General features: G+C 63.3%; 193 protein-coding genes, 1 tRNA gene and 4 pseudogenes (2 of these 198 cut by a window edge). 84 read left to right on the forward strand and 114 right to left on the reverse strand.

What is annotated here, in order from left to right:
* The 3 genes from QAZ22_RS30075 to QAZ22_RS30085 all read right to left on the reverse strand — a co-directional run.
* Positions 1-294 carry the beginning of a polysaccharide pyruvyl transferase family protein gene (locus tag QAZ22_RS30075; RefSeq protein WP_278204539.1) on the reverse strand. Its footprint begins 1,029 nt before the window's first position, so 294 of the gene's 1,323 nt are visible here — the first part of the coding sequence; it begins with the start codon at positions 292-294; the stop codon falls past the left edge of the window.
* Between the two features lie 248 nt (positions 295-542).
* A complete protein-coding gene (locus tag QAZ22_RS30080; protein ID WP_278204540.1) occupies positions 543-1,685 on the reverse strand; it encodes a glycosyltransferase in 1,143 nt (380 codons plus the stop codon).
* Between the two features lie 62 nt (positions 1,686-1,747).
* Positions 1,748-3,022, reverse strand: coding sequence for a glycosyltransferase family 1 protein (locus QAZ22_RS30085; RefSeq protein ID WP_278204541.1), 1,275 nt, complete (start codon positions 3,020-3,022; stop codon positions 1,748-1,750).
* 191 nt (positions 3,023-3,213) lie between these two features.
* Here QAZ22_RS30085 and QAZ22_RS30090 point away from each other — a divergent pair, with 191 nt between their 5' ends.
* A complete protein-coding gene (locus QAZ22_RS30090) occupies positions 3,214-4,344 on the forward strand; it encodes a glycosyltransferase family 1 protein (protein WP_278204543.1) in 1,131 nt (376 codons plus the stop codon).
* Here QAZ22_RS30090 and QAZ22_RS30095 read toward each other — a convergent pair.
* On the reverse strand, positions 4,337-5,521 hold the full coding sequence (locus QAZ22_RS30095; RefSeq protein WP_278207987.1) for a glycosyltransferase: 1,185 nt from the start codon (positions 5,519-5,521) through the stop codon (positions 4,337-4,339). The genes QAZ22_RS30090 and QAZ22_RS30095 overlap by 8 nt on opposite strands.
* Positions 5,522-5,815: 294 nt before the next feature.
* On the opposite strand from QAZ22_RS30095, the gene QAZ22_RS30100 reads away from it, so the two are divergent.
* The 3 genes from QAZ22_RS30100 (at position 5,816) to QAZ22_RS30110 (ending at position 8,643) form a co-directional block, all read left to right on the forward strand.
* Positions 5,816-6,688 (forward strand): glycosyltransferase, encoded by an 873-nt coding sequence (locus tag QAZ22_RS30100; RefSeq protein WP_278204544.1) that lies wholly within the window; start codon positions 5,816-5,818, stop codon positions 6,686-6,688.
* Positions 6,689-6,690: 2 nt separating this feature from the next.
* On the forward strand, positions 6,691-8,013 hold the full coding sequence (locus tag QAZ22_RS30105; protein ID WP_278204545.1) for a polysaccharide biosynthesis/export family protein: 1,323 nt from the start codon (positions 6,691-6,693) through the stop codon (positions 8,011-8,013).
* A gap of 399 nt (positions 8,014-8,412) precedes the next feature.
* Entirely contained in the window at positions 8,413-8,643 is a 231-nt protein-coding gene (locus QAZ22_RS30110; protein ID WP_278204546.1) for a hypothetical protein, read from the forward strand.
* A 16-nt stretch (positions 8,644-8,659) separates the two neighbouring features.
* On the opposite strand, the gene QAZ22_RS30115 is transcribed toward QAZ22_RS30110, so the two are convergent.
* Together QAZ22_RS30115 and QAZ22_RS30120 are read right to left on the reverse strand one after the other, a co-directional pair.
* Complete coding sequence (locus tag QAZ22_RS30115; protein WP_278204547.1) at positions 8,660-9,460, reverse strand: sugar transferase; 801 nt, start codon at positions 9,458-9,460, stop codon at positions 8,660-8,662.
* Between the two features lie 173 nt (positions 9,461-9,633).
* Positions 9,634-11,460: a GNVR domain-containing protein gene (locus QAZ22_RS30120; RefSeq protein WP_278204548.1), complete on the reverse strand. Its 1,827-nt coding sequence runs from the start codon at positions 11,458-11,460 to the stop codon at positions 9,634-9,636.
* Positions 11,461-11,701: 241 nt separating this feature from the next.
* On the opposite strand from QAZ22_RS30120, the gene QAZ22_RS30125 reads away from it, so the two are divergent.
* The 3 genes from QAZ22_RS30125 to QAZ22_RS30135 all read left to right on the forward strand — a co-directional run bounded on the left by QAZ22_RS30125 (position 11,702) and on the right by QAZ22_RS30135 (position 16,025).
* Positions 11,702-11,980 (forward strand): hypothetical protein, encoded by a 279-nt coding sequence (locus tag QAZ22_RS30125; RefSeq protein WP_278204550.1) that lies wholly within the window; start codon positions 11,702-11,704, stop codon positions 11,978-11,980.
* A 194-nt stretch (positions 11,981-12,174) separates the two neighbouring features.
* A complete protein-coding gene (locus QAZ22_RS30130) occupies positions 12,175-13,695 on the forward strand; it encodes a phosphomannomutase/phosphoglucomutase (RefSeq protein WP_278204551.1) in 1,521 nt (506 codons plus the stop codon).
* A 26-nt stretch (positions 13,696-13,721) separates the two neighbouring features.
* Positions 13,722-16,025: a mannose-1-phosphate guanylyltransferase/mannose-6-phosphate isomerase gene (locus QAZ22_RS30135; RefSeq protein WP_278204552.1), complete on the forward strand. Its 2,304-nt coding sequence runs from the start codon at positions 13,722-13,724 to the stop codon at positions 16,023-16,025.
* Between the two features lie 500 nt (positions 16,026-16,525).
* Here the strand turns inward: QAZ22_RS30135 and QAZ22_RS30140 are convergent, their stop codons facing one another.
* Entirely contained in the window at positions 16,526-17,005 is a 480-nt protein-coding gene (locus tag QAZ22_RS30140) for a cupin domain-containing protein (RefSeq protein ID WP_278204553.1), read from the reverse strand.
* A gap of 110 nt (positions 17,006-17,115) precedes the next feature.
* Here QAZ22_RS30140 and QAZ22_RS30145 point away from each other — a divergent pair, with 110 nt between their 5' ends.
* On the forward strand, positions 17,116-18,024 hold the full coding sequence (locus QAZ22_RS30145) for a LysR family transcriptional regulator (protein ID WP_278204554.1): 909 nt from the start codon (positions 17,116-17,118) through the stop codon (positions 18,022-18,024).
* 211 nt (positions 18,025-18,235) lie between these two features.
* Here the strand turns inward: QAZ22_RS30145 and QAZ22_RS30150 are convergent.
* The 4 genes and pseudogenes from QAZ22_RS30150 to QAZ22_RS30165 form a co-directional block, all read right to left on the reverse strand.
* Positions 18,236-18,448, reverse strand: a pseudogene (locus QAZ22_RS30150) (alpha/beta hydrolase); the annotation flags it as partial.
* A 49-nt stretch (positions 18,449-18,497) separates the two neighbouring features.
* Complete coding sequence (locus QAZ22_RS30155) at positions 18,498-19,457, reverse strand: formylglycine-generating enzyme family protein (RefSeq protein ID WP_278204555.1); 960 nt, start codon at positions 19,455-19,457, stop codon at positions 18,498-18,500.
* A gap of 38 nt (positions 19,458-19,495) precedes the next feature.
* Entirely contained in the window at positions 19,496-20,998 is a 1,503-nt protein-coding gene (locus QAZ22_RS30160) for an arylsulfatase (RefSeq protein WP_278204556.1), read from the reverse strand.
* A gap of 458 nt (positions 20,999-21,456) precedes the next feature.
* Positions 21,457-22,251, reverse strand: coding sequence for a hypothetical protein (locus tag QAZ22_RS30165; RefSeq protein ID WP_278204557.1), 795 nt, complete (start codon positions 22,249-22,251; stop codon positions 21,457-21,459).
* 217 nt (positions 22,252-22,468) lie between these two features.
* Between QAZ22_RS30165 and QAZ22_RS30170 the strand changes: the two genes are divergently transcribed.
* The 4 genes from QAZ22_RS30170 to QAZ22_RS30185 all read left to right on the forward strand — a co-directional run bounded on the left by QAZ22_RS30170 (position 22,469) and on the right by QAZ22_RS30185 (position 27,454).
* Entirely contained in the window at positions 22,469-23,443 is a 975-nt protein-coding gene (locus QAZ22_RS30170; protein WP_278204558.1) for a helix-turn-helix domain-containing protein, read from the forward strand.
* A 305-nt stretch (positions 23,444-23,748) separates the two neighbouring features.
* Complete coding sequence (locus tag QAZ22_RS30175) at positions 23,749-24,018, forward strand: hypothetical protein (protein WP_278207988.1); 270 nt, start codon at positions 23,749-23,751, stop codon at positions 24,016-24,018.
* 502 nt (positions 24,019-24,520) lie between these two features.
* Positions 24,521-26,815, forward strand: a complete 2,295-nt coding sequence (locus QAZ22_RS30180; RefSeq protein WP_278204559.1) for a mechanosensitive ion channel family protein — start codon at positions 24,521-24,523, stop codon at positions 26,813-26,815.
* A gap of 78 nt (positions 26,816-26,893) precedes the next feature.
* Positions 26,894-27,454 (forward strand): YdeI/OmpD-associated family protein, encoded by a 561-nt coding sequence (locus tag QAZ22_RS30185; RefSeq protein WP_278204560.1) that lies wholly within the window; start codon positions 26,894-26,896, stop codon positions 27,452-27,454.
* A gap of 384 nt (positions 27,455-27,838) precedes the next feature.
* Here QAZ22_RS30185 and QAZ22_RS30190 read toward each other — a convergent pair whose 3' ends face one another.
* Positions 27,839-28,204: a VOC family protein gene (locus tag QAZ22_RS30190; RefSeq protein WP_278204561.1), complete on the reverse strand. Its 366-nt coding sequence runs from the start codon at positions 28,202-28,204 to the stop codon at positions 27,839-27,841.
* Between the two features lie 310 nt (positions 28,205-28,514).
* Between QAZ22_RS30190 and QAZ22_RS30195 the strand changes: the two genes are divergently transcribed.
* Complete coding sequence (locus QAZ22_RS30195) at positions 28,515-29,246, forward strand: SDR family oxidoreductase (protein WP_278204562.1); 732 nt, start codon at positions 28,515-28,517, stop codon at positions 29,244-29,246.
* A gap of 284 nt (positions 29,247-29,530) precedes the next feature.
* On the opposite strand, the gene QAZ22_RS30200 is transcribed toward QAZ22_RS30195, so the two are convergent.
* From QAZ22_RS30200 to QAZ22_RS30265, 14 genes are all read right to left on the reverse strand, one after another.
* A complete protein-coding gene (locus tag QAZ22_RS30200) occupies positions 29,531-30,199 on the reverse strand; it encodes an MFS transporter (protein ID WP_278204563.1) in 669 nt (222 codons plus the stop codon).
* A gap of 554 nt (positions 30,200-30,753) precedes the next feature.
* Positions 30,754-31,761: a sugar-binding protein gene (locus QAZ22_RS30205; RefSeq protein ID WP_278204564.1), complete on the reverse strand. Its 1,008-nt coding sequence runs from the start codon at positions 31,759-31,761 to the stop codon at positions 30,754-30,756.
* Positions 31,762-31,839: 78 nt separating this feature from the next.
* On the reverse strand, positions 31,840-32,844 hold the full coding sequence (locus QAZ22_RS30210) for an ABC transporter permease (protein WP_278204565.1): 1,005 nt from the start codon (positions 32,842-32,844) through the stop codon (positions 31,840-31,842).
* Positions 32,845-32,864: 20 nt separating this feature from the next.
* The gene (locus QAZ22_RS30215) at positions 32,865-33,605 is read right to left on the reverse strand and encodes an ATP-binding cassette domain-containing protein (protein WP_278204566.1); all 741 of its coding nucleotides are present in this window, start codon (positions 33,603-33,605) and stop codon (positions 32,865-32,867) included.
* Positions 33,602-34,561 (reverse strand): ROK family protein, encoded by a 960-nt coding sequence (locus tag QAZ22_RS30220; RefSeq protein ID WP_278204567.1) that lies wholly within the window; start codon positions 34,559-34,561, stop codon positions 33,602-33,604. Before QAZ22_RS30220 ends, QAZ22_RS30215 begins: the two co-directional genes overlap by 4 nt.
* Positions 34,558-35,376 (reverse strand): alpha/beta hydrolase, encoded by an 819-nt coding sequence (locus tag QAZ22_RS30225; protein WP_278204568.1) that lies wholly within the window; start codon positions 35,374-35,376, stop codon positions 34,558-34,560. Before QAZ22_RS30225 ends, QAZ22_RS30220 begins: the two co-directional genes overlap by 4 nt.
* Positions 35,373-36,200 carry a sugar phosphate isomerase/epimerase gene (locus QAZ22_RS30230; RefSeq protein ID WP_278204569.1) on the reverse strand — a complete coding sequence of 276 codons (828 nt, stop codon included), beginning with the start codon at positions 36,198-36,200 and terminating at the stop codon, positions 35,373-35,375. The genes QAZ22_RS30225 and QAZ22_RS30230 overlap by 4 nt, the downstream gene beginning before the upstream one ends.
* A complete protein-coding gene (locus QAZ22_RS30235; protein WP_278204570.1) occupies positions 36,200-37,279 on the reverse strand; it encodes a Gfo/Idh/MocA family oxidoreductase in 1,080 nt (359 codons plus the stop codon). The genes QAZ22_RS30230 and QAZ22_RS30235 overlap by 1 nt, the downstream gene beginning before the upstream one ends.
* 231 nt (positions 37,280-37,510) lie before the next feature.
* A complete protein-coding gene (locus QAZ22_RS30240; protein ID WP_278204571.1) occupies positions 37,511-38,668 on the reverse strand; it encodes an ROK family transcriptional regulator in 1,158 nt (385 codons plus the stop codon).
* A gap of 297 nt (positions 38,669-38,965) precedes the next feature.
* Positions 38,966-39,739 carry a glucose 1-dehydrogenase gene (locus tag QAZ22_RS30245; RefSeq protein WP_278204572.1) on the reverse strand — a complete coding sequence of 258 codons (774 nt, stop codon included), beginning with the start codon at positions 39,737-39,739 and terminating at the stop codon, positions 38,966-38,968.
* A gap of 104 nt (positions 39,740-39,843) precedes the next feature.
* On the reverse strand, positions 39,844-40,875 hold the full coding sequence (locus QAZ22_RS30250; RefSeq protein WP_278204573.1) for an ABC transporter permease: 1,032 nt from the start codon (positions 40,873-40,875) through the stop codon (positions 39,844-39,846).
* Positions 40,876-40,898: 23 nt separating this feature from the next.
* The gene (locus QAZ22_RS30255) at positions 40,899-42,425 is read right to left on the reverse strand and encodes a sugar ABC transporter ATP-binding protein (RefSeq protein ID WP_278204574.1); all 1,527 of its coding nucleotides are present in this window, start codon (positions 42,423-42,425) and stop codon (positions 40,899-40,901) included.
* 130 nt (positions 42,426-42,555) lie between these two features.
* On the reverse strand, positions 42,556-43,548 hold the full coding sequence (locus QAZ22_RS30260) for a substrate-binding domain-containing protein (RefSeq protein WP_278204575.1): 993 nt from the start codon (positions 43,546-43,548) through the stop codon (positions 42,556-42,558).
* An 86-nt stretch (positions 43,549-43,634) separates the two neighbouring features.
* Entirely contained in the window at positions 43,635-44,072 is a 438-nt protein-coding gene (locus QAZ22_RS30265) for an RbsD/FucU domain-containing protein (protein ID WP_278204576.1), read from the reverse strand.
* A gap of 285 nt (positions 44,073-44,357) precedes the next feature.
* On the opposite strand from QAZ22_RS30265, the gene QAZ22_RS30270 reads away from it, so the two are divergent.
* Positions 44,358-45,584 carry an ROK family transcriptional regulator gene (locus QAZ22_RS30270; RefSeq protein ID WP_278204577.1) on the forward strand — a complete coding sequence of 409 codons (1,227 nt, stop codon included), beginning with the start codon at positions 44,358-44,360 and terminating at the stop codon, positions 45,582-45,584.
* A 488-nt stretch (positions 45,585-46,072) separates the two neighbouring features.
* On the opposite strand, the pseudogene QAZ22_RS30275 reads toward QAZ22_RS30270, so the two are convergent.
* Positions 46,073-46,372: pseudogene (locus QAZ22_RS30275) on the reverse strand (zinc-binding dehydrogenase); the annotation flags it as partial.
* A gap of 416 nt (positions 46,373-46,788) precedes the next feature.
* On the opposite strand from QAZ22_RS30275, the gene dctP reads away from it, so the two are divergent.
* The 5 genes from dctP to QAZ22_RS30300 all read left to right on the forward strand — a co-directional run bounded on the left by dctP (position 46,789) and on the right by QAZ22_RS30300 (position 53,934).
* Positions 46,789-47,907 (forward strand): TRAP transporter substrate-binding protein DctP, encoded by a 1,119-nt coding sequence (gene dctP, locus QAZ22_RS30280; protein WP_278204578.1) that lies wholly within the window; start codon positions 46,789-46,791, stop codon positions 47,905-47,907.
* Between the two features lie 58 nt (positions 47,908-47,965).
* On the forward strand, positions 47,966-49,069 hold the full coding sequence (locus QAZ22_RS30285) for a TRAP transporter small permease subunit (RefSeq protein ID WP_278204580.1): 1,104 nt from the start codon (positions 47,966-47,968) through the stop codon (positions 49,067-49,069).
* Between the two features lie 60 nt (positions 49,070-49,129).
* Entirely contained in the window at positions 49,130-50,443 is a 1,314-nt protein-coding gene (locus QAZ22_RS30290; RefSeq protein ID WP_278204581.1) for a TRAP transporter large permease subunit, read from the forward strand.
* 870 nt (positions 50,444-51,313) lie between these two features.
* On the forward strand, positions 51,314-52,516 hold the full coding sequence (locus QAZ22_RS30295; protein ID WP_278204582.1) for a cation:proton antiporter: 1,203 nt from the start codon (positions 51,314-51,316) through the stop codon (positions 52,514-52,516).
* A gap of 1,109 nt (positions 52,517-53,625) precedes the next feature.
* Entirely contained in the window at positions 53,626-53,934 is a 309-nt protein-coding gene (locus QAZ22_RS30300; RefSeq protein WP_278204583.1) for a hypothetical protein, read from the forward strand.
* A 1,466-nt stretch (positions 53,935-55,400) separates the two neighbouring features.
* Here QAZ22_RS30300 and QAZ22_RS30305 read toward each other — a convergent pair.
* From QAZ22_RS30305 to QAZ22_RS30370, 14 genes are all read right to left on the reverse strand, one after another.
* The gene (locus QAZ22_RS30305; RefSeq protein WP_278204584.1) at positions 55,401-56,168 is read right to left on the reverse strand and encodes a glucose 1-dehydrogenase; all 768 of its coding nucleotides are present in this window, start codon (positions 56,166-56,168) and stop codon (positions 55,401-55,403) included.
* Positions 56,165-57,130, reverse strand: coding sequence for a sugar kinase (locus tag QAZ22_RS30310; protein WP_278204585.1), 966 nt, complete (start codon positions 57,128-57,130; stop codon positions 56,165-56,167). The genes QAZ22_RS30305 and QAZ22_RS30310 overlap by 4 nt, the downstream gene beginning before the upstream one ends.
* 21 nt (positions 57,131-57,151) lie before the next feature.
* Positions 57,152-58,138, reverse strand: coding sequence for an ABC transporter permease (locus tag QAZ22_RS30315; protein ID WP_278204586.1), 987 nt, complete (start codon positions 58,136-58,138; stop codon positions 57,152-57,154).
* On the reverse strand, positions 58,135-59,166 hold the full coding sequence (locus QAZ22_RS30320; protein WP_278204587.1) for an ABC transporter permease: 1,032 nt from the start codon (positions 59,164-59,166) through the stop codon (positions 58,135-58,137). The genes QAZ22_RS30315 and QAZ22_RS30320 overlap by 4 nt, the downstream gene beginning before the upstream one ends.
* A complete protein-coding gene (locus QAZ22_RS30325; RefSeq protein ID WP_278204588.1) occupies positions 59,163-60,689 on the reverse strand; it encodes a sugar ABC transporter ATP-binding protein in 1,527 nt (508 codons plus the stop codon). Before QAZ22_RS30325 ends, QAZ22_RS30320 begins: the two co-directional genes overlap by 4 nt.
* Positions 60,690-60,757: 68 nt before the next feature.
* On the reverse strand, positions 60,758-61,759 hold the full coding sequence (locus QAZ22_RS30330; RefSeq protein WP_278204589.1) for a sugar ABC transporter substrate-binding protein: 1,002 nt from the start codon (positions 61,757-61,759) through the stop codon (positions 60,758-60,760).
* A gap of 70 nt (positions 61,760-61,829) precedes the next feature.
* On the reverse strand, positions 61,830-62,489 hold the full coding sequence (locus tag QAZ22_RS30335; protein WP_278204590.1) for an L-fuculose-phosphate aldolase: 660 nt from the start codon (positions 62,487-62,489) through the stop codon (positions 61,830-61,832).
* Between the two features lie 27 nt (positions 62,490-62,516).
* Positions 62,517-63,293, reverse strand: coding sequence for an SDR family oxidoreductase (locus QAZ22_RS30340; protein WP_278204591.1), 777 nt, complete (start codon positions 63,291-63,293; stop codon positions 62,517-62,519).
* A gap of 201 nt (positions 63,294-63,494) precedes the next feature.
* The gene (locus QAZ22_RS30345; protein WP_278204592.1) at positions 63,495-64,331 is read right to left on the reverse strand and encodes a GntR family transcriptional regulator; all 837 of its coding nucleotides are present in this window, start codon (positions 64,329-64,331) and stop codon (positions 63,495-63,497) included.
* An 89-nt stretch (positions 64,332-64,420) separates the two neighbouring features.
* Positions 64,421-65,665, reverse strand: a complete 1,245-nt coding sequence (locus QAZ22_RS30350; RefSeq protein ID WP_278204593.1) for an MFS transporter — start codon at positions 65,663-65,665, stop codon at positions 64,421-64,423.
* On the reverse strand, positions 65,662-66,114 hold the full coding sequence (locus tag QAZ22_RS30355) for a MaoC family dehydratase (protein ID WP_278204594.1): 453 nt from the start codon (positions 66,112-66,114) through the stop codon (positions 65,662-65,664). Before QAZ22_RS30355 ends, QAZ22_RS30350 begins: the two co-directional genes overlap by 4 nt.
* Complete coding sequence (locus QAZ22_RS30360; RefSeq protein ID WP_278204595.1) at positions 66,111-66,551, reverse strand: zinc ribbon domain-containing protein; 441 nt, start codon at positions 66,549-66,551, stop codon at positions 66,111-66,113. The genes QAZ22_RS30355 and QAZ22_RS30360 overlap by 4 nt, the downstream gene beginning before the upstream one ends.
* A complete protein-coding gene (locus QAZ22_RS30365) occupies positions 66,551-67,702 on the reverse strand; it encodes a thiolase family protein (RefSeq protein WP_278204596.1) in 1,152 nt (383 codons plus the stop codon). The genes QAZ22_RS30360 and QAZ22_RS30365 overlap by 1 nt, the downstream gene beginning before the upstream one ends.
* Entirely contained in the window at positions 67,699-69,345 is a 1,647-nt protein-coding gene (locus QAZ22_RS30370) for an acetoacetate--CoA ligase (protein ID WP_278207989.1), read from the reverse strand. Before QAZ22_RS30370 ends, QAZ22_RS30365 begins: the two co-directional genes overlap by 4 nt.
* A gap of 433 nt (positions 69,346-69,778) precedes the next feature.
* On the opposite strand from QAZ22_RS30370, the pseudogene QAZ22_RS30375 reads away from it, so the two are divergent.
* Positions 69,779-70,735, forward strand: a pseudogene (locus tag QAZ22_RS30375) (acetyl-CoA C-acyltransferase); the annotation flags it as partial.
* Between the two features lie 55 nt (positions 70,736-70,790).
* Here the strand turns inward: QAZ22_RS30375 and QAZ22_RS30380 are convergent.
* The 3 genes and pseudogenes from QAZ22_RS30380 to QAZ22_RS30390 all read right to left on the reverse strand — a co-directional run.
* A pseudogene (locus QAZ22_RS30380) lies at positions 70,791-71,105 on the reverse strand (Arm DNA-binding domain-containing protein); the annotation flags it as partial.
* Between the two features lie 280 nt (positions 71,106-71,385).
* A complete protein-coding gene (guaA, locus tag QAZ22_RS30385; RefSeq protein ID WP_278204597.1) occupies positions 71,386-72,951 on the reverse strand; it encodes a glutamine-hydrolyzing GMP synthase in 1,566 nt (521 codons plus the stop codon).
* A 56-nt stretch (positions 72,952-73,007) separates the two neighbouring features.
* Positions 73,008-73,388, reverse strand: a complete 381-nt coding sequence (locus QAZ22_RS30390; RefSeq protein WP_278204599.1) for a MarR family winged helix-turn-helix transcriptional regulator — start codon at positions 73,386-73,388, stop codon at positions 73,008-73,010.
* A gap of 187 nt (positions 73,389-73,575) precedes the next feature.
* Here QAZ22_RS30390 and QAZ22_RS30395 point away from each other — a divergent pair, with 187 nt between their 5' ends.
* A complete protein-coding gene (locus QAZ22_RS30395) occupies positions 73,576-73,893 on the forward strand; it encodes a hypothetical protein (RefSeq protein ID WP_278204600.1) in 318 nt (105 codons plus the stop codon).
* Positions 73,894-73,905: 12 nt separating this feature from the next.
* On the opposite strand, the gene QAZ22_RS30400 is transcribed toward QAZ22_RS30395, so the two are convergent.
* The 3 genes from QAZ22_RS30400 to QAZ22_RS30410 all read right to left on the reverse strand — a co-directional run bounded on the left by QAZ22_RS30400 (position 73,906) and on the right by QAZ22_RS30410 (position 76,524).
* Positions 73,906-74,544 carry a 5'-methylthioadenosine/S-adenosylhomocysteine nucleosidase gene (locus tag QAZ22_RS30400; RefSeq protein WP_278204601.1) on the reverse strand — a complete coding sequence of 213 codons (639 nt, stop codon included), beginning with the start codon at positions 74,542-74,544 and terminating at the stop codon, positions 73,906-73,908.
* A gap of 135 nt (positions 74,545-74,679) precedes the next feature.
* Positions 74,680-75,138, reverse strand: coding sequence for a PaaI family thioesterase (locus QAZ22_RS30405; protein WP_040973884.1), 459 nt, complete (start codon positions 75,136-75,138; stop codon positions 74,680-74,682).
* Positions 75,139-75,234: 96 nt separating this feature from the next.
* Entirely contained in the window at positions 75,235-76,524 is a 1,290-nt protein-coding gene (locus QAZ22_RS30410) for an RsmB/NOP family class I SAM-dependent RNA methyltransferase (protein ID WP_278204602.1), read from the reverse strand.
* Between the two features lie 333 nt (positions 76,525-76,857).
* On the opposite strand from QAZ22_RS30410, the gene QAZ22_RS30415 reads away from it, so the two are divergent.
* Positions 76,858-77,535, forward strand: coding sequence for an MIP family channel protein (locus QAZ22_RS30415; RefSeq protein ID WP_278204603.1), 678 nt, complete (start codon positions 76,858-76,860; stop codon positions 77,533-77,535).
* A gap of 224 nt (positions 77,536-77,759) precedes the next feature.
* Here QAZ22_RS30415 and katG read toward each other — a convergent pair whose 3' ends face one another.
* A complete protein-coding gene (gene katG / locus QAZ22_RS30420) occupies positions 77,760-79,973 on the reverse strand; it encodes a catalase/peroxidase HPI (protein ID WP_278204605.1) in 2,214 nt (737 codons plus the stop codon).
* 152 nt (positions 79,974-80,125) lie between these two features.
* Here katG and QAZ22_RS30425 point away from each other — a divergent pair, with 152 nt between their 5' ends.
* A complete protein-coding gene (locus tag QAZ22_RS30425) occupies positions 80,126-81,034 on the forward strand; it encodes a hydrogen peroxide-inducible genes activator (protein WP_278204606.1) in 909 nt (302 codons plus the stop codon).
* 47 nt (positions 81,035-81,081) lie between these two features.
* Here QAZ22_RS30425 and QAZ22_RS30430 read toward each other — a convergent pair whose 3' ends face one another.
* The 6 genes from QAZ22_RS30430 to hisS all read right to left on the reverse strand — a co-directional run bounded on the left by QAZ22_RS30430 (position 81,082) and on the right by hisS (position 88,569).
* The gene (locus QAZ22_RS30430; RefSeq protein ID WP_278204608.1) at positions 81,082-82,185 is read right to left on the reverse strand and encodes a calcium:proton antiporter; all 1,104 of its coding nucleotides are present in this window, start codon (positions 82,183-82,185) and stop codon (positions 81,082-81,084) included.
* Positions 82,186-82,280: 95 nt separating this feature from the next.
* Positions 82,281-82,907, reverse strand: coding sequence for a poly-gamma-glutamate hydrolase family protein (locus tag QAZ22_RS30435; RefSeq protein ID WP_347566958.1), 627 nt, complete (start codon positions 82,905-82,907; stop codon positions 82,281-82,283).
* Between the two features lie 6 nt (positions 82,908-82,913).
* Entirely contained in the window at positions 82,914-84,674 is a 1,761-nt protein-coding gene (locus QAZ22_RS30440) for an AMP-binding protein (RefSeq protein WP_278204609.1), read from the reverse strand.
* 314 nt (positions 84,675-84,988) lie between these two features.
* Positions 84,989-85,687, reverse strand: a complete 699-nt coding sequence (gene hisG, locus QAZ22_RS30445) for an ATP phosphoribosyltransferase (RefSeq protein WP_278204610.1) — start codon at positions 85,685-85,687, stop codon at positions 84,989-84,991.
* Positions 85,684-86,802: an ATP phosphoribosyltransferase regulatory subunit gene (locus QAZ22_RS30450; RefSeq protein WP_278204611.1), complete on the reverse strand. Its 1,119-nt coding sequence runs from the start codon at positions 86,800-86,802 to the stop codon at positions 85,684-85,686. Before QAZ22_RS30450 ends, hisG begins: the two co-directional genes overlap by 4 nt.
* A gap of 174 nt (positions 86,803-86,976) precedes the next feature.
* Positions 86,977-88,569 (reverse strand): histidine--tRNA ligase, encoded by a 1,593-nt coding sequence (gene hisS, locus QAZ22_RS30455; RefSeq protein ID WP_278204612.1) that lies wholly within the window; start codon positions 88,567-88,569, stop codon positions 86,977-86,979.
* Positions 88,570-89,034: 465 nt separating this feature from the next.
* Here hisS and QAZ22_RS30460 point away from each other — a divergent pair, with 465 nt between their 5' ends.
* Positions 89,035-89,271 (forward strand): hypothetical protein, encoded by a 237-nt coding sequence (locus tag QAZ22_RS30460; RefSeq protein WP_278204613.1) that lies wholly within the window; start codon positions 89,035-89,037, stop codon positions 89,269-89,271.
* A 31-nt stretch (positions 89,272-89,302) separates the two neighbouring features.
* Here QAZ22_RS30460 and QAZ22_RS30465 read toward each other — a convergent pair whose 3' ends face one another.
* Together QAZ22_RS30465 and QAZ22_RS30470 are read right to left on the reverse strand one after the other, a co-directional pair.
* Positions 89,303-90,406 carry an ISAs1 family transposase gene (locus QAZ22_RS30465; RefSeq protein ID WP_278204614.1) on the reverse strand — a complete coding sequence of 368 codons (1,104 nt, stop codon included), beginning with the start codon at positions 90,404-90,406 and terminating at the stop codon, positions 89,303-89,305.
* Positions 90,407-90,606: 200 nt separating this feature from the next.
* Entirely contained in the window at positions 90,607-91,245 is a 639-nt protein-coding gene (locus QAZ22_RS30470; protein WP_278204615.1) for a DNA-3-methyladenine glycosylase I, read from the reverse strand.
* A 213-nt stretch (positions 91,246-91,458) separates the two neighbouring features.
* Here QAZ22_RS30470 and QAZ22_RS30475 point away from each other — a divergent pair, with 213 nt between their 5' ends.
* Together QAZ22_RS30475 and QAZ22_RS30480 are read left to right on the forward strand one after the other, a co-directional pair.
* A complete protein-coding gene (locus tag QAZ22_RS30475) occupies positions 91,459-92,199 on the forward strand; it encodes a L,D-transpeptidase (RefSeq protein ID WP_278204616.1) in 741 nt (246 codons plus the stop codon).
* A gap of 334 nt (positions 92,200-92,533) precedes the next feature.
* Positions 92,534-93,454, forward strand: a complete 921-nt coding sequence (locus QAZ22_RS30480; RefSeq protein WP_278075311.1) for a bifunctional 5,10-methylenetetrahydrofolate dehydrogenase/5,10-methenyltetrahydrofolate cyclohydrolase — start codon at positions 92,534-92,536, stop codon at positions 93,452-93,454.
* A 307-nt stretch (positions 93,455-93,761) separates the two neighbouring features.
* Here QAZ22_RS30480 and glcF read toward each other — a convergent pair whose 3' ends face one another.
* The 6 genes from glcF to QAZ22_RS30510 all read right to left on the reverse strand — a co-directional run bounded on the left by glcF (position 93,762) and on the right by QAZ22_RS30510 (position 101,369).
* Positions 93,762-95,087, reverse strand: a complete 1,326-nt coding sequence (gene glcF / locus QAZ22_RS30485; protein WP_278204617.1) for a glycolate oxidase subunit GlcF — start codon at positions 95,085-95,087, stop codon at positions 93,762-93,764.
* Between the two features lie 10 nt (positions 95,088-95,097).
* Entirely contained in the window at positions 95,098-95,487 is a 390-nt protein-coding gene (locus QAZ22_RS30490; protein ID WP_278204618.1) for a DUF4870 domain-containing protein, read from the reverse strand.
* Positions 95,484-96,752 (reverse strand): glycolate oxidase subunit GlcE, encoded by a 1,269-nt coding sequence (glcE, locus tag QAZ22_RS30495; RefSeq protein WP_278204619.1) that lies wholly within the window; start codon positions 96,750-96,752, stop codon positions 95,484-95,486. The genes QAZ22_RS30490 and glcE overlap by 4 nt, the downstream gene beginning before the upstream one ends.
* Before the next feature lie 235 nt (positions 96,753-96,987).
* On the reverse strand, positions 96,988-98,484 hold the full coding sequence (locus tag QAZ22_RS30500) for an FAD-linked oxidase C-terminal domain-containing protein (protein ID WP_278204620.1): 1,497 nt from the start codon (positions 98,482-98,484) through the stop codon (positions 96,988-96,990).
* Between the two features lie 340 nt (positions 98,485-98,824).
* Entirely contained in the window at positions 98,825-99,931 is a 1,107-nt protein-coding gene (locus QAZ22_RS30505) for an IS481 family transposase (protein WP_278207931.1), read from the reverse strand.
* A 115-nt stretch (positions 99,932-100,046) separates the two neighbouring features.
* The gene (locus QAZ22_RS30510; protein ID WP_278204622.1) at positions 100,047-101,369 is read right to left on the reverse strand and encodes a DUF3422 family protein; all 1,323 of its coding nucleotides are present in this window, start codon (positions 101,367-101,369) and stop codon (positions 100,047-100,049) included.
* 208 nt (positions 101,370-101,577) lie between these two features.
* Here QAZ22_RS30510 and QAZ22_RS30515 point away from each other — a divergent pair, with 208 nt between their 5' ends.
* Genes QAZ22_RS30515 through QAZ22_RS30525 form a run of 3 tightly spaced genes read left to right on the forward strand, consistent with a single transcriptional unit; the run spans position 101,578 to position 104,371 of the window.
* On the forward strand, positions 101,578-102,381 hold the full coding sequence (locus QAZ22_RS30515) for an FCD domain-containing protein (RefSeq protein WP_278075317.1): 804 nt from the start codon (positions 101,578-101,580) through the stop codon (positions 102,379-102,381).
* Positions 102,382-102,404: 23 nt separating this feature from the next.
* Complete coding sequence (locus QAZ22_RS30520) at positions 102,405-103,541, forward strand: alpha-hydroxy acid oxidase (protein WP_278204623.1); 1,137 nt, start codon at positions 102,405-102,407, stop codon at positions 103,539-103,541.
* A 59-nt stretch (positions 103,542-103,600) separates the two neighbouring features.
* Positions 103,601-104,371 (forward strand): metallophosphoesterase, encoded by a 771-nt coding sequence (locus tag QAZ22_RS30525; RefSeq protein ID WP_278204624.1) that lies wholly within the window; start codon positions 103,601-103,603, stop codon positions 104,369-104,371.
* 46 nt (positions 104,372-104,417) lie between these two features.
* On the opposite strand, the gene QAZ22_RS30530 is transcribed toward QAZ22_RS30525, so the two are convergent.
* The gene (locus tag QAZ22_RS30530; RefSeq protein ID WP_275955501.1) at positions 104,418-104,549 is read right to left on the reverse strand and encodes a hypothetical protein; all 132 of its coding nucleotides are present in this window, start codon (positions 104,547-104,549) and stop codon (positions 104,418-104,420) included.
* Between the two features lie 295 nt (positions 104,550-104,844).
* Positions 104,845-105,543 (reverse strand): type 1 glutamine amidotransferase, encoded by a 699-nt coding sequence (locus QAZ22_RS30535; RefSeq protein ID WP_278204625.1) that lies wholly within the window; start codon positions 105,541-105,543, stop codon positions 104,845-104,847.
* Between the two features lie 87 nt (positions 105,544-105,630).
* Here QAZ22_RS30535 and QAZ22_RS30540 point away from each other — a divergent pair, with 87 nt between their 5' ends.
* The 5 genes from QAZ22_RS30540 to QAZ22_RS30560 all read left to right on the forward strand — a co-directional run bounded on the left by QAZ22_RS30540 (position 105,631) and on the right by QAZ22_RS30560 (position 110,339).
* Positions 105,631-106,278 carry a hypothetical protein gene (locus QAZ22_RS30540; RefSeq protein WP_278204626.1) on the forward strand — a complete coding sequence of 216 codons (648 nt, stop codon included), beginning with the start codon at positions 105,631-105,633 and terminating at the stop codon, positions 106,276-106,278.
* 133 nt (positions 106,279-106,411) lie between these two features.
* Positions 106,412-107,146 (forward strand): 16S rRNA (uracil(1498)-N(3))-methyltransferase, encoded by a 735-nt coding sequence (locus QAZ22_RS30545; RefSeq protein ID WP_278204627.1) that lies wholly within the window; start codon positions 106,412-106,414, stop codon positions 107,144-107,146.
* Between the two features lie 208 nt (positions 107,147-107,354).
* A complete protein-coding gene (locus tag QAZ22_RS30550) occupies positions 107,355-108,728 on the forward strand; it encodes a glutamate--cysteine ligase (RefSeq protein WP_278204628.1) in 1,374 nt (457 codons plus the stop codon).
* A 99-nt stretch (positions 108,729-108,827) separates the two neighbouring features.
* Positions 108,828-109,853, forward strand: a complete 1,026-nt coding sequence (locus QAZ22_RS30555) for a DUF937 domain-containing protein (RefSeq protein WP_278204629.1) — start codon at positions 108,828-108,830, stop codon at positions 109,851-109,853.
* Positions 109,854-109,988: 135 nt separating this feature from the next.
* Positions 109,989-110,339, forward strand: coding sequence for a hypothetical protein (locus QAZ22_RS30560; RefSeq protein WP_278204630.1), 351 nt, complete (start codon positions 109,989-109,991; stop codon positions 110,337-110,339).
* 238 nt (positions 110,340-110,577) lie between these two features.
* On the opposite strand, the gene QAZ22_RS30565 is transcribed toward QAZ22_RS30560, so the two are convergent.
* Positions 110,578-110,868 (reverse strand): DUF1127 domain-containing protein, encoded by a 291-nt coding sequence (locus QAZ22_RS30565; protein WP_278204631.1) that lies wholly within the window; start codon positions 110,866-110,868, stop codon positions 110,578-110,580.
* A 180-nt stretch (positions 110,869-111,048) separates the two neighbouring features.
* On the opposite strand from QAZ22_RS30565, the gene QAZ22_RS30570 reads away from it, so the two are divergent.
* Positions 111,049-112,005, forward strand: coding sequence for a LysR substrate-binding domain-containing protein (locus tag QAZ22_RS30570; protein ID WP_278204632.1), 957 nt, complete (start codon positions 111,049-111,051; stop codon positions 112,003-112,005).
* A 2-nt stretch (positions 112,006-112,007) separates the two neighbouring features.
* Here the strand turns inward: QAZ22_RS30570 and QAZ22_RS30575 are convergent, their stop codons facing one another.
* Positions 112,008-114,236: an EAL domain-containing protein gene (locus QAZ22_RS30575; RefSeq protein WP_278204633.1), complete on the reverse strand. Its 2,229-nt coding sequence runs from the start codon at positions 114,234-114,236 to the stop codon at positions 112,008-112,010.
* 121 nt (positions 114,237-114,357) lie between these two features.
* Here QAZ22_RS30575 and xseA point away from each other — a divergent pair, with 121 nt between their 5' ends.
* Both xseA and QAZ22_RS30585 read left to right on the forward strand, forming a co-directional pair.
* Positions 114,358-115,923 carry an exodeoxyribonuclease VII large subunit gene (gene xseA / locus QAZ22_RS30580; RefSeq protein WP_278204634.1) on the forward strand — a complete coding sequence of 522 codons (1,566 nt, stop codon included), beginning with the start codon at positions 114,358-114,360 and terminating at the stop codon, positions 115,921-115,923.
* A gap of 7 nt (positions 115,924-115,930) precedes the next feature.
* Positions 115,931-117,049, forward strand: a complete 1,119-nt coding sequence (locus QAZ22_RS30585) for a P1 family peptidase (RefSeq protein ID WP_278204635.1) — start codon at positions 115,931-115,933, stop codon at positions 117,047-117,049.
* 154 nt (positions 117,050-117,203) lie between these two features.
* Here the strand turns inward: QAZ22_RS30585 and QAZ22_RS30590 are convergent, their stop codons facing one another.
* Both QAZ22_RS30590 and QAZ22_RS30595 read right to left on the reverse strand, forming a co-directional pair.
* On the reverse strand, positions 117,204-117,458 hold the full coding sequence (locus tag QAZ22_RS30590) for a hypothetical protein (protein WP_278204636.1): 255 nt from the start codon (positions 117,456-117,458) through the stop codon (positions 117,204-117,206).
* A gap of 12 nt (positions 117,459-117,470) precedes the next feature.
* Positions 117,471-117,734 carry a hypothetical protein gene (locus tag QAZ22_RS30595; RefSeq protein ID WP_278204637.1) on the reverse strand — a complete coding sequence of 88 codons (264 nt, stop codon included), beginning with the start codon at positions 117,732-117,734 and terminating at the stop codon, positions 117,471-117,473.
* Positions 117,735-118,019: 285 nt separating this feature from the next.
* On the opposite strand from QAZ22_RS30595, the gene QAZ22_RS30600 reads away from it, so the two are divergent.
* Together QAZ22_RS30600 and QAZ22_RS30605 are read left to right on the forward strand one after the other, a co-directional pair.
* Positions 118,020-119,870, forward strand: a complete 1,851-nt coding sequence (locus QAZ22_RS30600) for an ABC transporter ATP-binding protein (protein ID WP_278204638.1) — start codon at positions 118,020-118,022, stop codon at positions 119,868-119,870.
* Positions 119,870-121,762: an ABC transporter ATP-binding protein gene (locus QAZ22_RS30605; protein WP_278204639.1), complete on the forward strand. Its 1,893-nt coding sequence runs from the start codon at positions 119,870-119,872 to the stop codon at positions 121,760-121,762. Before QAZ22_RS30600 ends, QAZ22_RS30605 begins: the two co-directional genes overlap by 1 nt.
* 60 nt (positions 121,763-121,822) lie before the next feature.
* On the opposite strand, the gene QAZ22_RS30610 is transcribed toward QAZ22_RS30605, so the two are convergent.
* The 11 genes from QAZ22_RS30610 to QAZ22_RS30660 all read right to left on the reverse strand — a co-directional run bounded on the left by QAZ22_RS30610 (position 121,823) and on the right by QAZ22_RS30660 (position 134,896).
* A complete protein-coding gene (locus tag QAZ22_RS30610) occupies positions 121,823-123,607 on the reverse strand; it encodes an alpha/beta fold hydrolase (RefSeq protein ID WP_278204640.1) in 1,785 nt (594 codons plus the stop codon).
* Complete coding sequence (locus QAZ22_RS30615; RefSeq protein WP_278204641.1) at positions 123,604-126,144, reverse strand: glycoside hydrolase family 2 protein; 2,541 nt, start codon at positions 126,142-126,144, stop codon at positions 123,604-123,606. The genes QAZ22_RS30610 and QAZ22_RS30615 overlap by 4 nt, the downstream gene beginning before the upstream one ends.
* 37 nt (positions 126,145-126,181) lie before the next feature.
* Positions 126,182-127,195, reverse strand: coding sequence for a DUF1839 family protein (locus QAZ22_RS30620; RefSeq protein ID WP_278204642.1), 1,014 nt, complete (start codon positions 127,193-127,195; stop codon positions 126,182-126,184).
* 1 nt (position 127,196) lies between these two features.
* Positions 127,197-128,120, reverse strand: coding sequence for an amino acid--[acyl-carrier-protein] ligase (locus QAZ22_RS30625; protein WP_278204643.1), 924 nt, complete (start codon positions 128,118-128,120; stop codon positions 127,197-127,199).
* Position 128,121: 1 nt separating this feature from the next.
* Positions 128,122-129,261 (reverse strand): acyl-CoA dehydrogenase family protein, encoded by a 1,140-nt coding sequence (locus QAZ22_RS30630; RefSeq protein ID WP_278207991.1) that lies wholly within the window; start codon positions 129,259-129,261, stop codon positions 128,122-128,124.
* A 70-nt stretch (positions 129,262-129,331) separates the two neighbouring features.
* Positions 129,332-129,577, reverse strand: a complete 246-nt coding sequence (locus QAZ22_RS30635) for an acyl carrier protein (protein ID WP_066997751.1) — start codon at positions 129,575-129,577, stop codon at positions 129,332-129,334.
* A gap of 323 nt (positions 129,578-129,900) precedes the next feature.
* A complete protein-coding gene (locus QAZ22_RS30640) occupies positions 129,901-131,100 on the reverse strand; it encodes a mandelate racemase/muconate lactonizing enzyme family protein (protein ID WP_278204644.1) in 1,200 nt (399 codons plus the stop codon).
* Between the two features lie 9 nt (positions 131,101-131,109).
* Complete coding sequence (locus QAZ22_RS30645) at positions 131,110-131,436, reverse strand: NIPSNAP family protein (RefSeq protein ID WP_278204645.1); 327 nt, start codon at positions 131,434-131,436, stop codon at positions 131,110-131,112.
* Positions 131,437-131,543: 107 nt separating this feature from the next.
* Entirely contained in the window at positions 131,544-132,902 is a 1,359-nt protein-coding gene (locus tag QAZ22_RS30650) for a mandelate racemase/muconate lactonizing enzyme family protein (protein ID WP_278204646.1), read from the reverse strand.
* A gap of 60 nt (positions 132,903-132,962) precedes the next feature.
* On the reverse strand, positions 132,963-134,129 hold the full coding sequence (locus QAZ22_RS30655; RefSeq protein WP_278204647.1) for a mandelate racemase/muconate lactonizing enzyme family protein: 1,167 nt from the start codon (positions 134,127-134,129) through the stop codon (positions 132,963-132,965).
* A 56-nt stretch (positions 134,130-134,185) separates the two neighbouring features.
* Positions 134,186-134,896, reverse strand: coding sequence for a GntR family transcriptional regulator (locus QAZ22_RS30660; protein WP_278204648.1), 711 nt, complete (start codon positions 134,894-134,896; stop codon positions 134,186-134,188).
* A gap of 212 nt (positions 134,897-135,108) precedes the next feature.
* Here QAZ22_RS30660 and QAZ22_RS30665 point away from each other — a divergent pair, with 212 nt between their 5' ends.
* The 6 genes from QAZ22_RS30665 (at position 135,109) to QAZ22_RS30690 (ending at position 141,569) form a co-directional block, all read left to right on the forward strand.
* Complete coding sequence (locus QAZ22_RS30665; protein ID WP_278204649.1) at positions 135,109-136,590, forward strand: sugar ABC transporter substrate-binding protein; 1,482 nt, start codon at positions 135,109-135,111, stop codon at positions 136,588-136,590.
* A 78-nt stretch (positions 136,591-136,668) separates the two neighbouring features.
* A complete protein-coding gene (locus QAZ22_RS30670) occupies positions 136,669-137,628 on the forward strand; it encodes a sugar ABC transporter permease (protein WP_278204650.1) in 960 nt (319 codons plus the stop codon).
* Entirely contained in the window at positions 137,625-138,515 is an 891-nt protein-coding gene (locus QAZ22_RS30675) for a carbohydrate ABC transporter permease (RefSeq protein WP_278204651.1), read from the forward strand. Before QAZ22_RS30670 ends, QAZ22_RS30675 begins: the two co-directional genes overlap by 4 nt.
* Before the next feature lie 9 nt (positions 138,516-138,524).
* Complete coding sequence (locus QAZ22_RS30680; RefSeq protein WP_278204652.1) at positions 138,525-139,622, forward strand: ABC transporter ATP-binding protein; 1,098 nt, start codon at positions 138,525-138,527, stop codon at positions 139,620-139,622.
* A 24-nt stretch (positions 139,623-139,646) separates the two neighbouring features.
* Entirely contained in the window at positions 139,647-140,810 is a 1,164-nt protein-coding gene (locus tag QAZ22_RS30685) for a mandelate racemase/muconate lactonizing enzyme family protein (protein WP_278204653.1), read from the forward strand.
* 24 nt (positions 140,811-140,834) lie between these two features.
* Entirely contained in the window at positions 140,835-141,569 is a 735-nt protein-coding gene (locus QAZ22_RS30690) for a ribonuclease activity regulator RraA (RefSeq protein WP_278204655.1), read from the forward strand.
* A 73-nt stretch (positions 141,570-141,642) separates the two neighbouring features.
* Here the strand turns inward: QAZ22_RS30690 and QAZ22_RS30695 are convergent.
* Positions 141,643-141,719 (reverse strand) — tRNA-His (locus tag QAZ22_RS30695).
* A 336-nt stretch (positions 141,720-142,055) separates the two neighbouring features.
* A complete protein-coding gene (locus tag QAZ22_RS30700) occupies positions 142,056-142,517 on the reverse strand; it encodes a phasin (RefSeq protein WP_278075350.1) in 462 nt (153 codons plus the stop codon).
* 244 nt (positions 142,518-142,761) lie between these two features.
* Here QAZ22_RS30700 and QAZ22_RS30705 point away from each other — a divergent pair, with 244 nt between their 5' ends.
* Positions 142,762-146,607 carry a PAS domain S-box protein gene (locus tag QAZ22_RS30705; protein WP_278204657.1) on the forward strand — a complete coding sequence of 1,282 codons (3,846 nt, stop codon included), beginning with the start codon at positions 142,762-142,764 and terminating at the stop codon, positions 146,605-146,607.
* 586 nt (positions 146,608-147,193) lie between these two features.
* Here QAZ22_RS30705 and QAZ22_RS30710 read toward each other — a convergent pair.
* Complete coding sequence (locus tag QAZ22_RS30710; protein ID WP_278204658.1) at positions 147,194-149,152, reverse strand: acetoacetate--CoA ligase; 1,959 nt, start codon at positions 149,150-149,152, stop codon at positions 147,194-147,196.
* 264 nt (positions 149,153-149,416) lie between these two features.
* Between QAZ22_RS30710 and QAZ22_RS30715 the strand changes: the two genes are divergently transcribed.
* Entirely contained in the window at positions 149,417-151,324 is a 1,908-nt protein-coding gene (locus tag QAZ22_RS30715; RefSeq protein WP_278204659.1) for an AsmA family protein, read from the forward strand.
* 59 nt (positions 151,325-151,383) lie between these two features.
* On the opposite strand, the gene QAZ22_RS30720 is transcribed toward QAZ22_RS30715, so the two are convergent.
* The 6 genes from QAZ22_RS30720 to QAZ22_RS30745 form a co-directional block, all read right to left on the reverse strand.
* Positions 151,384-152,202, reverse strand: a complete 819-nt coding sequence (locus tag QAZ22_RS30720) for an ABC transporter permease subunit (RefSeq protein WP_278075354.1) — start codon at positions 152,200-152,202, stop codon at positions 151,384-151,386.
* Positions 152,199-153,164 (reverse strand): ABC transporter permease subunit, encoded by a 966-nt coding sequence (locus QAZ22_RS30725; protein WP_278204660.1) that lies wholly within the window; start codon positions 153,162-153,164, stop codon positions 152,199-152,201. The genes QAZ22_RS30720 and QAZ22_RS30725 overlap by 4 nt, the downstream gene beginning before the upstream one ends.
* Before the next feature lie 10 nt (positions 153,165-153,174).
* Positions 153,175-154,314, reverse strand: a complete 1,140-nt coding sequence (locus QAZ22_RS30730; protein WP_278204661.1) for an ABC transporter ATP-binding protein — start codon at positions 154,312-154,314, stop codon at positions 153,175-153,177.
* A gap of 304 nt (positions 154,315-154,618) precedes the next feature.
* On the reverse strand, positions 154,619-155,716 hold the full coding sequence (locus QAZ22_RS30735; RefSeq protein ID WP_278204662.1) for a polyamine ABC transporter substrate-binding protein: 1,098 nt from the start codon (positions 155,714-155,716) through the stop codon (positions 154,619-154,621).
* 341 nt (positions 155,717-156,057) lie between these two features.
* Positions 156,058-157,008 carry a DMT family transporter gene (locus tag QAZ22_RS30740; RefSeq protein ID WP_278207992.1) on the reverse strand — a complete coding sequence of 317 codons (951 nt, stop codon included), beginning with the start codon at positions 157,006-157,008 and terminating at the stop codon, positions 156,058-156,060.
* A gap of 167 nt (positions 157,009-157,175) precedes the next feature.
* Positions 157,176-158,624, reverse strand: coding sequence for an XRE family transcriptional regulator (locus tag QAZ22_RS30745; RefSeq protein ID WP_278204663.1), 1,449 nt, complete (start codon positions 158,622-158,624; stop codon positions 157,176-157,178).
* 250 nt (positions 158,625-158,874) lie between these two features.
* Here QAZ22_RS30745 and aceA point away from each other — a divergent pair, with 250 nt between their 5' ends.
* The 3 genes from aceA (at position 158,875) to QAZ22_RS30760 (ending at position 161,137) form a co-directional block, all read left to right on the forward strand.
* Positions 158,875-160,164: an isocitrate lyase gene (gene aceA, locus QAZ22_RS30750; protein WP_278204664.1), complete on the forward strand. Its 1,290-nt coding sequence runs from the start codon at positions 158,875-158,877 to the stop codon at positions 160,162-160,164.
* Positions 160,165-160,218: 54 nt separating this feature from the next.
* Positions 160,219-160,461 carry a hypothetical protein gene (locus QAZ22_RS30755; protein WP_126085800.1) on the forward strand — a complete coding sequence of 81 codons (243 nt, stop codon included), beginning with the start codon at positions 160,219-160,221 and terminating at the stop codon, positions 160,459-160,461.
* A gap of 292 nt (positions 160,462-160,753) precedes the next feature.
* A complete protein-coding gene (locus QAZ22_RS30760; RefSeq protein ID WP_278207993.1) occupies positions 160,754-161,137 on the forward strand; it encodes a response regulator in 384 nt (127 codons plus the stop codon).
* A gap of 139 nt (positions 161,138-161,276) precedes the next feature.
* Here QAZ22_RS30760 and QAZ22_RS30765 read toward each other — a convergent pair whose 3' ends face one another.
* On the reverse strand, positions 161,277-161,990 hold the full coding sequence (locus QAZ22_RS30765; protein WP_278204665.1) for an HAD family hydrolase: 714 nt from the start codon (positions 161,988-161,990) through the stop codon (positions 161,277-161,279).
* Between the two features lie 243 nt (positions 161,991-162,233).
* On the opposite strand from QAZ22_RS30765, the gene QAZ22_RS30770 reads away from it, so the two are divergent.
* The 4 genes from QAZ22_RS30770 to QAZ22_RS30785 all read left to right on the forward strand — a co-directional run bounded on the left by QAZ22_RS30770 (position 162,234) and on the right by QAZ22_RS30785 (position 166,550).
* Positions 162,234-163,667 (forward strand): glutamine synthetase family protein, encoded by a 1,434-nt coding sequence (locus QAZ22_RS30770; protein WP_278207994.1) that lies wholly within the window; start codon positions 162,234-162,236, stop codon positions 163,665-163,667.
* A 41-nt stretch (positions 163,668-163,708) separates the two neighbouring features.
* Positions 163,709-164,077: a four helix bundle protein gene (locus QAZ22_RS30775; RefSeq protein ID WP_278204666.1), complete on the forward strand. Its 369-nt coding sequence runs from the start codon at positions 163,709-163,711 to the stop codon at positions 164,075-164,077.
* A gap of 51 nt (positions 164,078-164,128) precedes the next feature.
* On the forward strand, positions 164,129-165,415 hold the full coding sequence (locus QAZ22_RS30780; protein ID WP_278204667.1) for an FAD-binding oxidoreductase: 1,287 nt from the start codon (positions 164,129-164,131) through the stop codon (positions 165,413-165,415).
* A gap of 259 nt (positions 165,416-165,674) precedes the next feature.
* A complete protein-coding gene (locus QAZ22_RS30785; RefSeq protein WP_278204668.1) occupies positions 165,675-166,550 on the forward strand; it encodes an SH3 domain-containing protein in 876 nt (291 codons plus the stop codon).
* 117 nt (positions 166,551-166,667) lie between these two features.
* On the opposite strand, the gene QAZ22_RS30790 is transcribed toward QAZ22_RS30785, so the two are convergent.
* Positions 166,668-167,414, reverse strand: a complete 747-nt coding sequence (locus QAZ22_RS30790; RefSeq protein WP_278204669.1) for an SDR family oxidoreductase — start codon at positions 167,412-167,414, stop codon at positions 166,668-166,670.
* Between the two features lie 276 nt (positions 167,415-167,690).
* Here QAZ22_RS30790 and zwf point away from each other — a divergent pair, with 276 nt between their 5' ends.
* From zwf to edd, 3 genes are all read left to right on the forward strand, one after another.
* Positions 167,691-169,160, forward strand: coding sequence for a glucose-6-phosphate dehydrogenase (gene zwf / locus QAZ22_RS30795; RefSeq protein ID WP_278075368.1), 1,470 nt, complete (start codon positions 167,691-167,693; stop codon positions 169,158-169,160).
* Positions 169,142-169,858, forward strand: a complete 717-nt coding sequence (gene pgl / locus QAZ22_RS30800; RefSeq protein WP_278204670.1) for a 6-phosphogluconolactonase — start codon at positions 169,142-169,144, stop codon at positions 169,856-169,858. Before zwf ends, pgl begins: the two co-directional genes overlap by 19 nt.
* A gap of 64 nt (positions 169,859-169,922) precedes the next feature.
* Complete coding sequence (gene edd / locus QAZ22_RS30805) at positions 169,923-171,746, forward strand: phosphogluconate dehydratase (protein ID WP_278204671.1); 1,824 nt, start codon at positions 169,923-169,925, stop codon at positions 171,744-171,746.
* Positions 171,747-171,820: 74 nt separating this feature from the next.
* Here the strand turns inward: edd and QAZ22_RS30810 are convergent, their stop codons facing one another.
* From QAZ22_RS30810 to QAZ22_RS30825, 4 genes are all read right to left on the reverse strand, one after another.
* Positions 171,821-173,482: a VWA domain-containing protein gene (locus tag QAZ22_RS30810; protein ID WP_278204672.1), complete on the reverse strand. Its 1,662-nt coding sequence runs from the start codon at positions 173,480-173,482 to the stop codon at positions 171,821-171,823.
* Positions 173,483-173,570: 88 nt separating this feature from the next.
* Entirely contained in the window at positions 173,571-174,569 is a 999-nt protein-coding gene (locus QAZ22_RS30815) for a GlxA family transcriptional regulator (RefSeq protein ID WP_278075372.1), read from the reverse strand.
* 16 nt (positions 174,570-174,585) lie between these two features.
* Complete coding sequence (gene folD / locus QAZ22_RS30820) at positions 174,586-175,485, reverse strand: bifunctional methylenetetrahydrofolate dehydrogenase/methenyltetrahydrofolate cyclohydrolase FolD (RefSeq protein ID WP_278204673.1); 900 nt, start codon at positions 175,483-175,485, stop codon at positions 174,586-174,588.
* Positions 175,486-175,702: 217 nt separating this feature from the next.
* On the reverse strand, positions 175,703-178,000 hold the full coding sequence (locus QAZ22_RS30825) for a GumC family protein (RefSeq protein ID WP_278204674.1): 2,298 nt from the start codon (positions 177,998-178,000) through the stop codon (positions 175,703-175,705).
* A 200-nt stretch (positions 178,001-178,200) separates the two neighbouring features.
* Between QAZ22_RS30825 and QAZ22_RS30830 the strand changes: the two genes are divergently transcribed.
* Positions 178,201-179,496, forward strand: a complete 1,296-nt coding sequence (locus QAZ22_RS30830; protein ID WP_278204675.1) for a lipopolysaccharide biosynthesis protein — start codon at positions 178,201-178,203, stop codon at positions 179,494-179,496.
* Positions 179,497-179,575: 79 nt separating this feature from the next.
* Here QAZ22_RS30830 and QAZ22_RS30835 read toward each other — a convergent pair whose 3' ends face one another.
* From QAZ22_RS30835 to QAZ22_RS30845, 3 genes are read right to left on the reverse strand one after another with little or no spacing between them, the layout of a single operon-like run.
* A complete protein-coding gene (locus QAZ22_RS30835; RefSeq protein ID WP_278204676.1) occupies positions 179,576-180,526 on the reverse strand; it encodes a DUF6492 family protein in 951 nt (316 codons plus the stop codon).
* Positions 180,523-181,317 carry a WecB/TagA/CpsF family glycosyltransferase gene (locus QAZ22_RS30840; protein WP_278204677.1) on the reverse strand — a complete coding sequence of 265 codons (795 nt, stop codon included), beginning with the start codon at positions 181,315-181,317 and terminating at the stop codon, positions 180,523-180,525. Before QAZ22_RS30840 ends, QAZ22_RS30835 begins: the two co-directional genes overlap by 4 nt.
* Entirely contained in the window at positions 181,314-182,486 is a 1,173-nt protein-coding gene (locus QAZ22_RS30845) for a glycosyltransferase family 4 protein (protein ID WP_278204678.1), read from the reverse strand. The genes QAZ22_RS30840 and QAZ22_RS30845 overlap by 4 nt, the downstream gene beginning before the upstream one ends.
* A gap of 168 nt (positions 182,487-182,654) precedes the next feature.
* Here QAZ22_RS30845 and QAZ22_RS30850 point away from each other — a divergent pair, with 168 nt between their 5' ends.
* From QAZ22_RS30850 to proC, 3 genes are all read left to right on the forward strand, one after another.
* Positions 182,655-183,668: a glycosyltransferase gene (locus QAZ22_RS30850; protein WP_278204679.1), complete on the forward strand. Its 1,014-nt coding sequence runs from the start codon at positions 182,655-182,657 to the stop codon at positions 183,666-183,668.
* Positions 183,637-184,956: an O-antigen ligase gene (locus QAZ22_RS30855; RefSeq protein ID WP_278204680.1), complete on the forward strand. Its 1,320-nt coding sequence runs from the start codon at positions 183,637-183,639 to the stop codon at positions 184,954-184,956. The genes QAZ22_RS30850 and QAZ22_RS30855 overlap by 32 nt, the downstream gene beginning before the upstream one ends.
* A gap of 81 nt (positions 184,957-185,037) precedes the next feature.
* Positions 185,038-185,853, forward strand: a complete 816-nt coding sequence (proC, locus tag QAZ22_RS30860; protein ID WP_278204681.1) for a pyrroline-5-carboxylate reductase — start codon at positions 185,038-185,040, stop codon at positions 185,851-185,853.
* 92 nt (positions 185,854-185,945) lie between these two features.
* Here proC and QAZ22_RS30865 read toward each other — a convergent pair whose 3' ends face one another.
* Both QAZ22_RS30865 and QAZ22_RS30870 read right to left on the reverse strand, forming a co-directional pair.
* Positions 185,946-186,116 (reverse strand): type II toxin-antitoxin system VapB family antitoxin, encoded by a 171-nt coding sequence (locus QAZ22_RS30865; protein ID WP_278204682.1) that lies wholly within the window; start codon positions 186,114-186,116, stop codon positions 185,946-185,948.
* Between the two features lie 421 nt (positions 186,117-186,537).
* Complete coding sequence (locus tag QAZ22_RS30870) at positions 186,538-187,851, reverse strand: NAD(P)H-dependent oxidoreductase (RefSeq protein WP_278204683.1); 1,314 nt, start codon at positions 187,849-187,851, stop codon at positions 186,538-186,540.
* Positions 187,852-188,381: 530 nt separating this feature from the next.
* Between QAZ22_RS30870 and QAZ22_RS30875 the strand changes: the two genes are divergently transcribed.
* The 4 genes from QAZ22_RS30875 to QAZ22_RS30890 are packed head-to-tail and all read left to right on the forward strand — an operon-like array spanning position 188,382 to position 193,940.
* The gene (locus QAZ22_RS30875; RefSeq protein ID WP_278204684.1) at positions 188,382-189,839 is read left to right on the forward strand and encodes a TolC family protein; all 1,458 of its coding nucleotides are present in this window, start codon (positions 188,382-188,384) and stop codon (positions 189,837-189,839) included.
* 30 nt (positions 189,840-189,869) lie between these two features.
* Complete coding sequence (locus QAZ22_RS30880) at positions 189,870-192,002, forward strand: type I secretion system permease/ATPase (RefSeq protein ID WP_278204685.1); 2,133 nt, start codon at positions 189,870-189,872, stop codon at positions 192,000-192,002.
* A gap of 17 nt (positions 192,003-192,019) precedes the next feature.
* Positions 192,020-193,309: an HlyD family type I secretion periplasmic adaptor subunit gene (locus QAZ22_RS30885; protein ID WP_278204686.1), complete on the forward strand. Its 1,290-nt coding sequence runs from the start codon at positions 192,020-192,022 to the stop codon at positions 193,307-193,309.
* Positions 193,299-193,940: a ribbon-helix-helix domain-containing protein gene (locus QAZ22_RS30890; RefSeq protein ID WP_278204687.1), complete on the forward strand. Its 642-nt coding sequence runs from the start codon at positions 193,299-193,301 to the stop codon at positions 193,938-193,940. Before QAZ22_RS30885 ends, QAZ22_RS30890 begins: the two co-directional genes overlap by 11 nt.
* A gap of 336 nt (positions 193,941-194,276) precedes the next feature.
* Here QAZ22_RS30890 and QAZ22_RS30895 read toward each other — a convergent pair whose 3' ends face one another.
* Complete coding sequence (locus QAZ22_RS30895; protein ID WP_278204688.1) at positions 194,277-195,251, reverse strand: transglutaminase-like cysteine peptidase; 975 nt, start codon at positions 195,249-195,251, stop codon at positions 194,277-194,279.
* Between the two features lie 324 nt (positions 195,252-195,575).
* Between QAZ22_RS30895 and QAZ22_RS30900 the strand changes: the two genes are divergently transcribed.
* The 5 genes from QAZ22_RS30900 to QAZ22_RS30920 all read left to right on the forward strand — a co-directional run bounded on the left by QAZ22_RS30900 (position 195,576) and on the right by QAZ22_RS30920 (position 205,069).
* The gene (locus tag QAZ22_RS30900; RefSeq protein ID WP_278204689.1) at positions 195,576-202,124 is read left to right on the forward strand and encodes a tandem-95 repeat protein; all 6,549 of its coding nucleotides are present in this window, start codon (positions 195,576-195,578) and stop codon (positions 202,122-202,124) included.
* Positions 202,125-202,196: 72 nt separating this feature from the next.
* The gene (locus tag QAZ22_RS30905; protein ID WP_278204690.1) at positions 202,197-202,565 is read left to right on the forward strand and encodes a hypothetical protein; all 369 of its coding nucleotides are present in this window, start codon (positions 202,197-202,199) and stop codon (positions 202,563-202,565) included.
* A gap of 26 nt (positions 202,566-202,591) precedes the next feature.
* Positions 202,592-203,896 (forward strand): ABC transporter substrate-binding protein, encoded by a 1,305-nt coding sequence (locus QAZ22_RS30910; protein WP_278204691.1) that lies wholly within the window; start codon positions 202,592-202,594, stop codon positions 203,894-203,896.
* Positions 203,897-203,906: 10 nt separating this feature from the next.
* Entirely contained in the window at positions 203,907-204,098 is a 192-nt protein-coding gene (locus QAZ22_RS30915) for a hypothetical protein (RefSeq protein ID WP_278204692.1), read from the forward strand.
* On the forward strand, positions 204,083-205,069 hold the full coding sequence (locus QAZ22_RS30920; RefSeq protein ID WP_278204693.1) for a phosphatase PAP2 family protein: 987 nt from the start codon (positions 204,083-204,085) through the stop codon (positions 205,067-205,069). Before QAZ22_RS30915 ends, QAZ22_RS30920 begins: the two co-directional genes overlap by 16 nt.
* A 50-nt stretch (positions 205,070-205,119) precedes the next feature.
* Here QAZ22_RS30920 and QAZ22_RS30925 read toward each other — a convergent pair whose 3' ends face one another.
* The 5 genes from QAZ22_RS30925 to QAZ22_RS30945 are packed head-to-tail and all read right to left on the reverse strand — an operon-like array spanning position 205,120 to position 209,588.
* A complete protein-coding gene (locus QAZ22_RS30925) occupies positions 205,120-205,665 on the reverse strand; it encodes a prepilin peptidase (RefSeq protein WP_278204694.1) in 546 nt (181 codons plus the stop codon).
* Positions 205,662-206,210 (reverse strand): tetratricopeptide repeat protein, encoded by a 549-nt coding sequence (locus QAZ22_RS30930; protein WP_278204695.1) that lies wholly within the window; start codon positions 206,208-206,210, stop codon positions 205,662-205,664. The genes QAZ22_RS30925 and QAZ22_RS30930 overlap by 4 nt, the downstream gene beginning before the upstream one ends.
* Before the next feature lie 53 nt (positions 206,211-206,263).
* Positions 206,264-207,214 (reverse strand): type II secretion system F family protein, encoded by a 951-nt coding sequence (locus QAZ22_RS30935; RefSeq protein WP_278204696.1) that lies wholly within the window; start codon positions 207,212-207,214, stop codon positions 206,264-206,266.
* 17 nt (positions 207,215-207,231) lie between these two features.
* Positions 207,232-208,203, reverse strand: a complete 972-nt coding sequence (locus QAZ22_RS30940) for a type II secretion system F family protein (RefSeq protein ID WP_278204697.1) — start codon at positions 208,201-208,203, stop codon at positions 207,232-207,234.
* Positions 208,203-209,588 carry a CpaF family protein gene (locus QAZ22_RS30945; RefSeq protein ID WP_278204699.1) on the reverse strand — a complete coding sequence of 462 codons (1,386 nt, stop codon included), beginning with the start codon at positions 209,586-209,588 and terminating at the stop codon, positions 208,203-208,205. Before QAZ22_RS30945 ends, QAZ22_RS30940 begins: the two co-directional genes overlap by 1 nt.
* 498 nt (positions 209,589-210,086) lie before the next feature.
* Here QAZ22_RS30945 and QAZ22_RS30950 point away from each other — a divergent pair, with 498 nt between their 5' ends.
* From QAZ22_RS30950 to QAZ22_RS30995, 10 genes are all read left to right on the forward strand, one after another.
* Positions 210,087-210,302, forward strand: coding sequence for a Flp family type IVb pilin (locus QAZ22_RS30950; RefSeq protein WP_124998009.1), 216 nt, complete (start codon positions 210,087-210,089; stop codon positions 210,300-210,302).
* 96 nt (positions 210,303-210,398) lie between these two features.
* Positions 210,399-211,439, forward strand: a complete 1,041-nt coding sequence (gene cpaB / locus QAZ22_RS30955; protein ID WP_347566930.1) for a Flp pilus assembly protein CpaB — start codon at positions 210,399-210,401, stop codon at positions 211,437-211,439.
* 54 nt (positions 211,440-211,493) lie between these two features.
* On the forward strand, positions 211,494-212,939 hold the full coding sequence (locus QAZ22_RS30960) for a type II and III secretion system protein family protein (protein WP_278204701.1): 1,446 nt from the start codon (positions 211,494-211,496) through the stop codon (positions 212,937-212,939).
* Positions 212,926-213,225 (forward strand): hypothetical protein, encoded by a 300-nt coding sequence (locus tag QAZ22_RS30965; RefSeq protein ID WP_278204702.1) that lies wholly within the window; start codon positions 212,926-212,928, stop codon positions 213,223-213,225. The genes QAZ22_RS30960 and QAZ22_RS30965 overlap by 14 nt, the downstream gene beginning before the upstream one ends.
* A gap of 68 nt (positions 213,226-213,293) precedes the next feature.
* Positions 213,294-214,817: a pilus assembly protein TadG-related protein gene (locus tag QAZ22_RS30970; RefSeq protein ID WP_278204703.1), complete on the forward strand. Its 1,524-nt coding sequence runs from the start codon at positions 213,294-213,296 to the stop codon at positions 214,815-214,817.
* Positions 214,814-215,362 carry a TadE/TadG family type IV pilus assembly protein gene (locus QAZ22_RS30975; protein WP_278204704.1) on the forward strand — a complete coding sequence of 183 codons (549 nt, stop codon included), beginning with the start codon at positions 214,814-214,816 and terminating at the stop codon, positions 215,360-215,362. Before QAZ22_RS30970 ends, QAZ22_RS30975 begins: the two co-directional genes overlap by 4 nt.
* Entirely contained in the window at positions 215,362-215,997 is a 636-nt protein-coding gene (locus QAZ22_RS30980) for a TadE/TadG family type IV pilus assembly protein (RefSeq protein WP_278207995.1), read from the forward strand. The genes QAZ22_RS30975 and QAZ22_RS30980 overlap by 1 nt, the downstream gene beginning before the upstream one ends.
* Positions 215,994-217,160, forward strand: a complete 1,167-nt coding sequence (locus tag QAZ22_RS30985) for an AAA family ATPase (RefSeq protein WP_278204705.1) — start codon at positions 215,994-215,996, stop codon at positions 217,158-217,160. Before QAZ22_RS30980 ends, QAZ22_RS30985 begins: the two co-directional genes overlap by 4 nt.
* Before the next feature lie 55 nt (positions 217,161-217,215).
* Complete coding sequence (locus QAZ22_RS30990; protein ID WP_278207996.1) at positions 217,216-217,779, forward strand: L,D-transpeptidase; 564 nt, start codon at positions 217,216-217,218, stop codon at positions 217,777-217,779.
* The gene (locus tag QAZ22_RS30995; RefSeq protein ID WP_278204706.1) at positions 217,776-218,336 is read left to right on the forward strand and encodes a hypothetical protein; all 561 of its coding nucleotides are present in this window, start codon (positions 217,776-217,778) and stop codon (positions 218,334-218,336) included. The genes QAZ22_RS30990 and QAZ22_RS30995 overlap by 4 nt, the downstream gene beginning before the upstream one ends.
* A gap of 50 nt (positions 218,337-218,386) precedes the next feature.
* Here QAZ22_RS30995 and QAZ22_RS31000 read toward each other — a convergent pair whose 3' ends face one another.
* Complete coding sequence (locus QAZ22_RS31000; protein WP_278204707.1) at positions 218,387-218,923, reverse strand: hypothetical protein; 537 nt, start codon at positions 218,921-218,923, stop codon at positions 218,387-218,389.
* A gap of 205 nt (positions 218,924-219,128) precedes the next feature.
* Here QAZ22_RS31000 and QAZ22_RS31005 point away from each other — a divergent pair, with 205 nt between their 5' ends.
* Both QAZ22_RS31005 and QAZ22_RS31010 read left to right on the forward strand, forming a co-directional pair.
* Entirely contained in the window at positions 219,129-219,830 is a 702-nt protein-coding gene (locus QAZ22_RS31005; RefSeq protein WP_278204709.1) for a thermonuclease family protein, read from the forward strand.
* 239 nt (positions 219,831-220,069) lie between these two features.
* Positions 220,070-220,816: a GGDEF domain-containing protein gene (locus QAZ22_RS31010; RefSeq protein ID WP_278204710.1), complete on the forward strand. Its 747-nt coding sequence runs from the start codon at positions 220,070-220,072 to the stop codon at positions 220,814-220,816.
* A gap of 181 nt (positions 220,817-220,997) precedes the next feature.
* Here the strand turns inward: QAZ22_RS31010 and QAZ22_RS31015 are convergent, their stop codons facing one another.
* From QAZ22_RS31015 to QAZ22_RS31025, 3 genes are all read right to left on the reverse strand, one after another.
* Positions 220,998-222,428, reverse strand: a complete 1,431-nt coding sequence (locus QAZ22_RS31015; RefSeq protein ID WP_278207997.1) for an NAD-dependent succinate-semialdehyde dehydrogenase — start codon at positions 222,426-222,428, stop codon at positions 220,998-221,000.
* Positions 222,429-222,767: 339 nt separating this feature from the next.
* Entirely contained in the window at positions 222,768-224,000 is a 1,233-nt protein-coding gene (locus QAZ22_RS31020) for an MFS transporter (RefSeq protein ID WP_278204711.1), read from the reverse strand.
* Positions 224,001-224,019: 19 nt separating this feature from the next.
* On the reverse strand, positions 224,020-224,682 hold the full coding sequence (locus QAZ22_RS31025) for a peroxiredoxin-like family protein (protein WP_278204712.1): 663 nt from the start codon (positions 224,680-224,682) through the stop codon (positions 224,020-224,022).
* A gap of 108 nt (positions 224,683-224,790) precedes the next feature.
* Between QAZ22_RS31025 and QAZ22_RS31030 the strand changes: the two genes are divergently transcribed.
* Positions 224,791-225,678, forward strand: a complete 888-nt coding sequence (locus QAZ22_RS31030; protein WP_278204713.1) for a LysR family transcriptional regulator — start codon at positions 224,791-224,793, stop codon at positions 225,676-225,678.
* A 154-nt stretch (positions 225,679-225,832) separates the two neighbouring features.
* Positions 225,833-226,738: a LysR family transcriptional regulator gene (locus QAZ22_RS31035; protein WP_278204714.1), complete on the forward strand. Its 906-nt coding sequence runs from the start codon at positions 225,833-225,835 to the stop codon at positions 226,736-226,738.
* Here QAZ22_RS31035 and QAZ22_RS31040 read toward each other — a convergent pair.
* From QAZ22_RS31040 to QAZ22_RS31060, 5 genes are all read right to left on the reverse strand, one after another.
* Positions 226,722-227,426, reverse strand: coding sequence for a peroxiredoxin-like family protein (locus QAZ22_RS31040; RefSeq protein WP_278204715.1), 705 nt, complete (start codon positions 227,424-227,426; stop codon positions 226,722-226,724). The genes QAZ22_RS31035 and QAZ22_RS31040 overlap by 17 nt on opposite strands.
* Before the next feature lie 140 nt (positions 227,427-227,566).
* Positions 227,567-228,613, reverse strand: coding sequence for an NAD(P)/FAD-dependent oxidoreductase (locus tag QAZ22_RS31045; protein WP_347566931.1), 1,047 nt, complete (start codon positions 228,611-228,613; stop codon positions 227,567-227,569).
* Between the two features lie 79 nt (positions 228,614-228,692).
* Positions 228,693-228,914 (reverse strand): FAD-dependent oxidoreductase, encoded by a 222-nt coding sequence (locus QAZ22_RS31050; protein ID WP_278204717.1) that lies wholly within the window; start codon positions 228,912-228,914, stop codon positions 228,693-228,695.
* A gap of 239 nt (positions 228,915-229,153) precedes the next feature.
* A complete protein-coding gene (locus QAZ22_RS31055; protein WP_278204718.1) occupies positions 229,154-230,548 on the reverse strand; it encodes an NAD(P)/FAD-dependent oxidoreductase in 1,395 nt (464 codons plus the stop codon).
* A 30-nt stretch (positions 230,549-230,578) separates the two neighbouring features.
* Positions 230,579-230,686, reverse strand: partial view of a patatin-like phospholipase family protein gene (locus QAZ22_RS31060; protein WP_278204719.1) — the end only. The gene runs 1,044 nt beyond the window's last position; 108 of the gene's 1,152 nt are visible here — the last part of the coding sequence; its start codon lies off the right edge, out of view; its stop codon occupies positions 230,579-230,581.

Consider the following 230,686-nt stretch of genomic DNA (forward strand, 5'->3'; position numbering starts at 1 on the left):
GATCGCCGGCCGGGTCAACCTGATGGTCTCCACGCCGAAGGCTTGCTCGACGGCTTCCGGCAGGGTGCAGATCACGACAAGTTCGGCGCCGGGACAGATCCGACGAAGCGTGTCGATCATGGCCTCGAGCGAGCCGTCATTGCCGAAGTTGCCGACACCAAACTGCCCCAGCAGACCGATCCGATGCCGCCTGGCGCCTCGCGTCGCATGCGTGTGGTCGTAGCCATTGACCCATCGATGCGGCTGGAGTTGGGGATCGAGCACGGTTTCACTTTGCGCGTTTTGGGACTGCATCAGGAAACCGTCGCTCTCGAATGAATGCCGATTGACTGCAGTATAGAGCCACCCGTCCGTTTCTTCGCTTCAACCTATGGGCTGACCGATACCCCTTTTTGGCTTACTCATGCTTTCAGGCGGGTTTGCCGTGCGGCGGCGAAGCCCGCATCGCGGCGGCCTGCGAGGCTGGCCCAACTAGACTGACCGCTGCGGATTTTGTGCTCCCAACACAGGTAAGGGATACGGCTACATCCAACTGCGATTTTTCAGCTGGACCCGGCTGCCTGCTCGGTCAGCAAATCCCTCCACTGCTGCAGGAACCGATCCTTCGTCGCGGCCGACGCCGTGTCGAGCAGCGAGCGGCTCGTTTGCGCTTTCTCCGCAGGGCTTCGCGAAAATGCCTTCCACATCGCGCCAGCGATCGCGGCGGGATCATCGGGCCGCACCTTCAGGCACTTGCCGCCCACAGCCTCGACGAGGGCGCTGTCGGCGGACACTATCGGCAACAGCCCCATATAGGCCGCCTCCAGCGCCGGCATGCCGAAACCTTCAAGCAGGCTCGGCAGCACGAATGCCTCCGCATTTGCGTAGAGCCACCGCAGCTGCGCGTCGGGCACGTAGCCCATGAGCTTCACCCCAGCTATGGTCTCCGCAAATTCCGAGATCTCAGCGTGACCATCGCCGCGCGATCCGCACAACACGTATCCGATACCCTGACGGTTGAATCCGCCGTCACGATACGCCCTCAGGGCGGAGATCTGGTTCTTGCGGGTTTCGAATGCGCCGACGGTGAGAAAATATCGACTGGTGATGCCGGGGACTGCTTCCGCCGGGCCGTCAAACAGTTCGGTGCGCAGATAGAGCGGGATTGTTTTCAGGAAGCGGAAATCGGATCCGAAGAGGGACTTGAATTGCTTCGCCGAGAAATTGCTGACGAAGACAACTCCCGGCTTGGCGCGCCGGATTTTCTCGTAGGCGAGCTCGTAGTTGGCGCTGGTCCGTTCGTCGTAGAGCTCGCCATGGGTCAGCGGACCGACATCGTGGCACAGGACGATATCGTCCTTCGTCAGGCGAGACCTGAGAACATAGAGCGGATCCAGGAACAGCCGGAAACCGCGCTTTTCGACCTCGTCACGGATCAGGAGATGCTCGCTATCCTGGAGCCAGTTGATTTCCAGCATCATCAGCCGGGCGATTATCTTGCGGACAAGGCCCTCGGGGGCGAAGGAACCCAGCCGCCAGTAGCGGACCCCGGCTTGGTTCGGGACAAATTCTCGGGTCAGGTCCTTGGCGATGTGGTAGGCGCCGGTCCTGTTCAGGATCGACAGCGAGTTGTCGAGAAGGACCGTGCCGGAGGACACCTGGCCGCTCGTAGCGTGCAGTCTTTCTGGGTCGGTCCACACATTCATCATGCGCTCCTGCGATTCAGCCCGGCCGTTCGCGCGGCTGGGAAAGTTTTCCCGCCGTAAGCTCACGTTCGGTCAACTGTAAACTCCCCGAAATCGGCATCGACCTGGACCATCAGTTCCAGATATTTCCACGCGATCCAGCGCCAGGAATAGCTGCTCGCCTTGGCGTTGCCCTTGGTCACCAGCCACTCGCGCAAGGTCGGAGTGAGCATGAGCAAGCGAACCTTCTCGGCCCAGGAATGGACGTCGTCGGGATCGGCGTAGAGGGCCGAATCCCCGCAGATTTCCGGGAGGCAGGGCGAGATCGATGCAATGACGGGACAGCCCGAGGCCATCGCTTCGACGGCGGGCAGCCCGAAACCCTCGATGCGTGACGGAAACAGGAAGCAGAGCGCGCCCTCGAGCGCCTTCTTGAAGTCGTCATCGCCTATGCGACCAAGGAAGACGATGTTGCCGGGCAAGTTCGGGACGTATCGCAAGAGCGTGGCTTCGTCGACATCGCCCGGCATCCACAGATCCAGACCCATCTCATCGAGGAGCGGGGCCAGCCGGGCGAGAAGTCCCATGTTCTTGTATTCCTGATCTCGTCTGCCAAGGCAGAGCACATAGGGTCTGCCACGGTCGACGGTCAGCGACGATCTCGCGGCATCCCATCTCCGGGCGTGATCGCTGCCGTTGTAGGTGATGACGATGTTTTCGTCCGAAGCGATGCCGAACCCCACCAGATGGCTGCGCGAGAGTTGCGAGACGGTGGTGATGCGGGCCGCCCGCCTGCCGAGCGCCGGCAGAATGAGGCGGTGCGCCCAGCGGAAGCCCCGTCCATAGCTCGACGGCATCAGCCTGGTGTGCATGTCGTGGATGCAGGCGATCTGGTGCTTCAGCACGACGGGGGCGAGATTGCAGAAGCTTAGCAACCCGCCTGGCACGTGCCAGGGCAACTGCGCCTGCACCCAGAACTGGGGAAGTCGCGGCCGGTTGAACTCGGGAACCACTCGGACGGCGATGGCGTCGAGATGGAGAGGTTCCGACAGCGGGCGCGGCACGACGAGATCGATATCCAGGTCGCGCCCTAGCGGATGCCGCTCCGAAATAAGGGCATCGAGCGCCATCGTGACCTCGCGGGCGTAGCGGGCCACGCCGTTCGGCCGAAGTGTCGTGAAGTCTCCGTTTATGGTCCAGCGCCGTCTCGGCGTTTCCGGTTTTTCCAAGGACCACGCGGAATGCCCGATCGAATTCTGTGCATTCTCGGCCAGCGATTTCACCAGCGGCGTGTCGGGGCGATGTCCATTGCGCTGTCGGGGTGGCGCGTCTGTCGTATCGAAATCGAGCTTGCCCATGCCCTTCCCCGGTCCTTTCGGAACTCATGGCCAGACTAGCATCCCCGGCGGCGCGGAGGTCCTCAGACGTTTGAGGTAGGAAGGCCGTCCGATCTCGCCCATCCGAATGATTGCCGGCGAACCGCATGACCCGATGGCCATGGTGACCCTGCGTCGCCGCCCGCCCACACTAAGGGTACAAAGAGGTTGCCATGACACGGCGCTGGACAATCAACGGGCGCTTCCTTTCCCAGCCGACAACCGGCGTCCAACGCTATGCGCGCGAGGTCGTCCGCTGGCTCGACGCGTTGATCGCGGAAAAGGTGCCTTTGGCCCGCGGGCTGGACGTTGCACTGCACTGCCCGTCCGGATCGGAGCAAATCCCCCTCGCTTTCATCGAACGCCGCGAGATCGGCAGCGGGCGCGGCCATGCCTGGGAGCAGACGCAGCTTCCCTCATCCCTCGGTGGCGGCGGACTGCTCAGCCTTTGCAACACGGGACCGCTCTTTTGCCGGAAGCAGATCGTCTGCATACATGACGCAAATGTCTGGAATGCTCCACAAAGCTACTCGCTTGCCTTCAGGAGCTTCTACAGGATGCTGCTGCCGTGTCTTGGCAGGACCGCATGGGGCATTTCGACCGTTTCCAACTACTCGCTGGGCGAGCTGGCCCGCCGCGGCGTCATCCCCGCGCGGCGAGCTTTCGTGGCGCCGAACGGCCATGAGCATGCCTTGCGGTGGACGCCTGAACACTCGCCGGCGACACGACGGGCGGCCTCGCCGGAAACCATCGTCCTGATCGGCAGCGCCGCACCGCACAAGAATGTGGAGCTCATCCTGAACATGGCCGGCCGCCTTGCCGAAAACGGGCTCAGGATCGCGATTGTCGGCATGTCGGATTCGCGCGTTTTTCGCTCGGAATCGACCAGGACCGAAGCGCAAAACGTTCATTGGCTCGGTCGCATCTCCGACAGCGAGCTGGTGGCGCTGCTCGAGGACTCGCTCTGCCTAGCCTTCCCTTCGCTCACGGAAGGTTTCGGCCTGCCTGCCCTCGAGGCGATGGCGATCGGCTGCCCGGTGGTTTCTTCCGACCGGGCCAGCCTGCCCGAAGTCTGCGGCGACGCGGCGCTGTTTGCGCCTCCCGACGACCCGGAGGCCTGGTTCGCGCATTTCATGCGGCTGCGCAGTTCCGAGGCGCTGCAGTTGCGGATGGTGGCGAGGGGAAAAGAAAGAGCCCTGGAGTACGGCTGGAGGGCGACCGCCCTGCGCTATCTCGAAGCGATGGCGGCCGCCGATGGCGTCGATACGGAAACGAGGATCGTCAGGGTTCGCGAGTTCACGTGATCTCGTGAAGCGCCTGTACGGCTCCCAGCGATTCCAGGATGGCGCGGTCGAAGTTCTCTTCGGAAAAGCGTCCCGCATTCCTGGAGCAGGTCCGGGGCGCGATCGCATGGCTGTTCTGCTCGAACCGTTCGACTGCTTCCTTGAGATGATCGACGGTCTGCGCCTTGAATAGCACTCCCGTCGGCTCGGGCGATGAACCAAGGCGCCGCACGATGTCGACCGCCCCGCCGCGGCCGAAGGCGATCAGCGGCGTCCCGCAGGCCTGCGCCTCGGCCAGCGCTATGCCAAAATCCTCGCAGCCGGCGAAGACCATGGCCTTCGCCCGCGCCACGGTGTCCACGTAGTCCTGCCGGGGCAGGTAACCCGAGAAGGTGATGTTGGGGCCGGCAAGTGCCCGCAGGCCGGCCGACTGCTGCCCCTCGCCGACGATGACCAGCCGCCGCGACGGCATCTCGTTGAAGGCGCGGATGACGAGGTCCGTGCGCTTGTACGGGGCGAGAAAGGATGCGGAGACGTAATAGTCGTCCTTGTCGTCCACGCATGGCAGTTCTCCGAGCGCAACGGGCGGGAAGACGACACGCGCGTCGCGGCCGTATATGTGCTGGATACGGGAGCGGACATAGTTCGAGTTCGCCAGCATCAGGTCGGGACCGTGCGCGGTCCTCGTGTCCCATGTCCTCAGACGATGAAGCATGTAGCGATAGAGAAACCCCTTCGGACCGAAGCCGAGCCGCCCTTGCTGGAGATAGGAAAACTGCTCGTCCCAGGCATAGCGGACGGGGCTGTGCACATAGCACAGATGCGGTTGGTCCGGCCTGGTGATCACGCCACGCGAGAATGCGGCCGAGGATGAGATCACCGCATCGTAGCCCGTCACGTCGAACTGCTCGATCAGGAAGGGGCAGAAGAAGAAAAGGGACCGATAGAATTTCTGCACCATCGGGATGCGGTTGGCCGCGGAGGTGTGGAATTCCACGTCGCGGAAATATTGCTCCTTAACCTCGGCCGGCAGAAAATCGAAAAGCGTGAAGACCTCCGCATTGGGAAACTGCTTGCAGATCTGCGCCAGGACCCGTTCGCCGCCGCGGAAATTCGGACACCAGTCGTGAACGACCGCTATCTTCGCGTATCTATCGACCTGAAGCTCCGGCGCGGCCGGCAGATCCTCGATGGGCATGTCGAGCCTGGCCGCGACCGCCAAATCGGAAGAGCGTTCATGGAGCATGGGTCCCCCTGGCACCAGTAGACCCGGCAATCTCGGTTCCACGTCACGCTCCCGGCAAGTTGTCCGATCGGGTACCGGCTGCTTCAGGCGCATGCGTGCCTAGTACTTACGGCTGTGGCTCCACGGCGGAAATACTCCGAAAGCCTGTGCCCAGGGGTAGGGCAAGTCCGGTCCGTCTCCTTTTATGCATGCTGTTTCGCTCCCCTGGCCGGTCTAGCTTCCTGGAAACCGACGTATGGATCGAGCATGAGACTGGCAGTGATCATCCCGACCCTCGGCCGCAAGGAACAGCTGGCGCGCCTGCTCGTCTATCTGGGCGGCCAGACGAGGCTTCCCGACGAGGTCATATTGTCGGCACCCGACTCTACCCATGTCGAGCTGCCGGCAAGCTATCCGTTCCCCGTGTCGCCCGTTTTCGGACCGAAGGGGCTGGCTGCCCAGCGCAACTCCGCCCTTGCCACGTCCTTGGCGCGCTTCGACGTCATCACCTTCTTCGACGACGATTTCGTTCCGTCGGCCAACTACCTGGAGCAGGTCGAGAAGGCCTTCGAAGAACATGACAACTGGGCGGTGGTGATGGGCAATGTCGTGCGGGACGGTGCCAGCAATGCGGGCCTCACCTGGCAAGATGCCGAAGCCGCCCTGCGAGAGGCCAACGGCGAAGGAGCCGATGAACCATCCGTCGTCGACCATGTCGGCGCATACGGCTGCAACATGTCCCTACGTTCCTCGCTTGTCGGCGACTTGCGCTTCGATGAGCGCCTCGTCCTCTACGGCTGGCAGGAAGACATCGACTTCACCAGTCAGATGAGATCCAGGGGCCGAGTGGTTTGCGTGACTTCGATCAAAGGCGTGCATCTCGGCATCAAGACAGGGAGGGTGAGCGGGGAACGGTTCGGCTACTCCCAGGTCGCCAATCCGATCTACCTGATCAGGAAGGGCTCAGTTCCCGCCTCGTTCGCGCTTCCCCTGATGTTCAGGAACATAGCGGCCAATCTCGCAAAGAGCCTGCGGCCCGAGCCCTATGTCGACCGCAGGGGCAGGCTGAGAGGCAACATGCTGGCTATCCTGCATGTCGCGATGGGGCGCATCGAACCCGAATACATCCTGAAGATCTGACGGTGGGCAAGACCATGCGCAAATGGGTGGTGACGGCAGCGGCTTCATTGGCGACAATGACCGCCTGGACCCTGCCGACGATGGCCGACGAGTATCTCCTCGGGCCGCAAGACAAAGTCAGGCTCAAGGTCTACGAATGGCGCGCATCGCGCGACGTGTTCTTCGAATGGACCGCGCTCAACGACGACTTTACCGTCGGCGCCGACGGCACGCTCTTTCTGCCGTTCGTCGGCCAGATACGCGCACAGGGAACAGCCCCTGGCGACCTTGCCCGCGCGATCGGCAGCCGTCTGACGCAGCAGATGGGCCTTGGCCGGCCGCCGGATGTCGCCGTCGAGATCGCTCAGTACAGGCCGTTCTACATCGTCGGCAACGTCGCGCAGCCCGGCGAGTTTCCCTACAGACCCGGCCTCACGGTATTGCAGGCGATGGGTATCGCCGGCGGCTTGCGGACACGCGACGAAGATCTCCCGAGGCTCGAGCGTGAAGTTATCACGGGCCAAGGCGACGTGGAATTGCTGGCGCAGTCCAGCGTAAGCCTGCTCGCACGCAAGGCACGGCTGGAGTCCGAACAGGCTGGCAGTGACGACATCTCTTTCCCGCCGGAGCTGAAAGTGAGGGCTTCGAACCCGACGGTCGCGATAGCGATGGAGCAGGAGCGCAAAATCTTCGCCGTCCGCAAAGATGCGATGACCACGCAACTCCGCTCGCTGAACGAACTGAAAGAATTTCTGGAAAAGGAACTGGATTCGCTCGGGCAGCAGATGACCTTCCGCGACAAGCAGATCGAACTCATCCAGAAGGAACTCGCCGGCGTCTCGACTCTGGTACAGAAAGGGCTGGCGGTTGCACCGCGCGAACTATCGCTGGAGGGTACGCTTGCCCAGATGCAGAGCGACAAACTGGTGGCCGAGACCTCGATCCTGCGGGTGCGCCAGGATATAAGCAAGACCGACATCGAGATCCTCAACCTCGGCAATCAAAACGCAAACGAGATCGCAGCGGCCCTGCGCGAGACGCAGCAGCAACTCAATGAAATTACCAGCAAAGCCGACACCGCGGTCCAGCTGCTGCACGAAACCGAGGTCACCGCGCCTGCTCTGCTCGCCCTGAGGGACCGCTCCGAAAAGACCAAGCCCATCTTCAAGATCGTCAGGACGACGGCCAGCGGGTCCGAAGAACGCTCGGCTGACGAAACGACGCTGGTCGAGCCCGGCGATACCGTCAAGATCGAAATTCCCCGACCGGAGTCGGGCGTGGCAGCCCTGCCCGCGGCAGCCGGTGGCATGCAGGCGGAGACGCTGCCGATACAAGGCACCAACTGACACCCAGGAAACGATGTCGGCGAGAACGGCAGGCCGCTGTCCCTTGGCCGCTTGATCGACCGTCCCTGAAGCGCGTCGCGCTGAAACGGATTCACGCGACGCGCTTTTGTATCAACGCATGTCGTTTTCCCAGAGCCGCTGCGCACCTTGAGCTCGCGGTCGTCTCCGTCGCAAAGCCAAGGGTGCCACAGCCTCGGAATGAGCCGCCTCAGCCCGACACCACCAAAAAAGGTGCAGACAAGTACCCGATGCCAGGGGATCATCCGGCCTCGGCGCTTGCCATGTATTTTTAGGCCGCATATCTGTGCTTCGATCGCTTCTGCACCAATTGCATGTTGATTCCTCCCAACTGCGGTCGATCGGTACCTGGGGGTACCACAATTGGAGACGTCGGTGCTGATGAGTGTAGTCGCCGTATTTGCGTCAGGCATTCTGATCGGACTGCGATTCAAGGCTCCTGCCTTGATCGCTGCGACCGCGCTTCTGATAATTGGGAGCTTTGCCTGGAATGGCCTTGGTTTGCCCGGCTATGTGACGGTTGCCAAATTCCTCATTCTGGCGTTCGCATTGGCCTGCGCCTACATCGTCGGGCTGTCTCTGTCCGTGCACTGGAAGCGGAACGAGGGCTGATTGCCCGGCGGCGGTTTCAGGACGCCCTGTCGAAACGCATCACCGCGAAAATGGTTCTGACCAATATCGCAAGATCGAGCCAGATCGACCAGTTCCGGACATACTGGCTGTCAAGCGCCACGCGGCTAGGGTAGTCCACGCTGCTTCTGCCGCTGACCTGCCAGAGGCCAGTAAGCCCGGGCCTGGTGCGAAGGTACTCCCCGACATGATCGCCGTAGCGCTTGAGTTCGTCGTTGACGATGGGCCTCGGACCCACGCAGCTCATATCGCCGCGGATGATGTTGAAGAGCTGGGGCAGTTCGTCGAGGCTCGATTTGCGGAGCATCCAGCCGAGCGGCGTCACGCGGGGATCGTCCCTGATCTTGTGCGTCTCCTCCCACTCGATGCCGGCATCGGGATTGGCTTCGAGATATGCCTTGAGCACTTCTTCCGAATTCGTGACCATCGAACGGAACTTGTAGCACTTGAACGGCTTCCCGCCGAAGCCCACGCGGCTGTGCGAGAACACCGCCGGACCTCCCGCGGTCACCTTTATCAGCAGGACGACGACGATCATCACGGGCGCGGCAACGATGAGTGCCGAGGTGGCTATGACCAGATCCATGATCCGCTTCAACAGACCTCCCAGGGGCGGGTTCGTCGTTCCAGCCCTGAGCGAAGGCGACAGGTCGGTCCAAACTGCCCCGGCATTGTTGGGATCGGGCGCGGAAACGACATGCACGACCGCCGGCCGGCTATCGGTCTCCACGGGAAGAAATGGCTCAACCCAGATCAGAGGTCTCTGGCGAGACTGCTTCTCGAAGGCGTTTGTTGTCATAGGGCGGTCGCCAGTTCGAACTTGCTCTCGTCACTCTTCCAAGACCAGTGCCGCCGAGCAAGGAAGGCAAAGGAGGTAGCGGGGTGCTCCGGGGCTATACCCTCTAATCCCAAGGAATGATCCCACTGCATGCTTTGCCGCCTCAACAGGAGGAAATATCGAGCGACCCGCTCTCATGCTTTGCGGTTCGCGGACGTCATCGCCCTGACTCTCGTCAGGAGCACGCCGAGGATGGGAGTCCGGCTTGTCTGCAGCGTTCTGGTGAGACCGCGCAGCGTTTCGAGGTGTGTCTTGCCCCACTCGGCGACCATGACGACACCGTCCAGGATCGACCCGACCTTCAGCATGTCAGGCCCCGAGGCAAGCGTCGGCAGGTCCAGGATCACGATATCGTAGGCGTAGGCCGCAAGGTCGCAGGCTGCCAGATCCGAGAGAAAGGCCTCCATGTTGTCCGGCACCAACAAGTTCTTGGTCTTGACCACCGAACTGGGGAGCAAATCGAACGGTCGCCCCGGAGTGCTTATGATGTTGAGCCGGACCAGATCATGGCACGGCCTGTCGAGCCCGCGCAACGGGCCGAGCAGCCGCATCGTCAAGGTCGGCTGCCGGACGTCGGCATCGATGACCAGCGTCTTCAGGCCGGACATCGAATAAAGCGTGGCAAGGTTGCTGATGACCGAACTCTTCGCGCTGTCGTCGGATGCAGCGGTCAATCCAAGGAATTTTATCGGATGATCGGTTTCCGAAAGGCTGATTTCGGTTCGCGCCTTCCGGAGGCTGTGGCTGTAGCGGGAGTGCGGACGTCTCAGCACTTCGTCGACGCGACCGGTCTCCCTTCCCTTGCCAATGTGCGGCAGCTCCCCGACGCATTCGATGCCCAGGTTGTCGCGAATAAGTCGCGGCGACTTTATGGTCCAGTCGAACGTATGCCGTACAAACGACAGGCCGATCCCGAGGATGAGCCCGGCAACAGCGGCGAAAGCCAGGATGAGCTTCGGCCGGGGAGCGCTGGGAGAGAGCGGCGCCGTGGCGACCGTGATCACCCTCGCATCGGCAACAGGATATGATTGCTGGCTCACCGAATTGGTGTAGGCCTGCAGAAAGCTCTCGTACATCTTCTGGTAGGTTTCGGCGGTCGTTTCGAGCTCTTCAAGCGTTGGCTCAGAATTCGTCCCGTCTCCCCCCTCGCCGCTGACGCTGTAGTCGTGCCGTGAACGGAACTCCTGCGCCTTCGCCATGGCCTTGTTCATCTGGGTGCGAAGCTGCTCAAGGCGTGTCTCCAGCCACGCGCCACCTTCTTTTGCAGCTTCCGCCTTGGTGTCGATCTGCTCCCGCACGAAGGCGTCGGCCGTCGCGTTGGCGATACTGGCCGCGGCCTCGGGATCAAGAGCGGTGAAGGATATGTCTATCGCATAGGAAACACCAACCCTGCGGACATCGAGGCCGTCGCGAAAGATCGACATCGCGCGCCGGCCCCGTTCATATTCGGAGAGCGTCGCAGGCGTTTCAGCAACGTCCAGCCCGACATGCTTGCGAACCTTGCTGAAGAGTGCGCTATCTTTCAGTCCGAAAGCTTGAATGACGATCGTTCCTATCTTTTTGAATCTGTCCCGCAGCGACGGTGCCTGTGGTTGGTTAAACTTGGGATCGTCGGCGAGTTTCAGCTGACCGAGAACCATTGCCGCGATCTTTTCCGACTGCATCACCGCGATCTGGCTTTCAATCTGGGCGGTGTCCAGGGACAGGGTTACTTCGCCGCCGTCCTGGAGATGCTGCGGCAGCCTTGGCTCGATCAGGATCTGTGTGCTGGCGGTGTAGACCGAGTCAGTGGTCGAATTGTAGAACGCGGCGACCAGGAATGCCGCGGCCAATGCCGCGATGATCGTTGCGATATAGCGCTTGAAAAATCCGGTTATGTCGGAAAGACCGATGAACTCCTGACCGCCGGATGCCAGCTGATCCGCTGCCGCCGGCCATCTATGGGGGAACACACGGTCCATTCAATCCCTCCTGCACGCGCATGCCGCAATTGCGCGCATGCGCGGTTCGGAAGCAGGCGATCCATGGTTTCCGACTGGTATTTTCATTGAAGGCTGAGGCCCCGAGATCCCAGACTGCCGCAAAAAGACTACCTCCAGCTTCCGGAAGGTAAACGCCGCCAATTGGCGTATGGGCTTACGCCCTATGGGAAGAGAGAAGGCGCGACAGCCCCGCTCTGGCGCTCTCCACAATTGAGACCTGATGTTCCAGCAGCACCTGTCGCCCACGATTTATCGCCAGATCCCTGGTCAGGGCATCGACCTTCGCGGACAGGCGTTTGGCGTCCTCGCCGTTCTCCATCGCCTCCAAGGAGAACGCGGCGCATTGCTCCATCCTGTCTCCGGACTGGCGGAGTTGCGCGGACTCGCACTCGATTTCCGCTCGAATCCCTTCGAGAAGGCGAGCCAGGCGCCCGAAACGCCTTTGGTCGATGGTCTCGTGCAACGCGATCAGCGGCATTTTGCAGGCCACTCTTCGTGAGATCCGCGACAGGACGCGCACCCGTCAGGATAGGAATCCCCGAGGGCTGGACGAGATATCCTTTCGGCCGTTGGCCGGCATGCTCCTAACGGATGAGGGGGTGCGGACCGGCGAGCGGAGCTATCCGAATTCATGAAGCGGCTCGCGCCCGACCGCGTGCTAGGACTGGCCCGCAAAATTGCGGAGCAGAAGCCGTGAGCCTGAACATTGTCGGCCAGGCCAGGCCGAACACATTCGCCTTCGAAACCAGTGCTCTCATCAAGGCCACTGGCTTTCGAGAATATGACGCGCGTTGGTGGTTCGGGCACCCAGGTTCCGACAAGGAGCCCGAACTCAACCTGCTGGGCGTGCAGGCGCTCGGCATGGGGCTCGGCACTTTGATACGCCGAATGGGCGTGCGCCCGGAGATCATCACCGGCCACGACTTCCGCAGCTATTCCACGGCCATCAAGATGGCGCTGGTCAGCGGCCTGATGGCGGCCGGCGCGCGCGTCAAGGACGTCGGCCTGGCGCTTTCTCCCATGGCCTACTTCGCCCAGTTCGCGCTCGACGCTCCGTCGGTGGCGATGGTGACGGCCTCGCACAACGAAAACGGCTGGACCGGCGTGAAGATGGGAGCGCAAAGGCCGCTGACTTTCGGCCCCGAGGAGATGTTGGCCTTGAAAGCGCTCGTGCTGGACGGCGACTTCGATCTCGTGGGCGGAGGAAGCTGCGAATTCGTCGCCGGATTTCGCGAGCGATACATCGAGGACCTGACCGCGGGAAAGACAATCGGCAGGAAGCTGAAGCTGGTGGCCGCCTGCGGCAATGGCACCGCCGGCGCTTTTGCGCCGCAGGCGCTGGAACGCATCGGCTGCGAGGTAATCCCGCTGGACATCGAGCTCGACCACACCTTTCCGCGCTACAACCCCAATCCCGAAGACATGAAGATGCTGCATGCGATCCGGGACAAGGTTCTGGAGACGGGCGCCGATGTCGGGCTCGGCTTCGATGGCGACGGGGATCGCTGCGGCGTGGTCGACAACGAGGGCCACGAGATTTTTGCCGACAAGGTCGGCGTCATGCTGGCGCGGGACATTTCCAGCCTGCACCCGAAGTCCGTATTCGTCGCGGACGTGAAGTCGACGGGGTTGTTCGCGACGGATCCCATCCTCGCCCAAAACGGGGCGACCACGGATTACTGGAAGACCGGGCATTCCTACATCAAGCGGCGCGTTGCCGAGCTCAACGCTATCGCCGGCTTCGAAAAGTCGGGGCATTTCTTCTTCAACCCGCCGATCGGGCGCGGCTACGACGACGGGCTCGTGACGGCAATCGCCGTCTGCGAGATGCTCGACCGCAGCCCGGCCAGGACATTGGCGGACCTCTATCGCGATCTGCCGCTGACCTTCGGCACCCCGACGATGTCGCCCCATTGCCCCGACGAGGAGAAATACGGCGTGGTCGAGAAGGTCGTGAAGGCATTCACGAAAATGAAGGGCGACGGGATCGAGTTCGCCGGCCAGCCGCTGGCCGATCTGGTCACCGTGAACGGAGTGCGTGTAGTCGCCCAGGACGGCACGTGGGGTCTGGTCAGGGCCTCATCGAACAAGCCGGAAATCGTCGTGGTGGTGGAAAGCCCCGTCTCGCCGGAGCGACGTCGCGAGATGTTCCAGGCTCTCGATGCGGTTCTGCGCCGCAATCCGGAAGTCGGAGCTTACAACCAGACGTTCTGAGAGGAATAGGCTGAGGGGAACTCAACATGCCGGACCGGATCGTAAGTTTCGTCATGAGCGGGGGCGTGGGCTCGCGGCTGTGGCCCCTCTCGCGCGAGGACAACCCCAAGCAGTTCCACGACCTTTCGGGCGACGGCTCGATGCTTGCCAAGACCGTACGGCGCCTGAAAGCGCGGCCGGACGGCGAGACCCCCATCTACCTGATAGCATCCGAACGGCATGCCGACCGTCTTGTTTCGGACATCTGCCCGCTCGGCCTGAATGGCGGCAGGCCGATTTTCGAGCCCGTCGGCCGCAATACCGCCGCCGCCGTCGCCGTGGCCACCCTGCAGACGATTTCCGAACATGGCGGCGACGCGCTCGTGCTCGTGGTCCCCTCCGACCATGAGATATCGACCGAGGCGCAATTCTGGCAAACCGTCGAGGCGGGCAGCGCCGCTGCCAGTTCAGGAAACATCGTCGTGTTCGGCATCAAGCCGACCCACCCCGAAACCGGATACGGCTACATCGAGGTCGCCACGGCAAAGGGCGACGCAGTTGCGGCAGTCTCGCGCTTTGTCGAAAAGCCGGATGCCGAGACAGCCCGCCAGTACGTCTCTTCGGGAAGATACTACTGGAATGCCGGCATCTTCCTGTTCCGCGCCGAGACGATGCGGCAGGCCTTCCTCGAATTCCAGCCGGACATCTGGGAAACCGTCGAGCGGGCCTATCGGGCCGCGCGGACCGACGTCGGCGGCATCTATCTGCCGCAAAGCTTCTACTCCGCCGTCCCCTCGATATCGATCGATTACGCGGTGATGGAACATGCGCGCGGCATCGCGATGGTCACGGCTTCCTTCCGCTGGAACGACCTTGGATCGTGGCAGTCGCTGCTCGAAGCGAGCCCGACCGACCCCAACGGCAACGTCGTGATGGGCGACGTCGTCGCCATGGATTGCGACGGCTCCTACCTTCGCAGCCAGGGCAGATTGCTGACCGTCATCGGGATGAAGGACGTGGCGGTGGTGGCAACGCCCGACGCCGTATTCGTCGCCCCGGTCAGCCATAGCCAGAACGTCAAAAAGGTCGTCGAACAGTTGGAGAAGGGCGGACGTCTCGAGACGAAGTTCACGGCGTCGGAAGACCGCGTCGTCCTCAGCGGATCGTGGCGCAAGCGGGTCGAGCACTGGCTCTTCGACGAGACCTTGCCGCTATGGTCCGCCTCGGGTGTCGACGATGTCCATGGCGGCTTCCATGAGGCCCTCGGCTTCGATGCAAGGCCGTTGGGCAAACCCAAGCGCATGCGAACGATGGCGCGCCAGATATACGCTTTCGCGGTCGCCAAGGAACGCGGCTGGACCGGACCGGCCGACAGGCTGATCGACCACGGCATCGACTTCATCGCCAGGAACGGTCGAACCGACCGCGGCGGATGGGTGCGGACCCTTCAACCCAACGGCAGCGTGGCCGACCCGGCGGAGGACGCCTACGACCATTCCTGCGTGCTGCTCGCGCTTGCCCATGCGCACCGGTGCGGCCATCGGGACGCCTTGCGGCTTGCCCAGGAAACGTTCCAATTCATCGACGCCTATCTCGAGGATCACAGCCTGAATGGTTTCCTCGAGAGCCCGGGTTGGAACGGGATGCGGTTCTCGAACCCGCACATGCACATGTTGGAATCCTTCCTTGCCTGGCATGACGTCACCGGCGACCGCGCATATCTGCGTCGGGCTGCGCGCGTCATCGATCTCTTCCGGTGCCATTTCTTCGACCAGGAGAGCTGGACGCTCGGGGAGCGTTTCGACGCCGATTGGTTGCCATCGCCAGGAACCGACGGACAATGGACCGAGCCGGGGCACCATTTCGAATGGGCTTCCCTCCTCGTCGACTTCTCTCGGGCAAGCGGGCAGAAGGATCTGGTGGCCTATGCGAGAAAACTCTATTCGTCGGCGGTCGCCAGCGGGTTGAACAGGGCGACGGGGCTGGCCTATGCGGCCGTGTCGCGGAACGGGATTCCCCTCGACCGCATCTCCCGAAGCTGGCCGCAATGCGAGGCGGTCAAGGCGGCGGCCGCCCTGGACGGCATTGGCGGGCCCGACCTGAAACCCGAGATCGAAGCCCGCGTCGCCCGCCTCTTCAGATGGCATATCGATCCGGCGCCGCTAGGCCTGTGGATCGACAGGATCGACGAGCGCGGGCGATCGGTGGCGACCGAAGTCCCTGCAAGCATCTTCTATCATCTGGTGACCGCGTTGATGCAGTATCTGGACAAGACCGGAGGACAGGTCGAGCCGTTCCGGCCGGCCGTTTCGGAAACGGGCAAGTCGACCGTCAGACGCGCTTACGCCTGAGCCGATCAGTCAGTCACAGTCGTGACGGCTATCGTCTCGCATTCGTCGCGAAACGGGTGCCGAGCGATGCCATCCGTCCGGGCGACCCGTTGCTCCAACGCCGCGACCATCGCCGCTGCTCAGCCGCTTCGAGACACCAACGAACCGCTCGTTGACACCCTTCCTCACAGCCGGGCCGGTTCAGCTTTCGACAGAGCGTCGACGCGCTCCAAGTATTTGTTTTTATGTAGATCTCAGCGGAAAGCTACTACGCACTTTCCAGAACTAACGCTTCCGGAGCATCCCCTTTTTGCTGAATTAGCAACTACAGGAAAATGACTAAGCTCCCCTCTCAGCCGGCGGGCCCGCCAAGACGCCGGTCAGGCCCAGCGGCCACTCCAAGTCATACCCGCGTCTGCTGGGCCGCCCGGCCAACAACCCCTTCACCTCGAGGGACGTCGGTCTGCCTGTCGAAGCGCGCCGGGCGACGCAATCCACGGCGAATAAGACTGAAACTCAGCTCACGCCGCCGGCTGGTCGAGGGTGACGCCGTATTTGGCGGTGATGGCCGCGAGCTTCGCCATGTCCGGCTTGCCGGAGACGGTCGCGGCCTCGAGTTCGGCAAACATCTGGTCCAGTCCACGGCTCGGCGTGCACAGAACCAGCAAGCGCGCCGGCTGGTCGCCGACATTGCGGTAGCCATGGCGCCTATGGCGCGCGCCGTAGAAGAAACCGCCCGGTCCAACGCGGCGCGGCGCGGGCTCGCCTTCGAATTCGATCTGAATTTCGCCGCTCAGGACGTAGAAGGCCTCATCCTCGCGCTCATGTGTATGGGGCGGCGCACCCGCACCCGGCGGAACCACGTCTTCCCAAAGCGAGAAGGAACCTGCGGTTTCGACGCCTGTGGCTTTGTAGATATGGGTGACGCCCAGCACGTTGAGCGTCGAACCGGCGGACGGCTGGCGAACGAACGGTTCGGCTGTTGCAGCTTTGGCATCCATCGTGGTCCCTTTCGCAGTTAAGGCAACTCGTCGACAGATAGGTCTTCTGCGACCTGCCGATTAGCCGGAATTATGTGGACACGCTTTCCTGAATTCAGGACAATCTGCCGATGGACCCGCTTGAAGGTATAGCCGCATTCACTCGCGTCGTGGACAGCGGCAGCTTCTCGGCGGCGGCGCGTCATCTCAAAATCTCCAAGTCCGCGGTGAGCGCCAACGTGCAGCGGCTCGAACAACGCCTGGGCATCCGCCTGCTCAACCGCACGACGCGCCGTCTCTCGATGACCGAAGCAGGCGCGGCCTACTATCGTCACTGCGCGCGGATTCTCGCCGAAGCCGAGGCCGCGGAGCAAGCGGCGACCGCGCTGCAACGCGAGCCGCGCGGCACGCTGCGCATCTCGGCGCCCGACAGCTTCGGCTGGATGCATGTGGCGCCAGCCGTCCCGGCGTTCCTCAAGCGCTATCCGGAACTTTCCGTCGATATCACCTTGAGCCCGGCCTATGTGAATCTCGTCGATGAGGGGCTCGATCTGGCTATCCGTATCGGCGTGCTGGAGGACTCGCCCCTTGTCGTGCGCAAGCTCGCGCCATCAAGGCTCGTCGCCTGCGCGGCACCCGACTATCTCGAGGAGCATGAAGCGCCGCGCGAGCCGAACGATCTTGCCAAGCACAACTGCCTCTGCACCGATCTTCTGTCCTGGGGTGACGAATGGCGCTTTGCCGGCAAACGCGGCGAGGTGCGGGTGGCTGTCAGCGGCAATCTCCGCAGCAACAGCGCCGAGACTCTGCGCGCGTCGGCGCTTCAAGGCATCGGCATTGCCGTGCTGCCGACCTGGGCGGCCGCCGAGGCATTGCGGGCCGGCGCGTTGCGGCGCGTGCTCGATGCCTGGAAACTGCCGGCAAGCACGATCTACGCCGTCTATCCCGGCAACAGGCTGATGTCGATGAAGGTGCGCGCCTTCGTCGATCACCTGGCGCGATGTTTTGGGCGCACGCCCTATTGGGACGACGGCCTTTGAGGGCGGCCGATCCGCAGACTTACAGGATCGTCTCCAGGTCGTCTGGCGGCGGTTTGTTCGTTTTCCCCTCGACCGTCGCAATGGGCGCGCTTACGTCGTCGCCGCAGCGATGCCGATCGTGTCGACCGTGCCGGCAACGACCAGGCCCAGCTCGTCGCCAAAGACCCACTCTCGAGTCCGTCAGGGTTTGGCCGGAAGCGAGTTGCGCTCCAAGCGTCCGCTCGAATGCGGTGCGTGAGAATTTGGTGCTCTCCTTGTCGTAGTTGTGGCCGAGCACACTGACGCGCGACGGCCATGTGAAAAGAATCGGCACGACCTTTGCCCGCGAGTCATGCACGAACTGCGCGAAGCGAAACACCGAATCCTCATACCGGTTGTTGAAGCCGTGCACGAAGACGAGAACCCGGCCGTTCGAATTATGAGCATGCAGGGTCCCTCGTGCGCCGATGCCGGCCGAACACAGACTCGCCCCCTCACAACGAACGCACGATGCAACGAAAGCCAAGGTGGCAGGTGGACGTATCCACGGGCTGAGCCATACGAGCAGCCGGGCGGTAACGCCGACAGTAGCTGGGAGCGCACAAGAAAGACCCGCCCTTGGTCACCTTGCGCGGAATCCTGATGTCGGGCGTCAGCGGGTCGTAGCTCGCCTCGCGCTCGCCGCCGCGCGGATTCTCCATCGTGCAACAGGGGCTCTCGATCAGGCGATGCTCCTGGTACCAGTCCGTGGTCCACTGCCAGACATTGCCGGCCATGTCGTAGAGGCCGTAGCCGTTCGCCGGAAATGAGCCGACCGGCGCGGTCCATTCGTAGCCGTCTTCGCAATCGTTGCGGAACGGGAACTCGCCTTGATAGGTGTTGGCCATATGCTGGCCGCCGGGGGTCAGTTCGTCGCCCCACACGAATTCGGCGCCGTCCAGCCCGCCGCGCGCGGCGAACTCCCACTCGGCCTCGGTCGGCAGCGACTTCCCTGCCCAACTGGCATAGGCTTCCGCATCCTCATAGGCGATATGCACCACAGGATGGCTTTCGAGCCCCTTCAAGCCGCTGGCGGGTCCGCGCGGATGGCGCCAGTTGGCGCCGCGCACATAAGCCCACCAGTTGTAGTGATTGTTGCGATCGATGCCGCGCGAGGGCCTGACGAACAAGGCTGAAGCCGGCGCCAACGATTCAGCGCTGGCTCCAGGGTAATCCGCGGCATTTGCCGGGCGCTCGGCCAGCGTGACGTAACCGCTGGCCTCGACGAAGCGCCTGAACTCGGCATTCGTGACCGTAGTGCGATCCATCCAGAAGCCGTCGACGACGACGCGGTGCGCCGGCGCCTCTTCCGGATAATGGCCGTTCGAGCCCATCAGGAACTCGCCGCCGGGGATCCAAATCATGTTGCCGTGCGACGAGACCGCCGGCTTTGCGGCAAATCCTGCCTCAGTCATCGGGTGGTCTCGTCTGAACGGCAGAGCGCATCCGCCTTTCAATCTCCAGCTGCGAACATATCTTCCGGGCTTGGTGTCACCAGCGGCGTGAAGTACGTCAGCCGCACGGCTTCCATCAGCAACAGCGGGGGTTTCATCTGGGTTGCGAGCTCGGTGATCCTTGTCTGCAACGCCTTGACTTTGTCAGGATACTTGTCGGCCAGATTGGTGGCTTCCGATTTGTCCTGCGCCAGATTGAACAGCTCTATCCTTTGCGGCAACGTTGCCGACCATAACAGTTTCCATTCGCCCTCGCGCACCGCGCCGGCCATCGGATCGACATTGTAGACGATCTCCGTGCGCGGCGAAGGTTTTCCCTCGCTGATGGCCGGCCACATATCCATGCCGTCCAGCGGTTTGTCCTTGCCAGGCTTGGCGCCGGCCAGCCCAGCCAGTGTCGGCAACATGTCGACGACGTGCATAAGGCCATTGAAGACGCCGGGCTTGATCTTGCCGGGCCAGTTCATGAAGGCAACCGAGCGGGTGCCGCCCTCATAGAGGGTGCCTTTGCCGTCGCGATAGGGGCCATTGTCTGCAGGCAGCTTGCCGCTGACCTTCGAGTCGCCCGTGAACATCGAGTTGACGACGCCACCATTGTCGCTCATGAAAACGATCAGGGTGTTGTCGCGTATCCCCTTCTTCTCGATGGCGGCCACGACATTCCCGATCTCGTCATCGATCACCGAGATCATTGCGGCATAGGTTCTGCGGTTCTCGTCGGCGATGTTCTTATACCGGTCGAGATATTCCTTCGGAGCCTGGAACGGCGTGTGGGGCGCGGTGAAGGCGAGGTAGAGGAAGAGCGGCTTCTTCTGATCGTGAGCGTTGATGACCCGGACAGCCTCCTGGCCGAACAGGGTGTTGTCGAAGCCCGGCTCCTTGATCGGCTTGTTGTTCCGGTACCAGTCCGCGATACCGTGCGAAGCATGTTTGAAATGGTCGATCTCGCCGACCGTCGCCCCGTAGAATGAATCGAACCCACGCTGTTTCGGCCAGTAATCCGTCTTGGCGTGGCCGAGATGCCATTTGCCGCTCATCGCGGTTTGATAACCCGCGTCTCTGAGGATTTGCGGAAGAAGCGTCTCGTCGAGCGGAAGCCCATAGGTCCCCGCGGCGGGGACGACGCCAACCTGCATGCCATAGCGTAGCGGATAGCGGCCGGTCATGAGGGCGCAGCGCGTTGGTGTGCACATCGGCTGCACGTAATATTCTTCGAGCTTCGCGCCCTCCGCCGCAAGCTTGTCGATGTTGGGCGTCTTGATGTCTGAACCGTGGTAGCCGATGTCTTTCCAACCCTGATCGTCCGCAACGATGAAGACGATGTTCGGCTGCGATGGCCCTGCCGCCGCCTGACCACCGGCGAGGCCAGCAAGCGCCGCGGACAGACCGATGGGCGCGGCAATCCGTGAAACGGCTGCCGCCGTCCCGGCCATCAATGCGTCCCGCCGCGTGATTTTGCTAGTTACGCCGGCTTCAGCCGGGAAGTCACGATCGTTGCTCATGTTACGCCCCTGCTCTGCTAATTCACGCCGTTCTACTCAAAACCATTTCGCGTCTGATCTTTTGGCGCCGATCATCTCTCCCGCCAGGCAGTCGCCGGCTCCACAACAGATGATTGCTTCAGGGGCACCCGATGCCCTCTGCGCACGTCTCTGAATTGGTCCGGCCTGCCCATAATCCCCACTCGCCGTTGGTCGGCGATATTCCTGCGCTGTTTTGATCTCGCGCTATTCGGGCTCCAGGTTATTCCTAGTACAACCGTGCCGCTATCCACTTTGCGCAAAGTTTTGGCAGCCTGACCGGCATCGCCGGCCATAGGAGAGCCGCCCAGGGGGGTGAGCCTGCCAGGCGGATTCAAGGTTCCGGGCGCGGCCGATGAAAAGGTATGCGACGGCTCAGATCCTCATTCCCAGCAGTCGCAAGCGCCGCCGAGAACCAACCACTTCATGTCAATCCGCTGTTATCCCGGGTGGGCTGGCGAGAATTGATAGGTGAACCCCAGCATTGGACCTTGCTGGGTGAGTTTGTTCACGAAGCCGTCGTGGCTGTAATTGTCGTGCACGGCCCGATAACCGACGAACATCGACATCTTGTCGTTGAACTGATAGCCGGCGCCGCCCATCACGTCCCACATCGATTTTGATCCGGTGCCGAAGCCACCGACGAGACCCCAGCCGGCCAGGTAGAATCCGTTACCAACGTCGGCCTTGAATTTGGCGCCGATCACCGGATCGACCCATGTGTCGCCGTCACTGGCCGAAGTACCGTCGAGCGCACCGCCGTGGAACTCGAAACGGTTGTTGGCCGACCACAGGCGCGCGCCGGCCACAACATCAAAATTCGTCCCGTCCTGATAATAGAGGCTGTAACCGCCGAGCGCGGTGCCCATGAAAGTGGTCACCGTCGCATCGATATTGGAAGCGAGGATTCCCCTGGGGGTGGCGACGTCGGCATTGAGCTTGGCGTACACAATGTCCGTGCTGATGGTGAAAGGCCCATTGCGAGCTTCCGTAAGCCCCATAAAGCCGAATCTGAGGTTGTTCAGCACGTCGCTGAAGCTCACATCGACGTCTTGAGGCGGGAATCCGAAGAGGCCGCTTTCGCCCTTGATACCCGACGCCCACAGATACGGGGCGATGGTAAAGGTCCAGCCTTCATCCAGTGGCTTGGTCATGTCTGCTGCAAAAGCATTGGCGGCACCAAACGCCAGTACTCCTGCCGTGGCCAAGGCGGCTAATTGACGTTTCTTCATCATTGTCCCCGTTTTTATTTGCCGCCCGACTACGCCCAGTCGAGACTTTGCTTCGTATTTGATGAACCCCTCATTGTGCTCTGTCAATTTGGGCGCACGCTCTATTCCCCGCCAAGCCACATTCCGGCGGTATCAAAACGCCGATTGATCTCGCGCAATTTGCGCTTAAGCTATATCTAATACAATCGTCCTGCTATCCACTTTGCGCAAAGGACGTGCCTTGACCGCCTGGCCATCATCGCCTTCGTACAGGGATGTGCAACTTGGCCCTGACGACCTCACCAGCGCCGCCTCTGGTCTGCCGGTGAAAATAGACAGGCTTTCGCCCGGCTACCTTCCCTCCCGCATTCGGCAAATCCAGTCCTCCGGCAAGTGGGCGCTCGACCTGCCAGAATTCAATTGCACCTTCCGCGCCAATGGCGGTTTCGATCCAGGCTCCGTGGCGCTGGTGGCTGTCGAGCGGGCCTGTGGGTCGACAATATGCGGCATCCCGCTCGAAGACGACTTGATCCTGGCAATTCCTGCCGGCACCAACGTGACGGCAACGGTCCGGCCAGGCCTCACTTACGCTGTCGCCATTGTTCCGACCGCGACCTGGATGGAAATCCAGTCGATTGCCGCGGGAACAGTCCTCGAACAGATCAGCGATCGCCCCTCGGCAGTACGGCTCGCCATCGACGAAGCGCAAAGAATCCGACGCCTGATAAAGTCGATGGCGGACCACCTCGGGGCAATTGCAAGTGCCTCCGTTCTGCCGGAGCAGCCTCCGGGTGCGTTCGTGGAATATCTAGGGGTGGTGGCTGACGCCTTCGCGGGCGCAGACAATCGTGAGACCGGGACAGCCGGCTCCACGAGTCGTCATTTGAGACAAGCATCGGCGGCCGAGGATTTCATTCGCACTCATATCCAGGAAGACATACCCATTGTTCGACTGTGCAAGGAAATCGGTGTAAGCCGTCGACAGCTGGAGTACGCCTTTCGCACTACGTTTGCTGTGACCCCGCTCGAATTCATCAGAGCACTCCGCCTCAACGAAGCCAGACGGCTCCTTACCACGGCACGTGCTGACGGCTTGAGCGTTACCGCGGTCGCTATGGATGTGGGGATCACCCATCTGGGTCGCTTCGCCGCGAACTATCGACTTTTCTTCGGTGAATCTCCCAAGGAAACTCTCCAGCGTGCCGGAAGATCGTGACCGGGGCGCAACCTGCGCCAAGAAATGCGCCGCGTCATCATTGCAAGCAGTTCGATGGAATTTGCGCAATCCGGATAGAAGCCGCGCTAGAGAATTAGTATATTCTAAAATGCCAACTACACGCCTCTGACCATTACGTCGGGGGCGGGTCTAGTTTGATTTCGGTTCGGCACAGGCTTGCGTCGGGCGCGTGGCTGCGTAGGCCGGAAAAATAAACGCACGGAGCGGTGAGCTATTGGGAGGATGCAATAATGACGAGACCTAGCTCTATATTGACCGGCGCTGCCGGAATAGTCGTCGCCTTGATGTTTGCGGGGCTGGTCGATACCCTCGCACCCTTCGCTCCTTTCGTCGGCGACGCGCAGGCGCGCGTTGGCAATCCGCTCTCACCAGGCAGTGTGGCGGGGGTTGCGAGGCGTACCACACGCCGAACGATCCGCCGTTCGACCATCTATGTGACCAGGCTCCCGGCGGCGTGCGTGAAGACCTCGATCAACGGCACCGTGCTTTGGCACTGCGGCAGCACGTATTATCAACCCTATGGCGGACGTTACGTCGTCGTCCACGTCCATTGAGTGGGAGTGGACCTCATCCCTTGATGAACTTTGTGGATCACATCCAATAGGGCGGAAACTTTGAGAGGCGCCTCGATCGGTCCACGGCACGGACGCTTGTTCTCGGCTGTGCCAAGAAGATGCCGCTGGTCATTGAGAACACCACGTCACTCGGCACCTCTGTAACCAAACTGACGAGTTGCGGAAAAGCGGTCGTACTGCATCGGCGATCATTTACAACGATGCGCTTCACACCATGCACCCTTGGCGGAACCGCGCGTGACGATGAAGATTCCTGTCGATGACAATGAAGTGGTTGTGCCGACCATACATGCCCGTAGTTAGTATCCCTCCGAACCGAACCGGCCGGTGCGTTGGGCGCTAAGTCCGTGTACCCTAATGCGATCTGTCGCGCGCTCCGCGACGGCGACGTCTTGCGCCACAACATCGGTTTCTTCAAGGTAGGAGCAGGGACGGGCATAGATGTCGTTGCTCGCCAATTCGACCAGAAGGTTGCAGCACGATGCCGCTCATGATTCGACGATTGGGAGCCAAGAATTCGGCGCGCCCGGCACGACGTCTCGGAGATCTGACTGCAATGTTTGTTCTGGTTGCGAGGCCGCTTGTCTTTGGGATCGCCCTCTTGTTGGCGGGTCCGGCACTGGCGCAGGCGCCGGCGGCCGTCCCGCCTGAAAAGGTCAACCAGCTGTTCGAGCTTCTCGACGATCCGTCGGTGAAGGCCTGGGTGGCCGAACAACGAAAGCAGGGCTCCGGGGCGACGGGAGCGCCTGTCGAGGCGGGAGCTTCGCCGGCCGGCGCATCGCCCGACACCGCGGCCGCACCAGGCCAGATGAATACGATGGCATCCTCGGCGCTCGATCGGATCAAGCATCACATCGAACGAATCGTACGGACTTTGCCCTTGCTGCCAGCTCAGTTCGCGCGCGTTCGCACAGAGACCATGGACGATATGTCCAGCAAGGGCTCGGCCGGCGTATTCATGCTGATTGCGATCTTCATCGCTGCCGGCGTGGCGCTCACCTGGGCAACGTACAGGCTCACCCGTCCGTTTCGTCTCTGGGTCATAGCGCAGCCGAAGGATACGCCCATCGGGCGGGCCAAGAAGATCGGCGGCCGCACGCTTTATTCCAGCCTGCTGATCGTCTCGTTCGCGCTGGGCAGCGCCGGCGCGTTCATGTTGTTCGACTGGCCAATGCTCATCCGCGAGATCGTGCTGACATTTCTGATGGCTGCAGTCGTCACAGCGGGTGTGCGCATGTACCTCGCAGCCATGCTCGTCCCTTCCTTCATGAAGGTCGAGAACGCCGTCGAGGTTCGGGCTTTGCCGATCACCAACGAAACGGCCGACCATTGGTTCTATTGGCTGCCGCGGATCGTCGGCGTCTTCGCCTTCTTCGCCGCCGCTTTCATCCTCTTGCCGGGTCTCGGCATCGATCGGGACGGAATGCTGGTCCTGTCAACGGGCGCCGATTTGGTACTGCTGTTGCTGTTGCTGCTTGCCGTTTGGCGCCGGCCAAGAATCGAGCAGGAGAGTGCGCACCACCGCGCGGAAGCGACATGGTTGTTGACATCCTATTTCGTCGCCCTGTTCCTGCTGCGCATCGCCGGCCTCACTATATTGTTCTGGTTTACCTTCGCCGCATTCTTCCTGCCTTTGGCAGTCGTGCTGACGCAGCGCGGGGTCAATTTCGTCCTGCGGCCGGGTTCGGAAGATGCCGGCCGGCCTACGATCCCGGCGGTGACGATCGCTGTCATCGATCGGGGAGTCCGGATGATCCTGATCCTGACGGCGGCTTATTTTCTCGCGCGTGTCTGGGGCCTGGACATGCAGTCGATGCGGGACAGCGATACGACGACGACGGTCGTATTGCGCGGCTTGATCAATGTCATGGTCATTGCGCTCGCAGCCGATTTCGGCTGGTCGATCATCAAAGCCTTGATCGAACGAAAGCTGGGCATCGAAACGCCGCACGCGGTAATCGACGACGAGGAGGTCCCGATCCTCGATCCGCAGCAGGCGCGGCTGCGCACGCTCTTGCCGATCATCCAGAACATTCTGCTGGCGGTAATCGTCGTGATGGCGGTGCTGATGATGCTCGCCTCAATGGGTATCGAGATCGGCCCGCTGATCGCCGGCGCCGGCGTTGTCGGCGTCGCTGTAGGATTTGGAGCTCAAACCATAGTCAAGGACGTGATTTCGGGCGTGTTTTTTCTGCTCGATGATGCGTTTCGTGTCGGCGAATACATTACATCCGGCCGTTATGTTGGAACGGTGGAGAGCTTCTCGCTGCGCTCGGTGAAGCTGCGCCACCATCGTGGCCCGCTGTTCACAATACCTTTCGGTGAACTCGGAGCAGTCCAGAACCAGAGCCGCGACTGGGTCACCGACAAGTTCAACATCACCGTCGGCTACGACACCGATATCGACTTCGCTCGCAGGCTGATCAAGCGGGTCGGCCTCGAACTGGCGGAAGATCCCGAATTCAAAAACTGGGTGATCTCACCGATCAAGATGCAGGGCGTGCAGGAATTCGGCGAATACGGCATCGTCTTGAGGGTCAAGGTCACAACCAGACCGGGAGGCGCCTTCAATATGAAACGAAAATTCTATGTACGCATTCGCCAAGTCTTCAAGGAGCAGGGCATCGAACTGCCATTCCCGACCGTCCACGTCGAGGGGCTACAGAACCCACGTGCAGCAGAAAACGCGCCGTTGCAGGTCACACCCGAGCTGAAACTGGCCGTCGCGCAGTCCCACACCAATCGGCGCAGGAAGAAAACCAACACAACGGAGTAGGAAGCTGTGACGGAGGTGATGTTGACCCCAAACTCCACGCGCCGATAGCTGCCGAACTTACAGCGACGGAGGTGCGGCATGGAGATGGCGTATCGAGAGCGGTGGCAGGCCGAGATTGCCGCACTGCAGAAGATCTTGTCCGAGTTTGACCTAAGAGAGGAATGCAAGTGGGGAAAGCCCTGCTACACGCTGGCTGGAAAAAATATCGTCATCATTCAGGGCTTCAAAGAATATTGCGCGCTGGGCTTCTTTCAGGGTGCGCTGCTGAAGGACCCCAAGAAACTGCTGGTGCAGCTCGGGCAGGTTCAGGCAGCGCGGGTGATGAAGTTCACCAGCGCCAAGGAGATTGCGACGAAAGCGAACACCATCAAGGCCTACGTGCACGAGGCCGTAGCGGCCGAGAAGGCCGGAATGAAGGTTGAGACGAAGCCCCAAGAGGTTCCCGTGCCTGAGGAGCTGAGGGAGAAGTTCCGCAACGATCCGCGGTTCAAGCGCGCGTTCGAGGCGCTGACTCCGGGTCGGCAAAGAGGATATCTGTTTCACTTCGCCAGCGCGAAGCAGTCTGGGACACGGATCGCGCGGATCGAGAAGGCGATGCCTGCGATTTTCGAAGGACGAGGGTTCCTGGAGCGGCGATAGAGAGCGGCGATAGATCGTGAAACTGTTGATGTGTACCGAGTGATAGTCTTCTTAACGGTATCCGACGCTGCGTGCCCTTACTCCCCAATCGATCGTTCTGAGTCATCGTAATGCGCTGATTTGGCACTGCAATTTATTTCTGCGTACAACGAAGAGCCGTCTCGCCGATCCGTCAGAAATTTGCGCTCCTGATTTCAAACACGAATTTCGACGATCCGCGATCTGCTCGGTTTCAAAGACTATCGGCGTCGATCGGTCGATTTTGGTCCACTGTCGCTCGTTGGACCATGCGCGGCATGAAAACCGGGCAGCTCCCTCAGCTGCATTCAGTCGGCTTTGCGAAATGCGTGAACATGGAGATCGTGTAGACGATCTGCGCGCCACTCATTTCTTCTTGAACTCAAACAGTTCGACCAGATTGCCCGACGGATCTTCCAGAAGTCTGGCGCGACCAGCTCCCGCCTCGCTGATTTCTCCTTTGAATTTGGCGCCAATATCGTTCAACCGACCGACGACGGCGTCTATGTCTTTCGTGACAATCATGAATCGGTTCCATCCGCCGGGCTCTGGTTTACCGCCAGCAGTTCCCCCACTGCCTGCCCCGGGAGCGCTAAGGTAAAGCGTGAGATCATCGCGAATGAGCGCTGCAAACTTGCCAGGGTTGTGCATGGCGACCTCGAACTCGAGTTTATCGCGATAAAACACGACCGAACTATCAACGTCCGTCACAATGTATCGAATGGATGCCATCGTCCGTTCTCCTTTCACCATAGAAGGGGAACGGACTCATGCGAATGCAGTTGCCTTGACATTGGCGATCACGGCCAACAGTCGGCCAGCCGGCTGATAAGAATAGCCTTCTAAGGCCTGCGAATCGCGTCGCTCGATTTCTTTCGCCCGCGCGATTGCGAGCGCGAGTCTCAGGCGCGAAAAAACTGCGGAAACCCTCGCTCAGATGAGGCGTTCATTCATTCATGACCCGACGCATGAATCAGGCGCATGAATTATGAGTGAGCGCGTAGCTATCGTAACTGGTGCAGGACGTGGCCTTGGGCGCGTCATGGCGACGGCTCTGCTGAACGCAGGCCATCGCGTATTTTTGACGTCGACAGATATTGAGTCGCTTGACGAGACACGGCGCGCCAGCGGAGCGGGCGAGCGCGCTGCCGTGAAGACTGCCGATCTCGGCAATGAACGAGAGCTGGCTGAGCTAGTCGATGCCGCCATGCACGCATTCGGACGCGTCGATATCCTAGTCAGCAATGCAGGCATTCCAAACCCAGCGGTACGACGACCGCTCGACGTCACACCGGATCAGTTGCGGCGGTTGTTCGAGATCAACACCCTTGCCTCGATCAATTTGATCCGACTGGTCGTCCCCGGCATGGTTGCGCGCAGATGGGGTCGTATCATCTTCATCTCCACCAGCCTCGATACCATGCTCGATCCGGGTCATGTCGCGTACGGAATGACCAAGGCGGCGGGAGAAGCCTTCATCGCTGCTCTCGCAACGTCCCTTCAGTCGACGGGGGTTACGGCCAACGTCCTCTTGCCCGGCGGCGCAGTTGCAACGAGGATGGCGGCAGGTGTTGCGGACCCAAAAGACCTGCTGCAGCCTGAAATCATGGCGGCGCCGATTGCATGGCTGGCGTCGGACGATTCGAACAATGTAACCGGCCGACGCTTCATCGCCGCGAAGTGGAATACTGCGCTCGATCCTGCCCAATCGGCGCAGGCCGCAAGCGCGCCGGCTGCATGGGGCGGTTATGGCGACAAAAGTATCAGACCGTGAAGAGAGCGTAGCGCTCAGATCGATCGACAATTGTCGACTACGTTCGCTCGGGTGCCCGCCTACGATATCCAGCACTATTCAAATTTACGCTGCAATACTCCCCGCTCATTCCCACTCGATTGTCCGGCGCCATAACAACCATCTGAATTCATTGCAGAAAATATTTTTCCATTCAAATACTACCGGCTCGGGACCCGTCAGGAATTTACAATCCTGATTTCGTTTAAGAATTTCCGCCCAGCGCCGCGGACCATCTATCGACTATTATCGGCTCTTGTGCGCCATTACAGGTCTGACGTCCAAACCCATGTCACACCCAAAAGTACCGTCAGCGTTGGCAGGATCGGAGACCTACGCGAATGGGCAAAGTCTGCATCAAAAATCCTCCAACCACTGGAGGATAGGCGTTTCACTTGACGCAGGCGCCCGCCCCCAACGAACATTGCGACGCCTGTGCCGAACGCCGCGCCGAGCGAAAATATCCCGAGCGCAATACCGCGCCGTCGGGAAGAAAAGCTGTCGAAAATCAGCGCCGAGGCTGCCGGGATCAGCGCCGCCTCGCCGAGGCCCACCGCGACCCTCGCGGCAAAAAAGCTCCGGAAGTCGCCAGCGACCCCACAGGCAATCGTCGCTACGGACCAGAGCGCAATGCCGGTCATGATTACATTGCGGCGGTTAGCCCAATCGGCGAGCCGGCCGCACGGTAAAGTTGCCAGGGCGAAGATCACGGCAAATCCGGCGCCTTGCAGCAGGCTCACCTCAAAGTCCGTCAAAATCAGATCTGCGCGAATGGGATCGACCACGAGATTGATGACGAGTCGGTCGGTGAAGGAAATCAGCAAGGCAAGGCACAGAACGATGACCGTGTACCAACTGGCAGCCGTAGAAACATTCTGTTCCGTGTTAGGCCTGTCATCGTCCAATAGAGTGTTCCCCTCGGCACCCTCGGCCATCCTTAAATCCTCGCGCAAAAAGCAACCGGTGGCAAATGGAGTGGCCAAGGAACACAATGAAGCGTCGAACGTGACGAACCTAGTCCTGCTTAGTATGGCAGCCCCGGCCACGCGTGAGCGTGTCGTGTTGCATGCGCTAGGGAAGCGGAGAGATTGGTGCATCGGTCGACAGGGTAGCATGGCGAGTTCCTCTCGTTGAAAGGAACTCGACGGTCGACGCCTCTAGTCGATGGGTTCTTGGGGTTCGTTTTGCCGTTACCAAGAGGTGGATTTGAACGCGCGGCCGCTTTCGGTTGCCTCTGCCCCCGGGCGGAACGACTGAGATTGGGCGCGAAACCGCCATTCCGCAGCAGAACTGCGGCCGGCGAGTGGCTGGCCGGGCTTCTTGAATCAACTTTGGCGAGCTGCTCTGTAGGCTATTAACACGACAGTTATGTTGGTCGCCGAGCATTTGTGGGCCGAGATGAAGTTCGATCGTTCGACCCGCCACCTCGCTAACAAGTACCTAAGCCGGGCTTGGCGGGAGCGTGAAGACTCCCACCAAGCCGGTTTTGTCAGTTCTTGCCGCAGGTGTCGGCCATGTCGGGCGTGCACTTGACGAAGCCGGTGTCGATATAGGGGGGCACCGTCTTGCCCTGCTTCAGGTCGTGCAGCGCCTCGATCGACTTGTAGCCCATATTGTATGGGCTCTGACCGACGAGGTAGTGGGCAAGCCCATCCTTGAGCAGCGGCAGCTGCGGCGCGAAGGCGTCGCCGAAGGAGATGACGAGGTCCTTGGAATCGACGCGGTCCTTCACGCGGCCGACCGCCTGGCGGTAGGCCGACGGCGCGTATTGCGCCCAGCCGCCGACGGCCACGAAGGCGTCGAGCTTGGGATTGGCGACCAGCACGTCGTTCATCTGCTGGGCGGCGAGGCTGATGTTGTCATTGTTGTAGATCGGGCAGCCGTCGACCTCGGTCCAGCCGTTCTCGCCGGCAAGACGCTTCACCGGCTTGTCCTTGGAGACATTGGCCAGCGTGTCGCGAATGCCCTGGACGCGCAGGTCGAGATTGAGCGAGCCGGCCGTGCCGGTCTGGATGCAGACCGTGCCGCCCTTCGGCTTGTATTCGACGACCTTCTTCGCGAGCTCCACGCCGAAATTGTGGTTGTCGGTGCCGATGAAGGTCGAGCGCAGGCCAGCGTCTTCCTGCAGCAGGTCGCCATCGAAGGTCACGATCGGGATGCCGGCGGCCTTGGCCTTTTCCAGCAGCCGGGCCACGGACTTCGGATTGGTCGCGGAGACCGCGATGCCGTCGACGCCCTTGGTCAGCACGTCGTTGATGACCTGGAGCTGCTGGGCCTCGTTCACCTCCGACGGGCCGATATAATAGCACTCGACGCCGAGGTCTTTGGCGGCCTTCTCGCAGCCCTCCTTGACCGGAGCGCTGAAGACGTCGTTCACCGTCTTGACGATCACCGCATAGGTCTCGGCCGAAGCCGGCGCTGCATTGATGCCAGCGGCGAACGCCGCGGCGAGCACGGTCGCGCCCATTCGGGCGGTCAGTCTGTTGATGCGTCTCATGGTTTTCTCCTCTCTGATGTTATGTGCACGAAAGTGCGCGAACCTGCCGGACAGGCCACCTGCCTGTCCGGACGGGTCCTAGGCGCGGGTGGAGCGGAACCGTTCAAGCAGTACCGCGAACAGGATGAAGAGGCCGACGAAGGTGCCCTGCCAGAAGGGGTTCACGCCGGCGAGCAGCAGGGCGTTGCGGATCACTTCGATCAGCACCGAGCCGATGACGGCGCCGAAGGACGTGCCGAAGCCGCCGAGCAGGTTGGCGCCGCCGATGACGGTCGCGGCGATGACCTGCAGCTCCTGGCCCTGGCCGAGCGCGTTGGTGGCGGCGCCCATCCAGCCGACGAGGAAGATGGCGGTCATGCCGGTCATGGCGCCGAGCAGCGCGTAGGTCGAAACCTTGACGCGGTCGACCGGTATGCCGGAAAGGCGCGCGGCGTTTTCATTGCCGCCGATGGCACGCACGTAGCGGCCCCATTTGGTCATCGACAGGAGCCACTGCATGGCGACGGCCGAGACGATCACCGCCCACAGCACATTCGGCACGCCGAGGAAGGAGCCGCTGCCGAGCGCCAGCAGCGTGTCGCCGGCCTTGCCGAAATCGTAGACGACCTGGTTGTTTGTGACGACCAAGGTTTGAGAGCGCACCAGGCTCATCATGCCGAGCGTGACGATGAAGGGCGGCAGCTTCAGGTATGAGACCAGCGCGCCGTTGACGATGCCGACGAACGCGCCGACGAGAAGCACGAACAAGACGACCACGGCAAAAGGATAGCCGCTGGCGCAGAACAAGCCGAGCAGCACGCCGGTCAGGCCGAGCGTGGAGCCGACGGAGATGTCGATGCCGCCGGTCATGATCACCGGCGTCATGCCGATCGCCATCAACGCCGTGAAGCAGAAATTCTGCAGGATGTTGGCCATGTTGGCGCCGGTGAGGAAGCGCGGCGCGATCATGCCGACCACGGCGCCGATGATCAGCACCGCGACGACGATCCAGAATTCCTGGCTGCGCAGCATCTCGCCGAGCTTGCTGCGTTCCGACAGGTTGAAGACCGAATCCAGGTTGCTTGCGTCCGGAGACTTGTTCATCTCATCCCTCCCCTGTTGCCTTAGGCCGCGGCCTTGGCGCCGACGATCAAGGCGGTGATTTCCTCGGGCGAGCTGGTCGAAGCGAGCTTGTTGGCGACCAGATGGCCGCGCCGCAGCACCATGATGCGCTCGCATACGCCGAACACGTCGGGCATGCGGTGCGAGATCAGGATGACGGCGACGCCGCGCTCCTTGAGGCGCTTGATCAGCGCCAGCACCTCGGCGACCTGGCGCACCGAGATCGCGGCGGTCGGCTCGTCCATCAACACCAGCTTGGCGTCGGCCAGGCGGGTGCGGGCGATGGCGACGGCCTGGCGCTGGCCGCCCGACATACGCTTGACCACATCGCGCGGCCGCGTCTCCGACTGCAGTTCGCGGAACAGCTCGGCGGCGCGCTCGCGCATCTTGCGGTGGTCGAGGAATTTGAACGGGCCGACCGAGCGCATGATCTCGCGGCCGAGGAAGACGTTGGCGGCGGCGCTCAGATTGTCGCAGAGCGCCAGGTCCTGGTAGACGATCTCGATGCCGGCGCGACGGGCGTCGGACGGCTGGCTGAACTGCACTTCCTTGCCGTCGAAGGTCATCTTGCCGGACGAGGCCGGGAAGTTGCCGGCGATCATCTTGACCAGCGTCGACTTGCCGGCGCCGTTGTCGCCCATCAGGCCGACGATCTCGCCGGGCTCGATCTTGAACGACACGTCCTCGACGGCGTGGATGGCGCCGAACTGGCGCGAGATGTTCTTCAGCTCCAACAGGCTCATGGCAGGGACTCCCGTTCTTGCTTCGCTTGCGATGCCGGCATGGATCGCGCCGCGGCATAGTCGTCGGCGGCCTTGAGGCCGCCATAGAGGACGGCGCGCCAGCCGAGCCCGGCCCAGCGCAGATCCATCGGGCGGCCCGTCTCGGCGAAGGGCGCGCGCAGCGCCACCAGTTCTTCCAGGTGCCGGCGCGGGAAGGCTTCGATCGCGCAGACCCCTCCCCCGAGCACGATCGTGGCCGGGGAAAACAGCGCCACCGCCGTGCCTATTGCGAGTGCCTGATCGCGCACGAAGCGGTCGATGTCGGCGCCAAGCCCCGGGATGCTCCGGGACTGGACAAAAACCTGGGTGACGGGAACGCCGTATCTCTCGGCAATCACTTCCAGTGCGCGGCCTGAAACGTAGGTTTCCAGGCAGTCGGTGCGCAGCCCCTCCAGCGTCCTGCCCTCATTGCCGAAAGGCATATGGCCGATTTCCAGCGCCCAGCCGCCGCCGCGAAACGCTTCGCCGCCCTGCAGGAAGGCGCCGCCGACGCCGGTGCCGAAGAACAGGCCGAGCACGCTGTCGGCGCCTTTCGCGGCGCCCGCGATCACCTCGCCGGCCAGCACCAGCACGGAGTCGCGTTCGATGATGACGGGTAAGCCGAGCACGTCGCCAAGCTCGCTCGCCAGATGATGGCCGTTGAGCTCGGGCACATTGCCGGCGAAGAGGACACGGTCGCCGTCGATGTCGATGAAGCCCGGAACGGTCGAGACCATCAGGTCGGGGGCGAGGCCGGCCTCGGCGCAGAACTCCCTGACGAGCCTGGCGAAGCTGCCGACCGGATTGGCGTTGCGCAGCAAGGCGGACGGGAAGAGCCGTTCGCCGGCCTGCGGAACACGGTCGACGACCATGCCGCATTTGACCGAGGTGCCGCCGACATCGACAACCAGGATCGAGCGGATCGAGGCTCGCGTCATCGGTCGCCTCCCCTGTCCGGAAGGAAGCCCGCCAACGCATCGCGGAACTCGGCGACGTAGGCCGCGCGGTCGATCGTCTTCGATGTGATCTCGGCCAGCCGGGCGCCCGGGATGAGGCCTGCCAGCTCGCGCGCGTAGGCGAGCGGGTGGACGTAGTCCTGGTCATTGCCGATGATCAGTGCCGGCTGCCGGATCGTCGCGATTTGGGCCCGGCTCACGCCCGGTGAGTCGAGCGGAATGCGCGACAGAAGCGCTATCGTGGTATCGGGCCGCGGGCGCTTGAAGAAACCGATGAGCGAAACAGCGTTGTCCGGCGAGGCCGCCATGACCTCGAGGAACTCCGGCGAGACGCGAAAACGCTCCGCGCCTTCCTCGGTGCCATATGTTTCGAGATATTGCGCCGCGACGTGATAGCCGTGCTGACGCTCGATGGAAGGTGTGTCCACCCAAGCCGGCCGCGCCAGCACCAGCTTTGCCACGCGCCGTGCATGAAAGCTTGCCACCCGCAGCGAAATTGCCGCGCCAAGCGAGATGCCGCCGACCGCCGCCTGCTCGATGCCGAGATGGTCGAGCAACGCCAGCGCATCGTCGGCGAATTGCGCGATCGAAAGGCGTGAGGGGTCGCCAAGCGAAGAGGCGCCATGGCCCCGGCACATCAGCGTGATGCGCTGCAGGCCGGTGTTTTCGGGGAACACCTCGACCGGCTGGTCGAGGGGCGCGCCGAGCCCATGCTGCCACAGCACCGGCTGTCCTTTACCCGCGACATCGAAGGTCAGCGCGCAATCGTCGGCGGTGGTGAAGGTACCGACGGTCATGACACGTCCTCAAGAAGCGCGCGCAGAGTTGCTCCCGACGCGGCTGCATCCTTGTGCTGGAAGCCATGCGCGACCACTGCCTGGCCGTAGCCGCAGGAGCGTAAGAGCCGCAGGAACCGGTGGATGTCGACGGCGCCGGCCCCGGTGGCGACCACCGCGCCGGCGCGTTCGACATCCTTGGCATGCGCCAGGATGATGTGCTCGCCGAGCAGGTCCACCGCCTCTTCCATGACGCGGGCCTGGTCGCTCAGCCTATCGCCGACGAGATTGGCGGCGTCGAGGATGATGCCGAGGCGCGGGTTCCCGACCTCGTCGAGGATCCGGCGCGCGAGAACGGCATCGGCGACGACATTGCCGGGCTCGGGCTCGATGCCGAGCCTGACGTCGTGCTTCGCGGCAAGCTCGAGCGCCGCATCGAGTTCGGCGCGCATGTCGGCCCAGGCGGACGGCGAGGCGTTGTCGGGGTGGGCTGCCCACATGTCGTCGGCGTTGCGCGAACCGGTGCACAGCGTCACGATCGGCGCGCCGAGCAGCGGCGCGGCGGCGACGACGTTGTCGAAGCGGGCACGGGCGGCACGGCGCACCGCCACGTCGGGATGAGCCATGTTGTAGGTGCCGGAGAGACCAGCGATCGCCAGGCCGTGCTTGCGGGCAGCCTCGTCAAACGCTTTCAACTCACCGGCAGGGACGGAGTCCGGAAGGCTGGCCAAACCCAGGCACGACAGGTTGAATTGCATGCCCTCATAGCCGTCCTGCCCAATTGCCGAGAGTAGCTCGTCGACGGTGCCGAGCGGATAGGTCCGGGCAAAGATCGCGGGATACATCAGACCGGCCCCGAGGCGTCCGCCAGATCGACGGGCTTGCCGCTGCGCACCGACTGGCCGATCGCCACCATGGCGCGGACGGAGGCGACGCCATCCTCGATCGAAGCGCCGTTCATCGGCGTGCCGTTCAGGACGACGTCGGCGAAGCCTTCGAGCTGGCGGCGGTAGAAATGGCCGTCGGCGCCAAGCACGCGCTCGGAGGAAGCGCTGCTTTCGCGAAAGATGTCGACCTCGCTCGACTTATAGTACCAGGGATTGAAGATCTTGCCGGTGGCGCTGCCGTTCTCGCCATAGAGTTGGAAGCCCTCGTGCCAATCCATCCGGACCGGCAGCGTCAGATCGAGATGGCCGAGCGCGCCGTTTTCGAATTCCGTGTCGACGAACCAGCAATGGGCGCCGAAGCGTTCGAGCAGACGCGCCTGGACCGACTTGATCGGCCCGGCCAGATAACGCGCGAGATCGACGAGATGGCTGCCATGCGCCAGCATGAAATAGCGCTGGCGGTCGGCTTTCTGGTCCCCGGCCGGCTTCAATGCCTTGGCGCCGGTCCTCGGCACCGGCTGCACGGCATCGGTCATGGTGTAGCGATGAGTGGAATCGCAGTACCAGGCCTTCAGCGCCAGCAGCGAGCCCATCTCGCTGGTGGCGAACTCGTGCGCCGCCTGGATACCGGGGTCGAAACGCAGCATATGGCCGATCTGCAGCACCAGGCCGGTGCGCTCGACATGGGCCTTCAGTTCCTCCGCCTCCTCGACCGACATGGCGATCGGCTTTTCGCAGAGAACGTGCTTGCCGGCCGAAAGAGCCTTGATTGCCGCCGGAACGTGGAAGGCATCGGAAATGCCGATGACGACCGCCTCGACTTTTGCGTCGGCAAGCATGCGGTCATAGTCGTTGTAGATGCTGATCGCGTCGTAGAAGGAGCCGAAACGCCGCGCCAGATCGACATCGGCGTCGCAGACGGCCTGCAAGACGACGTTCCTGCCCTTCTGCGCCGATTCCAGATGCGCGAACTGGGATATCGGTCCGCAACCGAGGATACCAATGCGCAGGCAACGGTCGTCTTTCTTGACGGGCACAGGCTATCTCCCTGATATTTGTTTTTGTCTTATACAAAAACAAATATCACAAACCGCGTCACGTCAAGGCGGTTGATCAGGATTTCTGCGATTGCTGTTTTGCGGGGCGCGTGGATGGCGCTGAGCTGCGCATCCTGTCCGTGCTACTTGCTTGAACCGGCGCCTAAAAACAGACGGCGGTGGCCGAATGCCACTCTGCGCGAAAAGTGACGGAAAACGCTGTGGACCGCGTTACAGCGTGCTGGCTTCGAGGTCCGGCAGGGCGAAAAGCGTGTCGCGGATGGTGGCCGCCGCGCCGATCGCCGCGCCGTCGGCGCCGAACTGCGCCACCCTGATCTCCGGCATCGCGAAGCCCGCCAGAAGCCGCCGCTTGATGTCGGCCTGGATGCGCCGGCTGAGTTTTGGGTAAAGGCCGGCCAGCGGGCCGCCGAGCACGACGCGCCCGGGATCGAGCAGATGGATGGCGTTGACAAGACCGGCGGAAAGGCCGCTGACCCAGGCGTCGAGCGCGGCATCCACCGCCTTGTCGCCGACATTGGCGAGCAGCATCTGGACCCCGTCGGCCACCGGCTGCCCCTCTTCGAACAGCCGCGTGAAAAGCTTGGCGCCGGCCAGCATCTCGAACGTGTCGACGCGTCCGCCGGCGGAAACGATGGTGTGGCCGATTTCGCCGGAATAGCCGTGCCCGCCCATCACGACACGGCCGTCATCGATGATGGCGCCGCCGATGCCCTCTGCCAGGAGAACGACCAGCATGCTACCGGCCTTGGCCGTGGCGGAGGCGGCGAGCTCGGCATTGGCGAAGGCGAAGGCGTCGTTGCAGACCAAGACCGACCAGTCGGCCGGCGCCTTCCGCGTCAGCTCCGCCTGAAGCGGATAGTTGCGCCATTCGAGGAATGGCGCATGCACCACGCTGCCGTCGCGGGCGACCAGGCCTGGCACTGAAATGCCGATGCCTTCGACCTTATCCTGCAGAGCGGGGTTTTCGCTGAGCAGCCTCTCGATCAGCGAGAGCAGCTTTGCCGATATATGCCCGGGGTCGCGGTAGCGCGGGCCGGTCGGCTCGACGATCCGGCTGGCGACATTCATCTGCAGGTCGAGCAGCACCCCGGTCAAGGAACGCGTGCCGACATCGACGCCGACAAAATAAGCGCCCGAAGGGTTGAGCGACACGCCCACGCCCGGGCGGCCCTTGCGTGATTCAGGCGACATTTCGGCACTCTCGACGACCAGGCCGGCATCGAGCAGGACGCGCATGGCGTTGCCGATCGTGGCCCTTGTCAGGCCGAGCTGCCGAGCCATGTCGGCGCGAGAAAGCTGCCGGCCGTTTTGCAGCAGTCTCAGACAACGCCTGGCGTTGATATGGCGCAGTAGGCTTGTCGTGCTCACGGCCGCATCTTTTGGTTACGTCCGCGCAAATACCATCGGAAGGGGCTATCCCAAAGCCGTTTTCTCACGGAAGCGTCCAAAGTCGGCACAGCCATCGTGTGGGCAAGGATATAATACTGAACCAGAGCCGCTATGGGGTTGACCGGGCTTGCGCGCCGACGCGGCCGCAGCGCTGCAACAAGTTCGTCCGCGCAGCCTAACGAGGCGAAACTGGAACCACCGTTTTCGACCGACTCGCTGTCTCTCGAAGATCGTCGCGAGCCGCATGGCAATGATCACAGAGGGAGTCCACTGATCTTATGCGATCGACCAGCCGCCATCGATCATGAGGTTGGCCCCGTTGACAAGAGCGCCCGCAGGTGAAGCCAGATACACCACCGCGCCGGTGACATCATGGGTCTCACCAATCCGGCCGAGCGGAATATGCGCGAGCGTCTGGCGATGCGCCTCGGGGTCACTCAGATAGGGACGCGTCGAGTCGGTCCAGATAAAGGTCGGCGAAATGCTGTTCACAGCAATTCCCAACGGACCCCACTCGGCAGCCAGGCACCTGGTGAGATGATTGATGGCAGCCTTCGACATGCAATAGATCGATTCCTCGCGCAGCGTGACGGTCCCGGCCTGGGAACTGATGTTGAGTATCCGGCCAGCACGACGCTCGATCATTGTCCTTGCCACAGCCTGCGTCAGGAAGAACGTGCCTTTAAGGTTCGTGCCTAGAACCAGATCGAAGTCCTCCTCGCTGACGGATTGCGCCAGGCTTCGCCGCGATATGCCGATATTGTTGACCAGGATGTCGATCTGGCCGAAATGAGCCACCGCATCGCGTACGGCGTCTTCAATTCGTCGGGTCTCGGATATGTCCAACGGGACAATCAATGCGCGGCGCCCCAGCGCTTCGATGGCCGAGGTCAAATCCTTGCCGGCATTGTCATCACGAACGATCGCAACGATGTCGGCTCCCGCCTCGGCGCACGCCAACGCACAGGCTCGGCCAATACCGCGTCCAGCGCCGCTCACCATCACCACTTTCCCGTGAAGGCCGAAGCTTGGCAAAGAACTCTTGGTCATCGTCAGTAGCTCCAATGTGCGCCGCTTCCCGGCTCCTGGTTGTCTGATGCTGCTTTGGTAAGGTGGCAAAACGCTACGAGTTGTGACGACTCTCCGCGATCGCCTCACAAGATCCGGCGTCGTGATTTCACGAAGGTGTCGAACGCGACCGCCAGAACGATGATCATCCCGATGATGATCTGCTGGACGTAAGCCGAGACATCCAGGAGAACGAGGCCGTTGAGCAGGACACCGATCAGAACGGTGCCGATGACCGTGCCGAATATTGTCCCGGTGCCCCCAAAGAGGCTGGTCCCACCGATCACAACCGAGGCAATGACAGTCAATTCAAAACCAGTACCGGCCACGGCCTCAGCCGAATTCAGTCTTGCCGCCAGGACGAAAGCACCGAGACCAGCGAAGAAGCCGGTGATGACATAGACACTGAGGATAATCTTCTGGACGTTGAGGCCGGCGAGGCGCGCAGCTTCGGGGTTTCCGCCGACTGCATAGATCTGCCGGCCGTAGCGCGTGTAGCTCAACGCTATGTGCGCGATGACCGAGAAAAGAACAAAGATCAGAACCGGAACCGGGACTGGCCCCAGCTTACCTTGGCCCCACCAGACAAATGCTTCGTCGAAGCCGCTGACCGGCCCGCCGCCGGAAAAGAGCAAGGCCGCACCGCGAAAGGCCGACATGCCGCCCAGCGTCACAACGAAAGGCGGCACCTTGAACCGGGTGATAGCCAGCCCCTGAACAAATCCTGCCGCGACGCCTACACTTATCGCTGCCAGCGCTGCGACCTCCCAACCGAAACCCATTGCGGCCGATCCATCGCCAACACTGAAACGGTTGTCGAGGCCGCCCTTAGCCACCACCGCCGCGACAAGCCCTGCCAAGGCTAGGATCGAGCCTATCGAAAGGTCTATTCCGGCCGTGAGGATGACGAAGGTCATTCCTATCGCCAGCAGTCCGTAGATCGAGACCTGGCGGAGCACGTTGAAAAGGTTCAGCGGCGTGAGAAAGCGCGGCTCAAGGATCGAGAAGCCGATCATGAGAACCACGAGGAACAGCACTGGCGCGAAGCGCGCCACCACATTAAACGGCCGAATTTGCTGCCGCTTCGCGACCGGTGCCTCCGCTGCCACTTGCGCCATATCGTTCTCCCCTGGTTGATCTCTCATGCCGCGACCGCATCCACGGTCATCAAGGCCATCAGCATTTCAGGATTGGCGGCATCCGCTTGCACCTCACCCGTGACGCGGCCCTCGCGCATGGTGATGATGCGGTCGCTTATGGCCAGCACCTCGGGCAGTTCCGAAGAGATCACGACGATGGCGATCCCGGTGCTTGCCATTTGAAACAGCAGATTGTGGACTTCAGCTTTGGCCCCGACATCGATCCCGCGGGTCGGCTCGTCGACGATGAGCACCTTGGGACCCAGAGCCAGCCAACGTGCCAGGACAATCTTCTGTTGGTTGCCACCCGAGAGGTCGGAGACGATCTGCTCCGGCCCCAGCATCCGGATGCGAAGCATTTTTCGGTATTCGGCGATCAGGGTGTCCTCGGCACTTGAATCGATGAAGACACCCAGCCGGGAAACCCGGTCCTGCGCGGTGACCGTCAGGTTCGCGCGGATCGACTGCGACAGGAACAGGGCTTGCTGCTTCCTATCTTCCGGCACCAGGCCGATGCCTTTTCGAATGGCGTCTTGCGGCGATGTCGGCCGCAACGACACGCCATCAACTAATATCTCCCCCGAATCGAACGGGTCGGCACCAAAGATCGCACGCGCTGTCTCCGTGCGGCCGGAGCCAACCAGCCCGGCAATGCCTAGGATTTCGCCGCGTCGAACCTCGAAACAGATGTCATGCAAGGCCATGGCGTTCAGCCCTTCGAGGCCCCTGCGCCGCGACAGATTCTCGACTCGAAGAACGACCGCCTCGGTCGCGGCCGGCGCCGGGCGCCGTTGCATCGCGGTGATTTCGCGGCCGACCATGTGACGGATGATGGCGTCGATGGAGGTATCGGCGACGTCTCCTTCGCAGACGAAGGCGCCATCGCGCAGGATGGTGAAGCGATCGCACACGCGCATGACCTCTTCCAGGCGGTGCGTGACGAAGATGACGCTGAGGCCCTCATCCCGAAACCCGCTGACAATTTCGAAGAGCCGGTTCACCTCAGCATGTGACAGCGCCGCTGTCGGCTCATCCATGATGATGAGTTTCGATTTCATCGACAGGGCGCGCGCGATCTCGACCAATTGCTGTTCGGCCACGGACAGATCGCGAGCCAGTATGCGTGGGTTCTTCTCGAGACCAACCTTCGACATCAGGCCTCGCGCCTCATTGACCAAGCGTCCCCAATCCACGAAGTTTGCCCGGCCAGGTTCACGGCCAAGGAAGATGTTCTCCGCAATCGACATTCCAGGAACGAGCGTCAGCTCCTGGTAGATTGTCGCTATGCCGCTGCGTTGCGCATCCTGGGGTGAGTTGAACGTTGCCTTCGCGCCCAGAAAATCTATCTCGCCGGCGTCCGGCGCCTGAGCACCCGACAGGATCTTCAGCAGGGTCGATTTGCCGGCACCATTTTCGCCCAGCAAGGCGTGAACCTCGCCTGCGCCGACGCGCAAATCCACCGCTCTCAGCGCGGAGATGCCGCCAAACGACTTGGTGATCCCATTCATCTGCAAAAGCGGCTGGCGCATTGTGAGATCCAAACGAATTCAGCAGTCGGGAAAGGCGCATTGCTTGCGCCAGCGAGGGTGAGGTCGAGCTTGGGCCTCATCCCCCGCAGGCGATCGCCTTGGGAGGCTAGTGGTCGCGCGCGACGGAGTGTTACTTCAGCTCTCCCAAGCGTTCGCCGGCGTTCAGGTTGTCCTGTGTGACCGCGATCGGTGTGAGCAGCGTGATCTTGTGTTCCGGCGCCTTGCCGTCGCGCACAAAGGCCACGAGAATATCGACAGCCTGCCTGCCTTGCTTTCCCGGCATTTGCTCGATGGTTCCGGTCATGCTGCCATCGCGTACCTTGCCGAGAGATTCCGGCAGGGCGTCGAAGCCGATCAATTTCACCTTGTCGGTCAGGTCGCGAGCCTTCAGCGCCTCAAGGGCTCCGAGCGCCATATCGTCGTTTGCCGCGGCGATGGCGTCGGGCGGTGTCGCCATGGATGCCAGCGCGGACTCGGTCATGGAAAGACCCTTGGCGCGGTCAAATCCAGCCGTGTCCTCGAACACGAACTTGTATTTGGCCGCGAGGGGATCGAGCGCGTTGTGCAGGCCCTTGTTGCGATCGATCGCGGCGCTGGTGCCAGGCTGCCCCTGCAGGTTCATCACCCTGGCGCCGTCGGGAAACAGTTTGATGACGAGTTGGCCCTGCACCTCACCACCCTTCACATTGTCGGCACCGACATGAGCCAGGATTCCTTTGACGCTGTCGATCGAGCGATCGACGGTGACGACCGGTATCTTGGCATCGATCGCCTCCTGGATTGCCGGCGCAAGCGCCGCGGAGTCGTTGGGGCTGATCACGATTCCGTCGACACCCTTGGCGATCGCCGCCTCGATATCAGCGCTCTGTTTGCTGGAATTGCGCTGACCATCGCTCACCACAACGTTGATATTGCCGAGCTTTGCTGCCTCGTCCTGCATCTCTTTCATGATGTGGACCGAAAATGGAAAGGCCAGATCAGGGCTGGAAAGCATGATCGTCAGGGGTTTGTCGCCGGCCCACGACAGAGCCGGCGTCAGCAGCATTCCAAGAACCGCCAGCGTTGTCGCGAAGGTGTTTGTGCGCATTTTCTCCTCCTTGGTTTGTGCACGGATCGCGGACAAATGCTCTCCTCCCACGACCTCCGGCAATTTGTTTATGTTCTATACATATTACGCAAAAAAAGAGAATGCAAGCCTCCCCTCCTGCATTAGTCAACCGGCGGTGCGACAACGCCCTTTTTCAGAAGGATGTTTCCGTAGAGCCGCCGATCGCCGCTGAGAATGATTGCGAAGCCGCTCTTGGCGCGCTGCTTGAATTCGTCGGGGGTAATCGGCGCCAGCGACAGCGGCCGGTCGGAATGCCTTGCGACAATATCCAGGAATTCGCCGAAAATGGGCAGCTCCGTTTCGGGGTTGCCCTCGACGATCATGCGGCAGGCTGCTTCGGAATCGCGGCTTTCGAGTGGCATTACCGAAAGCACCGCTTCGAGGATCCGGGTGCCCAGCACACCGTCGAGGCGGATGATATGGGCATCGTCATCGCACGGATAGTTGGCATCCACGATTGCGATCTCATGACCATGGCCCATGGACCGCAAAGCATGGAGAAGATCGGGCGACAGGATTGGATCGATACCTTTCAGCATGACAGGCGTCCTTTCAGATTTGCGTTTTTACTCAATGGGTGCGCGAGCGTTCCGACGCTCAGCGATTTGACAGGAGATGCAAAAAATATCCGAAGAACTCGGGCATCTTGTATTTGCATTGATCCTATACTAATTGGCTTTGGTGGCCGTCAATGGCAATTCCTGCGTTGCAAGCGCGATGCAGCCAGCGACGTCCAATCACTCTGGACGCACACGGCCGCGTGACGTTAACAGGGCAGACGCGCCACGATACGAAATGACGATCGAAACGGACGAGCAGGAAATTTGAAAACCACCAACCTCATCCGCCACGTCAATGAGACGCGGTGCCTGCGCCTGTTGCGAAGGGCCTCGCCGCTTTCGCGCGCCGACATTGCCCGCGAGCTTGGCCTGACCCGGGCGACTGCCGGGAACGTCATTGCCGTGCTGCTCGAGGCGGATCTGGCCATGGAACTGACCGAGCCTCAGGAGGCGGGCAAGGTCGGCAGGCCGGGAATACGCGTAGCGCTAAATCCCAAGGGAGCTTTCTTCGTGGGTATCGACGTATCAAGCACCTGGCTGGCCGGCGTGCTCGTCGACTTCACCGGGGCTGCGCTCAACAAGATCACCATTCCCAACAGCAAGAATTTCAGGGACCCGGAAACCGTTGCGCAGGCGATCGCCGATCTCGCGCGCCGCCTTGTTGTTGGTGCTGGTGTCGATACCAAGCGAGTTCGAGGCGTGGGCGTCTCCGTTCCCGGTATCGTGGGCCGAGACGGGGTCGTGGTTTCGGCGAGACTGCTGGAGTGGGAGGACGTCGATCTTGGACAATTGGTCGCCTCCTCACTTGGGGCACCATGGCCGATCCGGGTGTGCAACGACGCCGTCGCGCTTTCTGCAGCCATCGGCGCGCTAGACACCCACGAGCCGGAGGACATGCTCGTGGTGTTGCTCTCGGAGGGGATTGGCGCGGCGATCATCCGGAACGGTCGGGTTGCCGAGGGCGCCAGTGGTTTTGCCGGCGAAATCGGTCATATGGTTCTTTCCGTCAGACCAGAAGATGCCAAATCCCAAACCCTGGGACTGCTTGGAGGCTACGGCCCTTTCCTGCCGCTTCTTCCCGACGGCCAGTCGATCGCCGAGGGCCTGGCGGATTTGGCGGCTGTTCGGGATCACGGCAGCGTCCTGGAAACAAAACTCGATACATGGGCCGACGTGATTTCAATCGGACTGCTCAATCTCATCCACATTCTAAACCCGGCACGCATCGTCCTCGGCGGCCCATTGGCTGTGTTGTTCCCAAGGATCCAGAGGAGGGTCGATGCGATTCTGCGAGCCAATTTACTGCACGGCTTGGCGCTGCCCCCCATCGAGATCGCCGGCATCGAAGCTGACACCGTTGCAATCGGCGCCGCCGGCACGCTCAGAGACAGCATTTTCCTGCTTCCTGAACTGGATCAAATTGGAAATGGAGTGCCTGTCGGCCGATCGCCCCAATTTGCCGAAATCGCTAGCTCATACAGCGAACGCTAATTGCAGTCGGACACGCCTACGCGTATCGCCGCCTGTTCGACGGCGCTAGCGGTCGTGCAGTGATTGATGCATAGTGGCGAGCCTCGTTACCGCACTTCGATATGAAGTCACACAGGCCTCGGCTTTACTCGGATCGGCCAGCCTTGATTGCGAGCGACCGGTAACGGCCTGCAATAAAAACAAGCACTTACTCTTAAAGGCGGGCTAATTCACGCCTCTTACCCGCGCGGACGGAGGCGCAATTGGGGCCGCGGAGTCGTTCGGACCCAATGTCTGAAATGGAGCCGAGACCGGCCTGTCTGTTATTGGCATCTGATCGTAAGAAACTGCCGTTCTGCCAGACGATAAAGCGCTTTTGATTGGCATCTGTGACGCATTAGCACGCTCTCTAACGAAGTGACCCTTCCAACGAGTGCGCGTAGAGGCCAATCCGTCAGGAAGATACGGCAGGTGCAAGTGGCGCCAATATCCTCATTCTCGACGAGTCCTCACGGACCGACGCGAACGACGGTCTTCCCCGCCCGCCTCTCGGTCGAATTGAACGTGGCGATAGCATCATCCAGGCTCGAGACCTTGCCAATGTTCGTGCGCAGCCGCCCGTCCCGAACTCGCTGAATTATCTCGGATAATTGAGCGCGATCCGCCTCCACGACGAAGTCGATTGTCAAGCCGTCTGCTGGCCTAACTTGGGTAGGCCCGACGACGGTCACAAGCGTTCCTCCGGCCCGGATCAGCGCTGCGGACCGTATCTGAACATCGCCACCGATGACGTCGAACACCAGATCGACGCAGCGAACTGGATGTTGATTGCTGTCTAATGCGATGCTGTCAGCCGCCATGATGAGAGCAGCGTCCACGATATGGATATAGCGCCTCTCGTCAGCATCATGATGGGTAACCGAGAGGGTCTCCGGTAGATCCCTCAAACGTCGATAAGCCGAAGGAACACCGCGTTGGCTAGCCGATAACCTGCTAAAAAGGCTGGATTTATTGAAATCGCGCGAGCATATTATGGGTCGGGCGCGCAGTGATTGAAAATGTTTGCGCCGCGCTGTGTTATTTTGCATGCCGCGCCCTTTCTTTCTCTCTCGTTCGTGGCGCTGGTAATGCTCTGATCCTCAAAAGGGTTGTGTCATTGGTTTTAAGTCTTTGAGACCGGCGACGGGTCTATCGTTTGTCCGCTTGCCGAATAGGGAGGAAGACAATGGCCGAGGATGAACGTTCTCAATCAAGGCGAAGATTTCTGAAGACGAGTGGACTTGTTGCTGGCCTGACGGCGACGGCGGTTACGGCTCCCTGGGTTCGAAGAGCCGGAGCCGCTGACACAGTCACCTGGAAAATTCAAACCTCGTGGCCAGCGGGTGTAGGGCTTGAAACTTTCCAGAACTGGTGCGGGACCATCAAGGAAAAGACCGGAGGCCAACTGGAATTTCAGCCGTTCAAGGCAAAGGACATCGTTGGTGATTTCGAACTCCTTGACGGAGTGAAGAACGGTGTCCTGGAAGCGATGAACTCGTTTTCACTTTACTGGGCCGGCAAGCTTCCCGCTGCAGCGTTCCTGTCCTCGTACACGATGGGGCTACGCTATCCGCATGAATGGGACATCTTTTTCTATTCAAAAGGTGGTCTGCAGGCTGCGCGCGACCTCTATGCGAAACAAGGCCTTTACTACGTCAACCGCATCCACCATGGACCGAACATCATCCACTCCAAGACACCGATCCGCTCGATCGAAGATTTCAGGGACCTGAAACTGCGCGTACCGGGCGGCATGATCGCCGAGACATTCGCGAAAGCCGGCGCCAAGACGACGCTGTTGCCTGGCGGCGAAGTCTTCTCCGCGCTGGAGAAAGGCACGATCGATGCGGCCGACTACACAGGCCCGGCGGTAAACTGGGCGCTCGGCTTCCAGCAGGTGACCAAATACATTTCCATGGGGCCGCCTGGACTGATGTCGGTGTATCAGCCCGTCGACCTGATGGATTTCGCCGTCAACATGAATGTCTGGAACCAACTCCCAGACAATCTCAAGAAATTCGTAGAAGACGAGATCCAGGTCTATTCGAACATCCATTTCGGGGCCATCCAGAAGGCCGACATGGAGACCTGGCACAAATTCACCGACGCAGGCATCGAGATCAATCGGCTTGGTCCGGAGGACCTCCAGAAGTTCCAGGAAATCGCGGTGCCGATCTGGTTCGAGTGGGCCAACAAGGACAAGGACGCGGCGCGCATATTCAAGCTGCAGCTTGAGGTTATGGAGAATCCAACCGTCGGTTACGTAACGCCGGACATGTATCAAGGGTTGTCGATCAACCTCTGAGGCTCTCCGCGCCCGTCCCGGTCGGGCGGGCGCACTCTCCTTCAAGAGACGGTCGCCGATGCCCTCACTCACATTTGTGCTGCCGCACTGGCTCTACTGGTCGAGCCTCGTGCTTTTTCCACTTGCCGCGGTCTTCTTCGTGTTTCGCGAGCGGGCTCGACGCGATGCCGGCCGAGCCAACCTGTTCCTCGCCTATTTCTTCCTGGTCACTGCCGGTTTTCTCGGCATGCACCGTTTCTACCTGAAGAGCCGCTGGGGGTTCTTGTTCATCCCGTTCTTCGTCGCTGTTCTCTGGACCAGTGCCCAGGTGCGGGATGGCCGCGAAGCATTGTCTCTGGCTCGATCCCAAGCGGAGCATGCCGAGAGGGTCCTGACGCAAACCAGGGCCGATGTCACATCCGGAAAGAGCGGTGCCGCCGGTCGCCTTGCGAAGGCCGAGGCGGATGCGGTGACGGCTCACGGCAATGACGCTGCTGCCATTGCTGGACTCGCCCGCTCGAACGCCCTTGCCCGAATTGCCGGAACTCTCCTCGGCCTCGTTCTCGTGGGCGACATCTTTCTCATGCCGGGCTTGGTTCGCCGCGCCCGCGAACGTGAGTTTCAACCGGCCCCAACCGACACCCATCCGCTGGTGACCGATGTGCCTGCCACGCCGGTCAAAGCCCCGCTCCCGATTTTTAGGCCCGTCGACCGGCTGGTCAAGGTGACGGGTGAGTTGGTCGCCTACTGGTCGGTCCTCGCGGTCATCGCCTATTATTACGAGGTCGTGGCCCGTTACGTTTTCAATTCACCGACGAACTGGGTGCATGAGAGCATGTTTCTCATGTTTGGCATCCAGTACATGCTGGCAGGAGCCTATGCTTATCGCGACGAAACCCATGTTCGGGTAGACATCCTCTACAGCCACCTCTCCGAACGCGGTCGGGCTATCTGCGACATCATCACCTCGGCCTTCTTCTTCCTGTTCACGGGGACCATGCTCGTCACAGGTTGGCGTTTTGCCAGTGACGCAGTGGCGGTTGGCGAACGCTCGTTCACCGAATGGGGCATTCAATACTGGCCGGTAAAGCTCGCAATCCCTATTGGGGCGGCCCTCCTGTTGCTTCAGGGTCTGTCGCGGCTGATGCGAGATATCGCCACTGCATTCGGAAGGACCGGCTGAGCGATGGGTCTCGAGCTTCCGATCCTTTGGCTTAGCATATTGATGTTCGGTGGTCTGGGCGTGCTTTTGCTGCTCGGATTGCCGATGGCCTTTTGCACCGGCAGCCTTGCCGTGCTTTTCCTCTTTCTGTTCGGCAATTCGGCCATGCTGAACATGCTGCCGTCTCGAGTCTTCCCATTCATGACGGATTATCAGCTCTCGGCGGTACCGCTTTTCATCTTCATGGCCGCGATTCTCGAGAAGGCGGGCATCATCGAGGAATTGTTCGACGTCGTCTACAAATGGCTGGGCGGGCTGAAGGGGGGACTCGCCTCGGCCACGGTGGTCTCTTGCACGCTGCTGGCCGCCATGGTTGGCGTGGTCGGGGCGACCGAAGTGACGATGGGGATGATCGCGCTCCCCGCTATGCTGCGCCGCGACTACGACGCCAAGCTCGCCTGCGGCTCGCTTCTTGCAGGCGGGACACTCGGCATCCTCATACCCCCTTCCGTCATGGCGATCGTCTATGCCGTCGTCGCGCAGCAGTCGCTGGGCGAGCTTTTGATCGGGTCGGTGTTTCCCGGGCTACTGCTGTCCGGGATGTACGTCGCTTACGTGACGGCGCGCTGCTACATCAATCCCAAGCTCGGCCCAGCGTTGCCACCAAACGAACGCATCGCATTCGCCGCAAAACTCAAGCTTTTGCGCCGCACGTTCATGCCGATATTGCTGATCCTGCTTGTGCTCGGTGTCATTTTCATGGGCATTGCCACGCCGGTCGAAGCTGCAGGCATCGGCACGTTCGGTGCCTTCATCGTCTGTGCCGCGCATCGGCGCCTGACCTGGGACACGATCCGGCAAGCCGGCGTCGCGACGCTCAAGGCAACGGCGATGGTCATGTGGATATTCTTCGGCGCCACCATGTTCGTCGGCTTCTTCATCCTGAAGGGTGGGCAGAACTTCGTCGCCGAGTCCATACTCGGCACAGGCTTGGCGCCTTACGGCGTTCTTGTTCTGATGATGATCATCCTGTTCGTCCTCGGCATGTTTCTGGACTGGGTGGGCATCCTGCTTCTCACCGTACCGATATTTCTGCCTATCCTTAAGTCGCTCGAATTCGGCGGCACGTTCGGGTTAGCCGGCGTGGCTCCTGAAGATGTGCCGCTTTGGTATGGCGTCATTTTCATGGTCAACATGCAGATGGCGTTCCTGAGCCCGCCGTTCGGCTATTCGCTGTTTTACCTGAAGAGTGTTGCGCCACCGGAGATATCGATGGCGACTATCTTCCGATCCGCGGTCCCCTTCTTGTGCCTGCAGGCGATCGGAGTAGGATTGTGCATCGTGTTCCCCTCGATCGTCGTTTGGCTGCCGAAGGTCATGTACGGAGGCAACTGACCACATTGCGGTTTTCGTCATCCGACGCTGCGGATCAATCGAATTTGATAGCTTTTCGCTTAAACGGCGTGACTTTTTTGCCTTCCTTTGCGCGCTGTCATGAGATCGCTTCTTGAAACAATCCTGGCTGCAAATGGGGGTGTATTGTTCTTGACCACTCTACGCTATCTCGCCCACGCCGTCCCGGGCGACGCAGTGCCTTTCCTGGACTGGCTTACCAGTCCACTCCATTTCAGCACGTTTTTGTGGGTCGTTCTTGGGACTCTATTCGGGATCAGCGCCCTGCAATTCCGACGGGGACGCCTTGCCAGTCGCGACACCCTGAAAGGAACAAGTAAGACTGATGACGGCCAGAGGCTGATTGGCAACACCTCAGGGAGTGGCGACAGCCGGCAAGCCAGCCCCCTTTCGCCGCCTTTGCAGCCAGAAAACTAGGCCGAACAACAAAAGCGCCGGAAGCACAAACTGCGGTGACGACGTACGTTCGAAACGCCTGGGGAACAAGGCCGATCCGGTTGCGCTGGGCGACGTCAAGGCACTTCGCGATTCCATCGAGGCCAAGAGCAGCGCGTACTAAGTATTCTGCGACCGAGCGTCATATGGCATCCCCGCCGCTATATCGCAGCGTCGCTGGCATGCTTTCAATTGAGACAGGCCGAGCGTTGCACAATTAAGCGAACTCGCTAGCATCCTGGACGGGAGTGGCCTGAGCACGAAAGAGGGAGTTCCGTGGATCACGAGTCCATGCGGAGCTTGCGCCCCTTCAGCAGCCTGTGAGGAGATGGAGAGGCATCTCTATTGTTGCCTTTATCTGAGGCACGCTCATTTAGCCGGCGAGCGCTTACAGCGCGCCGACGACCTGGAGGCGCAATGGACGAGCTGTCTATCCCGACATTGGGAATGATCCTACTTACGGCTTCGCTGGTTGCCATGACCTGCAGGCGATTGCGGCTTCCCTACAGCGTGGGGCTGGTTGCTGCCGGTATCGCGCTCAGTTTTTTGCCTGGCGTAGCCAAACTGCCTCTCAGCCCGGACCTGGTTTTTACTGTGTTCCTGCCGCCGCTGATCTTTCAGGCTGCCCTCGAAATCGAGTGGCGTCACTTTAGAGTGAACCTGCCGGTGACGGTGCTGCTCGCCTTTCCCGGTGTCGTGATCGCTGCTGCAGCGGTAGCTGCTGGAATGCGTCTTCTACTCGACTGGAGCTGGATCGGAGCAGGCCTCTTCGGCGTGCTCATTGCCGCCACCGATCCGGTGTCGGTACTGGCTGCCTTCAGGGAAATACGGGTCCAACCCCGCCTCGGACTATTGGTCGAATCCGAAAGCCTGCTCAACGATGGCGCGGCAGCCGTCGGCTTCGCAATCATGTTGGTGGTCGCTTCCGGCGCCAGTGCTACGCCATTGGCGATAGCGTCGTCATTTGCATGGATGGTCGCAGGAGGCGTTGCCGTCGGTTCCACTGTGGCGGCCGTGCTTCTACTCGTTGCGGGGCGGACCGAGGATCACCTTGTCGAGATCACGCTTACGACGATTGCCGCATACGGGTCGTTTTTGATTGCGGAGAAGTTCGGCACGTCTGGCGTTCTCGCAACGCTCACCGCCGGTTTGATGGTCGGGAATGTGGGTTGGAAGGGCGCAATATCGGCCAATGCGCGCAGCCATGTGCTCGCTTTTTGGGAATATGCGGCCTTCCTTGCCAACTCGGTCGTGTTCATCCTGATCGGCGGCCATGAAGCGCACCAGCCGCTTGCATTTTTCGCGGCAAGTTCGGCGGTTGCCGTCGTGCTCGTGCTGCTCGGTCGCATGCTGGCCATCTATCCACTCTGTGCCCTGCTAAATGGGAGCCCACTGAAGGTTGATCTCAAACATCAGCACATTCTCGTCTGGGGAGGACTGCGGGGTTCACTCGCTCTTGGGCTGGCGCTTGCCCTTCCCGAGAATATAGCCGAGCGCAGCGCGATCATCGTGACGGCCTTTGCGGTCGTAGCGTTCTCAATTTTTGTCCAAGGACTGACTATGCCTTGGCTGATAGGGCGGATGAGACTTACCGGGGGTAAGCGCGACAGTGAGGCTTAAATCAGTCTGTTTTGCTTGCGAAAAGTGTGGCAGATGGGGCCACCATGTCCCTTGGAAGAAACGTATTCACACCGGCAGAATTGAATTAGCACTGCTCGCGACAGTTTTTAATCGAGGCTAATCTATCGCGAGACTCGGGAGAAGAGGGCCTCGCGGATAATCGCCTACTACCAGGCTGGAATCATCGGCGAGGCGAAACTGAGCGAGCTTTCGCGGAGGCCCCTCGGTCGCTAATTGTCAATTCCCGCGGCAGCGGTGCTGGTGACCATTGGCGTTTTGGTTTGGTTTCTGGACCCGCCCTGAGGCGGTCTCTGACAATTTCAGCACGTATACCTCCGAGGGATGCAGCGTGGGGCGGCGAACATCATCGCGCCACCATTGGTCTGCGATTGTGGTCTACTTAGCCGAAGCGTCGAAGCCCAGTCCTCCTGTTCATAAAGCGCGCTGAGGCGCTGAGGCCTGCAAGGTATGGATGCTCTTTGGAGCGAGCCGAGGACCTTTGACTTTTGTTGGATACACATCGGGCGCGATCGGCGCCGTCATGCTCGCCGGCGCAGTCTGGCGTTGGCGACGAGCAAGCTGAGCTCGGCGTCGGTCAAGCTGATCTGATAGCGTTGCGTGGAGTTCTTCGAGTAGATGTCATCTGCAATTATCGAGATGGTGATCTCACCATTCTCACCGGTCTGCAAATCATCAATCTGCAGTGGCTCTGAGTACAGGCACTTCGGTGACCCTGGCTTTCGCCCAGGCTGTACGATCAAACGCAAGTGTCCAATTCCGCTGTTTCCGGCAATTTGTTCTACGCAAGACGGGTGCCAAAGCTTCCGTCCCGAGATGAGACACTGGGATAGCGGTGCCTGTGATCTAGCACGGAAGCTGCGTTGGCCTACTTCCAGCCTCGTCCTTATGGATGCGTGCCGAGTATTTCGGCAGGGGCGTATATTTCCTCGTCAGCCGGCGCCCTGTTTCGCTTCCGAGCTCGCCGGTCAGGCCCGGCCCTGCCAAGCCTACCCCCGCCGGAGTGCCGGGCCGCCCGCTGCTCATCTATTCGTCGCGCCAGATGACCAGCTGCTTCAACGGATTTCCGTCAGCGACCCGGGATGGAACGATTGTTGCACGACCTCTCCCCATGGATCATCCTTGGCCTCTTCGCATGGCTGATTTGGGGAGTACGGGCCGCATGGAAGAAGGACCGGCAGCACAAGCGAGCGACCGCATATTATCGCAAGGTGTTGGAGTTCTACAAAACGGTCCACTGCACGGAAGACGAGAATGACAGTGCGAACACCCTGGAATGGAAGCGTGAGTATGCCAAGCTATTGAACTGGTACACCGCCCACGATCTCGAGCACGGCGTCAAGGAATACGGATCAATATGGCGGAAGATTACCGCGAAATTGGATGACGATCACGAGTAGCGGCCAAGTGCGATTTTCCGTTGCCATCAGGACGGATGTCAGGCTTGATGAAAATCTCAGCGGGTCGGCTCGTCCCCTAAACTCTAGCCACCTCTATGGCCCCTGCGAACTGAAGGCCGGTCGGCTCCCTAATCGGCCTTACCTTTTGGCCAAAGGCCGCACCGCAGCATCGATTCTGTTATCCAAGCGCCTGCTAATGTGATAGCGTGACTTTCAGGCTCGCGGCCGCCTGGTGTCTGTCCCCACACCCCGTCTCTGGGCGCTGCTGCGAGCGTCCTCGGCAAGAGGGCCGGTCGCTTCTTTGCCCTGGCGGTCGACCCTCTTCTCCTCGGCCGTGACGTTGCTATCCTAATTGTAGCTTCGCAGCTCGGTTGTCCCTCAAGAACCAATTTGTCCCAAGAGAAAAGCCCGTCGCGGCTAATGAGCGTTGGCGACGGGCTTCCTGCGATTAGATGCGGCTACACCCTAAGGGACTGACCGCTCACCGTAACTCATCAAGCTGTGCATTCGCTCCAAAATGGGACAATTTTCTTCGCGTCCGAACCCGTTTGAGATAGTCTACATAAGCCGCGCTGAGGGCGGCGGCCATGTCAGTGTCGCGTTGCAGTGGTGTCTACTGCCCTGCTGATTTGGATATGCTCCAGCGGGTGTTTGACCGCTTGTGCGATGAGCGTCGCCTAGCCAAGAAAGACCGGGAGCAGCGGGAATACCTGGCTAAGGAACTGTTCCAACTTTTCGATAACGGCACCACCGACGAAACTGCCCTACTGCGAGCGCTTTCGAAGCGCGGTAGGGCATAACCGTCTGGGTTGACCTCTTCCTTTTGCACACGATGCCGCTATCCTCTCCACCAGCCCGCCGCTAGGTGTCCCTAACTTCGCAAGCTCGCGCCCCACCCTGCGACGATGAATTTCACCCGACGCGATCTCGCTCGTGCGATACGTGCCGACGAATTGCCCGTCTTTGAGAATCGTCAACTCATCCCCTACGGCAAGCACCTCGTCGAGGTGATGAGAAACCTTGCAGGTTCGGCTGGCGGTGCAGGGGATGGATCGAGTCGTGCGTCTGGTGACGCGCAAGCCGATGCTTGGCGAACCTATTGGCGAACCTCGTGGCGAACCACCCTACCATTGATAAATAACGATAATGGTGGGCCCGGAGGGTGTGAGACTGCCAAAGAAAATCAATGGCTTACAGGATGGTTAGCCAACCCATATCCTTCGTATAGTCTCGTATGGTCGGCGAACCAAATGACCAATATGAAGAGTGACTTGAAGCTGTTCCATGCGCAATTCAACCCTGCGTTAAGACGATCCCTCTCCTCTTTGAACGCCCTCGACACTTCCTCAAGCGTTCCGCTGAACCAGCCGTTCTGAACCGAATCCGACTCAAGCATTCCATGGGGCAAACGGCGGCTCTGCGCCAAGAAGTGGGCTTAGCGATCGCGCAGGCCACCCAGCGAGTGGTCAGTGGTAGTAGATGCCGCCGTCGACGTTGAGCGCCTGGCCGGTGACGAAGGCCGAGAGATCCGAGGCGAAGAACAGCACCGGTCCGACGATGTCTTCTGGCGCGCCGAGGCGCTTCAGCGCCGCGACCTCCTCCCAATGGCGGATCGCCGCTTCGCTGCCTAGATTGTTCTTGCCCATCTCGGTCAGGATGATGCCGGGGCAGATGGCGTTGACGGTGACGCCGTCCATGCCGACCTCTTGCGCCAGCACGCGGGTCAGCGTGATCACCACCGCCTTGGTCGCGGCGTAGTGGCCCTGCGTCGGCACGCCCTGCCGGCCGGCGATCGAGGCGATGTTGATCACCCTGCCCGACTTCCTGGCGCGCATATGCGGCAGCACCGCCTGGCACATCATCAGCACGCCCTTGGCGTTGATGTCGAAATGCGCATCCCAATTGGCCTCGTCGAGATCCTGCAGCAGGCTGGGTTTCAGGATGCCCGCATTGTTGACCAGCACATCGATGCTGCCGGCAGCCTTGAGCAGCGCCAGCGCGGTCGCCTCGATGTCCTCCTTCTTGCTGACATCCATCGTATAGACATAGGCCTTGCGGCCAGCCGCCTCGATCTCGCCTTTGGACACGTCGAGCCCGGCCGCCTGCGAGGGCAGATCGGTGATGGCGACATCGAAGCCAGCTTCGGCGAGCCCTTTGGCGAGCGCCCTGCCGATGCCGCGGCTGGCGCCGGTGACGAGAGCCGTCTTGCCCTTGGCTTCGGGGAGAATGGTCATGCTGCTTCCACCTTTGATGTCTTGACCGGGAGCGAATTCATCGCCGCGACCGTGTCGTCGAACGAAACGAGTTTGCCGTCGGAGCCCAGCCCCATCGCCACCTTGGCGGCGACCGCGCTGGCAAAGCGCGCGGACTGTTTCAGGTCCCACCCACGGACGATGCCGACGATGATGCCTGCGGTGAAGGAATCGCCGCAACCCGTGGTGTCGAAGACCTCGACCTCGAAGGCCGGCAGATGGAAATCTTCGCCCTGTTCGGGGGAGATATAGACCCCGCCGGCGCCCAGCGTGATAATGCAGTTCTTCACGCCCTTCGCCTTGAAGAAAGCGGCGACGCGGGCCGGATCGCGGTCGTGCGCCATCTCGCCGGCTTCGTCGATGCTGGGCACGAAATAGTCGATGTAAGGAAGGCACGGCTCGACCAGTTTCCACGTCTCCGGCGTCGCCTGGATGAGATCGAAGGTGGTGACGCGTCCAAGCTCCTTGGCGCGTTTCAAGAGCCTGACGGTCGGCTCGCCGTCGAAGCGCTTCAACAGGCCGGTGCCGCCGACATGGACGACGGTCGCGTCGAGCGCAGCGTCCATGTCGGCATCGGCGACCTCGAACAAGGTTGCGGTGCCGGGCACATGCAGAGCCGGACGCTCGCCGTTCGGCCGCACCGGCAGGATGGTGGACGAGGTCTGGACGCTGCCGTCGCGGCGGACAAGGCTCGTCTCCAGGCCGTATTTCTTCAGCTTGGCGAGAAACCAGTCGCCCATATCGTCGGTGCCAAGCGTGGTGACGGCGCGCGTCTTCAGGCCGAGAATGGCGCAGTCCATGCCGGTTGCGCCGGCGGTGCCAGCGACGGTCATGCGGATCTCCTCGATATAGCCGGCGCGGCCGCCTTCGGGGATGCGCGAGACCGGCCGCCCCAGGATGTCGAGGACGTAGAAGCCGATCGAGCTGACGTCGAATTGTGGCATGGTTGACTTGACCTTTCGAACTCAATGGGCGGCGCGGCGCAGGCCGAAGCTTGCGGCCAGCACCAGGAAGACGAGCACGCCGATGCCGACCTGCTGCCAGTAGAAATTCCAGCCGACCAGCAACAGCCCGTTCTTGACGATGGCGAGCAGCAGCACGCCAAGCAGCGTGCCGATGACCGAGGGCTTGCGCTCGCGGCTCAGCGTCGTGCCGATGAAGGTGGCGCCGATCGCATCGAGCAGGAAGGCGTTGCCGGAGAGCGGCACGTAGGACTTCACGGTCGCCGAGAGCAGGATGCCGGTGACGCCGGCAAGCAGCGCGCACAAAACATGCACCGTCGACAATTCGCGCGGCACGCGGATGCCGGAATACCAGGCTACGCCCGGCTGCGCGCCCATCGCCTGCACGTAGCGGCCGAAGACCGAGCGATGCAGCAGGACATGAACCGCGACGACGAGGACGATCAGCACGATGACCGGCGTCGGTATCCCGAACAGAGCGGTGCGAGCGATGGCGTTGAACTGGTCTGCCGCATACCCGCTGGTGAGATAGATCGGCTGGCCGCCGCTGGTGGCGAGCTGCTGCGTGCTTTGGCCGATGAAGAGCACGCCGAGCGTCGCCAGGAACGGGCTGATGTTGAGCCTGGTGATCAGGATCGTGTTGAGGATGCCGACGATCAAAGCGGCGCCAAGTCCGCCGGCGACGCCGACCACGCCGCTGTAGCCGGCGGCCAGAAGCATGACGAAGATCATGCTTGCCATGTCGACCGAGACGCCGACCGAGAGATCGATGCCGCCGGACGAGATGACGATTGTGAGGCCGAGCGCCACGATCGCCAGCATGACGACGTTGTTGACCAGCACGTTGAAGAGGTTGGCCGGCGTCAGGAAGGTCGGGCTCGCCACCGAAAAGAAGACGACGATGGCCGCGAAGGCGATGAGCACGCTGTATTTGGCGAGGAAGCCGCGCAGGCTCACCTTAGCCGAGTTGTCGTTGGCCGAGACGTTCATCGCGAACCCTCCGAACCGCGGGCAAAGGATGTGATGGCCACCACCAGCAGGATCAGCGCGCCCTGCACGCCGTTGACCCAGTAGCTGGAGACGTTGAGCAGTTGGAAGCCGTTGGCCAGAAGGCCGATGAACAGCACGCTGAACAGCGTGCCGCCCATGGTCGGCACGAAGCGCCGGGAAAAGACGGTGCCGAGCAGCGCCGCGGCCAGCACCGACAGAAGCAGCTCGCCGGAGCCGGGCGTGCTGGCCGACAGGCGCGATACGGTGAGGATCGCCGCCACGGCCGCGCAGAAGCCGCTGAGAACATAGGTGAAGGAGACGTAGAACGGCACGCTGATGCCTGCCGCGCGCGCCGCCTCGGGATGGCCGCCAACCGCGTAGAGCCTGAGGCCGAACGATGTGCCGTGAACAACCACGATCATGATCGCGGAGAAGACGATCAGCGCCCAGGCAAGCGCCGAGATGCCGAGGAAGCTGCCCGACACCAGCACGCCGAGCAGCGGGGAGGATGCGCCGACGACCGTGTTCTGGGTGAGCGTGAGTTCCATGCCGGCCGCTACATTGAGCACGGCAAGCGTTGCGAGCAGCGGCAGGATGCCGAAGCCAACCACGGCGAGGGCGTTCAGCGCGCCGACCGCCATGCCGACGGCGATCGCCGCGAGCACCGAGAGGAAGTCGCCATAGCCCATCGACAGAAGCGTGGCGTAGACCGCCGCGCACAACCCCATATTGGCGGCGATCGAAAGGTCGATGCCGCCTTCGGTGACATCGGAGCCGCCGCCGATGATGACGGCCGTCATGCCATAGGCGAGCACGCCGAGGATCGCCGACTGCTCGACGACGTTGATCAGGTTGAAAGTCGAGGTGAAGCCCGGCGCGAAGATCACGAAATAGGCCATGATCGCGGCGAAGGCGGCGATCGCGCCAAGCCTCACGACCAAGGCGCCAAAGCGGCGGCCGGCGCTCTTGGCGGCTGCCTGCTTTTCGTCGGAAACGGCGACTTCGGCGTGGAGGACAGTCGCGCTCATGCGGCCACTCCATCGGTGTTCGAGCGGGCGCCGGACGAAGCGGCCAGCAGCGCGTCGCTGTTCATCGCAGGGCCGGAGAAACTGCCGGCAAGCCTGCCGCGATAGACGACCAGCACGCGGTCGCAAACGCCGACCAGTTCGAGCAGATCGGAGGACAGAAGCAGGATCGCCGCGCCTTCGCCCGCCAGGCGATTGAGGAGATTGTAGATCTCGACCTTGGCGCCGACATCGACGGCAACGGTCGGCTCGTCCAATACATAGACGCGCGACTGGCAGCTCAGCCATTTGGCGATCGCCACCTTCTGCTGGTTGCCGCCGGAGAGCTCGCGCACCAGCGCGTCGCGATGCGGCGTCTTGATCGACAGTTCCTTGATCAGGCCGTCCACCGCCTGGTTCTCAGCGCCACGACTGACCATGCCGCTTTGCGAATAGCGGCGCAGGCTGGCCAAGGAGATGTTCTCGCGCACGGAAAGGCCAAGCGCCACGCCATGGGCGCGGCGGTCTTCCGGCAGCATGGCGATGCCGTCGCGCACCGCCTTGACTGGCGTCGACAGCGACAGCTCCCTGCCCTCGACCTTGACCTGGCCGCCATCGGGAGTCTTGAGCCCGAACAGGCACTGGACGATTTCCTTGGCGCCGGAGCCGAGCAGGCCGGTCAGGCCGACGATCTCGCCGGCGCGGACGTTGAAGCCGACATTTTCGAAGCTGCCGCCGAGGCGCAGGTTGGAAACCTCCAGCACCGGCGCGCCGAGCGTGATCGAGCGCTTCGGAAACATCTCGCCGACATCACGGGCGATCATCATCGCGATGATCTCGTCGATCGGCGTCTGGCGCGGATCGACCGTGCCGACATCGGTGCCGTTGCGCATCACGGTGACGCGGTCGCAGAGCTTTTCGATCTCCTGCATGTAGTGGGAGATGAAGACCACGGCGATGCCGTCGTCGCGCAGCCGGCGCAACACGTCGAACAGGCTGTCGACCTCACGCTTGACCAGTGCCGCCGTCGGCTCGTCGAGCACCAGCACCGATGCCTTTTGCGCCAGCGCGCGGGTGATCTGGACGACCTTCTGCTGCGCCGTGGTCAGGTCTTTCACCAGCGTTCCAGCCGGCAAATCCATGCCGAAGAAGCGCTTCAGCAGGTCTGCGGCCCTGCGCTCCATGGCGCGGCGGCTGACGAACGGGCCGAGGCCGATCTCGTGGCCGAGGAAGACAGCCTCACCGACGGTCGCGGTCGGCACCAGCAGCCTATCCTGGTGGATGAAATGCACGCCGAGCTTTTCAACCGATGCCGGCGTCAACGCGCTGACGGTCTCGCCATTGATGACGATCGAGCCGCTGTCCGGCTTGATGATGCCGGCCAGCACCTTGATGATGGTCGACTTGCCAGCGCCGTTCTGGCCGACAAGGCCGAGGATCGAGCCCCGGGCGATCTCAAGGTTCGCGTTCTCCAAGGCGCGCACCGGACCGAACCGCTTCGATATGTCCGTCATCGATACAGCAATGTCACGCTTTGCTGTTTGCATGGCCGTCTATCCTGGTTGGGTGTGACGGGCAGCCAAATAGGCATGGCTGCCCGCCGTTTCGTTCCGTCCTATTTAACGCCGGCTTTTTCGGCGGCGTCGAGAAACGGCTTTCCTTTTTCGGCAGCGTTTTCCTTGTTGATCAGCACCGCCGGAACGAAGGTGAAGGGCGGCACTTTTTGGCCAGCCAGGTATTTGGCGACGTTGTCGACCGAAGTCTTGCCGATCTCGTAGGGCTGCTGCGCGGCAACGGCGCCGGCCGACGATTTCGGGTCCATCACCATCTTGACGACTTCCGGGCTGCCGTCGATGCCGTAGGTCTTGACCTCGTTGCGGCCCGCTGCCTCGACCGCCTGCGTGGCGCCGATCTGGGGCACGTCCCAGCAGGCCCATACCGCGCCGATAGAGCCCTTCTCAGGGGACTTGGTCAGCATGTCGGTGACGTTCGAATAGGCGCTCTGCACCGTGTTCGGGATGACGTCGCGCAGCTCGGGCTCGACGATCTTCACATCCGGGAACGAGGTCAGCACATATTTCAGCTGGTCGTAGCGGATCTTGCAGACCGGTACGCTGTAGAAGCCGTTGAAGACCAGCACATTGCCCTTGCCGCCCATGTCGGCGACCATCTGCAGGGCGATCTCGGCGCCGATATTGTAGTTGTTGGACGTGGTGTTGTTGATGGCGTGCGGCGTAGCCGTATCGACCGTGAACAACGGGATGCCGGCGTCGCGAATCTTCTGCAGCCACGGGTTCAGCACTTCGAGATTGCCGAGTTGCTCGATGATGGCGTCCGGCTTCTGCGCGATCAGCGTCTGCAGCTGCGCGATCTGCTGCTGGTCCTTGCGCCCGGCGTCGAGCGCGATGACTTCGCCGCCGAGCTCCTTAACGCGGTCCTGAATGCCGCGGAACGCCATCAGGTCCCAATAGTGATCCGTGCCAATCGCAGAGACGCCTACGCGCTTGCCCTTGAGCGACAGTTCCTCGGCCGTCGCGCCGGAGATCGCCGCCAAGCTGCAAGCCGCCGCTAACCCCAAAGCAAGCGCCTTGACGAGGCCTTTCATGGATCTGGTCATTTCGATTTCCTCCCTTGTTGATCGCTCCGGGCCGTCCCGGAGGATATGCGAAACAGCAGGTGGCTGCTCCTCAGGCAGCGGCGTCATTGTCACGCAGGCCGTAGCTGGCCATGCGCTTGATGACGTTTTCGATCTCCTCGTCGGACAGGATCGGCGGCTCGCCGATCTGCAGGGCGCCGTGATACTGGCGCGCCAGCGTCTCGACCTCGACGGCCAGCCACATCGCCTGGGCGAGGCTCGACCCGACGGCAATCATGCCGTGCTGGGCAAGCAGGCAGGCCTTGCGGCCGCGCAGCGCTTCCACCGCATGCGCCGAAAGCTCCGCCGTGCCGAAGGTGGCGTAGGGCGCGCAGCGTATGTCGCTGCCGCCGGCGACGGCGACCATGTAGTGGATCGCTGGTATCTTCCTGCCCATGATGGCGATCGTCGTGCAGTAGGTCGGATGCGCGTGAACGACCGCGTTGACCTCGGGCCGTGCCTTCATGATGTCGAGATGGAAGCGCCATTCGCTGGACGGCGGCAGGCGTCCGTCGACCTCGCCATCCCAACCCATGAAGACGATGTCTTCCGGCTGCAGCGTGTCATAGGGCGTGCTGGTCGGCGAGATCAGCATGCCCTCGCCATGGCGGCAGCTGATGTTGCCTGACGTGCCCTGGTTGATGCCGAGTGCGTTCATCTCGATACAGGCGTCGATGATGGCCTGGCGCACATCTCGCTCCGAAACGGTCATGCGATATTCCAATCCTTGCTCAGTCCGTCACCAGGCCGTGTAGCCGCCATCGATCGACAGGATCGCGCCAGTGACGTAGCTCGAGGCCGGCGACGCCAGGAACAGAATCGCCGAGGCGATCTCCTGCGGTGTGCCCAGCCGGCCCATCGGCGTCATGTCGATCCAGGTGTTGAAGAGTTCGGGACGCTCGCGCATCTTCAGCGTCATCTCGGTGCCGACATAGCCCGGCGCCAGCGCGTTGACGCGCACGCCCGATTTCGCCCATTCGACCGCGAGCGCCTTGGTCATCATGTGCACGGCGCCCTTGCTCACCATGTAGGACGGCGCCGTCTGCGGACGGTTGATGATCAGGCCCGACATGGAACCCAGATTGACGATTGAGCCCTTCTTGCAATCGACCATCGAACGGCCGAAGGCGCGCGAAGCCCAGTAGACGCCGTTGACGTTGACATCCATCACCAGGCGCCATTCTTCGTCCGGGGTGTCGAGCGCGGTGTTGAGGCGCGCGATGCCGGCGCTGTTGACCAGGATATCGACCTTGCCGAAATCACTGACGATCTGAGCGGCTATCGCCTCGACGGCTTGCGGATCGGTAACGTTCAACACGCGGCCATCGACGCTCGCGATGCCAGCGGCCGTGAGCGCTTCGGCAGCGGCATTCAGCCCGTCCGCATTCATGTCGATCAGGACGATTCTTGCGCCGCAAATCCCCAGCGCCTTGGCGGCCTCGAGGCCGATGCCGCTGGCGCCGCCGGTGACGACAGCAACCTCGCCTGTCAGGTCGAATTGCGACCGGTAATCCATGCACGTCCTCCATCAGGACAGGCTCAAGCACGGGCAAAACTTCGCCCTCGCCGCCGACGCAGCGCTGCAAGCCTATAGGTCCTGATAAATGCCTCTGGGTCAGGCTCCTCCCGACCCCATGACAGAGACGTTACAGAAGCTCCCCGCGCCCGTCAATCTGGTTATAACCAGAAAACAGAATCTTTTTTGAGTGAGCGTAACTCAGGTACGATCGACGCCGTTCACCGTGGCGGATGGCTGCTCGACCGCCATGTGGATGCGGGCGACGGAGGAGTTGTAGAAGGCCTCGTAATATTCGAGCGCCGCACCATCCGCGTCATAGGCGATCGACTCGATCTCGATCAGCGGTGTGTTGGCGGCGACGCCCATCTCATCGGCCTCTTCCTTGGTGGGCAATGCCGCGCGGAGCCAGCGGTCGGCGCGCTTCACGGTGAGGCCGAAGACGGCGCGGATGGTGCCGAAGATCGACTGGTTTTCCGACAGGATGTTCTCCAGGCCCGGCACCCGATGTCCCGGCAGGCTGATGCGCGTCATGGTGATCGGCGAGCCGTCGGTCATGTAGACGCGGCTGATGCGTACCACGCTGCCATTGGCGGGAATTCCGAAGACCTTCGACTCCTTCTCGCTCGGCGGACAGCGATAGATTTCCAGCGTGCGGGTCGAGACCTTGTGGCCCTTCGCGGTCAGGTCGTCGAAGACGCCGAGATTGGCGGTCATGAAGTCGACATGCTCGCGGGGAGCTGCGACGAACATGCCCTTGCGCGGCATCTTGATGATGCGGCCTTCGTTGGAAAGCGAGCCGATCGCGGCGCGCACCACGGGGCGCGACACGCCGAAGAAATCGCAAAGTGCCTGTTCGGAGGGAATGCGTGAATTGGCGGCCAGCAGGCCGGTGTTGATCGCTTCCTCGAACTGGTTGCGCAACTGCACCCAAAGCGGGGCGGCCTCGTCGCGATTGAGCTGAACCTTCGAGCCGATCGAGCGGAACGCCTCGGCCGCCTCGGCATCTTCCTGGTCGTAACGAGGACGCCCGCGCATTCTGGTTGCTTGTTCCATCATCGGTCTTCAGGCTGCGGGCATACCGCCCGGTAGAATGTTTGCCGCGATTCAAAGCGCAGCAGCGGCTCCTAACGGAGGCCGCCCCCCATTTTCTCGCTCTCCGGCAAGTTTCGCAACCACAGCATGGCAGCCGCCCCCAGAAGCGGTCCGGGGACCAACAGCAGGAAGGCCCAGCGCCAGCCGCCGATGAAATCAGCGAAGCGCGGCGTCAGCCAGATGGCAAGCACCGTCAGCGCGAAACCGGCGCCGAGCTGCACCGACAGAGCGGTGCCGACAAAGCGGCGGTCGGTAAGCTCGGTGACTGCGGCGGAGAACTGCGCCGAATCACCGATCACCGAAACGCCCCAGACGATGGCCACCAGCATGAACAGCCAGAGCGGGCCGGTGAAGAGAAAGCCCATCAGCAGGGCGCAGCTTCCCGAGACGAGCATCATGCCGGCGGTGGTGGCGGTGCGGCCGATGCGGTCCGACAGATAGCCGCCGAGCAGGCAACCAAGGATGCCGGAGGCGACGACAAGGAAAGTCGCGAGCGAGGCGGTGGCGGCGGTCCCGATCGCCTGCGCCTCGAAGGCCGCGCGGGTGTAAGCGAGCAGCCAGGCCCACATGGCGTAGAGCTCCCACATGTGGCCGAGATAGCCGAGATTGGCGAGGAGCAGCGGCTTTTCGCGAAACACCTGGCCGATCCGCGAGGGCTCGAACACCGCCTTGCCGAAGGGATAGGGCCCTTCCTTCGCGAACAGCAGGAAGAGCAACGCGCCGGCCGCGGTGGCCACGCTTGCCGCTGCGACCACCGGCCGCCAGTCGAGCGCGGTCGAGACGGCGCGGAAGAGATGCGGCAGCGCCGAACCGACTGTCAGCGCGCCGATGACCGCGCCGAGCGCCAGCCCCCTGTCGCGCGTGAACCAGGTGGCCACCAGCTTGAGCGCCGGCGGATAGACGCCGGCAAGCGCAGCGCCGGTGACGATGCGCGCGGCGATCACGCCACCCGGCCCGGGATGGAAGAGCAGCGTCGCGTTGGCTAAAGCGGCGACAAGAGCCGCCGCGGCCATCAGGCGGCTCAGCCGTACAAGGTCCGGCAAATTGACCAGGCTCGCCGCCAGCGCGCCGATGACGAAGCCGACCTGAACGCCATTGGTCAGCCACGCCTCGGCGCTCGCGCCCAGCGCCAGATCCTGTTTCAATTCGGGAAGGATTGCGGTCGCCGAGAACCAGGTGGTCAGCGACAGGACGACCGCCAGGCAAAGCAGCGACAGCACGCGCCAGCGCTCGCTGTCGGCCGCCATGCCAAGCCGGCCGCCGCCGACTGTGCTCATGCGCCTTGCAGCGGTACGGTGAAGACCGTGGCCGTGCCGGTGAGGCAAAGCTCGCCCTGGCCGTTGCGCACGCTGGTCTCGATCTTGCAGATCGGCTTGTCGGGGCGCACTTCCTTGACCTCGACGCGCCCGGTGATCTCCTCGTCAACGCCGACGGCCTTGACGAACTTCCAGGCCACTTCGAGGAACACGGTCCCGGGGCCGGGCAGATCTTCGGCGACCAACGCGTTGAGGATGCCGGAGGTCACGCCGCCCTGGACGATCAGCTTGCCGAACACCGACTTTTCGGCCAGAGCGCGGTCGTAATGTAGGGGATTGCGATCGCCGGTGATCTCGGTGAAGGCCTCGATGTCGCTCATCCTCGTGCGGCGCGTGCGCTCGGCAAAGGCGCCGACCTGCGGACGGCCTTTCACGACACCCACCCAACCGTCTTTCGTCTCGGTGCTCATCGCGGCTCCTCCTCTGTTGCGAGTTCGATTTGTCTGAAGGCCGGCAGGACACGGCCGCCGATGGCGGTCGGCGCAAGCCGCAACATGTCCCCGACCTGTAGCGGCCGTGTGCCGGCCAGGATGAAGCTCAGCATCGTCGGGCCTTCGGCCAATTCGACCAGGCCGACCACATAAGGTGCCGTCGGCAGCCAGCCGGGATGGCCGGGCTTGTGCACCTCCGAAAAGGATTTGAGCCGCCCCCTGCCCGATACGTCTTTCCAGACAAGACGCCTGCTCCAGCAATGCGGGCAGATCGGGCGCGGATAGAAGATGGCCTTGCCGCAATCCTCGCAGTGCTGGATTTTCAGCCGGCCCTCGGCGGCGGCATCCCAGAATGGCTTGGTCAGCGCGGTGATCGTCGGGCCAGGGGTTTTCAGCGTGTTGAGATCGACGGACATCAGGCGGCTCCCAGCACCAGCGCGGTCGCTTCGCTCATCGTCGCGCCATTGCCGGTGACCAGCGCGAGCCCGGCCTTGCCGATCTGGCGTTCGCCCGCCTCGCCGCGCAATTGGCGCACCGCCTCGACGACATGGGTCATGCCGCCGGCAAGGTCGGGCTGGCCGAAGCCGAGCTGGCCGCCATGTGTGTTGAGCGGCTTGTCACCCTTGTGGGAGAGGTCGTGGTCGTTGAGCCACGCGCCGAACTGGCCCGACGCGCAGAGGCCGGCATCCTCGATGGTGGTCGCGACCATGATCGTGTAGCAATCGTAGAGCGACAGAAGATGCATCTCGTCGGCCTGCATGCCGGACTGCGCGAAGGCCCGCGCCATGGCGCTCTTCAGCGGACCGGAGGTCAGGCTCGGTGCCTGGCTGACCGCGCGATGCGTGATCTTCTCGCCGGCGCCGAGTAGATGCACGGGCAGCTTGCGCAACGACCGCGCGCGTTTGGCCGACGTGACGACGACCGCTTCACCGCCGGCGACCGGCATGACGATTTCGAGGAGGTGCAGCGGCGAGGCGATCATCGGCGAGGCCAGCACCGCTTCCACATCGGCCGGCTTGCCGAAGAAGATCGCGTCGGGATTGAGCTGCGCATTGGCGCGCGCCGCCGCGGCGATCAGGGCGAAATCCCGCGCGGTCGAGCCGTATGCCGCCATATGCGCCTGCATCAGCAGCGCGTAGGAGATGTTGGCGCCGGAGGCGCCGAAGGGCACATCGAACTCGCGGATCGGATTGCGGTTGGGCGAGCGGGGTGCTGCCTCCTCTCGGTTGTTGGCGAGCACGCACAGCACCGTCTCGCACATGCCGGCCTCGATCGCGGCTGCCGCGCGCCAGACCATGCCGGCGCCGGACGCGCCGCCAAGATCGACGACATTGGCCATGGTCGGCGCGAGGCCCAGATATTCGGCGATCGTCGCCGGAACATGCTGCGGCGTCTCGCCGACCTGCGGCCCGACCAGCAGCCCGTCGATCGCAGCCGGCTCGAGCCCGGCGTCGAGCACCGCCAGGCGCGAGACCTCGGCGATCATCTCCAGCGTCGTCACGCCGCTGGTCAGGCGCTGCGGCTTCAACTCGCCGATGCCGACGATCGCTCCCTTTGCCCGGCTCATGCCGCCTTGCTCCGATCGAGCGCGCGGTATTCCTCGAGGCAGGCCGGATTGGCGAGCGAAGCCAAGTTCTTGACAGGCTTGCCTTCGAGCGTGGTGCGGGCGGCACCCTCGACGCGCTTGCCATTCAGCGTATAGGGCACGGCCTGGACGGCGTGAATGCGGTGCGGCACGTGGCGCGGCGAAGCGCCTTCGCGGATCGCTTTGCGAATTCGCGCGGCAAGCTCGGGGGTCAGCGCATAACCGTCATTGAGCTTGACGCAGAGCACGATCTCCTCGTCGCCTTCGATGGGCGCGCCAAAGACCAGGCAATCCTCGATCTCGGCAAAATTCTCGCAGGCGGCGTAGATCTCGGCGGTGCCGACGCGAACGCCGCCGGGCTTCAGCGTCGTATCGGAGCGGCCGTGGATGATGCCAGAGCCGTAAGCCGTCATCTCCGCGACATCGCCATGCGTCCAGATCTCGCGGCGTGCGGCAAAATAGGTGGCGTGATAGCGCGCGTCGCCATCCTTGCCCCAGAAGGTCAGCGGCATCGACGGGAACGGTTCGGTGCAGACTAGATTGCCTTGCCGGCCGATGACCGGCGCATTGCGCTCGTCCATGACGCCGACGGCGAGGCCGAGCCCTTTCACGGTCAGCTCGCCGCGCCGCACAGGATGGATCGGCGATCCCAGCAGGAAGCAGCCGATGATCTCGGTGCCGCCGGAGATCGAAGCGAAGATCATGTCGCGCTTCACATGATCGTAGACCCAGTCGAATTGCCCGGGAGAGACAGGCGCACCGGCCGACAGCAGCGAGCGCAGCGACGGGAGATCATGCAGGCGCCCCGGCGCGTAGCCTTCGGTCGCAAGTGTCGCCAGATATTTCGGGCTGGTGCCGAAATGCGTGACCCTGGCGCGCTCGGCGATTTTCCAAAGCGGGCTGGGGTCGAGGCCATCGGCCGATTTCAGGATCGGCGCGCCGTCATAGAGAACCACGGCAGCAGTGCAGGCGAGGCCGGAGATCAGCCAGTGATACATCATCCAGGCGGTGTTGGTGTACCAGCTCATCACGTCGCCCGGGCGGACGTCGCCATGCAGCAGGTGCTCCTTAAGATGCTGGAGCAATACACCGCCGGCGCGATGGACGATCGCTTTCGGCGCGCCCGTGGTACCTGAAGTGTAGAGAACATAGGCCGGATGGTCGAAGGGCACGCGCTCGAAGCTGAGCGGGCTGTCGCCGCCGAAATCGTCGAAGGAAATGCAATCCGCCGCACAGTCCGGCTTGAGACCCGTTCTGCCGGTCAGCACCAGCGTCGTCACTGTCGGCATCGCCGCGACGATCTCGGCCAGCCTGCCGGAGATGTCGTGCTCCTTGCCCGCATAGCGGTAACATGGCGCGGCGAACAGCACCTTGAGGCCGATCTGGCCGAGGCGGTCGGCGATCGCGGCGGCGCCGAAATCCGGCGAGCAGGATGACCAGACAGCGCCGATGGAGAGCGTCGCCAGCAGAGCGACGAGACCCTCGACGCGATTGGGCAGGATGCCGCCGACGCAATCGCCCTTGCCGATCCCGGCCGCGCGAAGGCCATGCGCCGTCCGGGCAACGAGCCGGCGCAACGCGCCGAGCGTGACGGTGCGGAAATGGCCGCTCTCGTCGCCCTCGATGAGAGCAACCCTGTCTTCGTCGCCGGCAGCAGGTTTTCCGCGAGATTGAGCGAGGCTTCCGGCAGGAAGCGACTCCCGGTCATGGGCGCATCGTCGTCGCGCAGGAAGGAGATCGCGCCAGGCTCACCGACGACCTCCGCGAAATCCCACACCGCCCGCCAGAAGGCGCCGGGGTCGCCGATCGACCAGCGATGCAGCGTTTCGTAGTCGCGCGGGTCGAAACCATTCGCGAGAGAGAAGCGCGCAAGGTTGGACGATCGGAACGCGGCCGGCGCCGGCGTCCAAAGCACGGATGACATGGATTTCCTCCCGCAACGCACTCCGGGCTCGATGCCGCGACCTTGCCTGCCGATGCATTTCATGATTATTGGTTATAACCAGAATGTCAAGCGGCGATCCCGCCTATGTGGATCGCGCGTGCGGAGGATCGGAAATGGATGCGATCTATATCGTTGCCGCCAAGCGCACGCCCATCGGCAAGCTGAACGGCGCGTTCGCCAGCCTGTCGGCGGCGGAGTTGGGCGCGCAGCTTATCCAGGCGATGCTGGCGGAAACCCAGCTCGCGCCCGACACTGTCGGCGAGGTGATCATGGGCCAAGTGCTGACCGGCGGCGCCGGGCAGAACCCGGCGCGGCAGGCCGCGCTCAAAGCCGGCCTGCCGGTAAGCGTGCCCGCCATGACCGTCAACAAAGTGTGCGGCGCCGGCCAGAAGTCGATCCATCTCGCCGCCCAGGCCATTCGCTGCGGCGACGCCGATTGCGTGATCGCCGGCGGACAGGACTCGATGACCTCGGCGCCGCATTTCATTTCCGGTATGCGCGGCGGCATCCGCATGGGCGACCACATGGTCAAGGATTCCATGATTACCGACGGGCTGTGGGATGCCTTCCATCAGGTACATATGGGCGTGACGGCCGAAGCGCTGGCGCAGCGCTACCAGATCACCCGCGAAGAACAGGACAGGTTCGCGCTGCGCTCACAGGAGAAGGCGGACGTCGCCATCCAGACTGGCCGGTTCGACGAAGAGATCGTCCCGATCTCGATAAGGACAAGGCAGGGCGATCTCGTCATCGACCGTGACGAACATCCCAATCCCTCCACCACCATGGAAGGCCTCGGCCGGCTGAGGCCGGTCTTCGATGCGGCTGGCACGATCACGGCCGGCAACTCATCCGGTCTCAATGACGGCGCAGCGGCGGTGCTGGTGATGTCGGAGGCGCGGGTAAAGGAACTCGGCCTGACGCCCCTCGCCCGCATCGCGTCCTACGCTTCCGCCGGCGTCGAGCCGATGGACATGGGCCTCGGACCGGTGGCAGCCTCGCGCCGCGCGCTCGACAAGGCCGGCTGGCGCTCGTCCGATCTCGACGTGATGGAGATCAACGAGGCTTTCGCCGCACAGGCTATCGCCGTCAATCGCGAGATGGGCTGGGACGAGGACATTATCAGCGTTCTCCGAACTCGCCGAAGCTCTTCGCTTCTTTCAGGCGCCGCTTATGTCGCTGCTTCTCCTGAGCAGGCGAGATTCCCTCACTCACCATGCGGCGCGCGTCGAGACACAGCTCCCTCGCACGGGCGAGTGTTATACCGTCCGGCCCATATTGTCCGAGCGTTACAGTTTCGCGCCGGCCGTTCATCCGGTAGTCGTATCGGAAGGTCAGCGCGCCCGAGCTTTTGACGAGGACGTACATACCGTCACGGTTCGTGACCTTGTAATCTTTTGCCTTAGATTTCAGATGCTTAAGCGCCGTGTCCGTCAGCAAGGCGACCTCCATTTCTGGCGGAAATCGACCGATTTGCGGCTAAAAGACCGTCAAGCAAAAATCGCGTTAGCTTCCGAAAAAAGACCGTCATCGGCTGAATTGGGCTGACGGTATTGCGATTTTGGCGCTCGGACAAGAAAATGCATACCGTCAAAAAGACCGTCGGAGCGGTCCTTTTGCACGCGATAGTCCGCGATAGATGATGAAGATTTCTGCTTTGAAAATCAGCTACTTAGAGTTGACTAGCGGTAGTTCGCGATAGGCCGCGAAGGACGCTAAATCATTCCCACTCGATCGTCCCAGGCGGCTTGGACGTCACGTCGTAGACGACGCGGTTGATGCCTTTCACCTCGTTGATGATACGGGTGGCGGCAGCGCCGAGGAAGTTCATGTCGTAGTGGTAGAAGTCGGCGGTCATGCCGTCGACGGACGTTACCGCGCGCAGCGCGCAGACGAACTCATAGGTGCGGCCGTCGCCCATGACGCCGACGGTCTGCACCGGAAGCAGCACGGCGAAGGCCTGCCAGATGGCGTCGTAGAGGCCGGCCTTGCGGATCTCGTCGAGATAGATGGCGTCGGCCTCGCGCAGGATCTCCAGCTTCTCACGCGTGATGCCGCCCGGGCAGCGTATGGCAAGGCCGGGGCCAGGGAACGGATGGCGGCCGATAAAGCTTTCCGGGAGGCCGAGTTCCTTGCCGAGCGCCCTCACCTCGTCCTTGAACAATTCACGCAGCGGCTCGACCAGCTTCATGTTCATGCGCTCGGGCAGGCCGCCGACATTGTGGTGCGACTTGATCGTCACCGACGGTCCGCCGGCGAACGAGACGCTTTCGATGACGTCCGGATAGAGCGTGCCCTGCGCCAGGAAGTCGGCGCCGCCGAGTTTCTTCGCCTCCTCCTCGAACACTTCGATGAACAGGCGGCCGATGGTCTTGCGCTTCTTCTCGGGATCGCTCTCGCCTTCCAGCGCCGTGATAAAGCGATCGGAGGCGTCGACCAGGATCAGCGGCAGGTTGTAGTGCTGGCGGAACATCTCCACGACACCCTTGGCCTCGTCCTTGCGCATCAGGCCGTGATCGACGAGGATGCAGGTCAACTGGTCGCCGACCGCTTCGTGGATGAGAAGCGCCGCGACGGAGGAGTCGACGCCGCCCGAGAGCGCGCAGATGACCTTGCCCTTGCCGACCTGCTTGCGGATCGTCTCCACCGCGTGCTCGCGGTAGGCGCGCATCGTCCAATCGCCCTCGATGCCGGCGATGTTGTGGACGAAGTTCCGGAGCAGCCTGGCGCCGTCCGGCGTGTGCACCACTTCCGGGTGGAACATGATGCCGTACATCTTGCGCTCGATATCGCCGAAGATGGCGAAGGGCGAGCTTTCCGATTTGCCGAGCACCTTGAAGCCCGGCGGCAATTCGATGACGCGGTCGCCATGGCTCATCCACACCTGGTGGCGCTGGCCGGGCGCCCACAGGCCCTCGAACAGCGGGCTCTCCTTCTCGATCTCGACGAAGGCGCGGCCGAACTCGCGATGGTTGGAACTTTCGGCGACGCCGCCCATCTGCACGCAGAGTGCCATCTGGCCGTAACAGATGCCGAGCACCGGCACGCCGGCGTCGAAGACGATCTGCGGCGCGCGCGGGCTGCCGATATCGGTGGTCGAGGCCGGGCCGCCCGACAGGATCACCGCTTTCGGGTTGATGCGCTTGAAGGCAGCTTCGGCCGATTGGAACGGCACGATCTCGGAAAAGACGCCGGCCTCGCGGATGCGGCGGGCAATGAGCTGCGTGAACTGGCTGCCGAAATCGACAATCAGGACGGTGTCGGGATGATTGGCTGTCGTCGTCATGGCGAGCCTTTAGAGAAAGAAACGAGTCGGCGCAATGGGTTGTGCGGTCGCACAGCCTACTCCGGTACCGATGCTTCTTCCGATGCGTCGGCCGGTCCGGCGTCGAGCGAGCGCAAGGCATCCATGAGCGCCGCGAAACGCTCTCGGCCGATGCGGTCTATGTAGTCCCGTTCGATCTCGAGCTTGATGCGGTCGCCGTCGCGCAAGGCATCCAAGCCCTTGCGCGTATAACGTACAAGCTTGCCGCGCCCATCCCGTGGGTCGGGAAACCGCTCCAGCACGCCTTCCGCCTCCAGCCCGTCGAGCAATTGCTGAACCGCCTGCTTGGAGGTGGCCGAGCGCTCGATCAATGCCGACTGGCGCGTGCCGTTGCGGGGGATATGGCCAAGCAGCCCGGCGCGCGCTTCGCTGAACCAGCTGTGTCCGGCTGCGCGCATGGCGGACGCGAATTCCGTCTGCCAAGCGCGACTCGCCTGCCATAGCCGCCAGCCGACATGATCGGGCAGTGTCCCGACTCTTTCGTCAAGCTCCTTGACCACTCGATCCAAACTCCATATAGTCAAGATACTTGACGATATTCCTGCCGTCGAGGCATTTCGAAACGCGAACCCATGGATAGGGACAATGACGATACTGAACAGGGACGCCCTGGCCATTATCATGGTCGGCACCACACATGTCATCGACATGGGCGGCAAGAACGCCTTCATCCACTACGAAACCGAGGATCGGGCGCATATGCTCTTGCCGGACGGCACACGCTTCCACGGACTTTGGACGCTGTTGGACGACGGCTACAGGGTCGAATGGAAAGACGGTCCCGCCGGCACGTGGAAGCTCGATCATACACCGGGAGCGATCGACTATATCGATGCGACCGGCGCCGCCCGTGGACGCATTGCACGCATCGATTTCGGCGATCCGCAGCGCCTGGCTGCTTGATCCCAATAGCTCTCAGCCATCCAGCAGACCACCGCCGATCGCCTGCTCGAGCAAACCTATTGCCGCGGCCAGCTTTTCGTCGATGACGTGCAGATACTCCGTCCAGTCGCCGACGTGCCTGAGATCGGCGGCGCCGTCGGAAATGCCGCGCAGGCCGATCAGCGGCACGCCGAACAGCTGGCAGGCGCGCAGGCAGGCGAAGGTCTCCATGTCGACCATGTCGGCGTCGATCGCGTCATAGGCGGCGCCGGTGACGATCGCACCACCGGTCGACAGCGTCGCGCTCCTGATGCCGGGGATGACAAAGGGCAGCGGCACCGTCACCGGCAGGTCGAGGAACGGCGTGGCGCCCTTCTCGAAGCCGAGCGGGGAGGCGTCGATGTCACGGTAGCTCACCGACACGGCCTGGTAGATTTCGGTCTGCTCCAGCGTCCGGCTTCCCGCGGAACCGAGCGAGACGACGAGATCCGGGAGCGCGTCCTGCGCCTTGAGCGCCGCAAGCTCCGCGCCCAGCCGCACCGCGGCCTCGACCGGACCGACGCCGGTCATCAGCGGCGTGAAAAGCCCCTTGAGATGCGGCCCGTATTCGGCCTCCGCGGCCATGACGAAGAGAACGGACTTGCCCGAAAGACGTGACGCTTTATCGGTCATGACGCTCTACCTCTTGTCTGTTGCCCGGCGAAGAGAAAGGGCAACGTGCCCTCGCCCAGCCCTTCGCTATGGCTCCGGGCGTTCGTCGCTCGAAAAGCCCATTTGGCGGCTTTTCGTCCGCTACGGGACCGCTCCTCACCCCTCAATACCGTCGCGGCCGACAACCGTCATCATCGTGCCGGTCATGGTGGCGATCAGCTTGGCCTCGCCGTCGGCCGCGAAGGCGTAGGCCTGGCCGTCGGCAACGATGATGGTGCGGCCGGGCTTTGTCACCGAGCCGCGGAACAGGAAGCGCTCGCCCCTGCCCGGCGCGAGCAGATTGACCTTGAATTCGATGGTCAGCACGCTGGAATTCTGCGGCATCAACGAGAACGCGGCATAGCCGCAGGCCGAGTCCAACGCGGTCGAGATGACGCCGGCGTGCAGGAAGCCGTGCTGCTGGGTGAGCGACGGCGCGTAAGGCATCTCGATCTCGATGATGCCGGGCGTGACCAGCGTCAGCTCCGCGCCAATGGTGGCCATCGCCTTTTGGCGGGCAAAGGAAGTCCTGACGCGATCCTCATAGTCGGGAGCGGGTACGATCTTGGCTGCCATGGCCCTTCGCCTTCACGTTTGCTGGCGAAGCTTATTGCAGAGGCAGCCAAGACAGGCAATCTCTTATGTTGCAGCGCAGCAAAACGCTGCCTGCCCTCAGGCTGCCCTGCGCAGGGCATGGAAATAGAAGCCGTCGGTGCCGCTGAGCGCCGGCGACAGCGAGATGCCGCCGGTGCCGGCGATGCGCGCAGCGTCTTCATGGCCGGGGAAACGGGCATCCCAAAGCTCTCGATGGTCGACCGGCGCAAAGTCGCCGTGGCGTTCGCGGAAGGCCGCGACCTGCTCGCCGTTTTCGGCATCGAACACCGAGCAGGTGATGTAGACGAGCAGTCCGCCGGGTTTCACAAAAGCCTGCGCCGTGTCGAGGATCGCCTGCTGCTCGCCTTTGCGGGCGTCGAGCTGCCTTTCGGTCAACCGCCACTTGGCGTCGGGCCGGCGGCGCCAGGTGCCGCTGCCGGTGCAGGGCGCGTCGATGAGCACGATGTCCATATGCGCGGTAAGCGGCGTGAGCTCGGCGGGCTTGCTGACGATCTGGATATTGCGGCTGTGCGCGCGACGGATGCGTTCGAAGATCGGCGCCAGCCGCACCTTCTCCGCGTCGTGGGCGAAAAGCTGGCCTGTATTGCCCATCTCGGCCGACAGCGCCAGCGTCTTGCCGCCGGCGCCTGCGCAATAGTCGAGCACCTGCATGCCGGGCGCGGCACCCGCAAGTGCGGCAGCAAGCTGCGAACCCTCGTCCTGCACTTCGAACCAGCCTTTCTGGAAGGCTGGCTCGGCCTGGACGTTCGGATGCCTGCCGTCGCCGTCGATCGGCGGGATGCGGATGCCGAGCGGCGCGATCGCTGCAGGTGCTGCACCCGTGCCCTTGAGTTCGGCCAGCACCTTGCCGCGGTCGGACAGCAAGGCATTGACCCTGAGATCCAGCGGCGGACGCGTCGCAAGAGCCGCCCCCTCCTCGACCCAATCTTCGCCATAGGCCTGCTCGAGCAGCGGCGCGCACCAGTCCGGAACATCGGCCCGCACGGCGTCGGGCGCGTCGGCGAGCCTGCGCTCGGCCGCGGCTTTCAGTTCGGCGGCGCTGAGCAGCGGCGGCGCGAACTTGTCGCCGTCGAGCGCCTCGTTCAGCGACCGCGCGGTCTGGCCCCATTCCAAGAGCAGCGCGCCGAAGCCGGTGGCGCGGGGCGTGTCCTCGCCGAAGAGCCAGCCGGCCGAGCGCCTGCGGCGCAGCGCGTCGTAGACGATGTTGCCGATCGCCGCCCGGTCGCCGCCGCCGGCAAAGCGATGCGACAGGCCCCAGTCGCGCAGAGCGTCGGCCACCGGCCGGTGGCGCCTGCCGATGTCTTCCAGCACTTCGATGGCCGCCGCCAGCCTTCCGCCCAGTCTCATTCCTGCTTCCGTCTACCGTTGCTTTCAGCCCTGCTCTTAGAGCCTTTCCTGCTCCGATTGAAACAGTTCTGTTGCGGCGAGGCCAAAACGACCTGTCCAACGCCATGCTGCCTGCAACAGACGGAATGCTTTTTCGCAGCAGTCGGCCGCCGACGGAAAACAAGAACAAATCGATGGGAACATGAAAGTTTTCTAATGTTTTGACTGGCGGATACAAGCAAGCCTGCTGGATTAACCACTCGGCTTTCCAAGTTTTGCCGGCAGGAATACTCTTTCGCCTGTGATTCGCGGCGCGGGAAACGCGCTTTGACGGATCCTCACGAGGAGAGGGCAATGAAGACTTATCTGGCAGAAGTTCTAGGCACGTTTTTGTTGGTGTTCATCGGTACGGCCTCCGTGGTCACGGGCGGTTTCGGCGGCGCGCTGCCGCTCGGCCAGGAAGGCATCGGCCTGGCGTTCGGCATCGGCCTGATCGCGGCGGCCTATGCGATCGGCCCGATCTCGGGCGCGCATCTCAATCCGGCGGTGACGCTCGGCGTGTTCCTCGCGGGACGGATGCCAGCCAAGGATGTCGTCCCTTACTGGATCGCGCAGGTCATCGGCGCCATCATCGCTTCGCTGGCGCTGTGGATCATCGTCACAGGCCAGGCGGGCGGCCACACCGGCGGTTTCGGCGCCAATGGCTGGGACGAGGCGAAATGGGGCATGAGCTCGGCCTTCCTGTGGGAGCTGATCGGCACCTTCACCTTCGTCACCGTGATCCTCGGCGTCACCAACGCCAAGCACACCACCGCCTTCGCCGGCCTGGTCATCGGCCTGACTCTGGCGGGGATTCACTTCGCCATGATCCCGGTGACGGGCACCTCGGTCAACCCGGCGCGCTCGATCGGCCCGGCGCTGTTCTCGGGCGGCGCGGCGCTCAGCCAGCTCTGGCTGTTCATCGTCGCACCGTTGATCGGCGGCGCCATTGCCGGCGTCGTCGCCAAGGCGGGAATCTTCGAAAAAGACTGATATCTCGGTTTCTTGAAGCAATTCCGGACGGAAACCGCCGTACACTTTTCTGGGAATTGCTTCGGCTCAATGCAAAAGGCGCAGGCCTGAACCCGCGCCTTTTTCTTTGGGAGGATGAGCCCTAAAGCGCATCGCGATCTTTCAGATTCGCTCTGTGCGCTTTAGGTTTTGGTTTTATGCATGTCTTTGTCCCGAAACCGGTTCCCACTTTCGGGAGACATGCTTTACTTCGCGGCGATCTCGAAACGGTCGAGGTTCATCACCTTCGTCCAGGCCTTGACGAAGTCCTTGACGAACTTCTGCTTGGCGTCGGCCGAGCCGTAGACCTCGGCCAGCGCACGCAATTGCGAGTGCGAGCCGAAGATCAGATCGGCGCGCGTGCCGGTCCATTTGACCTGCTTGGTCTTGCGGTCGCGCGCCTCATAGACCTCCTCCGCGCCGGGCTCGGTGCCCGCAGCCGGATCCCAGACCGTCGCCATCGAAAGCAGATTGACGAAGAAGTCGTTGGTCAGCGTCCCGGGCTTGTCGGTGAACACGCCATGCTTGGAGCCGCCGGCGTTGGCGCCGAGCACACGCAGGCCGCCGACCAGCACCGTCATTTCCGGCGCCGTCAGCGTCAGCAGCTGCGCGCGGTCGACCAGCATCGCCTCGACGGACATCGGCAGCTTGCCGCGGACGTAGCTGCGGAAGCCGTCGGCCCTCGGCTCGAGCGCCGCGAAGGACTCGACATCCGTCTGCTCCTGCGAGGCATCCATCCGGCCCGGCGTGAATGGCACCTTCACTTCATTGCCGCCATCCTTGGCGGCCTTCTCGACCGCGGCGACGCCGCCGAGCACGATGAGATCGGCAAGCGAGACCTTCTTGTCGCCCGTCTGCGCCGCGTTGAACTCCTCCTGGATGGCTTCGAGCTTCGCCAGCACCTTCGACAGTTGAGCCGGCTGATTGACGTCCCAGTCCTTCTGGGGCTCAAGGCGGATGCGGCCGCCATTGGCGCCGCCGCGCTTGTCCGAGCCGCGGAAGGTCGAGGCGGAAGCCCAGGCGGTCGAGACCAGCTCGGAGACCGAGAGGCCGGAGGCCAGGATCTTCGCCTTCAGCGCGGCGATGTCCGCTTCGCTCACCAGCTCGTGGTCGATCGCCGGGATCGGATCCTGCCAGATCAGCTCTTCCTTCGGCACGAGCGGGCCGAGATAGCGAACCACCGGCCCCATGTCGCGATGGGTGAGCTTGAACCAGGCGCGGGCGAAGGCGTCGGCAAACTGGTCGGGATGCTGGTGGAAGCGGCGCGCAATCTTCTCATAGGCTGGGTCGAAGCGCAGCGAGAGGTCGGTGGTGAGCATGGCCGGCGCATGATGCTTGGATGCATTGTGCGCGTCCGGCACCGTGCCGGCGCCGGCGCCGCCTTTCGGCGTCCACTGATTGGCGCCGGCCGGGCTCTTCGTCAGCTCCCATTCGTAGTTGAACAGGTTGTCGAAGAAATTGTTGCTCCATTTGGTCGGCGTCGTGGTCCAGGTGACCTCGAGGCCCGAAGTGATGGCGTCGCCGGCAATGCCGCTGGCATATTTGCTCGACCAGCCGAGGCCCTGCGCCTCGATGCCGGCGCCTTCCGGCTCCACGCCCACAAGTGCTGCATCACCAGCGCCGTGCGTCTTGCCGAACGTGTGGCCGCCGGCGATCAGCGCCACGGTCTCCTCGTCATTCATCGCCATGCGGCGGAAGGTCTCGCGAATGTCGCGCGCAGCCGCGAGCGGGTCCGGCTTGCCGTTCGGGCCTTCCGGGTTGACGTAAATCAGGCCCATCTGCACCGCGCCGAGATGGCCTTGCAGCTCGCGGTCGCCGGAATAGCGCTGGTCGTCCAGCCACTTGGTTTCGGAACCCCAGTCGACGTCCTGCTCCGGCTCCCAGACATCGGCGCGGCCGCCGGCGAAACCGAAGGTCTTGAAGCCCATCGATTCCAACGCGACGTTGCCGGCGAGGATCATCAGGTCGGCCCAGGAGATCTTGCGGCCGTATTTTTGCTTGACCGGCCAGAGCAGCCGGCGGGCCTTGTCGAGATTGGCATTGTCCGGCCAGCTGTTGAGCGGCGCGAACCGCTGCTGACCGGCGCCGGCGCCGCCGCGGCCGTCGCCGATGCGATAGGTGCCGGCGCTGTGCCAAGCCATGCGAATGAACAGCGGTCCGTAGTGACCGAAGTCGGCCGGCCACCAGTCCTGCGAATCGGTCATGACATGGGTGAGGTCCTTGATCACCGCGTCGAGATCGAGACTCGCAAATTCCTTGGCATAGTCGAAATCCTCGCCCATCGGGTCCGAGAGGTTCGACTGCTGATGAAGAACGGCAAGGTCGAGCTGGTTCGGCCACCAATCGCGATTGGTCCTGCCGGCGGATCCATGCGCCACAGGGCATTTGCCAGCGCTGTTGTCGTCGGTTTTCGCGTCCATCTTACTCTCCGAGGTTGAATTTTTGCCGAGATTGATACTGCGCGGATTTCTGGGCCAGCCAGCGGCCGCGCCAATCTGGAATGATTCCAGACTAGGTCGGCTTGGCGATAAAGACAAATTGCCTTTGCTATTTTTTCCGATAGGATTTTCTTATGATTGGTCTCACCGTCCGACAGATGCTCTATTTCGACGCGCTGGCGCAAACGCTGCATTTCGGCCACGCCGCGAAGCTCGCCGGCGTCAGCCAGCCGGCGCTCTCCGCCCAGATTTCGGAAATGGAGCAACGGCTGAACTGCCTCCTGTTCGAGCGCGGCGGCAGGACGGTGCGGATGACCGACGAAGCGATTGCCCTGCAGCCGCGCATCGAGCGCATACTCGCCGACATACGTGACGTCGAGACGACTGCCAGGCGTGGCCGTCCCGCCATGGAAGGCCGCTTCCGGCTGGGCATCATCCCGACGGTTGCGCCCTATCTCCTGCCGCGGGTGCTGCCGGAATTGAAGAGGCACTTCCCCGCCCTGCAGCTCGAGCTACGCGAGGCGGTGACCGCATCGCTGGTCGAGGACAACGTCTCGGGTCGGCTCGACGCGTTCATCGCCGCGCTGCCGCTCGACTATCCCGGGCTCGCCACCGAGGAGCTTTTCCCCGACCGCTTCTTCCTCGCCGTGCCGGCGGGCGACCCCGCCTTCGCCTCGCCGCCGGTGCCGCCGGAAAGCCCGGCGCTGGAGCGACTGATGCTCTTGGAAGAAGGCCACTGCCTGCGCGAGCAGGCTTTGGCCGTCTGCGGCAACGTGCGGCCGGTGGCGATGGCAAGCTATGGCGCCACCAGTCTCACTACACTCCTGCAGATGGTGGCGCACGGGCTGGGGGTGACGCTGGTGCCGGAAATGGCCGCAAGTGCCGCCGGCGTCATGCCGGACTTGAGGATCGTGCCGTTCCAGGAACCGATGCCGCAGCGCATGATCTGCCTCGCATGGCGGAAGAACAAGGTGCGCCAGGACGAATGCCTGGAGCTGGCGAAGATCATACGGGGCTTGGATGCAGCGGTGCTGGCGAGCTAACGCCGGCGTCGCCAGCTTGTCCTCATCCCGGATCCGATCGGCAAGCTTCACGGCACAAATATCAGAAACACGTAGGTAAAAAACACCACGATATGAACCATTCCCGTCAGGAACGTCGTTCTTTCGGTGCTGAAGCTTACGTTGCATATGAGGAGCGCCAAGACCAAAAGGACCGCGTCAGCCGACGGAAGCCCCAAGGTCAAGCCTCTGCCCGTCAGCAGGCTGGCGGCCGCGACCGCCGGTATCGTCAGACCGATCGTGGCGCAAGCCGAACCCATCGCGACGTTCAAGCCGCGCTGCAGCTCATTGTTGAGCGAGGCGCGAACCGCCGAAATGGCCTCCGGCATCAAAACCAGCCCCGCGATCAACGCTCCCACGATACTGTCGGCCTGGGTCACCTGGTAGGCAACGAGCGTGTCCTCGACACCCGCGGCGACCTGCTCGGCGAGCATGACGATTCCGACCAGCCCGCTCAACAGCAGCAGGAGGCCGACGGAAACGCTTTCGTGAGGGGCGGTTCGCGTCGAAACCTCGTGCGCCTGTTCCTGGACGAAGTCTTCCCGGTGCCGGACGGTCTGGGCGAACACGAAACTTGCATAGAGCAGCACCGAAAGGACGCTTACAAAACCAAGCTGAGCTGCCGAAAACGTGCCGGGATCCGTCGTTTGAGTGTAGGTCGGCAGCACAAGCGTCATGACGGTCAGGGCAACCAGAACCGCCAGATACGCGCTGGTCCCCTGGCGAACGATTGCCTGCTTGCGATGACGCCAGCCGCCAAGCGTGAGGCACGTGCCGACAACGCCGGTGGAGGCGATCATCACCGTCGAGAAAACGGACTCGCGTGCCAGTGTCGGGTTGTTCGCTCCATGCAGCATCATGGACACGATGATCGACACTTCGATCGCCGTCACGGCAAAGGTCAGCACCAATGTTCCGTACGGCTCCCCCACGCGCCGGGCCACTGCCTCGGCGTGGTCGAGCACCACGAAAATGGTGGTGAACATGATCGCGCTCGAAAGCGCCCCAACGAGAATCCTGACGCTCAGCGAACCTTCGTCCACCGAAAAACCGCTGGCTCTGACCGCGACAGCCATCACCAGGGCGATCAATGGCATCGCGTAGGAAGTCGCCGACCGTGCGGAACCAGTCATTCAAGCCCCCCAAACGCCGTGCGTTTCCGCGAACTTAGCGGAAAAGCACGTCGGGAGCACCTCTCACGGGCATCTTTGCCTGCCAAGCGCAGCATTCAAAACACGATCGAGGACTGGGCACCATTTTCGGCATCGAATGTCACAATGGCCGTGCGAACCGCCCCACAGAATCTTTCCAGAAGTTCCGGCTCGCTCCCCAGTCGACGGCGCAACGACAAGGGCACTTCCAGCTGTGCTCCTTTCCCCGTCAATCCTCGGTTGACGATGTTCGAATCCTGGATACCTGGAAAGGGATGGTTGTCCTTTTTCGTCTGGAAATCGGCCTCCTGTAGACGCCAGGCTATCACCGAAACCAACGCAGCGTCTTTGCCTCCCAAGTAGACTGTCGAGGGGTCGTCCCGATCCTGACGACCGTGGATAGCGACGACAGTGGACTTCGTCCGCAACAGTTCCAGCGCGGACTCCTCGTCAAAGTTCCTGGACGTTATGTGCAGCTCTCGGTTGCTCTCCGGCATGAGCCCTTCAAAGCAATACATATCGAGATCGCGCCCTGCTATCGCCTCGGTGATCAAGGAGGTGCGGGGCTCGATCTTGCCGCCATGCGGGGCCATGACGATCGCACTGCCGGTTCGGCCTCCGCGCCGGACGACTATGCGATAATCTATGTTTTCGATTTTGGCGGCTTTCAGCGCCGCGAAATTGGAAACTCGTTGTCCATAGATGCCGTTTCACGCCGTCTTCTGCGCCACCAACCCCAGTTCCTCGACCATCGCCTCGCGCATCAGGAATTTTTGCGGCTTGCCGGTCACCGTCATCGGCAGTTCGGTGCGGAAGCGGATGTAGCGCGGCACCTTGTAGTGCGCGATCTGGCCGGCGCAGAAGGCCTTGATTTCCTGCTCGGTAGCGATCTGACCGGGCTTCAGCACGATCCAGGCGCAGAGTTCCTCGCCATACTTGTCGTCGGGGATGCCGAAGACCTGCACTTCCTTGATCTTGGGATGGCGATAGAGGAACTCCTCGACCTCGCGCGGATAGACGTTCTCGCCGCCGCGGATGACCATGTCCTTCACCCGGCCGACGATGTTGCAATAGCCTTCCGCGTCTATTGTCGCGAGGTCGCCGGTGTGCATCCAGCCGTCGGCGTCGACCGCTTCGCGCGTCTTCTCGGCGTCGTCCCAATAGCCCTTCATCACAGAATAGCCGCGCGTGCAGAGCTCGCCAGGCGCGCCGGCCGCGACGGTCGCGCCGTCGGCGCCGACCGCCTTGACCTCGACATGCGGATGGATGCGGCCGACGGTGGAGACGCGCTTGTCCAACGGGTCGTCGACGCTGCTCTGGAAGGAGACCGGGCTGGTCTCGGTCATGCCATAGGCGATGGTCACTTGGCTCATATGCATCAGCGACACGACCTTCTTCATCACCTCGATCGGGCATGGCGAGCCGGCCATGATGCCGGTGCGCAGGCTGGAGAGGTCGAAGGTCGGGAAATCGGCGTGATCGAGCATGGCGACGAACATGGTCGGCACGCCATAGACGCCTGTGCAGCGCTCCTGCGCGATCGCCTTGAGCGTCGCGCCGGCGTCAAAACCTTCGCCTGGGAAGACCATGGTCGCGCCCTTGGTGACGCAGCCCATCGTGCCCATCGACATGCCGAAGCAATGATAGAGCGGCACCGGGATGCACAGCCGGTCGTCGACGGTGAGCCTGATGGCCGAAGTGACGAAATTGCCGTTGTTGACGATGTTCAAGTGGGTGAGCGTCGCGCCCTTCGGCGCGCCCGTCGTACCTGACGTGAACTGGATGTTGATGGCGTCGCCGGGCTTCAGGCTTTCGGAAATGCGATCGAGGCTGTCATGCTCGTCGCGGCCGGCCATGGCGAGCACATCGCCGAAATTGAACATGCCGGGCGAATTGTCGTCGCCCATGCGAATGACGATCTTCAGCGCCGGCAGCTTTCTTGCCTTGAGCTTGCCCGGCTCGGCAGTGGCGATCTCCGGCGCCAGCGTCTCGATCATGCCGAGATAGTCGGAGGTCTTGAAGCTGACGGCGGTGACCAGCGCCTTGCACGCGACCTTGTTGAGGGCATATTCCAGCTCGGTCAGCCGGTAGGCCGGATTGATATTGACCAGGATCAGGCCGATGCGCGCGGTGGCGAACTGCGTCACCAGCCATTCCCAGCGGTTGGGCGACCAGATGCCGACGCGATCGCCCTTCTCCAACCCGAGCGCCAGAAAGCCGGCGGCTAAAGCATCGACCGTGTCCGAAAGCTCGCTCCAGGTGAAGCGCTTGTCCTGGCCGACGAAGACGGCGGCGTCGAGAGTGGCGTATCTGCTCACCGTATCGGAAAACAGTTCCGGAATGGTCTTGTCGAGCAAGGGCACCGAGCGATCGCCCGAAACATGCGCCCTGCCGTCCACCGGAGCGATGAAGGTGCCTCCGCGCCCCCGCAGATTGCTGGCGCTCTTGAGCTCGTCGAGATTGATCGCCATCGCCGTCTCCTCCCGGGATGCGTGAGCCTATCAGCCGATGGCGGCGGTGGAAATCCGCCAAAGGTAGGCAGAGCAACCGCCTGCGGTTCCAATGCCCGCTTTGGCGATCTGCTTCGACACGTTTGGCGCTGCCCCTCATTGTCCTGCCGGACATTTCTCCCCTTATAGCTACGGGGAGAAAGGGCGCGTCACCGATGATTTCGCCAACTGTCGATGTTGCAGGAAGAATGCCGAGGCTGCGGCCAGCTTCTTTCTCCCGTTTACGAGGAGAAATGTCCGGTAGGACAATGAGGGGCGGCGCCGACCTCGGCTATTTATTTCTTCACTGACGCCATCTTCACCGCAATATCGCGCAAGACGGCTTCGTCTGCCACATCTCGTCTATTCCTGGATGCGACGAGACAGGCCTGCGAGTTCAGGATCACGCCATCGCCCAGCACCTTGAGGTGGTTGGCGCGCAAGGTCGAGCCGGTGGTGGTGATGTCGACGATGACATCGGCCAGACCCGCCGCCGGCGCGCCTTCGGTGGCGCCGAGGCTTTCGACGATGCGGTAGACCTGGATGCCGTGCTTGAGCGAAAAGAACTGCTGTGTCAGCCGCCAGTATTTGGTGGCAATCCTGAGGCGTCGGCCATGGCGCTGGCGGAAATCGGCGGCAACGTCGTCGAGGTCGGTCATGGTCTCGACATCGAGCCAGATGTCCGGCACCGCCACAACGACATCGGCATGGCCGAAGCCGAGGCGGGCGACGATCTCGGCGCGCGCTTCCCAATCGGCGAGGTTCTCGCGCAAAAGGTCCTCGCCGGTGATGCCGAGATCGACCGTGCCCTGACCGATCTCGCCGGCGATTTCGGACGCCGACAGGAAGGCCACCTCGACATTATCGAGGCCATCGATGCGGGCGCGGTATTTGCGATCGTCTTGCGGCAAGGTCACCGCCAGACCGGCCTTGGCCAGGACTTCCAGCGACTGTTCCTTGAGACGGCCTTTCGACGGGATCGCCAGCGTGATCATTTGGCGCTCTCCCGCAAGGCCTCGATGCGGTCGAGCCACACCGAGAAGCCGACGCCGGGGATCGGCTTCTTCGCGCCGAGCAGCGTCAGCAGCCTGTCGTAGCGGCCGCCGCCGACCAGCGGGCGATCGGCATCAGCTGCGGCGATCTCGAAAACGAGCCCGGTGTAGTAATCGAGCGGACGGCCGAAGGCGGCGTCGTAGCGGATTGCCGCCATCGGCAGGCCATGCGCCTCGATCGCCTCGGCGCGGGCGGCGAAATTCTCCAGCGCCGCGCCCAGCGACAGGCCGGCATCGGCGGCGAATTTTTCCAGCGCTTCCGTGGCGCCATCCAGCGCGACGTCGATCTCGAGAAAGCCCTTCAGCGCCGAGAAAGCCTCGTCGGACAGCCGCACGCTGCGCAGCTGCGCCTTCTCGATCAGCCGCCGCGCTATGTCGGCGGGCGCGCGGCCGGACGAAGCCGACAGGCCAGCCTCCTCCATGCCGGCGGCGATATGCGCGGCAAGCCCGTCCGCATCGCCGTCGAGCACCAGCAAGGCGACCGGGCCGGAGAGCTGGCTGTTGCGCGGCGGATTGGCGAGATCGGCGAGCGCCGCTTCCAGCATCGGCGCCGAGCCGAAGGCGCGCGCCAGCCGCATGCGCCAGCCGCGCGGCAGGCCGAGCGCTGCCAGCACGGCCTCGAAGATCGTCTGGTCGCCGAGAGTGATGGCGAGTTGCTGGCCGGGCAGCACCAGCGACAGCAGCGCATGCGCGTCGGCCAGCGAGCGGGCGTCGGCCGCGGCCGTGTCGCGGTCGCCGAGATCCTCGATGCCGGCCTGGAAGAACTCGTTGCCGCCCTCGCGGCGCTGGCGGAACACCTCGCCGAGATAGGAATAACGGCGCGGCGTGCCGGCCTGGCTGGCGATGTGGTCGAGGCAGACGGGGATGGTGAATTCTGGCCTGAGACAGAGCGTCTTGCCGGTCTCGCTCTCGGTGAGGAAGATGCGGCGGCGCAGGTCCTCCCCCGCCATGTCGAGGAACGGATCGGCCGGCTGCAGCACGGCGACTTCGACGGCGCGCGTGTCGCGCTCGGCGAAGAGTTTTGTGATGTCGGCGGCGATGGCGGGGCGGGAGGTCATAAAGCGCCATCTCCCCTTCTCCCCTTGTGGGAGAAGGTGGATCGGCGCGCAGCGCCGAGACGGATGAGGGGTGTTGGACGGAATGAGACGCCGGCGTTCCCTGGAACACCCCTCATCCGACCGAGCTTCGCTCGGCCACCTTCCCCCACAAGGGGGGAAGGGAAGGTCGGCGCCCTACTTCCCACGTGCCCGCTCCTCGGCCTGCGCCACCAGGATCTTCTTCACCTCGGCGACCAGCTCGCCCTCCGCCACAGTCACCTGGGCGGGCCGCGCCGCGCGCCATTCGGCGTTGTCGGTGATCTCGGCCGACAGGCGCGCGCCTTCGATGAGGTCCTTGATCTGCACCTCGCCCTTGGCGCGCTCGTCGCCGCCCTGGATGACGGCGATCGGGCTGCCGCGGCGGTCGGCATATTTCAACTGCGCCTTCATGCCGGCGCCGCCGAGATACATTTCGGAGCGGATACCGGCGGCGCGCAGGTCTGCGACCATCTTCTGGTAACGGCCGAGGCTTTCAACGTCCTTGTCCATGACCAGCACGACTACCGGGGCGACGACATCGGAGGTGTCGAGCTTGCCGAGGTTCTTCAGCGCCGTCATCAGCCGGGAGACGCCGATCGAGAAACCGGTCGCCGGCACCGGCTCGCCGCGGAAGCGCGAGACCAGCCCGTCATAGCGGCCGCCGCCGCCGACCGAGCCGAAGCGCACGATTTGGCCGTCCTCATTGGGGATCTCGGCCAGGAGCTCGGCCTCGAAGACGGGGCCGGTGTAGTATTCGAGACCGCGCACGACGGAGGGGTCGATGCGGATGCGATTGCTTCCGTATCCAGCAGCACGCACCATGTCATTGATTGCGGCGAGTTCGTTTATTCCATCCAGAGCCAGTGGCTCGTGGGAGAAGGCCAAGCGCAACTCGTCGATGGCAAACGCATTGCTCAGAATCGAAGTCTTTCCGTTTGTGTCGATCGTTCGCCTATCGTCGGCAATGACGCCTTCGGAACCCATATCGTAGTCCCAGAAACCGCCAGGACTTCCGAATACCTCTATCATCCGGCGGATCTGATGATCGGTTAGTCCTGCGCCCTTGGTAAAGTCGCCGCTCTCGTCCAATCGTCCTTTTCCAAGAAGAGCGCCAACACCGTCCGTCCCAACTTTGTCCAACTTGTCGATGGCGCGCAGCACCGTCAGCCGGCGACCCGCATTCTGGTCGCCGCCCAGGCCGATCGCCTCAAGCACACCATCTAGCACCTTGCGGTTGTTGACGCGGATGATGTAGTCGCCGCGCTTGATGCCCAATGCCTCCATGACGTCGGCCATCATCATCGCCATCTCGGCATCCGCCGCCACGCCCGGCGTGCCGATGGTGTCGGCGTCGAACTGCATGAATTGGCGGAAGCGGCCGGGACCGGGCTTTTCGTTGCGGAACACCCAGCCGGAGCGGTAGCTGCGATAGGGTTTCGGCAGGCGGTCGTAATTCTCGGCGACGAAGCGCGCCGTCGGCGCGGTGAGATCATAGCGCAGCGACAGCCACTGGTCGTCGTCGTCCTGGAAGGAGAAGACGCCTTCGTTTGGCCGGTCCTGGTCGGGCAGGAATTTGCCCAGCGCATCGGTGTATTCGATCATCGGCTGGTCGACCGGCTCGAAACCGTAAAGCTCATAGACCGAGCGGATGGTCGCCATCATCTTCTCGACGGCGCGGATGTCTTCGGCGCCGCGGTCGGCAAAACCGCGCGGCAGCCGCGCTTTCGTCTTTTCCGGTTTGTCGGCCATGGATGGGTCTTTTCGCTAAGTAAACGCTGACTTATCTGGAGCGGGCGTGTCCTAACCCATGCCAAGTGGTGCGGCAAGCGTTTGCAGACCCACTGGAATAGTTCGATAGTTTGCAGGCGCCGCGCCGCCCCTCATCCGCCTGCCGGCACCTTCTCCCCGTATAGTGACGGGGAGAAGGAGGAGCTTCGGCGCCGGCGCGACAGCTCCAGCGTTGGTGATTGGCGAAAACCGCGGCGGCAGCGTCCTTCTCCCCGTCACTATACGGGGAGAAGTGCCCGGCAGGGCGATGAGGGGCGGCGCCGACTAACAAAGAAATAAACTTCAATATCCCACCCTTACAGGGTTGAGGGCCTTTAAGAACTTCGAAACAATCAGCGCAAAAACGAAACAATTCCGCCATCGGCGCGGCATGCTGCCGACACAATCGAAGACGATAAAACGCGCCGAAACAAGGGGTTCGGGGCCATGACCACGGCTGAACACATCATCGCGGGCGACGCGCCCACCACCAGGCTGAGGCCGGCTGCAGGCACGCCCAAGCCGGCGCAGCAGCCGGCCGGGCCGTTCGAGGTCGCGGCGGAAGCGCAAAAGCCGACGGTGCGCGACGCGCTGGTGACCGGACTGCTGGTGATCTACCCAGCCTTCGCAGCGGTCGCGGCCATCATTGCCGGCCTGTTCTTGGCGGGCGCGAGCGGCGTTTGAGCTTTCCCCACCCTCCCCCTTGTGGGCAGGGCTATCGCATATGAGTGAAGAGGCGGAGGAGGTCTTGATCGGCCCATCGTGCCTTGAGTCGTTTGTGGCTGAGAGGAATGTTTTCGGGATCGGCTCTGAGAACATTGAGCGTGAGGCGGCGCAGTATGGCGTGGTTGGCGGCCGAGTTGTTCTTGCGACCCCTGAGTTGATCTTCGCCGAGCAGGACGTCGAGTTGCCAGTGCAGGTCATTCTCGATGCTCCAGTGGCGGCGTACTGTGGCGAGCAGTTCGCGTGCCGGCATTTTGCGCGACAGTGCATAGCAGCGGACCTTGTGTGTGGTCTTGCCCTTGACGGTGCGCCAGCTTTCGACACGGCCGATGGCGCAAAGGTCGACGAGGGCATTCTTGCCCGGCGTCTGTGCGAAGGGAATGACGAAAGCGCGCCGTACCTCGTGACGACCATGCGCCTCCTCTTCGGTCTGATGGAACTTGGTTGCTTTGCTGGCCGCCGCCTTGTCGAGTGCGGCGTTGGCTTCGGTGGCCAGTTTCGACTGGTTGCCCTTGATGGCGATGACGTAGTGGCCGCCGCCCTCGCGCACGGTCTTGGTCATGCGCCGATGGCAGTGCAAGGCATCGGCGGTGACGGTCAACCCCTTGAGCGACAACAGTTCGAGCGCCGCGATCGCGGCCTGCACCTCGCCGCCCTCCTGGGCCACGGTCTGGGCCAGGCTCATGAAGGTGTCGCAGCCAAAGGCGGTCACCACCAGCGGCGGCATATGCGAGCGACCCTTGGCGTAGGCGCGTCTGAGGCTCTTGCCGTCGATGGCGACCTGGCCTGTCGGCGCATCGATGCGCGCTTGCGCGCCGAACGCGGCCATGAAGCGCATGAAGGCCTCGTTGAGGGCGACAGGATCGAGAGCCGCCAGCACCCGGCTGAAGGTGTCGTGGCTGGGCGCGCCGCGTTCGAGCGGGATGAACTGCCGCAACAGATCGAGCCGGTTCTTGGCAAACAACTCCATTTCCGTGCAGTGCGTCGCCCCGCAAAGCACCGCTGCGAGCGCGACGAACAAAATCTCGGGCAACGGGTGCTGCGCGGTCAAGTCCCGCGGATCCGGGACCTCGCCGAATACATCCAGAAACACCATCGCGACCTCCGATCATCCAGAGGGCTCTCAGAATCGATTTCCACATACCGCACAAGAGTCCTTTTCTACTCATGTGCGATTCCCCTGCCCTTGTGGGGAGGGTCGACGCGCAGCGTTGGGGTGGGGTTCGCTAAGACGTCCTTTTACCCCCACCCGCGCCTTCGGCGCGACCTCCCCACAAGAGGGAGGTAGAGGTGACGCTACTTCGGCCTTTTAAACCGCTTCCTTTCCTTCTCCACCTCTGCCCGGCACACACAGCCTTCGAGATGGTCGTTGACCAGCCCCATCGCCTGCATGAAGGCGTAGACCGTGGTCGGGCCGACGAAGCTCCAGCCGCGCTTCTTCAACTCCTTCGAGATCCTGACCGAAACCGCCGTCGTCGGATTGGCGCGCAGATGCGCGAGGTCGATGACCGACGGCCGCTCGTCGGGGCCTGGCTCGAACTTCCAGAACCAGGCGGCCAGCGAGCCGGCCTCGTCGGCAAGCTCGCGGGCGCGCTTGGCGTTGTTGATGGTCGAGACGATCTTGCCGCGATGGCGGATGATGCCGGCATTGCCGAGCAGGCGTTCGACGTCCTGGTCGGTGAAGCGCGCCACCTTGTCGAAGTCGAAATTGGCGAAAGCCTCGCGGAAATTCTCGCGTTTGCGCAGGATGGTGAGCCATGACAGACCTGATTGGAAGCCTTCCAGGCAGATCTTCTCGAACAGGCGGCGATCGTCCGCCACCGGCCGGCCCCACTCATGATCGTGATAGTGCAGGTAATCCGGCAGATTGCCATGCCAGAAGCAGCGCGCGATACCGTCGGGGCCGTCGAGCAGGCCGGCATTTTCTTGTCCCATCGCCACAAATCCGTTCGTTAATGCGCACAAGCGCCCATTTTACCGTGGCTTTACCAGATTCCTGAACCGGCTGGTAACCACACCAAAAAGTTTACTGACAAGTCGGCATTTTACGCATTCCGATTCATGTTTTGCTTGCCGCTCCGCGCCAAGGATCGCCACGCCGAGGGCCTCCCCGCCTTCGGACGAGTTCGACGATCAAGGTGCGTTCCGATGAAGACAGCGTTCACTTTCGTGCTCGGCGCAGCCGCGGTGCTTGCCGCCGGCGCGACGACCTCTTTCGCCAATGACCGTTATGCCGACAGGCCTCCAGTGATGGTGAGCCCCGATCTTTCGGCACCCTGGGTGCTGCAGCTCGGCCATGCGCCGGGCATCGTGCGTCCGACCCGGCAGGCGACGCAACAGCCGCTGCGGCGGCTTTTCCAGGCGCAGCCCGACCGGCAGCGCACCGCGGCCGTGCAGCAGCCGGCCAAGCGCATGGTGATGCGGCCACAGATCAACCCGATCTACCTGCCGCAGGAAGTGGCCTATGACGGCCCGCAGAAACCCGGCACCATCGTCATCGATACCAAGCAGAACTTTCTCTTCCTGATCGAAAAGGACGGCAAGGCGCGGCGTTATGGCGTCGGCACCGGCAAGCCCGGTTTCGAATGGTCGGGCACGCACAAGATCACCGACAAGAGGGTGTGGCCGGACTGGCGCCCGCCGGCGGCGATGATCGCCCGCGAGGCGGCGAAGGGCCGCTACCTGCCGACCTATCTCGCGGGCGGCATCGAGAATCCGCTTGGCGCGCGTGCGCTCTATCTCGGCACCACGGAATACCGCATCCACGGCACCAACCAGCCCTGGACGATCGGCGGCGCGGTGTCGTCGGGCTGCATCCGCATGCGCAACGAGGACGTCGTCGACCTCTACGAGCGCGTGAATGTCGGGACGACCGTCGAGGTGATATAGTGACTGCGAATCAGCCGGTTAGCAGGGCCGTGTATTTTTGGCGGATGCTGTTGCCCTCAGGCCATAGCGCACTTTTGGGGAACGTGCTTAGACTGGCAGCGAGTTAACGGGGGACGGGCCGTGTGGGGATACGGCCAGTCACGAAAGGGCAGCACGGGAAACCGCGCTGCCCTTTTTGTTCCGCACCGGGTCGCCCCGGAAGCAGCACGTTTCGCTTTCGGGGCTGATTTCCCGGCGGTCCTCTGCTATTGCAGCGCACAAATCTTGGTTTCACGCAGTTCCGGACGGAAAACGGCCTTTCCTGGAATTGCTCCAGAGGGCAGAGGTGCCAGCCATGACCCGGTCCGACGACAGCCGCTATTTGAGAGGCGGTCCGGTCGCCCAGCGCATCATCGCTTCCGTGCGCGATGACGCGGCAATCGCCGCCGCGGAAGGTTTTCCGCCGAAGCTTGTCTCGATCACCGTCGGCGACATTGCCGCGGTCGATGTCTATGTGCGCAACCAGCGCGCCAAGGCCGAGCTTGCCGGCATCGGCTTCGAGGAAAGGCGTTTTGCCGCCGACACCACGGCGGGCGAGCTGGAAGCCGCCATCCACGGCCTCAACGCGGATCCGCGCGTCACCGGCATCATCATCCAGCGGCCCGTGCCCGCGCATATCCCGATCAAGACGCTGCAGGCGGCGGTGCATCCGCTGAAGGACGTCGAGGGCATGCATCCGGCCTCGATCGGCAACATCGTCTACAACCAGCTCGATCTGGCGCCCTGCACGGCGGCCGCCTCGGTCGAGCTGCTGAAGGAGACCGGCCTCGATCTCAAAGGCCTCGAGGTGGTCGTCGTCGGCCATTCCGAGATCGTCGGCAAGCCGATCGCCTTCCTTTTGATGAGCGAGGGCGCGACGGTGACGGTCTGCCATCACATGACGCGTTCGGTGGCGGCACATGCGCGGCGCGCGGACGCACTGTTCGTCGCCGTCGGCAGGCCGCGGCTGATCAAGGCCGAGATGGTGAAGCCAGGAGCCTGCGTCATCGACATCGGCATCAATTCGGAAATCGGCCCGGACGGCGAAAGCCGCATCGTCGGCGACGTCGACACGGAGAGCGTCAAGGAGGTCGCCTCCTGGATCACGCCGGTGCCGGGCGGCGTCGGCCCGCTCACGGTCGCGATCCTGCTGCGCAACACCATGGTGGCGCTCAACCGCCAGCGGGCGCTCTACCGCGCGACCTATGGCGTGGCGGACCAACTCGCGGCGGAGTAGGCGAGGTACGCCGAGGCCAATCGCTTCAGCTAAAGGCCGTTTCCAGCTTTTTTGCTGACGCCAATTGTCGAAGCTGGCGCCGCCCCTCATCGCCCTGCCGGGCACTTCTCCCCGTATAGTGACGGGGAGAAGGGGCTGGCCGCAACGGCAGCGACCCCCTTGCAACGCTGGTGATTGGCGAAATCGGCGATGACAGCGCCCCTCTCCCCGTCACTATATACGGGGAGAGGATGCCGGCAGGCAGGTGAGGGGCAGCGCCGGCAGTCCGAAGAATCATCTGGCCAAGTCGAATCCTCGAGGAACTGCATCACTCTGCCGCGACTAGCTTTCCCTCCGAAAGACCTTCAGGCTTCGGGCCGCCATAGGCCCAGTCGAGCAGTTTTATCGTATGCACCACGGGCAGCCTGGCCGCGGACGCGATCTGGGTGATGCAGCCGATGTTGCCGGTGGCGACAACTGAAGCGCCCGTCGCCTCGATATTCTGGACCTTGCGGTCGCGAAGCTTCGCCGAAATCTCGGACTGCAGGATGTTGTAGGTGCCGGCCGAGCCGCAGCAGAGATGCCCTTCGCGCGGCTCGCGCACGATAAAGCCCGCCTTGGCCAGCAGTTCCTTCGGCTGGCGGGTGATCTTCTGGCCATGCTGCATCGAGCAGGCCGAATGATAGGCGACGATCGTGCCCGGTTTGCGCACAGGTTCGGGCAGGTCGAGAGCGGCGAGATACTCGGTGATGTCCTTGGCGAGCGCCGAGACGCGCGCGGCCTTTTCCGCATAGGCCGGATCGAGGCGCAGCATGAAGCCGTAATCCTTGATCGTGATGCCGCAGCCGGACGCCGTGATGATGATGGCGTCGAGCCCGCCCTGCTCGACGGCGCGCGTCCAGACGTCGACGTTCTGCCTGGCCGAGGCAAGCGCCTGATCCTCGCGGCCCATGTGATGGACGAGCGCGCCGCAGCAGCCCTCGCTTTCCGGCACCACGACCTCGACGCCGAGCCTTGTCAGCAGCGAGATCGTCGCCTCGTTGATGGCAGGATCGAGCACCGACTGCGCGCAGCCGGTGAGGATGGCGACGCGGCCGCGCTTCGCACCTTGACGGGCATGCACGCCGGGCGAAGCCATCGGCGATGCCGGCGGGATAGACGACGGCGCGAGTTTCAGCATTGCCGCGACCGGCTTCAGTGCCGGCAGTGTTTCGAACAGGCCGATGAAAGGCCTGCCGAGCCCGGCCAGTCTCAGCGCGGCGCGGAAGCGGCCCGGATAAGGCAGCACGAAGGCCAACATGGCGCGCGTCAGCCGGTCGAGCAGCGGTCGCTTGTAGGTCTTGTGGATATGGCCTCGGGCGTGATCGACGAGATGCATGTAGTTGACGCCCGAGGGGCACGTCGTCATGCAGGCAAGGCAGGACAGGCAACGGTCGATATGGGTGACGATCTCCTTGTCCGCCGGCCGTCCGTTCTCCAGCATGTCCTTGATGAGATAAATGCGGCCGCGCGGCGAATCGAGCTCGTTGCCCAATGTCACATAGGTCGGACAGGTGGCGGTGCAGAAGCCGCAATGCACGCATTTGCGCAGGATCTTTTCCGATTCCGCGACATGCGGATCGGCAAGCTGTGCGGCTGAGAAATTGGTCTGCACACAAAAATCCTTACTGTCCGAGGAGCCAGCTTTGCGGGTTCCTGACCGGCTCGCCCCGCTGCAGCGCCTGCAGGCCGAGAATGCAGCGGACGATGAACCAGACGGCAACCGCAAACATCAGCAGGAAGCCGATCGCGAGCATCATCAGGACCACGGAGATCAACGCGTAGAGAAGGCCGATCCAGAAAGTCCTGATCAGGAATGTGTAGTGGCTTTCGACGAAGCCGCCCGCTTTGCCGCGGTTGATGTAGGCAAGCACGATGCCGACAATGCCGGTCACGCCGATGACGAGGCTGGCGAGGTAGAGAATGTAGATGACCAGCGCGTTGGTTTGGCCTGGCTCCAGCCAGCGGTCGGTCTGACGCGGGCCTGTGTCCGGGCCTGGATCGGTATTGCTCATGGTGCTGCTTCCTCCGTTGACCGAGGAAGAGTAGCAGAGCCGGCATCCGGCGCCATGCGGCCGGAGTTGAGAATATGCTTCGGATCGAACTCGGCCTTGAGCCTGGCCGACAGTGCCGCCAGATGCGGCGGCTGCGGCTCGAACACCGGCAAAGCGGCGCGATGCGAGGCCGCAGCGCGCACCAGCGTCGCGTGGCCGCCGCCATGTTTGCGGACAAGTCTGCGCAGCAGCTCGGCCTCCGGATCGTCCTCGCGCATCGAGAGCCACACCAGCCCGCCCTGCCAGTCATAGAAGGCATCGACGGCCGCATGCATGCGCAGCGCCATCACCATGTGATGCGCATGCGACGGTGCCATCGAGACGCGCCAGACCGGCCTCGCGCCGCCATCGGCGAAAGGCGCGCAATCGCGGATGTCGCGCCAGATGGTTTTCGAAGCCTCGCCGGCAATTTCCTGCAGCGGACCGGCCTTGCCGAGCAGCGTCCGCAAGGCCTCGGTGCGATAGACGACCGACGGGCCAAAGCCTTCGACGCGCAGCAGCGTCGCGGCATCGCTGCCGAGATGGCCGGCGGCGACGCGCGCCGCGATCCGCTCCGGCAGATGGGCCGCGCTCGAGACTTCGGCGCTGGAGCCCAGCGCCAGCGCCATGGCGGCGACTGCGGCATCGTCGAGCAAACCGCGGATTGCCAGGGTCACCTCGGTCTCGGCAGCAGGCAGGACCTTGAAGGTGACATCGGTCAGCACGGCGAGCGTGCCCCAGCTTCCCGCCATCAGCTTGGAAAGATCGTAGCCGGTGACATTCTTGACGACGCGGCCGCCCGACTTGAAGGCCTCGCCGCGGCCCGAAACCGCCGATATGCCGAGGATATGGTCGCGCGCCGCACCCGCCTTGAGACGCCGCGGGCCGGACAGGTTGGAAGCCAGCACGCCGCCGATGGTGCCGTTCTTGGCTCCTTGGCCCGGCTCGCCGCCGAGCAGCGGGCCGTAGTCCATCGGCTCGAAAGCGAATTGCTGGCCGTTTTCTGCGAGCAGCTTTTCGATTTCGGCGAGCGGCGTGCCGGCCTTGGCCGACAGCACCAGCTCGGCCGGTTCATAGAGGGTGACACCGGTGAGCTTCGACAGGTCGAGCGTGTGTTCGGTCTGCAGCGGACGGCCGATGCCGCGCTTGGAACCGTGGCCGAGGATTTCCAGCGGCGCTTCTTCGGCGGCCGCCCATTGGATGGTGGCGAGGACTTCGGCGGAAGTGGATGGGGCGAAGGTGGTCATGGCGACGTAGCCATCTCGAAAGTGGATACGTCGAGTTCCTTCGCGCCCCCCTCTGTCCTGCCGGACATCTCCCCCACTTGGGGGGAGATCGGCCGTCATCGCGGCTTTCGCCAATTGTCGACGTTGCAGGATTGAGCGGGGCGCCGGAGCCGCTAATCTCCCCCCAAGTGGGGGAGATGTCCGGCAGGACAGAGGGGGGCGCGAAGGAACGCCCATGTGCGAATTTGAGCCCTCATCAAAACCTCGGAATATCCGGGAACGCCACCTGGCCGCGGTGCACATGCATGCGGCCGAGCTCGGCGCAGCGGCGGAGCTGCGGGAAGACCTTGCCGGGGTTGAGCAGATGGTTGGGGTCGAAGGCGCATTTGACCCGCATCTGCTGGTCGAGGTCGATCTGGTTAAACATCTCCGGCATCAGGTCGCGCTTCTCGACGCCGACGCCATGCTCGCCGGTCAAGACGCCGCCGACCTCGACGCAGAGGCGCAGGATGTCGGCGCCGAAACTCTCGGCCTTGTCGAGTTCGCCCGGCACATTGGCGTCGTAGAGGATCAGCGGATGCAGATTGCCGTCGCCGGCGTGGAAGACATTGGCGACGCCGAGCCCGTATTTCTCGGAAAGGTCGCGCATGCCGGCGAGCACCCGCGGCAGTTCCTTGCGCGGGATGGTGCCGTCCATGCAGTAATAGTCGGGCGAGATGCGGCCGACCGCAGGGAAGGCCGCCTTGCGGCCGGCCCAAAAACTCAACCGCTCCTGCTCCGATTGCGAAATGCGGCAGATGGTCGAGCCGTTGCGGTAGGCGATCGCCTCGACGAGACCGATCAGATGATCGACCTCGACGCTCGGTCCGTCGAGCTCGACGATAAGCAGCGCCTCGACATCGAGCGGATAGCCGGCATGGACGAAATCTTCCGCCGCGTGGATCGCCGGCCGGTCCATCATCTCCATGCCGCCTGGGATGATGCCGGCGCCGATGATGTCGGCGACGCACTGGCCGCCCTCTTCGCTGGTCGGAAAGCCGATCAACAGCGCGCGCGCCGTCTCCGGCTTCTTCAGGATGCGCACGGTGACCTCGGTGACGACGCCGAGCAGGCCTTCCGAGCCGGTCATGACGCCGAGCAGGTCATAGCCTTCCTGGTCGAGATGGCTGCCGCCGAGCCGCACCACCTCGCCATTCATCAGCACCATCTCGATGCCCAGCACATTGTTGGCGGTGAGGCCGTATTTCAGGCAATGCACGCCGCCGGAATTCTCCGCGACGTTGCCGCCGATCGAGCAGGCAATCTGGGAGGATGGATCGGGGGCGTAATAAAAGCCCTCCTGCTCGACGGCGGTGGTGATGCCGAGATTGGTAACGCCCGGCTGGGCGACGACGACGCGGTTGGGGTAGTCGATCGCCAGGATGCGGTTGAAGCGACTCATCACGAGAAGCACTGCATCCTCGAGCGGCAGCGCACCGCCGGAGAGCGAGGTGCCGGAGCCGCGCGGCACGACGCGGATGTTACGCTCGTTGCAGTATTTCAGCACGCGCGACACCTGCGCCACCGTCTCCGGCAGCACCACCACCAGCGGCAATTGCCGGTAGGCAGTGAGGCCGTCGCTCTCGAAGGCGCGCATTTCGTTCGCCGTATCGACGACGCCCTCGCCCGGCACGATGATGCGCATGTCGGCGACGATCTCGGCGCGCCGGCGCATCGTCTCGGCATCTGGCTTGGGCATGGCAAGGCCGGACATGGGCAGCCTCATCTGGCTTGACTGGTCAAAATCTTTTACCAGTGAAGCGCGGTCGTTGCAAACCCTGCTTTGGTCGGGATCGGGCGTGGACCATAGGTACGCACTTCCGCAGCGGCAATCTGCCGCTGGCGTTCTCCCCCCTTGAGGGGGAGATGGCCGCGAAGCGGCCAGAGGGGGTCGTCTCACGGAAATCGCCGAGGCCTGTCGTCGAGGAAGGCGCTGGCGCTTCACGCGAGGCGACCCCCTCTGTCGCCTTCGGCGACATCTCCCCCGCAAGGGGGTGTATGGACTGGGGACATCGCGAACAGGTGTGCGAAGACATCGCGAACAGTTTCCCATGCTAGCGCTGGAACTGGTTGAGGTCGATGGTTTGGATCTTCTGGTGTCGGAAGAAGACATCGAAGACGCCGTCGATTTCGGTCGGCCTGAAGGCGACGACCTTGCCGGCGACGGCGTTGCAGATCTTGAAGGCACGCCCGAACAGCGAGGTCGCTCCCTTCTGCTGGATTTTGCGCAGGAGGTCGCCGGCGGCGTAGTCGAAGGGCGCCACGGTCTCGCAGAAGTCGCGGCCGGAGGGCCGGTAGCGGTCGAGCGGCACAGCGCCGGCAAGGCCGTCGTGCGGGCGCTTGGTGTTGTAGAGATGGCGCCAGCTGTCGAAGGCGCTCTGGGCGTGCTGGAGGCTCTCGAAGGGCGGCCCCTGCAGCGCCTCGGCCTTGAGGGAGCGGTGGAAGCGCTCGTCCTTGCCCAGCGTCTGGGGATGGTAGGGCCGGGAATGACTGATGGCCACGCCCACCTCGATCAGCCAGACGCCGAGCACGGTGAGGTTGTTGCGGCCGCCGTCGCCCCAGGGCGGGCCGTTGTCGATGGCGATGCGCCACGGCAGGCCATAGCGCCGGAACGCCGTGATCAGCCGCGCCTTGACGGTCTCGGTCGTCTCGTCGGAGCAGGCCTCCAGGGCCAGCGAGAAGCGCGAATGGTCGTCGAGCACGGTGAGCGGATGCAGCCGTCCCTGGCGCAGTGGCACATGGCCCTTGAAGTCCATCTGCCACAGATCGTTGGGGGCTTCGTGCTCGAAGCGGATGAAGGGCTGAGCGCCGCCGCCCAACGCACCCAGCTCGACGCCGTTGCGCCGCAAGATGCCGCTCACCGTCGAAGGAGCAATGGCGCCGATGCCGTCGCGCTCGAGCACGCCAGCGATCTTGCGCCCACCCCAGGCCGGGCATTCCTTCCGCAGCGACACAACCGCTGCTTCCAGCGACGGCGGGCTGCGCCGCGGGCTCGACTTTGGCCGCCGCGAACGCTCCGCCAGCCCGGCTACGCCTTCCGCACCAAACCGCGCGATCAATTTGTGCCCGCAGGTTCGTCCGATCCCGAAGCGACGGCACAGCGCGCTCACATTCGCCCCTGGCGCCAGCGCCAGTCTTACAAACTCTTCCTTCTGGCTCATCACGCTCCTGGCCTCGAATGGCACCACGAACCTCCCCGCGCAAAACGCACGAAACTGTTCGCGATGTCTTCGCACACCTGTTCGCGATGTCCCCAGTCCATACAGGGGGGAGAGGTTACTCGCCCGGATGCTTGGCCGGCTCGGAGTGCAGCCGCCGCACGCGGCGCACGCCCCACCAGACGAGCAGGATGGCGACCGGCACCGAAGCCGCGGTGACGACTTCCGGCGCGAAAGCGTGACCGAAGACCGACGCGCCCTTGGCGACATAGCCGATGAGGCCGACGACATAATAGGAGACGGCGGCGACCGACAGGCCTTCGACGGTCTGCTGCAGGCGCAGCTGCAGCCGGGCGCGGTTGTTCATCGAGGCCAGCAGGTCGCGGTTCTGCTTCTCGACCTCGACATCGACCCAGGTGCGCAGCAGCGTGGTGGTGCGGGTGAGTTTTCGCGAAAGATTGGCCTGGCGCTCCTCCACCGAGCGGCAGGTTCGCATGGCCGGCGCCATGCGCCGCTGCAGGAAGCCCGCCCAGGTGTCGTAGCCCTGCACCGGCTCCTCCTCCAGCGCCCCCAGCCTCTCGGTGACGATGCCGTCATAGGCGCGGCTGGCGCCGAAACGGTAGAGGCTGGAGGCGGCATCGGCCTCCAGTTCGGCGGCGAGTTCGGTGAGGTCGGCGAGCAGCGTCTGGCTGTCGCGGGTCTCGGCCGCCTTCATTTCCAGCGTCGTCTGCGCCAGCCGGTCCTCGATGCGGCGGGCGCGACCGGACAATGTCAGCGCCAGCGGCAGGCCAAGCATGGCAAGCGTCCGGTAGGTCTCGATGTCGATCAGCCGCTGCGACAGCGCGCCGGTGCTGGCAGGCGTCAGGCTGCGATCGAGCACCAGAATGCGGGTCAGCCCATCGCCATCCTGGCGGAAATCGGTGACGATGGCCGCGGCACCGCGCTCGACCAGCGAATAGCAAAGGCTGGTCGGGTCGAAATCGGCGATCAGCTTCTCGCTCGCCGGCGTCCATTTGCGGATCTCGAGCCGGATGCCGGAGATCACCGTTCCCGGCGGCGAGAAGCCGTTGCCGAAGGGCGAATCCTCCTGGCCCCGGCCGTTTTCGGCCAGCGGCCCCTCCCAAAGGTAAGTCGAAAATTCCGTATGCCGTTCCCAGCGCAGCGTGCCCTTGCCCCACTTCATGGCGTGATGGCGGGCGTAATGCTCGGGCGCGGCGATGCCGAGGCGCCGCGACAATTCGGACAGCACAGCATGATCGACGGCCGCGCCACCCTCGGTCATGAAGGAAAGCTGGACAAGCACGCGCGGCTTCTCGATCAGCGGATGCGGACGGGCATGGACCTCGCCCAGCGCGCCGGGGCGTCCCTCATACGCCGGAAAGCCCATGACGCTGCCCTGGGCGCGCGGCTGGAATTCGAGGTTGGACGTCTCGTCCGACACGGTTGGCCCCCTGGTTTCGACCCTTCGTGCAATCGGGTTTTCTTGCGGCAATCGGCAAGGCACGTAAACAGCAAATTTGAGCAGCCGTCGATGCGACGGCGCGGCGCCAGAACCGACCGGGTCCGGTGAATTGGATAAATAATTTGACCAGTTGGCGACAGAGGCTTTAGTCTGCGCGACATCCATCCCGTTCCCAGGCGCCCCTCCGTTGAGCGATATCTTCTCCAGGATCGAGCATTCGCGCACCGCCGACGAGGTGGTGCAGCAGATCGAGAGCCTGATCCTCGAAGGCGTGCTGCGCACCGGCGACCGGCTGCCGGGCGAGCGCGAGCTGGCGAGGCAGTTCGACGTGTCGCGGCCGATCCTGCGCGATGCGCTGAAGGCGCTGGAGGCGCGCGGGCTGCTGACCACCAGGCCGGGCGGCGGCACGCATGTCGCCGACGTCATCGGCCAGCTTTTCACCAAGCCGGTGACCGACCTGATTTCGATGCACCGCAAGGCGGTGACCGACTATCTGGAATACCGGCGCGAGATCGAGGCGATCGCGGCCGAATACGCGGCGCGGCGCGCGACGCCCGAGGACCTTGCCCTGCTCGACCGCATCATGGCGCGCATGGACGAGGCGCACCGGACCGGCGACTTCGACGACGAGGCGGAGATCGACGTCGAGTTCCATCACGCGGTCTGCGAATGCGCGCACAACATCATCCTCCTGCACACGTTGCGCTCCTGCTACCGGCTGCTGTCCGATGGCGTGTTCCAGAACCGGCTTCTGGTGTTCACCGTGCCCGGCGCGCGCGAGGCGCTGCTCGGGCAGCACCGGGCAATCCACGCCGCGATCAAGGCGGCGGACCCGATCGCGGCGCGCAAGGCGGCCATGGACCACATCACCTATGTCGAGCGCTCCATGGCGGAAGCCGAGCGCAGCGGCGACTGGCAGCGCGTCTCGCGGCTGAGGCTGAGACAACGCTCGGAAGCCGGCGACATCGAACCCACACGCAAACGCTCCTAAGCACTGATCAAGCGGGGACCACCATGAGCGACATCCTGACCATCGCCGACCTCAAGGACATGGCGCGCCGCAAGGTGCCGAAGATGTTCTTCGACTATGCCGATTCCGGCGCCTGGACCGAGAGCACCTACCGAGCCAACGAAGAGGATTTCCAAAAGATCAAGTTCCGCCAGCGCGTGCTGGTCGACATGAGCAACCGCTCGCTGGAATCGACCATGATCGGCCAGACGGTGGCGATGCCGGTGGCGCTGGCGCCGACCGGGCTGACCGGCATGCAGCATGCCGACGGCGAGATGCTGGCGGCGCAGGCGGCGGAAGAGTTCGGCGTGCCGTTCACGCTGTCGACCATGAGCATCTGCTCGATCGAGGATGTCGCCTCGGTGACCAAGAAGCCGTTCTGGTTCCAGCTTTACGTGCTGCGCGACAAGGATTTCGTGCTCAACCTGATCGATCGCGCCAAGGCGGCGAAATGCTCGGCGCTGGTGCTGACGCTCGACCTGCAGATCCTCGGCCAGCGCCACAAGGACATCCGCAACGGGCTTTCGGCGCCGCCGAAAATGACGCTCGCCAACATCATCGACCTGGCCATCAAGCCACGCTGGTGCCTGGGCATGGCCGGCACGCCGCGCCGAACCTTCCGCAACATCGTCGGCCACGCCAAGGGCGTCGGCGACGTCTCCTCGCTGTCGTCCTGGACGACGGAACAATTCGATCCGCAGCTGTCGTGGAAGGACGTCGCCTGGATCAAGGAGCGCTGGGGCGGCAAGCTGATCCTGAAAGGCATCCTCGACAAGGAGGACGCGCTGATGGCCGCCGAGACCGGAGCGGACGCGATCGTGGTCTCCAACCATGGCGGCCGGCAGCTCGACGGCGCCGCGTCGTCGATCTCGGTGCTTGAAGAAATCGCCGATGCCGTCGGCGACCGGATCGAGGTGCATATGGATGGCGGCATCCGCTCGGGCCAGGACGTGCTCAAGGCGCTCTGCCTCGGCGCCAAGGGCACCTATATCGGCCGGCCGTTCCTCTACGGGCTCGGCGCGATGGGCAAGGCGGGCGTCACCAAGGCGCTGGAGATCATCCGCAAGGAGATGGACATCACGCTGGCGCTGTGCGGTAAGCGTTTGGTAACCGACATGGGCAAGGACCAGCTGCGGCGCTAGGCCTTGTTCACCGATCCGCCCTAGTTTCCCGTGATGAACGACACGGGAAGACGTACGCATTGACTGAGACCGGCATTCATTTTCTCGACGCGCGCGGGCCGGACGGCATGCGGCTCTATGCCATCGGCGACGTGCATGGCCGCCACGACCTGCTCGCCGCCATGCACCACCGGATCGAGACCGAGCTGGAACACGCAGCGGCGTCCGATTGGCGCATCATCCATCTCGGCGATTATACGGACCGGGGCCCGGACTCCAAAAGCGTCATCGATTTCCTGATCGAGGCACGAGAACGCGATCCGCGCAACCTGATGCTCGCCGGCAATCACGACATCGGCTTCCTCGATTTTCTCGACCGCCCGGACCCGGACGGGCTGTTCATGCGCTATGGCGGCGTCCAGACCGCGGCGTCATACGGGGTCAAGCTCTCGACCGGCAGCGGCTGGTTCGGCAGGCCGGACGAGGCACTGGCGCACGGACACGCAGCCTTGGTCGAAGCGGTGCCGCAAGCCCATGTCGACTTCCTGCGCTCGCTGTCCTTTTCAGTGACCTTCGGCGACTTCTTCTTCTGCCACGCCGGCATCAGGCCCGGCATCCCGCTCGAAAGCCAGACTCCGCAGGACCTGATCTGGATCCGCGATGCCTTCCACGACCACCCCGGCCTCTATCCGAAGGTGATCGTGCACGGGCACACACCGGTCCCCGAGGCAGAGGTGATGGCCAACCGCGTCAATGTCGACACCCTCGCCTGGCAATCGGGAACGCTGAGCGCGTTCGCCGTCGACGGCGCCGAAAAGCGTGTCCTGGCGGTCAAGGGAAAGGCGCTCTGATCCCGACTGTGGGATCGGCTTTCCGCCTCTGGGGAAGGACCAGGCTTTAGCGAAGCGCGGCGGTGACGCCGTAGCCGTCGACGGCCTGATGATTGTTGGCCGCGTCGGCGGAATAAATGCCGAGGCCGCACACGACGATGGCAGACAGCATGACAAAGGACAAAAGCGCTGCTTTCACGGACGTTATCTCTGGTTAAGCTTTCTGCATCTGTGCACGAGGCGGTTACCAATGCGTTGAAACGATAAAATGCATCTCAATGTTTCGACGATTTCGCGCTTCTAGGCAGATTCTGTATCGCCGGTGTGTCGCATGGATCACACAGAAGGTTCATCGCGGTTGCACAGACGATACAGGGCGCGCGCCTTCTAGGATGGCGGGCGAGCACAAGCCAAGGACGAAGCAGGTTTTCCCCAGGCGGAACCGCCGTCGCGTGCCAATTATGTCACGCTTGGCGCGGCGGTCGGCGAGATGATCAGATCGTCGCCACCCAAGCGCGGGCAATGGCGAGCCCGGCGGCGTCGGCATCGGGCCCGTTGCGGGCCATCTCGTCATCGAGCTTGCCGGCCCAGTCGGGATGACGGTCGGCGATCAACGTCGCGAAGGAGGTGCTCCAGTCGCGCACCAGCGGGCGATCCGCCTCGAAATGGAACTGGAAGCCGTAGACGGCGCGGCCGATGCGAAAGGCCTGGTTCTGGGCGACATCGTTGCCGGCGAGCCGCACGGCCTCCTCAGGCAGGTCGAACGTGTCGTCGTGCCATTGGAAGATCGGGAATTTTTCCGGCAAGGCGCTAAGCACCGGATCGGCCTTGGCTGATGTCGTCAGCGACACGCCGCACCAGCCGAATTCGACTGCGCCGCCAATGTGGTTCTCAGCGCCAAAGGCGCGGGCGACGAGCTGGCTGCCAAGACAGATGCCGAGCACCGACCGGTCCTTGCCGGCGAAATCGCGCGTCAGTTCGAGCAGGGCCGGAAAATAGGGATAGTCATGATCGTCCAGCGCATTCTGCCCGCCGCCCAGCACCACCATGGCATCGTGACCGTTCGCGTCCTGCGGCAGCGGGTCGCCCTGGTAGGGGCGGCGCAGGTCGAGCTCGGCGCCGGCCTCCGCAAGCGCGGCGCCGACCTGGCCAAGGCCGGTATTGTCGTAGTTCTGGACCACCAGCACCCGCATCTAGAAACCCTGCTGACATGAAAATGCTGGGGCGAGCGATATCATGCCGACCGCATTTCAGCCAAGCTGCGTGCCGGAGAGAAAGCTATGCCACTGCAGAACCGGGTCGATCCGTTCGGCGCCATCCACGCCGTACCCCAGCGCGGGCTGTTCATGGGCAATCGCGGCATCATCCACGACCCCGAGACGAAGACGCTGCTGAAGAAGCGCTGGGCCTTGTCGGCCTGGATCATCTGCGTCTGCGAATTCCGCAACGTGCGGCGCGAGCCGATGGGCCGCAACAGGCCGGGCGGCAAGGCCGGCTGGACCGAACTGTTCTTCCTCGACGAGGTGACGGCTTTAGCCGCCGGCCACCGGCCCTGCTTCTTCTGCCGGCGCGAACGGGCGACCGATTTCGTCAGCCTTTTCGGCGAGGCCTTCGGCATTGCCGTGCCGCGCGCACCGATGGTCGACAAGCGACTGCACAAGGAGCGACTGGCTTCGGGTGGGCGGCCTCCGGCTGTCGCCGTCGAAGAGCTTGGCGCCTTTCCGAATGGGACGGTGGTGGCAGATGGCAGCACTGCTTATGCGCTCCGCGACGGCACGGCGCTAAGATGGTCGTTTACAGGCTACGATGATCCAATCGCATTCGACGGCCTTGTCGGGAAGCTGCTGCGGCTGATCACACCCGCCACGAGCGTTTCGGTCCTGAGACAGGGCTACGTGCCGGTCTGGCATCCCTCCGCCGATACTTGACGCCGCCCCGCGCCTCGCCCATTGCCAAGCAGATATTCGTGGGATGTCCCACGAATATCTGCTTAGATTCCCTTGTTTTTCGCAGGCTCTGATCGCAAAACCGCAGGACACTTTTGCGGAACCTGCTTGGGCCATGCGCGCCAACTACAAGATGCAGCGACTGTTCGTGCCGGACGATCTCGGACCGGGCGTCGAATTCGATGCCGGACAACAGCAAAGCCATTATCTCGCGCATGTGCTGCGGCTCGGCGAAGGCGCGGAGGTCCTGCTCTTCAACGGCCGCGACGGCGAGTGGTCGGCTTCGATCGCCGCCAAATCCAAGAAGGCGGTGCGGCTCAAGGTGCTTTCCCTGCAGCGGCCGCAACCGCCGCTGCCCGACCTCGTCTATTGCTTCGCCCCGCTGAAGCAAGGCCGGCTCGACTATCTGGTGCAGAAGGCGGTGGAGATGGGCGCCGGCATCCTGCAGCCTGTCATCACCCAGCATACGCAAGTGGCGAAGCCCGGCATCGATCGACTGCGCGCCAATGTCGTCGAGGCGGCCGAGCAATGCGGCATCCTGGCCGTGCCGGAAGTGCGCGAGGCGGAGAAGCTGGAGCGGCTGCTCGGCGGCTGGGACAAGGGTCGGCGGCTGATCTTCTGCGACGAGGATGCCTCGACCAACAATCCGCTGCCGGCCTTGCAGAAGGTGCAAGAGAAAAAACTTGCGCTGCTGGTCGGACCCGAGGGCGGATTTTCCGACGATGAGCGCAAGATGCTGAGGGCGCTGCCCTTCGTCACCGCCATCCCGCTTGGACCGCGCATCCTGCGCGCCGATACGGCGGCGGTGGCGGCGCTTGCCGTGATGCAGGCCGCGATCGGGGACTGGTGATCAAATCCAGTTGAGCCGTGGCTCAGGATTTTTCGCTTGATCGGCTACTGACATTTCGTCCATCTAGCGCCCGGCGGTCGACCGACCTACTACACCGCCGCGCGTCCTTTCGGACGCGCAAAGGAGGCTGTAGCACTTTGATTTGGCGCATGATCCTTTCCGAAAATCGAAGCCGATTTTCGGGGTCACGCGGCGGGAGGGCTTTCTAATGGCGCGCGACACAACCGATACCAGTCCCATCGAAGGCATCGACGAACTCGTCGGCTACCTGGCCGCGGGCAACAAGCCGCGCGACAAATGGCGGATCGGCACCGAGCACGAGAAATTCCCCTTCTATATCGACGGCAACGCGCCGGTGCCCTATGGCGGCGAGCGCGGCATCCGCGCCATACTCGAAGGCATGCAGGAAAAGCTCGGCTGGGATCCGATCATGGATGCCGGCCGCATCATCGGCCTGGTCGAGCCGACCGGCCAGGGCGCGATCTCGCTGGAGCCCGGCGGGCAGTTCGAGCTTTCCGGCGCGCCGCTGGAGTCGATCCACCAGACCTGCCGCGAGGGCAATGCGCATCTGGCGCAGGTGCGCGAGATCGCCGAGCCGCTCGGCATCCGCTTCCTCGGCCTCGGCGGCAGCCCGAAATGGTCGCTCGCCGAAACGCCGAAAATGCCGAAGTCGCGCTACGAGATCATGACCCGCTACATGCCGAAAGTCGGTTCCAAGGGCCTCGACATGATGTACCGCACCTGCACGATCCAGGTGAACCTCGACTTCGAGAGCGAAGTCGACATGCGCCGCAAGATGCAGGTGTCGCTGAAGCTGCAGCCGCTGTCGACGGCGCTGTTCGCCAATTCGCCCTTCACCGAGAGCCGGCCGAACGGGCTGCAGAGCTGGCGCGGCGACATCTGGCGCGACACCGACAACCAGCGTTCCGGCATGCTGGAATTCTGCTTCGCGCCCGACTTCGGCTTCGCCGATTATGTCGAATGGGCGCTCGACGTACCGATGTATTTCGTTATCCGCGACGGCCACTATCACGACATGACGCGCTACACGTTCCGCCAGTTCATGGCAGGGGCCGCGCGCGCGCAAGTGCCTGATGGGCTGCCGACAATGGGCGACTGGGCGAACCACTTGTCGACCCTCTTCCCCGATGTGCGGCTGAAGCGTTTCCTTGAAATGCGCGGCGCCGATGGCGGGCCGTGGCGGCGCATCTGCGCGCTGCCGGCCTTCTGGGTCGGACTGCTCTATGACGAGCAGGCGCTGGACGCCGCCGAGACGCTGACATCGAGCTGGACCTACGAGGAGGCGCTGGCGATGCGCAATGCGGTTCCGGAACACGGCATTTCGGCGCCGTTCCGCAACGCCACCTTGCGCGAGGTTGCCCGCGACGTGCTCGCCATCGCGCGCATGGGGTTGAAGAACCGCGGCAAGAAGAACCGCGACGGCTATGACGAGACGTCGTTCCTCAACACGCTCGACGAGGTCGTGGCGCGCGGCACCACCAGCGCCGAGGAGATGCTTTCGGCCTACCATACGCGCTGGGGCGGGTCGATCGAGCCGGTGTTCATGGAATATGCCTATTAACCGTCGGGCTTCCGTCTGACGGTGGCGCGGCAAAAGCTGCTTCAATCGGGGATGGAAACGAACTAGGCTCCTGCGCGAGGATATTGCGGAGGAGATCCCATGCCTTCCCTGTTCGATATGTTTTCGCAAGCCCAGAACGGCGCCGCCATGCAGGCGCTGGCCCAGCAGTTCGGTCTGTCGATGCAGCAGACCCAGGCCGCGGTGCAGGCGTTGCTGCCGGCCTTCTCGCAGGGACTGCAGCGCAACACGGCCGATCCCTACGGAATGGGCGCCTTCATGACGGCGATGGCGAGCGGCCAGCACGCCAAATATTTCGAGGACGCCAGCCGGGCCTTCACGCCGCAAGGCATAGACGAAGGCAACGGCATCCTCGGCCATTTGTTCGGCTCGAAGGATTTGTCGCGCGCCGTGGCCGCCCAGGCCGCGCAGGCGACCGGGCTCAGCCAGCAGGTGCTGCAGCAGATGCTGCCGGCGATGGCCTCGATGATGATGGGCGGGCTGTTCAAGCAGACCAACAATCAGCTGGCGGGGGGGCAGATGCAGGCCGCCGGCGGCTTTGGCGGCGGCAGCAATCCGCTCGGCGAAATCATCGAGGAGATGATGCGGCAGGCGGGCGGCGGCGCGCAGGCCCAGCAAACGCGCCAGGCGCCCAATCCATATGGCGACAACCCGCTCGGCAAGGTGTTGCAGGACATGTTCGGCGGCGGCGCGCAGCAACCGCAAAGCCAGCCGCAGCAGGCGCCCAATCCTTACGGCGACAATCCGCTCGGCAAGGTGCTGCAAAATATGTTCGGCGGCGGCGCGCAGCAGCCGCAGCAAACCCGATCGCCGCAAACGCAGAGCCCCTATGGCGATAGTCCGCTCGGCAAGATCTTCGAGGAGATGCTGCGCCAAGGCGGCGGCTTCGGCACGCCGGGCGGACAGCCGGCGCCACAGACGCCGCAACGCCAACCCCAACAGAGTCAGCCGCCGCAGCCGCAAACCAATCCGAGCGGCCGGCCTCGGAACCCGTTCGACGACATCTTCGGCAGGATGTTCGAGACCGGCGCGCAGCAGCGCGACGAGTATCAGAAGGGCATGGAGACGATTTTCGACCAGTTCAGGCGCGGCATGGACCGGCGGTGAGCCCGAATACCGCCGGAGCGACGTCCCGCTAGCAAGAGAGCCGAGCGCCGCAATCCTCGCCGCGACTGGTTGCCGGCTGGATCTTATCGATTACAACTTCACCATCGAGCATTGTGAATCATAAGGAAAAGCGGGATGCGCCCTTCGTCCTCTATGTTGCTACTGATGCTTGCCGCATCGTTGATGGGCTGCACAACAAGCCGCGGAAACGCTGGTCAAAGCTCGAAGAACGAGGCGCAATGCGTTGGCTTCGGCTTTGAAGAAGGTACGGATGCTTTCGCTAACTGCATGATGCAGCTTTCACTGCGGCAGGGGGGCCCGCAGCAGCCAGACCACGACACCCTTGTCAATCAATACAGAAGCCGCAGCAAGGCCCGACAGGGTGACGATCGTTATCCCGTATGCAGCGCCGCGAACATGGATGCTGAGTTGGATATTACGACGGGTAAGTGGGTCGGTCCCGATTGCCAGATGGCGCCAGATTAGAGCCCGCGTCCATAGACGGCTTTTACTGTTTTCATTGATTTGAATGCGGCTGGCGGCAACCAATTCTTCCGGTCACGAGTCGAAGCCTATAAAAAATGCCCGGTCCTGGAGGAGAACCGGGCAATCTGCAGGCAGGCCGGCGGGGAACCGGCTGGGAGTGTGGGAGCCTGCATGAAACTTGGTCGCGCTTAGCCTTCAAAAGGTTCAAGGCGATCGAAAAGCCTGAGGCCTAAACCTGTCAGGCAACCTTGCGGGCGAGATCCTCTATGGTGTCGGCGCGCTCTTCTGCGATCGCGCGCAGCTTCACCGTCGGATCGCGGCCGAAAGGCACGGCGACGGCGACATGGAGATCGGCGCGGGTCAGGCCGATATCGGCAAGCTCGGCATCCGACATCTCCCCGAGGCGATAGAAGGCGCGGCGGTTTTTCCAGGCGCGAAAGGCGTCGGCGACTGCATTGAGCACGCGCGTCGCAACGGCCGGACGCGTGGTGATGCGCGGGGTCTCGGAGGCGAATTCGATCGTGATCATGTCAGTCTCTCCTTCAGGAGTCGAGCGGACGAAACCGGCCAAACGGCGCCTGGGAGGAGCGCCGTTCCGGATTCCATTCACATGCTTTCATGTGGACGATGCCAATTTGCCATCACGTGATTGATTAATCCAACGAATGTTTTTAATCTGTAGCATCAACATCAATGATGGGTTTGACCGATGAAAGCGCCTCTCGATCTCGATCAGTTGCAGACCTTCATCTCGATCGCCGACACCGGAAGCTTCACGCGGGCAGCCGAAGAGGTGCATCGGACGCAGTCGGCGGTGTCGATGCAGATGCGCCGGCTGGAGGAACGGATCGGCAAGCCGCTGTTCGAAAAGGACGGCCGCACCAACAAGCTGACCGAGGAAGGCGACAGGCTGCTTTCCTATGCGAGGCGGCTGATCTACCTCAACCGCGAGACGCTCGCGGCCTTCGACGACCAGCGGCTCGAGGGCACCATCCGTATCGGCACGCCGGACGACTATGCCGACCGCTTCCTGCCCGAGATCATGGCGCGCTTCTCGCGCTCCAATCCGCGTGTGGAGCTCACAGTCATCTGCGAGCCGACGCCGGGGCTGGTCGAGCACATCAAGCGCGGCAATCTCGATCTCGCGCTGGTGACGCACAACGACACGCGCGGCCAGTCGGAAGTGGTGCGGCGCGAGCCGCTTTTGTGGGTCACCTCGGCCAACCACGCCACGCATGAGCAGGAAATCCTGCCGATGGCGTTCGGCCGGCCGAACTGCATCTGGCGGCGCGCGGCCGTCGACGTGCTCGACCGGCAGAATCGCGAATATCGCGTGCTGTTCTCCAGCTTCTCGGCCACCGTGATCACCGCCGCCGTGCTTTCAGGCCTCGCCATCTCGGTGCTGCCGGAATGCGCGCTCAGGCCAGGCATGCGCGTGCTTGGCGAAGCCGACGGGTTCGACACGTTGCCCGATTGCCGCATCGGCATCATGCGCGGCCAGACCTCGCAGCCCGAGATCGTCGATGCGCTAGCCAGGCACATCGCGGAAAGCCTCGACAACATTTCCGTGCCGGTCGGCGAAGAGACGGGAAGCTTCGACTTCGCCGCCCTCGCCTATGCCAAGATGAAGCGGACCAAGCCCAGCCAGATCCTGCCCGGCTGGTAGGGTCAAGCGCGAGCGGCGGCCGGCTCGACCTCGTCCGACGAAGCCAGACCGGAGAGGCCTAGCAGTTGCACCGGATCGAGCGGAGGCGACAGGAAATAGCCCTGCAGTTGCCGGCAACCCATGGCGACCAGCAGCATCTTCTGCGCCTCGGTCTCCACGCCCTCGGCGGTGACGTCGACCCCGAGCGCGACGGCGAGATCGATCAGCGCCTTGACGATCGCCGCCGAGTTGCCGTCGCCATCGAGAAGACGCACGAAGGAACGGTCTATCTTGAGCTTGTCGATGGCGTGGCGGCGCAGGTAGCTCAGCGACGAATAGCCGGTACCGAAATCGTCCAGAACGATGCCGACGCCCAACTGGCGCAAGCTGGCCAGAGCCGCCCTCGAAGCATCGCTGTTGTCCAGAAGCACGCTTTCGGTGATCTCGAACTGCAGGCGCTGCGGCGCCAGCCCGGTGTCGGCAAGGATCAAGGCGACTTGTTCGGGAAAGCCGGCGTCGCGCAACTGCAGCGGCGACACGTTGACGGCGAGCCACGGCAAGTCGGTCCGCACGGCGAAGCGGCAGGCCTCCTGCAGCACCCATGCGCCGAGTTGGCCGATCATGCCGCGCTCCTCGGCGATGGCGATGAACTGCGCAGCCGGCAATGCGCCATGCACGTCATGCCCCCAGCGGATCAGCGCCTCCGCGCCGAGGATCGTCTTGCCGTTCGCCGCGAAGACCGGCTGGTAGGCGAGCCTGATGCCGGTCCCGCCGTCGAGGGCCTTGCGAAGCTCGGTCTCGACCTTGCGCTTGCGCAAGAGCAAGTCGTCCATGTTGCCGGCGAAGATCTGATGCCGGCCTCGGCCATTCTTCTTGGCTTCGTAAAGCGCGATGTCGGCCTTGCGCAGCAGATCGTCGGCATCGGTTTCGCCGCCGGCCGATAGCGCGATGCCGATCGAGGCGCTGACGAAGACCTGATCCTCCACGAGCTTGAACGGCTCCTGCAACTTCTGCAACAGCCGCTCGGCGACATCCTCGGCGGCACGGACATCGCGGATATCGACGAGGATCAGCGCGAACTCGTCGCCGCCCAGCCGCGCCACGGTATCCACCTCGCGAACGGTGTGCTGTAGCCTGGCCGCCGTCTGACGCACCAGCTCATCCCCCGCAGGATGGCCGAGCGTGTCATTGATATGCTTAAAGCGGTCGAGATCGAGATAGAGCAGCGCCACCCTTCCCATGTCGTGAACCGTCATGTCCTGGCTGGCCCTGAGCAGAGCCCGCCGCAGGCGGTCCTCGAACAAAGCCCGGTTGGGCAGACCGGTGAGCGTGTCGTGGAAGGCGAGATATTGCGCTTCATCCTGGCTGGTCTGCAGCGCCGACGAGGCGCGGCGGAGCCTGCGCAGCAGGAAAGTCAGAACACCGGCCGCCACCAGCAGCGCCAAGCCCAGCGACGGCGCCATCTCGCGCACCAGGGTGAGGCCGGGCCGTTCCTGGCCCCAGCCGATATAGCCGAGAATGACGCCGCGGGAATCGACCAGCGGAACGGCGGCCGCGCCGACCGGTTGCGACAGCGGCATGAGGCGCGCGCCGTCGAGCAGGTATTTTTTGGCGATCTTGTTGATGACGGCGTCGTTGATGAACTCCACCGACACATGCAGATATTCGGTGCCGGGCGCCTGCGTGACCCGGTCCGTGCTCGGCACCAGCGGCATGACGCTCAGGATCGCCGGCTTGCCGGCAAACGACACTAGGTCCTCCGCGACCATGTTGGCCGTCTGACCGGACGCATCGGCCTTCGGCCGCTCAGCCAGCATGCGGCGCAGCTTCTCGATGGATGGCTGCAAGGCAGGCTCGTCATCTCCAAAGGCGGACGGATCGACCACCTTGCCTTCCTGCATGGCGTGGATGGGACGGTCAGCGGCATCGAGAATGTAGACGCGGTTGTGACCGTAATAGGTATACATCCAGACGCTGAGGTTCTCTTCAATCCAGCTCTGATTGCCGGCCCTGACATTGGTGACGGAATCGTCCCAGACGGTTACGCTTTCCTGCTCTCGCTCGACTGCCGCGATCTGATCCTTGAGGCCATCGGCGATGAACATCTTCTGATGTACGAGCGAGGCATTGTCGGCCTGAGAGGCGGCGTAAAAGCCGAAGCCGACGACCATGGCCAGCGCGAAAGCGGCAAGCGTCAGCACGGTCAGCGTGACTTGATGCGTCAACGGGCTGCTGTTGTTGCGTGCGCTCATGCGTCCCCGGCCGGCTCTCCTGCCGCCAGTCAAAGCAAATCGGGCTTAAGATCGCGTTATAATATTAGCGAGGATTGCTCCGCGCCTTGACGCAGGCCGATAAGCGTCCCCCAATCACGCGATGAGTGAAGCAGCAACCGAATCACGCAGCAACGCCACCGAATATACGGTGAGCGAGATTTCCGGCGCACTGAAGCGCACGGTCGAGGATGCTTTCGGCAATGTGCGGGTGCGTGGCGAGATTTCCGGCTATCGCGGTCCGCATTCCTCCGGCCACGCCTATTTCGCGCTGAAGGACGACCGCGCGCGGATCGACGCCGTGGTCTGGAAGACGACGATGGCACGGCTGAAGTTCCGGCCTGAGGAAGGCATGGAAGTGATCGCCAGCGGCAGGCTGACGACCTATCCCGGCAAATCCAACTACCAGATCGTCATCGACAATCTCGAGCCGGCGGGCGCCGGCGCGCTGATGGCGCTGCTGGAGGAGCGCAAGCGGCGGCTGCAGGCCGAAGGCCTGTTCGATGCCGGTCGCAAGCGGCGGCTGCCGTTCATGCCTCAAGTCATCGGCGTCGTCACCTCGCCCACGGGTTCAGTCATCCGCGACATCATCCACCGCATCAAGGACCGCTTTCCGCTCACCGTGCTGGTCTGGCCGGTGAGAGTGCAAGGCGATACGACCGCCAAGGAAGTCACCGCCGCCGTCAATGGCTTCAATGCACTCACCTGGGACGGCCCCATCCGCCAGCCCGACCTGCTGATCGTGGCGCGCGGCGGCGGCAGTCTCGAGGACCTTTGGGGCTTCAACGACGAAGGGCTGGCGCGCGCCGTCGCGGCCTCGCGCATTCCAATCGTCTCGGCCGTCGGGCACGAGACCGATTGGACGTTGATCGACTTCACCGCCGACATGCGCGCGCCGACGCCGACGGGCGCCGCAGAGATCGCCGTGCCCGTCAAGGCCGAGCTCGAAGCGACGCTGGCGAGCCTCGGAGCGCGGCACAATGCCTGCACCTCGCGGCACCTGGATCGCAAGCGCCAGGCGGTGCGCGCCGCGGCGCGGGCTCTGCCCTCGCCCGACCAGCTGCTGGCGCTGCCGCGCCGCCGCTTCGACGAGGCGACCAGCCGGCTCGGTCGTGGCCTGACAGTGAGCATCGAGCGCAAGCGCGCGAGGCTGGATCGGCAGCGGCTGACGCCTGCAACCTTGTCGCGCCGCCTCAACGAGACGCGCACGCTGACCGGCCGCGACATTGCGCGTGCTCGCGCCGCCTTCTTCGCCATCGTGCGCCAAGGCCGGGCGCGCTTCCAGCGCACATCGCTCAGACTATCGCCGGCGCCGATCGTCAGGCGGCAGAAGCTGCAGGCCGACACGCTGGCCGGGCTGACCCGCCGCCAGGAGCAGGCGATGGAGCGGCGGCTGGACCGTCTGCGCGCCGCCCTCACCCAGGCCGACCGGCTGCTCGCCACCCTCTCGCACAAGGCCGTGCTGGCGCGCGGCTTCGCGCTGGTCAAGGACGCCGACGGCGGCGTCATCAAGAGCGTCGCGGAGTTGGCGCCGGGCGCTGCGCTGCAGCTGGAATTCGCCGACGGCAAGGCCGAGGCCATCGCTACCAGCGGCGGGGCGCGGCCGAAGCTCGCCGCCAAGCCGTCCGGCAAGGGCAAGGAGCCCGGCAACCAGGGCTCATTGTTCTGAGGACAGGATGAGCACCGACGACCCGCATATTCGCACGCCATCGGGCAAGCCGCGCCTGCGCTCGTTCAACATCGCATTGGACGGCACGCCCGGCCGCTTCAACTCAATCACCGACGTGCCGGGCGTCACGGTCGGCTACACGACGCTGATTGCCGGCAACGGCCCGCTGCAAGTCGGGACAGGACCGGTGCGCACCGGCGTGACCGCTATCCTGCCAAGGCCGCGAGGCGAGCTTGGGACGCCGGTGTTTGCCGGCGTATTCAGCCAGAACGGCAATGGCGAGCTGACCGGCACGCACATCATCGAGGAGACCGGCGCCTTCAACCTGCCGATCACCATCACCAACACCCATTCCTGCGGCCTCACCCGCGACGGCACGCTGCGCTGGATGAGCCGGGTGCTGCCGGCGGCGCTCGACAGCGCCTGGGGCCTGCCGGTGGCGGCGGAAACCTATGATGGTTTCCTCAACGACATCAACGGCCATCATGTCAACTTCGAGCATGTCGCCTCGGCGCTCGACGGCGCAACGACCGGCGCCATCGAGGAAGGCAGCGTCGGCGGCGGCACCGGCATGATCAGCTTCGGCTTCAAGGCCGGATCCGGCACGGCCTCTCGCATCGTCGAATGGCAGGACAGAAGCTACACGCTCGGCGTTTTCGTGCAGGCCAATTTCGGCAGGCGGCATAATTTCACCATTCGCGGCCGGCGCGCCGGAGCGGAACTCACCGAGCCGGCGGTCCGCGAAGCCACGCCTCGCGCCGAAAAGGGCTCGATCATCGCCATCGTCGCCACCGACGCACCGTTCCTGCCGCATCAGATGAAGCGCCTCGCCCGGCGCGTGCCGCTCGGCATAGCTCTGACCGGCGGCTACGGCTACCACAGCTCGGGCGACATCTTTCTCGCCTTCTCGACCGCCAATCCCGAGGCCGCGCTGGCGGCTTCAGGCAGCATTGCCCATGCGGATTTCATCCCGGATGTCGATATCGACCCGTTCTTCGATGCCGTGGTGCGAGGGGTGGAGGAAGCAATCCTCAACGCGCTGGTCGCCAACGAGGACATGACGGGGCGCGACGGCAATTTCGTGCCGGCGCTGCCAAAGGAGTGGCTCAAGGACAATTTCGGCTAGAGCGTTTCACCGTTTCACGGAAACGGCGAGCCGCTCTATCTCTTTGTTTTGACGCAATTCCGCACGGAAAACCGTTACACACTTTTCCTGGAATTGCTCTAAGCCGGACGCCCGGCTGAGGTCATCGCAGAGGAATACCGGGCTCGCCGGTGTCTTACTCGGACGGCTTGTCCGACTTGGTTTCGTGCGCGTTCTCTTCGGCGACTTCCTCGAGCCGCGAGGCGATCAGTTCCTGGATGTCGCCGACTTCTTCCTGGATGTCTTCCAGCAGAATGCCTTCCTCGGCGGCCTTGGCGCAGCACTCCTTGGCGAGGGTTTCGGCCTGCTTCTCGATCCTGAGCGGCGAATGCTGGCACTGGACCTTCTCGCCAATCCACCCGCGCAAGAACTCGATGGCATGTTCACTCATACTGCTTCTTCCCTAACGGCAATGCCGGTTGGTAGTCATGAACGCCCACATCCCGCCAAGGGATACATACTGCATTCGAACCGAGTCGGCCTCGACCGGCAAGACGTCTTGCCCGAGGTTCACACAGCCGAAGGATTGGAAAGGTTCGAGGCGCACGTTCAGATCGTTGAGGATGATGATGCTTTGGCCAGGATCGTCAAAAATCCGCGCTATTGTTTCTGTTTGCTTTTTCCCGGTTTTTCGACCGATTTCCGTCACAACACGCACCGCATTCACGGTAATCTCGCAGGCGTAGCCAGAGGGCGAGAAACCGAAAGCCGCCGGTATATAGTGATATCCTCACACAATGTCGACTCCGCTCGCGGTCCTGCTTCTTTCCGTCGCGTCAGGTGGGCGGGCAACCATCGGGTCACACGCCCATGGCCGCGTTCGCCAGGCACAGATGGGACGCCGCCATTGGCCCTTGAACGGTCAAGTCGGGCACGCGTAACATCGCGCTGCTTCAACTGAGTCTGCTTCATTCGCCCGGGCTAATGTTCGGATTTGTTTGGGTATTTTCCTTTGCACACGGAAGCAAAAAACAGCGCGCCGGAGCGCGGCAGATCGTTTGCCCATGTGGCGGAAGCCTCCTGGGGAAAGGGTCTCAGCACCCTGCTGCGCATCATGCGGATGACGCTGCGCCATCCCTGGCAAGTTGCGATCACCATCGTTTCGACCTTCATTGCCGCGACGCTGCAGCTTCTCATTCCGCGCCTGCTGGGGCGCGCCATCGATCAGGCGCAAGGCGTGATGGCCGAAGGCGCCGGCACCGCCGCGCAGCACGCGCTTTGGAACACCGCCCTGACACTTTTGGTCGTCAGCGTCCTGCGCGGTCTGTTCACCATGGCGCAGAACTACTATGGCGAGGCCGTCGGCCATCAGACCGGCTATGAATTGCGCCTGGCCTTCTATGAAAAGATCCAGCGCCTGAGCTTTGCCTTCCACGACAGGGTCCATACCGGCGATCTGATCACGCTCGGCCTGCTCGATCTCGACGGCGTGCGCATGTTCTTTTCCACCGGCGTCTTGCGCGTGGTCCTGCTCGGCGTGCTGATCGGCGTCGGCGCCTATCTCCTGATCAGCACAGATCTCGTGCTCGGGCTGCTCAGCCTGAGCTTCGTGCCTTTCGTCGCCTGGCGATCATCCGTCACCCAACTCAGACTACGCAGCACCTGGCTGACGCTGCAGCAGCGCCTGTCGGTGCTGAGCCGGGTCATGGACGAGAACCTCGGCGGCATCCGTGTCGTGCGCGCTTTCGCGGCGCAACGGCACGAGCTGGAAAAATTCGACCGCGCCAAGCAGGATGCGCTCGATCTCGCCAACCAGCGCGTCGATATCCGCGTCAGCAACACCAGCGCCATGAACTTCTCGTTCCTGGCGGCCATGGGCCTCGTGCTCTGGTTCGGCGGCCAGAAGGTGATATCGGGCCAAATCAGCGTCGGCACGCTGGCACAGTTCCTCACCTTCATGACCATCCTGCAGATGCCGGTGCGCCAGCTCGGCCTGATGGTCAACTCGTTCGCCCGCGCCTCGACCTGCGGCACGCGGCTGTTCGAGTTGCTCGACACCGAGCTCGACATCCAGGACGCGCCCGGCGCCAGGGACCTCGTCGTCACCGAAGGCGTGCTGCGCTTCGACGATGTCAGCTTCCATTATCCGGGCTCGGGACGCCCGACATTGACCGGCATTTCCTTCGAGGCCAGGCCCGGCCAGACCATCGGCATCGTCGGCCCGCCCGGCAGCGGCAAGTCGACCATCGCGCATTTGATCCCGCGCTTCTACGATGTGAGCTCGGGCACCATCACCATCGATGGCCAGGACATCCGCAAGGTCACGCTGCAGTCGTTGCGCAAGGCGGTCGGCGTCGTGCAGCAGGACGCCTTCCTGTTCACGACCTCGATCGAGAATAACATCGCCTACGGCAATCCCTGGGCGCGCGAGACCCGCATCGAGAGAGCGGCCGAGTCCGCCCAGCTGCACAACTACATCATCGGACTTCCGGCCGGCTACACCACGGTCGTCGGCGAACGCGGCGCGTCGCTTTCGGGAGGCCAGCGGCAGCGCCTGACCATCGCCCGCAGCCTGATGCTCAGGCCTTCGGTGCTGGTCTTCGACGATTCCACCGCAGCCATCGATGCCGGCACCGAACAGCGGATCCGGGCGGCAATGAAGCGCTTCGCCAAGGACCGCGTGACGCTCATCATCTCGCACCGGCTGAGCTCGCTGATGCATGCCGACCAGATTCTATTCGTCGAGGGCGGCAGGATCGTCGAGCGCGGCACGCATGAGGAACTGCTGGCGCTCGGCGGGCGCTACCGTGCGCTCTACGACCTGCAGCTGCGGCCCGACGATACCGCACAAGGAGCCGCGTGATGTCGGACCCGCGCGACGACGAGAAGGAAGACACAAGCGGCCGGCCGGCAAAGGCAGTCGTCGGCTCGCACCGCGACGAGGAAGAGGTCTTCGGCAAGGCCTACGATCCGCGCGTCGTGCGGCGCATCTGGGACTTCGTCAGACCGTACCGGACCCGGATCTTCATCTCGGTCGCGGCGGTGCTGGTGTTCACGCTGACGCAACTGACGATCCCGCTGGTCATCCGCTACGCCATCGATCACGGCATGGCGGCGGGCAGGCTCGACAGGTCGGTGATGGCCTGGGCGACCGGCGCTTTCGCGGCGGTCATCCTTGTGAACTATGCAGCCAGCTATGTGCAGGAGAGCGTCGTCGGCAAGGTGGCCGAGAACGTGCTTTCCGACCTGCGCCGCGCCATGTTCGGCCATCTGCAGCGGGTCTCGCTGAGTTTCATGGACAAGACCGAGGTCGGAAGGCTGATGTCGCGCCTGCAGGGCGACATCAATTCGATGCAGGAGTTCCTCGAAACGTCGGTCATGTCGGTGGGCGACATCGTGCTTTTGTTCGGGATCGTCAGCGTCCTTTTGTGGCTGGATTTTCGGCTCGGCCTGCTGACGCTGTCGACCATGCCGATGCTGTTCATCGTTCGACTGTTCTGGCTGCCGCGCGCCAAGGTCGCCTTCATGGCCGCGCATGAGACCAACTCGATCGCCAACGGGGCGCTGGCCGAAGGCATTCACGGCGTGCGCACCGTGCAAAGCCTCAAGCGCCAGCACGTCAATTTCGACCTCTATGACGAGAAGGTTCTGGCCAATCTCAAGGCCCATCTGAGGTCGGCCAAATACGCGCAGGTGATGGTGCCGATCGTCGACACGCTTACCGGGATCGCCATGGCGACGGTCATCGTCGTCGGCGGCTCGATGGTGCTGTCGCACGGCCTCGACGTCGGCGTCATGGTGGCGTTCCTGTTCTACATCCAGCGCTTCTTCGACCCCATCCGCTCGCTCACCATGCAGTATAGCGTCATGCAACGCGCCATGGCCTCGGGCCAACGCATCTCCGAAGTGCTCGACGTGCCGGTGGACGTCAGCGACAGGCAAGGCGCGGTGGCGCTGTCGCGCGACATGGACGGCTCGGTCGAGTTCAAGAACGTCTCCTTCGGCTACCGGCGGAACCAGCCGGTGCTGAAGAATGTCAGCTTCCGCGTCAGTCCTGGCGAGACGGTCGCGCTGGTCGGTCCGACCGGATCGGGCAAGTCGAGCTCCATGGCGCTGGCGCACCGGTTCTACGACGTGTGGTCGGGCCAGGTTCTGGTCGGCGGACACGACGTGCGCGACCTGACGCAGGATTCGCTTGGCGAACAGATGGCAATGGTCCTGCAGGAGCCCTTCCTGTTTTCCGGAACGGTGCTGGAGAACATTCGCTATCACAAGACCGGTGCCTCCCGCGAGAACGTGGTTCGCGCGGCGAAAGCCGTTGGCGCGCACGATTTCATCGAGCACTTGCCCGACGGCTACGACACCGAGCTCGAGCAGCGCGGCGGCAATCTCTCGCTCGGCCAGCGCCAGCTGATCAGTTTCGCGCGGGCGCTGGTGGCCGACGCCAAGATCCTGGTGCTCGACGAGGCCACGGCCAGCATCGATTCCTACACCGAGATGCTGATCCAGAAGGCGCTGACAAAACTGCTGGAAGGGCGAACCGGGCTCGTCATCGCCCACCGGCTGGCCACCATCCGCGGCGCCGACCGCATCATCGTGCTGCAGAACGGCGAGATCGTCGAAAGCGGCAACCACGAGCAATTGATGGAACGAAAAGGCCTCTACGCCCGGCTCTACAACATGAACTACGCCTCGTTCGACGACATTTCCGAGGAAGAGATGGGCATGGACGCGGTGGTCGGCAAAGCGACGTGACCGACAGGAAATCGATGGTACCGTTGGCTGGGATCACCTCATCGCACAATTCAGTACGTCCTATGGTGCCTGGAAGGACGGGCTGGCCATCGCGTGCATCGGCTCGGAACGAGCGTAGCCGTCACGCCTGACGCCATGATCGATCAGGCGGGCGATCACGGCACGCCGCGCGTGATACGGCGTCAGCGTGTGGTCGGCATTCGGCAGCGAGACCCTGGTCACGCCACTAATGCTGTCGAGCCGCTCTTCCTCGGACCCGAAATGGCGGGCGATCTCCTTCAGGGCAAGGTCGCCTTCCGAGGTCACCATGAGAACCCGCACGCCCCGGCCGCAAAGGTCGCGCATCCAGCGTTCCACCCGGTGCTGTCCCAGCAGCGCGGCCGGATGCAGCATCGACAATGTCGACTTGATCGCCTCCAGCCCGCGCCGCACAATCAGCCGGGCGCGGCGAGAAGCGATCCCGCGCCATGTCGAGGCGTCCGGCTTGCCGCTCTCGCGCATGGCGGCGTTCTGCCCGCGCACGGCCTTGGACGTCTCGTAAGTCTTCCAGACCGCCATCTCCAGCGCGTAGGAACTGTTCCAGGCGAAGCAGAGCGGGTTGATCATGGTCAGCGTCCGCACCCGCCGATCGGCCCGTGCGGCGTGAAAAGCCTGGTATGCGCCCGCGCAGGTGCCGACCAAACCGACGGTGGGGTAGCCGGCTCGTTCCATCCAGTCGATCGCGCGGCTCACGTCATGGCGCGTACGCCCGTCATAGAGGAACAGGCGCCCTTCCTCGGTCTGATCGCTGAGGCCAAGTCCGGGCAGGTCGACGCGCAGCGAAGCGACGCCTTCCGCCGCCAGGTCTCGCGCCCATTCCACCGTGCCACGCGCCCAGCCGACATGCGGCACGCCGCCGGCATTGAGAAAGATCACCGGCTCGGCCCCAGTCTGGCGTCGGCGCGGCCGGCAAAGCACGCCGCAGATCATCGGCTCCGGTCCGATCAGGACCGGCTTTTCCGTGTAGTGCGGACCGTCCAGGGTCTCCGACGCAGCCCGCGGCGTGGCCTTTGCCGCGACCGCTTCGCCTGCATGGCCGGCCATCCAGGCTGCGCAGCGATCAAGAACGGCGGCCGGAATCCGGTTGGCGGTCGGGTCGCACATCAAGAGAGGATAGCCATCGAACTCGGCGGTGGTGATATCCGCAGGCCCCGCACCTCCCCCATGAATTTCGTCGGCGGCAAGCGGCTTGCCGTTTGTAAGCACCAGCATCGGCAGGGATTGAAGGCTTGCCGCAGCCTGCCGCCAGTCGAGCGCCGAAAGATCGCCTAGCGTCTCATGCGAAATCCGGAAGCCGGCGGCCTCGCGCCCCTCGGTGAAAACCCCTTCGCCCGCCGAACGGCTGGCCAGCGGCGCGTCGATCATGCGCGACATGGCCGTGATCTCGCGGACATAGGCCTTGCCGGAGGACGGCGGCGCGAGCAACACGAGACCGGCCACGTCGTCTCGTCCGGCCGCCGCCAGCGGCGCCAGCAGAGCGCCGAGCCGGAAGCCGACCAAAATGACGTCCGCCACGCCGCAATCCCGTTTCAGCCGATCGATCGCGGCCCCTATGCTCTCCGTCCACCGTTGCACCTGACCGGGCGTTGAATGATCCCCGGCGGCGTTGCCGCAGCCGGGATAGTCGAACTGCAGCGCCGGCAGATCGTTTTCGGCCGACTTGTCGGCCAGCAGCCTCAGGAAACGCCGGCTGCACAGGTCCTCGTGGCCAAGCGCCCCGGCGATGACGACACCCCGACCACGCCGTTCGCTGCCCTTGCCTTCATGAAGCCAGCCGATCGTGTCGGCGAAGACTATCCCCCTCATGCCATGCTCCCGGTGGGCTCCAGCGCCCGCGTGATCTCTGCCCCAATTTCTGAATTGTCGGCCGCTTGCGGCGCATCGTAGGCCACCTCGCGATCGCTATTCAGCGCCGTCACGATGCCGGCCGGCGTGGACGAGGCCGGCCCGTCAAGGCCAATTTCCTTCATCGCACCCGGCATCAGGTGGAAGCCGTTCTCGCGTGGGAGGAACAGCCCATCCCTGATGGCGATGTGATAGGCGGCCCGCCTGCAGGCGAGCCGCAGGCGCCAGCCGTCTTTCGCGCGCACCAACCGCGCCGACAGGCCGACATCGCGTCGCGCGATCATGGCACCGGGAAGCACATGAAAGGCTTCGGCCAGGATCTCGCCGTCACCGCCTTCAAGCCTTGCCACGGTTACCTCGTGGCCCGCCGGGCCGAAGCGATAGGCATAAGACAGATCGAAGAAGGCGCCGAGCAGAGAGAACGCCGACAGGGACCGCGCCCCGCGCGCCTGCAGGGTGACCGGCTGGCGCGCGCTCACCACAGGGGTGACGCCATCGCGCAGACAGGCAAGCGACAGCGTCGCCTCGACGGCCTTCGCCCCGTCATTGACGAGATGGACGCCCAGCCCGTTGACGCCCTCGTCGCTCAGCGTCAGCCTGAGCGGCGCGAAGGCGCGCCTCAGCGCATGCCAGACCGATTTCGGCCGACCGGTGGAATCGACGATGCCCCACCCTGCGCCCGGGCGCAGATCCTTCCAGAAGAACAGCAGCGCACCCGCCGTCGGCGAGGCTGGTCTGCGCCATTCATCGATCGTGCGCTCGACCAACTCGGCGGTGACGGCGCGCGAGACGTCGAGATAGCGCGCCGGATCCTCCATGCGCAGCCGGCGCGCATCGACGCCGAACAGCGCCTCCAGATAATGCTCGCGCACATCCTCGAAATCCCAGGACGCACCTGCGTCGCGCGGCACGCCGGCCTTCCAGCGCGGATCGTGGCTGGGCGGAACGGGCAGATGCTCATCCAGCGTCGCCTGTTCCGGCACGTTGGCGAAGGCGAGGCATTCGCTGGCGAAACGCACTTCCGCGCGGCGTGCGTCCTCCAGCGGCCGGCAATAGGCGCCGACGCCATAGTAATGCGTCGGGCCGCCATCCGCGGCAAAGGGCAAGCTGCCGCCGGAAGGCGACGAGGACACCAGCGTCAGATCGGGCAGGATCGCCTGCGCGACCGGACGCACGACATCGTCGAACCAGGGTGTCGGATCCATCGCCGCCGGCATGCCGAGCATCGCAGCCTGTTGCGCCACCTCGCTGCCGCCGCACAGCACCGCCAGCGACGGCGAATGCCGAAGCCGCTTCAACAGGTTGTCCACCTCGCGCGAGAGCGCCGCCCGCCAGGCCTCGCTTTTCGCCGGATAGTCGAAATTGGCGAGCATCAGGTCCTGCCAGACGAGAATGCCCATCTCGTCGCACAGCTCGTGGAAGGCATCGCCCTCGTAGGCGAAGGTGCCGCCGACCCGCAGCATGTTGACGCCGGCGCGGCGCGCGAGGTCGAGGTCGGGCTCAATTTCGGTCCGCCCGCATGGCAGCCGCACAGGATCGGACGGCGTCCAGACCGCGCCACGGCAGAACACCGGCGCGCCGTTGACGATCAGGCGGAAATCGCGCCCGTCGGCGCCGCGATCGATCTCGATGCGGCGGAACCCGACCCGGCCGAGCCGGCTGCGCACAGTACCGAGCGTCGCCATCACTTCGTGCAGCGCCGGCTCGCCATGACTGTTCGGCCACCATGGGGCGACATCGGCAATGGCCAATTCCGCCGTCAGCCGGGTGGGTGCCTCGACCTTGAGGCGCGCGCGCACTCCAGCGCAGCTGACATGCGCCGTTTGCGTATCGTCGAAGGGTTCAGCGAGAGTGATCGCAACGGCAAGATGCCCGGTCGTACCGTCGAGCCTGGCGCGCATGTCGGCATCGAGGATGCGCTGCCAGCCATTCTCGCGGATCAACCTGACGGGACGCCACGGCCCGACGACCTCGAAGTTCGGACACCAGCCCGGCATATGGCCGATCAGGGTCGTGCGCACCAACCGAAGCCGCTGATCGTCGATCATGCGGGGACGCCAGCGGGCGCGTGGACCGGTCGCCGTTTCCAGATGGCGGTCGAGGCTGCGTAAGGCGATGGCGAGACGCTCGCCGCCTGAAAGGACTACCGCTGCCTCATGGCGCTCGAACATCGAGGTCGAGGTGAGCAGCAGCCGGTCGTCAAGCCAGACCTCGGCCACAGTCGCCAGACCCTCGAATACAAGCCGCACCGGACCGGTCGCATCGAGCCTGCGGCTGTACCAGACATCGCGGTCGTGCAGCGGGGTCGGCTGCTTGCGGTCCCAGCGGCCATGTTTTTCCAGTGTGCCGGCAGCCGTGCCGGGACAGGCCGCGTCCAGCCATTCGGCGTTTGCGTCGATATCATGCGGCAACGCCCAGGCGCCGGCCGCCGAGATGGCCATCCGCCAATCCCGGTCCAGCAACTCGGCAGAGCCGGCGATCGACACCGTGGCGTCCATTCCCCCACCTATGCTCAAATGCGCCTCGGCCGGTCCGCTAGGCCGCCTTGGAGGCGACACCCGCCATGCGGGCGTCCAGCACGTCCATCACCGTGTCGTAGGCCTGTGCCATTGGCGCGATCGCCTCGGCCAACCCGTCGAAGCGCTGCCGCGCCATCGCGCGGGCGAGCTTGAACTGCATGACCTTGGCGCCATCGGCAATGTCGCCGGCGGCTTGCGCCGCCTCGGCGAGGCAGGTTTCGCCGTGCTGCCCCAGCCATTCGAGATGACTGCCGAGGAGTTCGAAATTCGCGCCGACCTGCCGCAGCGTGTTGAAGGCATAGGTGTGGAAATAGTCCGGCGAGCGCGTCACCAGCGTTTCAGCGTGGCGGCCGAACGCCGCCGCATAGGCGCCGAGCGGATTGCGCTTCGGCCGCCGCTTCAGGTGATGCGCAAGCAGCGCCGCCGCGGTCCCGAACGCATCACGGGCCGGGCGCGTGGCGTCGAGCTTCACGAATTCCGCGTAAGGAAACAGCGGCAGGCCGCCGGCCGACACACCGTCCCCCGACTTATCATCCCATTGGCCGAAGATGCCGTCATAGTCTTCGCCCTCGAGCGCGAAGTAGCCGTCATTGTGGAAGTAGCGCATCTGCCGCCCCTTGGGGTCGAGCGCATTGATGCCGACCGTGGTCTTGGAATGGCCGCTGCGATAGGTGATGCCCTTGGTGTCGGGCAGGTAGAAGGCGTCGACCTCGACCAGCGGCAGCCGGCCGAGTTCGACTTGCGCAAGCACATGCGTCTCCAGCCGGTCGAAGACCGCCAGTTCCTGGATGTCCAGCCCCGCCAGCCTCTGCAGGTCGGCGATCGGGAACTTGAAGAAGGTGAACTGATCGCCCTCGAAGTCCTGCGCCACGGTGAAGCCGAGCGCCGCGACCGGATCGTGGCCGGTCGCGTGCAGCACCTCGATCAGGAGATCGACATAGCAGTTCGTCTGCGGCCAACGCCTGTTCGGATCGTGCAGCCGGTGCGGCCGGTAGCTGGCCGGATCGAGGCCCGCGATAGCTCTCAGCATATCACACGCTCCACAGCACGTCGCGGACCGCCGCCGGCCAGGCGTCCGCGTCCGGCCCGTGATGGCGGAACAGCGCCAGCGCCACACGCTCCAGCCCGAAGCCGACGCAGGCCGAATGGCAGAACTCCCCGTCGGCGAACTTCAGGCCCCAGGTCCGGCCAAAATGGTCCTGGTGATAATTGAAGCTCAAACAGGCGGTCGGCTTCTCGATGCTGGTCACCGGGATCAGCAGCTCGAATTTCAGGCCCTGGTCGCGCTGGTTGTTGGCCATCATCTTGCCGCCGCGGCCGAAGAACGGGTCGTTGGCAAGATCGACCTCGCAGGGCAGGTCGAGCGACTCGATCATCGCCTTGCCGCGCTTCAGCCAGCTTTCGCGGAACGAGCGCACCTGCTCGGCCGTGCCGATCTTGACGAACTCGCGCATGCGGAAGAGCTGCATGCGCGCCGGGTCCTTCGACGGCTCGTGGCGGAAGCAATAGGACGAGAGCTCGAACAGCAGGCCCTGCGCCGGCACCGGGCCGCGCGCGGCGACGGTGGGATAGAGCGGGTAGCAGGCGGCCGGTGTCAGCGCGACGTCCGTCGCCTTCTGCAGCTCCGTCCAGTCCCCGCCATCGGCCATCATGCCGAGCAGTTGCGCATGCTCCCGCTCGCCTCCCATGAAGGAATGCACACAGCCGGCAAGCTGCGGGAAGCTCTTCATGTAGCCGCTCTTCTCCAGCGTCGCACGGCTCATGCCCGGCGGAAAATGGATGCGGGTGGCCTTGTCGGGCGCGCCGAGCCGGGTGACGAGACGCTCGAACCGCTCGATCACTTCCTCGAACGTGCCCGAACGGCCGTAGAGGCCGTCGATGCCGGATTCGAACAGGATGCCGTTCTCGAACAGGCTGTCGAGCAGCGACTTGGAGTCGAATGTCTTGGCGTCCATCTCAGCCCCCCAGGCCGGTGTCGAAGCGGCTCATCAGCATGAGCGTCGCGGTATTGGAAAGGATGCGGTCGTTGGAGATCATCACCGGCGCCGAGGTCACGTCGCGCAAATGCCGGCCGACGCTGAACGGAGTGCCGTTCTTGTAGCCAAGGATGCCGTTGACCAGCATGGCCAGACGCGCCACGGCGCCTGCCTTCTCGCTGGCCGCGACCTTCAGCGCGTTGATCTCGGCGGCGAAGCCGATCGAAGACAGTGCGTCGTCGTCGCCCTTGGCCGCCTCGAAACGATGGATGGCGGCCGTCAGGTGCCCTTTCATCTCCTGCAAGAGGGCTGCCGCCTCGGCCAGCCTCAGCGCGCCCGGCGGCATGGCGTCGGGCTGCTTGCGCGCCGCCGCCTTGACGAAGGCCTGCGCCCGATTGAAGGCGTCGGCGGCGATGCCGAACCAGGTCGCCGCCCAGAAGATGTGCGAGCTGGCCAGCATCGACTGCGCCGCGATCTCGGAAAACGGCTTCGGGAATATCTGGGTCGCCTCACCCGTGGCGACGAGATGAAAACCGTCGGAGCAGGTGCCGCGCATGCCGAGCGTATCCCACACCGACGTGCGTTCCAGCGTGCGGTTGCCATCGGCCGGGATCACCACCATCACCTGATCGGAGCTTGCCGCATCGGGGGCGCGACGCGCCGTGGCGAGGATGGCGTCGGCATAATTGCCGTAGGAGATGACGGTGGCTTCCTTGGTCAGCGCGAAGCGCCCGCCGACAACCTCGACCGCGCAGATCGAATTGCGCAAGTTGCCGCCGATGCCGGCCTCCGTCGTCGCGGAAGCCATCAGAAGCTGCTCGTCGGCGATGCGCCGCATATAGGCGCGGTGCCAGTCGCTGGCGCCGCCATGAGTGACGAAGCTCGACGTCTTGATCTGGTGCATGGCATAGATCATCGCGCTTGAGCCGCAGGCTTGGCCGAGCTGGACGATGAGATCGGCGATCTGCATCGTGCCGAGCCCCTCGCCGCCGAGCTCGACCGGGATCGCCACGCCGAGCAGCCGCTCGCGCTTCAGCGCCTCGATCGTCTCTACCGGGAAACGGCCTTCCTTATCCACGGGGTCGGCATGGCCGGCGGCGATCTCGGCGACGCGGCGCATGCGTCCGGTTGCGGCTTCCGGCGCCTGCGCGAGCGAAGCCGCCTCGATCTTTCTCAACACGTTCATGACTCTATGCCGCCTTGCGGGTCAATTGCGAAACGGCGTCCGCGATGCTCGCGAGCGAAGAGAAGGTGCGCCGCGTCAGCATCGTCTCGGGGAATTCGATGTCGAATTCCTCTTCGAGCGCCAGCATCATCTGCACCGAGGCGAAGGAGGTCAGCCCCGCGTCGTAGAGATTGGCGTCGTCGGCGAGCGCGCCGAAATTTAGCGGAATCATCGGATGCTGCTCGAGCAGCGAGCGAATCTGGTCGATCATGGAGGCCCCACCCTTGCGTTTGCATGTTTGTGCGGGCGGCAATATTGCAGAGGCAGCGCAACCGTGGCGTTAACGCCGCCGGTCAGTTTCAACCATGCCTAAGGATCGGTAACGGATCGCAGTACAATTTTAAAGCTTCGGACACGGCAGGAAAAAGAGAATGGAGCCGTCGACCACGACGATGCCGGCCGCGCCTTAAAGCGCGTCGCGACCTTTCAGATTCGCTCCGTACGCTTCAGCTTTTTTGATCTTGCGCATATCTTTGTCCCGAAACCGGTTCCCACTTTCGGGAGACATGCCTCAGGCAGGAGGCGGAGGAAGGCTCAGTCGAAGAAGCCCTTATCCTCTTCCTTGAGATACTTCCCGGCTGCTTCGGCGTCGATATCGAGTCCCAGCCCCGGCGCTTCCAGCAAATCCACCATGCTGTCCTTCACGATCTGCGCCGGCAGGCCGACCACCAGATCCTCCCACCACGGGTCGGAGGCGCTCGGGTACTCGAAGGCGATGTAGTTGGCCGGCAAGGTTGCGCAGACATTGATCAGCGCGCCGAGACCGAGCAGGCCGTTCGCGGTGCCGTGCGGCGCCATAAGGATCGAGTGCATGTAGGCGTGCTCGGCGACCCATTTGAGCTCGGCAATGCCGCCTATGTCGGCGGGATCGGGGCCGATGACGCGCACCGCCTGCGTCTCGATCAGTTCCTTGAAATTGTGGCGCAGATAGATCTGCTCGCCCGTGTGGATCGGCGTCGAGGTGGAGGTGGTCAGTTCCCGATAGGCCTGCGGATTGACCCACGGCACATAGTCGCCGGTCAGCATGTCTTCGAGCCACATCAGATTGTACTTCTCGACCGCGCGAGCGAACTTGATCGCATCGGGCAGCATCCAGCCCGGGCCGCAGTCGAGCGCCAGGCTGACCTTGTCGCCCAGCACTTCCTTCATCGCCGCCACGCAGTCGAGCATATGATTGAAACCGCGCTCGCTGATCACACCCTGATCCATGGCGCCGTGATAGCCCGCCTTCTTCTGCGTCACGCCGTAGTGGAAGCCTTCTATCGTGTCCTTCATGTTGGAGTGGAACGAGATCCCCTGCTTGATCATGAAGAAGTTCTGCGGCTGCTCCATCATCCATTTGACGTCGGCGGCGTAGTCCTCCGGCCGGTCGCCCGTGCGCTTGCGGCGGATCGAGCCGTTGTAGACGCGCACCTTGTCGCGCACCTTGCCGCCAAGCAGTTTGTAGACCGGCACGCCCGCGGCCTTGCCGGCAATGTCCCACAGCGCATGCTCGATGGCGCTCACCGCCGCGCCATAGGGCTTGAACGAACCGCGCTGGCGGATCTTCAGCATCACCCGCTCGACGTCGGTCGGGTCCTCGCCGATCAGCGCCTCGCGGAAATGCAGCACAAAGGGCTTGAGGTAGGTTTTGGTGAACTCGACTTCGCCCAGGCCATAGAGGCCCTCATCGGTGACGACGCGAACGATGGGGTGCTTGCCGATGACGGCGCAGCGGAGGTCGGTGATCTTCATGGCGCAGTCCTATCTCACAGACGAGAAAGCTGTCGGCGTGAGCAACTGGCTGCTGATATTGGCAATGATCTGCCCGTCGCGCTCAGACTCGTCCCGGGCCTTGTGCCATGCCGGATCGGTGACGAAAGCCGCCCATTTCGCCTCACGCTCGGCCAGCGATCCCCAGGCGAGAAAATAGGTGAGGCGATTGCTGTTTTCGCCGATCGCCGTGGTGAAAAACCCGGCTTGCCGGATGCCATGGCTCTCCCAGATGGCCAGCGTTTGGTCGGAAAAGCGCTTGAGCAAAGCCGGCAGCCTGCCCGGCAGGCAGTCATAGATACGCAGTTCGTAGATCATGGTTTCGTCCGTTTCTTTCTTCGCCTCTCCCTTGGGAGATGTCGACACGAATGGTCGGTCGTCGGCCCCTGTGAGCCTGTGGGGGGAATGAGGGCAGAGGGCCTGGGCTAACTCCAGGTCCGGTCCCAGCTATATTCATTGTCCCAATGCTCGGTCGATTGCCATATCCCCGTGACACCGGGCTGCAGATGCCGGCTGATCACCTCGTCGACCACATCGTCTATGCCCAACCCCGGCTTGTCCGGAACGGTTATGAAGCCATCCTTCACCAGCGGCTTGGGGAGACCTGTGACGATGTCGTCCCACCACTCGACATCGGCGGAGTGGTATTCGAGCGCCATGAAGTTCTCGGTCGCGGTCGCGACATGCGCCGCGGCCATCGCGGCGATCGGACTTTCGGCCATGTGGATGGCCATGGCGACGCCGTGATCCTGAGCCATGTCGCCGATCTTCTTGGTCTCGAGGATGCCGCCGCTGGTGAGCAGGTCCGGGTGGATGACGGAGAGGCCGCCGCTCTTCAGCAGCGGCTCGAAGGCCTCCTTGAGGTAGATGTCCTCACCGGTGCAGATCGGCACCGTGGTGGCTTCCTGCAACCGCCGGTACTGCTCGGTGTACTGCCAGGGAATCACGTCCTCTAGCCAGGCCGGCACGTATTTCTCGATACGGCGCGACAGGCGAATGCCGTCCTGCAGCGAGATGTGGCCAACATGGTCGATGGCTAAGGGAATCTCGTAGCCGATGACCTCACGGACCTCGTGGATATACTGCTCCAGCAGGTCGATCCCTTTTTCGGTGAAATGCAGCCCAGTGAACGGGTGCTGCACGTTCTGCGCATCGTAGGCGAGGTTGCGTGCCTTACGCTCCTCGAGCGCGCCACCGCGGCCGCGTGGATTGGCGTAAAACCCTTCGAGCGCGCCGGCGGGCGCGACCACGGCGCCCGGGATATGGGCGATCTGCATCAAGCCCAGGTCCATCTTGAGGAAGGTGAAGCCGCGCTCCATGCGCGCCTTGAGGCGCTTGCCGGTTTCGGTGCCGCTCGGCTTCTCCGCGTCGGTATCGCAGTAGACGCGCACGTGATCGCGAAACTTGCCGCCGAGCATCTGGTAGATGGGCACGCCATAGGCCTTGCCGGCGAGATCCCAGAGCGCGATCTCGACCGCCGAGACGCCGCCGCCTTGGCGGCCGTGCCCGCCGAACTGCTTGATACGGCGGAACAGGCGGTCGATGTCGCAAGGGTTCTCGCCAAGCAACCGGCTCTTCAGCATCAGCGCATAAGTGGCGCTGGCGCCGTCGCGCACCTCGCCAAGCCCGACGATGCCCTGGTTGGTGTAGATCTTGAGCAGCGCCGAGGTGAACGGCGCGCCGACGATCTCGGCCACCCGCATGTCGGTGATGCGAAGGTCGGAGGGCTTGGAATTCGTGTTGACCCGATTGAGGGCCTCGTCGGCTCCATCGGTTTTTGGCATGGCCTATCCTCGCTTTGTTTGGCGGGGCTTGTTGCCCCGCATGCTGGACATGGAGGGTTGCTAGGCCAGCTCGATCTCGTGGGCCTGCAGATAGTCGCGGTTCATCTCGACGCCGAGACCAGGCTTCGACGTCAGCTTGAGGCTGCCGTTCGAAACGTCGAGCGGTCTGTCGATGAGGTGATCGTATTTGGAGAGATCCCACTCCGACGTTTCGAGCTTGTAGAAGTTGGGAACCGTCATCATCACCTGCGCTCCCGCAACCACGTTGATCGGTCCCGCGGCGTCGTGCGGCGAGACGGGAACGTAGTAGGCTTCGCAGAGGGCGGAAATCTTCTTCAGCTCGGTAATCCCGCCGGTCCAGGTCACGTCGGGCATGATGTAGTCGGCGAGCTTGTTCTCGAGCACCGGCACGAAATCCCATTTCGTGTGGCCGCGCTCGCCCCACGAGATGGCGGCGCTGACCTTCTCACGCACCTGCTTGAGCGCGTTGAGGCTCTCGGGCGGGCAAGGCTCCTCGAACCAATCGATCTGGCCCGCTTCCTCGAGGCTCCGACAGAGGCGAATGGCGGTGGGAACATCGAAGCGGCCATGCGCATCGATGAGGATGTCCACATCGGGTCCGGCCGTTTCGCGGATCAGGGCCGTCAGCTCGGCCGCTTCGCGTTCGTCCTTGCGCGTCATGCCACCGTCGAGGTAGCCGTCCCGCCTTTCGCGGGCCACGCCATCGACGCTGGGGCCCTGGTGGGGAAAAGGATCGAACTTGAGCCCGGTGTGTCCGGACTCGACAATATCCCGAATCTCGCGGACCACCGCCTCCTTGCTGGTGAATTTGGCCTGGTTGGGATGGGTGTAGAGGGCGATCTCATCGCGCACCGGCCCGCCCAGCAGCTCGTAGATCGGCTTGCCGAGGACTTTGCCGCGGATGTCCCAGAGGGCTATGTCGATGGCGCTGACGCATTCGACGGCGGCGCCGCGACTGCCCATGTAGGTGAAACTGCGGAAAATCTTGTGCCAGAGATGCTCGATACGCGCCGGGTCCTCGCCTGTCATGGCGGTACCGATCTGCCGCAGGATGGTGCACAGCGCGCGGTTGGCGAGCTTTGTCGTGGTGGTGATCTCTCCCCAACCGCTCACTCCCTCGTCGGTCGTCACTTCGACGAACAGATACTCTCCCCAACAGGAAGCATCGGACTTGATCAGCCACGGCCGGATACTCGTGATCTTCATCTCAACTGCCTTTATCTGAAGTTTCCAGGGGTGCCGATGTTCTAAGATTGGGCGTTCTATCCGGCCCGCGCGGCGTTGCGGGCACGCATGTGTTCGAGGATGTGCCGTCCGGAGCCCTCGACATGGCGGGCGACGAGTTCGGCCGCCTTGTCGGCATCTCCCGCCTTTACGAGCGCGATGAGCTCGCGGTGCTCGCGAATGATCGCGGCACGGCGCGCGAGGGTGAAATCGAAACGCCGGCTCACGGCGCGCAGCACTTCGCGATGCTTCCACCAAAGCTCGGCGGCATGGCGGTTGTAGTGCCGCTGGTACATCACGGTATGGAAGGCGGTATCGAGTTCACTGTGCCGGAATGTGTTGGCGAAGTTGTTTTCCTCGATCAGGCCTTGGAGACGTTCGAGTTCCGCGATGTCCTCGCCAGTGGCCATGTTCACGAACCATCGCGTCAGGGCCGGCTCGATCAGAACGCCGATCTCGTAGATATCGCGCACGAAATCCTGATCTATGGGTCGCACGCGCGCTCCGCGGTTGGGGGCAAAGATGACGAAGCCCTCGCCGCGCAACAGCTGCAAGGCCTCGCGCACGGGATTGGTCGAGGTGCCGTGACGCCGGGCGAGATCGCTGACCACAAGCCGTTCGTTGGCGGCCAGCCGCCCCTCGATGATGTCTTCCCTGATCAGTTCATAAAGCGAGGCGCCCTCGCTGGAGGCCCCTATGGGATCAATCCCCGCAGGTGGCTTCGCTTTAAAGTCGCTTGTTTCGGCCAAAGCCCGCTCCCCTAGGCTAATACACATTCTATCCGATTATCACGCAAAGTTTCGATAAACAATGTACGATCCAGCTCGTTGACAGACAATTCACGATCTGAAAACGTACAAGACGGCCGATGGGGTACACAGAACAGTGTCCCGCGGCCGAACGAGGAAGGACCGCTTGCCTCGAAGCGAAGCGGCGTGGGAGAGAAACCTGGAGGATACCTATGACGAGGATTACACTCGGCGGTGCCGTCCTGCGCGGCACTGTCTCAACTGCTTTAATGGCATCGTTGATGTCGGCGCCGGCACTGGCTGCGCCGCCGGTGGACCTGAGCAAGTGGTCGCCGGAATATGTGCGCTCGATTGCCGGCACGCAGGATTTTGACACGGCGGCCGATTGCGCCAAGGTCACCCCGCTCGACTACAAGGGGCGACTGACTTTCTGGTATCAGGGCGTGTTCGAGGGTGACCCCGACCTTCTGCGCCAGTACTACAAGGATTTCTTCGCAAACTTCCGCAAGACCTATCCGAACATCCAGCTCGAGGAACAGGCCCTCACCTACAACGACCTTCTGGACAAGGTCCGCACGGCGCTGCTCGGCAATGCAGCGCCGATGGCGGTCCGCCTGCAGATCCTGGGCGGCACCGAATTCGCCTCGAAGGGCTATTTGCAGCCGCTCAAGCCTGAGGATGTGGGTTATTCGACCGAGGATTTCTGGCCCGGCGCCATGAAGGCGGTGACCTGGGACGGGGTGACCTACGGCATTCCAACCAACAACGAGACGATGGCGTTCATCTGGAACGCCGACATCTTCAAGCGCGCGGGTCTCGATCCTAACAAGCCCCCGGCAACCTGGGACGACGTCGTCAAGTATTCCAAGCAGATCCATGACAAGCTCGGCATTGCCGGTTATGGCCTCGTGGCCCGCAAGAATGCCGGCAATACGCCGTACCGCTTCATGCCGCAGCTATGGGCCTATGGCGGCGGCGTCTTCGACGAAGCAAAGGCGAACCCGACCTATAAGGACATCGAGCTTAACAGCCCGCAGAGCAAGGCGGCGCTGCAGGCCTCCTACGACATGTATGTTCGCGACAAGTCGGTTCCGGTTTCGGCACTGACCAACCAGCAGGCCGACAACCAGCCTCTGTTCCTGGCCGGCCAGCTCGGCATGATGATCTCGCACCCGTCCGACTACAACGTCATGCTCGACCTGCAGAAGAAGGCGACCGGCACCGACAAGGACAAGGCGCAGACCGTCATCGACAACATGCGCTACGGCCTCATTCCGACCGGCCCCGACGGCAAGCGCGCAGTCGTGTTCGGCGGCTCGAACATTCACATCCTGAAGCCCGAATATGTCGAAGGCGGCAAGGTGGACGAGCCGGCCGCAAAAGCGATCATCTGCATGTGGACCAGCCCCGAATGGTCGCTGAAGATGGCATACGCCGGCTCGAACCCGGGCAACCTCAACGGCTTCAAGACCAAATGGATGAAGGAGCGTCTGGACAGCATCAAGTTCCTCGATGTTACAACGTCGATGTTGCCATACGGCATCCCGTTCCCAGCCCTGCCGCAGTCTCCCGAGATCATGAACATCATCGTTCCGGACATGCTGCAGAATGCCCTGACCGGGGCGATGACCGTCGACCAAGCGGCGGACGACGCGGCCAAGAGGGTAAAAGACCTGATGGGCGGCGGACTCTAGTCCAAGCCTGACCTGCGATCCGACCGGCTGCGCCGAGCGTGCAGCCGGTTCGTCCCGAAGAACAAGGGCACGCCACAAGTGACGATCGTGAACAGCAGCACCGAGGCTCGCCGAAGATTGCTGCCCGGCCGGCCGGGCGCGTTGCGGAGGATTGGGGAGCATCGCGCTGACTACGCGTACGTGCTCCCTGCGATCGTCGTGATGATGATCGTCATCGCCTACCCGATCTACTACACGATCGAATTGTCGTTCTTCAATACGCCGCCTGGCCTGCAGCTTAGGGACAAGATCTTCGTCGGCTTCGACAACTACACGGCCATCCTGACAAGTGAGGTATTCTGGAGGGTCACCTGGAACACGCTCATCTGGACGCTGGCGTCCACCTTCTTCTCCTTTGTCCTGGGGTTTGGCGCCGCGCTGGCGCTCCACCGCGACTTCGTCGGCCGCGGCGTCCTGCGCGCTATCCTGATCATCCCCTGGGTCATCAGCGCGGTCGCCGCCTCCTATATCTGGAAGTGGATCTACCATTCGGACTTTGGGATAATCGGCGCGATCCTGGTCCGCCTCGGATTGGCTGACCGGCCGCCCAATTTCATCGATAGCGTCAGCACGGTGCTGCCCTCCCTGATCGTCGTCAATATCTGGCGCGAGTTTCCGTTTGCCATGATCATGATGATGGCCGGCCTGCAGACGGTCCCCGACCAGTTGCTGCGCGCCGCGAAAGTCGACGGGGCCAATGCATGGCAGCGCTTCTGGCATGTAACTTTCCCGCATTTGAGGAACGTCTCGACGGTGACGATCCTGCTGCTGGCCGTGGCCAACTTCAATTCCTTCATCATCCCGTGGATCATGACCGGCGGCGGGCCGTCGAACGCATCGCATATCTGGATCACCCACATTTACGAGCTCGCCTTCGGCCGCCAGCGCTGGGGGGTGGCGTCGGCCTATTCGGTGCTTCTGTTCCTCATCCTGATGACGCTCGGCTACTTCTACGTCCGTGCGCTGAGCGGCAACGAGCGGAAGGATCGCGGCGCATGAGCACGATTGCCGAGACAGCTCCTCGAGACCGGACCCGTCGTCGCATGCGCATCGACGGATGGCGGTGGGGCGGGCGCATCTTCCTGGTGTTCATGCTGCTCTACACCGCGTTGCCGATGATCTGGATGCTGCTCACCTCGATCAAGTCGGGCTTCGCGGCGATGCGATTCCCGCCGCAATGGTGGCCCGACCAGCCGACCCTCGCCAGTTACCAGAAGCTGCTCGATCCGCAGAACAGCGTCGGCCAGGACTTCCTCCGCTTCTTCTGGAACAGCCTTTTCGTCTCGACCGCCACGACGATCCTTTCGGTGATCGTGGCGGTTCCCGCGGCCTACGCGTTCTCGCGCTTCACCTTCCCGGGCCGGAACTTCCTGTTCTTCGCGGTATTGCTGCGCAACATGTTCCCGGCGGTGATCTTTCTCGTGCCGCTCTTCGTCCTGATGCGGGCGATCGGACTGGTGAACACGCATGGATCGCTCATTCTCACCTACCTCACCTTTGGACTGCCGCTGGCGATCTGGCTGCTCAAGGGCTTCTACGACAACATCCCGGTGCAGCTCGAGCAGGCGGCGCGCATTGATGGAGCGACGCGGTTCCAGGCCTTCCTCCTGATCGTGATGCCGCTCTCGGCGCCGGGGATCATCGCCACGGCGATCTACTCCTTCATCGGTGCGTGGAACGAATACATCTACGCCTACACCTTCCTCTCCAAGAACGAACAGCTGACGCTGCCGGTCGGCATCCAGCGCTTTTTCTCAGAAAATACGACGGACTTTCCGGGCCTGATGGCGGCCAGCTTCATGATGAGCGTACCCGTCGTGGTGCTGTTCCTCGTCCTGCAACGATACTTCGTGCGCGCCCTTACAGAAGGCGCGGTCAAGCACTAGGAGCTGCCGATGGCCCATGTGGTCCTCAAAGATCTCGTCAAGACCTATGGCGGCTTCAAAGCCGTCAACGAGGTTTCGCTGACGGTCAATGACGGCGAGTTCGTTGCGCTCGTCGGCCCTTCGGGCTGCGGCAAGACAACCACGCTCAATCTCGTCGCGGGCCTGACCCCGATCACATCGGGCGACATCTTCATCGGCGACCGGGTGGTCAACGACCTCGACCCCAAAGACCGGGACATCGCAATGGTGTTCCAGAACTACGCGCTCTATCCGCAAAAGTCGGTCTATATGAACCTCGCCTTCCCGCTGCAGATGCGCAAGCTGCCCAGGGACGAGATCGACAAGAAGGTCAGGGAAGCGGCGCGCGTTCTCGACATGACGCAGTTGCTCGAGCGCAAGCCGCGCGAACTTTCGGGCGGGCAGCAGCAGCGCGTGGCGCTCGGCCGCGCCCTTGTTCGGGATCCGGCGGTATTCCTGATGGACGAACCGCTCTCCAATCTCGACGCGAAGCTGCGCGTGCAGATGCGGTCCGAGATCAAACGGTTCCATCAGGACCTGAAGGCGACGATCATCTATGTGACGCACGACCAGCTCGAGGCCGTGACCATGGCGGACAGGATGGCCGTGATGAACGGCGGCTACCTGCAGCAATACGATTCGCCGGCGCAGGTCTTCGCCCATCCCGTCAACATGTTCGTCGCAAGCTTCGTGGGCAGCCCGGCAATGAGCCTTATTCCGCTGGAGGCATCCACGGCAAACGGCGATACCGCTCTGACGAGCGCCGAGGGCTGGAGCCTCGCGCTGTCGCAACCCAACGCGCGCAAGGTCCAGGCGGCGACCACCAGGAAGGTCGTGCTGGGTGCGCGCCATTCGACGATCAAGCTGCACAAGAGCGCGGTCCCCGGCGCCATTCCGGCCAAGGCCTATACGGTGGAACCAACTGGAGACCTAACCTTCGTGCAAGCGTTCCTCTCCGGCGCCATCGTCAATATCAGTGTGTCACCCAACATCACCGTCACACCTGACGAGCAGATCTGGCTCGAGTTCGATCAGGAGCGCATGCACCTTTTCGACGGCGAAACTCAAATGGCTCTCGGTGCCCACTGAGACGGGGCGAATGCGTGTGCGTGGATGACGACAAAGCTTAAGATCACCGCCATCAAGCCTTATCCGGTGTGGGTGGGAACTCGCAACCAGATGCTCGTCAAGGTCGAGACTGACCAAGGCATCTTCGGCTGGGGCGAGAGCGGCTTGAGCGGCCGCGAGAAGGCCGTGGCCGGCGCGATCGAGCACTATCGCGAGTTTCTCGTCGGCCGCGACCCGATGCAGATCGGCCGGATCTGGCAGGAGGTCTATCGCAGCCAGTATTTCGAAGGCGGGCGGGTCCTGCAGGCGGCGATTTCGGCCATCGACATCGCCCTGCACGACATCAAGGGCAAGGCGCTCGGGGTGCCGGTCTACGAGCTGCTCGGCGGCAAGCAGCGCGACCGCATCCCGACCTTCGCCTCGACCGGAGACGAGGCCGAGGGCGACGCAGCCATCGAACGGGCCCGCGAACTGCGCGAACAGGGGTGGCAGGCGATCCGCTTCTTCCCGGTCGGGCAAAGCAGCAGGGACATCTTCGAGCCGCGCGAGTCGATCGGCGCCACGGCGACCATGCTGAACAAGGCGCGCGAAGCGCTTGGCGACGACGCCGTCCTCGGCATCGACTATCATCATCGGCTGTCGGTGGCCGAGGCGGCGAGCTTCTGCAACAAACTCGGCCGCGGCGTGCTCGATTTCCTCGAGGAGCCGATACGCGACGAGACGCCGGAGGCCTACGAGGCTCTTCGTACGATGACCGACATCCCCTTTGCCATCGGCGAGGAATTCGCCAGCAAGTGGCAGTTCATGCCTTACATCGAGCGCGGCATCCATCAGCTCAACCGGCTCGATGTCTGCAATGTCGGCGGACTTACGGAGGCGATGAAGGTCGCGGGCTGGAGCGAGGCGCACTACGTGGACCTGATGCCGCACAATCCCCTTGGCCCAGTGTGCACGGCCGCGACAATGCATCTCGCCGCCGCCGTGCCGAACTTCGCGTGGCTGGAGACAAGGGCGCCGGAAAGAAAGCTGGGCTTCGACAATTCAGAGTTTTTCCCCGTGCAGCCCCGGCTCGACGGCACAGACTATCCGGTCGGCGATCTGCCGGGGCTGGGCGTCGAGATCAACGAAGCAGCGATCCAGGCGCAGAGTTTCCGCTTCTGGGAAGCGCCTCACCTCAAGCGCCGCGACGGTTCCGTCACCAACTGGTAATGCCATCTCATCCGGAGTCCGACAATGACGCACACCCCCGACATCACGCGGCCGCCTAAGGACCTGATCGACGCACTGAAGGAGATCGGCGCCGCGACGGTTGCCGGCACGCTTGGCCATATGGGCTTTCGCAATCCGCATATGGTCGGTCCGGTAGCGCAAAATCACGGCAAGTCGATCGTCGGCCCGGCGTTGACGCTGCAGTTCCTGCCGCAGCGGCCGGATCTGTTCAACGAGGGAGAATATGCGGATCCGGAAACGCAGCTGCACCGGCACGTGCTCTATCACGCGCAGGAGGGCGACGTCGTCGTGGTCGACGCGCGCGGCGACATGAGCTCCGGCGTCTTCGGCGATATGATGTCGACCTATTTCAAGGGCAGAGGCGGCGCGGGCATCGTCATCGACGGATGCATGCGCGACCGGCCCAATGTCGAAAAGCTCGATCTGCCCCTCTGGTTGCGCGGCTGGACGCCCAACTACCATGTGCAAACCAGCATCTATCCCAACGCCGTCAACGTTCCGATTGCCTGCGGCGGCGTCACGGTGATCCCCGGCGACATCATCGTCGCCGACGATGACGGGGTGGTGGTGGTTCCAGTCTCAATGGCCCCGCAAGTGATCGAGGACGCGAAGAAGCATCACGATTGGGAAGAGTTCTCGCGGGAGAAGCTGATGCAGGGCGCGCCGTTGCAACGCTATTATCCGCTGCATGACGATGCCCGCGGGGAGTACGAGGCGTGGCGCAAGACAAGGCGCTAGGAGAAGCCAAGGTAGCGCATGGATCACCTCGCGGCGGATAGCACGATCCAGGAAAATCAGCGCAAGAAGGCGGTGGTACCGTTGGCTGGGCTCGAACCAGCGACCCCCAGATCCACAATCTGGTGCTCTAACCAACTGAGCTACAACGGCACGTCCGCTTGAGCGCAATCGAGAAGAAATCATTCTCCGCGTCCGCTCTGTCGTCGGCGATGCGTCCCTTACGGGCTAACAGAGTCTAATTCAAGGCCTTTGATAAGGCAAAGATCGGTTCGGCGAACCGGCACCCGTTTTAGCCGGGCAAAAGAAAAGGCCGGCGGGAGGAGGTGCCGGCCTTTTCCTGTTACGAGCCAGCGGGAGGAGGAGCTGGCTGGTCACCCCGGAGAGCGAAGGGAGGAGATTTCACTCCCCGGGTATTCATCTGCTCAATCTATCGCACATCTATTTGTCTGACAAAATGCGACGTTTTGATGCAGTTCGCAGCGCGTATCAGGCCGCCTTGACGTCCTTGATCGCCTTCTCGAAAGCGGTCTTGACCGGCTTGGAGACATCCTCGACGGCCTTGGAGGCAACGGTCTGGAAGTCCTTGGCCTGCTCGATGGCCATCTCGACGCGCTTGCGCAGGAAGGAGGTCTGCAGCTCGACGACCTCGGAAAGCGTCTTGGCGCCGACCAGGGCTTCGAGATGCGAGAAGCTGGCCTCGGCGTTGGCGCGCAGGATGGCGATGGACTTGAGCGACAGGTCGCTGGAAACGGTCTTGGCGGTCTCGTAGGTCGACTCCAGAACCTTCTGTGTCTCCTCGGCGCCGTTCTTCAACTTGGCATAGGCCTCTTTCGACTGCTCGACGCCCTTCTCGGCGAAAGCGCGGATCTGGTCGGTGGCCTTGGAAGCGTCGAAGCTCGGGAATTCGACGTTTTCGATGGTCTCAGCGGTCTTGCCAGTCTTGGACATTTTCCAACCTTTCAGGGGTAGCGGCTTTGACAGAAAGCCGTCTCGTTCATGTATGATGGCAATATAAAGGCAACTTTTGTGCATTGCAATATCTTTGTTGCAGCGCACCATAAAAATCGCCATATCATTAACCACGCGCCCAGAGATTTCGGCCGATACACGGCATGGCTTGTGGACCTTCGCCCCGTACGCTTTTATTAACAAAGCGTTAACCGAAAATGCCCGCTCCGGGGTTCGCCAGCACATGCCGCCTGAAAACTACTCCTTTCTCGATGTTGCCGTGCTCGACACAGTGCGCCAGCGCTTCGCCGCCGGAGACGCGCTTGCCATATTGTCGGCCGACCTCGAGCAGGTGATCTGGGCCAATGGTCCCGGCGCCGCGGTGTTCGGCTATCCTGATATCGAAGCCATCATCGGCGCCTCGGCACGACTGCCGCTCATCACCAGGCGGCAGATCATGGCGACCAGCGGCTTTCCGGACATCGGCAGCGACCGCACCATCACCGTCAGGCTGGCGACCGGCATGGTGAGCCGCGCCATCGGCTTGCTCGCCAGCACGGTGACGATGCCGGACGGCGAAAAGGCGATCCTGCTGGCGATACCAGCGGCACAGACCGGTTCGCGCAGTACCGCTGAAATCGCCAGCCGCGCCATAGGCGGCTTCACCGAGGCCGGACATTTCATCGCCTTCGTCGACGCCCGCGGCCATGTCGAGGCGGCTTCGGAAGGCTTCGCGGCGCTTGGCATCAAGCCGGAAACCCTGGCTGCCCTTGTCGCGGACGTGGCAAGTGCCGGAGACCGCGTCGTCAAGCGCCTTGTTCCCGGCGCAAGCACCTCCTACCCGGCCGGCTTCGCGCGACTGACCGACCAGCGCCATCTCCTGGTGGTGATCGACGAGGACCAGCTCGACGGCCAGCAGGACGACCGGCCTGGCGGCGATCAGGCGGCGGCGCCGGAAGGCGCGTCCGCCGCCCCCGAAGACAAGGGCATCGCCACCGAAGCCGAGTCGGTCCGAGAGCACGATATCTCGCCCCCGGCTGCGACCGCGGGTGGAGAGGCGGTTGCAACCCTGGCGGGGCCCGCTGATCGCGCCCAACCAACGCAAGAGACCACGGCCGACGCGCCGGATGCCACCAAGGCAGGCAAACGGACTGTCGATGCCGGCCCCGCGCAGCACGACCACTGGTATTTCAACGCCGGCGGCGACGATGTGCCTGAGCAGGAAGCACCGGCGCGGGTCGAACCGACGGATACCGTCGCCGAAAGCCGCCGGGATGTCGCCGAAACCGCCGCTCAGGCAGGGCCGGCCGCGGCTCGCAACATCGACCGTTCGGTGTCGCCGCTGCGTTTCGTCTGGCGCACCGACGCCGAGGGCAAATTCAGCGCGCTGTCGCCGGAATTCGCCGACATCGTCGGCAAGCCGGCCGCGGATGTGATCGGCCGCCGCTTCAAGGATGTCGCCACGACTTTCGGGCTCGACGCATCGGGCGAGATCGCCACCCTGCTCGAGCGGCGCGATACCTGGTCGGGACGCTCGGTGCTTTGGCCGGTGGCGGGCACGGACCTGAAGATCCCCGTCGATCTTGCGGCGCTGCCCGTCTATGGCCGCAGCCGCGCCTTCGAGGGCTTCCGCGGCTTCGGCGTCGCGCGCAGCGCCGACGCCGTCGTCGATCCGGAAGCGCTGGGCATGGCACTTGTACCCAATGGCGCCGCGCCAGCCGAAGCCGAACCTGCCGCAGAGCAGCCGGCGGCGGAGCCGCCGAAGTCTGCCGACCCGTTCCGGGGCGAGGTGCCCGCGCTGGCCATCGTGCCGAAGCCAGAGCGGCGCTATGCCGACAAGGTGATCCGGCTGGCCGAGCACAGGCAGCCGGCCAACGACAAGCAGCCAGGACCTGACAAGCCAGGAAGCGATAAGCCGGGACATGAGAGGGGCCTGTCGATCCTGGAGCGCAGCGCCTTTCGCGAGATCGGCGAGCGATTGCGGAAGGACAGTGCCGGCCCGGCCGAGCCGCTGACGGCTGAAGTTGAAAAGCAGCCCGATGCAACCACCGCCGGCCCAGCGGCCGAACAACCGACGACCGGTGAGAGGAAGACCGGCGAATCCGATCTGGCAGCGCCTGTCGTGACCAGCCATGATGCCGATGAGACGGCCGAGGCACAGACCGAGGCGGAAGATCAAAAGGATCTGGCTCGGCTCGACGGCACCGACGATGCTTCCGAGGCAACCGGCGAGGAAGCCTCACCCGCGTCCGGTTCGCTGCTCGACTATGCCGGACGCGAGAAAGCCGCCGATGAAGCGCCGGATTCCGAAACCCGCCAGACCGCCGCGACGGAAAAGGCGGTTGAGCCAAGGGCTGAACGGCCAGCCGAGGCCTCTAACGCCGGCGCTGACGACGACAGCATGACGGCCGACGACTTTCGCGATGCGGAAGACAGCGAGGACTGGGCCGGACCCGACGGCACCCTGCCCGCAGTTGAACAGCCCGGCGAAGCGAAAGCGACGCCTCCGGAACGGCCGCGCCTCACGGTGCCGCCGCTCAAGCTCGAAGGCTTCGTGCCGTCGGCCTTCTCCACCGGAGAGGAAGCGAGGGCGCCGGACACGTCCATCGTCGCCAGGCTGCCGGTGCCGCTACTCATCCATTCCGGCGATGTGCTGCACTACGCCAATGACGCCTTCCTCGAGCTCACCGGCTATGACGCGCTTGAGGACCTTACCGATGCCGGCGGGCTTGGCGCGCTGTTCTCCGACCACTACGCCGACGACGGCGAGGCCGCCGAAAGCGACCGTTCGCTGAAGCTCACGACCCGCCAGGGCCAGGAATTCCCGATCGATGCGCTGCTGCGCTCCGTGCCGTGGCGCGACGGCAAGGCGCTGATGCTGGTGGTGCGCCGCTCCGGCGAGGACGAAGCGCCGGCGGCGCACTTCGGCGCGGCAAACGACGAGCCGAGCCAACAGCCGGACGTTTCCGAGCTCAAGTCGCGCATCGCCGAAATGCGCACCATCATCGACACCGCCACCGACGGCGTGGTGCTGATCGGCCGCGACGGCAATATCCGCTCGATCAGCCGTCCGGCCGAAGCCCTGTTCGGCTTCGACAGCGACGAGATCGCCGGCAAGCCCTTCGCTTCGCTGTTCGCCATCGAGAGCCAGCGCGCGGCGCGCGACTATCTCGCCGGCCTCTCCGAGCCGGGTGTGGCCAGTCTGCTCAACGACGGGCGCGAGGTCATCGGCCGCGAGGCGCAGGGGCGCTTCATCCCGCTGTTCATGACCATCGGCAGGCTGCCCAACGACAGCGGCTTCTGTGCCGTCGTGCGCGACATCACCCAGTGGAAGCGTGCCGAGGAGGACCTCACCCAGGCGCGCGCCGTGGCAGAGCGCGCTTCCTCGCAGAAGACGGATTTCCTCGCCCGCATCAGCCACGAGATCCGCACGCCGCTCAACGCCATCATCGGCTTTTCGGAACTGATGGTGGACGAGAAGTTCGGTCCGGTCGCCAACGACCGCTACCGCGACTATCTGCGCGACATCAACCGTTCGGGCAATCACGTGCTCGACCTCGTCAACGATCTCCTGGATATCTCCAAGATCGAGGCCGGCCAGCAGGAGATGGCGTACGAAGCGGTGTCGCTCAACGACACGCTGGCCGAAACGGTGGCGATGATGCAGCCGCAGGCCAACCGCGAGCGCGTCATCATCCGCTCCAGCTTCGCCTCACGGCTGCCGGAAGTGGTGGCGGACGTGAGAAGCGTGCGCCAGATCGCCCTCAATATCCTGTCCAACGCCATCCGCTACACGCAGGCCGGCGGACAAGTGATCGTCTCCACCGCCTACGAGGCCTCCGGCGACGTCGTCATGCGGGTGCGCGACACCGGCATCGGCATGACGCAGGCCGAAATCGAGCAGGCGCTGAAGCCATTCAAGCAGATCAACGCGCTGAAACGCGGCCGCGGCGACGGCACCGGCCTTGGACTGCCGCTGACCAAGGCGATGGTGGAGGCGAACCGCGCACGCTTCACCATCACCTCGACGCCCGGCGAAGGCACACTGGTCGAGATCGCCTTCCCTTCGACGCGCGTGCTGGCCGAATAATCGCGTTTTCGGCTCGCGATCCAGGAAAGAAAAAAGGCGTCCAATGGACGCCTTGAAATGGGATTGCTGTCACAACGGGGACTTGAGCGAATCTGATCCTCAGGGGACGAGGAACGGGATTTCTCCCTCAAGTTACGTGCGACTATCGGCGCCGTCCCTTAACAAGTCCTTACCGGGGGCCGAAAAAATTTACGAATGTGTACCACTCGTGAAATCTAGGTAAATTCGACCGCCACTTTTTGTTAACTATGCGGATGCCGTTCTACGACCTGACGTATCGCGGACCTTGGCGATTGGCCGAAGCCTTCGTGACGTCGTCATCCTTGGGCGAAGCAGGAGCGAAGCTCCGTCGCGGAGACCCAAGGATCCATGCCGTTACCTCAGCCGAAGAGTGCAGCGGGAGCAGAATTCTGTAAACGTTGCAACGCCTTAGCATCACGGAATGGATCCTAGGGTCTGCGCGCGTCGCTTCGCTCCTTGCTCCGCCCTAGGATGACGACCGCGAAGGCGTTTCGCTAATCTTGAACGTTGTGACGGGTCACTCCAACAAAGCAGGAAATCTCTGCCGGCAACAAGCCGCCTGGCTCTAGCTCTCGAGCTGCGGCAGGTTCCTGAACAGTTCCAGCGCCTCGGGGTTGGCGAGCGCCTCCTTGTTCTTGACGGCGCGGCCATGGACCACGTCGCGCACGGCGAGCTCGGTGATCTTGCCCGATTTGGTGCGCGGGATATCGGTGACGGCAACGATCTTGGCCGGCACGTGGCGGGGGCTGGCGCCTGTGCGGATCCTGGCGCGGATGCGCTTTTCCAGATCCTCGTCGAGGGCGACGCCGGCGGCCAGCCGCACGAACAGCACGACGCGCACGTCATTGTCGAAATCCTGGCCGATGCAGAGCGCCTCCAGGATCTCCGGCATCTGCTCGACCTGGTTGTAGATTTCGGCGGTGCCTATCCTCACTCCGCCCGGATTGAGCGTGGCGTCGGAGCGACCATGGATGATCATGCCGCCATGCGCCGTCCACTCGGCGAAGTCGCCATGGCACCAGATATTGTCGAAACGCTCGAAATAGGCGGCGCGATATTTCTTGCCTTCCGGGTCGTTCCAGAAGCCGATCGGCATCGACGGGAACGCCTTGGTGCAGACGAGCTCGCCCTTCTCCTGCCTGACCGGCTTGCCGTCGTCGTCCCAGACGTCGACCGCAAGGCCAAGGCCGGGACCCTGGATCTCGCCGGTCCAGACCGGCTCTGTCGGCACGCCGAGCACGAAGCAGGAGACGATGTCGGTGCCGCCGGAAATCGAGGCCAGGTGCACGTCCTTCTTGATACCATCATAGACGAAGCGGAAATCCTCCGGTGACAGTGGCGAGCCGGTGGAGGAGATGGTGCGCACGCTTTCGAGGTCGTGGCTCTTGATGGGCTTCAGCCCCGCCTTGCGCACGGAATCGATGAACTTCGCCGAGGTGCCGAAATAGGTCATCTTCTCGGCGTCGGCGAAATCGAACAGCGCATTGCCGTCGGGATAGAAGGGCGAGCCGTCGTAGAGCAGCAAGGTCGCGCCCGAGGCGAGGCCCGAGACCAGCCAGTTCCACATCATCCAGCCGCAGGTGGTGAAGTAGAAGAAAAGGTCGCCGTCGAGCAGGCCGGCGTGCAGGCGCTGTTCCTTGACGTGCTGGATCAGCGTGCCGCCGGCCGAATGCACGATGCATTTCGGAATGCCGGTCGTGCCGGAGGAGAAAAGGATGTAGAGCGGGTGCGAAAACGGCAGCCGCTCGAAGGCGAGCGGCTTGACCGCGTAGGGCGAGAGCGCTTCTTCAAGCGCCGCTGCCTCGTCGATGGTGGCGGCGACATCGGCGGAGGTTCCGAGATAGTCGACGATCAGCACCTTGCGCAGGGTTGTCAGCTTCGCTGCCACCGCCCGGACCTTGTCGGCGACCTCGATCGCCTTGCCGTTGTACCAATAGCCGTCGGGGGCGATGAAGACGACCGGCTCGATCTGGCCGAAACGGTCGAGCACGCCCTGTTCGCCGAAATCGGGCGAGCAGGAAGACCAGACCGCGCCGATCGAGCTTGCCGCCAGCATGGCGGCGACGGTCTCGGGCATATTGGGCATCATCGCGGCGATGCGATCGCCCTCTCTGACCCCGAGCGACACAAAGAGCTGCTGCAGGCGCGAGGTGAGCGCGTGAAGCTCGTTCCAGGACAGCCGGCGCTCGACCTTGTCCTCGCCGCGGAAGACGATGGCCAGACCGCCGCCGGTCTTCTTCAGGAGGTTTTCGGCGAAATTGAGCTTCGCATCGGGAAAGAAGGCCGCACCCGGCATCTTCTCGCCATCGACGAGGCCGCGCTCGCCCTTGTCGCCGACAAGCCCGCAGAAATCCCAGACCAGGCTCCAGAACGCCTCGCGATCTTCGATCGACCAGCGATGCAGCTCCGCATAGCTGGAGAAAGCCTCTCCCGACTTCGCTGCGGCCGCCTTCATGAAGGCGGTCATGGGCGCGGAGGCGATCCGGTCCTGCGTCGGCGTCCACAAAGGGGTGTCGGCGGCCATCATCGTTCCTCCCAAAGCGCGTCGCGATTGCGGCAGTTAAGCCTGATGTCGCCTGCGTCGTTGTCCCAAAACCGGCGTGGCGTTTGCGGGCCGGACGGGTTTATCGCTTATGCATACCGCAGCGCAGCAGAGCAAGATGTTGTTGGAATCGCCGATAAGGATAGGGCGCAAATGCCATCGCAGGGCCATAAAGACTTGAAAAGCGTCAGCTCTCGGTTACACCCGTCGGGCGATTTGTCGGCAATGGAAGCATAACGGGGCGCGATGCCATCATCTTTGATCCGGCGCGGAGTGTGGATGATCGGCGTTGCCGTGCTGGTCATCGCGCTCGCCCTCGCCGCCTTGCCGCTGATTGCCTCGACGCGCATCGTGCGCGACCGCATCGCCTGGGAATTGAGCGCCTGGAGCGGTTTTCGCGTCACCATAGACGGCTCGCCGCGCATCGAGGTATGGCCGAAATTCCGGGCAATCCTCAGCGACGTGACGCTGTCGCAATGGACCGAGACCGACGCGCCGCCGGTGGTCGAAGCCGAGCGTGTCGAGGTCGACCTCTCCGCCATGGCCGCCTTGCAGGGCGACGTCCAATTCTCGACGGCAAGGCTGGTGCGACCGACCATCAGGGTCGAGCGTACGGCGAGCGGCTTCTATCTGCCGCCGTTGCCGACCGGCGGCCGCATCACGCGTTCGATAGACACCGCGCGCGGCGTTGTCACCGCGAACCCGCAAAAGCCAGATCTCGGCAGACTGCCTTCCGATCCGTTCGGCACCGTCGAGTTTCGTGACGGCCGCATCGTGACCTCGGCCGGCGGCAAGGACACCGAGATCCTGAGCAGCCTCAGCGGCCAGGTGAACTGGGCAGCGATGAACAGCGAAGCCGCGCTCACGGCGACCGGTATATGGCGCGGCGAGAGCGTCCAGGTCGATTTTTCCTCGGCCAAACCGCTGGTGCTGTTTGCCGGAGGCGTCGCGCCCGTCACGTTCGCCTTCAAGGCGGCGCCCGCCACGCTCTCCTTCGACGGCGTCGCCTCGATGTCGGAGAACGCCTATCTGGACGGCCAGGCGAAATTCGCCGCCCCTTCGCTGAGACGCCTGCTCGAATGGTCGCAGGCCGGCATCGCGCCCGGCGCTGCGATCGGTTCCGTCTCGGTCACGAGCAAGGTGACGGCGTCGGCCGGACGGGCGAAATTCGAGAACACGACGGTAGCGCTGGACAACAATCCCGGCATGGGAGCGCTGGACTTTTCGTTCAGCGAGGCGCTGCCCGTCATTTCCGGAACGCTCGCCTTCGACACGCTCGATCTTCGGTCGTTCCTTTCAGCTTTCACGCCGATCGCTCCGGCCGGCCAAGCGGGTCCCGGCGAGATCGACACCAGCTTCGCCGACAAGATCAACCTCGATCTCAGGCTGTCGGCGGCGCACGCCACCGCCGGCCCGGTCCAGCTGGCCGACGTCGCCGCAACCGCGCAGGTCAAGAACGGACTTGCCGTCTTCGACATTTCCGACGCATCTGCCTTCAACGGCAACATCCAGAGCAGCCTGCGTTTCGACCGCAAGCCGGACGGCACTCAGGTCGAAATGCGACTCCTGGCGTCGGATGTCGATACCGGGGCCTTCGCCACCGCGGCGGGGATGACGCGACTGGTGCCGGCCGGCACCGGCACCGTCTCGGTCATCCTCAAGGGGCCGGGCAAGGCTTGGGATTCCATCTTCGAGAATGCCGACGGATCCTTTTCGGCAACGTTCGGACCAGGCTCGCTCAACGGGCTCAACCTGCCCGCCTTCCTCAAGCGCAACGAACAGGGCGGATTCTTCGCGCTCGACGACGTCGCCGACGGCTCGCTGCCGATAGAGGGCGCCGAGATCAAGGCGAGCATCTCGAAAGGCGTGGCGCGGCTGGACAAGGCGGAGGTCAATTCACAGAAGTACAAGATCTGGCTTTCGGGCATCGCCTCCTATAGCGGACGCGGGCTGGCGCTCTCCGGCGGCGTCATCCCGAACGGGCAGCCTGCGCAGCAACAGCCCGGACAGCAACAGCCGGCGCAGCAACCGGCCGCCGGCGGTCAGGCGGCCGTGCAGGCGCCGCCGCCACCAAAGCAGTCGCTGTTCTTCGTCGGCGGCAACTGGAGCACGCCGTTCATCTCGCCAATCAGCCGGGGCGTTTCAGGCCAGTAATTTCCGAACAGCGCGCAACCGACAGGAAGGCAAGTCGCAGGTCGCGCCCGTCCTTTTCCTCACCCACGCTGCGCCGCCTGCTCGTCGCGCTGGCGCTGGACCTCGCGGCGCTTGTTGGCGATCGAGGCGATGATGACGCCGACCGCGACCACGGCGATCAGGATGGTGCAGGCGGCGTTGATCTCCGGCGTCACGCCGAGACGCACCTGGCTGTAGATCTTCATCGGCAGCGTCGTGGCCCCCGGGCCAGAGGTGAAGCTGGCGATGACCAGGTCGTCGAGCGAAAGCGTGAAGGCCAGCATCCAGCCCGAGATGATCGCCGGCAGGATCACGGGCAAGGTGATCTGGAAGAAGGTCTTCACCGGCGGCGCGCCGAGGTCCATGGCCGCTTCCTCGAGCGAGCGGTCGAAGGAGACCAGGCGCGACTGCACGACGACGGCCACGAAGCACATGGTGAAGGTGATGTGGGCGAGCGTGACCGTGAAGAAGCCGCGATCGAGCCCAACGGCTACGAACAACAGCAGCAGCGACAGGCCGGTGATGACTTCCGGCATGACCAGCGGCGCAAAGACCATGCCGGAAAATAGCACCCGCCCCTTGAAGCGCGTGTAGCGCGTCAAGGTGATCGCGGCCAGCGTGCCGAGCACAGTCGCCACGGTGGCCGAGATGACGCCGACGCGCGCCGTCACCCAGGTGGCGTCCATCAGGCCCTGGTTGTGGAACAGCGACACATACCATTTGGTCGAGAAGCCGCCCCAGACGGTAACGAGCTTCGATTCGTTGAAGGAGAAGACGATGAGCAGCACGATCGGCAGATAGAGAAAGGCAAAGCCGAGCACGATCGAGGTGATGTTGAAGCGGCTCCAGGTGGCGTTCATTTGCCTTGCTCCTGTGCACGAGCCTGAGCCTGCTGGAAGAACATGATCGGGACGGTCAGCACCAACAGCAGGATGACCGCCACCGCCGACGAGACCGGCCAGTCGCGGTTGGCGAAGAACTCGTTCCACAGCGTCTTGCCGATCATCAGCGTCTGCGAACCGCCGAGAAGATCCGGGATGACGAACTCGCCGACGGCCGGGATGAACACCAGCAGGCAGCCGGCGATCACACCCGGCAGCGACAGAGGAAAGGTGATCTTCCAGAAGGCGCCGGTCGGCGGGCAGCCGAGATCCTGCGCCGCCTCGATCAGCGAATAGTCCATCTTCTCCAGCGACGAATAAAGCGGCAGCACCATGAAGGGCAGGTAGGAATAGACGATGCCGATGAAGATCGCGGCGTAGGTGTTGAGAATGACCAGCGGCTGGCTGATGAGATGCAGCGACAAAAGCACCTGGTTGAGCAGCCCCTCGGGCTTGAGGATGCCGATCCAGGCATAGACGCGGATCAGGAACGAGGTCCAGAACGGCAGGATCACCAGCATCAGAAGTGTCGGCCTGACCGTCGCCGGCGCGCGCGCCATGCCATAGGCGATCGGATAGCCGACGATCAGCGTCAGCACCGTCGAGATGGCCGCGATGATCAGGCTGGTCACATAAGCATTGAAGTAGAGCGCATCCTGGGTGAGCCAGGTGTAGTTGTCGAAGTTGAGCTCGCGGAATCCGGCGAAGAATCCGGACACGCCATCGCTGAAATCGAGCACGGGCGTGTAGGGCGGCATGGAGATCGCCGTCTGCGACAGCGAGATCTTGAAGACGATGATGAACGGAACGAGGAAGAAGAACAGCAGCCAGAGATAGGGGACGATGATGACGAGGCGGCTGACGAATCCCTTCGCCAGCCTGGTCGGCAACTGAGCGGCGGTCTCGGCCGATGAGGAGGCGGTGGCGGCGATTTGGGTCATGGCCCCGCTCCTACCTGGTCAGCACGACGCCGGCGTCGGGCCGGAAGGAAACCCAGGCGCGGTCGTTCCAGGTCAGCGGATCCTCGGTGACGCGGGAGGCATTCAACGCGCTCGCCCGCACGATCTGACCGTCATCGAGCTTGATGTGGTAGACGGTCATGTCGCCGAGATATGCGACGTCATAAACCTCGCCCTCGAGGGCGTTGACGGCATCCGCCGGCTTCTTCGACGAGACTTTGATCTTCTCCGGCCGGATCGCGAAGACGATGTCGGCGCCCTTGGCGGTATCGGCGGCATTCTCGACGACTATCTGCGCGCCGGTCGTGCCGGTGATGCGCGTCGTATTGGCCGCCCGCTCGGCGACCTTGCCCTCGAACATGTTCACGTTGCCGACGAAATGCGCCACGAAGCGCGAGGTCGGCGCCTCATAGATTTCCGCCGGTGTGGCGACCTGCATCACCTCGCCCTTGTCCATGATGGCGATGCGGTCGGCCATGGTCATCGCTTCCTCCTGGTCGTGGGTGACGACGACGAAGGTGAGGCCGAGTTCCTGCTGCAGGTCCATCAATTCGAATTGCGTCTCCTCGCGCAGCTTCTTGTCGAGCGCGCCGAGCGGCTCGTCCAGGAGAAGGACCTTCGGCCGCTTGGCGACCGAGCGGGCAAGCGCCACACGCTGGCGCTGGCCGCCGGAAAGCTGATGCGGCTTGCGCTTGGCGAACTGCTCGAGCTTGACCAGCCTCAGCATCTCGGCAACACGCTTTTCGATGTCGGCGGCGGGCATGCCTTCCTGCTTGAGGCCGAAGGCGATGTTCTTCTCCACCGTCATATGCGGAAACAGCGCATAGGACTGGAACATCATGTTCACCGGCCGCTTGTAGGGCGGGATACCGCGCAGGTCCTGGCCGTCGAGCAGGATGCGCCCCGCGGTCGGCTCCTCGAAGCCGGCGAGCATCCTCAGCAAGGTCGACTTGCCGCAGCCCGAGGCGCCAAGCAGGGCGAAGAACTCACGCTCGAAGATGGTCAGCGACAGATTGTTGACGGCGGTGAAGTCGCCGAACTTCTTGGTCACCTTGTCGAATTGGATATACGGCTTGGCGTTCGGATCATTCCATGGCGCGAAATCCCTGCGGATGCTGCCAAGCGATTTCATATCCCCACTCCGGTTCTGTTTCTTTCAGCTAGAACCGCTCATCGTTTCAAGGAAACGCAGAACCGCTTTAGCTTTTTGTTTTGACGCAATCCCAGACGGAAAACTGCCAAGCACTTTTCCCGGAATTGCTCTGTCTCTTTGTTTGACGCAATTCCGGACGGAAAACCGCTACGCACTTTTCCTGGAATTGCTCTGTCTCTTTGTTTTGACGCAATTCCGGAACGGAAAACCGCTACACACTTTTCCTGGAATTGCGCTAAGAAAGCGACCCCGGCAATTGGCTGCCGGGGTCGCTCCTCAGTGCCTATTGGCCGGTGACGATCTTGGTCCAGGTGCGCGTGATGACGCGCTGTGTCTTGGGATCGTATGGCTGCACGGTATAAAGCTTCTTGGTCGTCTCCTCGTCCGGGTAGACCGAGGTGTCTTCAAGCAGGGCCTTGTCGACGAACTGCTGCGAGGCCTTGTTGCCGTTGGCGTAGAGCACGTAGTTCGACGACTTGGCGATGACTTCCGGCGTCATCATGTAGTTGATGAACTCGAGCGCCTCGGCGACATGCGGCGCATCGGCCGGAATCGCCATCTGATCGAACCACATCTGGGCGCCTTCCTTCGGCACCGAATAGCCGATCTCGACGCCCTGCTTGGCTTCCTCGGCGCGGTTGCGCGCCTGGAACACGTCGCCCGACCAGCCGACCGCCAGGCAGATGTCGCCGTTGGCTAAAGCGTTGATGTATTCGGACGAATGGAACTTGCGGATATAGGGTCGAACCTTCAGCAGCGCTTCCTCGGCCTTGGCGATGTCGTCAGGCGAAGTGCTGTTCGGGTCGAGGCCGAGATATTTCAGCGCCGCCGGAATGATGTCGGCGGGCGAATCCAGCACATAGACGCCGCAGTCCTTCAGTTTGGCCAGGCTCTCCGGATTGAAGAACACGTCCCAACTGTCGACCTTGTCGGTGCCGAGCGCGGCCTGCACCTTCTTGACGTTGTAGCCGAGGCCGACCGTGCCCCACATGTAGTTGACCGAATACTCATTGCCCGGATCGTACTTGCCGGTGCGCTCGGTGATGACGTCCCACATGTTGGAGATGTTCGGCAGCTTCGACTTGTCGAGCTTCTGGAAGACGCCGGCCTGGATCTGACGCGCCAGGAAGTTGGCGCTGGGCACGACGACGTCGTAGCCGCTGCCGCCGGCGAGCAGTTTCGTCTCCAGGATCTCGTTGGAATCGAAGGTGTCGTAGACGACCTTGATGCCGGTTTTCTTGGTGAAGTCGTCGATGATCGAGCTGTCGATGTAGTCCGACCAGTTATAGACATTGACGACGCGATCGTCGGCATGGCCGCCTACGGTAAAGAGCGTCAGGAATGCCGAGGTCGCCGAAAGCAAAAGCGCTTTGCGGATCATGATGTTCTCCTTTGGTGAATGTTCCCCTGCCGGCTCGGCGCGATATGGGCGCGGGACGGCGTTTGGTTCGGATTGTTGAGCTTTCCGGAGGGCAATGAGCGCGACCTGCTGGAACCGCGCTGGATCGTTGAGTAGCGGTTCCGGCCCTTGCACCCCCTCCGGAAGGGTATCAGGGCGGCGTCAGCGGCGTTCGCCGCGGCGTAGTCAGAAATATGACGTTGCGGTCCGGCCCCGGTGAGGCCGGCAGAGACACTTGGCAAGATACGCCTGTCTTGTTGTTGCCGTAATCGCAGCCTGCCCGCCCGGCGACACGGTTGTCAATGGCAAACGCTTATGTAGCATCAATTAGGGGATGGCAGGCCTGTAATGCCCGGCCGCTCGGGCCGGGTCTGCCGCTTGAACTCGAATGCGATATGGACGAGCAGCGCCGTGATCACGACCGCGCCACCGATGATGGTGCGCACCGACGGCACCTCGGAATGGACGAGCCAGACCCAGATCGGGCCGAGGATCGGCTCGAAGGTGCCGAGCAGTGCCGCGATGGCCGCCGGCACCAGCCGCGCGCCCATGGCGAAAAAGGCAAGGCCGACGCCGAGATTGATCACGCCGAGGGCGAAGAGAAAGCCCATATCGCGCGCGGAGACGACGAATTCCGTGGCCTGCGAGGCGGCAAAGGCACCGGCCAGCAGCGCGCCGAGGCACGTGGCCGGAACCATGCGCACATGGGCGAAGCGCCGGGTGATCACGGTCGCGAACGAAAACATCACCGCGATCAGCAGCGCCAGCCCGTCGCCGATCGGCGAGACGGCGCCGCCCAAAGATTCCGAGACCATGATGGCGACGCCGGTGATGACGGCGGCAATTGCCGCCCAGGTCCCCGGGCTCACACGTTCGCGAAACAACGCCCAGGCGAGCAAGGCCGCCAGAAGCGGCACGCCTGCCTGCATCAACAGGATGTTCGCGACCGTCGTGTAGGCGAGCGCGACGATGAAGCTCGTCGAAGCGGTAGCGAAGCAGAAGGCGACGCCAAGCCCGGGCAGCCCCATGTCGCGGAACAGTTTCGAGGTGCCGCGCCAGCCGTCGCGCCAGACCATGAAGGCGACGAGGAAGGCCACCGCCCAGAGCGAGCGCCAGAACACCACTGTCCAGCTGTCGCCGACATGGATGAAGCGGGCGATGGTGCCGCCAAAACTCCACATCAGCGCCGACAGGAAGACCAGCAGCATGCCGATCCGCTCCTCGCGCGGCGAGACGGCAGGCAAGGCAATGCGGGGCGAAGCGGTATCGGACATGGGCACGACTGTCAGCGAGTTGCAGGCGGTACGATCCACCACGGACGACAACTCCATGTCCCAATCGCGTAGCGCAAAGGCGAAAGCCACGCGTGATCCAGCATCCACTGAAATATGGGACAAAGTCGCCTGTGCCTCGCAGGACCGCTGAGGCTCGGCGGCAAGCATCATCCCTGGAAATCGAAAGCGCTGAGGCCCGTCACCATCTCATCGAGGCCGAGCGGCCGCGTCACCGGCGGCTCGGCGCGCGCCAGGCAGCCGACGCGCTCGCAGAGCCTGCAGGCCGGACCGACCGGCGTGGCGAAGGCCGTGCCCTGCGCGGTCTTGCCGGCGGCCGGCCCTGGCAGCGCCGCGCTGTAGACGATCTCGTCGCGAAAGCCGATGTCGCAGCCGAGCAGAAGCGCCGTGCGCCGCGGCCGCTCGGAGAAGGCGCCTTGCGGCCCTTCGAGCGTGCGGGCGATGCAGAGGAACTCGGCGCCGTCGGGCATTTCCACCGCCTCGACCAGGATCCGGCCAGGCTGCGAAAAGGCCGCATGTACGGGAAGCTTCGGACAAGCGCCGCCGAAACGGCTTTGCGGATAGCCCTGGCTGCCGGCCTTGCGGAAGCGGTTGCCGGCATTGTCGACCTCCAGCATGAAGAACGGCACGCCCGCCGCGCCCGGCCGCTGCAGCATGGTCAGGCGGTTTGCCGCCTGTTCGAAGGACACGCCGAAACGCGAGCGCAGAACGTCGATATCGTAGCGGGCGCGGACGGCCGCCGCATGAAAGGCCTGATAGGGCATCATCAGGGCGTGCGCGGCATAGCGGCCGAGCTCGAAGCGGGCGAGCCGGCGCGCCTCGTCGGTCGCCAGCTTCAACGCCTGGATCTCAGCGGCCACGGCGACGGTCATGCGCATCAGGCTCGCTTCCATGGCGACCTCGCGCAACTGATCGAAGGGGGAGAGCCGCTCGGACAGGAACAGGCGTTGCGAATGGCGGTCATAACGCCTGCGCCAGTTCGGCATGGTGGCGACCGGCAGCACCTTGACCACGATGCCGTGCTCACGCCTCAGCCAAGCTTTCAGCGCCCCGAACAGGTCGTCTCCAGGATCGAGCAGCGAAATGAAGGCTTCCGCTTCCTCCTCCAGCGCGGCGAAATGGTTCGGCCGACGCTCGAAGGTCTCGTGCACTTCATCGACAGGCAGCCGCGTGCCGGACAATGCGGTCGCCCTGCCTTCGCGCGCCAGAAGCTCATTGAGATCCGATAGCCGCTCGGCCTGCTCGCGATAGGCGCGAAACAGCTTTACCATGGCCGTGGAGGCGTTCGGCGCGATTTCGGCGAGATCGATCAGTTCCTGGTCCCCCGGCAATTCGCCGGCCAACAGCGGATCGCCGAACACTTCCTTCAGCGCCGCGATCGACCCTTTGGTCTCGCCCTGCAGTTCGTGCGGGTCGATCTTGTAGACGGACGCCAGCTTGAGGATCAACTGAACCGTCAGCGGCCGCTGGTTGCGCTCGATGAGGTTGAGATAGGACGGCGAGATGGCCAGCCCTTCGGCCATCGCCGTCTGGGTCAGCCCCTTGGCGTTGCGAAGCCGGCGGATGCGCGACCCGGCAAAGATCTTCTGGTCGACCAATCATCTATCCTTGACAAGAATTTACACGGAAGCGCGTGGTCGCCGCCGCCTATCCCCCTTTTACAATCATGACAAATTTACAGCACCAACCTGTCAAACACAACACAGTTTTTCTCTTATTTTTGGCAGGAACCCTTGGTTTTTCTGGCCCTTTTTGCGTCGCAATGTAAATGATGTCACACACCAACGGCGCCGAAATGACTTCCGCGAAAGCGCCATCCGAAGAAGCAGAACCGATCTGGAGCAACCGATGACTGATTTTTACAACCTCGTCCCGTCCGCGCCGGAAGGCCGTTTCGACGGCATCGAACGGCCCTATTCACCCGAGGACGTGAAGCGGCTGCGCGGTTCGGTCCAGATTCGCCAAACGCTTGCCGAAATGGGTGCGAACCGGCTGTGGAAGCTCATCCACGAGGAAGACTTCGTCAACGCGCTCGGCGCCATGTCGGGCAACCAGGCCATGCAGCAGGTCAGGGCGGGCTTGAAGGCGATCTATCTGTCGGGCTGGCAGGTCGCGGCCGACGCCAATACAGCGTCCGCCATGTATCCGGACCAGTCGCTCTATCCGGCCAATGCAGCGCCGGAGCTGGTCAAGCGCATCAACCGCACGCTTCAGCGCGCCGACCAGATCGAAACGTCCGAGGGCAAGGGGCTGTCGGTCGACACCTGGTTCGCGCCGATCGTCGCCGATGCCGAGGCCGGCTTCGGCGGACCGCTCAACGCGTTCGAGATCATGAAGGCTTTCATCGAAGCCGGCGCCGCGGGCGTCCATTACGAGGACCAGCTGGCGTCGGAGAAGAAGTGCGGCCATCTCGGCGGCAAGGTTCTGATCCCGACCGCGGCGCATATCCGCAACCTCAACGCGGCGCGGCTTGCTGCCGACGTGATGGGCACGCCGACGCTGGTGGTGGCGCGGACCGACGCGGAGGCGGCCAAGCTGCTCACCTCCGACATCGACGAGCGCGACCGGCCCTTCGTCGACTACGATGCTGGCCGCACGGTCGAGGGCTTCTACCATGTGAGGAACGGCATCGAGCCCTGCATCGCGCGCGCCGTCGCTTACGCGCCGCATGCGGACCTGATCTGGTGCGAAACCTCCAAGCCAGATCTCGAGCAGGCGAGGAAGTTCGCCGAGGGCGTGCGCAAGCATCATCCGGGCAAGCTGCTGGCCTACAACTGCTCGCCGTCGTTCAACTGGAAGAAGAACCTGGACGACGCGACGATCGCGAAGTTCCAAAAGGAGCTCGGCGCCATGGGCTACAAGTTCCAGTTCATCACGCTTGCCGGCTTCCACCAGTTGAACTTCGGCATGTTCGAGTTGGCCCGCGGCTACAAGGACCGGCAGATGGCGGCCTATTCGGAACTGCAGGAAGCCGAATTCGCGGCGGAGACCCACGGCTACACCGCGACCAAGCATCAGCGGGAGGTCGGCACCGGCTATTTCGACGCCGTGTCGATTGCGATCACCGGCGGCCAGTCTTCGACCACCGCCATGCGTGAGTCGACCGAGCACGCCCAGTTCCGGCCGGCCGCCGAGTGACGACAACTTAAGAGGAAACGCCCAGAGGGGCACTTTACGTCGAGGAGAAGAGCAATGGCATCGATAAGCCGCGTCAAGGAACGGGCCGAGGAGCAATCGAGCGCGATGAGCGTCGATCAACAGGCGACGATCCGCATGCTTGCCAACGACCTGCACAGGCTGAACCAGTCGGTGATGAAGGCAGTCGAGGCGGGTGTGTCCGTGGAGCTGGTGCGTTCGGCCAGGCACCATGGCGGGGACGGCAACTGGGGTGATCTTTTGATCCCGGTGATCGTCACGCAGCAAAACCACAGTTGACGTTACGTCAACAGTCACTTGCGAGTGTCTCCCGCGCGCTATACGTTCGGGAGACTTTCGTTTTTTTCGAATTCCGCTTGCGACAGCAGGGAGAACTTGCGCCCAATTTTAGCAATTCTTTCTATATTCTCATTTTCCACTATTTCTCCTTGACACCGCTGGCGATCTCGCGCCAATTGCGCTCAGGTTTCAACCCTGCATTGAACCAGAGCGCCCGCCAGACATGTGTCCCACCAACCGTGACGACCCTCAAAAACCAGTGAAACCGACGGACCGCGGCGCGGCAGCCCGGATGCCGGCGGATTTCTCCAAGGTGCTTGTGGTCGGCAAATCGTCGATCAACCGGGTTGTCGTGTCGAAGATCGTGGAAAGATCCGGTCTGAAGCCGATTTCGGAGCCGCCCGAGACGGCCGAGAAGGCGCTGGCCAGCCAGATTCCTGGCGCGGTCATTCTCGACGGCGGCCCCGACGACAAGGATTGCGACAGGCTGCTGTCCGGCATCGACGCGCTGCGGCGCGCTTCCGGCAAGGCGCTGCCGTCCGTGATCCTGCTTTCAACCAGGAATGGCACTCCGGACAGCCTAGGCCTGTCGAGCGTGGTCGACGCTGTGGTTGCCAAGCCGATCACGCCTGAAAGGCTGCAACCAGTGATCGATCGCCTGGTCGGCCGCGGCTAGTGCGGTTCACCGTTTCACGGAAACGCCGAACCGCTCTATCTTTTTGTTTGCACGCGATTCCGGACGGAAGGCTACGGCGAAGTCGCCGAACCCGATCGTTTCACACTTCTCCTGGAATTGCTTTAGGCTGGAGCAGCGTTCAGCCAGCTTTTGCGATCGCCTCGACCAGCCCCGGCAACTCGCCGAGATTTGCGATCTCGCGAAAACGCGGCGCCGCAACGGGCGCCTCGGCATGTTCGACCGCCCAGGTCAATTCGTGCGGCACATGGATGCCCCAGCCGCCGGCCTCGATGGCGGGAACCACGTCGGACCTGAGAGAATTGCCAACCATCATGCTGTTCTGCGGACCGTCGCCATGGCGGCTGAAGATGCGGGCATAGGTGTCGGCGCTCTTGTCGCTGACGATCTCGACGGCATCGAAAAGATCGCCCATTCCCGACTGCGCAAGCTTACGCTCCTGGTCGAGAAGATCACCCTTGGTGATCAGCACCAGGCGATAGGCACCGGCGAGCCTTTCGACCGTCTCACGAGCATGCGGCAACGGCTCGATCGGGTGACTGAGCATGTCCCGGCCGGCGGCCAGTATTTCCGCAATTGTCGAGGCTGGAACTCGACCTTCGGTAACCTCGATCGCCGTTTCTATCATCGACAGCGTGAAACTCTTTATGCCGAAGCCATAGAGGCCGAGATTGCGCCTTGCGGCTTCAAGCAAGCTTGCCGAGACCTGGCCTGCCTCGCCGTGTTCGGCAAGCATGGCGACAAAGCGCTGCTCGGTCATACGGAAGAACTGCTCGTTCTGCCACAGCGTGTCGTCGGCATCGAAGCCGATCGTCGTCAAATGGGGGACGGACATAAGTGGACACCGTTCCTTGCAAACGGGTGGTGTAGACGTTGTTGCACCGCGCCGCCAGTCTGAAGATGGTTACCCGCCCGAGGCCACTTAGTGCACGTCGCCCAAAGGTGCGCAGCGGTTTTGGGAGAGCTTAACGCGCGTCGCTCGAATCCGTTTCGACGCGACGCGCCTTGGCGGCCTCCCCTTCCCTTCCCCCGTGACGCCCGGCTATACTTCGAAATCCGCAACACAATCTGGTGAATGATGCCGCCTGAAAAAAAGGAAGTCCGTCCGTCGAGCCGGGGGGGACGCGCCCGCACGCCTGCCTTCCTGAAAAACGAACGCGGTGTGAAGAATTGGAAGGAAGCCAGCGCCTGGCTGGAATGGCGCGGCATCGAGGACATCGAATGCATCACGCCGGACCAGGCCGGCGTCGCCCGCGGCAAGATGATGCCGTCGAAGAAATTCACCTCCAACACTTCGCTGGCGCTGCCTTCGGCGGTGTTCATGACGACGATTTCCGGCGGCTACCCGGAAGACGGCAACGGCTTCCACTATCCGGAGGATGACGGCGACCTGAAGCTGCTTCCCGATCTGTCGACGCTGACCGTGGTGCCTTGGGAAGAGGATCCGACCGCGGCCGTGATCTGCGACCTCGTCCACCAGGATGGGCGGTCCGTCGAGTTCACGCCGCGCAACGTGCTGAAGCGCGTGCTGGCCGCCTATGACGACCGTGGCCTGAGGCCGGTGGTGGCGCCCGAGATCGAGTTCTACCTGGTGCGCAAGAACCCCGACCCGGACTATCCGCTGACGCCGCCCGTCGGGCGCTCGGGGCGGCCGATCGGCGGCGGCGCCGGCTACTCGATCGCCGGCGTCAACGAGTTCGACGAGCTGATCGACGACATCTATCATTTCTCCGAGCGGCAGGGCCTGGAGATCGACACGCTGATCCACGAGGAAGGCGCCGGCCAGCTCGAGATCAACCTGCGCCACGGCAACCCGATCGAGCTCGCCGACCAGGTGTTCATGTTCAAGCGCACGATCCGCGAGGCGGCGCTGAAGCATGAGATCTACGCCACCTTCATGGCCAAGCCGATCCAGGGGCAGCCGGGCTCGGCCATGCACATCCACCAGTCGGTGGTCGACAAGAAGACCGGCAGGAATATCTTCTCGGCCGAGGACGGTTCCGAGACAGACGCATTCTTCCATTTCATCGGCGGCATGCAGAAGCATGTGCCGAACGCGCTGGTGATGTTCGCGCCTTACGTCAATTCCTACCGCCGGCTGACCCAGGCGGCCTCCGCGCCGGTCAACACCAAGTGGGGCTACGACAACCGCACGACGGCCTTCCGCGTGCCGCGATCCGACCCCGCGGCGCGGCGCGTCGAAAACCGCATCCCGTCGTCCGACGCCAACCCCTATCTGGCGCTCGCCGCCTCACTCGCCTGCGGGCTGATCGGCATGACGCACAAGGAAAAAGCTTCGGCGCCGGTGCTCACCACCGCCAACGAGGACGAGATCGACCTGCCGCGCAACCTTCTCGAGGCCGTTGACCTGTTCGAAAGCGACAAGGAACTCGGCGCCATCCTCGGAAAATCCTTCGCCGCAACTTACGCGGCGATCAAGCGGGCGGAATTCGAGACGTTCATGGAAGTGATCAGCCCGTGGGAGCGGGAGTATCTGCTGCTGAATGTTTAGGGGGAATAGGGGAATAGGGGAATAGGGGAGTAGGGGAACGAATGGTTGAGAAAACAGGCTCCTACCACGACCTGGTAGTCTGGCAGCAGGCCATGGATCTTGCCGTGGCAGTCTATGGCGCCACGAAGTCCTGGCCCAAGGAGGAACTCTATGGTTTGACCAGCCAGGTGCGGCGCTCTGCCAGTTCCATACCGGCGAACATAGCTGAGGGTTATGGCAGAGAGATTCGAGGCTCCTATCAGCAATTTCTCCGTATCGCTCAAGGGTCATTGAAGGAGCTGGAAACTCAAATTCTGATTGCCGAGCGTACCGGCATCGCGACGAAAGCGGCGGCGGTTTCATTGCTGGAGGGCACCGAAAGTGTGGGAAAGCTTCTTCGGCTCCTGATCCGCAAGCTCTCGACCGACTAGCCCTACTCCCCTACTCCCCTACTCCCCTACTCCCCTACTCCCCTACTCCCCATGGCCTACCAATCTCCCATTTCCCCCGGCCGCTCCTGGTATGAGGACACGGTCGGAACCCGCCCCGAATATCCTGCGCTCGACGGCGATCGCCAGTGCGACGTCGTCATCGTCGGCGGCGGCTTCACCGGTCTTTCGGCGGCGGCACATCTGGCCAAGGCCGGCACGAATGTCGCGCTGATCGATGCGTACCGTTTCGGCGACGGCGCGTCGGGGCGCAATGGCGGTCAGCTCGGCACCGGCCAGCGCGCTTGGGCGGAAGAGCTTGAAGCCGAATACGGCCTCTCGCGCGCCAAGGCGCTGTTCGATCTCGCGGAAGAAGCCAAGGCGCATCTGCTGGATTTCGCCGCCGCCAACGAAATCGAGACCGACTACATGCCGGGCCAATTGTCGGTTGCGCACAAGCGGCGTTATGTCGACGACTACAAGCGCCATGCCGAGATCATGGCGAGCCGCTTCGGCTATCCGCACATCGCCTTCATGGGCGCCGGCGAGACGGCGGAACGGCTGGGCTCGACGCGCTATTTCGGCGGCACCCGCGACACCGGCACCGGGCATATCCACCCGCTGAAGCTGGTGATCGGCACGGCAAGGGTGGCTGCCGCGGCCGGCGCGCACCTGTTCGAGCGGACGCCCTCGACCGGCATCGCCTGCAGCGGCGGCAAGGTGAAGGTGACGACGCCGAAGGGCACGATATCGGCCGAGAAATGCCTGATCGCGGTCAATGCCTATGGCGGCAATCTGGAGCCGGTGAGCGCGTCGCACATCATGCCGATCGGCTCCTTCATCGGCGCGACCGTACCGCTCGGAACACAATCCAAGGTGCTGCCGGGCGGCGAGTCGGTAGACGACTCCCGCTTCGTCGTGCGCTACTTCCGCAAGTCGAGGGACGGGCGGCTTTTGTTCGGCGGCCGCGAAGTCTATGCCGTCAACGATCCAAAGGACATCCATATCCACATCCGCCGGCAGATCGCCGAGCTCTACCCAGCGCTGAAGGACGTCGAGATCACGCATGGCTGGGGCGGCTATGTCGGCATCACCATGCCGAGGAAACCCTTCGTGCGCGAGGTGATGCCGAACGTGATCTCGATGGGCGGTTATTCCGGCCATGGCGTCATGCTGGCCAACTTCTTCGGCAAGCTCTATGCCGAGACGATCGCCGGCAATCGCGATCGGCTGAAGCTTATCGAGGATCTGAAGATTCCCGCCTTCCCGGGCGGTCGTCGTTTCCGCGCGCCGCTTCTGTTTCTGGCGCTCAACTGGTTCGCGCTGCGCGACAGGATCTGAAGCGGGACCCCCGCAGAAGCTGTTGATTCGACAAGTCCGCTTCCCTTGCGGCACGTTGCAGAATCCTTAACGAACGCGCAGAATTTCGCAAAAAGGCGCAGTGATGCCATAATCGGCGGTAAAGGATGCCGGTTCTGGGCGATAAAACGGGGATTTGCGCGGGCCTGCCCGCTGAAATTTCGGGACCGATGCCGTTCAGCCGCGAACTTCTTGCGGCAAGACCGAAAGAACGTCGGCCCGGTTGTTGGAGGTGGTCTAAGTGAACGTGCCCTTCAGTTTCGGTGCACCGGAACGACGGCGCTTTGCAGTGCAGTTCGGTTACGACATGCAGCCCTCGTTCTGGCAGGGTCTGCGGTCGAACGCGCATCTTGTGATAGCGGCTGTCGGTACCGCAGCGCTGCTCGGTGTGGCGGCGATAGCGCTTTGGCTGGCCCTGCCGGCCAACGAGCGGCAGGCGAGCGCGGAGCAAAGCGTGCCTGCAATCCCGGTCAAGACGACGAAAATCGCGCCAGCCGCCGCAAGCGCAGTCAGCGTCGCCGCCGCGCCGCAAGCCGCGCGCAAGGCGGACGCGGTTTCGCCGGTCACCGCCGCTCGCGAAGCGGCCATCCCGGCGCTGGCAGCCAACAGCCCGCGCTGGACCGGCGCGGGAGCCGAGCCAGCATCGGCCGGGGCCGCGCCTGCTTCACCCACTCCGGCTGCCAAGCCGCCGGCCGAGCAGAAGCCGACCGTTGCCGCCTTCGCCGATTCCGTTGCCGAGACCGATGCCTCAACGGCCCTGTCCAAAGTTGCGGCGGCTGAGCAATCGGTGGATGAAAAGAAGCCGGACGACAAGATGGATGGCGCCCAGACCGCGGCGATCCCCGACGCAAAGCCACAGGTTCCCGAGGCTCAGCCGGCCGGCGACGAAAATGACGCCGCGGCAAAGCCAAACGAGCAGAATGTCAGCGCTGCAGCCAATGGACGCATCCTCAAGGCAGTCACCATGCGCACCGGCCCGAAGAAAGGCGCCGCCGCAATCGTCACGGTGCCAGCAAAGACATCGGTGCAGGTGGTGAGTTGCAAGAAATGGTGCGAGATCGTCTATAACGGCAAGCGCGGCTGGATCTACAAGACCTACGTCAAGACCGGCGCGTGATCCGCCTTCAAAGCGTCTGTTTTTGGCGATCCCGGACGAGGGCCGTTGCGGGCTTTTCCTGGAATTGCTCCGGCTGAAGCCGGCCGGAACGCCAAAGCCCTGTCGCGCCGGGGCGGCTCAGATGCAGCGCCCACCATCGACTTCCAGCGCCACGCCGGTGATGAAGGCGGCTTCGTCCGAAGCAAGCCAGAGTGCCGCGTTGGCGATGTCGAGCGGCGTCGAGAGCCGGCCGAGCGGGATCGAGGCGCGGAATTTTTCGCGGATCTCCGGCGTATCGGCGCCCATGAACTTCTCCAGCATGCCGGTCTCGCCGGCGACCGGGCAGAGGCAATTGACGCGGATGTTCTTCGGGGCGAGCTCGACCGCCATCGACTTGGTGGCGGTGATCGCCCAGCCCTTGGAGGCATTGTACCAGGTGAGGCCCGGCCGCGGCCTGATGCCGGCCGTCGAGGCCGTGGTCAGAATGACGCCGCCGCCCTGCCGATCCATGATCGGCACGACGGCAAGGGCGGCATGGTAGATCGCCTTCATGTTGACGGCGGTGATCAGGTCGAAGGTTTCCTCGTCGACGCCGAGCATGTCGCCGTTGCGATGGGTGTAGCCGGCGTTGTTGACCATGATGTCGACGCGGCCGAAAGCGCTCTTGGCGGCATAGACCATCTCGTCGAATTCGGAGCGCAGCGAGACGTCGGTCTGGGTCCAGATCGCACTGTCGCCGATTTCTTCCGCGACGCGCTCGGCGCCCTTGGCGTTGAGATCGGCGACGACGACGCGCGCGCCCTCCTCGGCGAAGCGCTTCGCCATGCCCTTGCCGAAGCCCGACGCCGCGCCGGTGATGATGGCAACCTTGTTTTCCAGACGCATGGTTTTCCCCATCATTGCAGTCATCCCGTCTTGAGGGTGTCCGCCGCCATTCTCCCTTAGCTTTCGTCACATTCACGTTCTATGTTGCAGGCGCGAACGCTTCCGGAAAGCCATTGTGCCGACAAGCCTGCCGGTAGCGCCAGTGTCAAGGCAACATGTGGGCCCAATCAATGGCAAGCGATTGGTCCTAGATGTGACACCATGGCACTGGACGATTTAAATCGATTAGAATATATCAGCCCCGCTACCGGCGACCGGCATCAAATCGGACTGACCATGACCAGCCAGATCATCCCCGTCGACCCTTTCGACTTCATCATTTTCGGCGGCACCGGCGACCTGTCGGAACGCAAGCTTCTGCCTTCGCTCTACTATCGCCAGTGCGACCATCAGTTCTCCGAGCCGACGCGCATCATCGGCACGTCACGCGCGAAGATGACCGATGCCGAATTCCAGACCTTCGCCAAGCAGGCGATATCGCGGCATGTGAAGCCGGCCGATATCGACGCCAAGGAGCTGGATCGGTTTCTTGCTCGCCTTTCCTACGTTTCGGCCGATGCGACCAGCGGCGTCGGTTTCGACAAGCTCAAGAAGGCCGTCGGCGACAGCGACCGCATCCGCGCCTTTTACCTCGCGGTGGCGCCGGCGCTGTTCGGCGACATCTCGCACCAGCTCCAAGAGCATAAGCTGATCACGCCGAACTCGCGCATCGTGCTGGAGAAGCCGATCGGGCGGGACCTCATCTCGGCGCGGGCGCTCAACGACGCGGTGGGCGACGATTTCCACGAAAGCCAGATCTTCCGCATCGATCACTATCTCGGCAAGGAAACGGTGCAGAACCTGATGGCGCTGCGCTTTGCCAATGCGCTCTACGAGCCGTTGTGGAACTCCGCCCATATCGATCACGTGCAGATCACCGTGGCCGAGACGGTCGGGCTGGAGGACCGCGTCACCTACTACGACAAGGCAGGCGCGCTGCGCGACATGGTGCAGAACCACATCCTGCAGCTGCTTTGCCTGGTCGCCATGGAAACGCCGTCGTCGATGGACGCGGACGCCGTGCGCGACGAGAAGCTGAAGGTGCTGAGGGCATTGAAGCGCATCAACGGCAACGAGGCGCCGAAGCAAACCGTGCGCGGCCAGTATCGTGCCGGCGCCTCCGCCGGCGGGCCTGTCAAAGGCTATGTCGAGGAGCTCGGCAAGGACAGCAACACCGAGACCTTCGTTGCCGTGAAGGCCGAAATCGGCAACTGGCGCTGGGCCGGCGTTCCCTTCTATCTCAGGACCGGCAAGCGTCTGGCGACCCGCGTTTCGGAAATCGTCATCGAGTTCAAGCCGATCCCTTATTCCATCTTCGGCGACAGCGCCGGGCCGATCTTCCCCAACCAGCTGGTCATCCGCCTGCAGCCGGACGAAGGCGTCAAGCAGTATATCATGATCAAGGATCCGGGGCCTGGCGGCATGCGGCTGCGCCAGATATCGCTCGACATGAGTTTCGCACAGTCGTTCCAGGGCCGGGCGCCGGACGCCTATGAGCGGCTGATCATGGATGTGGTGCGCGGCAACCAGACGTTGTTCATGCGCCGCGACGAGGTCGAGGCGGCCTGGAAGTGGATCGACCCGATCCAGAACGCCTGGGAAAGCGCCCGGCAGGAAGCGCAGGGCTATACGGCCGGCACCTGGGGGCCATCGGCCTCCATCGCGCTGATCGAACGTGACGGACGGACATGGCACGAGAGCAACTGAGCCTGCCTGCCTATAACTGGGACGGCTTCGCCGACCGGCAGCAGCTGGCGGCCGCCCTCGCCGGCAACGTCGCCGCCCGGTTGACCAAAGCGATTGCCGAGCGCGGCACGGCGCTGCTCGCCGTGTCCGGCGGCACGACGCCGGCAAGGTTCCTCACCGCCCTCTCCTCGATCCCGATCGCCTGGGACAAGGTCACGGTGACGCTGGTCGACGAGCGTTTCGTGCCGCCCTCCTCGCCGCGCTCCAATGCCGGGCTGGTGGCTGCCAACCTGCTCCAGAACAACGCCGCGGCCGCGCATTTCGTGCCGCTCTACCATGAAGCGGCGAGCATCGAGGACGCAGCCGCCTCGGACAGCGAGGCCCTGCAATCATTGGCATGGCCGCTCGACGTCGTGGTGCTCGGCATGGGCGGCGACGGCCACACGGCCTCCTTCTTTCCCGATGCCGGCAATCTCGCTGAATTGCTCGACCCGTCGTCGCAGCGGATCGTGCTGCCGGTGAACGCACCGAGCGCAGGCGAGCCGCGGCTGACGCTTTCGATGGCGCGGATAGTTGCCGCCGGCTTCATCGCGCTCCACATCGAGGGAGTGGACAAGCGAACCGCCTTCGACGGCGCGATGGGAGTAGGCGTGAAAAAGCCTATCCGCAAAGTGATCGAGGCGGCGCCAATACCGGTAGAGGTGTTCTGGGCACCCTGATTTCACGAAGAAGCAGCCCCGGAGGCTGTGGGAGGACGTTTTCCGGGGCTCGAAAGGACCAGCCATGACAGCCAGACGCGATATCGAAGCCATCACGGAACGCATCCGCCAACGCTCGAAAGCCGGCCGCGAGGCCTATCTCGGCCGGATCGCGGAGGCATCCGGCCGCGCCGCCAACCGGGCGGTGCTGTCCTGCGGCAACCTTGCCCACGGCTTTGCCGTCTGCAGCCCGTCGGAGAAAGTCGCGCTCGGCGGCGACCGCGTGCCCAATCTCGGCATCATCACCTCCTACAACGACATGCTGTCGGCGCATCAGCCCTTTGAGACCTTTCCGGCGCTGATCAAGGAAGCGGCGCGCGAGGCCGGCGGCATCGCCCAGGTGGCGGGCGGCGTGCCGGCGATGTGCGACGGCGTCACGCAAGGCCAGCCGGGCATGGAACTGTCGCTGTTCTCGCGCGACGTGATCGCCATGGCGGCTGCGATCGGCCTCTCGCACAACATGTTCGATGCCGCCGTCTTCCTCGGCGTCTGCGACAAGATCGTGCCCGGGCTGGTGATCGCGGCGCTCACCTTCGGCCACCTGCCGGCCGTCTTCATCCCGGCCGGACCGATGACGTCGGGCCTGCCGAACGACGAGAAGGCCAAGGTCCGCCAGCTCTATGCAGAGGGCAAGGCAGGCCGCGCCGAACTGCTCGAGGCGGAGTCCAAATCCTATCACGGGCCGGGCACCTGCACCTTCTACGGCACCGCCAATTCCAACCAGATGCTGATGGAGATCATGGGCCTGCACATGCCCGGCGCCTCCTTCGTCAATCCGGGCACGCCGCTGCGGGACGCGTTGACCAAGGAGGCGGCGAAGCGCGCGCTGGCGATCACCGCGCTCGGCAATGCCTATACGCCGGTCGGTCGCATGATCGACGAGCGATCGATCGTCAACGGCGTGGTCGGCCTGCACGCGACCGGCGGCTCGACCAACCACACCATCCACCTTATCGCCATGTCCGCCGCTGCCGGCATCGCGCTGACCTGGCAGGACATTTCCGACCTGTCAGAGGCCGTGCCGCTGCTCGCACGCGTCTATCCGAACGGACTCGCCGACGTGAACCATTTCCACGCCGCGGGCGGGCTCGGCTTCCTGATCCGCGAGCTGCTCGATGAAGGCATCCTGCACGAGGACGTTCAGACGGTCTGGGGCGAAGGCTTGCGGCCCTATGCGGTCGAGGCGAAGCTCGGCGCCGATGGAAGCGTGCTGCGCGAGGCGGCGCCGCTCAAGAGCGGCGACGAGAAGGTGCTGGCGCCGTTCAAGAAGGCGTTCCAGCCGACCGGCGGACTGAAGGTGCTTGCCGGCAATCTCGGTCATGCCGTCATCAAGACCTCGGCCGTCAAGCCCGAGCGCCGCGTCATCGAGGCGCCGGCCAAGGTGTTCGACAGCCAGCAGGGGCTGAACGACGCCTTCAAGGCCGGCACGCTTACAGGCGATTTCATCGCCGTCATCCGCTTCCAGGGGCCGAAGGCCAACGGCATGCCGGAGCTGCACAAGCTGACCACCGTGCTCGGCGTCCTGCAGGACCGCGGCCAGCGCGTCGCGCTGGTGACGGACGGGCGCATGTCGGGCGCCTCCGGCAAGGTGCCGGCGGCGATCCATGTGACGCCGGAAGCGGTCGAGGACGGACCTATCGCCAGGATCCACGACGGCGACATCATCCGGCTCGACGCCGATGCCGGCACGCTGGAAGTGCTGGTGCCGGGGACGGAATTCGCGCTGCGCCGCACGGCGGACGCCGACCTCATCGGCAACGAATTCGGCTTCGGCCGCGAGCTGTTCGCCGGGTTCCGGCAGCTGGTCGGCCGCGCCGACCACGGCGCCGCCGCCTTCGCAAACGCCTGACGGCTTCCCCAATGTACTCCAAGAAAAAGGGCGGCTCCGGGCCGCCCTTTTTGTTTGTTCGCCGACAGCGATGCCTACTGCACCGTAACCTCGGACCGCTCGCCGGCCTTGATCGTCACCGGCACTTCCTTCTCCTGACCTTCAGCCGACATGTGCCGAACGACGACATAGTCGCCGGCAGGAACTGTCTGCTGCCAGCTGTCGCCATAGCTCAAGCCCAGCGACTTGCGCTTGCCCTCGATGTCCTTCTTCGACGAGAACACCTCGATCGAGTAGGCGCCGGGCGCCGACATCGCCAGCACGCCGGCGTCCAGCGTGACCTTGATGTCCTGGTTGTCGCCGGCCTTGATGCTGAAGGGCTGTTCGGAGACGGTAAGATCGAGCGTGGTGATGGCGACATAATCGTCCGGCGGCAACCAGAACTTGCTGTCGGAGCCATAAGAGTGCTCGACACTCTCGCGACTGCCGTCGATCTTCTTCTTCGCCTTGACGATCTCGAAGCCGATACCGGAATTGTCGGCCTTGTCGCCACCGGCGGTGTAGTAGGCGTTGAGCACGGCGTGGCCGACGCCGACGACGACGTCCTTCTCGACGGTCTGCCCGGCGGTAAGCTGGACGGTCTCGGTCGCGGTGCCGGCGCCGATCTGCACCGTCACCTTCTGCTCGCCGGCGGGGACGGTCGCCTTGGCGTCGCCATAGTGTGTGGTGCTGCCGCCCGGATAGTTGAAGTCGACACGCGCCTCGCCGCTGATCTCCGAGCCCTGGCTCGCATGCGGATGGATGACCAAGGTGCCGCCGTTCAGCGTGAACAGCGGCTTATAGACCTGACCGGCCTCTATTTTGATCTTCTGCTCGCTCCTTGCCTCGTCGTCGCGGCCGACGACGATGTAGTCGCCCGGCTCGAGGTTGGTCTTGAGCTCACCATACTCGGTCATGACCTGATCGCCGCGCGAGCCATCGGCCGCGGCTTTGTAAATCTCCCAGGCATTGCCATCGGTGATCGGATCGCCGCCCTCAGCCATGACCACGCTCGGCATGAAATTGAATTCAGGCTTGGCGGGTTCGGGCGCCGGCGCCGGTGCGGGAGCCGGGGTGGGCTCTGGCGCGGGAGCCGGCGTCGCGACGGTTTCGACGAGCGCCTGCTGCAGCGCCTTCTCGTCGGAAGCCTGGATGTATTTGCCGCCGGTATTTTCGGCGAGGCAGGCGATCTGCTTGCCCTCGTCGGCGGTCAGGCCGAAGCCGACCACGTCGGCGGTGAAGTCGACGCCGGTTTCCTTCAGCTCCTTGCCGAGCGCGCAAGGATCGCCGCCGCAGGTCTCCAGCCCATCGGTGATGAGGACGACGGTGGCCTTGTCCTCGGTGTATTTCAGTGCCTCGGCCGCCTGCTTGACGGCCGCCGTCAGCGGCGTCTTGCCGAGGAATTTCATGCTGTCGGCGGCAGCCGAAATCGCGCTCGCCGAACCAGCCTGCGGCGGCACGATCAGCTCGATATCCTCGCAGCTGCCCTTGGTGCGATGGCCGTAGGCCATGAAGCCGATCTCGTCATCGGCGGGTACCGACTGCAGCACCGTCCGCAGCGATTCGCGCGCGATCTCGAGCTTCGGCTTGCCGTCGATCTGGGCCCACATGGAGCCGGATGCGTCGAGAATGATGATGACCTTGTTGGCGGCAAAGCCAAACGTGGTCGTCGACAAAAGGAGGATCGCCGCAGCGACGCTCCGTGCCAGTCCCGCCATGAAAATCTCCTGAGTGAGCCCCCTGTCCGCGCCAGAAAAGCTATTTGAGGCGGGCGTTGGAGACAAGTCCAACGGCCGGCGAAGTCGCTCAGTAGGTGGTGCGGCGCTCTTCCGAGGGCGGACGGCCGAATTGCAGCCGGTAGCTCTGCGCGAAATAGGAATGCGAGGTAAAACCGGTGGCGATCGCCACGTCGAGGATCGGCATGTTGGTCTGGCGCAGCAATTCGCGCGCCCGCTCGAGCCTGAGCCGCATGTAATAGCGGCCCGGCGTGACATTGAGGTGGCGCAGGAACAGGCGCTCGACCTGGCGCACCGAAAGCCCGGCCGACTTGGCGAGTTGCACCGCCGACAGCGGCTCGTCGAGATGGTCGGCCATCAATTCGACGATGCGTCTCAGCTTTTCCGACTTGCCGGTGAGGTCGCGCTCGGGGCCGACACGCTGGCGATCGCCCGCCGAGCGGATTCGCTCGTGCTGGAACTGGTTGGCGACGCCATTGGCAAGATTGGAGCCGAAATCGCCGCGCACGATCTCCAGCATCAGGTCGATCGAGGTGGTGCCGCCGGCGCAAGTGTAGCGCTTGCGGTCGATCTCGAAGACGTTGCCGGTGCAGTTGATGTCCGGGAAGCGCTCCATGAAGCCGGCGCGGTTCTCCCAGTGGATGGTGCAGCGATAGCCGTCGAGCTGCCCGGCCTCGGCGAGCAGGTAGGAGCCGACCGACAGCGCGCCGAGCGCGTTGCCGCGCCGGCCCCAGCTGCGCAGCGCCGCCAGCACCTTGCTCTTGCCGGGAAATTCGGTGGTCAGCCCGACCGACACGAACAGGATGTCGACCGGCGGCATGTCGGCGACGGAATAGTCGATCTTCAGCGGCAGGCCGTTGGAGGCCATGACCGCGTCGCCATCCGCCGATATCGTCGTCCAACCGTAAAAATCGCGGCCGAGCAGGCGGTTAGCCGAGCGGAAACAGTCGATCGCCGCGGCCAGCGAGAACATCGAGAACTTGTCGACCAGCAGGAAGCCGAACTGCCGCCCCCCCTGAACGGGATCGTTCGTGACCGGCCGTTCCACAGGGGCGATTAAGTTCGGCAAGGATCAAGCTTTCCGATCAGAAGGACGGCCGCTTCAACCCAGCCGCGAGGTAGGCGGAAGCTACAGTGTTGGCCATCAGCATGGCAATGGTCATCGGTCCGACGCCGCCTGGGACGGGCGTGATGGCGCCGGCGACCTTGGCCGCATCGGCATAGGCGACATCGCCGACCAGCCGCGACTTGCCCTCACCCTTTTCCGGAGCGGGGACGCGGTTGATGCCGACATCGATGACCGTGGCGCCGGGCTTCACCCAATCGCCCTTGACCATTTCCGGACGGCCGACGGCGGCGACCAGGATGTCGGCGGTGCGGGCGAGTGCCGGCAGGTCCCTGGTGCGGCTATGGGCAATGGTGACGGTGCAGTTGGCGGCGAGCAGCAGATTGGCCATCGGCTTGCCGACGATGTTGGATCGGCCGACGACGACGGCGTTGAGGCCGGAAAGGTCCTTGCCGCGCACGCGCTCGATCAGCAGCATCGAGCCGGCCGGCGTGCAAGGCACGAAGGCGGTTTCCAGCTCGCCGGTGCCGAGCTTGCCGACATTGATGAAATGGAAGCCGTCGACATCCTTTTCCGGCGCGATCGTCTGGATGACCTTGCCGGCGTCGATGTGGCCAGGCAGCGGCAACTGCACGAGGATGCCGTGGATCGCCGGATCGGCGTTGAGGTCGCCGATGATCTTGAGCAGCTGGGCCTCGGTGGTCTCGGCCGGCAGCGTGTGCTGGAGCGAATGGAAGCCGCATTCCTTGGCCGTGCGCGATTTCGAGGCGACATAGACCTGGCTCGCCGGATCCTCGCCGACGATCACCACTGCCAGGCCGGGCCTGGTCGCGCCCTTGGCCGACAGCTCGACGGTCAGTGCCTTGACCTTCTGAACCACGTCTTCGGCGACACTCTTTCCGTCGATCACTTCGGCCATCTTCACCCTCAACACTGTTCCACGGACGCGCTCACGCGCAGCCCTGATCCTCAATCCGGCATCGTGACCCGCCAGGCGCCAGGCGCGAACGGTCGAAATGCAGCGCGGCATTTTCACGAAAATTCGACAGCGCAATCCCGTCAAAACGTCGTCGTATGCCGTAAACCCGAAACCGGCTGCTTTTATCGAAGCCAGCTTCTATCGAAGACCGGGCGTTTTAGAAATAGCGGCGGCGGGAGCGGCTTTCGGTCAGGTCGCGCACCGCCTCGCGGAACTCGCGCAGGCTGGCGCGGATCTCGTCGATCTGGCCCTGCTGATCGGCCGGCGACTGGTGCGCCTCGGCGACCGGCGGTTGCGAACGGGAAGACGCCACCGACGATGTGTACGCATCCTCGAATGGTCCCGCAGGCTGCGGATAGTCCGGCTGATGGGAATAGGCACGGATTTGCGCAGACGGCGCCTCGAAGCCGCGCTCCGATATCGGCGCGTTCCGGGCGTGCGCAGGTTGGTCCAAGCCGGCCTCGACCGGCTCTTCCGATCGGCGCAACATGAAATCGCGCAGCGACGAGGCCAGGGATCCCAAGAACCCCGGCCGGCCGGCATCGTTGGCGGGGACAGGCGATGGCGTGAACGGCGGGGGCGCCGGCGGAGGGCTCGGCGGCGCTGTGCGATACGCCCTGTCCTCGAAGGCCGGCCCACGCCCCTCGGGCCTGCGGCGCGAGCGGATGTCCGCCGTCTCGCGCAGGCTGGCATAGGCGCCGCGCAGTGCGCCGAGGCCGATGCCGGCGAAGAAACCGGCAAGCAGGCCGGCCAGCGCCTTGACGGCGCGCGACGGCCCCTTGGCTTCGAGCGGCGGATAGGCCTCCGAAATCAAGCTGATGTTGGCGGTGTTGATGTCCTTCTGCTCGCCGGTCTCCTTGGCGCGCAGCAGGAACTGCTCGTAGACCGAGCGCTTGGCGGCCGCCTCGCGCTCGAGCTCGCGCAGCGAAACCAGGTTGTTGTTGACGTCGCCGCTCTGCACCTTGGCCTGTGCCAGACGTGACGACAAGTCCTGCTCGAGCTGCACGGAACGCTTCAGATCGACCTGCAGCGAGGACGCTATGCGCTGCAATTCCGCAGCGATGCGTTCGCGCGCGCCGGCAAGCTGGGCGTTGAGCGCCTGAAGCTCCGGATGCCGCGGCCCGAACTTGATCGCGGCGCGGTCGGCTTCCTGTTTCAGCGCCGCATATTGCGAGCGCAGCTCGCCCATCGTGTTGGAGTTGATCTCTTCCGGCAAGGTGCCGTTGAGAACCGCGTTGACGTTCACGGCGCGGGCCGAGGCGGCGCGGGCGTTGAGCTCGAGCGTGCGGGCGCGGGCGACCGAGAGCTGCTCGTTGAGCTTCAGCATCTGATCGTCGCTGATCAGGTGACCCTGGGCGTCGACAAGATCATGCGTGGCCCTGAAGTCCTCGACCTTGCGCTCGGCCGTCTCGACGCCCTTGCGCAACTCGTCGAGCCTGGCCGTCAGTTCGTCATTGGCGCGGCCCGCCGTGTTGGACTGGAGTTCGCTGGAGATCTGCTGGAAAGCAGTCCTCATCGTATTGGCAATCAGGGCCGACTTGTCGGGGCTCTCTGTCGTCGCGGTGATCGAGACGACGAAGGTCTTGCCGCCGCGCTCGACGTCCAGGCTCTCCGCCAGATTGCCGACCGCCAGCGCACGCCGGCGCGCTTCGTCGGCAGGGCCTTGTGCATCCTGCCGCGACAAGACCGAGCGGAGCATCGACATCAGGCCGATGCCGCCCTTGCCCTGGCCGTTGAACTCGGGGTCGTTTGCGAGGTTGAGATCCGTGACGACCTTGTTGAGGACCGCGCCCGAGGTGAGGATGCGGGCCTGGTTCTCGACGATGGCGAGTGTAGCGTCCGAGGCGATCACGTTCTGCGTCAGGTCGCGATCGGTGAGCTTGAGGTCGCGCGGGTCGACGATGACCTCGGTGGTGGCCTCGTATTTCTTCGGCGTCGACAGTGCGATGGCGATGCCGAGCGCGGCGCCCAGGATCGTCGTCGAAAGAATCAGCGCCTTGGATCGGGTGATGCCGCGAACGACCTGCATCGGGTCGATCAGCGGTTTCCATTCCTGATCGTCGCCGGCCGGCGGCCGGCTTGCGCGGCGAGGTTCGACATAGCGCGTTTCGAAACCGGGCTGCGGAGAATGGTCCGGGGGAAGGTTCCCTTCACGCGGTCCGGCTTGCAAGCCCCGCGTGGCCGAAACGTCCTCGGCCCGGGTCGATTCGGGAAGCGGGTCGACCTGAGATTGACCGGGTTCGTCCGTGTTCGCGGACAATGGGTTCGATCGCCCTTCGCGCTCGAAGCGCGCGGCGCGGTGGCGCGCGGCGGCATCCTCGCGCCAAGACGGGTTGGCTCTGTCGCCGATGGAAACCAGCGAAGCGTCCGGGCTGTCCTCGCCACGCACGGCCTGGCCGAGCGCGAGCAAAGAGCGCTCGCGCCTCCAATCGTCACGGTTTTCCCTGTCGACCATGTCTAGAAACTTACTCTCTGGCGGCTTGGGAGAGGCGGTCGGCCAATCGTTAAGTCACGCTAAACAGGCATGGGAAATAAAAGGTTAATTTTGAACCCGGGAAAATACAGTTTCTCGCCTCGGTTGCAGCCCCGCTCAAGCCGCCGGACCGCCGCCAGAACGGCACGTTAAGCTTTCCATCCTAGGCTTTCGACAGAGACATGACCCAGGCCAGCGACATACCGCAAAGGCGGACGCTCGCGCGGATCGGCCGCTTTGTGGCCGCGCGCCGGAAGCTGGTCTTCGACTATTTTTCGGCGATCAGCGGCGCCGGCGGGCGGCTGGTGTTCTCGCTCGCCTATTTCGTGGCTCTCGCCAATACGCTGTCGATCGCCGAATTCGGCATGTTCGCCACTGCCTCGGCGGCGGGCGTGATGCTGTCGCGCCTGCTTGCCTTCGGCTTCATCTCGGCGCTCTACCGCACCGCCACGATCCGCCCGAACCTGATCGGCACCTTCACCGCCGGCTTCCTGTTCCTCGGCGTGATTTCGCTGCCGGTCCTCGCCGCCGCCTCCTACGGCGTCTACCTGATCTTCTTCGCCGGCACGGTGGCGCTGCCGGTCTTTGCCGCGGTCGTCTTCGCCGAAGCGCTCTTGTGGCGGCCGGTGGAGGTGGTGCTGATCGTCAACAACGGTCTCGGCAAGTTCGGCCGCGCCGCGGTGCTGGCGATCCTGGCGACGGCGCTCCGGTCAGCCGGCGCGGTTCTGTTCATGCTCGCCGCGCAGCGCACAATCGGCGTCTGGTCGTGGTTCTATATCGGCGCCAATGCCGTTTCGCTTTTCGTCGCCTTCGCCTTCTTCTACCCCCGCCAGCGACTGCGGCTGCGCACCGAGCTCTATTTCCGGCGGCTCGCCGATTCCATCTATGTGGCGGGGTCGGAGGTGCTGTTCTATCTGCAGATGGAGTTCGACAAGCTCCTGGTGCTGTCGATCGGCGGACCGCATCTTGCCGGCATCTACGCCATCATCATGCGGCTGGTCGACCTCACCGCGATCCCGATCCGCACCTTCTCGATGATGCTGGTGCAACGCATGATGCGCGCGCCCGAACTGCTTTCCCGGCTGGCGGTCAAGAGCGGCATCGAAGGCGGCGTGTTCCTGGTCTCGACGCTGGCGCTCTTGTCGCTCGGCATCGTGCTGCACTTCTTCCCCAACGCGTTGGGCAAGAATGTCGCCGAGGCAGCGCCTCTGGTGGCGCTCGCGGTCTGCGTGCCGGGCCTGCGCAATCTCGTCGAATACGAGGCCGAGCTTCTCTTCGCGCGCGGCCAGACCGCAGTGCGGGCGATCAATCTCGGGCTGCTCGCGGGTTTGAAGGCGATGCTGCTGACCTATGTGCTGACGACGATTGCCGACACGCCCAATCTGGTGCTGTCGCTCAACATTGTCTTCCTGCTGCTCTATCTCGCCTCGATGCTTTTGACCTATTCGGCGATGCGCAGGCCGGCCAAAGCGATCTGAACTCGAGCAGTTCATCGTTTCACGGAAACGCTGAACTGCTCTGACTATTTGTTTTTACGCAATTCCGGACGGAAAACCGCTACACACTTTTCCTGGAATTGCTCCAGCGATCGAGCCCCATCAAACGGCGGATGCGGCCGACATCGGTGCCTATGAAGGACTGCATGCCGATCGCCACCTGCTCGGGCGCCATGGCGTCGACGAAACGGCGGAACTCCTCGTCCGACAGCGCCTCGCCGTTCCAGTGGACGCGGCAGAATTCCACCGGATCATGGAAGTGGCCGGCGCCGTCGAGCACGTCGTCGACATAGCGGCCGTAGATCATGCATTCGGAGAATTTGCGCGCCGAGCCGACGACGCTGACCCAGTCGCGCCCGTGCGTCTTTTCGATCCGCTCGCACATCGCTTTGACGGTCTCGCGGCGCCAGGCGATCAGCGTCGAGATGTAATCATGCGTCGAAGCCTTAATCGGGTCGATGCCGAGCGCCGAGCCGGCATTGCGCGACCAGATGCGATGCTCGTCATGGCCGTCCTTGGCCAGCGCGCCATCGCGCCGGAACAGCCGTGTCTCGCCGTCGCGCCAGAAGACCCTCGCGTCGAAAGGCTTGAGGAAGGCGACGTCGGAATCGCAAAAGACGAGCACGTCCTCGCCGGTATGCGCGGCTATGGCGATGCGGCGCAGCTGCTGCACGTGCCAGCCGCGCAGCGGCTGGGTCCTAAGACTGACCCAGACGCGGCGGCGAAACAGACTGAGCGGATCGTCGAAAGCGCGCAGCCAGCGCGGCAGAAGATCCCGCTCGTCGACGATCGTGCGGCTGCTGCCCTCGAGCCGACGAAACAGTGCCACGTCACGGTGCTCGACGAGGATGTAGTGCCGGGCGATACCGGTGACATGGCGGTCCATGGTCTCGCACAGGAGCCGGCAGCGTTCGAAATCCGGCGCGTAGCTCGCCGTCACGATCGCGGCCGACGGCGCGCGCGGCAGCGGCTCGATCCTGGTGGCGACGTCCGGCACGAAACGGCTGTTCAACGGCGCGCCTCCGCTGGCCGCGACCCGTGCGACAATTTCTGCTTGAGGACGCGCCACAGGAAGAGCGGGTTGCCGACCACGTAGCGGCGCCACAAGCGGGCGGGTTCGATCCACAAGCGAAACAGCCATTCGAGCCTGAGACGGCGCATCCACAGCGGGGCGCGCGGCACGGTGCCGCTGAGGAAATCGAGCAGCGCGCCGACCGCGATCGGCAGTGTGCAGTGACGAGCATCGATATGGCGCGCGATCCACAGTTCCTGGCGCGGCACGCCCATGGCGACCAGCAGCACGTCCGGCTTCAGCCTGGCAATACGCTCGATAATTACGGGCTCCTCCGCGGGGGAGAAGTAGCCGTCATGGATGACGACGAATTTGTGCTGCACGGCGAGCGCCGAAAGCTTGAGGGACGCCGCCTCGGCATTGACCCGCGTCGCGCCAAGCAACGCCACGGTCAGCGGCAGGGTCGATGCCTGCAGGAAGGCCGGGATGAAATCGGTGCCGTTGAGATTGTCCGGGAAAGGCGAGCCGTAGAGCAGCTTCGCGGCAATGTCGACGCCGACGCCGTCCGGCAGCACGAGAAAATCGTCGAGCGCTTCGGCAAATACCCGATCGCTGTAGGCGAGATTGGCGTTGTGGGCGTTGAGGAAGCTCACCTTGGTGAAGCGCCGCTCGGCGATCAACCGCGAAAGCAGTGTGATGGCATCGTCCCAACGGACGGCAAGCACGGAGATACCGAGGATCCTCCTCAGCGTGTCGAAGCCGAAGGCGGCGCGCGCGGCATGCATATTCATGCCGCGACCTCCTGCCTGACGGCGCCGAGCCTCTCCAGCCCAAGCCGGATCGCGGCATCGAGCGCCCTCACCTGCTGGCGACGGAAGGCGCTGCCGTCTATGTCGCGAACATCGGCCGCCGCCGCTTCGAGCGCCGAGGCGAAGGCAATCGGATCGTCGGTCACGACACAGTTTTGCGGCCGATAGCCGATGCCGCGCAACGAGCGGCTGGTGGCAACGGAAGGCAGGCCGAGCTCGAAGGTCTCGATGGTCTTCAGCTGCACGCCGCTGCCGGCGGTGCTGATCAGCGGAATGACGGCGCCACCGCGAACGAAGGCCCGGGCGTCCGGAACCCTGCCGACGAACTGGACGCCGGGATGCGTCGACGTCACGCCCGACGGCATGTTGCCGGCGATGCTGATGCGGAAATCCGCCTTGAGATGCGGAACGACCTTGGTCAGGAACCAGTCGAGGCCGATGCGGTTGGGCTGCCAGGTCCAAGTGCCAATGAGCGCGGCGTCGCAATCGATGCGGCGCGGACCGTTCTTCGCCGGCGCCTCGGCGCGCGTCACCAGCGGCAGCACCGCCGAGCGGTCGTCGGAGGCGACGCCGAGTGCCGCGCGATCCTCTTCGGCCAGCGTGAAGACGAAGCGCGCGGCGCGACAGAGACGCTCTTCCATGACTGCGAGCAGCCTGGCCTCGCGGCGGAACAGCCAGCGTTGAAGGGCACTGCCGGCCGCGGCGGCGTTCTCCTCGGCCGAGCGATGCTCGACATTATGCGCGACGAAGATCGACGGCCGATCACCGAAGAGCCCTCCGAAGGCGCCGGCAAATTGCACGGAATTGAGCATGTAACCGTCGAACGGGCCGGCGCGCTCGATTGCCGCGAGCACATCCGCATCGGAAACGACGCGCAGCTTGACCGAAGCGAAGGTGAGACCGGTGAGCATCGCCTTGCTCGCCCAGGCCAGCTTCTGCCGCGGCGAAGCGCTTTCGGTGCGCACATCGATCGCGCCGAGGACAATGGTGTTTCCGGGATCGGCGGCAGGCTTTCCCGGCCAGCTGAAGCCGATCACCGTCACGCGCACGCCGGCACGCCGCAGCGCGTCGATGATCGCGGCGTTGGCGATCTCGTAACCCGAGGCGAGAACGCCGTCGGGCACGATCGATGTGGCGAACAGCAGATGCATCTCACCTATCCATTGGTGTAGCCGGTAGCAGAACGCGGTGAAGCCTTGATTAAATGGCACCCCCAAAGGCCGAACGCCCCGGCTTCGTGGGACCCGCCGCGAAAGGTGATTAACGAAACGTTATCATCGGGCTGCTATCGAGAGCCGAACCCACACGGCTGGAAACGGATGCACCCTTTGCCATCGGACGCTTTGGTATCGATCGCGGGGGTATCGATCGCGGGGCGGTCTCCGGGCCTCGCCGCCGAGACCGTCGAGGCGGTCGTCACGCTGCCGACCTTCAAGCGGCCTCAGCTGCTCCTGGAAACGCTGGCATCGCTCAAAGCCCAGAAAACCTCGCGCCGCTTCGCCGTCATCGTCATGGAAAACGAGGCCGACGCGCGTGAGGGCGCCAAGGCGGCACTGCCGCTGTTCGAGCACGGCGAGATGCCGGGCCTGGTGATCATCGCGCATGAGCGCGGCAATTGCAGCGCTTACAATGCCGGCTGGCAGACGGCGATGATGCAGTTCCCCAACTTCCGGCACCTTCTCGTCATCGACGACGACGAGGTCGCCGAGCCCGACTGGCTGGAGCGCATGTGCAGAGCCGCCGAGACGCTTCGAGCCGACATCGTCGGCGGGCCGCAAGTGCCGGTCTTCGCCGATCCCTCACATGCGGGATGGGCCGACCACCCGGTCTTTGCGCCGCCGTACCGCGAAACGGGCCGTGTGCCGGCACTCTACTCGTCCGGCAACCTGCTGGTCGGGCGCAACGTGCTGATGGCCATGGGACCGCCCTTCCTCGATCTCAGGTTCAACTTCATGGGCGGCGGCGATTCCGATTTCCTCAGCCGCGCGTCGCAGCAGGGTTTCGCGCTCGGCTGGTGCGCCGAGGCAAGGGTCAGGGAAGGGGTTCCAGCGCGTCGCGTGGAGGCCGACTGGATCCGCGCCCGAAGCCTGCGCAACGGCGTGATCTCGACCCTGGTGGAAAAGAAGAAGCGAGCGGGCACGCCGTTCGCCGGAACCAAGGTTCTGCTGAAGAGCCTGGCTCTGCTTGCCGCCTCGCCGCTGCGCGGCGCCGTAAGGCTGGCGCGCACGGGTTCGCTGGCGACAGGCCTCTACCCCGTCTATGTCGCGCTCGGTCGCGTGCTTGCCGAATTCGGATATGCCAATGAGCAATACCGGCAGCCTGAGAAGAACTGAGCGCGCGCCGCTCGGCGCCGCCTTCACGCGCGAGGGCCTTGCGACGGCAATCGCGGCGCTGCTTTTTGCCAGCATCATCGTGTCGTTCCGGCCCTTCCAGCCTGCCGGCGCCGAACTCACCGGCGATGGCGGCGATATCGTCAACCAGCTCGGCTTCGGCTCGCTCGGCGCCATCTCGATCTTCTCGCTGCTCGCCTTCGCCGATCCGCGCGTCGTGCGCTCGCTCATCAGCCCGTCCTGGGCGCTGATGCTGGGCTTCTTCTTCCTGTCGGTGATATTGGCGACCGACCCGCCGTCGGCGATGCGCGCTGCCTCCTTCACCATGATCGGCATCATCACCATGGCGACGATCCTGGTGCTGCCGCGCGATGCCGATTCCTTCGCCAGGGTCATCATCTTCACCGCCGTCGTGGTGATGGGGCTCTCCTATGTCGGCCTCTTCGCCTTTCCGCACGAGGCGCTGCATACCGCCGACTCGCAGGAGCCCGAGCATGCGGGCCTGTGGCGCGGCGTCTTCACCCACAAGAACATTGCGGGACCGGTGATGGCCTGCTTCAGCTTCGCCGGGCTCTATCTCTGGCGTCGCGGGCAGCGCTGGTGGGGCGTCGGCATCTTCTCAGCGGCCATGATCTTCATGCTGCACACCGGCTCGAAGACGACCGTCGGACTGGTGCCGTTCTCGATCCTGATCGTGGTGCTGCCCAGCCTCATCGGCATGCGGCTCGGCACGCCGATTCTGTTTCTGGCCGCGATCATCGCGACGGCGGTCGGCACGCTGGGCATCGTCTTCATCCCGCCTGTGAAGCATCTGGCCGCGGCCTATTTCCCGAACCTCACCTATACCGGCCGCACCACGCTGTGGGAGTTCGCCGGCGAGATGCTGGCGAAGAAGCCCTGGACGGGCTACGGCTACGAAAGCTTCTGGGGAACGCCGCTGCTGCTCAACCAGGGCCAACCCTTCGACCGCCCCTGGGACATCCGCACCATCGTGCACGGCCATGACGGCTATCTCGACATCGCCGTGCTGATGGGCATCCCCGCGCTCTGCGTCGCGGTGTATACGTTCCTTATCGCGCCCCTGCGCGACTACATGCGCATCCCGCCGCGCAAGGAGAACATCCTCCTCGGCGACTTCTTCATGATGGTGGTGCTGTTCGCGGCGCTGAACGGTTTCCTCGAAAGCTTCTTCTTCCGCCGCGCCGACCCCGTCTGGCTGTTCTTCGTGTTCAGCGTGCTTGGCCTGAGACAAATGTCGCTGCGGCCTCTTCCGACTCGCAGTCCCAACTGATCTGGCCGATCGATCTCCTTGAGACTGGACTTTTCCCTAACTGCGCAAGCGTTTAAGGAGAGCCGTCTTGCGGAGGTTCTCATGACGATCAGGCTCGTTCTCGCCGGTTGCGGCAATATGGGTTACGCCATGCTCTCGGGCTGGCTGAAGTCCGGCAAACTCGAGCCGTCGACGGTGTTCGTGGTCGAGCCCAATGCAGAATTGCGCAAGCGCGCCGAGGCACTGGGCTGCGGTGCCGCCGCCGACGCCTCAGCCATTCCGGCCGATGCCGTGCCCGACCTCGTCGTCATCGCCGTGAAGCCGCAGGTGATCCGCGACGTGACGGCGAGCTACAAGCGCTTCGGCGACGGCAGGACCACATTCGTCAGCATCGCCGCCGGCACGCCCGTCGCCACCTTCGAGGATATCCTCGGCGACCTCGCGCCGATTGTCCGCTGCATGCCCAATACCCCGGCGGCGATCGGCAAGGGTATGATGGTGGTGTTTTCCAACCCGCTGGTTTTGGACGACGTCCGGCGCTTCGTCGCCGAGCTGCTCTCGGCGAGCGGTGTCGTGACGACGATCGACGACGAGGGCCTCATGGACGCGGTGACCGCGGTCTCCGGTTCCGGCCCGGCCTATATCTTCCATTTCATCGAGGCGCTGACGGTTGCCGCCGAGAAGGCCGGCCTGCCGGCCGACACAGCCAAGCTGCTCGCCATGCAGACCGTCTATGGCGCCGCCTCGCTCGCCGCCGAAAGCGACGAAGAGCCGGGCGTCCTGCGCCAGCAGGTCACCAGCCCCAACGGCACGACCGCCGCAGCACTTGCCGTGCTGATGGGCGAAGACCGGCTGACGAGGCTTTTGACCGACGCGGTGGAAGCGGCGCGGCTCAGGTCGATAGAGCTGGGGAAATAAGAAGAAAAGGCTCGGCGAAAATCGAGACTGTCCCCAAATTTCGTCGATCTCGTCCTTGTCCATCCATCGACCTTGCATTCCTGCCTTGGCCCTCAAATCGTGGGCGATATCAGCGAGCCGCTCGGCGAGTGGCCGGCGGCTGATCTCACGTTGCAATTCGGATTCAACGCTTCAATGACCGCTTTTGTCATCGAAATCTTGCGCCTATCGGCAAGACGTTTTGCCAGTTCGCGGGCACATGGATTTTTGATGTGGAGAGCCATCCGGTTCCTCGGCGCTATGATTCTGACAGAATGGCAGCCTGAGCGGTACCCCTGAACGTCCTTATTCCAAAGTCTCCAAGACGGAGGTTCGCCCTGGGATGGCGAGCTGAAGAGCGTTCCGACCAAATCGTGCGCCGCTCTTGACGCCTTACCCAGAACGAAGCAAATCGCCTACTTTGGAGATTAGCCGAAGCGCCCGAACTTCGTCATCCACGGGCGGAGCGGGAGTGAAGCGGACCCGTAGACCCGAGGATCCATGCCATGACCTCGCGCGAAGGGTGCAGCGGAGCAGAATTCGGCACCGTTGCGGCTCCCGAGAGTCACGGCATGGATCCTATGGTCTGCGCCGCGTCGCTTCGCTCCTTGCTTCGCCATAGGATGACGAAGCGATCGGGTTGGGGCTTGCTAGATAGATAGGGCCTCAGCTCCCATACAGCATCTCGTCCTGCAGCTTGCGCAAGGCGTAAAGCCTGGTCGTCTTGTCGGGCACAGCGTTGTCGCTGGTCAGCAGCTCGCCCTTCCTGACAGGCTTCAGCACCTTGCCGCCTTCGAGCAGCCCGACGGGCATGGCGCGGCTGGCGCGCGCCTCGGCGGTGGTCATGGTCCAGGAGCGATAGCAGGTCTCGCCGATGGCATCGAAGGTCTCGCCTGCGGCGAGATCGCGCTTGGCGACCGCGCAGACCTCGGCCACCGGCCTCGGCAGCGGCACCATGTCGGGCTTGCCGTGGAGCATGATGCGGGCCGCGGTCAGCGGCACTTCCAGCGAGGTCAGGTGGTAGGGCCTGAAGAAGCTGTAGTAGGGGCCGTGGCCGACATGGAGATCGTCCATGCGCTCGACGACGCGCGGATGTGTGGCCTCGACGATGACGAAGACGCCTGGCGCCACGCCTTTGCCGATCGTGTAGTCGACGACGCCCTTCTTGGACAGGATGCCGCCGTCCTCGCGCGGGATGAGCACCTTGGCCAACTGGTCGCGGTCGGCCTTGGGGCCATGCATGCCCGGAACATCGGGCACCAGGCCGGTGGCGTTGGCGATGGCGCACATCTCGACCATGGTCTTCGAGCCATCGACGAACTCGACCAGCATGCGCGGGTTCATGTTCCGGCGCAGCGCCTCTTCCCGGTAGTCGTCGGGGACGGCGTCGTGGTCGAGCGGATTGTTCTTGCCCTTGCCGGCCGAGACGATGGTGTAGCCGAGCGCCGAGGCGAACTCGATCAGCTCCATGCAGCTCGACGGCTCGTCGCCGGCGCCGACCGAATAGACGACGCCCAGCCGGTCGGCCTGCTGCTTGAGGTAACAGCCGATGGTGACGTCGGCCTCGACATTCATCATCACCAGATGCTTGCCATGCTCCATGGCCATCAGGTCGAAATCGGCTGCGACGCCGGGTTTTCCCGTGGCATCGATGACGACGTCGATCAGCGGATTGGTGACCAGCATCTCGTTCGAGGTGATGGCGATTCTGCCGCTCGCGATCGCCCGGCTGACCTTGGAGGCGGTATCGGCTTCGGCGGCCATCGCATCGTCGCCATAGGCGATGCGAATCGCGTCGCGAGCCGTGTGCGGGCGGCGCGTGGAGATGGCCGCGACCGAAATGCCCGGCATCAGCATGCCCTGCGTCACCAGGTCGGTACCCATCTCTCCGGAACCGATGACGCCGATGCGCACGGGACGGCCCTCGGCGGCGCGCCGGGCGAGATCGCGGGCAAGCCCGGTCAGGGCGACATTTGTCATACAAGAACGTCCATGCTTTGCTTTCAGCCCGCAATACAGGGAACGATCCCCGTTTGCCAACAAAACCAGCCGGTCATGGCAATTTCCGGTGCACGCCCTGCAGAATCGGGGCAGATTTTTGGCAACGATCCGCAGCCTTCGCGGCGTTACGGACTCGGGCCTCGCAAAGCCGACTTTCCGAGGAAAAAAATGGCGAAGTCGACGCCAAGATCCAATTTTGCCGGCAAGGGGCGCCGGCTGCCGGGCGGCTTTCCCGCGAATCCCTTTGCAGACCCGCAAATGGTTAACAAAACTTATGATTGCAGTCGTTTTCGGCCGAATCGGAATCCAGGCGGGCACCGTTTCTGTGCTATTTTTGCTACAACCGATCGGACTAATGGCCGGAATCCCCGCTTTTAGAGGCGCCAAAATCAATAAGCGCTCACATCCCCGAAAAATCTGTTAGATACTGGCCGAAAGCTCCGGTGGCAGGCTTGGGCAAATAAGCGCCTAGAAAAACAACAAGGCGCGGGGATAGTCACGGGGTAGAAATGACCAGGACGGGTAAAGTTACCGTCGGCTGGCGCTTTGCGCTCGCCATGACGGCGTCTATGCTGGCTTGCGGAAGCGCCAGCGCACTCACACTCAAGGAAGCTGTAGCAGTCGCCGTCGAGTCCAATCCTGAGATTGGGCAGGCGATCGAAAACCGCGAAGCCATCGAATTCGAGCTGCGCCAGGCAAAAGGCCTCTATCTTCCCAGCGTCGATCTGGAAGCGTCGACCGGCGTTCGCCGCCTGGACAATTCTTCCCGGCGCGCGCTCGACGAACAGCACGACGCTCTCTACCCGAACGAGGCGGACCTCACCGTTTCGCAGACGCTTTATGACAGCGGGGCAAGGCGGGCCGAATTGAACCGGCAGGCCTCGCGCGTGGACGGGGCTTCCTTCAGGGTGCTGGAGCGGTCCGAATTCATCGGGCTCGCGGTCGTCCAGGACTATCTCGAATACATGCTGCAGGCGTCGATCGTCGCCGAAGCGAAGAAGAACCTCGCCTTCCATCAGTCCATACTCGGCGACATCAAGCAGGGCATCGCGGGCGGCGCGCTCAACGATGCAGACCGGCAGCAGGCCGAGGAGCGCCTTTATGCCGCCAAGGCGCGGATGCAGGAGGCAACGGAAGAACTGGAGGCGGCCAAGATCCGCTTCTTCAAGAATGTCGGCAAGCCGCTGACCAATCCGTCGCGGCCCGCCGATGTGGCCGGCGCGCTGCCGCGCTCGCTCGACGACGCGATCGGGCTCGCCCGGCAGAACAATCCACGCGTGCATATGGCCAACAGCGACATCGACGCCGCCGCATCGCTGGTCGACGCCGCGCGGGCCAAATACGGCCCCACGATTACCGCCGAGGGTATCGCCAGGGGCGGATATGACATCGACGGCGACGATGGCGACACCAGCGACCTGCAGGCGCGGGTCGTGCTGCGCTGGAACCTCTATCGCGGCGGCATCGACAAAGCCAACGAGCAGGAGCAGATCCGCCGCACCAGCGAGCAGCGTCTCGCGCTGCATCAGGTGCTGCGCGAGATCGAGGAAGCCGTCCGCACTTCGTGGGACCGCCGCTTCCGCCAGGCGGAGCTGGCGCAGACGCTGCGGCTGCAGGCAGCCACCAACGAGAAGCTGGTTGCTTCCTACCGCGAGCAGTTCAAGGTCGGACAGCGCTCGCTGCTCGACGTGCTCGACGCGCAGAACACCCGTTTCAACACCGCAACGCTGGCCGACACCTCGTCCTATGCGTCGCTGTTTGCCGAATACCGGCTGCTGGCCGCGACCGGGCAGTTGCTGAAGACGATGAACATCCAGCCGGCCAAGCAGGCCGCGGCCTACGCGCGGACGGAATTCGGCGTGCCGGAAACGGCCGATACCGAAACCTATGCGCGGACGCCGTCGGAGCAGAAGAACGACCTGCCATTCGACATCCTCGCGCCGGTCAGGAAGAAGCAGCCGATGTAACCATCGATCTCTGGTCCTTCGGGGCGGATCGTGAACCAGCAACCTAACATCGTCTCGCCCAAGGAGGCTTTCAAAGCCTGCTTCTCGGCGATTGCAGCCTATCTCGGCCGGCCGAGCGCGGAGACCGTGCTGTTTGCCGGGGTGCCGATCTCGGAGACGCGCATCGAGCCGGACGACATCAGGCACCTCGCCGAACGCATCGGCCTCGAGACGCAGGCTTTCGGCCATCGCGATTTCGTGCGTGGCCGCGTCGATCTTCCGGCCATCGTCTTCCGTGCCAACCAGTCGCCGGTTGCGCTGCTCGCCGAGACCGAGACCGGACAATATCTGACGGCGCCGCAGGAAAACGGCCGCACCACTATCAGCAAATCGGAACTCGCCGAGAGCTATATCAGCGGCGGCGCCTCCTTCTCGATCACCTATGCCAACACCGCCGAAGAGATGACGGTCGGCACGGCGCCGAGGATCGAAAGGCGCCATTGGCTGACCGGAACGATGGGCGCCTTCTGGCGCACCTATTCGAAGGTCGCGCTGTCGGCGATCTTCATCAACCTGTTGGCGATCGCCTCGCCGATCTTCACCATGAACGTCTACGACCGCATCCTGCCGAACAAGGCGATCTCGACGCTCTGGGTGCTGGCGCTCGGGATCGGCGCGGCCATCCTGTTCGATCTCCTGCTGAAGACGGCCCGCGCCTCGCTGATCGACTATGCCGGACGCAAGGCGGATCTCAGGATTTCCTATCTTCTGTTCGAGAAGGTGCTCAACTCGTCCCTGGCGGCGCGGCCTGGATCGACCGGCGAATACGCGAACCGGGTGACGCAATATGAATTCGTGCGCGAGTTCTTTACCTCGAACACCATCAGCGTGTTCATCGACACGGCTTTCGTCTTCGTCTTCCTGGCGGTCATCTACGCCATTGGCGGCTGGCTGGTGATCATCCCGGCCGTGGCCTTCGTTATCGCCGTCATTGTCGGACTTGTGACGCAGCGGCGCATCGGCAAGCGGGTCGCCGCTTCCATGAACGAAGCGTCGCAGCGCCAGGCGCTTCTGGTCGAATCGATCTCCACGCTGGAGACGATCAAGTCGCTGCGCGCCGAGGCCTATCTGCTGCGCAAATGGGGCGAGCATTCGAAGAACGCGGCCAATACGTCGGAAAAGATCAAGGAGCTTTCGGCCGCCGCCGGCAACATCACGGGCGCCATCCAGCAACTCGTGACCGTCGCCCTGGTGGTTGCCGGCGCCTACGCCTTCTCGGAAGGCCAGGTCTCGACGGGCGCGATCATCGGCACCGTCATGCTGGCGGGCCGGGCGGTCGCGCCGCTCGGCCAGATCGCCATCACGCTCTCCCGCTTCCGGCAGGCCATGCTGTCGCTGAGGATCGTCAACACGATCATGTCGCAGCCGGAGGACCGGCCCGACACGGTCGGCTTCGTCAACCGGCCGATCCGCAGCGGCGCGATGCTGTTCAAGAATGTCGGCTTCGCCTATCCGGGCACCGAAAACGAGGTGCTGAGCGGGCTCAACATTGCCGTCAGGCCGGGCGAGCGGATCGGCATCATCGGCCGCATCGGCTCCGGCAAGACGACGATGGGGCGACTGGTCGGCCGGCTCTTCCTGCCGACTTCCGGAGAGCTGCTCATCGACGGCATCGACATCCGCCAATACCACCCGTCGGAAGTCCGCGCCGCGGTCGGCATCGTGGCGCAGGCCGGCGACCTGTTTTCCGGCACCATCAAGGAAAATCTCCTGATGGCCGCTCCGGAAGCGACCGACGAGGAGATCATCGACGCCGCGAAAGCCGCTGGCGTCGACGACTTCGTCTCGCGGCATCCGCGCGGCTACGACATGAATGTCGGCGAGCGGGGCACCAATCTGTCGGGCGGCCAGAGGCAAGCGGTGGCGATCGCGCGACTGCTTCTGACCAAGCCGAAAATCGTCTTCCTGGACGAGCCATCTGGTTCGATGGACCTCGCCTCGGAACGGCAATTGATCAAACAGCTCAAGGTCGCGTTCGACCGCAACACGACGCTGATCGTGTCGACCCATCGCTACAGCATGCTGGAGCTGGTCGACCGCCTCATCGTCATCGAGCAGGGCCGCGTGGTCGCGGACGGAGCGAAGGAACAAGTCATCCAGGCATTGCAAAAGGCGAATGCCTGACTGGGGCGCGTTGGGGAATGTTTGCAAGGGAAGATCGGCCGCCGCTTTTCGCATCGGCGTCCGTCTACATCATAGGGGCACTGTTCGTGGCCTTCACCGCCTGGGCATCCTTTGCCGAGGTCGACGAGATCGCGCGCGGCGACGGCAAGGTCATTCCCGCCTCCAAGACGCAGATCATCCAGGCGACCGAGGCCGGCGTGGTCCAGGAGATCGCCGTCAAGATCGGCCAGACCGTCAAGAAGAACGACCTGATCATCCGGCTCGACAACTCCGGGAATACATCGAGCCTTGGCGAGGAGCAGGCCAAGGCGCGGGCGCTGCAGGCGCGCATCGCGCGGCTGAAGTATGAGCAGAGCGGCAATGTCGAGGGGTCGTTTCCCTGTCCGGCGGAGATCCAGAAGGTCGCGCCGGAAATCTGCGACAACGAGCAGAAGCTGCTGGTCGCGCGCCGCGAGAATTTCGAGGTGAAGCTGTCGGTGCTCAAGTCGCGTCTCGATCAGCGCGAGAAGGAGCTGGACGAAGCAACCGCCAATTCCGATCGCCTGTCCAAGAGCCTCGCCGTCAGCGATCAGGAAACGGCGCTGGTCGAATCGATGGTCAAGAAGGGGCTGATGGCCAAGACCGAGCAGATCCGCGTGGAGCGCGAGCAGGCCGACCTGCACGGACAGCTCAACCTTGCGGGCGAGACGATCAAGAAGACGCAGGCGGCGATCACCGAGGCGCAGCTTCAGGTCAACGAGCTCGGCCTGCAGCTGCAGCAGGAGGCGTTGAGCGACCTGACGCAGGCGCTGGCCGACCTGTCGGTGGTGGACGAAACCATCCGCGGCGCCACCGACAAAGTGGCGAGGACCGACATACGCTCGCCTGTCGACGGCATCGTCAACACGCTCGATGTCAACACGCTCGGCTCCTTCGTGCAGCCCGGCGCGGTGGTGGCCGGCATCGTGCCGACATCGGAGACCTTGCTTGTCGAGGCGCGGGTTTCGCCGCGCGACGTCGCCTTCATCCAGCCGGACCAGGACGCGCTGATCAAGGTCACGGCGTATGATTTTTCGATCTTCGGCGGTATCGAAGGCAAGGTTTCCAACATCACCGCCGACAGCCTGGTCGACCAGAAGACGGGCGAGCCCTACTACCAGGTGCGCGTCGCGACCGAGAAATCCACGCTGCAAAGGAACGGCAAGACCTACTCGATCATCCCCGGCATGATCTGCTCGGTCGACATCAAGACCGGCCGCAAGACGATCCTCAACTATCTTTTGAAGCCTATCAACAAGGCGCGTCAGGAGGCGATGAGTGAGCGATAGCGCCGCCCGCCCCGACGCCCCGCGCGAACGGCTGCTGCCGTCGCTCGCGGCCGAGGATTTCGGCCCGGAGTTCCGGGTCGTGGCGCGTGGCGGCGTGCGCCGCGGCATCCGGCTGGAGCGCGCCTTCTGGGTGTCGCTGAAGCAGATGGCCGAAAGCCGCAAATGCACGATCGGCATGCTGGTCGAAGAGATTGCCGAAAATCATCCCGACCAGGGCAACCTCACCTCGGCGATCCGGGTCGCGTGCATGAGGGGCCTCGCCGAGGAAAGCATGGAATTGCGCAAGCTCGCCTCGATCCGGACGATCAACGCGATCCTGGTCGCCTGCCCCTCGCCCGCCTTCGCGCTGTCGTCGTCGAAGAAGATCCTGACGTTCAACGCGCCGTTCCAGCAATTGGTCAGGCGGCAATTGCCGAACGCACCGGGCGACGACGGCAGGCAGGACCTCAAGCTGGCGCTTGACCTCAACGTCACCGACATCTTCGCCCGCCTCGATGCCAACAGCGAGACGCCCGTCACCACGGGCTTCGTCATCGGCGCCGGCGAGCGCCGCTACCGCGGCCAGCTCAGCGCCGTGCGCGCGCCGGTTGCCGAGCCGGAGCTTTTGATGGCGTTCGTCTTCAACGGGTAGGTCGCAAGCGCAGCATTTGACGACGCGGACGGTGTTGCGTTGGCAGATCGTATGCGCCGGAGATTAGCCGGGACGCCTGTCACTTCGTCATCCTCGGGCGGAGCGAGGAGCGAAGCGACGCGACGCAGACCCGAGGATCCATGCCGTTACATTAACGCTCTGCCAACGGTGCAGAATTCTGCTCCGTTGCACACTTCGGCGAATGTCACGGCATGGATCCTTGGGTCTTCGCTCCGCTTCGTATCGCTACGCCCGACGATGACGACGTTGGAAGGGCTTCGGCCAATCGCGAAGGTTCCAGGGTATTATCCTTGAATAGTTTAACCGACAAGCGACCTAATTCGCACCAGGACTGGAACTCGCTGGCGTCACCGCCACCTCAGGCGAAGCGCCCTCGCCCGGCGCGACCGTGTCGAAGCCGCCGGCGATATCGGCGATCTGCGCGCCCGACTTCGATCCGTGGATCCAGGCGCGATCGGTGCTGAAGGAGTAGAGCGGAACGTAGTCGGGCAGGTCGCTATCCATCGCCACGTTGTTGCTGAGGCTGTCCAGGATGAAGGTGCCGCTTCCCGTGCTCACCGACAGCACGGCATGAAAGAATTTCCGGCGGCGGTCCTGCAGCACGACGAGCGACATGCTCCGCGCCGGGATGCCGGCGCGGAGCAGCGCCGCCATCTTCAATATGGCGAAATCCTCGCAATCGCCGGCACGATGTTCGAGGATTTCCGACGGCTTCGCCCAGTAGTCGAGCTTGCCGTAGACGACGCTGTCCCTGCGATAGGCGATCAGCCGGTTGATGCTGCTGTTGACGAAGGCCAGCTTGTCGCGGAAGCCCTTGCTGCCGGCAATGTCGATGATCTCGCCAAACGCAGCGTTCTCACGATCGCAGAGACTTCCGGCCGTGCAGTCGACGATGGCCTTGTAGACAGGAGCCCAACGCGCGGCGACCGGGAAGTTGCGCATGGACAAGGCCACCGAGCCGAACACGCCGGGGATGATCGCCCCAGTCTGGATCGGGTCAACCTGGCTCGGGTCGATGCCACCGCCCGAAGAACCCGCCGCCGGGTAAGCGTCGAGGGGTCCGTAAGCGCCGACGACGCCGGTTATCCGGTAGGCGGCGGCCGGCTGCCAGGGCTGCGGCCTGCTCAGCGAAACGCCGCCGAGAAGGGCTGGCGCAAACACCGTCTGAGGGGTCGGATTTGCCAGGGAGATCGTGCTGGCGGATGACTGATTCGCCACCCCCGCGAAGCCAATGGCCAGCAGCAGAACCTTGATCCCCGACACCCCCGGGGCAGTCTTTTGTATTTTCATAACGCCCACCTTTGACTGTGGACGCTACCAATCTTGTCTCAAATTATCGGAAAGGAAGGTGGGAAAATTTCCGCGAATCAATCTATTCTGTTTTCTATCAAATTTTATTCAAATTTATACTTCTATTTACCAAACCTGATTCGCGCTCCGAAATTGATCCGGCGCGGTTTCGGAGAATACATAACTGCATATATCATGCGGATTTACCAAGTGTAAAAAATGCAAATCTCTACATATTCGAGTATATGAAATAAGTTGAAGCTCTGTTGCAAAGTTCGGGCCTCGCATGTCTCTTTCCGGGAAATGCCGAAGGGGGCTTGAGCTATGACGACCAGTATCGAATTCGACGCCGTTTCCAATTCCTGGGACGAGCACACGAGCGTTGGCGAACATCCGATCCCGGCGGGCGTGCAAGTCGCCCAGGCCGCCAGCGGCCAGGCCGCGGGCGAGCCGGTGCCGGTCGATGTCGGCAAAGGCGCGCCGGCACAGGGCGCCGACAATGCACAGGGTGCGAACAAGCCGGCGGCGGACGCCAATGCTCCTGCCGCAAACGCGCCGGCGGCGAATGCCGCGGCCTCGAACGTTCCGCATGAATATCATGCCGACGCCGGCAATGTCGTGAAGCTTCCGGCCAATACCTCGATCGACAACATCAAGGTCGAAGGGCACAACCTCGTGCTGCAGCAGCCCGACGGATCCGAGATCGTCATCAAGGACGGCGCGCTGAACGTGCCGACCTTCATCATCGGCGATGTCGAGGTGCCGCGCGTCGCCCTAATCGCCGCTCTTGAAGCGAGCCATGTCGATGTCGCCTTTGGCGCCGACGGCTCGATCTCGGCCGGCGGAAACGGCTCGCCGAGCAGCGCCGGCGGCAATTTCGAGCATCCCGCAGGCGGGATCGGCGACGGCTTCGGCCTGACCTCGCTGCTGCCGCCGACGGACCTGGCGTTCGGCCAGCCGGACCATCGCGAGCTGTTTCCGGGCCTTCTGCCCGACTCGACGCCGTCGATCATCGACCTGACGCCAGAGGCCGGCGGCGGCGACACCATCGTCAATGAAAAAGGCCTGCCGGAAGGCTCCGGCGAGGTGGCGGCGCCGGGCGTCGACGGCGACCCCTCAGAACACAACACGGGCACCTTCACCATCACCTCGCCCGACGGGGTCGGCTCGCTGACCATCGCCGGCCAGGTGATTTCGGGCGCCGCCCTTGCCAACAGCGCGTCGACGCCGATCGAAATCACCACGCCGCTCGGCAATACGCTGACCATCAACGGCTACGACGCCGCGACCGGCCAGGTGAGCTACAGCTACACGCTGGAGCATGGCGAGACCCACCCAGCAGGCAGCGATCCCATCTTCGACAACATGACGGTGACGGTCACCGACTCTGACGGCGACGTTTCTGCCCCTGGCACGCTGTCGGTGCAGATTGTCGACGACGTGCCGACGGCGCACAACGACAGCGCCACGCAGGCGAGCGAGAACGCAGCGGTGACGGTGGACGTGTTCGCCAACGACGTGCCCGGCGCGGACGGCGTCAACGTCACAGACCCGACGAAGGTGAGCCTGGTGGCGAACTCGCTGAGCGGCTCCGGAGCGGTGACCTACAACAATGACGGCACCTTCACCTACACGCCGGCTGCCGGCGAACAGGGCACGGTGACGTTCCAGTACCAGATCGTCGACGGCGACGGCGACCCGTCGGTGGCGGCGGTGACGATCAACCTGCTGAACGACTCGACGCCGACGATCGAGATCGGCGCGGGCTCCGACACCAGCGTCAACGAAGCCGGCCTTCCGGCGCGCGGCGGCGAGCCTGCTGGCTCAGGCGAGATCGCCGACAACAACGGCACCAACAACAGCGACCCGAGCGAGACCGCGACGGGCTCGCTCAACATCACCACGGGCGGCGACACGATCGGCCACCTCTATGTGACCGACAAGAACAACGTCCAGGTCGACGTGACCAACGCGGCCGGCGGCATCCTGGTGCACGGCCAGTATGGCGACCTGACCATCACCGGCACGCCGGCGACCGGCTACACCTACTCCTACACGCTGCTCGACAACACCACGGGCAACGGCACCCATGACGACTTCGCGGTGCAGGTGGTCGATTCCGACGGCGACCCGGCCTCCACCACGCTCACCATCGATATCGTCAACGACGTGCCGCATGCGGCGAACGACAGCGCCACGCAGGCGACCGAGAACGGCCCGGTGACGGTGAACGTGTTCGCCAACGACGTGCCCGGCGCGGACGGCGTCAACATCGCCGATGCGACCAAAGTGAGCCTGGTGGCGAACTCGCTGAGCGGCTCCGGAGCGGTGACCTACAACAATGACGGCACCTTCACCTACACGCCGGCTGCCGGCGAACAGGGCACGGTGACGTTCCAATACCAGATCGTCGACGGCGACGGCGACCCGTCGGTGGCGACGGTGACGATCAACCTGCTGAAAGACTCGACGCCCACCATCGATGTGACGCCCGACAATCCCGACGCGTCCGGCCACAGCGCGGCGAACGAAGCCGGCCTTCCGCCGCATGACGGCCTGCCGGCGGGCTCAGGCGAGATCGCCGACGGCGACGGCGCCAACAACAGCGACACCGGCGAGACGACGACGGGCGCGCTGACGATCACCACCGGCAGCGACACGATCAGCCACCTCTATCTGACCGACAAGGACAACAACCAGGTCGACGTGACCAATGGCGGCCTGGTGCACGGCCAGTACGGCGACCTGACCATCACCGGCACGCCGGCGACCGGCTACACCTATTCCTATACGCTGCTCGACAGCACCTCTGGTAACGGCACCCATGACGACTTCGCCGTCCAGGTCGTGGACTCCGACGGCGATCCCGCCTCCGCCACGCTCACCATCGACATCGTCAACGACGTGCCGACGGCGTATGCCGATAACGGCAACGTCACCGAAGGTGCTTTGCTCACAGTGACGGCGGCGGCCGGCGTGCTGTCGAACGACGTGGCCGGCGCCGACGGCTTTGCCATCGGCGGCGGCGTGGTCGGCGTGCGCCTGGCGAACGGCGACACCACGACCGCGGTCACCACCGGCGCCGGCACCGACATCGCCGGCCTGCACGGCACGCTGCACCTCAACGCCGACGGCTCCTACACCTACCAGTCGACGGCCAACGCCATCTCCTCGGCGACCACCGACGTGTTCGTCTACACCATCAAGGACGGCGACGGCGACCTGTCGACCACCACGCTGACCATCAACCTGGCGGATGCCGGGCTGGTCGCGCCGGCCGACAACGACGCCACCGTCAACGAGGCCGCGCTCGACACCACAACCACCGGCGCCGACCTGACGCACGGAACCGTGACCGGCTCGCTGCCGAACCTGGCGACCGAGACCGACGCGAGCAACCAGCTCAACGCCTCGGGCGGCGTCGGCGCGCTCACCTACACGGCGCAGACCATCGTCGGCACCTACGGCACCATCCAGATCAACGCCGACGGCAGCTACGTCTACACGCTGACCAGCAATCACCTCAACGCGCAGGCCAATGACGGCGTCCAGACCATCTCGGGCCTGGAGAACTTCACCTACACAGTCACCGACAGCGTCGGCAACACAACCACCGGCACCATCACCGTCAACATCGTCGACGACGTGCCGACGGCGTATGCCGACATCAACGCCGTCACGGAAGGTGCTTTGCTCACGGTGACGGCGGCGGCCGGCGTGCTGTCGAACGACGTGGCCGGCGCCGACGGCTTTGCCATCGGCGGCGGCGTGGTCGGCGTGCGCCTGGCGAACGGCGACACCACGACCGCGGTCACCACCGGCGCCGGCACCGACATCGCCGGCCTGCACGGCACGCTGCACCTCAACGCCGACGGCTCCTACACCTACCAGTCGACAGCCAACGCCATCTCCTCGGCGACCACCGACGTGTTCGTCTACACCATCAAGGACGGCGACGGCGACCTGTCGACCACCACGCTGACCATCAACCTGGCGGATGCCGGGCTGGTCGCGCCGGCCGACAACGACGCCACCGTCAACGAGGCCGCGCTCGACACCACAACCACCGGCGCCGACCTGACGCACGGAACCGTGACCGGCTCGCTGCCGAACCTGGCGACCGAGACCGATGCCTCAAACCAGCTCAACGCCTCGGGCGGCGTCGGCGCGCTCACCTACACGGCGCAGACCATCGTCGGCACCTACGGCACCATCCAGATCAACGCCGACGGCAGCTACGTCTACACGCTGACCAGCAATCACCTCAACGCGCAGGCCAATGACGGCGCCCAGACCATCTCGGGCCTGGAGAACTTCACCTATACGGTCACCGACAGCGTCGGCAACACAACCACCGGCACCATCACCGTCAACATCGTCGACGACGTGCCGACGGCGTATGCCGATACCGGCAACGTCAACGAAGGTGCGCTACTCACCGTGCTCGCGGCGGCCGGCGTTCTGGTCAATGATGTCCGCGGCGCGGACGGCGCCACCATCGACGGCGTGCGGGCCGCAGGAGGCGACACAACGACAGCGGTAAGCGGCGGCGTCAACACCGATATTATCGGTCTGCACGGCACGCTGCACCTCAACGCCGACGGCTCCTACACCTACCAGTCGACAGCCAACGCCATCTCCTCGGCGACCACCGACGTGTTCGTCTACACCATCAAGGACGGCGACGGCGACCTGTCGACCACCACGCTGACCATCAACCTGGCGGATGCCGGGCTGGTCGCGCCGGCCGACAACGACGCCACCGTCAACGAGGCCGCGCTCGACACCACAACCACCGGCGCCGACCTGACGCACGGAACCGTGACCGGCTCGCTGCCGAACCTGGCGACCGAGACCGATGCCTCAAACCAGCTCAACGCCTCGGGCGGCGTCGGCGCGCTCACCTACACGGCGCAGACCATCGTCGGCACCTACGGCACCATCCAGATCAACGCCGACGGCAGCTACGTCTACACGCTGACCAGCAATCACCTCAACGCGCAGGCCAATGACGGCGCCCAGACCATCTCGGGCCTGGAGAACTTCACCTATACGGTCACCGACAGCGTCGGCAACACAACCACCGGCACCATCACCGTCAACATCGTCGACGACGTGCCGACGGCGTATGCCGATACCGGCAACGTCAACGAAGGTGCGCTACTCACCGTGCTCGCGGCGGCCGGCGTTCTGGTCAATGATGTCCGCGGCGCGGACGGTGCCACCATCGACGGCGTGCGGGCCGCAGGAGGCGACACAACGACAGCGGTAAGCGGCGGCGTCAACACCGATATTATCGGTCTGCACGGCACGCTGCACCTCAACGCCGACGGCTCGTATACCTATCAATCGACGGCGCACAGCATCAACGCAAACACGACCGACGTCTTCGTCTACACGATCAAGGACGGTGACGGCGACCTGTCGACGACGACCCTGACCATCAACCTGACGGACGTCAACGATCCGCCGGTCGTCGCGAACACCGAGAACTGGATGTCGAGTGACCCGTCACAGCAGACGGGCACGCCCAGTTATCCTGACGGCTACCCGCTGCTGGTCAATGTCCCGACCGACGCCGATGGCGACAACCTCGTCGTCACCGCGACCGGCGCGATCCCTGCCGGCGTGTTCTACTTCAACGGCACGAGCTATGTCGCGCTGACCACCGGCACGGTGCTCTACGATCCGTCGAGTGGCATCAACCTGCTGGACGACCTAGTCTACCGGCCCACGGCGACGCAGAACGACACGGTCAATACCAATCTTTCGCTCGACGTCTATGACGGCACGGTCCATGTCAATCAGACGGTCGGTATCCATGAAGTACCGCCGACCAGCCTGCCCAGCGACACCTCGCAGATCGGCAATGGCAATAGCCCGCTGACCTCGGGCAACGATCAGGTTGCAACGCTCCACCTGTCGCAGGCGACTGTAAATGCGATCACGGCCGATCCGCACGGCTCGACCATTGTTGTCTATACTGATTTCCAGGAATCGCCGTTCAATACGCCAATTCCAGTGAGCGAGCGGAATCCGGGCGTTTATGGCGATAGCAGCGCAGGCTCGCACCGCGAACAGGAAGTGCAGGTAGAGGTGAGAATCGGCACGGACCGTTTTGCGATCGTCGAGGACGACACAAGTCCAGGCACGTTCGAGCAGAGCTGGTTCTACGATCCGACGACCGGTTTGATGAAGGCCACCGTCGACTACGACCACATCTACTTGCTCGACGCCAGCGGCAATGCGACGAGCACGACGCTTGCTGCCTACCTGATCACGCATCCGCCGTCGGTCAACGATACCTGGACGCTGTCCTATTTCGACAACAATGGCGGCAACTACCAGGCGCGTACCGTCAACTTCTCGTTCTTCTCGCATGATCCGGGCGATCCCGGCATCACGGTGAATGGCGGCGCTACGGCCGACCAGATCTACGGCACATCCGGCGTGGATCACCTCTATGGCAATGGCGGCAACGACGTCATCATCGGCCGAGGCGGCAACGACATCATCGACGGCGGAGCCGGCAACGACCTTCTCATCGGCGGCGCAGGGGCGGACACGCTCACCGGCGGCACCGGCGCCGACACGTTCAAGCTCGACCACCTCGAACTGAACATCAAGGATCTCATCACCGACTACCATAGTGGCGAAGGAGACAAGATCGACCTGACCGCGCTGTTCGAGACGGCGCCTGCCGGCAACATCAGCGACTACGTGCACTATACCAACGGCACTGTGAGCGTCGACGCCAACGGCACGACCGGCGGTGCCAATTTCGTGGACGTGGCGCAACTCACGAACCCGCCTGCCACCATCACGATACTTTACGATGACAGCACGCATACACAGCACACAACCACGATTTAATGCTTATACGCAGCCACACTCCCATGCTATGCATAAGCAACGCATGAATTCGCAATTCGAAGAGGGGCTTACATGAGACATTCCGCAAGACTTTTGGCATCAGTCACGGCGCTGCTTTTGGCCGGGTCGACGGGCTTTGCCGCCGACATCATCGGCGAGCCGGCGGTGAACTATTGCCGCACCGTCGGCACCTCCGACCTGGTGCTGACCGACAACATGGTCGAGCTCAAGGACAGGGTGGTGAAGCTGATGGACGACTCGATAGCCGTCGCCAACAGTCCGGAATGGATCAACTCGTCGCGTCCGGCCTTCGTCTGGGCGTCGGAAGCCAAGGTTGCCTGCGGCAAGGCCTACGGCTACCTCAAGACGAACTACAAGGACGAGGACTACCTCAACAAATGCGAGTGCTTCCACGACCGCATGGTCGAATACATGCACTGAGCTGACGGGCGCGCCGACCGGCTGCGATGATGGACATGGGAGCCTGGGCGGAGGCGAGTGTTTTCGCGCGCCCGGCGTTCGGCGTCGCGCATGCCGACGCGGCGCCGCAAACCGGTTTCCGTCGCCGGTGCCCGTGGGCGTTGGCGCTCGCCTTTGTCGTTGCCGCGGCCGGCTGCCAGTCGAAGAGCGGCGCGTCGGACGTGCTCGACCCTGCCGCGATCGCCGCGCCGGCAAGCCAGGCCGGCAGCATCACCACAACGGCCCCCGCGCAGCTGACCGCCAGTTCCGCCGCCGCGCCGAAGGGCAACCTGACGCTCGGCAGCGGCCCGACCAAAATCACCATGCTTCTGCCGCTGTCGGCCTCGGGAAGCGCCGGCGAGGACGGCCGGAAGATGTATGACGCCGCCAAGCTCGCGATGACCGATCTCGGCGACAAGCTTTTGACGCTGACGATCGAGGATACGCGCGGCGACAGCGGCTATGCCAAGGATCTGGCGGTGAAGGCGATCACCTCGGGCGGCGCGAAGGCCATCATCGGGCCGGACGAGCTCGCGGCGGCGCAGCACCTTGCCAAGCTCTCCGGCACGCAGCGGCCGCCGGTGCTGGCGCTGGCCGACAATTTCGCCGGCGGCCCCGGCGTCTATTCGGTGCGGCTGAGCGAGGCCGACAGCGCGGCCGCGGGCGCGGCAGCGGTGGCCGGCAAAGGCGCCAAGAAATTCGTGCTCCTGGTGCCGGCGGGTTCGAATGCCGGCGCGATCGAGGCCCGTGTCGGCAACGCGCTCAGCATCTATGGCGCGGCGCTTGCCGTCACGCTGCCCTATTCGGCGTCGGACGGCGCCAAGGTGGTGTCCGACATGGGCTCGCTGGTCGAGGCGCCCGACGCCGTGATCGTGGCCAGCGGCGACGGCAGCCCGATGCCCGTGCTTGCGGCGTTGAAGGCGAAAGGCATTCCCGGCAAGGCAGTGACGCTGATCGGCACCGACCGCTGGCTGGAGCGGCCGATCGATCCGCTCTACGAGGGCGCCTATATCGCGACGCTCGACCAGAGCGAGACCGGGCCGATCGCCGACCGCTTCAAGGCGACCTACAATTACCAGCCCGACGTCAACGTCGCCTACGCCTACGACATGGTGGCGCTGTCGGCCGGCATTGCGAGCTCGGCCGGCCCGAACGGTTTCTCCAAGCAGGTGTTGGAGAACGCGAGCGGCTTCCGCGGCTCGACCGGCCTGTTCCGCTTCCGCGCCGACGGCTCGAGCCAGAGATCGATGCCGTTCTTCAGGATCGAAAAGGGCAAGCTGAAGCTGGTGGAGAAGCAGACCTCGGGGTTTTGAATCTCATTGGGTGGGCGGGCCGTTGGATTTTCTTAAGAAGCTTCTCATTCTGGCCGTCGTCGGGGCGGTGGGAGCCGGTGCCGTCGCGCTCATCGAGCGGCTGATGTTCGAGGCACCAAGACCTGCCGTATCCGGCGAGCCGCCGCCCCTGCCCGTCATCAAGAAAAAGCCGGTGCGACAATGGAAATGGCGCCTGACATAGCCGCCAAACGAGCCCGGCTGCCAGCCTCCGCAAAGCTGGCAGTCTTTTGCCTGTGCTATGCCGGGCTTGCGGCTTATCTGTTCCCCGGCACCTATTTCGCCGCGCTTGGCACGTCCAGGCTGCTGCTGCTTTATCTCTTGCTGCCCTTCCTGATACTGATCGGACTGATCGTTGCAGCGATCATCAGCCGACCACAGGCCCCGGTCAGCTGGCTACGGCACAAACTCGTGTCGCGGGGCGCCGGAGCGACATCCACGCTCGGGATCTTCATACTCTGCCTGGCTGCGTTCACTGCGTACAAGCACGAATTCTCGCAGATGGTGCCGTTCTTTGCCGATCAATTTCTGGCGAGGATCGACGCCGATCTGCATTTTGGCGACCCTTGGAAATGGGCGCGTGCCGTGCCAATTCCGAGCGTTGCCGACCGGACGCTATACATACTTTACAGCCAGCTCTGGTTCGTCGTGCTTGCCACTGTCGTTGTCGTCGCGGCCTGGCTCGACGACACGTCAAAGCGGCTGCGCTATTTCCTGTCGCTTGTCAGTACCGCAGTCGTTCTCGGCGTGATCGTGAGGTTGGCCGCCTCGTCGGCAGGGCCGATCTTCTACGACCGCCTGTTCGATCCGGATATGTTCGAAGACCTTGTTCAATCGCTCAAAGCCAGCGATGCAGGACCAGACACACTTCTGATCACAGATTACCTTTATTCATCCTATACGGCCCACAAGGCCTCGATCGGAACGGGGATCTCGGCAATGCCGAGCTTTCACGTCGCTATTGTCGTGCTGAACGCACTTTTCCTTTCGAGCTTGAACCGATGGGTCGGCGCCGCAGCGTGGGTTTACGCGGGCGTGATCCTCTTCGGCTCGGTATATTTCGGCTGGCACTATGCGATTGATGGGTATTTCTCGATCATCGCGATCATGATCATATGGCGATGCTGTCGAGTATCGAATCCACGTTCGTCGTAGCCAACTTGCGCCGCTGATCCCAACAAGCGAAGACAGGAGCCTATGAGGCCCTAGCCTAGCTGTTGCAAGATTCCACTGCTGGTGGCCAGCATCACACCACCATAGATCTGGAACAGGATCGCGCAGATCGCGGCAGCCGAGATCGGCACGCCGAATGGCACGACACCCTTCCGGTCCATATGCTGAACGTAGAGACGGAACGCACCCGCCGGCAGGAGAAACGGGTTCTTGATCAATGCCGCGGTCGCCAGGGCGAAAGCCAGCAGGAAAATCGTGAAAACGACCAGGCCGTTTCCGCCGATCAAAAGCGGCATGGCCGCCATCAGCTTCACGTCGCCCGCACCGAGCTTCCGCAGGGCCCAAAATGGAAACAGCGCCACGAACAGCAGAACGCAGCCGATCGCGCTCAGACCCATATCCCACCATGATCCGGTCTGCACGGACACGAGCTGGAGCGAACCGAGGCCGAGGCATATCAGCAGCAGCACGTCACGGTTGGCAATCTTCTGCGTCGTGAAATCGGTCCAGGCAATCCTGCCGAGAAGCGGGATAGCCAACGCTCTGAGCAGCAGCGATGCGGCAAGCAGAAGGCTCATGACCGTTCTATGTTCCGCACGCTGGACGACAGCAGCTTCAGATTGTTGGCCACGGTCGGATCGTTGGGCGCGAGCTCGTAGGCCTTGAGGAAATTATCTCGCGCTTCCTGCAGCTTGCCGCGCAGCAGATAGGAGTAGCCGAGATTGTTGTAATATTCCGGCGTCGCGCCGAGCAGCTTGAAGGCTCGGCTATAGGCCATATCGGAAAGGTCGAAGCGCCGGATGCGGTCGCATGAGGCGGCAAGGCCCAGCCAGGCGACGCCGTCATTGGGCGCCAGCCGCGTCGCCTTGTAGAACAGGGCGCCGGCATTGCCGTAGTTCTCGGAACGGAACTGGGTCTTGGCCTCGGTGACCGCCTGGTCCGAAGCATAGTAGTCGACATTGCTGACCGTCTTCAGACCGTCGAAAGCATCGCCAAAAGCGGTGTAGTCGCCTTTGGCGGGTTCATTGGTGCGCACGACGCCAGTGGAGTCATTCGTCTGGCAGCCCGCCAGGAAGATCAGCAGCAGGCTGGCCGCGACTGCGAGGCGCTTTGGCCGTGTCATTTTGTGTCCCACGAAGTCCCTGACTCAATTTTAGAAGATAATCATACGACGACTTAGAAGAAAATGCCCTTCATGCGAATGACCACCGGCAGCATGATGACCATCAGCACAACCGGAAACACGCAAAGCCCCAACGGGATCATCATTTTGACCGGCAAGGCGTTGGCCTTTTCCTCGGCGCGAAGAATCCGCTGGCTTCGCATCTCATCGCTATAGACCCTCAATGCTTCGGTCAGGCTGGTGCCAAGTTCTTCCGACTGCCGGAACAGCACCGCCAAGGCCCGTGCCTCGTCCAGTCCCAAGCGGTCTGAAAGTTCACGCAGCGCCTCCCGCAGCGGCTTGCCGGCGCGCATCTGCAGAGTCATGATCGCAAGCTGAATGCCCAGCCATTTATGCGTTCCGGCCAGTTCGTTGCTGACCCGCTCGACCGCCGCTTCCAGGCTCATGCCGGCATCGGCGCAAGTGATCATCATATCCATGAAATCAGGAAAGCCGCGTCTATAAACCTGCTTTTGCGAATTCTCGAAGCGATCGAGCATGACGCTCGGAATCACAAGGCAGGCGAGACCGAAGAGAGCGGAAGCGGCGTAGGCAATGAAAGCCGGCCATTGCGGCGGCAATATCCACGACAAAATCGTGTAAGAGCCCAGGAACCCCATGCATACGACGCCTAGGCGACACAAGGTGTAGATTATCGGCGCGCTTGACTGGTAAAAGCCGGCTCGAAACAGCTTGGCTTCCAGCGCATTCGGTTCCCCACGCTCCTTCTCGACCGACCGGAAATAAGCATCGATGGGGCGTTGGGCAGCAATCTTGGCAAGTTTCTCCTGTCCCAGCAAAGACCGGCGGTCGGCAATTCCTTCGGCAATAAGGCTTTGCGTCACCAGTCTTCGTGTCTGCAATGCCGGCAGAATGATCAGCGCCCCGAAAAGGAAAAGGGCGACAGCGGCCACAAAGACCGCGACGGAAACCAACAAACCCAGATCCAGTCCACTCGCAAACAACTCTGCGCTCGCCTCTCTTAGATATCGAAGGTAACCATTCGATACATGATGTAGTCACCCAGCAGTGCCCAGGCGCCGAAAATCGTGAACGCTGGGAATATCAGCGGGTTGTTCCACACAGAGCCATAGTATCCGGGCGCTGTGATAAGAAGTAAGAGGAACATCACCACCGGAAACAACGATATGATCCAGGCCGATACTCGACCTTCAGCCGACAGCGCTCTAATCTTCATCTTCAGCTTTTGTCTTTCGCGCAGAACCCGCGACAGATTGGCCAGGATTTCGGTGAGATTGCCGCCGGTTTTCGATTGGATGGAAAGCGACACCGACAGCAAATGCAATCCCTCGAAGCCGACCCGTTCCGACAGCTTTCGCACCGCCTGCTCCAGGCTGAGGCCAAAAGTAATCTCGTCGGATACGATGCCGAATTCTGTTCCCAGAGGGTCGGGCATCTCACGGGCGACCAGGCCGATTGCCACCGATGCCGGGTGGCCAGCCCTGAGCGAACGCACGATCATGTCCAGGGCGTCGGGAAGCTGCTGGGCGAATTTGAGGATTCGTCTGCTGCGGGCTCGCCGCAGTACCAGCAGGGGCAACACGAAACCAATGACGAAAAAGGCCATGATCCCGAGAAACATCGGCAGGCTAAACAGCAGCGTCAAAAGAAGCCCTACAACCAATCCCGCGAGCAGAAAGATCGTTGCAAAGGCGATCGGGTTCCCGGTGGTGCCCGATTGGGTATAGAGCCTGTTCAGACCCACCGCACCGAAAAGGTAGTCGCCCGTGGTGGTCAGGCCTCGCTCGCGCAAAAGACCTTGCAGCGTCTGTTCCGCAGGCCCTTCTTCTCCGAGCCGCTTGAGCCGGCGATTGATGACGTTAAGTTTTACACGCCGCGCCGAATAAGAGACGTAGAACGACTCGACCGCAAGAATGACCGAGGCGCCTGCCAGCACGTAGATGAAATAGAGCAGAGTCTGTCCGGTCAGCATTACAGCGGAACCTGCGGATTGAAGGCATCCTTGGCAAAATGATGCCCTTGAGTGGCCGCCTCCTGCGCAAAGCGAGGACGGACCCCTGTGGCTCGGAACTCGCCAACTATGGTGCCGTCGGCGGCGACGTCGCGGCGAACGAAATGATAGATTTCCTGGAGCTGGACGACATTGCCTTCCATCCCGGTAATCTCCGAGATCGAGATGACACGCCGGCCGCCATCCGAAAGACGCTGCGTCTGCACGATGATGTCGAGGGCCGAGGCGATTTGGGCCCGGATGGACTCATGGGTCATCGGCATGCCTGCCATGCCGACCATCTGCTCCATACGCGATATGGCATCGCGCGGCGTGTTGGCATGGATGGTGGTCATCGAACCTTCGTGACCAGTGTTCATGGCCTGAAGCATGTCGAAGGCTTCCTCGCCGCGCACCTCGCCGACGATGATGCGGTCCGGCCGCATGCGCAGCGCGTTCTTGACCAATTCGCGCTGGCGAACCTCGCCCTTGCCCTCGACATTGGGGGGGCGCGTTTCCAGCCGACCGACATGCGGCTGCTGCAACTGCAGTTCCGCGGCGTCCTCGATGGTGATCAGGCGCTCGGCGGCCGGAATGTAGCTCGATAGCGCGTTGAGCAAAGTCGTCTTGCCGCTGCCGGTGCCGCCCGAAACCAGGATCGACTTGCGCGTCTGCACCGCGATCCGCAGCAGCTCGACCATCGGCGGGCGGATCGAGTTGAATGCGATCAGGCGCTCCAGCGAATAGGGATGCTTGGAGAATTTTCGGATCGATACCAGCGGACCATCGACCGAGATCGGCCGCACCGCGATGTTGACGCGCGAGCCGTCTTCGAGACGAGCATCCGCCATCGGCGAGGATTCATCGACACGCCGGCCTATGGCCGAGACGATCTTGTTGATGATGCGCAGCAGGTGCGCCTCGTCACGAAAACGGATCGCGGTTTCCTCGATGACGCCGCGCCGTTCGATGAATACGCGCTTGTGAGTGTTGATCAATATGTCGGCGATGGAGTCGTCCTTGAGCAGCGGCTCGATAGGGCCTAGCCCCAACATCTCGTCCGCCGTGTCGCTGGTCAGTTGATCGAGCTCGCGCGCATTCAGCGGCACATTTCTGACGCGCACGAATTCGCGCACGATCGGCCGGATCTCATTCAGTATTTCATCCTTCGACGCATTTTCAAGGGCGGTCAGATTGAACCTGTCTATGAGATGCCGATGCAGGTCGACCTTGAGCGACAGGAAATCTTCGGAGGCCGGCTCGGCCTGAACCGGCTGCACGACCGCTGCGCCATTGGCTGTAACGGCCGCTGGCACTGATTGCGGTGCGCGCTGCTCACCCGGCCCTTTGATGAAGCGACCCAACATGCCGCTGCCCCTTTTTGCGATTTCCCCGACGTCGAAACTAAGCGTTAACCACGAGGGGCACAAGCGGCGCGGAGGACACACTGGACTTATTACTTGAGACATAGTTAAGAAGTGCCGATCTGGGAAATCGTTTTATTTTGCTCCCACTACACACCGCAGACCAAAGTCCTAGGACCTTTGGCGGCGACTGACTCTGTTAACCCGCTAAGTCATTTAATATAAACGGATATGTCATACCCCTAATGTTGTAGCCTCCGGGGCACGGGCGTGGCCGAATTGTGAATGAATGGTTAAGATCACTTGAAAACCGAAGCGAATCAAGCTGTTGTCAAAAATGAAACAGCGCGAAATCGAGTATTGGAAGGTTAAGGGACTGTTAATCCGTTTGACTCGGCTTTTTTGCGGGACAAGGATTGAACGTGACGGGGGATGCTTGGGTATGGGGTTCATCCTTAGGCTCGTCTCGTCGGGTTCAAACCTCCAAAGGGAGAAATTGGCATGAAAAAGCTCATGACGATGGCCCGGCAGTTCCGCGACGATGAAAACGGCGCTGCTATGGTCGAATATTCTATTCTGATCGGCTTGATCGCCGTATCGGCGATTCTGTTCATCATCGGCATCGGCCTGTGGGTGACGGGTCGTTTCACCGGCCTTTGCACCGCCTTGAACAGCGCCAACGTTCCTGGCTCGTGCGGCTCCGGCACCGGCAGCTGATCGTTTGCATTCTTTCAGGCCCGGTCTTGGGGGCCGGGCCTGAAATCAGTTGTCGGGTGGATGGGCTGATCTGTAGGCCTTTTTGGGGTTGGGCTGATGCGCGCGAATACAGTCATAATGATCATTCTCGCCGGCGTGTTCGGAGTGCTTGCCGTCGTGCTCGCCAATATCTGGCTCGCCAATCAACGCAGCGCGATGGCCCAAGCAGGTGGTGCTGCTCGCGACACCATCGTGGTGGCCGCAGTGCCGCTGAAATTCGGCGACACTTTGAGTGAGGACAAGCTGCGCGAGATAGCGTGGCCGGCGGGTGCGGTTCCAGCCGGCGCGTTCAAGACGACAAAAGAGGCCTTGGCTGGCAATGGCACGAGGCAGGCATTGCAAGCGATCGGCGCCAACGAGCCGGTTCTGACAACCAAGATTACAGGCCCCGGACAGCGCGCCACGCTTTCCGCCGTGCTTGGTGAAGGCATGAAAGCTGTTTCCATCAGGGTCAATGACGTTCTGGGGGTTGCAGGCTTTGTGTTTCCAGGAGATCGGGTCGATATTCTCCTGACTCGCACTGCGCGCGGCGAGGGAGGCACAGACAGAAGTTTCGTCGACGTGCTCTTGCAGAGCGTCAAGGTGCTCGCGATCGACCAGGTTGCCGATGAAAGCAAGGACAATCCGCAAGTCGTGAAAGCGGTGACGGTCGAAGTCAGCACCAAGGACGCTCAGAAATTGACGCTTGCCGCCGGCGCGGGCCAGTTGTCGCTGGCGCTCCGCCAGGCCGCGGCCAACAAGGGCGAAGCCACGGAACGGGTTACGATTTCAGACCTGACCGGCGATACCCCTGAAGATGTCGCCAAGAGGCAGGCGGAACTCGACAGACAGAAAGCGGCCGACGCTGCGGCCGCCGAAGAACGCAAGCGCGCCAACGACAAGATAGACGGTTTGGCCCAAGCCGTGGAGCGGGTTGGAAGCCAGATCGACGAATTGAGCAAGGTGAAGCCGACGCCTACTGTGGCGCCCGCACCACAGGTGCAGGAAGTTGTCAAGGAGGTGGTCAAATATGTGGAACCAGAACCGCCCGCCCGCGCTACAATCGGTGTCTTCCGCGGCGTCAAGCTCGAAACCTATGACGTGCCGCGCCAACGCTAGAATGCCAGCCGGCAGAACGAGGGCTGCCAATCGGCGGCAGTGGGGAGACGGGGAATGCAAGCGTTTTGGGTTCGGATAGCGGCGGCCGCGCTGTCCTTGTTGAGCGTATCAGCGTTATCTGACCATTCGGCTTGGGCGGCCGACCGCTTCATCGACGTTTCGAGCCCGTCGCTGCACCGCGTGTTCGTGCCCGTTTCCCAATCCGCGACGATCACCGTCAACGCGACGCTGGGCGACATCGTCGTCGGCGACGAAAAGATCGCCGATGCCCAGCCGATGACCGACAAGACGCTCTACATCATCGGCAAGAGCGTCGGCACCACCACTGTCAACCTGTTTTCCGAGGACAAGCGCTCGCTGGGCGCCATCCAGATCGAGGTCGGCCAGGACGTCAGCGACATGGCGGCCGCGATCCGCCAGGTGGCGCCGAAGGCCCGCATCGAGATCGGCTCGATCAACGGCAAGGTCCGGCTGAGCGGCCACGTCAAGGACGCCGCGACGCTGGCATCTATTGTGGAGGTGACACAGCAATATGGCCCCGACGCCATCATCAACGCCGTCACGATCGACGACAGCGAGCAGGTCAATCTTTCGGTCCGCATCCTGGAGGCCAAGCGCAATGCCGGCCGCGATCTCGGCGTATCGTTCAAGAGCACGAATAGGGACGGCAGCACAAAAGTCGGAACTGGCATTGCCGCGGTGGATAAAGACGGTGTAGTGCTCGGATCAGGTACTTTGCTCAGTGGGCTCCTGTCCAATGCCAGTCCGTTCGGAGCACTGCTTACGCGCGTCATCGACAGCAACGTCAAAGTCGACATGTACATCGAGGCGCTCGAGTCGAAGGGCTTGGTGCGGCTCCTGGCCGAACCGAACCTCACCACGGTTTCCGGCGAGACGGCCAGCTTCAACGCCGGTGGCGAGGTGCCGATCCGCAGCGTCAACAGCCAGGGCGAAGTCGAAATTCAATTCAAGCAGTTCGGCGTCAACCTGAATTTCACGCCGGTGGTGCTCGACGACGGCAAGATCCATATGAAGCTGGCGCCGGAGGTCAGCGACCTGACCGGCTTCACGCCCGCCGGCGATCCGATCTTCACCAACCGCAAGCTGGCAACCGTGGTCGACCTGCGGGACGGCCAGAGCTTCGCGGTGGGCGGTCTGCTCTCCAGCAAGAACACCAGGCTGCAGGAGCAGGTGCCATGGCTCGGCCAGGTGCCGATCATCGGTGCGCTGTTCCACAATTCGAGCACGCAGAAGGAAGAAACTGAGCTGGTCGTCATCGTCACGCCGCATCTGGTGCGCCCGGTGAAGCCCGGCCAGCAACTGGCGACGCCTTTCGACAAGACGAGGCCCGCCAACGATCCGGAACTGTTCCTGCTCGGCCAGCTCGAAGTTAGCAAGGACATGATCCGGAAATATGAGCTGGGCGACGGCGTCACCGGCCCCTACGGCCACATGCTGGATGTCAAATCGAAGGACAAGCTGGTCTATGTCAAGAAATAAGCTCCTGCTCATCCTTCTCAGCTCCGGCCTGCTCGCGGGCTGCGCGGCGGACTATTTGAACAATTACGACACGATGACGTTGGCGTCGGGCGACTCGCAGAAAGCCAACGAGCTGCTGCAGACGGTCGACCCGTACAACCCGGCATCCAACAACACCAAGATCGAGGGCGACGGCGCTCGGTCCGTCGGCGTCGTACAGAAATACAAGATTCCGCCTTCGCCTACGTCGGCGCCGGCGACAAACATGACGGTCAATGTCGGCCCGACGGGTACGAGCGCGCAATGAACTGAACGAAAGGATACGGCTGTGTCGGGCATGCGAGGGGCCAGGCATCAAGGGTAGAGGGCAGGGCCATGTTGCGAGTTATTCGCGCGTTCTGGCACGATCAAAGGGGCATAGCGCTTATCCTCGTCAGCATCATGTTGCCGGCGATCATCGGTTTTTCCTTGCTGGCCATCGACGCGAGCCGAGTCAACAATCTCCATAACGATCTTCAGAAAGGCACCGACGCGCTGGCCTTGGCGGCCGCAGCCGAGCTGAACGGCAGGTCGGATGCGTGGACGCGAGCGGAGAACGCTCTGACGAATCTCGTTGCCAACGGCACGAGGTTCTCGGATGGCGGGACAGTATCGCTGACCACAGGAAACGGAAGCGTCACAGTGGACACCACGTATCCCGCTTGCCGATCGAAGGGGCCGATATCGTGGTGCTTCCTTGCAACTATCCCGGCCAACGACTCCAGTCCGATTACGTCGGCCAACTACGCTGCGTCGGCAGTCACAACACGCTTCATTCAGGTCAAAGCGCAACCCGAAAGCTTTACGGCGCTCTTCCCCGTGTCGTTCGTCTCGGGCGGCTCTAGTAGCAACAACAGGTTCACAATCGGCGGCGTATCTGTTGCCGGCTTCACGTCCGGTGTCTGCAACTACACGCCTGTCTTCATTTGCAACCCCTATGAAATGGTGAACGGCACCAATTCGGCGGGCGGCGCCACCCTTGAGCAGGCGGTTTCGGATCCGGCTGTCCATCGCCGGTTGATCGAGCTTCGTATGGTGGGAAACAACGCCGCCTATGGGCCAGGCAATTTCGGTTTCCTGGCGCCGCCGGATGACGTCGGCAACGGCGCTCAGGCACTGGCACAGACAATTGCCACATCAAGGCCTCTGGGCTGCTATTCGGCGCAGGGCGTGAGCACCAAGACCGGCCAGAATACCGGCCCGGTCCAGGACGCGTTCAACGTGCGTTTTGGCATCAATCCCAGCGGCAATGCGTTCAATACCGACGAATACGGCCCGGCCGCGAACGTTCGCAAGGGTGCGTCGACGAACGGCAACGGAAACCAGTGCCCGAACTACAATCAGATAACATTCAACGCGGCGGGTAATATGGGGCTGCCGAGAGATGCGACCACTCCCTATATGGGCGGGCGAATGGGCGATGGAAACTGGAACCTGTCCGGCTACTGGAGCACGAATTTCGGTTCCACGAGCTATCCATCGTCATGGGATACGACAAAGCCGACCCGCTATCAGGTCTATAAATACGAGAACGCCAACAATCTCATCAGCCACGCTTCGACGGGCGGAGAGGTTGGAACGCCGCCCAGCGCCTGCCTGCCGCCGGTCACTTCGGTCGACCGCAGGCTGCTCTATGGGGCCATTCTCGACTGCAATGCGCTGCAGGCCGCAGGCAACAACCTGAACGGCAACAGCACGAACCTCCCTGTTGAGGCGTTCGCCAGCTTCTTCCTGACCGAGCCTGTTCCGGGAGCCAATGCGGGCGGATCGGTCTTTGTCGAGCTCGTGGACATCACTGGGCGCGGCGGCGCCGGAACGCTCGACAATTTCCTGCGCGACGAACCGCAGCTCTATCGATGACGGCCATGAGAAATCCACTGTCACGCACCCTCAGTCATTTTCGCCGTGACGAGCGCGGAACCGTTCTGGTCGAGTTGGCGATTGTCGCTCCGCTGATGCTCCTGCTGTCAGCAGGCGTCTTCGAGTTCGGCAACCTCATCCATGACAAGCTTCTGATGGAAGCCGGCCTCGAGGACGGCGCGCGGTTCGCCGCACGTTGCAACAGCCAGATCTATACAGATGCCGGCCTCACGATCGACTGCGCCAATGTCGCCAGGAACATTACCATCTTCGGCAATGTGGCGGGAACCCCACCGGCACGTGTCCGCGATTGGCGGATATCGGATGTGACGATCAACATTGCCGACCCGGCCACTTGCAGAAACGCGATTGATCCTGGCACCGGCACGGTTCTCTACCTCTCGACGACATCCCAAGTCTGCATCGTAACGGCGTCTACCACTTATCCTTACAGCAGCCGCGACAGCGTTGGATTGCTGTCGCTGCTCAACATCACCAGCATGACGCTGTCTGCCAGCCATCAGGAGCGGTTGATCCGATTTTGATGATGCTGACACGGTTCATAAAGTCGGAAGACGGGACAACGATGGTCGAAATGGCCATCGCCATGTCGCTGCTGTTTATGCTCACTCTCGGCTTTGTCGATTTCGGCTATGCTTTCTTTCAGTGGAACGCCGCCACCAAGGCTGTGCAGGTTGGCGCCAGGCTCGCCTCCGTTTCTGATCCTGTCGCGACCGCGCTCACGAACGCGGCCCCAACCACGACCCCCGGGGCACCAGTAATCGCCGGCGCCTACGGCCCGTTTGCGTGCACCTACAGTGGCGGGACGGGCTCCTGCTCTAACAGCGGCAATTTCAATGCCACCGCTTTCAGCCGCATCTTCCGCGGCGATACGGCAAACACCGCCAATGACGCCTGCCCTGCGCTTACGGCCAACCAACGGCCCGGCATGTGCCACTTCTTCCCGGGATTAAAGCGCAACAACGTGGTCGTGACCTACGTAGCCACAGGCCTCGGCTACCAGACACGGCTGGGCGGCCCGGTCCCGACCATCACCGTCAGTCTGCAGAACATGACCTACCAGTTCTTCTTCCTGGGTGCATTCGGGTTCGGCAGTATGACCATGCCCTCCATGCTCAGTACAGTAACGGGTGAAGATTTAAAGAGTACATCACCATGAACGCCATCGACACCAGAGTCCTGCCCACGAAGCGAAAACAGGTCGCGCTGTTTTCGTCCGATCCGAACTTCAGGCACGACGTGACGACGCGGCTCGATGCCTTGGCGATCTACGACGTCAAGGTTTCGGAAGCGGTCGAATTCCTGAAAGGGCCGCCGGTCGATGCGCGGCCGGGCATCATCATCCTCGATCTCGGCAGCGGCGAGCTGCTCGGCGACAGCGCGATCGTCGAGGCGCGCTCCAAATGGGCTTCTGTGCCGCTGATCGCGGTCTCGGGCGAGCTTTCGTCCGAACAGACGCGGGTCTTGGTGCGCATGAACGCGTCGGACTGGCTGCACAAGCCGCTCGACCCCAAGGAGCTGCTCAACGCCGTCACCTTCCACGACACCGGCAGCCAGGGCACGAAGAGCCGCATCGTCACCTTCATCGCCGCCAGCGGCGGCGCCGGCGCCACCACGCTGGCGATTTCGGCGGCGGAGCATCTCGCCTCGAAGTCGGCCGAGCGGGCGGCCTCGACCTGCCTCGTCGACCTAGACTTCCAGAGCGCCAATTGCGGCGCCTATCTCAACCAGTTCAACCAGTTCGACCTTTCCGGCATCATCGGCCAGCCGGACCGGCTCGACGTCGAGCTGATGGACGTGATCAAGCTGTCGCGGCCCTCAGGCCTCACGCTCTATTCCTTCGAGCGGCCGCAGCTGCCGTTCGAGCCGCACGGCGCCGATTTCGTCTTCCGCCTGCTCGACCTCGTCGCCTACCGCTTCGACGACATCGTCATCGACCTGCCCAACATCGAGACGCCGTGGCACGAGTCGGTGCTTAGGACGAGCGACGAGATCTTCATCGTCTTCGAGCTCAACGTCGCCTCCCTCCGGCAGGGCAAGCGGCTCTACAAAAAGATCCGCGAATTGCGCGGCAATGGCGTCTCGATCACGCTGGTCGCCAACAAGCACAAGCGCAAATGGTTCGGCAACCACTTCTCGCGCAGCGAGCTGGAGAAGATCTTCAAGGCGCCGCACATCAAGTCGCTGGCGCTGGACAATGCGCTGCTCGCCGATGCGCTGAACCGCGCCATCCTGCCCTCCGAGGTGGATGGGCGGGCCCGCTTCAACAAGGACCTGAAGCGCATGTTCAAGGAGCGGCTGGACAATGCCCAGCAGCGCTAGCGCAATTCCAGGAAAGATACGCAGCGGTTTTGCGTCCGCAATCGCGGCAAAGCACATGCGGCGGATGGCGACACGCCTTGCGGGCGCCTGCCTGATCGGCATTGCGCTCGCATCGGCCTGCGATCCCGCCGCAGCCGGATCGGGGCTGCCGCCGCTTCCTGCGATGGGCCCCAGCCTGCGCAAGACGGTCGCCTTCCAGACCGGCGAACAACCCGGAACGATCATCATCCGCAAAAGCGAGAAGGCTCTTTATCTGGTGACGGGTCCAGGCCAGGCGCTGCGCTATCAGATCAGCGTCGGCCGCGACGGCTTCGGCTGGACCGGCACGGTCAAGATAGCGGCGAAGACCGAATGGCCGCAATGGCGCCCGCCCAAGGAGATGCGCGCGCGCCAGCCGGAACTGCCGGCGATGGTGCCTGCCGGCCCCTACAATCCGCTCGGCGCCAGGGCGCTGTATCTCGCGCGCGACGGCCGCGACACGCTCTATCGCATCCATGGCACGAACGATCCGAAGGGCGTCGGTTTCGACGGCACTTCCGGTTGCTTCCGGCTGACGAACACGGATGTGATCGATCTCTTCAAACGCGTCGCTGTGGGCGCAAAGGTGGTGGTTGAATGACGATGATCAGCGAACCGGAGATTCCGGCTATCGAACTCGGCGAACGGGAGAAAGCCCCGGGCAGGCCGAACCGGGCGGTGACCATCGGCGCCGTCATGGCAGGTGCGGCGCTCGTCACCTTCGTCAACGTGACGGCCGCCATCTATCTCTATCGCGGCGTCAACGACCTCAGGGCGATCGAGGCGCGGCTCGACCAGCTCGGCCAGTTCGAGCAGCGGATCGGCGCCCGCATCGATACGGTCAACAACGGCTTCCAGAGCCGGTTCGAGACGCTGGACCGGCAATTGCAGGCGAGCTTCGGCCGGATCAACGGCAATATCGCCCATCTGGAGCAGGGCCAGCCCGCCGCCACAGACGCCGAGATGCCACCGGCGGCGCCGGAACCCGCCTTCGCCGGCACGACGGTGGCCGACGCGTCAGCCGTCGAAAATCCCGCCGAGCCGGAGGCCGCGTACTCACCGATGTTCAAGCGCAAGGTGTCGCCGCCTGGACCCAATCCGTCCTACCAGCGCATCCAGCAGGCCGACGGCAAGGTCTACTACAAGAAGATCAACTGACCTCGCACCGGACGAATGGCGGAAGGAACGTCGATCAGTAAACCGACGGCTTAAAGATCGCGCTGCAGCGCCAGGATGCGGATCGCGCGGGCTTCCGCGCGCAGCCTCGCTTCGCGCAGGAAAGCGACATGGCAATAGGCGCAGGCCGCCAGCCCTAGGCACAGCACCAGGCAGTTCTTCAAGCTGAAGTCGAGCATCAGCGAAAATTGCAGGCCGCGCGGCGCGGTGAAGCTGGCAATCGTGCTCGCCGTTTCCGAGTGGCTGCCGGCCGCGATCATCAGCCCGGCGAACATCAGGGCGGCATGATTGGCGAGGAAGAAGCCGGCGGATCTTTTGGCCTGGCAGGCCATCCAGCACGCAGCCGAGGCGACGAAGATTATGGCGGCGTCGAGGGCCATCGAGCCGCCGAGATACAAGTCCACCTGCTGCCAGAACATCGTCGAGAAGGGGCGCAGCTCGAGCCAGACGCGCCACATGGCGGGGCTGGCCGAATAGGTTCCGAGAAGGAATGTCGCCGTTCGTTCCGCCGCCAGCAGGAAGAGCATGAGGGCCGGGAAGGCAAAGAGCAGTGTCGGCTTGCGCGTCATGTCATCCCCTCGACATCCGATGCTTGAATGTAGGTCGCATTGGTTGCGCGAGACTTAACGCAACGCCTTGCTTTTCAAGCAATGTCGCCGGCGGCTAATGTACAGTCGTATGACGCGGCGAAGGTGCGGTGCCGTTTGACAAGGCAGAGCGGATTGCGTTCGTGCAGCATCATCGACAGTTGGAACCGGTCCGCGAGGCGCGCTCGTGGGCGAGGTAAGATCGACCGGCCGGCTTGCCGCGACGCTGGGCAGCCTCGGGCTGGTCGCCGGCGCGCTGCTGATTGCCGGGTCCAGGCACTGGTTGCCGCCCGACCTCCCCTCGCCGCCGGCCCAGGATGCCGGCGAGGGCAGACCCGCTCTTCACACCCCCATTCACGACGCGCGGCCAGGCCAGCCGGCGCGAAGGATAGCCGAAAACCTGATCGCGCCGCCGCCGGTCGACGCGTCCGGCATCGAGCGCATCGAGCCGCGACCCCCGCTCGGCGAGCTCGGCCTCGCGTCGCCGCTGAAGACGCCGATGCCGCAGGACTGGCCTGGGACGCTGCTCTATCGTCCGGTCGCCAGCTCGTCGTCGATCTTCGAAGCCATGGGGCGCCGGGTCATGATCAGCGGAACCGTCGATATCGACCCCGACAGGACTTGCGCGTTCGGCGATGCCGTCTGGCCCTGCGGCCAGCGCGCACGCGCCGCTTTCAACGCCTGGATGCGCGGCCGGGCGCTGAAATGCCTGCTGCCGCCCGACGCCGACCGTTTCGCCATCGCCGCGCCTTGCATGCTCGGCAGACAGGATGTCGGCGCCTGGCTCGTTGCCAATGGCTGGGCCATGGCTTCGCCTTCGGGCATCTACGGCAAGGCCGAATCCGTGGCCCGGGGCGCCAAGATGGGCATCTTCGGCCCGCCGCAATGAAGCACTCGAGCTGCCCTCGGTTCGGAATTGCGTAAAAACGGAATGGTTAAATGAGTTCAGCGATCCTACCAAGCGCTGACCTGCTTCGGTGGCCGAATCGGATCATCAAGCGAGAACGGGTGCAACCGCCGGCGCATCAAGGGAGAAAGACTCTGATTTCCTTCAAATTGTAGGCCTTGCTGAAACGGAAATCGTAACACACGGCCTTTAAGCCAATGCGTCCAACGGGAGATTGGCCAGTGAGCATAGAAACACAGACCGCGCCGGCAAAAGCATGGAAGCATGTCGTTTGGCTATCCCTGCTGGGCACCGCCGGCAGCGTGGGCCTGTCGCTTGGCCTCAACTATCTGCTCCTGTTCATAGACGCGTTGACGCCATTCGGCCGCAGCGTCATCACCGCGACGCTGCTGCCCATCATGATCGGCCTGCCGCTATTTGCCTTGCTCGGCTGGAGAGAGATCGAGGTGCGCCGCTACCGGCAGGAACTGACGAGGTCCGGCACCTACGACCGACTGACCGGCTGCCTCAACGGGACGGTGTTCACGTCGATGGTCGACAGAAGGGCGGCGCGGCCGGCCGGCCCGCGCTCCGGCGCCTTCCTTGTCATCCACCCGGAACATCTTGCGTCGATCAACCTGCGCTTCGGCCTAGGATGGGGCGACGAAGCATTGCGTCTCATAGCCTCGGCTGTCCGATCCTCGGTGCGCAAGGACGACCTGATCGGCCGGCTCGGAAATTCGATGTTCGGGGTTTTCCTTCCCGGCGCGACGAAGCAGGACGCCAAGGAGGTCGGCGAACGCATTCGACAGGCGGTCGGCCAGATCTATTTTGCGCCGAAAGGCGACAAGGATGTGCTTACCATCCGTGCCGGCGGCGTTGTCTTCGAGCATGAACTGGCGTTCGAGGACATGTTCCGATCCGCGGAGGAACTTCTGTTGCAGGCTCAGGACGAGGCTGACCTGGCGTTGTCGCATGTCAGCAACTGACCTGCGAGCGGAGACCTGCCTGGGGCGATCATTCCGGGGCACATCGTTCTTCAAAGGCACCCCGGTCGTTTAAAGCGCATCGCGCTGAAGCGGGTTCAGGCGACGCGCTTTAAGTCTTTGTTTTTATGCATGTCCGTTTTCGCAAAACCGCTGCGCACTTTTGCGCGACATGCATTAAGCCTCAGATGCCGCCCATGCAGAGATATTTCATCTCGAGGTAATCCTCGAGGCCGTGGCGGGACCCTTCCCGCCCGATGCCGGACTGCTTCATGCCGCCGAAAGGCGCGGCCTCAGAGGACATACGTCCAGTGTTGATTCCCACCATGCCATATTCCAATGCCTCGGCCACGCGCCAGACGCGCTTCAGGTTGGAAGCATAAAAATAGGCGGCGAGGCCGTAGATCGTGTCGTTGGCCTCACGCACGACCTGATCCGCATCCTCGAAGCGGATGACCGGGGCCAACGGTCCAAAGGTCTCCTCTTGCGCCACCGTCATCGCGCTGGAGATATCGGTGAGGACCGTCGGCTGGAAAAATGTGCCGTCGCTGCCAATCCGGCCTCCGCCGCACCGGATCGCACCGCCTTTTGCCACGGCGTCGGCGATATGGGATTCGATCTTGGCCAAGGCACGCCTGTCGATCAGCGGGCCGATGGCGACACCGGGATCGAAACCGTCGCCAACGTGAAGCTGGCGAACCCGTTCCACGAATTTATCGACGAACTCGTCATGAACGCCCGACTGCACGTAAAGGCGGTTCGCCGAAACGCAAGTCTGACCGGCATTGCGGAACTTCGCCTGGATCGCGCCGTCCACGGCGGCATCGACGTCGGCGTCGTCGAAGACAATGAAAGGCGCATTGCCGCCCAGCTCGAGGCTGACCTTCTTGATCTGGTCCGCACACTGGCGCATCAGCAGCCGCCCGACCTCGGTCGATCCGGTGAAGCTGATCTTGCGCACTTTGGGATTGTGGCAGAGCTCACGCCCCACCGCAGCGCCCTCGGAGGCGTAGACAAGGTTCACGACACCGTCGGGAAAACCGGCCTCGGCGGCGAGCGCGAACATGGCGCCCGCGACCAGCGGTGTCTGTTCGGCAGGCTTCAGCACGATGGCGCAGCCCGCGGCCAGCGCCGGCGAGATCTTGCGCGCCACCATCGATGCTGGAAAGTTCCACGGCGTGATCGTGCCGACGACGCCGATCGGCTGCTTGATCACCAGCATGCGCCGGTCCGTCGACGGCGCCGAGATCGTCTCGCCATAGATACGATTGGCTTCCTCGGCATACCACTGCAGATACGCCGCCGCATGCGAGACTTCCGATCTGGCTTCGGCAAGCGGCTTGCCCATCTCCGCGGTGAGGATCGCGGCGAGATCGTCGGTGTGGTCGACGATCAGCTGATGCCATCGCCACAGCATTTCGCTGCGCTCGCGGGCGGTGAGCCCTGCCCACTCGGCCTGGGCGACATAGGCCCTGTCGATCGCCGCGCGCGTCTCCTCGACGCCCATGTCGGGAAGTTCCGCCAACACTTCGCCGGTCGAGGGATTGAGGACCTCGAACGTGCGCCCGCTCAGCGGCGCGCCAATTACCGGCACACGATCGATCGCGCCGAACAGATCGGGGGATTTCAGATGGCGGATGATCGGCGGGCACAGGGGCAATACCGGTTTCCTCCTCAAGCAAGTTGATGGGTATCAATCGCCAACCTGTATGCCGCACATCCGTGCCTCTCATAGGGCCTGGGAAAGGTGGCGGTAGACCCACCTGATCAAGCTGGCGGCCTTCGAAGCCATCGACGCGAATTCGCGGACCTCAAGCGGCTTGTAGCAGCCACTTGCTACCAGAACCGCTCGACGATTGTGCGCTTAGCCGACCAGATGAGCGGCGGCAACTATTCGGCGTCCAGGAACCGGGCCAGAAACCGGAAGCCGAAGTCCCGCATCGCGGTGCACCTACTACATCAGTCCATGCGCTATTTGTCGTGCCGCGGGCAGGCGCCGCAGCGCCAGCATGGCGACGACGCCAAGCAGCGGGCCGGGCGTCAGGATGAGGAAGCTCCAGCGCCAGCCGACCGTCTCCGCCACGAATGAGGTCAGATGGATGGAAACGAAGGTGAGAGCGATGCCGCTGCTCAACTGCAGGGAGAGCGCGGTGCCGACATAACGCGGATCGCTCAATTCGGTCGCCATCGCCGAAAATTGCGCGGAGTCGCCGATCACGGTTACTCCCCAGAGAACGGCGACAGCGACGAACAGCCAAGACGGACCGTCAAAGGCCAAGCCTATCGTCAGCGCGCAGAGACCGGAAACCGCCATCATCGCCGCCGCGGTCGCGGTTCGGCCGATACGATCCGCGGCTATCCCGCCTAGGATCGAGCCGATACCGCCCGACACGACCACGAAGAAGGCGAGCAGGGAGGCACCTCGAGAACTGCCGGCTACGATGTCGGGACTCCCTGCCCTGATGTAGGCCAGTATCCAGCCCCACATGGCGTAGAGCTCCCACATGTGACCGAGATAGCCAAGATTGGCGAGCATGAGAGCGCGGTTGCGCGCCAGCGTCTTGATGTGGCGAGGGTCGAATGCCGATCTCGCGAAAGGATAAGGCCCTTCCTCGCCGAGCCGGAGGATCAACAAAGCACCAGCCAGTGCCGCGAGGGAGGTCGCCACGATGACGTCTTGCCAAGCCAATTCGGCGGCTCCTGCTGATACTAGATGAGGAAAGGCAGAACCAAGCGTCAGCGCCGCGAGGAGGACGCCAAGCGCCGTTCCCCGACCACGACTGAACCAGGTCGACACCAGCTTCACCGCTGGTGGATACACGCCCGCCAGCGCCAAGCCGGTGACAAAACGGGCCACCAGCAGCAAGCTGACGGAGGGTGCGAACAATAGACCGAGGTTGGCCGCGGCCGCAGTCAAAGCACTGACGCCGATTAGCTTGCGAGGCGAAACCATATCCGAAAGGCCAATCATGCTGGAGCCCAACGCGCCGATGGCAAAGCCGATCTGCACTGCGCCGGTGACCCAGGCGCCCCCCGCCGGAGAGAGGCCCCACAGTTGCGTCAGTTGCGGCGCGATCGCCGTTGCAGAAAACCATGTGGTCATCGGCAGGAAGGCACCGATCGAGATCACGACCAGCATCGACCAGCGCCGGACGGCGCTGGCTGCGGTGACGTTGGCGACTGCCATGCGGTCCATACCCATCGGTTCAGGCCGCGATGGAGCCCTGCAGTTGCTCGAGCACCGGCAAAAGGTCGGGCGGGTCGGGTCTGCGTGTGTAGTCCGGACTGACTTCTGCGTAGGCGATGACGCCGTCCTGTCTGACCACGAAGCGAGCCGGCATCGGCAAGGTCCATGAGGAGTCCTCGTTGATCAGCGGCAGATCGACGCCGAAGCTGCGATACAGCTCGATCAAGTCATCCGGCAGGCGAAACCGCAGGCCGAAAGCATCGGAGACCTTGCCGTCGGGGTCGCTCAGCATCGGAAAATCTATCTTCTTGTCGCGCTTGGCCTTGCGGCCGTTCGCCAGCGACTGCGGCGAGACGGAAACCAGTTGGGCGCCTGTAGCCTGGATTGCGGGCCAAGCTTCCTGCAAGGCGCCAAGCTCGATGTTGCAATAGGGGCACCAGACGCCGCGATAGAAACTGAGCACCAACGGGCCGCGAGCAAGCAGATCTTCGGATGCGACAGACCCGCCGTCAGCCTCCGACAACGTGAACGCCGGGGCAACGGCGCCTGCCTTCAAGGCCTGGGCGGCCTGACCCGATGCTATGAGTTCGGCGGTCGCGCGGTGCATGATCTCGACCGCTTGCCTTGGGGCCTTGCCTTCAAAGTCGGCTTTGAAGGCGTCGAGCTTTTCCTGAAGAGACATGAGACAACACTCCAAATCTTGACCGCATTGTTTGCGGCGGAATGTCCTCGCCTATTTCCAAAAGGAGGGGTAGCTTGCCAGAGAGCATAGCAATCATCCGGAAAACGAATGGCCGACAGGCTTCAGGAACTTGAGGTTTTCGTGCGGGTGGCCGAGCGGGGAAACCTTTCCCAGGTCGCCCGCGAGATCGGTCTTTCGCAGCCGTCCGTGTCGCGGATATTGAACGATCTGGAGGCGCGCATCGGCGCCCGTCTTCTCATCCGCACCAGTCGCAAGGTCGGGCTGACTGAAGCGGGGCAAGTCTATCTCGACCAGATCCGACCGCTGCTGGCAGATCTCGGGGCGGCGGCCGACACCGCCGCAGGCAATGAGGAACTGCGCGGGGTTCTGCGCGTCGAGCTGTCGGTTACATTCGCAGTGCGCGCGCTCATTCCTCGTCTGCCCAGCCTTCTCGCCGAGCATCCCAATCTCTCTGTCGAGTTGATGATGGACGATCGCCGGCGCAACCTTGCCGAAGAGGGCGCCGATGTCGCGATCCGGCTTGGCCTGCTCGACAATTCCAGCATGTTGGCGCGCAAGGTCGGGCAGACGCCACGGCTGCTCGTTGCCGCGCCGGACTACATTGCTCGGCACGGCGAGCCCAGCAGCCCTGCCGATCTGGCGCAGCACCAGGTGATCTTCGGGCCTTCCGACAGTTCCGGTGCGACGTTTCAGGAACTGATCGACCCGCGGGTCAGCTTTGTCCTGCCCGAAAGCCCCCGTATCAGAGTCTCGAGTTCGGCCGGCGTCACGGCATGCGTTGTGGCAGGACTTGGGGTGGCATTCGGTTCGGGATGGATGTTCAACGCAGAACTGCAGGACGGCCGCCTGTGTCGCCTGCTGCCGGATTTTGCACTGCCGATCATACCCATCCACGCCCTTTTCCCAGCCGGGCGCCAGCCGAGCAAGCGGGCCAGAGGATTCGCCGATTGGTTGAGCAAGTCACTCGCTTCCTGACAATAAGTCGGTGATGCCGTTCGTCGGAATCCCATATCGCAAAAGAAGCACTTCGGCCGCAGCGCCGGCCGCTTTGCTCAATGAGATCAATTGGGTTAGTCTTCCAATATGCGCCATCGCTGATAGACCATTTCGCTGAGGGGGCGAAAGTTTCATGGAGATGCAGCAGGTCCGCTACTTTCTGGCCCTGTCCAGTACGTTGAACTTCACCAGAGCGGCCGAGGAGTGCAACGTCACCCAGCCCGCGCTGACGCGAGCCATCAAGACGCTCGAAGAGGAATTGGGCGGAGAACTGCTTCGGCGCGAGCGCCAACACTCGCACCTGACGGAACTCGGGCGGCGCATGCTGCCCCTTTTGCAGCAATGTTATGATGCGGCGACGTCCGCCAAATCGCTTGCCAAGGCAGTGCAAAGCAGCGATGTCGCGCCGCTCAACGTGACGATTTCCAACAGCATCAATATCGCCCTGCTGGTCTCGCCCTTCACCGAACTTTTCCGGGCTTATCCCGGCGTGCATCTCAAGATCCACCGCGGCTCGCCAGTTGCCGTCATAGAGGCGCTCAAGGGCGGCGAAGTGGAACTCGCCGTTGCCGGCCCCCTGGGTCAGGCTTGGGATCGCCTCGACGCATGGCCACTTTTCCAGGAAGGAATCGAACTCGCCGTGAATTCCGACCATCCGCTGGCCCGCCGCAACGAGGCCGACGTCGCGTTGGCTCAGCTTGCCGCGGAACCCGTGCTCAGCCGGATCGATTGGGAGACAAGCGAGGAATTGTCGCGCCGTCTCTCCGAGAAAGGCCTCACCCCTCGAACCGCGCACGAAGTCGAGACCGACCAGGACCTTCTCGCGCTGCTCGAGGCCAATGCCGGGGTTGGATTCGTCTCCCTGACCGCCCCTCGCTCGCCGAACACGCGCCGGCTAAAACTTCGCGATCTCGATGTTTCGCGGATCGTCTCCGTTTACGCGGTTGCCGGCAGGCATAGATCTGCGGTCGCTACGACCTTGCTCAACCTGCTGAGGTCGGCGGACTGGTCGCCCTTCGGGGTCAGCGAGCCCGCCTGAGCGCCGTGATCAGATCGTCAATGTCCATGCGTCGGCGGTAATCGGGATCGACAAAGCGATCCGTGATGACGCCGTTCGTCCCGACGATGAAGGTCGCAGGAATCGGCAGGAACCAGCTGGAGTTGCCCTGGTAGCTTGGGAGGTCGTAGGCAACGCCCATCAACCGCTCCATCTCGGCCCCGATCCAAATCGCCAGGTTGAGAGACAGAGCGTAGCCATTGTCCATATCGGTCAGGAAGGGGAAGCTTGCGCCAACCGCTGCCTTCATCGCCCTGGCGAATTTGCCTCGCTCGGGCATGATCGCCACGATTTGCCCGCCCAACGCCACGATCTCCTGCTGAACTTCGACGATGCCGATCGCGTTCAAACGGCAGTAAGGGCACCAATGCCCGCGCTGGAAGGTGACCACAGCGGGCCCTTGGAGCAGGATGTCGGCCAGCCCAACCAGCCTGCCCTCGTCATCCGGCAGAAGGAATGGCGGCATGACATCGCCGGGCTTTGGCGCCGCCGCTCCGGCACCCTGTTTCTCCAGGCGTTCCACCAGGCGGTCTACCGCATCGGCGAAATTCGCGTCGATCCGGCGGACCGCCGCGGCAATCACCGCCAGCCGCTCGTTGAGAGGCGCATCAAGTTCGACGGCTGCCTGGACGGCCTGTTCAAATGTCATGGGCTGGTCGTCGGCGGCCATTTCTGCGCTTTCATCGATCTGCCGCAGCCTATCATCGAAGCCCCCCGGCCACGGCCATGTTTTTCTTGCATGGTTTTGATGCCTTGCACGCATCAAAGCGGGCGAGGTTCGTATTCCGTTCGCCGCCAGACCTCAATTTGTTACAACATGTTCCTGATATCGGCTGAAAAAGTCGGAAAGCCGTAGACCATGTCGGCAAGCTGCGATGCCGTGATGGCATGTTTCATGGCAAGCGCGAAAATGTGGATCAGTTCCTCGCCGGCATGGCCTACCAGATGTGCCCCGACAATCCGATCTGTCGTCTCCTCGACGATGATCTTCGACCATGCAACCGCCTCCGCATAGGTCCTCGCGGAGAGCCATCCTTGCATGTCGTTCACATGGATCTTGACGTGAAGGCCCCGTTCCCTCGCCTTGGCCTCGGTCAGTCCAACGCCTGCCACAGCCGGAATGCTGTAAAGCGAGGCTGGGATATGGCTGTAGTCGGGTCGATGCTTCGGTCCGTCGACGATGTTGCGGCCGACGATCCCGCCTTCATAGGTCGCTATCGGCGAAAGCTGGGGGGAGTTCCATACCGCGTCGCCGCAGACGTAGACGTCGGGATTGGAGCGCGAGCGCAGGTGATCGTCGATTTCTATACGGCCTTCTCTGTGCACGACGACACCGGCGCCAAGATCTAGGCCCTCGACATCGGCCACCCGCCCTGCGCAGTTGACGACCCGATCCGCTTCCACCACCGATTCGACGCCGTCCTTCGCGAAGCTTACCCGCAGCCGTCCGCCGGCCTCTTCGACTTTCCTGACCCAAGCTTTGGTGTGGATGCCGATACCGAGCCGCTCGCTCTCGCCGCGGAGCTGGGCAACGGCATCAGCGTCGAAGCCCCCGAGAAGTTGCGGCAGGGCCTCGAGGATCGTCACGTCGACGCCGGCGCGCGCATAGACATGCCCCAGCTCGAAAGCGATGACGCCGCCGCCGATGAACACCACCGCGCGCGGCAGCACAGGATCGCTCAGCACATCGTCGGACGTCGTCAGATGCTCGGCGCCCGGGATCGGCAGCGGACGCGGCTTGGAGCCGGTGGCGATGACGATGTTCCTGGCCTCGAACTCACGGCCATCGACGCGGATCGCGTTGCTGCCGACGAATGCAGCCTCGCCGTAGATGACATCGACGCCTCGCTTGGCCATCAATCCGGACAGTCGGGATGGGATATCCCTGATGATCTCCTTTTCCCGTTCGATCAAGGCTCGCCAATCGAGCCGCGGCTTATCGGCCGTGATTTGCATGACTGCCGGCCCTGTCGATCTCGTCGAGCGCATGAGCCGCGGCGACCAGAACCTTTTTCGGCGTGCAGCCGCGATTGGGGCAGGTGCCGCCGAGGTCGCGCGCCTCGACCATAGCGACGGAAAGTCCGGCGGCGCGCGTCGCGACCGTGACGCCCATTCCGGCGTTGCCACCGCCCAGGATGACGACGTCATACTTTTCCATCGCACCGCCTCCGCGCCAAGCGCGTCCGGTCGAAACGGATTCGATCGACGCGCTTCAAGTCTTGGTTTTGATGCATGTCGTTCTCCCAAAAACCGCTTTGCACTTTTGGGCGACATGCGTTCTTTGGTTTGATGCATGTCGTTCTCCCAAAAACCGCTGCGCACTTTGGGCGACATGCGTTCCTTGTCTTGATGCATGTCGTTATCCCAAAACCGCTGTGCACTTTTGGGCGACATGCATCAGTGAAGCTTGATCCGCGGCCTGGCGCGCCTGACGATCATCTCGCCGATCGACGCCAGAGTTGTCTTCGCCAGGCCATGCACCGTCTTGAGATGCATCTTGTGCAGCGAGCGATAGGCAAGCCTCGCAACGAGACCTTCGATCTTCAGTCCTCCGATCAGGCTGCCGAACGCACCGTAGTCGGCGAGCGATACGAGGGAACCATAGTCGCGGTAGCGATACGCCGGCGCCGCCTGCCCCGCGAGACGTGCCGCAACCACCTTCGCCATGTGTTCTGCCTGCTGATGGGCTGTCTGGGCGCGCGGCGGCAAGGCGCTGTCTTCGCCCGGCAGGACGCAGTTCGCGCAGTCGCCAATCGCGAACACATTCTCGTCTCCGACGGCGCGCAAGGTTTCGTCCACGATCAGGCGGTTGATGCGATCTGTCTCGAGGCCATCGAGACCTTTGAGGAAATCCGGCGCCTTGATCCCGGCGGCCCAGACCACGAGTTCGGCCGGCAGGAACAGCTTTTCGCCAAGCCGGATGCCGTCTTCCGTGACTTCGGTGACCTTGATGCCGCACCGGATCTGCACACCCAGCTTGATGAGCAGGCGCGCCGAAGCGTGGGCCATGTGCTCCGGAAGGGCGGGCAGAATGCGCGGTCCGGCCTCGACGAGGGTGATGCGGATCAGCCTCTCGAAATCGATGTTGTCGAGATTGTGCGAGGCAATTTCGCGCATCGATCTATGCAATTCCGCGGCCAGCTCGACACCGGTGGCTCCCGCGCCGACGATGACGCAATGGAGCTGGCCAGGCGACAGCTGCTCATATTGCGCGTTGGCGCGCAGGCACGCGTCTATCATGCGCCTGTTGAAACGAGCGGCCTGCTCCGCCGTGTCGAGCGAGATGGCGTGACGAGCCGCACCTGGCGTGCCGAAATCGTTGCTGACGCTGCCGACGGCCATGACCAACGTGTCGTAGCCAAGAACGCGCGGCGGGATGACCTGCCTGCCGTCATCATCGAAGCTGGGCGCGACGAAGATCTGGCGCTTTGCACGGTCGACGCCGACGACCTCGCCGATACGGTATCGATAGTGGTTGCGACTGGCGTGAGCGATGTATTCGACGGCGTCATGCGACGTGCTCAAGGCGCCCGATGCCACCTCGTGCAGGAGCGGCTTCCAGATATGGGTGCGGCTGCGGTCGACCAGCGTGACCGAAAGCCGCCTTTGACCGAACTTGCGACCAAGGCGGGTCGCCAGTTCCAGCCCTCCGGCGCCGCCGCCGACGATGACCACGCGATGCAGCGATCTGTCCCGATGCGAGGGTGTCTCGGGGATCGTGCGGAAAAGCGCTGCGTCATTGGCAAGCACCGCTTCCGGAATTAGCCGCATGCCCGGAGTTATGATCTGCATCGGAATTCTCCGTTCCTTCTCGGGCAGTGTTCATTCTTGGGATTCGTGGATGACGATGCCTTGCAGCATGTCGACTTCGCATTCCCACGGCTTCTGCGAGAGGACGCGCTGCCCATGCTCGTATCCCGCCTGCCAACG

This window comes from Mesorhizobium sp. WSM4906 (assembly GCF_029674625.1).
Taxonomy (GTDB): Bacteria; Pseudomonadota; Alphaproteobacteria; order Rhizobiales; family Rhizobiaceae; genus Mesorhizobium.

Bases quoted from the DNA above. Each gene is read 5' to 3' on its own strand.
- glcE (WP_278204619.1), bottom strand. From the start codon at position 96,752: ATGACCACCTTCGCCCCATCCACTTCCGCCGAAGTCCTCGCCACCATC.
- QAZ22_RS30840 (WP_278204677.1), bottom strand. From the start codon at position 181,317: ATGAATATGCATGCCGCGCGCGCCGCCTTCGGCTTCGACACGCTGAGG.
- QAZ22_RS30675 (WP_278204651.1), top strand. From the start codon at position 137,625: ATGAGCACGATTGCCGAGACAGCTCCTCGAGACCGGACCCGTCGTCGC.
- QAZ22_RS30705 (WP_278204657.1), top strand. From the start codon at position 142,762: ATGCCGCCTGAAAACTACTCCTTTCTCGATGTTGCCGTGCTCGACACA.
- katG (WP_278204605.1), bottom strand. From the start codon at position 79,973: ATGGACGCGAAAACCGACGACAACAGCGCTGGCAAATGCCCTGTGGCG.
- QAZ22_RS30925 (WP_278204694.1), bottom strand. From the start codon at position 205,665: ATGAGCCTTCTGCTTGCCGCATCGCTGCTGCTCAGAGCGTTGGCTATC.
- QAZ22_RS30740 (WP_278207992.1), bottom strand. From the start codon at position 157,008: ATGTCCGATACCGCTTCGCCCCGCATTGCCTTGCCTGCCGTCTCGCCG.
- QAZ22_RS30810 (WP_278204672.1), bottom strand. From the start codon at position 173,482: ATGGCGGGACTGGCACGGAGCGTCGCTGCGGCGATCCTCCTTTTGTCG.
- QAZ22_RS30390 (WP_278204599.1), bottom strand. From the start codon at position 73,388: ATGCGCGCAGCCGGACACAGCTGGTTCAGCGAAGCGCGCGCCGGGCTG.
- QAZ22_RS30970 (WP_278204703.1), top strand. From the start codon at position 213,294: ATGTTGCGAGTTATTCGCGCGTTCTGGCACGATCAAAGGGGCATAGCG.
- QAZ22_RS30145 (WP_278204554.1), top strand. From the start codon at position 17,116: ATGGACCCGCTTGAAGGTATAGCCGCATTCACTCGCGTCGTGGACAGC.
- QAZ22_RS31030 (WP_278204713.1), top strand. From the start codon at position 224,791: ATGGCCGACAGGCTTCAGGAACTTGAGGTTTTCGTGCGGGTGGCCGAG.
- QAZ22_RS31040 (WP_278204715.1), bottom strand. From the start codon at position 227,426: ATGGCCGCCGACGACCAGCCCATGACATTTGAACAGGCCGTCCAGGCA.
- QAZ22_RS30310 (WP_278204585.1), bottom strand. From the start codon at position 57,130: ATGCCACAATTCGACGTCAGCTCGATCGGCTTCTACGTCCTCGACATC.
- QAZ22_RS30680 (WP_278204652.1), top strand. From the start codon at position 138,525: ATGGCCCATGTGGTCCTCAAAGATCTCGTCAAGACCTATGGCGGCTTC.
- QAZ22_RS30305 (WP_278204584.1), bottom strand. From the start codon at position 56,168: ATGACCATTCTCCCCGAAGCCAAGGGCAAGACGGCTCTCGTCACCGGC.
- QAZ22_RS30965 (WP_278204702.1), top strand. From the start codon at position 212,926: ATGTCAAGAAATAAGCTCCTGCTCATCCTTCTCAGCTCCGGCCTGCTC.
- QAZ22_RS30690 (WP_278204655.1), top strand. From the start codon at position 140,835: ATGACGCACACCCCCGACATCACGCGGCCGCCTAAGGACCTGATCGAC.
- QAZ22_RS30575 (WP_278204633.1), bottom strand. From the start codon at position 114,236: ATGAGCGCACGCAACAACAGCAGCCCGTTGACGCATCAAGTCACGCTG.
- QAZ22_RS30940 (WP_278204697.1), bottom strand. From the start codon at position 208,203: ATGCTGACCGGACAGACTCTGCTCTATTTCATCTACGTGCTGGCAGGC.
- QAZ22_RS30825 (WP_278204674.1), bottom strand. From the start codon at position 178,000: ATGGTCGACAGGGAAAACCGTGACGATTGGAGGCGCGAGCGCTCTTTG.
- QAZ22_RS30500 (WP_278204620.1), bottom strand. From the start codon at position 98,484: ATGTCCGGCCTTGCCATGCCCAAGCCAGATGCCGAGACGATGCGCCGG.
- QAZ22_RS30410 (WP_278204602.1), bottom strand. From the start codon at position 76,524: ATGAGACTGGGCGGAAGGCTGGCGGCGGCCATCGAAGTGCTGGAAGAC.
- QAZ22_RS30110 (WP_278204546.1), top strand. From the start codon at position 8,413: ATGAGTGTAGTCGCCGTATTTGCGTCAGGCATTCTGATCGGACTGCGA.
- QAZ22_RS30430 (WP_278204608.1), bottom strand. From the start codon at position 82,185: ATGACTGGTTCCGCACGGTCGGCGACTTCCTACGCGATGCCATTGATC.
- QAZ22_RS30560 (WP_278204630.1), top strand. From the start codon at position 109,989: ATGCGCCCTTCGTCCTCTATGTTGCTACTGATGCTTGCCGCATCGTTG.
- QAZ22_RS30730 (WP_278204661.1), bottom strand. From the start codon at position 154,314: ATGAAATCGCTTGGCAGCATCCGCAGGGATTTCGCGCCATGGAATGAT.
- QAZ22_RS31020 (WP_278204711.1), bottom strand. From the start codon at position 224,000: ATGGCAGTCGCCAACGTCACCGCAGCCAGCGCCGTCCGGCGCTGGTCG.
- QAZ22_RS30990 (WP_278207996.1), top strand. From the start codon at position 217,216: ATGCGGCGGATGGCGACACGCCTTGCGGGCGCCTGCCTGATCGGCATT.
- QAZ22_RS30470 (WP_278204615.1), bottom strand. From the start codon at position 91,245: ATGGGACAAGAAAATGCCGGCCTGCTCGACGGCCCCGACGGTATCGCG.
- QAZ22_RS30505 (WP_278207931.1), bottom strand. From the start codon at position 99,931: ATGAGCCAGAAGGAAGAGTTTGTAAGACTGGCGCTGGCGCCAGGGGCG.
- QAZ22_RS30475 (WP_278204616.1), top strand. From the start codon at position 91,459: ATGAAGACAGCGTTCACTTTCGTGCTCGGCGCAGCCGCGGTGCTTGCC.
- QAZ22_RS30295 (WP_278204582.1), top strand. From the start codon at position 51,314: ATGGACGAGCTGTCTATCCCGACATTGGGAATGATCCTACTTACGGCT.
- QAZ22_RS30250 (WP_278204573.1), bottom strand. From the start codon at position 40,875: ATGGCGCAAGTGGCAGCGGAGGCACCGGTCGCGAAGCGGCAGCAAATT.
- QAZ22_RS30975 (WP_278204704.1), top strand. From the start codon at position 214,814: ATGACGGCCATGAGAAATCCACTGTCACGCACCCTCAGTCATTTTCGC.
- cpaB (WP_347566930.1), top strand. From the start codon at position 210,399: ATGCGCGCGAATACAGTCATAATGATCATTCTCGCCGGCGTGTTCGGA.
- QAZ22_RS30850 (WP_278204679.1), top strand. From the start codon at position 182,655: ATGCACCCTTTGCCATCGGACGCTTTGGTATCGATCGCGGGGGTATCG.
- QAZ22_RS30160 (WP_278204556.1), bottom strand. From the start codon at position 20,998: ATGAGCAACGATCGTGACTTCCCGGCTGAAGCCGGCGTAACTAGCAAA.
- QAZ22_RS30760 (WP_278207993.1), top strand. From the start codon at position 160,754: ATGCCGGCGGATTTCTCCAAGGTGCTTGTGGTCGGCAAATCGTCGATC.
- QAZ22_RS30440 (WP_278204609.1), bottom strand. From the start codon at position 84,674: ATGGCGATCAATCTCGACGAGCTCAAGAGCGCCAGCAATCTGCGGGGG.
- xseA (WP_278204634.1), top strand. From the start codon at position 114,358: ATGAGTGAAGCAGCAACCGAATCACGCAGCAACGCCACCGAATATACG.
- QAZ22_RS30220 (WP_278204567.1), bottom strand. From the start codon at position 34,561: ATGACGCGAGCCTCGATCCGCTCGATCCTGGTTGTCGATGTCGGCGGC.
- QAZ22_RS30555 (WP_278204629.1), top strand. From the start codon at position 108,828: ATGCCTTCCCTGTTCGATATGTTTTCGCAAGCCCAGAACGGCGCCGCC.
- QAZ22_RS30210 (WP_278204565.1), bottom strand. From the start codon at position 32,844: ATGAACAAGTCTCCGGACGCAAGCAACCTGGATTCGGTCTTCAACCTG.
- QAZ22_RS30665 (WP_278204649.1), top strand. From the start codon at position 135,109: ATGACGAGGATTACACTCGGCGGTGCCGTCCTGCGCGGCACTGTCTCA.
- QAZ22_RS30545 (WP_278204627.1), top strand. From the start codon at position 106,412: ATGCGCGCCAACTACAAGATGCAGCGACTGTTCGTGCCGGACGATCTC.
- QAZ22_RS30765 (WP_278204665.1), bottom strand. From the start codon at position 161,990: ATGTCCGTCCCCCATTTGACGACGATCGGCTTCGATGCCGACGACACG.
- QAZ22_RS30650 (WP_278204646.1), bottom strand. From the start codon at position 132,902: ATGCCAAAAACCGATGGAGCCGACGAGGCCCTCAATCGGGTCAACACG.
- QAZ22_RS30640 (WP_278204644.1), bottom strand. From the start codon at position 131,100: ATGAAGATCACCGACCTCCGCTGCGCCGTCATCGGCAAGCACCCCATC.
- QAZ22_RS30320 (WP_278204587.1), bottom strand. From the start codon at position 59,166: ATGAGCGCGACTGTCCTCCACGCCGAAGTCGCCGTTTCCGACGAAAAG.
- QAZ22_RS30450 (WP_278204611.1), bottom strand. From the start codon at position 86,802: ATGACCTCCCGCCCCGCCATCGCCGCCGACATCACAAAACTCTTCGCC.
- QAZ22_RS31055 (WP_278204718.1), bottom strand. From the start codon at position 230,548: ATGCAGATCATAACTCCGGGCATGCGGCTAATTCCGGAAGCGGTGCTT.
- QAZ22_RS30615 (WP_278204641.1), bottom strand. From the start codon at position 126,144: ATGGACGCCACGGTGTCGATCGCCGGCTCTGCCGAGTTGCTGGACCGG.
- QAZ22_RS30360 (WP_278204595.1), bottom strand. From the start codon at position 66,551: ATGTCCGTCGATCTCAACACGCTGAAAACCCCTGGCCCGACGATCACC.
- QAZ22_RS31050 (WP_278204717.1), bottom strand. From the start codon at position 228,914: ATGGAAAAGTATGACGTCGTCATCCTGGGCGGTGGCAACGCCGGAATG.
- hisS (WP_278204612.1), bottom strand. From the start codon at position 88,569: ATGGCCGACAAACCGGAAAAGACGAAAGCGCGGCTGCCGCGCGGTTTT.
- QAZ22_RS30085 (WP_278204541.1), bottom strand. From the start codon at position 3,022: ATGGGCAAGCTCGATTTCGATACGACAGACGCGCCACCCCGACAGCGC.
- QAZ22_RS30090 (WP_278204543.1), top strand. From the start codon at position 3,214: ATGACACGGCGCTGGACAATCAACGGGCGCTTCCTTTCCCAGCCGACA.
- QAZ22_RS30565 (WP_278204631.1), bottom strand. From the start codon at position 110,868: ATGATCACGATCGAATTCGCCTCCGAGACCCCGCGCATCACCACGCGT.
- QAZ22_RS30960 (WP_278204701.1), top strand. From the start codon at position 211,494: ATGCAAGCGTTTTGGGTTCGGATAGCGGCGGCCGCGCTGTCCTTGTTG.
- QAZ22_RS30855 (WP_278204680.1), top strand. From the start codon at position 183,637: ATGAGCAATACCGGCAGCCTGAGAAGAACTGAGCGCGCGCCGCTCGGC.
- QAZ22_RS30845 (WP_278204678.1), bottom strand. From the start codon at position 182,486: ATGCATCTGCTGTTCGCCACATCGATCGTGCCCGACGGCGTTCTCGCC.
- QAZ22_RS30325 (WP_278204588.1), bottom strand. From the start codon at position 60,689: ATGCAAACAGCAAAGCGTGACATTGCTGTATCGATGACGGACATATCG.
- QAZ22_RS30205 (WP_278204564.1), bottom strand. From the start codon at position 31,761: ATGAGACGCATCAACAGACTGACCGCCCGAATGGGCGCGACCGTGCTC.
- QAZ22_RS30865 (WP_278204682.1), bottom strand. From the start codon at position 186,116: ATGGCTCTCCACATCAAAAATCCATGTGCCCGCGAACTGGCAAAACGT.
- QAZ22_RS30950 (WP_124998009.1), top strand. From the start codon at position 210,087: ATGAAAAAGCTCATGACGATGGCCCGGCAGTTCCGCGACGATGAAAAC.
- QAZ22_RS30400 (WP_278204601.1), bottom strand. From the start codon at position 74,544: ATGACCGATAAAGCGTCACGTCTTTCGGGCAAGTCCGTTCTCTTCGTC.
- QAZ22_RS30140 (WP_278204553.1), bottom strand. From the start codon at position 17,005: ATGGATGCCAAAGCTGCAACAGCCGAACCGTTCGTTCGCCAGCCGTCC.
- QAZ22_RS30285 (WP_278204580.1), top strand. From the start codon at position 47,966: ATGCCCTCACTCACATTTGTGCTGCCGCACTGGCTCTACTGGTCGAGC.
- QAZ22_RS30720 (WP_278075354.1), bottom strand. From the start codon at position 152,202: ATGAACGCCACCTGGAGCCGCTTCAACATCACCTCGATCGTGCTCGGC.
- QAZ22_RS30710 (WP_278204658.1), bottom strand. From the start codon at position 149,152: ATGGCCGCCGACACCCCTTTGTGGACGCCGACGCAGGACCGGATCGCC.
- QAZ22_RS30350 (WP_278204593.1), bottom strand. From the start codon at position 65,665: ATGAGCACAGTCGGCGGCGGCCGGCTTGGCATGGCGGCCGACAGCGAG.
- QAZ22_RS30095 (WP_278207987.1), bottom strand. From the start codon at position 5,521: ATGCCCATCGAGGATCTGCCGGCCGCGCCGGAGCTTCAGGTCGATAGA.
- QAZ22_RS30185 (WP_278204560.1), top strand. From the start codon at position 26,894: ATGGAGATGGCGTATCGAGAGCGGTGGCAGGCCGAGATTGCCGCACTG.
- QAZ22_RS30100 (WP_278204544.1), top strand. From the start codon at position 5,816: ATGAGACTGGCAGTGATCATCCCGACCCTCGGCCGCAAGGAACAGCTG.
- QAZ22_RS30725 (WP_278204660.1), bottom strand. From the start codon at position 153,164: ATGACCCAAATCGCCGCCACCGCCTCCTCATCGGCCGAGACCGCCGCT.
- QAZ22_RS30335 (WP_278204590.1), bottom strand. From the start codon at position 62,489: ATGACCGTTTCGGAGCGAGATGTGCGCCAGGCCATCATCGACGCCTGT.
- QAZ22_RS30395 (WP_278204600.1), top strand. From the start codon at position 73,576: ATGACGATACTGAACAGGGACGCCCTGGCCATTATCATGGTCGGCACC.
- QAZ22_RS30930 (WP_278204695.1), bottom strand. From the start codon at position 206,210: ATGACACGGCCAAAGCGCCTCGCAGTCGCGGCCAGCCTGCTGCTGATC.
- QAZ22_RS30830 (WP_278204675.1), top strand. From the start codon at position 178,201: ATGACCCAGGCCAGCGACATACCGCAAAGGCGGACGCTCGCGCGGATC.
- folD (WP_278204673.1), bottom strand. From the start codon at position 175,485: ATGGCCGAAGTGATCGACGGAAAGAGTGTCGCCGAAGACGTGGTTCAG.
- QAZ22_RS30245 (WP_278204572.1), bottom strand. From the start codon at position 39,739: ATGACCAAGAGTTCTTTGCCAAGCTTCGGCCTTCACGGGAAAGTGGTG.
- guaA (WP_278204597.1), bottom strand. From the start codon at position 72,951: ATGACGACGACAGCCAATCATCCCGACACCGTCCTGATTGTCGATTTC.
- QAZ22_RS30630 (WP_278207991.1), bottom strand. From the start codon at position 129,261: ATGCGCCGCGTCGCCGAGATCGCCGCCGGCCATGCCGACCCCGTGGAT.
- proC (WP_278204681.1), top strand. From the start codon at position 185,038: ATGACGATCAGGCTCGTTCTCGCCGGTTGCGGCAATATGGGTTACGCC.
- QAZ22_RS30425 (WP_278204606.1), top strand. From the start codon at position 80,126: ATGATTGGTCTCACCGTCCGACAGATGCTCTATTTCGACGCGCTGGCG.
- QAZ22_RS30585 (WP_278204635.1), top strand. From the start codon at position 115,931: ATGAGCACCGACGACCCGCATATTCGCACGCCATCGGGCAAGCCGCGC.
- QAZ22_RS30775 (WP_278204666.1), top strand. From the start codon at position 163,709: ATGGTTGAGAAAACAGGCTCCTACCACGACCTGGTAGTCTGGCAGCAG.
- QAZ22_RS30770 (WP_278207994.1), top strand. From the start codon at position 162,234: ATGCCGCCTGAAAAAAAGGAAGTCCGTCCGTCGAGCCGGGGGGGACGC.
- QAZ22_RS30255 (WP_278204574.1), bottom strand. From the start codon at position 42,425: ATGCGCCAGCCGCTTTTGCAGATGAATGGGATCACCAAGTCGTTTGGC.
- QAZ22_RS30265 (WP_278204576.1), bottom strand. From the start codon at position 44,072: ATGCTGAAAGGTATCGATCCAATCCTGTCGCCCGATCTTCTCCATGCT.
- QAZ22_RS30355 (WP_278204594.1), bottom strand. From the start codon at position 66,114: ATGAGCACCGAGACGAAAGACGGTTGGGTGGGTGTCGTGAAAGGCCGT.
- QAZ22_RS30620 (WP_278204642.1), bottom strand. From the start codon at position 127,195: ATGCTGAGAGCTATCGCGGGCCTCGATCCGGCCAGCTACCGGCCGCAC.
- edd (WP_278204671.1), top strand. From the start codon at position 169,923: ATGACAGCCAGACGCGATATCGAAGCCATCACGGAACGCATCCGCCAA.
- QAZ22_RS30190 (WP_278204561.1), bottom strand. From the start codon at position 28,204: ATGGCATCCATTCGATACATTGTGACGGACGTTGATAGTTCGGTCGTG.
- QAZ22_RS30550 (WP_278204628.1), top strand. From the start codon at position 107,355: ATGGCGCGCGACACAACCGATACCAGTCCCATCGAAGGCATCGACGAA.
- hisG (WP_278204610.1), bottom strand. From the start codon at position 85,687: ATGATCACGCTGGCGATCCCGTCGAAAGGCCGTCTCAAGGAACAGTCG.
- QAZ22_RS30115 (WP_278204547.1), bottom strand. From the start codon at position 9,460: ATGACAACAAACGCCTTCGAGAAGCAGTCTCGCCAGAGACCTCTGATC.
- zwf (WP_278075368.1), top strand. From the start codon at position 167,691: ATGACCAGCCAGATCATCCCCGTCGACCCTTTCGACTTCATCATTTTC.
- QAZ22_RS30995 (WP_278204706.1), top strand. From the start codon at position 217,776: ATGACGATGATCAGCGAACCGGAGATTCCGGCTATCGAACTCGGCGAA.
- QAZ22_RS30365 (WP_278204596.1), bottom strand. From the start codon at position 67,702: ATGAGCCGGGCAAAGGGAGCGATCGTCGGCATCGGCGAGTTGAAGCCG.
- QAZ22_RS30480 (WP_278075311.1), top strand. From the start codon at position 92,534: ATGACCCGGTCCGACGACAGCCGCTATTTGAGAGGCGGTCCGGTCGCC.
- QAZ22_RS30135 (WP_278204552.1), top strand. From the start codon at position 13,722: ATGCCGGACCGGATCGTAAGTTTCGTCATGAGCGGGGGCGTGGGCTCG.
- QAZ22_RS30080 (WP_278204540.1), bottom strand. From the start codon at position 1,685: ATGAATGTGTGGACCGACCCAGAAAGACTGCACGCTACGAGCGGCCAG.
- QAZ22_RS30345 (WP_278204592.1), bottom strand. From the start codon at position 64,331: ATGCGCGGGCGTCCTCGTTACGACCAGGAAGATGCCGAGGCGGCCGAG.
- QAZ22_RS30655 (WP_278204647.1), bottom strand. From the start codon at position 134,129: ATGAAGATCACGAGTATCCGGCCGTGGCTGATCAAGTCCGATGCTTCC.
- pgl (WP_278204670.1), top strand. From the start codon at position 169,142: ATGGCACGAGAGCAACTGAGCCTGCCTGCCTATAACTGGGACGGCTTC.
- QAZ22_RS30645 (WP_278204645.1), bottom strand. From the start codon at position 131,436: ATGATCTACGAACTGCGTATCTATGACTGCCTGCCGGGCAGGCTGCCG.
- QAZ22_RS30330 (WP_278204589.1), bottom strand. From the start codon at position 61,759: ATGACCAGATCCATGAAAGGCCTCGTCAAGGCGCTTGCTTTGGGGTTA.
- QAZ22_RS30520 (WP_278204623.1), top strand. From the start codon at position 102,405: ATGAGCGACATCCTGACCATCGCCGACCTCAAGGACATGGCGCGCCGC.
- QAZ22_RS30685 (WP_278204653.1), top strand. From the start codon at position 139,647: ATGACGACAAAGCTTAAGATCACCGCCATCAAGCCTTATCCGGTGTGG.
- QAZ22_RS30605 (WP_278204639.1), top strand. From the start codon at position 119,870: ATGTCGGACCCGCGCGACGACGAGAAGGAAGACACAAGCGGCCGGCCG.
- QAZ22_RS30885 (WP_278204686.1), top strand. From the start codon at position 192,020: ATGTTTGCAAGGGAAGATCGGCCGCCGCTTTTCGCATCGGCGTCCGTC.
- QAZ22_RS30225 (WP_278204568.1), bottom strand. From the start codon at position 35,376: ATGACCGTCGGTACCTTCACCACCGCCGACGATTGCGCGCTGACCTTC.
- QAZ22_RS30200 (WP_278204563.1), bottom strand. From the start codon at position 30,199: ATGGCCGAGGGTGCCGAGGGGAACACTCTATTGGACGATGACAGGCCT.
- QAZ22_RS30315 (WP_278204586.1), bottom strand. From the start codon at position 58,138: ATGAACGTCTCGGCCAACGACAACTCGGCTAAGGTGAGCCTGCGCGGC.
- QAZ22_RS30535 (WP_278204625.1), bottom strand. From the start codon at position 105,543: ATGCGGGTGCTGGTGGTCCAGAACTACGACAATACCGGCCTTGGCCAG.
- QAZ22_RS30155 (WP_278204555.1), bottom strand. From the start codon at position 19,457: ATGACTGAGGCAGGATTTGCCGCAAAGCCGGCGGTCTCGTCGCACGGC.
- QAZ22_RS30700 (WP_278075350.1), bottom strand. From the start codon at position 142,517: ATGTCCAAGACTGGCAAGACCGCTGAGACCATCGAAAACGTCGAATTC.
- dctP (WP_278204578.1), top strand. From the start codon at position 46,789: ATGGCCGAGGATGAACGTTCTCAATCAAGGCGAAGATTTCTGAAGACG.
- QAZ22_RS30790 (WP_278204669.1), bottom strand. From the start codon at position 167,414: ATGCGTCTGGAAAACAAGGTTGCCATCATCACCGGCGCGGCGTCGGGC.
- QAZ22_RS30340 (WP_278204591.1), bottom strand. From the start codon at position 63,293: ATGGATTACCGGTCGCAATTCGACCTGACAGGCGAGGTTGCTGTCGTC.
- QAZ22_RS31025 (WP_278204712.1), bottom strand. From the start codon at position 224,682: ATGTCTCTTCAGGAAAAGCTCGACGCCTTCAAAGCCGACTTTGAAGGC.
- QAZ22_RS30465 (WP_278204614.1), bottom strand. From the start codon at position 90,406: ATGGTGTTTCTGGATGTATTCGGCGAGGTCCCGGATCCGCGGGACTTG.
- QAZ22_RS30895 (WP_278204688.1), bottom strand. From the start codon at position 195,251: ATGAAAATACAAAAGACTGCCCCGGGGGTGTCGGGGATCAAGGTTCTG.
- QAZ22_RS30900 (WP_278204689.1), top strand. From the start codon at position 195,576: ATGACGACCAGTATCGAATTCGACGCCGTTTCCAATTCCTGGGACGAG.
- QAZ22_RS30460 (WP_278204613.1), top strand. From the start codon at position 89,035: ATGACCACGGCTGAACACATCATCGCGGGCGACGCGCCCACCACCAGG.
- QAZ22_RS30635 (WP_066997751.1), bottom strand. From the start codon at position 129,577: ATGATCGACCAGATTCGCTCGCTGCTCGAGCAGCATCCGATGATTCCG.
- QAZ22_RS30755 (WP_126085800.1), top strand. From the start codon at position 160,219: ATGGCATCGATAAGCCGCGTCAAGGAACGGGCCGAGGAGCAATCGAGC.
- QAZ22_RS30590 (WP_278204636.1), bottom strand. From the start codon at position 117,458: ATGAGTGAACATGCCATCGAGTTCTTGCGCGGGTGGATTGGCGAGAAG.
- QAZ22_RS30120 (WP_278204548.1), bottom strand. From the start codon at position 11,460: ATGGACCGTGTGTTCCCCCATAGATGGCCGGCGGCAGCGGATCAGCTG.
- QAZ22_RS30165 (WP_278204557.1), bottom strand. From the start codon at position 22,251: ATGATGAAGAAACGTCAATTAGCCGCCTTGGCCACGGCAGGAGTACTG.
- QAZ22_RS30910 (WP_278204691.1), top strand. From the start codon at position 202,592: ATGATGGACATGGGAGCCTGGGCGGAGGCGAGTGTTTTCGCGCGCCCG.
- QAZ22_RS30875 (WP_278204684.1), top strand. From the start codon at position 188,382: ATGACCAGGACGGGTAAAGTTACCGTCGGCTGGCGCTTTGCGCTCGCC.
- aceA (WP_278204664.1), top strand. From the start codon at position 158,875: ATGACTGATTTTTACAACCTCGTCCCGTCCGCGCCGGAAGGCCGTTTC.
- QAZ22_RS30870 (WP_278204683.1), bottom strand. From the start codon at position 187,851: ATGACAAATGTCGCCCTGACCGGGCTTGCCCGCGATCTCGCCCGGCGC.
- QAZ22_RS30490 (WP_278204618.1), bottom strand. From the start codon at position 95,487: ATGAGCAATACCGATCCAGGCCCGGACACAGGCCCGCGTCAGACCGAC.
- QAZ22_RS30125 (WP_278204550.1), top strand. From the start codon at position 11,702: ATGTTCCAGCAGCACCTGTCGCCCACGATTTATCGCCAGATCCCTGGT.
- QAZ22_RS30540 (WP_278204626.1), top strand. From the start codon at position 105,631: ATGCCACTGCAGAACCGGGTCGATCCGTTCGGCGCCATCCACGCCGTA.
- QAZ22_RS30195 (WP_278204562.1), top strand. From the start codon at position 28,515: ATGGCGACGGCTCTGCTGAACGCAGGCCATCGCGTATTTTTGACGTCG.
- QAZ22_RS30945 (WP_278204699.1), bottom strand. From the start codon at position 209,588: ATGTTGGGTCGCTTCATCAAAGGGCCGGGTGAGCAGCGCGCACCGCAA.
- QAZ22_RS30780 (WP_278204667.1), top strand. From the start codon at position 164,129: ATGGCCTACCAATCTCCCATTTCCCCCGGCCGCTCCTGGTATGAGGAC.
- QAZ22_RS30980 (WP_278207995.1), top strand. From the start codon at position 215,362: ATGATGCTGACACGGTTCATAAAGTCGGAAGACGGGACAACGATGGTC.
- QAZ22_RS30985 (WP_278204705.1), top strand. From the start codon at position 215,994: ATGAACGCCATCGACACCAGAGTCCTGCCCACGAAGCGAAAACAGGTC.
- QAZ22_RS30610 (WP_278204640.1), bottom strand. From the start codon at position 123,607: ATGAGGGGGATAGTCTTCGCCGACACGATCGGCTGGCTTCATGAAGGC.
- QAZ22_RS30905 (WP_278204690.1), top strand. From the start codon at position 202,197: ATGAGACATTCCGCAAGACTTTTGGCATCAGTCACGGCGCTGCTTTTG.
- QAZ22_RS30625 (WP_278204643.1), bottom strand. From the start codon at position 128,120: ATGGACGCCAAGACATTCGACTCCAAGTCGCTGCTCGACAGCCTGTTC.
- QAZ22_RS30405 (WP_040973884.1), bottom strand. From the start codon at position 75,138: ATGGCAGCCAAGATCGTACCCGCTCCCGACTATGAGGATCGCGTCAGG.
- QAZ22_RS30175 (WP_278207988.1), top strand. From the start codon at position 23,749: ATGTTTGCGGGGCTGGTCGATACCCTCGCACCCTTCGCTCCTTTCGTC.
- QAZ22_RS30215 (WP_278204566.1), bottom strand. From the start codon at position 33,605: ATGAGCCTGTTGGAGCTGAAGAACATCTCGCGCCAGTTCGGCGCCATC.
- QAZ22_RS30180 (WP_278204559.1), top strand. From the start codon at position 24,521: ATGCCGCTCATGATTCGACGATTGGGAGCCAAGAATTCGGCGCGCCCG.
- QAZ22_RS30415 (WP_278204603.1), top strand. From the start codon at position 76,858: ATGAAGACTTATCTGGCAGAAGTTCTAGGCACGTTTTTGTTGGTGTTC.
- QAZ22_RS31035 (WP_278204714.1), top strand. From the start codon at position 225,833: ATGGAGATGCAGCAGGTCCGCTACTTTCTGGCCCTGTCCAGTACGTTG.
- QAZ22_RS30570 (WP_278204632.1), top strand. From the start codon at position 111,049: ATGAAAGCGCCTCTCGATCTCGATCAGTTGCAGACCTTCATCTCGATC.
- QAZ22_RS31000 (WP_278204707.1), bottom strand. From the start codon at position 218,923: ATGACGCGCAAGCCGACACTGCTCTTTGCCTTCCCGGCCCTCATGCTC.
- QAZ22_RS30735 (WP_278204662.1), bottom strand. From the start codon at position 155,716: ATGATCCGCAAAGCGCTTTTGCTTTCGGCGACCTCGGCATTCCTGACG.
- QAZ22_RS30715 (WP_278204659.1), top strand. From the start codon at position 149,417: ATGCCATCATCTTTGATCCGGCGCGGAGTGTGGATGATCGGCGTTGCC.
- QAZ22_RS30920 (WP_278204693.1), top strand. From the start codon at position 204,083: ATGGCGCCTGACATAGCCGCCAAACGAGCCCGGCTGCCAGCCTCCGCA.
- QAZ22_RS30230 (WP_278204569.1), bottom strand. From the start codon at position 36,200: ATGTATCCCGCGATCTTTGCCCGGACCTATCCGCTCGGCACCGTCGAC.
- QAZ22_RS31045 (WP_347566931.1), bottom strand. From the start codon at position 228,613: ATGGCCAAGCGAGGCGTCGATGTCATCTACGGCGAGGCTGCATTCGTC.